Here is a 163,446-nt window from a genome sequence, read left to right on the forward strand (position 1 = left end):
GTTGCAGCACTACCTCCACCGAGTCGACAACAGACCCTGTCACCACCACTGACACGGGGCACAGCCGTTGTGAGGCAAAAGCTGCCGAATTCACCATAGGCAAAAAGGCTTCGCCCGAACTGCTGGAGCAGGCACGTACCCGTGCAGGCGCACAGAACGCACGCTTCCTCCTGCCCACCGACATGGTGACGCTGGAGTACCGCTCCGATCGCCTGAACCTGAACACCGATGCCAGCCGGGTGGTCACCCGCGTCAACTGCGGCTGATCGCTTCGCTTTGGTTGCGCCCATAAAAAACCCCGTCACATGGACGGGGTTTTTTTAGTGCGCCAGAAACTTACTCTGGGCGGACTTGTGCAGCTTGCATACCCTTTTGGCCTTTCTCAGCCACGAAGGAAACGGTCTGGCCTTCTTTCAGGCTTTTGAAACCGTCGCTTTCGATAGCTTTGAAGTGTACGAACAGGTCGTCACCGCCACCTTGAGGAGTGATGAAGCCGAAGCCTTTTTCATCGTTGAACCATTTAACGGTGCCGGTTTGGCGATTAGACATGGTGTATCTCCAAGAAACATATATTTTCAGTAGTGCTGTGCTGCTCAGGCCAACTGGGCACACCGGGGTATCATAGTCGAAATGTTCGCTTTGGGAGCCCCCCGGACGTGCTGTTTGTCCTACAGTAGCGCATTCTTTGTTGCTTTGTATGGCTGAAAGCCCCGGTTTTAAAGGCTTTCAGCCGAAAGTAAAGACGATAAAAAAAGCTGTAAAACCTGTAAAAATCGTAGGAAAAAACCCTTTTCAGTGGTTTTTCATCGTCGATTGAGGCCTCGAAAGCCGTCAGTCAGGCTTACTGTTTCGCCTTGGGAGGAGCCTTGCACGAAGCGATTTTCGTCAGTGCTTTCTGTTTCAGGGCGTCATTGGCCGTGTTGTCCATCAAGGCCTGGATGTCGCTGGCCGGGTAGGATTGGATCGCATCGGCCCCGCAGGCGCAGTGAGATTTCGCTGCGGCCGCGCCGATCTGCGGGGTGGCTGCCTCGGTGCACTGAGCCATGTATTTCTCGCGCTCGCCCTTTGGCCAATCGGCATGGGCGGCCAGCGGCAGCAGCAGGACGACGGGGGCGATTACCGCAAATAAACGATTCAGACGCATGCTCGGATGCTCCTTGTGGGTCAATGTCTTGTTATCTGAGGGGTAAAGCGGGGTTCAAGTTCAGCACTCTGGCATAAAAACCGTTGATTTGCCCCCGTAGCCGTCCCGCTGCGGCGACGACCGTTCATCTGTGCTAGCATGCCACGCTCGGGCGTTTGCAGGCTCCGGATGACCTTCAGTCCCGGTGGCGGCAAAGGCGCGAATAACCCTGATTTGAATCCCAGTCACTCTGGTTCGGTTTTCCGGTTGGCCGCAAGGCTCCTGCCGCTGTAAGGCAGGCGTTCGTCATTGAATGGCCTGGACCGGATCTTGTACTGGCTCATCCCAACCCACGTGACCTTTGGTAGGGGTCACCACTAGGAGAGGAGGCGCCATGCCAACTATTACTCTTCCCGACGGCAGTCAACGTTCATTCGATCACCCGGTTTCCGTAGCCGAGGTCGCCGCCTCCATTGGTGCCGGCCTGGCCAAGGCCACCGTGGCCGGCAAGGTCGATGGCAAGCTGGTCGACGCCAGCGACCTCATCGACAGCGATTCCACGCTGCAAATCATTACGCCAAAGGATGAAGAGGGGCTGGAGATCATTCGCCACTCTTGCGCCCACCTGGTTGGCCACGCGGTCAAGCAGCTGTACCCGACGGCCAAAATGGTCATCGGCCCGGTCATCGACGAAGGCTTCTATTACGATATCGCCTTCGAACGTCCTTTCACTCCGGACGACCTGGCCGCCATCGAACAGCGCATGCAGCAGCTGATCGAAAAAGATTACGACGTGATCAAGAAAGTCACTCCGCGTTCCGAAGTGATCGAAGTGTTCAAGGCCCGCGGCGAAGACTACAAGCTGCGCCTGGTCGAAGACATGCCGAACGAGCAGGCCATGGGCCTGTACTATCACGAAGAATACGTCGACATGTGCCGCGGTCCGCACGTGCCGAACACGCGCTTCCTCAAATCCTTCAAGCTGACCAAGTTGTCCGGCGCCTACTGGCGTGGCGATGCCAAGAACGAGCAATTGCAGCGCGTCTACGGCACCGCATGGGCCGACAAGAAGCAGCTGGCAGCTTATATCCAGCGCATCGAAGAAGCCGAGAAGCGCGATCACCGCAAGATCGGCAAGCGCCTGGGCCTGTTCCACACCCAGGAAGAGTCGCCGGGCATGGTGTTCTGGCACCCGAACGGCTGGACCCTGTACCAGGTGCTCGAGCAGTACATGCGCAAGGTTCAGCGCGACAACGGTTACCTGGAGATCAAAACTCCTCAGGTCGTTGACCGCAGCCTGTGGGAGAAATCCGGGCACTGGGCCAACTACGGCGACAACATGTTCACCACCCAGTCGGAAAACCGCGACTACGCGATCAAGCCGATGAACTGCCCGTGCCACGTGCAGGTGTTCAACCAGGGCCTGAAAAGCTACCGCGAGCTGCCGATGCGCCTGGCCGAATTCGGTGCCTGTCACCGTAACGAGCCATCGGGTGCGCTGCACGGCATCATGCGCGTGCGTGCCTTCACCCAGGACGACGCCCACATCTTCTGCACCGAAGAGCAGATGCAGGCCGAATCCGCTGCGTTCATCAAGCTGACCATGGACGTTTACGCCGATTTCGGCTTCAAAGACGTCGAGATGAAGCTGTCCACTCGTCCGGAAAAACGCGTCGGTTCCGACGAACTGTGGGATCGCGCCGAAGCGGCATTGGCTGCAGCCCTTGATAGTGCTGGGCTGCCGTACGATCTGCAGCCGGGCGAGGGTGCGTTCTACGGTCCGAAGATCGAGTTCTCGCTGAAAGATTGCCTTGGCCGTGTCTGGCAATGTGGTACCCTTCAGCTCGATTTTAACCTGCCTATCCGTCTGGGAGCCGAATACGTCTCCGAAGACAACAGTCGCAAGCACCCGGTGATGTTGCACCGGGCGATCCTGGGCTCCTTCGAACGTTTCGTCGGAATCCTGATCGAGCACTACGAGGGTGCGTTCCCCGCGTGGCTGGCTCCGACCCAGGCAGTGATCATGAATATCACTGATAAACAGGCCGATTTTGCCGCCGAGGTTGAAAAAACCCTCAACGAAAGCGGATTTCGTGCCAAGTCTGACTTGAGAAATGAAAAGATCGGCTTTAAAATCCGCGAGCATACGTTGCTCAAGGTTCCTTATCTCTTGGTTATCGGAGATCGGGAAGTCGAGATGCAGACTGTCGCTGTGCGTACTCGTGAAGGTGCTGACCTGGGCTCGATGCCCGTCGCCCAGTTCGCTGAGTTTCTCGCGCAAGCGGTTTCCCGGCGTGGTCGCCCAGATTCGGAGTAATTACTATTAAGCGTGAAATGAGACAAGATAAACGAGCTGCACCGAAAGCCCCGATCAACGAGAATATCTCGGCACGCGAGGTTCGGTTAATTGGAGCTGAGGGTGAACAGCTTGGGATTGTGTCAATTGAAGACGCGCTTCTTAAGGCTGAAGAGGCCAAACTGGATCTGGTGGAGATTTCCGCCGATGCAGTACCCCCTGTTTGCAAACTGATGGACTACGGCAAATCGATCTTCGAGAAGAAGAAGCAGATTGCCGCGGCCAAGAAAAACCAGAAGCAGATTCAGGTTAAAGAAATCAAGTTTCGTCCAGGGACGGAGGAAGGGGATTACCAGGTAAAACTGCGCAACCTGGTACGTTTCCTGAGTGATGGGGACAGGGCCAAGGTATCCTTGCGATTCCGCGGCCGTGAGATGGCCCACCAGGAGCTGGGGATGGAACTGCTCAAGCGGGTTGAAGGTGACTTGCTCGAGTACGGTTCGGTCGAACAGCATCCTAAGATGGAAGGACGCCAGCTGATCATGGTCATCGCCCCGAAAAAGAAGAAGTAATCAACAGGGCACGGCAGGCCTTGCGATTATGTTTATCAACTGAATGCGGAGTATCCGAACATGCCAAAGATGAAAACTAAAAGTGGTGCTGCTAAGCGGTTTCTGAAAACTGCTAACGGTATCAAGCACAAGCACGCTTTCAAGAGCCACATCCTGACTAAAATGTCGACCAAGCGTAAGCGTCAACTGCGCGGTAGCAGCTTGCTGCATCCGTCTGACGTGGCAAAAGTCGAGCGCATGCTGCGCCTTCGTTAATTTTAGTCAAGAATAGAGGAAGTAACTCATGGCTCGTGTAAAGCGTGGCGTCATTGCCCGTAAACGTCACAAAAAAATTCTGAAACTTGCTAAAGGCTACTACGGCGCTCGCTCGCGCGTATTCCGTGTTGCCAAGCAAGCGGTAATCAAGGCAGGCCAATACGCCTACCGTGACCGTCGTCAGAAAAAACGTCAGTTCCGCGCTCTGTGGATCGCTCGTATCAACGCTGGTGCACGTATCAACGGCCTGTCCTACAGCCGTTTCATCGCCGGCCTGAAAAAAGCGTCCATCGAGATCGACCGCAAGGTTCTGGCTGATCTGGCAGTGAACGAAAAAGCGGCGTTTGCTGCGATTGTCGAGAAAGCTAAAGCCACCTTGGCTTAAGTACCCCCGACAGTCACCCGGCCTCACCTCTGTGGGGCCAGGTGTTAAACGTCATAAATAGGGGAAGAGCCTTCAAGCTCTTCCCCTATTTTGTATCTGGAGTCTGTACATGGAAAACCTGGATGCGCTCGTCTCTCAAGCACTAGAGGCTGTGCAAAGCGCTGAAGATATCAATGCCCTGGAGCAAATCCGGGTTCACTACCTTGGCAAGAAGGGCGAATTGACTCAGGTGATGAAGACCCTGGGGAATCTGCCGGCAGAGGAGCGTCCGCAAGTCGGCGCCCTGATCAACGTTGCCAAGGAGCGTGTCACAGAGGTTCTCAATGCGCGCAAGGCACTGTTTGAAGAGGCCGACCTGGCCGCCAAACTGTCCGCCGAGTCCATTGACGTGACCCTGCCTGGCCGCGGCCAGACCTCGGGTGGTCTGCATCCGGTTACCCGCACTCTGGAACGTATCGAACAGTTCTTCACCCACATCGGCTACGGCATTGCCGAAGGCCCTGAGGTCGAAGACGACTACCACAACTTCGAAGCGCTCAACATCCCAGGCCATCACCCGGCCCGGTCGATGCATGACACCTTCTATTTCAATGCCAACATGTTGCTGCGCACCCATACCTCGCCGGTACAGGTCCGCACCATGGAATCGAAACGACCGCCGATCCGCATCGTCTGCCCGGGCCGTGTGTACCGCAGCGACTCCGATATCACCCACTCGCCGATGTTCCACCAGGTCGAAGGCCTGCTGGTCGATCGCGACATCAATTTCGCCGACCTCAAAGGCACCATCGAAGAGTTCCTGCGCGTGTTCTTCGAAAAAGAACTGGCCGTGCGTTTCCGTCCTTCGTACTTCCCGTTCACCGAGCCATCCGCTGAAGTCGACATGGAATGCGTGATGTGCAGCGGTAAAGGCTGCCGTGTCTGCAAACAGACCGGCTGGCTGGAAGTCATGGGCTGCGGCATGGTTCACCCCAACGTGCTGCGCATGTCCGGGATCGACCCGGAAGAGTTTTCGGGCTTTGCCTTCGGCATGGGCGTCGAGCGTCTGGCCATGCTGCGTTACGGCGTGAACGACTTGCGTCTGTTCTTCGACAACGACTTGCGGTTCCTCGCGCAATTTCGCTAGTCGTAACGAATTCTTAGGAGAGCAGGATGAAATTCAGTGAAAAATGGCTGCGTGCCTGGGTTAGCCCGCAGGTAGGTCGCGACGAGCTGGTTGCCCGTCTGTCGATGGCCGGTCTTGAGGTCGATAGCGTGACGCCGGCCGCCGGCGAATTCACCGGTGTGGTGGTGGGCGAGGTGCTGAGCACCGAGCAGCACCCGGACGCCGACAAGCTGCGCGTGTGCCAGGTCAGCAATGGCGCGGAGACTTTCCAGGTAGTATGCGGTGCACCCAACGTGCGCCCGGGCCTGAAGATCCCGTTCGCCATGATCGGTGCCGAACTGCCGGGCGACTTCAAGATCAAGAAAGCCAAGCTGCGCGGCGTCGAGTCCAACGGCATGCTGTGCTCCCAGGTCGAGCTGCAAGTCGGCGAAGGCAACGACGGCCTGATGGAATTGCCGGACGATGCACCGGTCGGCGAGGACATCCGGGAATACCTGGGCCTGGACGACTCGAGCATCGAGGTCGACCTGACCCCGAACCGCGGCGACTGCCTGTCCCTGGCCGGCCTGGCCCGTGAAGTCGGCGCGCTGTACGCCACCGAAGTCACCCGTCCGGTCATCGCCACCGTGCCGGCCGTGCACGACGAAGTGCGCTCGGTTGAAGTGCTGGCGCCCGCCGCCTGCCCGCGTTACCTGGGTCGCGTGATCCGTAACGTCGACCTGTCCAAGGCAACGCCTTTGTGGATGGTCGAGCGTCTGCGCCGTGCCGACGTGCGCAGCATCGACGCCGCCGTCGACATCACCAACTATGTGATGCTGGAACTGGGTCAGCCGCTGCACGCGTTCGATCTCGCCGAAATCAATGGCGGCATCCGCGTACGCATGGCCGAAGAAGGCGAGAAGCTGGTGCTGCTCGACGGTCAGGAAGTCAGCCTGCGTAGCGATACCCTGGTGATCGCCGACCACACCCGCGCGCTGGCCATCGCCGGCGTCATGGGCGGCGAGCACAGCGGCGTCGACACCGCGACCACCCGCGATGTATTCCTCGAAAGCGCATTCTTCGACCAGATCGCCGTCGCCGGCAAGGCCCGTTCCTATGGCCTGCACACCGACGCCTCGCACCGCTACGAGCGTGGCGTGGACTGGCAGCTGGCCCGTGAAGCCATGGAGCGCGCCACTGGCCTGCTGCTGGAAATCACCGGCGGCGAAGCCGGCCCGATCATCGAAACCGTCAGCGAGCAGCACCTGCCGAAGATCGTCCCGGTCACCCTGCGTGCCCAGCGCATCACCCAGATGCTCGGCATGGAAATGAACCCGGCCGAAGTCGAGCGCCTGCTCAACGCCCTGGGCCTGACCGTTTCCGCGGACGGGGCAGGGCAGTGGCGCGTAGAAGTGCCAAGCCATCGCTTCGACATCAGCCTGGAAGTCGACCTGATCGAAGAACTGGCCCGCCTCTACGGCTACAACCGTCTGCCAGTCCGTTACCCGCAAGCCCGCCTGGCACCGCAAGCCAAGGCTGAAGCCCGTAGCGACCTTCCTGAACTGCGGCGTCTGCTGGTAGCCCGTGGCTATCAGGAAGCGATCACCTACAGCTTCATCGATCCGAAACAATTCGAGTTGTTTAATCCGGGTGTCGAACCCCTGCTACTGGCCAACCCGATCTCCAACGACATGGCCGCCATGCGCTCGTCGCTGTGGCCCGGCCTGGTCAAGGCACTGCAGCACAACCTGAACCGCCAGCAGGATCGCGTCCGCCTGTTCGAAAGCGGCCTGCGCTTCGTCGGTCAGCTGGCAGGCCTCAAGCAAGAGCCAATGCTCGCGGGCGTCGTCTGCGGCAGCCGTCTGCCGGAAGGCTGGGCCCAAGGTCGCGATGTCGTCGACTTCTTCGACGTCAAGGCCGACGTTGAAGCAGTGCTGGGCTTCGCCGGTGCCCTGGATTCGTTCACCTTCGTGCCGGGCAAACACCCTGCATTGCACCCGGGTCAAACCGCGCGCATCGAACGTGAAGGACGCCTGGTCGGCTTCGTCGGCGCTATCCACCCCGAACTGTCGAAAACCCTCGGTCTCGACCGTCCAGTCTTCGTCTTCGAGCTGGTCCTGGCTGAAGTGGCATTGGGTAAAATGCCTAAATTCCAAGAGTTATCGCGCTTTCCTGAAGTGCGACGTGACCTGGCCCTGATTGCGCACAAGGACGTCGCGGCCAGCGCCGTGCTGAACGTAATCCGTGAGAATGCAGGCGAATGGCTGACAGACCTCAGGCTATTTGACGTGTATCAGGGTAAAGGCATTGATCCTGATAGAAAAAGCCTTGCAGTCGGCTTGACCTGGCAGCATCCATCGCGCACTCTTAATGACGATGAGGTGAATACCACGACACAAAACATCCTCACCTCGCTCGAACAAAGGTTGGACGCCACGTTAAGGAAGTGACGTATGGGGGCTTTGACGAAAGCTGAGATGGCGGAACGTCTGTATGAAGAGCTGGGCCTGAACAAACGGGAAGCCAAGGAATTGGTCGAACTGTTTTTTGAAGAAATCAGGCACGCGCTTGAAGACAACGAACAAGTCAAATTGTCCGGTTTCGGCAATTTCGACCTTCGGGACAAACGCCAGCGGCCTGGCCGCAATCCGAAAACGGGGGAAGAAATCCCGATCACGGCTCGCCGTGTGGTCACCTTTCGTCCAGGGCAGAAGTTGAAGGCCCGAGTTGAGGCTTATGCTGGAACCAAGTCATAACGACGAGCTTCCCGTCATACCCGGCAAACGCTACTTCACCATTGGTGAAGTCAGCGAGCTGTGTGCGGTAAAACCACACGTGCTGCGCTACTGGGAGCAGGAGTTTCCTCAACTCAACCCCGTCAAACGCCGCGGAAACCGCCGGTATTATCAGCGCCAGGACGTGCTGATGATCCGGCAGATCCGCGCGCTCCTTTACGATCAGGGGTTCACCATCGGCGGCGCACGCTTGCGTTTGTCCGGCGATGAAGCCAAAGATGACACCACCCAGTACAAGCAGATGATCCGGCAGATGATTGCCGAGTTGGAAGATGTGCTGGTTGTGCTCAAGAAGTAATTTTTTGCTTTAAAATACTTCCAGTTTTCAAAAGCTTGGGATATATTCTTGAGCGTCCTTCGAGATGAGGGACGAGTTTCACGCCTAGTCGGGGCGTAGCGCAGTCCGGTAGCGCACTAGCATGGGGTGCTAGGGGTCGAGTGTTCGAATCACTCCGTCCCGACCATATTATTCAATGACTTAGCCCAATCTGAAAAGGTTGGGCTTTTTCATGCCTGAAAAATACTCCCACATTTACTCCCACGGATATCTTGGATCTTAATAGCTTTACCATTTGAGAGGCTTGGTTGTGTTCGAGTCTCGTCCGCTGCGCCATATTTGCTTCCACTAAGGCCCACTGAACGCCTGGAAGCTACGGAAATAGCGGCGTTGAGCCGCTTTTAAGTGGGAGTTTTTGGCGAAGTAGCTTGATCAGGCTGCTTTTGAGCTCAACGACAGGACAGTAGTTGACCGAATCCAACAGTTTCTCAGCGAGTGCGAGGTTAGCTGGCTTATTGTCAAACTGAGTGAGCCAAAGTTTAGCCTTTTCCTGCTCCTAGAACTGTGGCAGCGCGATAATATCTATTGACTGTAAAGCGCCTAGTTTCGTCCCGTCTTCACCAATGGGGGCTGCCTAGGGCGCAGAATAGTGAAATCAGGAGGGCGATGCTTGCCCGAAAATTTCAATGCAAGCAGCCAGTGGTGCATGAGCGCCAAGGCCGCCGATCAGGGTAATGGGTCCTCAGGCACGACCTGCGAGAAGCATTGGGCTCGTCCCTGGTGAACCTTGGTGATTTGGTATGCGTCCGGGCCTCCGTCTTGCTTAACTAAGCCGATTACCATCTGTGCGGTAGCAACTCGGAAATCTCACTCGCCCCCTACGTCGGTATGCGCGTGAGTGCATCCTTCAGATGGCATACGGGTCATGCCCGTTGAACCGTGCCGGTTGGATCAGACTCATGAGCGCTACCGCTCGTTTGTCGCTGGGCAGTGAGCCGGCAAGTGGCCAATTCTTGCGACTCCGCGCCCACGGCCGGATCTGGTTGTCGGGTTGTCAGGCACGGTTACCGTCATCCAACCCCCCTAAGAACCGTGCATGCGAGTTTCCCAGCACGCGGCTGAAGCCTCCACAAAAGCAATATTAACTAAGCGGGGTGCGGGGGGGGGTCTTCCTAAAGGAGCATGTGTTCTGCTAAAACGAATAGCGATGGTAAAAGGCCATGACTTGGCCGTGTTCCCATATTGGGAATATAAATTGACGATGGCCGCTTTCCGACGTATTCTAATCCCAAATTGGGAACACATTTATGCATCTTTTTGGTAGGGACAAGCTCGAAAGCCTCAGGGGGCGAGAGAGGGCTACAGATCTTTGGGTGTCAGCCTGGCTTTCAGAGGTGTGTCATGCGGCGTGGGCCGGACCTGGGGATGTCTTGACGCAATTCCCAAAGGCACTAGAAATAGGCTCTGGTAAATACCGTTTTTCAGTGTCTTCAGGGCTGTATGTTATAGAGGTGTTTGTGAGCTTTCCGCAAAAAGTCGTTTTGATCACCGGTTTGGTAAATATAGAAGATGCAAATGGATACTAGGGTAATTCGCACAGAAGAGCAGCATAGAGCTTACTTGGATGAACTCCATAAGCTCATGACTCTTATGCCGACCCCTGGATCTGAAAACAGTGAGCGTCTTGAGTTACTTATCGTGCTGATAGAGGCATATGAGAGCAAACGCTATCCCGTGGAGCTACCTGATCCCGTTGATGCCATTATTTTTCGTATGCAAGAGAAAGGGTATAAACAGGCCGATCTTATACCCTATTTTGGAACGCGAAGTAGAGTTTCAGAGATATTGTCGAGGAAAAGACCATTAACTGTCCCGATGATCAGAGCCATCTCAATCGGGTTAGGTATTTCAGCAGAAACACTTATAGGTGTGGGTGATTCTGAAAGCCAAAAAACAAAAAATGACATTGATTGGTCCAGATTTCCCGTTAAGGAGATGATTGCAAGGGGGTGGATCCAAAAGTTTGCTGGAAAAGTATCGCGCTCAACTGAGGATATTGTTCAAGAGTTTATATCTCAAATTGGATGGCAGTTCGGGGATACGGCTTTCAAACGCTCACTTGCTGGGGATGCTTATTCACCCACAACTAAATATGCTCTTCATGCATGGCTTGTAAGGGTGATTCAGAAGTCTCGTGAAAAAAAATCTTCAATCGGTGTTTTTAGTGAAAGTGTCATGTCAGCTTCTTTTTTACAAGAAGTTGCTCGCTTAAGCTGGTTCGATAATGGGCCTTTGCTGGCGGTAGAGTTTTTGCAAAAAAGTGGTATCGCCCTGATAGTGGAGCCTCATTTGAAGGGTACATTGTTGGATGGGGCAGCTTTAAAGGATGTAGATGGACGACCTATAATTGGTATGACATTGCGTCATGATAGGCTGGACAATTTTTGGTTTACGCTGTTGCATGAGCTTGCTCATTTGTGGAAACACGTAGGAAAAAATGAAACCTTTCTCGATGATTTGGATGCTACATCTGAAGATAAGAGAGAAGCCGAAGCGAACCGCCTTGCTAGAGAGGCGTTTATTCCCCGTATTTTATGGCGGCGTAGCGAGGCATGCCTTGCTCCAAGTCGTGAAAATATAGATAAGCTATCAAGGGAGCTTAAAATTCATCCTTCTATTATCGCGGGTAGAATAAGGAGGGAGACGGAAAATTATCAGTTGTACAATGACCTGATCGGGCACGGGGATGTAAGACGTTTGTTTTTTAATAATTCAGAAGGTGAATGAAAATGCAATCAACTTATATTCCAATACTCAAGGCTAAAGAAGGAGAGTTAGACGCGTTAGGCTGCCTTTTTGAGAGCACAAGGAACAATCTTAAGCCTTGGTTTGACGTACCTCAGATTACAGACAAAGACAAGGAAAAGTTTAAAGGAAAGAATGTCTCAGTTGTAGAAGCGTTTCTTACAAATATTGCTCATGCCATCTCTAAGGTATGGAAGCACAGGGATGCTTATGTAGATTTGCCTTTATGGGCGCCTAACGCCCAGACTGAAGGTGGTGAACATGTAATCCAGTTTTTTTGTAAGCAAGCAGAATATTTTGGAGTGAGAGTTACTCCCGTTGTGGATTGTATGCGTTGGGATGATCCGATATATGTATACGCATTCAAAGGATTAACTCACAAGGCAGATAAGGAGGTCATTCTTAGGCTTGTGATGAATGTTGACTCTGCGGAAGAGATGGCCGAGGAAGATGAGTTTTTAGCCAGGCTGGAAGATATTGCAGCTACTCTTAACTATGATCCTCGTGCGACAGCAGTTATGATCGATTTTGGTGATGTCACATCCGCAAAGTATGAGATCCCAAAAATAACCACGCAGGCCGAGCGTGTAATTGAAATTTTTAGGCGTGCTGGGCATCAAAAATTTGTCGTCTCGGGTTGTTCAATAGGTGCTTATATTTCCTCGGTTGTTCCATTGCCGAGCACAGAGAAAACAGTTCCTCGCAAAGAAATGCTTGCATGGAAAAGTATTGTTTCTCTGCAAGGCTTTAAAGATGTAGGTTTTTCCGATTATGGTGTGAGGGGGCCTGGCTCTCTAGTGTCGGGTGGGGCAGGCAATCAGAACGGTAAAATTAGATATACCATTCAGGATGGCTACTTTATCGCCCGAGGCTATCAGTTAAAAACTGGTGAGAAGGGTGGTCAATACTATGGCCTTGCCCAGAAAATTATCGATTCTGGATATTATGAAGGGCCGGAATTTAGCTGGGGTGACAAAGAACTCCTAGATTGTAGCCACTGGGCGTTTAGAGGGTTGGCATCAAAGTGGATTGCTATTGATACTACTCACCATGTTGAGTATGTTTTGAAGGAAGTTGAAGAGTTTAAAAGGCAGCGTGTTATTGTTGAGGCTAGATCAGTTTCTGGTGTTTGATTTGAGTTTTTTAAGGCGTTCTAATATTAATAATAAATTTAGAGGTGCTGAGTTTCTTGCTCAAACGGAGCATCTTTGGGGGGGCTGCGATTATATCTGGATTTGCGTGTGATGGCTAAAGTACAAGACGGCTTCATAGCTTCCAACGGCAACACCAGTATGCCTGAACGAAGCCAATGTCTATTGGCTCAAAAAGGCATGGAATGATTTTCAGCGGTCTGAGTTGAGTATTCACCGATTAATCTATCGGTACAGCACTTGACCATCAAGCGACTACACCAAACAATCGAGACTCCAAGTCTGGAGGTCGTATAGATATGTTCATTGAGCGGCTCAATCTGATCAATTTCCGATGCTTCGGTCCTGAGGCGTTGACGATTGATCTCACGCCCGGTCTCACGGCATTCATAGGCGTAAATGGTGCAGGCAAGACCGCGGTGATGCAGGCGCTTCAGCGGCTCTTCGGCATCACCGGGGAGCATCGGCGTCTGAGGCTCCATGACTTTCATATTCCCGCCGATGAGACTACTGCGCCGGTCCAGCGTACCTTTGTGCTTGAGGCAATCATCGCTTTTCCCGAACTGGACAATGGAGGTGATGGGGTAGCTATTCCGGAGTTCTTCAACCAGATGGCCGCCGACGAAGCTGGCCGGCTGAAATGTCGACTTAGGCTTGAAGCAACCTGGACAGATGACGGATCACTTGACGGACTCATTGAGCAGAAATATCGCGCAGTTCGTAACCTCGGAGAATTCAACGAGGCTGATTGCATTGAGCTGAAGGCTATCGACCGCAATCGCATCCAGATGATCTATGTGCCTGCATCGCGCGATGGCGCATCCCAAGTAACGGCCTTTCTGCGTGGGCGTTTATGGCGTGCGATCAACTGGTCTCAGGGTGTTCGGGACACATTCTCCGAAGCCGGTGCCACACTGAATGGCGCCTTCGCCGGTGAGCCTGCTGTCGACCTCGTTGCAGCCGCTGTGCAGCGACGTTGGCAAGAGGTCCATAACGCAGGTACTGAAACGACTCCACTGTTTCGGCCAGTCGACCTGCGTTTTCAGGAGTTCATCCGAAAGGTCGAAGTAGTTTTCCATCCCGATATAGCAGGCCGTGAGCGCGCGCTCGACGAGCTGAGCGATGGACAGCGTTCGCTGTTTCATTTAGCGATGACGGCAGCAACGCTGGATGTCGAGGGCGGTATCGCCGATGACCCGGAGGCGGCTGGATTCCAGCCTGGCGGAGTGCCTCTGCCTGCATTGACGCTCATCGCGGTCGAGGAACCGGAAAACAATCTCGCTCCTTTCTACCTTTCACGCATCGTTCGGCAAATCGAAGATTTAACGAGCGGGAATCGAGCTCAGGCGGTTATTTCTAGTCATTCAGTGAGCATTCTTGCGCGAGTTGATCCGTCGCAAGTCAGGCATTTCCGTCTCGACCCAGCCAGCCGAACTGCCCGGGTTAGGGCTATTAAGTTACCGATCGGTCAGGAGGACGCATCGAAATTTGTGCGAGAGGCCGTCCGCACCTACCCTGAGCTTTACTTCGCCCGCTTTGCGGTGCTTGGGGAGGGCGCCACCGAAGAAGTGGTGCTGCCACGCCTCGCAGAGGCGATGGGCTTTGACATAGATCGTTCCTTCGTTGCCGTCGTTCCCCTCGGTGGGCGGCATGTCAATCATCTGTGGCGTCTCCTGACTGATCTCGACATCCCCTACGCGACGCTCCTCGATCTTGATTGGGGGCGTGACGGCGGCGGATGGGGCCGCATCAAGACAGCATGCGCCCAGCTTTTAGAAAATGGTGTTTCGCCGCAGGCAATCTTCGCACAGCCAGACCCTGCGGGGCCTGCATCAAATCTGGCTGTCTTTGATACGCACCTAATAACAGACTTCGTCGGTTTGACTAACTGGGCCACTTCATTGCGACGATTCAACGTGTTTTTCTGCTCTCCTCTGGATCTTGATTATTCGATGATGCGTGCCTTTCCTGCTGCGTACCAGGTTCTTGAGCCCGGTCGGCTGGGGCCGTCGCAACGGGGTGACCCACGTACGGCGGTGCTGGGCGACGAAGGTCAAGGCTACCTCTATGGTGCAGACCAAGATCAACTCTTGCGATGGTATCGCTATCTTTTCCTTGGGCGTGGTAAGCCCAGCACGCACGTCCGTGTTCTTAGTGCGCAGACATCCCAGGATTTAACAGCAGGCGCTCCAGAGGAGTTGCGGGCGATTCTGACATCCATTGCTGCCCGTCTAGCACCACCTGTACCACCCGCACCGCCAGTGCTTTGATCATGCCAATCATGCGATCACAAGATTGGCGACCAAGAGGTATAGATGACCTTGAGCCTGACGCGTGGCGCGCATTGAGCCAAGCCGGCTCGACCTGCGTTATAGCCGGTCCGGGCGCAGGAAAGACCGAGTTTCTCGCACAGCGCGCCGTTTATCTACTCGAAACGGGGTTATGCCCAGCGCCTTATCGCGTCCTGGCAATCTCCTTCAAGAGCGATGCGGCAGAAAATCTCGCCACACGGGTTCGCAAGCGGTGTCCGGCTGAACTGGCTAACCGCTTTACTTCGCTAACCTTCGACGCCTTCGCCAAAGGCTTGGTTGATCGGTTCTTGTCAGCTATTCCCGCTCACTGGTGTCCGACCCGTCCATACGACCTCGTATTCCCCTCTCGTCGGCAGAAAGAGGGGTTCTTGAACCTTTCCAGCAACACTGCTCCCCCACAATGGCGGACTGAGATCGCGGGCTTTCACGCTGAAAGTTTTGAAGCTCGTCATGTCGGTGCCTACCGTCTCCCTATCACGCAACAAGCGCCGCAATCAGGTGCGGAGTTCATCATCCAGCGCTGGTTGGCAGGACAGCTCGCAACGCAGCCCCGGTCCGCCCTCACATTTGTAATCATCAATCGATTAGCTGAATTGCTCTTGCGTTCCTGCCCGCACATACGGCGCGCACTCCAGTTGACCTATCCGTTCGTCTTTGTGGATGAATTTCAGGACACAACCTTCGCGCAATACGACTTCCTTCTCTCGGCATTTAGCGGCGGCGAAATTGCTGTGACGGCGGTCGGAGATGACAAACAACGCATAATGACTTGGGCTGGTGCACGAACCGATGCCTTTGAGCGGTTTGCGATAGATTTTGCTGCTACTCGCATTCAGCTACTTTTCAATTTCCGATCCTCGCCAGATCTCGTCCGAATCCAGCATGTCGTCGCAAGAGCGCTAGATCCCCATAGCGCTTTCACTGTGGCCCAGGCTGTGCGGCAGGTCGACGGCGATGTCGCCCAGGTTTGGAATAGTCCGACGATTTTGCGCGAAGCCGAATACCTTGCGCGGTGGCTCGCGACCGATATGGTAACGCGCGGCCGTGCACCTCGAGATTACGCAATCTTGGTCAAGCAAAAGTCCGACGATGTCGAGGCCGATCTTGCTGCGACGTTTGCCCAAGCGGGACTACGACTGCGAAATGAAAGCCACTCACTCGGACGCACAACTCTGCAGGATCTACTCTCAGATGAGTTCGCTAGGGTTGCGATCGCCCTATTTCGACTCGGTTCAACGCAGCGTGCTCCGGACGCATGGCAAATATGCTCTGCTGCCCTCTCGGCAGTGCGAGCGGTAGCGGACGGTGACGACATCACCGAAGCACGCACTGACGCCGAGCTCACAGCCTTCTTGGCGACGATGCGAGGGGAGATGAGAAATACTCCCCCGTCGGAGGTGAGTGTCACAACCTTCGTAAACCGAGTCCTGGCATTCCTGGATCTCTCAGCAGTAGCACGAACCTACCTTGAATATTCATCAGGCGATTTGCTCGCAATTATGGTCGAAGCCTTCCAGTTGCATCTCGCCGCTTCCGCGAGGGGGGCTGCGAACTGGACGATCTGTCTGGATACCTTTGAGGGCCTCGAGCAAATTCCACTGATGACCGTCCACAAGAGTAAGGGACTCGAATACGACACCATTGTCTTCGTCGGCCTTGATGATCAGGCTTGGTGGGCACACACACCAGGTAACGCCGAAGGCCTTGCAACCTTTTTCGTGGCACTCACACGTGCCAAGCAGCGCGCGATCTTTGCTTTCTGTCGAGAGCGCGGCCAGCGGCGTCGTGTGGCGGAGCTGTATCAGCTCTTGAGCGACGCTGCCGTTCCCGAGATCACTACAGACTAGTGCCGCGCCTAAAATGGTAGGCGTCATGGTCCAATCCAATCAATTGGGGGCCAAGGCGCGTAAGTTTGCGTGTGCAACTGGGTGGCATTGTGAATTGCTTGATGGCGTCTTTGTTCTAAAAGTGCCAATAACTCCGGGCTGGTGATACCTAAGGTGGTGAGCCGCCTCTGCAGAATTGAGTAAGTATCAGCGAAATGTCCGTTCCATTTACCGATACAAATCTCAAGGATGGTGGCGAGATGCGGATCATGAAGGTCGATGCCGGGCACACCTTCTTTTAATGCTGCAGTGAATTTCAACAAGTCCCGATCTTCCCTGTACACCTCCCAGAATCCTCGTTGATCCTGTTCCTCTACTAGCCAATCGTCCAACTCGCTAAGATCCCGCAGGATCAACGGCCCCAACACCAGTACTTTTTTCAGCCAACGTTCACGCGTCTCCGGATCGGACGCCCGGCCTAATAGCAGCTTCCAGCTCTGTGGCAGAGGGTTCCCAGAGCGCGAAGTGACCCGAATCAGAATGTCGAGAATTCGCTCGCTATCGGAGGTGGCATTTGCCCGGATCAGACGTGTCACGGCTTGGTCTGTCTCATGCCAACCTTCGCTGGCCAAATGTTCCCACACATCATTGAATAAGGCATGCTCTGGTAGGCTCGCAATCAGTTCGAAAACAGGTAACCAAATGTGCGAATTGACTCTACCGATACCGAGCTGACCCAAAGGACCTTTGACGCCGTAAAATATGTCCATCACTGCCTCAAGTAGTGTCAGTGGCAGCTGTTCTACAAGTTGTTTTGGTGAGGAATCGAGTGTCAACCCCAGAGGAAGAATCCGATGCAGTACAGAAGACGGGGTTTGACTGAGCATCAGCAACGCCGCAGATATCCATCGGCTGTCCGGGCGTGGTTCGAGACAAATCTTCAGAAGCTTCTGATACTCATCATCTGTCAGCTGCTCAACGTGACGTATCAAGTCTGCAGTGAACGCCAATACTGCTCCCGTGTCCTTGAAGGCGAGCAGGTGTGCAATGCGCGACTTCCTCAACTCTGGATGCGTAATTGTGGCCTGCATCAAAATCTCGACAACTCCTAGTGCAAAGTCTGCAGGCATGCGCTGATCGTGAAGCATGCGCTTTAGCCAACCGGTCCAGGCATCGCAGATCGCGACCATTTCGGCAGGTTGGAGATATTTTGTCGATTGAACGCAAACATCGTGGAGTCGAGCGTCAACGATTGGTGCATTGTGTGGGAGCGAGCTCAATGCAATCGGCAGCAGCCTGGCAAAGATCCGCCAGGGAGTCTGCTTCCCCGTGTGCTCCACACGACCGAATAGTAGCAACTTCGCGATAACTACTGTTGCTGCGCTGGGGACGCCAACTTGTCTTGCTAAGCCTTCCAGAATTAACGTTCGCCGCGGTTCTGTCCATTGGTTCCAGCCCTTTACCGTTCCTTTAAGAGCTGCAAGCGCTACCAGCGGATGGTCCTCGCGGAAAATTCGCAGTATGACGTCGTCGTCGTCCGTTCGCGTAAACTGCAACCAGAGTTCGACTGCTTTCGCACGAATTACGGCCTCATTGAAACTAAGCAACCGTCCGATGCTGCCTAAGGTCATGGTTTCAAGGTTGTCTTCGTAATAATTGAGCACTCGAGCTGCCTGCTCAGGCGTTGGTAATGGGCTGTCCTTGGCTTCCCATAGGTCTAGTTCCCCCTCGCCCAATGGCGTTTTCGCTCCCCAGCTCCCAAGGTTACGAAATCCCTGTCCAGCCTCGTCTGACAGGCGAGCCTCACCGTTACGCCACTCCATGTCATCGAGACTCAAGTAACTGACTGCTGAAACCCAATTAGGTAGCCGATCGCCTACGTCAGTCGGAAGTACGCTCAGATGGCGAAGTAAAAAGTTGAAACAAAGGTCACGAGTCGAAGGAAAGACCGATTTCAATCCACGCTCGGCGTAGCCGACTATTTGCAGGCGAGCCTCGGGCAGTTGAGCGAGACTCTGGAAAACCCAATCGAGATTACGAGCAGTCGCGCGCGATGTGCTTGGTATCCAACAGAACAGGCCTTGGGCGATCACTTTGGTGATCCGGTCGACGTTGAAAAAATTGACGTCGTCGAGGCTAGCCTCTGCAGCCGAGCGATAAAACGTGTGACTGAATGCGATATTTTTTTGTGCGACTACCTCAATGATCCTTTTACTGGCCAGCGCGGCGAGTTTCTCCTCTTTGTCCCTGTCTGGAGGAATGGATGGCATTGCAAGTTGCTCCAACGGAACACCGAAAAGCTCATCGAACACTGAGCCTGCGGCTAATATCGCGGTTTCTGATTCCTCATTTTGTTTGTCCACCAAAACGGACAGCATCTGTGATGAAATTGGCTCGCTGACACTGGACGCGACAGACATCCCCAATAGAATGCTGCCAAACCCTTGCTCAGTGAGAGCGTGTCCGAGGCTAGCCGCGTCGACCCTCGCAAAGCGGTATAGGTTGTCAAGATCGCAGCCTCCCTCATACTCGTAATGGTGGCTGGCCAAGTGGAGTAAGCAACCGGGCTCTAAATCCAAGGTTCCTTGGTCAACAGCATTTTGCACGTATGAACGGATGGGTTCAGGGACTTGCTCCGTAGACGCAAACTGACTCCACAGCTGTCCCTTGAAAAGGCTGCCGGACTGACCCAGGTCCCACCATTGGTGACCTGACGTTTTCAGAAGACTCAGGTTCGCTTTGCGACTCGCGGTTAGCAGATGGTTTTCCACTTGGGCGACGATCAGTTTCCGCCGAGTTCCTCGGGTTAACTCGACTACCAGTTGCTCGAGTCGACGAAGGGCCCTTACCGGCTCGACCACTGAATGCGTTCCGCCGAGAGGGTCGTCCAGTACCACCAACCGATTCGCAGTACCTGGCTGCGATAGAAATCGTTCCGCCTCGTCGATATCAGAGTACCGCCGTACTTCATACCCGAGTTGCTCGAACTCAGCAGCGACCCAGCGTGCAGAAGAGGTTTTACCGACTCGGGGCAAGCCCGAAAGAAGCAGTACGCTTTGGCGAGACAAGTGCGTGAACCATGCCTGCTCCTGGCCACGAGCAACATAGTCCGTGGGGCGGATGCTCATGGGAGCAATGGTATTTAGAAAATCGCGTACTTTTGGGAATGAGTCGATCAGGTGGGTAAGACTTTTCGATGCACTAACGATCTCGCGAAGCTCAAGAATAACGTGTTCAACTCGATCATCAGGGATACGCCAAGACCGCCTCAAATACTCGGAGCAGCTCGCTAGTAAAGAGTTATTGCTCACTCGTTCAAGGATGATCATCCGTTGAAACGCATCGCGTATTTCCGATGTTGAAAGCTTCCCGGCCAGCGTCAGGCAGTGATTCTTGCGCTTGATTGCCAAGTCCTTATCGTCCTCATGGGGCGAAGAACAGCTGGACCATACATCAATGAATGCCTGGGCATCCGTTACCTTGATCGGCTTTCCGTGACTGGCGCCCAACCAATCAGGTGCCACGGAATAAAGCGCCGCCTGGTCATCACAACGACCGGAGACTATGAACAGCACGGTAAGCTCTGGGTCGTCCAACAAACGCTCAAGCAAGGTGCCGTTACTTTTCCGTGGTGGGCAATGAGCCAGATATTTGGCAATGTCCGAAAGCTTGACCGGTAGCTCCGACCCTTTGATTTGGATTTCTACCCGGCGGCCTGTTGCTGTGCCGTCAAATCGGATCTCCCCGTCCTCCCCACCCAGAGGTTCGACGTAAAAGTTCGCCTGAGTTTTGTTTTCGAAGCGCAACATCATTTCCAGGCAGGCCAAATCCTGAAAGTTGAACTTCTCGGGTGCAGTGATGGCGATGGTCATGGAGATGGCTTACCGACGAAAAGTATGAACAGTGACAACGCCACGGTTGTTGCGGGAGCGATTTTGATCGCTACAGAGCATACAAGTCGGTGGGCGGACTTGAAACCCGAGATGGGGTTTCCTCCTGCAAAACATTTACGTCGTCTGTCAAAATCATCATATCTCTTCTGACGATTGCTCTTGCCGTGCCGGTGATCTGCATCCTGACGTGGTACCTGACCAAGAGTACGTCCGGATTTATCCCCCAGCGTCTTGGATAACGAAGGCGTCGATGAGGCAGTCTCGCGCTTCGACCCGAAATGAGATGCTTGGGGGTTAAGCTTTTTCAATTGTAAGAAAGGGATTGTCGGGTGGTATCCATTCAAAAAATAGCTTCGGTTCCTCAATCAGATATCCTTTCAAAGTGGCTGTTTTCCTGGGGCCGTGCACTTGGCACACCCAGATATTCAGACCGTCGTCACGCTTCCTATGTACCTTCAGTCTTTCGAACTGCTTCTGCACCCAACGCCATTCCTTACTCTCTTGTTCGGCACCCTGCGAAACGCCTGGAAACTCCTGCGCGTAACGTTGGAAGAGACTAGGCGTGACCAGAAATACGCTGCCATCCACCGTGTGGATTTTGGCCTTGCTGTCATTGATGATCAGCTTATGGCTGAGGATCCCTTCCTTGACCCAATTCAGGAATGTCTGACCAGGGTTGTCCGATGAAGGATTTGAGATTTCGAGGGTGCCTGCTGACGATGCATTGCTGACCTCAGACTCTTCCAGCTCGAACATATCCAACAACGTGCCGAGGTAGTCGGCATTTTCCATCGTCAGTGGATCGGGCTGCGATGGGCTTTGACGCGATCCTGCACTAACGGTCTCGGGCGCTGCTGGTGATGCCGGAGCGTCAGTCGGGTGGTCATCGATTGCCACGCTCACCGTTCCGCTAAAAGTTTCGGGGCGGTCTTCGCTCCCCCAAATCAACGCCGGTTGAAGGCGCAAAAATGTAAAGGTCTGCTGCCAGTTTCCCTGTGCCACGAGCGCGGTCCAGATGGCTTTGCCTTCGGGGGTAGACTCGACCAGCCCATGCGATTGCAGTTCGTCGAACACCGCGATGTTGGATGAGGGAATGCCCTCAATCGCTTGCGACAGTAGATAGGCTCGCAGCTTGTCCGTGACCGTCTTGCTGACCAGCCAGAGTGCGTCCTGGGTCAGCCATCCCGCGGCACCCGGCTGGTTGAGTTTCAGCTCGTGCTGAACCAGATGACGTAGTCCGCTGATCAAGTGATGTTGCAGCGAATGAATCGGCGCTTGCAGCGCCTTGCTCGGGTTACCACCGATGTTCTGTGCGGTGGAAACACGGTCGGCCTGCATCACCAACTCACCGAGCACGCCGGCACGTTCGTACTGGCCCGCCAGGACATACAGCAGACTGGCCCACAGTTGCGGAAATCCACTGAGCCAATCGAGGATTGGGCGGTCGAGAATTTGGGTGTAGAGCAAGCCTGCGGCGGCGCCGTGCAGGTGGTAGTCACGCCCCTTGATGTAACGAAAACGGTAGGGCTGATCCAGGAAACCCTGCCAAGGATGCCAAACACGACCATCCTGGCGTTCGATCAGCAGGTCCACGGCGATCTTGCCGATGTCATGCAACAGGGCGCCATAAGCAATACCTGCCGACCAGGCGTCAGTCTGGGCAGATTGGTCTTCAGGCGCGGCGCCGGTGGGCAGCAGATACGACTGACGCAGTTTCAAACTGCAAGCGACCAGCTCTAGGCCATGGTCGAGCATGCCGCCGAGATAAGCATGGTGGTGTGTCTCGCTGGCTGGAAGTTGCTGGACCTGTTCGGCGTAGCGATGGATCGGGTTTAAATAGAGCTGGGTGAATTGCGCTTGGGAGAGGGCGGTGTACTGCCAAATCCGATCGAGCAACTGACGGCGGTGCTCCGCAGCTAACAAACTGAGGGCCGACTCGACGGGCAGGTAACCTTCGGCGACGCTCACGGTCGGTGGCGGAGTGGGCTTCTGCCTTTTGTGGCGAAACAGATTGAGCATCGTGACCTCCGGGAAGTGGCTAGGTCAGTAGCCTTTTAGCCTTTTCGGATAGGGCTCTTACCCTTGACTCCCCATTCCTTTCCAACCGTTACCCGTCCTTTTGGCTCGTGTCCCTTTGTGCGGCAATCGGATTATCGATACTGCTACACGTCAGTTTGTTGGGGGGGCTGGTATGGAAAAGACAAGAGTCGGTACACTGCGGTGCCTATTTTTTTGGGTCTTGCCATGAACCTCACTGACGCCACGCTCGTGCTGCTGCTCGCGGCACGTATCCATGGGACCGACGAAGCCGTCAGGGCCTCGGCGAAGAGCGTGGTCAAGAAGTTGCCGCGCAGTAAACGCGATCTGATCTACAAGGTGATCGACAGCCGGAGTCCGCTTGAACTGGTGGATTTTCTGGCGCAGAACCTGGATGCGGAATGACAGTCTGCGGGTGTGTGCCCATCTCTGATTCTTTGCATCAGAGCCCTGCGGCATGGGGATTTTTCTGGGCGCAGAAAAAAGGGCCCAACTCGCGTTGGGCCCTGTGATGCGATTGCAGCGGTGAGGTAACGATCAAACTCCATCGTTCATGCATCGTGAGTCATCCATTACCATCTGCTTCAGTTGCTGCTCCAGGTTGAGTACATACTCCGAGGCGCTTCGGGCGTGACCACTGGCGCGAAAGATCGCGCGTTTGTCAGCCTTGAGCAGGCCGAGCCAGGAATCGATATAGCCCTCGTGCCTCAGCTCTCCCTGTATGCCGGCGTAAGCACATAAAAACGCAGCGCCCATCTCGGCGATCAACTCCTCAAACGCGTAGCCTGGTGAGCCGAACGGACAGGCTGACGTCACCCCCTCGCGCTGCAACCGAGCGTGATGCCCGGTCCAGTGCGTCAGCTCGTGCAGTGCGGTGGCGTAGTACCCGCCTTCATCGTGAAATTGTGCTTTTGTCGGCAGTTGGATGAGATCCCTGATCGGGTGGTAAAAGGCTTCGTCGGCAGGCCGATGAACGATGTGTGCACCTGAACTTAACAGTAGATTTTCCGCAACGCTATTGGCCTGGAAGGGATCGGTCGGTTCCGTTTCGAGCAGAGTTTGATTGAACATCTTGAGCCCCTCCGTTTGCTCGATGTTGAACAGAAAATGCGTCCTGAGAATGCCGAAGTGAGCGACCTTGGGCTGACCGTTTTCATCGAGTACGGGTTGGCCTGACTCGGTCTGTTCCTCGCGCTCCATCGGCTTGTAGAGCACAGCCAGAGTGCTGTGCTCACCCTTACGGATGTGCCCACCGGCCTTTTTAGCTTGGTTGAAGGTCAGCCAACGATCTTGAGTGAACCCCTGCAACCTGGCCTCGGCCCAGAGCAGCGGTAAATTGATGCCCGAATACGGACGTCGCGTGATGGCATTGATGGGGTAGGGTTGATGGCCGATGTAAGCGGAGCCACTTGGGGACCAGGGTTTGATCCAGGGAGCAACGCCTTGGTCTAACGCGTTAACGATCTTGTCAGTTACGTCTTGGTAGATATCGCGCATGGCAATTTCCTCGAGAGAAAAATGGAGGAACGCCTTGCCCGCCGGGGGAGGGTTCCCCGGTGGGTGATGGGCTGGATTGATGCGAGCCTGCATGCCGTCCGAATGTGGAGGTGGGCGCCGCCAATTGCGCTTAGCGCTGGTGTTCTCCTGTAAGCGCTATCAGTAAGGCGCCAGGCTGACCCGGTTCTTGGAGTAGGCTGAGACTCAATTGCAGCAATGGGTCGTGGTCGAAGTGATCGGTTGGTTCAATGTGGACTACCTCGAACAGCACATAGGGCTTTTGTGGATAGGCCAGGTGGGCTTCGAAGGCTGCGCGCAATACGTGGCTCAACCGATCGATCTGCAGCTTCCCTGCGTGATCGGAACGCTCGAGCTGTACTGCGCGTTGCCACGCGCCAGGTGTGAACACGATGGGCAACCGAAGGGTGTTCAGTGTTTCCGGTGTAAGTGAGTCGGGCATGGTATGTCTCCGTTGAAAACGCGAAGAAACCTGTCCCGTGCGGGAAAAGTTTCCCCGCAGTGGGTTGAAGAAAATCAAGAAGGTTTTCCTGACGAGCAGAGCTCGAAAGGCGCTCAGGAGAGCAGTAGGCGTTCATCACCGTAGAAACGGTCACCGTGCGAGCTACCGATCGCTAATCGCACTTGGGGAGAGCCATCATCGAAGTGACGTAGCCTTGAAGGTTCTGACTACCTGGGAAAGTGCTGTCGATAACAGCGATCCGTACCTTGTATTTAACTGGACGATTTGTATGGGTCAATGACTGTAGAGACGCTGTTTCACGGAGCTTGTCTTCTGTCTTCCAGTGAAGATTTTTCGGCTGGGGCAAACTGATAAACGGTCAGGCACGGGCCGATTTCAGTAGTACGCTATTGCTCTTTTCTCAACCATGAAAACGCTCAGAAGAGGGCGAGACCATGCCGATTCAGCAACCTGTTCAGCGTTCACGTGCCCACCGCTGGGCGTACGTCTGTGGTATGTCGGTGAAGCGTGGTTACCGCAGGTTGAAAACGTTTGAATCCCGCGTGGTTGAGCGTGCGGAGACGGTAGGTATGCCCGCAGGTAAAATTCTTGTTCGCGGGAGTTTTCTGGCTGCCAAGTTGGCTCTGCTCGGAGCATTTATTTTTGTTAGCTTCTGGTTGTTTGTGCTGATGTGCACAATCGTCGTATTAGCAGCTATCCCAATTCAAGATTCAGACACTCCAGGTATTGACGATATCGATAATCCAATGCATAGAACGTCTTGGCCTGAGCGGTACGATAAATGGGGTTCTCTGAAGTAGCCTCTTGGTTATTTTGAGCTCGATTTACCCGAAACAATTCTTGCACCGCTCATCAACTGAGAGGTTCCGTTAGAGCTCGCTGTCTGTGCTGCGTGGGTTCCCCTGCTGAGCATTCCCTCTACGCCTGAACCTACGCTATATCCGGCCCAACTCATGGCGGCTAGAAAAACCATCGGCAGCACGATGAACATCGCCCCCATCACATACTCAATTACCTGCGCCGTAACTGTCCCCTCCATGAAGCCGGATGTGGGAAGCGATAACAACACTTGATTGGAAGTCGAAACTTGGTTGTACAAGGTGTCGAGCATGCTGGAGTCGACCCAGCGTGCTAACTCCCACCAGAAGCTCAACATGTGCAGCGTGAACAGCGCGAACGTCACCGTCATGACGGTTTTCAGCTGGTAAGTACTGACCAACAGGATCAACGGCAAGCTGATGATGACGCCCATGATCAGGAAGGCCTGCACCATTGGCAGAGCGGCGCGTAGCGCATTCATCGCCGGGAAGTTGCTGAAGGAGCCGAGGGCCAGCCCGGTGTTGGTGGCCAGGTTATTGAGCCCCTGATTGATCGAGCCGCCACGAGCGCTAGAGCCATAGTCCTGGTACACCTGTCCGGGCGACATGGACATCGATTGCTGGCGCGGGCTGACCAGTTCGCGCAAGGTGGCATCCTCGATCTCGTTGCTCGAACGACCAGTCAACCAACCTTTCAGCTGAGTCAGCAGCGATGGATCGACCTGCTGGATCAAGCGCTCGCGCAACCCAACACCGCTATCACTCCACCACTGCTTGCAGGTGGGGTAGCCCGCACCATTTTCTAGTCGAGGCAAGGAGACATCGCGGCTTTCGTCATACGGCCAGCTGACTCGCGGTGTGCGTGAGCGATCCGTATCGTAGTAGCCCCGTGTGTCGAGAAGATAGCTTGAGCCTATCCAGGACGCGTCGTAACTTTGTGCCTTGTCCAGTTGCGGGCGATTGGTAAACAACCGAGAACGGGAATAGCCATAACAGTCGCGGGTGAAGTCGGCGACTTCCTGCAGCAGTACCTGGCTGTTGATACGCGAGCTGTCGATCTCCATGCGCATCTGCCGAATATCCGGTGCGCAGGGAATGGAGGCGGTGGCTGCGGCGGTTACCCCTTTGCTCAAGGCATGCACTAGAAACCACCAGATCGGTACGTTGGCGGAGCGTTCGCCGATGGTATTGAAGGTCGTCCCCCAGGCGGTTTCCGCTGGCTTGGCCACACTTACGCCGCAGCGCTGACTCGCCGCATCATCGAACGTCATTGACGAGAGGCTCAACGGAAAGGCCGGCGCGCAGCCGAACAATACGACGATGTAGGCCAGCCACAACCGGTTCTCGATCCGCGGCACCGAGAGCAATCCCTTGTTTCCCTCATCCGCGCCTTGCTGACGGGCTGACAGCCATTCCTGGAGGATGATCGCGCCGAAGGGCGCGGCAAATAGCCCGGTGTCGGACAGGACGCTCCAAAGTCCGTTGTTAATGATCCAGGCCAGCAGGGAGAGGTAAAATTCCAGGTAGCTGTTGGTGCTCAGGAGCATGGTGGTGACCTCACAGTCGAGTGAGTTCGACGCAGGTAAAGAGCACGAGCCCTATTGTCCCGATGCGTTTCACGCGCAGTCGATCCTGGGGTCGATGTCGGTAGCGCTGAAGCAGATCCCACCAGAGCGCAAAGAGGGCGCCGTAGAGCAGGGCACGCCACCCCCGCAGATAGGGTCGTACGGATTCGAATGCTTGCTGCCAGGCCTCGAAACTACCCAGCGCAGTGCGGCCGATCCATGCGGCCAGTGCAGCGGTCAGGATCATCACTGCGGCAATCCCCAGACTTGAAAGCAAAGTGAATAGCGGTGAGCGTTTCATGGCTCACTTGCGCCTGGCGTCAGCATCATTGAGTCGACCGGGCTCGGGGTCGCCTTGCTCGACGGTACGCGATGCGTCGGCACCACCGGCATGCCGGTCGAGCACCAGGCTGGCGGTGTTGGTGGCCAGCATCTGCCGGACCTGCAGTTCGGTCTGCAGCAGGCGTATTTCGCGCTCCAGGGTGTCGATGTTTTTCGTCAAGGCGCTCTGTGCCGGCTCGGCTGAGGCGATGTTCGGTTCGTGACTGCCCGCCAGCAGGGTGCGCAGTAGCAGCAACGCTTTGTCGAGCACACTGGACAAGGCCGTCTCACTGGCCAGGCGCCGCGCCAACAGGTCCTGATCGGGGTCGTCACGCAGGGCTTCGACCACACCACGGGTCACCGGCAGCATCGGGCTGGAGGCTTTGGCCAGGTTGTCAGGAGTAGGCGGCAGAGAGCCAGACAACAGCCCTTGCAAGGCCTTGAGGCGCTCGTTATAGGCCTCCTGGATCAGCGGCGTCAGTCCGCTGCCAGCGGTCGCACGCAGAGTTTCGCAGCTGTCGCAGGTCGCGACTTCGCTCTCGCCCAGTACGCGGACGGCCCATTCGGATTCCTCTTGGGGCGAGGTCCAAGTCTGGCAAATAGCCCCACCCAGGCAGTCGCTGCTACTGATCGAGGCGCTCTCATCCACCGACCGGTTATGCAGCAGGTTGTAGCCTGCTCGCACTACGTCGGAAGTCACCCGGATGGGGGACTGCCCACTACCTCCAGCCTTCTGGCCGCCGACCCAGGACACCCCATTGCTGCCGTTACGGGCCTCGGTGTTTTTCACCGCGGCCACAGCATCACCGCCGGTTTGCTCCAGATTGCCCTGCATTTCCTGGTTCTTGGCCAGCGCGCCCCAACCGGCTTGACCGACCTTGTCCGCCATCTTCTCGGCCATGGCCTGGCAGGTCAATTTGGAACGATCGAAGTCGATACGCCCCTGCATCACCCCGTTACTCAGCAACTCATAGAGTCCGGGGTTGGCGCGCTGAATGATCAATGCTGGCAGCGACATCACCGCCTGGGTCGCGTTCTGCACGATGCTGCCCATGATCTGCTGGAAACCTTCGGTGGCACCGTTCAGCTGGTTTTGCAGGGTATTAGTGAGGCTCATGTTTCCGCACATCATGTTCGCTCGCCAGGACCCGCCCACACCGAGACCACTGGGTCGGTAGAGCGAGCTCGGTGAGCCCACTGCCGAGCCACCACCGATGGTGTACATCACTCGGTCATCGAGCACTTCGCCTTGAGTGCCCAGGCGGTAATCGCCCTCGGCGGCGTGGGCATGAGTGGCCATAGCGAGTAGCCCGTAGAGCAACAGACTCATCACGCCCAACCAGAGGCGCGCGAGAAACCGGCTCATGAAGCACCTCCTTCGAAGTCGATGCTGAACAGGAAGGTCTGCCCCTCACGTTTGCAACAGCTATAGGGCCGCCAAAACGCCCAGGCGTAGCCCCCATCCGCGCTCTGTACCGGATCGCTTGGGAAGATGGCGCACGTGGGCTGAACCTGAGGGTAGAGCAATTGCCATTTGTGGGTCGAAGCGTCGTTTTCAACGATCGGGCCGGGCGGCCAGTAGCCGTCACGTTTGGCGGGCATGAGCGATAAATACAGATGCGGCTGTCCGTTACGGGTGATGACATCGCCGGCTCGTTGCGTCATGACCGCGGCCGCCTTGAAATCGTCGGGCTGTACCAGAAAGCCCTGCCGGGGATAAACGTTGCCCCACATGTTTCCCGAGGCCTGACTACCGATTTCACGGAGCCCCGGCATGAGCGACTCGGGGTAGAAACTTTCCGGGATGCCATGGCGCCAGGCCAGTGAGTCCAGGGTACTCAGGTAGTAAGGCATGAATGCAGTTGCGCCGCTGGCGCAGGCATAGCCGGATTGCGAAGCCAGTTGCGTGGCGATCCTGCCACCGGGGTGGCCGATACCGTCGACGTTCTTGAAGCGGGGCAGGTTGTCGCGGCGGGTGTTCCGGGTGATCAGGTTGCCGCCACCCTCCGCGCCGCTGATGGGAGCGGAGAGGGCAGCCATCTCGGTCCAGGGGTTGTTGCCGGTGTTGGCGTAGCTCGAGACCACCAGTTCAGGAATGAAATGACGAACCTTGGTCGAGGTTTTGACTGTGCAGCCGAAGGGGGTGCAGAACAGCCAGAAACAAATGCCGACGACCCTGTAGTCGAGGCAGTTTTGCGAAAGCACGGAGGACGTGATGCTGGCGGAGTCCAGCGCCACGCTTGGGCCGCACGCCAGCAGGATGCTCAGCGCCAGGGGCCGTAGCTTTGTGGGCGGAAGTGACGAGCAGGCAACAGGCATGATCCAGGCTCTCGGAGTATGGCCTGGGCAGGTTCGATTACGGACTGAAGACTGTCAGTGGAAATTATGAAGGCGGATCTATCGGATTTGTGAGCCGTGGGACTATTATTTGACGTGAAGGGCGCTGCGCAGAGTATCGGGTTCTGCAAGTAGCTGATCTGTGGTGATTTCGAGAATATTGGCGAGCTTGCACAGGACCAGCAGCGACGGATTGCCCGTGCTTCGTTCGATTTGACTGACGTACGTGCGATCCACCTCGGCCATGAGCGCGAGCTGCTCTTGGGTCAGGTTTTTCACGCGTCGCATCAAGCGGATGTTTTCCGCCAGCTGAAGACGAAGCTGTTCGTAGTCTTGAGTCATGCGCGCAAATTGCGCCTTGAGGGACTCTCAATCCACGGGATATAGTCTACATTGGCATTGATCTAGGCCATTTGATGCTCATGCCTGTTATCGAGCGTTCATTTGGCTTCGTTAAGCTTTTCGAAGCTGGGCCCAACGTCTAACAATAAATCAGAAATCTAGGGTGTGTATGGACGAAAACTACATTTCAATTCCTGCGGCGGATGGTTGCCCAAGTCTTCTGACACCTTGGGGCAACGAGTTTGCCTCGATGATCGAGCGTGGCGTGCAATGTGCTCAGGCTTGGCTTGATACGCCCGGCGAGATTCCCCTGTGGTGGGAGCTGGCGCAAACCCGCAAGACCTTTCCTGTCGGTGACTGCCAGGATGCCTTCGAAGCCGGATTCCTGTTGAGGATTCAGCAGCGGCTCCGGGGCGTACCGCAATAACCGGTCACTCGCTTTAGAGCGCGAGGAATAGATTCCCCTATGCGGGTTCTATTCCTCGCGCTATATCGATTCGTTCAGCTACCCTATACGCCGCTTCCAGTTCTGAGCAGCGGTTCTCTTGCATCAGGGTCCAGCGCTCGGCTTTTTCCTCGGGCTCCGTCATGGCCAGGGCGAGATAAAGACTCGGCGGCACGGCCCGAAACAGCGTTTCGAGCTTCTTCGAAAGCACGACCCCCTCAGTGTATTTACCCGGCTCCTTACTGGCGGAGAGCAGCAAGGCTTTCTGTGCCGGCGTGAGTTTCTTGAACCGTGCGATCTCATCGATTTCCGCGGGCGGCATGTTCAAACAAATCCACCATTCGATCATGTTGAGCATGGTCTGCGCTGCAGTGGGAAAGTCGGCAAGGTTTTGCGTCGCCAGCCAGAACCAAGCGCCGAGCTTGCGCCACATCTTCGTGCCCTTGACCACGAATGGCGCCAGCAGCGGGTTTTTGGTGATGATATGGCCTTCGTCGGTGACCATGATGATTGGCCTCCCCAGGTACTGGTCGCGTTCGGCTAGGTTGTTCACGGTGTTCATCAGGCTGATGTAGCTGATGGACATCTGCGCCTCGTAGCCTTCGCGAGCGTAAGTGGCGAGATCGACAATGGTCACATCGCTCTCGGGCCAAGGCGTGCCCTCGCGATCGAACAGTTCACCCTCGAAACCTTGGCAAAACAGGTCGATGGACTCGCCCATTTCCTGGGCACGCTCGCGACGCTTCTCCGGCAAGTGTGTGTCAGCGGCGACGCGCAGCAAGGCGTCGCGCACGTTGCGGGTCAGTACCTGGCGACACGCCGCGACACACGTTTGTGCCGCATCGAGAATGCACTCGCGGATCAAGCTGCGATCGGCTCGACTCAGACGCGCCTCTTCCTTGGCCTCGCCGCCGGTGATCATCAGGCGGGCGGTGATTTCCAGTTCGCCGAGAACATCGCGCTGGTCTTCGCGACTGGTTACCACCTCATCGTCCAGCTCATCGATAGACAGACTCGCTACCTGATCCGGCTGCTCGACCAGGCGCCAAGCGTCGGCGAACGGTGCGAGGCTGACCGAGGCGCCAGGTTTCAATTGGACCTTGTTGACCGACAGGCCCTGTGTCGCGAAGTAGTCGCCCTGCAAGCCGAATGAGTTGCCGGCCTCGACGATAAACAGGCGAGGGCGGTACACGGCCATGACCTGCATCAGTAGGGTGACCAGAGTGGCCGACTTGCCGGCGCCGGTGGGGCCGAACAACAGCAGATGACCATTCATGGCTCGGTCCAGGCGTGATAACGGATCAAAACTCAACGGCGAACCACCACGATTGAACAGGGTGATACCTGGGTGGCCGGTGCCGGTGCTGCGGCCCCACACCGGAATCAGATTCGCCAGGTGCTGGGCAAACATCAGGCGGGTGTACCAGTTGCGCGTGTCGCGGGCCGGGTTGTAAGCCATCGGTAACCAACGCAGGTAACTGTTGCAGGCGGCGACTTCATCGCCTTCGCGTACCGGTTGTAGGCCCGCACCCAGTAGTGCGTTAGCCAGGCTGACCGAGCGCTGGTGCAATTGCTGTTCATCGTTACCGCGCAGGTAGAACGCCAGGGTGCCGCGGTACAGCTTGTGCTGGCGACCGATGATTGCACGAGCCTCTTCAACATCTTGGCGGGTCTGGGTCGAGGCCAGGTTTTCACCGATGGCTTTGCGCGCCAGGCGGTTCAACTGCTCCTCAAGTACATCCTGCGGTTTGACCACCAAGGTTAGACTCATGACTGTACCTTCGGGTAACTGGTCGAACAGTGCATTCACCGCGTCACCTTTGCGGATTTCTCCGGTGAGTTGACCAATCAAGGGCGCTCGGCGCAGCTTGTCCACCACCATGACCCGATGGGGTTGATCATCGAAAAACCAGAGCCCGTGCTGGACATCCGAGCGCGGTTCGTTGAAGAACAGCTGCTCGGCGAAGTCATGATCGAAGGGCAGTTCCAGCGACTCGCCGTCGCCCGACTCCGGATAGGTCACGCGGCGGTAGAACTCCTCGGGCGCTTCATCGGTGAGCCTGGGTGCCGGATTGAACCAGGGCACTAACCAGGCATACAGATTTCGGCCATCGACTCGCGTTGTTTGCACCCCGCATGCCTGCAACGAAGCAGCAATACGTTCGCAAGCCTGATGCAGGGATTGCACCGGGTTGAGTCCTGTCTCCTCAGCGTCAGACTCAAGCCAGCGATAGACCACCAGTCGCACCCGACGGTTATTGCCGCGCCAGGGCAGGCGCGTCACCACCTTATCCTCAAACAGACCACCGGGCTTGGCGATGGCCTTCAGATGACGGAGGCTGAGCTCTAAATACGCCTCGGTGAAGACCGTGGCTCGCGCGCTGTCCTGGATATAATCGGTGAGCCGGGTCAGGTAGGGGGTGAAGTCGTTGTCGTCCTGGCAGAAAAACTGCGCCACCCACGGCGCTTGATCCAGCTCGTCAAAGCTATCCTGCAGAGCATCCTCGAGGGCATCGCGGGCTGCCATCAGCCAATCGGGTTCGCGCCCTTCGGTGCCAATGGGCAGTAACTCGAACACCGCACCCACTGAGCGATTGTCATCGAGCAGGAAACACTGCTCGGTGTCGAGGTATTCGACCCAAGGCAGGTGATCGGTGAAGCTGGGGTTGTGCGCATAGAGTGTGGCTTCATCGGCCAAGGTAGCGCGAGGGCGCAATGGGTTGCGCCAGGTTTTCCATGCAGAAGTGCGGTTGCCCGCATCGCTGGTACGCACTACAAGTCTTCCTGACGTTCACCGGGTAATGCGTACTGCACCCGTTGGTAGAACGGAAAGACGGTCGAGTAACCCGGAACCGGTGCCTGCTCGGTACCACTCAAATGCGGATACACGTACAGCACCAGATCGGGACTGGGCAGGCGCGGGAACAGGTTGCGGATCTCGTTCGCCGCTGTGCGCGTGTACGGTTCCTGGAGAGCCGCGGAGACATCTGCCTGAGCCAGCGGGCGGCGTAACTGCTGTCGAGCCTCCAGCAGTTGCTGCTGAGTGCCTTGCGAACCGGCGCCGTTCCAGATGTCCAGCATGGTTTGCTCGCCATGGGGCAGCAGCGTGTCTTTGTCGGTGGAACACCCCGTCAGGACCCAGCAGAGCAAGCTAATCCAGGTCAGGCAGAGAAGCATGGTCTTTTTCATGGCGAACGCTCCGGCCCTTGGGCTCGTAGTCGATGGTGATCTCATGGTCGAGGTGCAGTGCGACCTGTGCTGCAGGTGGTACGTACACGGCAGCAAAGGCTTCGCCATACAGTTTGTTCACCCACTCGCGGATGTCGCTGACCCCACCACTGAGAATTGAATTCAGTGCGCTATTGCCACTGCTGCTGGTGACTCCGAGCGTACTGCCGCCCGAACTGATCACACTGCTGTTGTTCCGCTCATCCCCGAGCAGCGTTGCGACACCGGCACCGGCGGCAGTGATCAGGCTCTGGCTGCCGAGGTATTGCTGGGCGTTCGAGCGGCGCTCGCCAGCGATGCAAGGAATGCCATACGGATCGGACAGGTAACCGAGCCCGCCACGGATCTTGTCGGTGTTCGAGCTCTGGGTGGTGGAGGCAGTGCGGCTGGCTATCGCCTTCGGCTGAGGCACCGTGCGGATGGTGCTATCGGTAAACACAAAGGTAATTGACTCGACCTGTCCGCGTACGCAGGACAGGGTCCAGTCACCGGACGCCGTGCCGCTCATCACGGCCCCCGCGACGTCCGGCAGGTCGATGCCGTTGGCGGTCAGGTTCTCCGGGCCGACCAGCACCTTGAAGGGATAGGGGTCATTCACGGTGCCGTCCACCGGGACTCGGCCGATCAGCGCGGTCATGGCGACCGAGCCCATCAGCGTGGCGTTTTCAGGAATGGTGTAGACCGGCTTCGCGCCTTCGGTACGATCAACGGATCGCGTCAGGTCGCGCTCACCCTTGGTAACTGCACGTAGCTGTTTCTGGCTGCGATCAATCGCGTTGTCTTTCAAGCCTTCCAGAGAGTTGAAAGCGGTAGGCAGGCTCAGTGCGGAGGAAGTCGTGGTTTTGTCTCTGGCGTCGGTGGACGGAGCATCCGAGGGTTCAATCCACTGCAGCGCATCATTGGTAGAGTGTCGCCCTTCGAACTGAGCGCCGTCGCCGGGCTCAAGCCCCAATCCGATCGGCATGTCCTTGCTTTTGCCAGCCAGCCCCGACAACTGTTCCTGCAATTGCGTCAGCAGGCCGCGAGCCTGACGACTGTCTTGTTCCGCTTTGAGTCGGGCCTCGTTGGCTTGGCGGCGGCCTTCGTCGACCTGCTGGGTCACACTGCCAAGTGCGGTCTGGATACGCGAATCGACACTGTTTTCCCGCTCGCGTAGGCGGTTGTTTTCCGTCTGCAGTGAGTCATTGTGTTTCTTCAAACCGAGCATGTCGCTGCGCATGGCCTTCACCTGGCCGACCAGGGTGGCGAGCGTGTCGCGTGGGGTATCGCCCGCAATGCCGAGCGACTTGGCTTGCTCGGCGGATAATTGAATATTGCCCTGATCAACTGGGTGCTCTGGAGAAGGTGTGCTGCCACCCGGGACCCAGGTTTTCAGGATGATCAGCACCACGCCCAGCAGCGCAGCCGGTACCAGCCATTTGAGCAAGGCGTTAGCTTTCATCGTCAGCACCTCGCGCAACGGGCGGGAGCAGCACGGCTTGCTCGAGGCCGGCACCGCGGGTGACAAGGTAGGCGATCGTGGTGTCTTCAGCGCTGCCGACAGGCCCGAGGAAAGCATGCTGGAAGGCCGCGGCGAACAGCTTGGCCTGAAGTCGACGTGGATCGAGTTGCACCATCTCTGAACCACGATTGCGCAATTTCACCGCCGTCACCCAGTAATCACCGAGTCGCCAGACGGCGATGGGTGTGCTGGACACGTTTTCGGTCGGCAGCAGGGTTGGCAGTTCGGTGCGCAGCTTGAGCGGGACGCGGCGTACACCGGGCAGGGACTCCACGGTGCGCAGCGGCGCGTACAGGCTTTGCGCGGCGTAGCGCGTCAAAGCGACCGGGATCGGTGTGCGTTCTGGAACAGGGACGGCGCTAGATTCAGCCTCGGTAGCTTGCCCCTGAGCATTCTTGAGAATACGTACGGGCTCCAGCGGTTGATCGCCGGGAGTGGCCGCGATATCCAGGAGGATAATCTCGCCCGTCGTGACCGATTGCAGTTGCAGTCGGGTCGGTGCAATGGCTTCTGACGCGCGCAGGTACAGCGTGCCGCCAGTTGATTGCACACGCAGTTTGCCTGTCAGGGTTGAGGGCACGCCGACTCGAACATCCTCATTGATAAAGACCACTCGTTCCTGATTGATCACCAGCGGGACCGCGAGGGGGAGGCGTTCCCAGCGCATCAGCTCGACGGCCTGCGCTGCAGCTCCCCATAGCATCAGTGCGACGGTGAGTCCCAGGGTAGAAATCCGCTTCATGGTGCAACTCCAGGCAGGGAGATTTTTTGCGGAGTGCCCTGATAACAATCCAGTGCCAGCCCCCACTTATTGCGTTCGGGGTCCAGATCAAAACGCACCACGCGCAATGGATACCGCACCACCACCCGTTTCACCGGTTCGGCGGCGTAATATTCATCGGCATTGAGATCGAGCTTGACCAGCCAGCTGTTGCGGTCGAGTTGCTTGACCCTGAGTTCCGGATCTTCGCTGTAGCCTCGGCCCAGAATTTCGTAGACGCCACGCACCCGCTGGCGCAGCTCGCCGGCGGCCTTACGGTACTCATAATCACCGTCGAGGAAGGCCTTGCAGGCGGGTGTCAGGTAGGACTGCAAGCCATAGATGGCGCGGCGATAATCCTGCTCGCCATCCGAAGGCCAGCGGTTGAGTTGGCCAAAGATGTACAGGGCAAAGGCATAGACATTCTCTGAGGGGATATCCCACCACTTGCGCGTGCTGCCCGAGCGCAGATCTGGGGGGACATGCACGGTCAGATCTGTCGGCGCCGAGCGCCAGCCAAACCAGAGCCCGGCACAGACCAGGGCAAGGATCATTACCGCCAGACGCAGGCTGAAGATATGGGCCTGTTGGGCATCGACCTTGTTCCGAAATCGGCTCATGGCTGCCACCGAGACAGGGCAGGGCGCAGTCGACGCGAACGGCGAACCGTCCAGGCGCCGGAGTGCAGGATCAGACTTCCGCGACCCAGGCGCCAACGGCTGGCCAGTACCCATTCGAGTTTGCGGTACAACCAGGTCTCGGGCCGGGCCCGTTTGGCCCGACGCAGTAGTGTGCCACCGGCAAATAGCACCACCGCCATGCCTGCGATCATGCTGGTTGGCGCCACGGCAATGGAGACGGTTGCGATCGCCAGAGGTACACCCAGTATCAGGCCGACAAGTGCGCCGGCACCGAGCGCCACCCACATCTCATCATTGGTCAAACCGCGCAGTACGGCAGGATCGCGGTTGAGTCGCTCCGGCAGAAAGACCAAGGTGCCGTCGGCAAGGCGTTCGATAGTGTCGTTCATGTCGACCTCACAGAATCGCGGCGGCCTTGGTCAGGAACCAGATGATGATCACCACCAACAGGGCGCCGATGCCGACCACCGCGCCGAGGTCCTTCCAGGTCTTGCGCTGGTTCTGCACGTCGGCATAGACAGTTAGGGAATGCCAAGCCACGCCGAGAAAAGCGAGCAGGGCGATCAACAAACCGAGCAGGATGCCGCCGTCATAGGCGTAGTTTTTGATCGTCTCGATCAACCCGGAACCTTCACCACGCGAAGGAGCCTCCATGGTGGGAAGCTCGGCAAAAGCCAGGCTTGGGCCGAGCACCAACAGCAGGCCGATCAAGCGCTGGCTGGCACGATCACGCAGGTTGTTTTTTAGAGGGGTAAAGCACTTGAGCATGGCAGTGATCTCCTGGATTAGGACAGCGTGAAGAACATCAGGACTAGTAGGGCGAGCAAAACACGTGCGGCGCTGCCGCCAAACGCGCCGAAGCGCACACTGCCGGTGGCCCAGCCCCGGTAAGCCGTCCACATCACCCAGGTGCACCAGAGCAAAGCCAGGACGAGAACCAGGGACAACCAGAGTGTCGAACTGCTCTGTGCCGAGAAACCGGAGGCGTTTTGGAACGCTGCGGTCTGAGCGTCGGTCATGCTCATGGCAACGGTTCCACGGACGGGGTGTCGAGGCGGTAATCGCCCACCAGCTCACCAGGATCGTGAGGTTGAGCACGGGAGGGAGACAAATAGTTCTGCATTCCTTGGCGAATGCGTTGGATGTCCTGAGACAGGCGGGGATAGTCGAAGCGATAGCGTTCGTTTGGTTCAGAGGTCCTGGCTACCTTAGCTCGCGCCGCAAGGCGCTCAATAGTGTCGAGCTGCTGCTGAACTAGGCTGAGCTGTTCGCGCTCATGAGCAGACGCGGCATAGCCGCCGCTATGGAATGTCATCAATATGAACAGTGGGCAGACTCGGAAAAATGTAGTCGGCATGTGGATAGCCCATTTGGAGATGGGGCCATCATTCAACTAACGTCCAGGACTCAGCAGTAAGAAACACGAAACACGCTGCGTCATTTTATTTCGATACAGTCTCTGATCGTGGAGCGAGTTCGAACACCGTATCGAGAGCTACGAAACGCGGAAAAATGACACGATTGGACCGCAAGTACAGCATTGGTTACTCATGAAAAACGATTAGTAGCCGTTAACGTTTGATTCCGCTAACAGCATTGTTAGCGGGGCGCAGATAAGCGCGGACGAAATCAGTTAACGAAGAGTGATTGCAGAGAGTGAACATCCAACAAGCAATTCAGCGGTACCGTATTCGACAGGCCGTGGGCTTCTCCTTGATGGTCTTCGGGGGGCTATTTTATTTGGTTTCATCGTTGATTTTTCTGCACCATCAAGCAGAGACTCTCGCGAGCACAAAATTTTTTGGGCATTTGGGAGGGGTTGTGCAAAATTTAGTAGCCGATGTTTACCAGGTCACATCACCCTACATCGGTTTTGTATGGAAGTACGCACCAACCCTCAGCCAGGAAAACCCGCTCAGCTATGGAAATTTGCTGTTTTTCGGTTTGCTGGGTGTGATGATTATTGGAAAGCAAATTCTCCTTTCCGCTAGCCAACTCAAGAGGCGTGTTCAGGTTCAATTCGAACGTCTTGAGGAAGCTCAGTGGCGCAATTCGATGCAAAATGGAACTGCGACCCAAGTCAACGCGAATCAGATTGGACAGATCAATTTTTATCAGCAATCTATGCCGCCGTCCCCTAGCGGTGATTGGTGGCAACGGCCGTGGGGTATTGTTGGTTTGTCTATCATTGGCGGTTACATCGTCGCGGTGTTGGCTAAATTAACCGGAATGGTTTAACACGTCAGCGTTACATTTTATTAAATGTATTTTTTAAACGTCGCTGCGGTGATGGCTGTCGTTATTCCGAGCATCACCGCGCAAGGCAAAAAGACGGCCATAGGATTGAGCGAAAAGGGCAGGGACAGATACATGACCCAGGGTACGAGCAGCAGGGGTATCACTGCTCGTTTAGCTCGGTGATAGACAAAACTGCTTTCTCGCCCAGCTCCAAACTTGCGCAGGTCGCGGCGCATCAAACCATCGACAAAACCGGTGAACGAGGCCAACAAAAATAGCGGTGTGGCCAGAGCCAAGATGGTTAGGCGCACTACGAAGGTAAAGGTCACATACACCGCCGCCAGTACGAAATCCTCAATGCTCACGTAGAGCTGATTCGCCCAGCTCCAGAAGCCATTGCCCTGGCCCGAAACCCGCGCCTGCCGGGCAAAATCCTCAAAGCCAGTCTTGACCAGCAGCCACTGATTGAGGAGCTCCAGCCACTGGACAATTGTTTTCCCAGGCTGTTGGATGAGAAGTGAAGCTTTGAAGTGCTCGCTGAGCCAGCCCAACTCACTGGTTAGCATGGCCTGACTATGCCGCCAGCCCTGATCACCCCAGAACAGTAGCAGCCCGGCGAACTCGATGAGGATCGAGAACAGCAACGAGGCAATCAGTAAACCGATGATGCGCAGGACTAGGCTGATCGCCGAGATGATCAATCCCGGACGCTGGATCGGTTGTGGCGGCGTGTTCTGGGTGGAAGTCGCCATAGTTCACCCCATTGCGCGCTGCAGAGTTGATGTGGGCAATACGTCTCCTGGATCGTTTTCTGCTGAATCGAAACCTGTGGTGGGGTAGGGCTACCCCACCTGATCCAGATCGAAGTTTGTAGTTGGGCCGCCACCGCTTGCGCTCCACCACTGTCCCGCCTGCGCGTTATAGGCCGCCCGCATCCGTTGAGTGAGTTCCTGTAGGTCCTTGGGCATGGCGTCGACGTTGGAGGGTTTGGGTAAAGGCATACGGACTTTCCAGAGCTGCCCACCGGCCTGGAAGGAGAACATTTGTCCCTTGGGCAAGCTGACGATGTGAGCCGGCTCGATCAGGGGCACGCAGGTGCTGCTGACCCGATCTTGGGAGGACGAAGTGAAATCCGTGTTGGCCTCAGGATCGGAGGTGTCGGTGGCGCCCGACACCAGGGTTTTGGTCAGCACGTTGACCTTGGGCAACTGCTGGGTGAGCAGTTCAGCGGTGGCGGTTTCGCGCACCCGCAGCATCTGCAGGGTGTTGAAGTTGCCAATAACCTGGCCAGCTTTGGCGCGGTTGCCGATACGTGCTTCGATATCGCTGAGGGTCTGGGTGTAGGCGGTTACCTGGATACCGGCACCGCCGCCCTTATTGATCAGCGGGATGAATTCATCACCCATCAACTCGTTGAACTCATCGGCGTGGAGGTTGATCGGCAACTTTTCACTGTTGTTGCCCGATTGGGGCAGGCCATGGTCGATGCCGTGTTTGTAGATGTGTCCGGCGACCGAGACCAAGTCGGCGAACATGGAGTTACCTACGGCGGCAGCGACCTCGGCATCGGTCAGTGCGTCCAGGCCGACATAGACGATGCCACGCTTACGGATGATCTGCATCCAATCGAAGATCGGTCGTGGGTCATTCAGATCGGTGTAGTTGGGGGCCAGTAACTGGGCCGTTTTGCCGGTGGTGAGTTTCTCCAGCAGCGGCAGCAGCGAGGCGACAATCTTGTCGAAATAGGTACGGTCGTAACGCACCGCAGAGCGCAGTCCATCCAGCACCGGATCAAATACCCGTTTGGCCGCCAGGTATTGTTCGATGGCCACCACTCGCTTTTCGCGTCCCACCATATGCCGGGGAATGTTCTTCTCGGTGAGCTTGCCTTCAAGCTGGACGATCACTTCCCAGGCTTTCGGATCGGTTTTGGCGAAAAACTGCTGGGCGTATTCGATGAACAGTGCGTCGATGTTGACCACATGGCGTTGGATCTGCAGGTAGTCCGGACGTCGGCCCAGTTCGATCAGGGCGCGGGCAATGATGTTGACGAAGCGCCAGGCAAACTCGCGAAAGGCCGCGGAGTTGCCTTCACCGCTGAGCTGCCCGGCAATGCGCGATGCTACTTCCGAGATACGACCGAAGCGTCCCACGGCGTTGTAACGCGCGGATATCTCCGGCCAGCCCAGATGGAAGACATAGAATTCCTTTTCTCGACCGGCCCGTTTGGCTTCGACATACATCCGCTTGAGCAAGTCAGCATCGCCTTTCGGATCGAAGACGATGACCACCTCATGTTCGATGCGATGAATGTCCTGGGTGATGTACACCTCGGCGAGTCGCGTCTTGCCAACACGGGTAGTGCCGAGCACCAGGGTGTGTCCGACCCGTTCGCCCAGCGGCAGACTGACTTCCGTTTCATCGGGCTCGACCCCATGCAATAGTGGCGAGCCACCTACCGGGGGCAAAGGGCGCAACGGATTGAACGCACTGTCCCAGGCCGTGACACGGGCCAGTATCGAGAGTGGAAACGGTGCATGCTCCAGGCGCCGTTCGAGTCCACGGGCCAGACGGTAGCTGGTCGGTTGGTCGACATAGTGGGCGACCGCCGGATCCTGGGCCTCGACCAAGCGCTGGGTGTGCAGACGGGTCCAGCGAAAGCCGCGACCCATGAACAAACGCTTACGGCTAACCGGAATCTGCCGACTGGTCAGTTCGTAGCGGGGCAGCCGGCGGATATTGCGTCGATAGCGCAACACCTCCCAGGCTTGTCGCAGGCGGATCAGGCCGAACAGGGCATAGGCCAGCGCCGCAACCTGCCCGATCTCGGGTGACAGGGCCACGGCCCAGGGCGAGTACACGCACAGCACCGCGGCGGCGATGCAGATCGCTACGGTGTACAGTTCCACCGCTGGCCGGAGCTTGGATTCCATCGCATGCTCGGCCATGACCTGGACTCACTTTTCCAGTGAGGTGGCGGTGATCAAGACCGGGTAATGCTCAATCTGCAGGCGGGTGGCGATGTCGTTGCCGTTGACCGGCAGGATGGTGATGCCCGGCGCGGCTGCTCGAATCCGGGCCAGGGCTTCAGTATCGGCCACTTCGACGGCGAGGCCGGCAGCACCCATTTCCTGCAGTTCAGCCGCGCGTTGACGCAACCAAGCCAGTGACTGGGGATCCTCACCGACCAAAAAAAATGGCCGCAAACCCGGCATGCTCAGGGCGCGAGACGTGATCTGGCCGGGGCTCAAGTGAGAGCTGCGGACGGGCAGTATCCAGGCTTCATCGGCAAACGTGGACAGGTCCGCATGCATGGCCCGATCAGGCTGGGTCTTGTTGTTGATGGGCGACCTGGAATTTTGAAAATGGGGTGGGGTGACGTCGCTAGGCTGATCCCCGGCTACGGTCAGTACAGGCTGGGCGAAAGGTGCCAAGAGCAGGATGAAATAACAGGTAAGGGGGATGCGCTTCATGGCGGTGTGCCTTGTTCGAAGGAAACCTGCAACCGTTGGAGTTGCCGGGAAAAACCTGCGCGGTAACGTGCGGCCGGCGCTCCTCCTGCCGGGCGGTGATAGCGCCCTGCAGTTGACACCCAATCACCGGTGGCGGCGTGATGCTCCTGCAACAGCGCGGCGGTTACGGCGAGATTTCGGTAGGGATCGAGGGCTTCGCAGGGACTGGAAAAACGTTGTCCGTGGTAACCCAGGTTGATTTGGCCGAGTCCGGCATCGACCCGCTTGGAGTCATGTCGGGCGAGGGCCTGAAGCAAAGCGTGACAGGCGGCCTGGCGAGTGGCGAAGCGGTAGGGTGTTCCGGCGATGTTCAGGGTCCAAGGCCAGGGCAGTAGTCGACCACGGACGTGGATACCACTCTCCTGCAGGGCGATCGCGAATAGCACCGTAGAAGGGATCTCGGCGCCATGCGCCGCCAGTTGGTACGCAGGAGGCGGAAGTTCGTCAGCTTGGACGGCGAGCATCGTCAGCATGAGCGCTATACCACTCAGTCGAGGCGTTGCCATTGTCCGCTCGCCTGTTGAAATGTGGCAGGCAATGGCCCCGGAGCACCTAGGCTGAACCAGCGACCACGGTCATGGTTCAGGGTGATCTGCCGGCGTTGAACCTTGGCCGGATCGATGTCTGCTTGCCGGGCCCAGCTACGGACACGTTCATCCTCGCCTTGGCTGCCCACCAGGTAGATATCGAATGCCGTGTTACTGCTTTGCAGACGCTGCGCTTCGGCGGTGCACGCTGGGCAGTGGTCCTCCACAAACAAGGCTTGACGCGGCATGACCGCTGAGCTGGCAGGGGACGGGGATGCCATGCCCTGGATCGGCAGCAGCCCGGGAAACAGCTTGGCCCAGGCCGCGGTGTAAGCTTTTTGGTAAGCCAACTCGCGCTCGGCGCGTTTGGCTTCCAGCGCTACCTGTAATTCGGCATAGCGCTGGCGCTCTTGGTCGGTCTGGGCCTCGACCCCGAGTGCGGTCAACGGATCGAGGTTCGGGCTCCAGAAACCGCGTGGGCCGGCTTGGATCTGTTCGAAGCGCGTCCACTCCTGCTCCGTCAGACCCCAGCTCGCCGCCTGTTCAGAGTCAGAGCGCCCCAGCGGAGCAGACTGCGTGTCCTGGGTCCGTGACTGTGTCGTGACGGGGTTGCCCATCGCAGCGCCCATGGCCAATAGCGAAGCGAAACAGACGACGGTGGGCAGTAGCGCTCTGTTCATGATCGCTTCTCAAGGGAGGTGCACGGTCTGGTCTGGCTGAGTGGCCACCGCGAAGATGGCTGAGTTCGACTCCAGCACTTTCAGGTGCCAGGCTCCGAGCTGCTCGCCGCTATGCAGCAGCCGGACATCCGTGAGCGAGCGACTGTCATGAGGTGCGACCGCCAGAAAGCGCTCACCCCCGCGGGACTCGACACTCAATACTGAAAACGGTGGCGAGAGCGGGGTGGGTTTGGGGCGAGCGGTCTTTTTCGGTTTGGTTACAGAGGGCGTCGGCGAGGGGGGGGATGGCTGGGTCTTGTGCTCCAGGAGCTGCTGCTCGACCTGTTCAAGGCGTGCGCGCAGCGCTGTCAGGTCTGCCTGGGTGGCGCGGGCTGCGAGACCATCACGCAGTTCCTGTATCTCTTGCGCCCACTGATCCAACATCGGATCGAGGGTATTGGCCTGTTGCTCACCAGTATCGACCATCTGCTTCAGGTCTTTCAGCGCGTACTGCAGCTTCTCCTGGGCATCCTTGAGGGCGCTTGAATCATGTTGCAGGGTGTCCAGGGTTTGTAGGTGATGGGTGTTCGTGCTCTGCAGTTCGGCCACGCGTTGATACTGGTTATACAAACCACCGCTCAGGCCGGCGACCGCCAAGCAAAGCAGCCCAATGATGAGGGTTTGAAACGTCGAGGCTCTCATGGGCGTGCCTCCAACAGATGGGGCAAGACGGGTGTGATCAGCGCGACGCCGGCCTCCGTTTTCTGCTGTTCGAAGCAGACTGAACGGCTGACTTCGTCGGTCGTGAGTTGCCAGGCGGGGCCAGCGAGCACTTGCAGCGCGCGGCGCAAAGAGATCGGGCCGAGCCGGTAATGGGCCGCGGGCAGGGGCCGAGTAAACAGCACCCTCACCGACGCGGTAACGGGGCAGAGCGCATAGCCCGAGCGCAGCAATACGTACAGCAATGCATCCTGCACTGAAGGGTTCAGGCTGGACGGGATGCTCACGTCAATGATTTGGGCAAGAAGATCGCGTTGTTCCGTGGTGGGCTCGGTGCTGACCAGCGTGTAGCGGCCATAACGAAGCTCTGCCGGATGGCTTTCTTCGGCTATGCCCCTCGAGTGCTGGGCCCGATTGGAGCCACTGTCGATCGCTGGATGGGTCGGCAAAGGGTTGGGGATTTGCGCGGTGCAGGCGCTCAACAAACCCAGCAGGCAGACAGGCGTGAAAAAACGCTCCATGGAAAAAACCTCATGTCAGATTCAGTGCAGAACCTGACATGAGGTGAAGGAGCGATTCAGTGAGAAAGTTGATTCAAGGTGGGTCGTGTTAACGCTGAACACTTTGCTATTCATCGAAAATGGCGAGCCCATCCAAGACGGCAGCGTCGGGGTCGAAGATCAACAATCGCACATCCGCCAATGCCGGCAAATACAGTACGTTGACCAAGGCTTCCGGTGTGCCTGCGTCGAGTTGTTCTTGTCTCAAGCTCGAATAACGATTGCCCTCAATGTTCAACAAGTTCTCGTCCGTCCATGGCGTGCCGATCAGTTTGCAACCGATACCGCAGCAATCTGGCAGCGTAAAAAGCTCGAACAAGAGGCCGGTTTGCCGCAGAGCGAAGTTACTGACCCACTCCTCCAGATAAAGCATCGCTTCTTCGGGAAGGTGCGCGGTACTGATTTCCCAGGCTCGACTGTAGTGTCCCGTTTCGAAGCTCAAGCGATGGACCATGGCTTGGGCCTCTTCCAGGGAGTACAGATCACCGAGGTGATGCCGCTCGTTGAGCATTTCGCCCATCACAGCGTAGATCACTTGGCGCACTAGCCCGCTGGACTGACAGCGTTCATCCAAATTATCCGGAATGGAGTGGCCTTCGCTGATCACGGCGAAATCGTCATTGAACAGGCAGGGGAACAGTTGCAGCGCGTCGTCGGGCAGATGAGTTTGTGCGTCATGCACTGGTCGAAAGCAGGGAGGGCAGTCGTCTTCGTAGGTGATCAGTAGCAGCCGTTCGATATGAAGGTTGTCGTAACCGCGAGCAAATGGAGTTGAGGTCGTCAACAGGGCTGGGGCTTGGTGTGTGGGGTTCATGAGGGTTCTCCAGAATGATAATGGACAAGGCGCCCGAAGACGCCTGTGAGGGTTAAAGCCAGCCGTGTTCGGCAAGAGAAAGTGGACGACCTTCACCCACGATGAAGTGATCCAGTACGCGCACTTCGATCAAGGCCAAGGCCTCTTTCAGCCGTGCAGTCAAGACGTGATCCGCCTGGCTGGGTTCTGTACAACCTGACGGGTGGTTATGAACATTATGTGCCCCGTTTTCTTATGTGTCCGAAGGCGGCGACACCGGCGTAGATCAAGGATTTCGGCCCAGTCGCAGGAGACATAACGGGCGAGCCGCCAAGACGGCGAATCCCCGCCCGATCGGCAGATGGATGGTTGTTGTGAGGCTGGACGATCAAGCGAAGCGAAAGCAGGTCGTTCAGCCCAGCCGCGGGTCGTGACTACAAGGACGACAGCCAGGCTAGCATTGCGGCATCGTCCTGCCACGCGGGTTTGCGCGAGCGTCCCAGGCTTGCAGTGACGGGCTCGCACAGCTCCAGAGCATCGGTCTTCATGCGGATGGTGATCTCGGCATACCGGTTGGTCGTCTCCAGCCTGACGTGCCCCAGCCAGCCCCGAATGACATTTACCTCGACGCCAGCTTCGAGCAGATGAACCGCGGTGGTATGCCGAAACACATGCGGCGTGACCCGGACCTGCGAAAAGGGCCTGGCCGAGGCCTCCCAGGCCTGCGCAAGGTGGCGGATGCGCTTGTAGATACCGAAGCGGGTCATCGGCGCTCCGCCCGTCCCGACGAACACCGACTCGGCTGGCCCCAAGGAGGCGGCGCGTTCGTCCAGCATGGCTTGCAAGGCCTTTGCTGTCTGGCTCCACAAGGGGCAGGTCCGCCACTTCAAGCCTTTGCCCAGCAATCGAACCTGGGCGGGCAACTGCAAATCGAGCTGGCCGACCGTCAACTGGGCTACTTCGGAGACTCGTGCCCCCGTGTTGTACAGCAGCATCAAGAGCGCGCGATCGCGTATCGAGAGCCTGTCCTGAGCGGGAATGCTGGCGAACAAGGCTTCGACTTCATCGCGTGCCAGAAACTTCATCTCCGGCAGAGGGCAGCGCTTCATCGGAATGGCCGCGACCTTTGCGCAGGACGGTAGCATCTCGGGGACTGTGCGGCCGATGTACTCGTAGAGCGCGTGCAGCGCCGCCAGGCGCTGGTTGCGCGTGCTGATGGCGTTGCCACGTTCTACCTCCATGTTGCGCAGGAAAGCTAGCACCGCGTGGTAGTCCAGATGTTCCAGCTCCAGTTCGCTTACGCCCCGGTGATGCGCTCTGGCGACGAAGACCAGGAACAGGCGCAGGCTGTCGCGATAACTGCGGATAGTGCTGGGCTGCAAGCCCTTGTGCCGGGGAAGGTAGTCTAGGATGTAGCCATGGATGACCGATGAAAAACTCTGGAGTTTCATGGCGCCACCTCTTCGGCAAGCAAGGGTGCAAAGACCTCGAAGCGCTGGTTGGCAGCACTGAGCAGGTCACTGGTGATGGTCAGGTACACGGCCGTGCTGGCTGGGTTGACGTGCCCGAGGAAGGTCGACAGGTGATGCAGGCGATCGGCAGGCGCAATCCCCTGGCGATACCACCTCAGCAGCGTTCGGACTGCAAACGAATGACGCAGTCCGTGGACATGCGGTCCGAAGACACCGGCTGGGACATCCAGGGCCAATTGCGGCAGCAGGTCATCGCGGAACGTATTGCGGATGCTGTTCGTGCTGATGGGGTCTCGCCCATTCCAGGAGAACAGGAAACAGGCACCCGCGCAGGCATAACCTCGGGCCTCGCGTAGGACCAAATAGCCGCGCAGCCTGGCAGCCAGCTTGGGACCGAATGGCACCAGCCTGTCCTTGCCAAACTTGGTGTTTCGGATCTCCAGGACTTCGCGCTCCGTATCTACGTCGCCCCATTGCAGGCGGGCTACCTCGCTAACCCGAAGGCCGAGGCCGGCCAGCAAGGCGAAGATCATCTCGTAGGTGGCGCCCCGCAGCGGCGCGCGCGAGTTGTCCTGCAATGCCTTGGCATGGACCAGCAGTTGTCGGATGGCCTCGGGCGGGAACAGGAAAGGTAGCCGCCGGGCCGTCTGCGGCTGCACCCTGGCTTGTACAGGGGACGCCGCGAGCAGCTGCTGACTGACGGTCCAGTCGAACAGCCGTCGCACATGGCTCAGCAAGTTGTTGTAGCTGCGTGGGTTGGTGCGATGACGAGAGACCAGGAAGGCCTGCAGGCATCCGGCATCGATCACCTCAATGCTTTCGATGCCTTGCTCATCCAGGAACCGGTCGAGCAGACGCAGCTGGCGGTCTTCGTTGGCGAACTTGCATCCCATGGCCCGCTTGGCGCGCAGATACTGTTCGATGTGAGGTGCGAGGGGGCTGTGAAAACCATTCCAGTGAGCGGTCATAACACATCCTCCGCGGTTGCGATGACCAGTTCGCGCAGCTTGTGCAGCGCCACCTTGCCGTAGATCAATGTGGAAGCCGGGCTGCGGTGGCCGACGTAGTCGCCGATGACCTTGAAGGGGACGTCGGCCTCGACGAGATGCTGCACACAGGCGTGGCGCAGGGTGTGTGATCCCGCCCGGGACACCTGGATGTTGGCGGCCCGTAGTCGGATGCCGACCATCGATGAAACCGTGGTGTGCCGCATGGGCGCGTAGGGTGACCTGGCCGTGAGAAAGGCTTGGCGATGCGCCACGTCGGTGCGTCGAACCTGCAGATACTCAATGACCGCTTCGCCGACTGTCGCCGAGAGTGGATAGCGGGTCGAGTGCCCGCCTTTGCGCATGGGAATACTGACCTGGGCGTGCTTCCAGTCGAAGTCGTCCAGGCAGAGGGCCGCGATCTCCCTGGCACGCAGCCCATAGCTGGCCAGCAGCACCAGAATGGCATAGTCGCGCTTACCCAGGTCCGAGCGCCGATCGATGCTGGCAAGCAGTCGCTTGACATCCTCCCAGCGAATGGCGCGAGGAATGGAGGCCTGCCTGTAGCTGCGCCCGCGCGGCACACTGTGCACGAGATCCGTGACCACGATGCCCTCTCGGTGCAGATAGCGGAGAAAGACGCGCAAGGCCCCTGCGCTGTTGAGCATGCCGGATTTGTGTAGGGTTTTTGCGCGCTCGCTGAGGAAATTGGTGATGCAAGCAGGCGTCAGTCCGGCCAAGGCGATACCGGCTTGCGCTAGGTACGACTCGAATGGACGCAGCGTGTAGATGTAATTGTGCAGTGTGGTACGGAGCAACCCCTTCTCCTCCACCAGAAAGGTGAAAAAGCCCGGGACGGAGACGGAAAACGGCATGGCGGGCTTATTGCTCGGTCGCGTGTAGCCGGACAAGGCCACGCACAACATCCGCTCTACGGGAATACGGCTTTGCGCGACAACTGCCGCCCTGTCCTGGGCGTTCTTGCACCAGCCGCCATGTTCGGCCTTCCATCGTTCGACGAAAGGATCGACATGATCGGGAAGCTCCTGCAACTGCGTAGCGCCTCTTGCGATGGCGAAATCGTTGAAGTGCGCGAGCGCCCGGACATGCTGCCGAATCGTGTCATTGGATGTGTGCTGCTCGTCGAGCGACTGGACGTAACGCTCGATCTGCGGGCCCAGCCACAGGGCCTTGATGCGGTCAATCGCCTTAAACGACCGAAAGTGATGTTCCAACATGACAACCACCTCTCTAGAAAAGCGAAGGAGATGTCATGCTGCGCTTGGCCTGCGGTTATGTGCCCTGATGCTGGGCCGAAATCCTTGATCTACGCCGGTGTCGCCGCCTTCGGACACATAAGAAAACGGGGCACATAACTGCCATTTTGTGGCGCGCCACAAAATGAACAAAAATGGCGGCCGCAGCGTTATGCGCTAGGGAACGCTTGACGACTTGGCGGGGGTAAACGCTGGCGCCATCAATACTGCCGTGAAAGAGGACTTCGAACGCCAACACCCGGTGTTTGGCATCGAGAAATATCACACCGAAGACTTCATGCTCTTGTTGCACAAGATGCAGTTTTAGGTATGAGGCCACAGCGTCAGGCGACGTCAGGTTAGGGCCGCGGGCGAACAGCCGACGATCCAGAATATGCAGTGCTTCGTCGATCACCTGGTTTTCTTGGACGATACGATCAGCCTCGAAATCCGAGGTCTCAATCAGTGTGAGTTGGGTGCTCATGGTGGTACCTCCGAAGGGAACAATCAGGGGTACACGCCCGAGGGGAGTGGTGTCCCCGAGGTGGGTGTGGAGTCGTGGGTGTTAGCAGATGGCGCGCTGTTTACAGCCGCGTGAATCGGTGGCGTTGACCGTGTAGGTGTGAACCACAACCGTCGCAGGGCAACGGGGAAAAGGCTTTTATTCCCCAGCCAGTTTCGGGATCGAAGTCGGCACTGATGGGCATTAACCGAACCAGTCCTCGATGGATGCCGGCGATGCGTTTCTCAATTTCATCCGTCGTGTAATAGAGCGATAACGTGCTGTAGTCCTCGTAAGCCGTAGCGAACAGGCAGTCGTCGCAAAGCCAGAAGGATTCCATGTTGGTTCTCCTGTGCGGATTGAAGAAAAGGCGCTCGACGGAGCGCCTTGATGAGGAACATCGTGGACTGTTCAGGCGGACTGAACGGTACGGGTGGCATCACGGCGGGCCGTGCGGGGAGTGGGTGGAGATTCAGGTTCGACCTGAGCCTCTGTTGGGTTTGCGGTCTCCTCAGCTTCGGTATCAGCCGATGAAGGGGATGGCTCACTGTTTGGCGCTTGCTCAGCAGGTGCTGTTGCTTCCTGCCTGGCGGGCGCTTTGTATTCGAACGTGCCGTTGACCTTGATCCAGTCAATGAATAGCAAACGACCTTTCAGGCTGGCGCCCGGTTGACCTTGTTTATCGCCTTTCTCGTAGAGAAACGGATCGATCCACAGGTCGCCGATACGGAACGACAGCAAGACCTTTTTCTCGGCTTTGACGGCGTCCATATAGAGACGAATCAAGCGTTCAGCTTCACCCCCAGCGACTTTGCAGTCGAAACGGGTGTACTCCACCGCATCGGTGGCACCGTGCAGGGCTGCGATATCGCAAGCCATGAATGGCTGGCCGCGGCGGACTTGTACTTCACGAACACGGTTGAGATAGCCGATACCGACGGTGTGCAGATTGAAGTAAGTGGTCGCTTCTTGGGATTGGTTGGCGTGGGCCATGGTGGTTCTCCTGTTTCAAGGGAAAACGGTGACGCACAGTCCCTGACAGGGAAGTGAGTCCCCGTCAGGGTGGGTAAGGTGAAGTCGAGCAATGAACGACTCGCCACTGGCAAGCCGATGACGATCAGAACGATGCGTCTGGAGGAATAGCGGTGCAGCAGAGGAGCGTCTGCGGTGGTGATCCGCAGGCATGGACTAGTGGGCATTCATCACCGCTGAAGCGGTAACCGCGCGAGCTTCCGAACGCTGATCGCACTTGGGTAAACCACCACAAACGTGGCGTAGCCTTGAAGGTTCAAGCTACCTGGGCTGGGCTGTCATCGACAGCGAACCACGCCCTTTGTATAAGCCTGTCACAGGGGAGCGTCAAGGCGCTGCAACCCGATTTTTTAAGCCTGGATTACAGTGGTATTCACTGGAATGAAAAAAATGAAGAGTGGGCCTGACGGGGTGCCAGGCGAGGAACAGAAAAGCCACCTTTGGCGGTCTTACGCAGTCGACAAGCTCCTCGCAAAACTTGGTTTAACTGCGCCATGATTCACCAACCGACCCTTGTCGTGGCCTGGGTCGAAACATGCTGGCACGCATCCGCGCACAAAGGGTGCCCAGTGTTTCCCCGGCGGGCTCCGGGACTGAATACGATCGCCGAAGCGGATGACCGCTGTTGCCTGACAGAGGCAACAGTGGTCATCCGCCACCGTGATCAGGTCGAGCACAAAACGGGAATGAAATTCCGCAGAAGAGAAGGCTCCGAACTCAAGGAGTCCGACCGAGCTACCCGGAGCAAATCGGTCTTGGGTCGCCGTTGGCGATGATCCTGAGGCACTACAGCAGAGAGGGTGGGACCACGTCAAGCCAGTGGGCGATCCCTCATAAGACACTACATCGAGCGCGATGAAAGAGGTTACTTACTGCCGAGATGAGCGGCCAGTTGTTCGACGGTTGCCAGGATAAAAGCGCGGTCGCTTTCTTTGCCTCGGCCCGTGAAATCGGACAACCGCTAAGCGACTTAGAGAGGGATCAGCCACCGTTGATGATGCACTGACCAGTACATCGCCCCCGATACTCATGTTGATCTCCAATGGCGCGTCATGGGCGACGCGTAACTTTTCTGATTGGCACCGTGCCCTTGCAATCCGGGTAGTGGGAGCATGACCAGAACGGCCCTGATTTCCCCTTTCGCCTGAGCATTGAGGCATTGCAAATGGGGCAGGTCGGACCGGTTTCGACAGGTACTGCCAAAGTGAGCGAGCCGCAGTGTGCGACCAATTGCGCAACCCAGTTCGCCTGCTTGGCGACGAACGCATCCAGGGTCAGACGTCCCGATTCAATCTCGTCCAGGGCCTGTTCCCAAATCGCGGTCATACCCGGATCCGCGACTGCTGCCGGTACCGCCTCGATCAGGGTATGGGCTGCGGCGGAGGCCATTAACGCGCGTTTTTTCTTCAGCAAATAACCGCGATCAATCAACCCTTTGATAATGCCGGCTCGCGTGGCTTCAGTACCGATACCGGTGGTGTCCCGAAGTTTCTGTTTCAGGCGTGGGTCGTTGACCAGTTTGGCCACGCTTTTCATGGCCTTGATCAGATCGCCCTCGGTGAGAGGTTTGGGAGCGGCGGTGCGCATGGACTTGAGTTCGACGTCGTCCACTGCGCACTGAGTACCCTGTTGCAATACGGGTAAGACTTGGGACTTTCGACTGGGCTCATCGTCCTCGGTGTTTTCGTAGAGCAAGCTTTTCCAGCCCTGAACCAAGATCTGTTTGCCAACAGCGGTCAATCGCTCTGCGCCGCACTCCAGTTCGACCTGGGTACGATCAAACTCATGGTGTGGAAGAAATTGCGCGAGGTAGTGGCTACGGATCAGTTCGTAGACTTGGCGTTGTTGTTCGGACATCCGCGCCAGGTTCGCCGGCTCGGTGGTGGGGATGATGCCGTGGTGCGCGGTGACCTTGGCATCGTTCCATACGCGGGAACGCAATGACCGATCGAGTCTTTCAAATGAGGGCTGTAACGCGGGATCTGTTTTGAGCAGGGCATCGAATACCTTGGATATCTCGTCGAACATACTCTCTGGTAAATAGCGGCAATCACTGCGGGGATAGGTGGTGGCTTTGTGGGTTTCATAAAGGGCTTGGGCGATATTCAGGGTTTCCTGTGCGCCGAGCCCCAGCTTGCGCGAGCAGACTTCTTGCAATGTGCTCAGGTCGAAGGGAAGGGGCGCTGCTTCGCGGAAATGCTCAGTCTGCAGTGAGAGTACTGTGGCGGTTTTATCGCTAGAGATCGCTCGGGCCGCGTGATGGGCAAGCGCCTGCTGCAGGCAACGACCGGCCTCATCTCGTCCTGAGTTTGGAGGTAACCACGATGCGATGAATGGTTGCCCCATTGAGGACAGGTGCACATCCACTTCCCAATAGGGCACCGAGATGAAGCAGGCAATCGAGCGATCCCGATCGACCACCAGACGTAAAGTGGGTGTCTGGACGCGTCCAACCGACAATACACCCTCGTAGCCCGCCCGCCGGCCGAGGAGGGTAAACAAACGACTGAGGTTCATGCCAATCAGCCAATCAGCGCGGCTACGGGCGAGGGCTGAGTGGTAGAGCGGGAAGGTCTCCTGACCGCTCTTCAGCGAGGACAGTGCCTTGCGAATCGACGCCTCGTTGAGTGCGGATAACCAGAGGCGCTGAACGGGACCTCGATACTTGCAGAGCTCCAGTAATTCGCGGGCAATCATTTCACCTTCGCGATCGGCGTCGGTCGCGATGACAACACTGGAGGCTTCACTCAGCAGGTGTTTGATGATTTTGAACTGCGTGGCAGTCTTGGGTTTGACCTCAACCCTCCACTGCTCGGGAATGATCGGTAGATGATCCAACGACCAGGATTTGTACTGATCACCATAAGCTTCAGGTGGGGCTGTCTCCAGCAGATGGCCGATACACCAGGTGACGGTTGAATCGGTGCCGATCAGGCGACCATCACCACGCCGAGTGGCTCCGAGAACCTTGGCGATGTCACGACCTTGGGAAGGTTTCTCGCAGAGGAAGAGACGCATAGAACTGCTCCGGATTGAGTTCGGAGCAGCGTTGTTGGAAGCAGCAGTTGCGAGATATGAGAAACCTGAATTACAGGTTCCTCATATTAGAAGGTGAGGGCAGGCTTGAATGGGCCGAGGCTGCTAACCCGTTGCGGTTGGACGGCAGTGTGGATCTTCACGAGCAGCGTGTAGAAACACGCCAGCAACTTCGCGCAAAGGCGCAATTTTTATGCCTGAAGTCTGTCAGTCCGCAGGCGGCTGCCCACTGCGCTTTCTGGGTTTCGACGCTGGTGAACTGGCCTGTTCTGTACTTTTCCCGACGTGTGTCGCAGATGCCGCGGGTTCACTGGATCGTTCCCGCATAACCACGCTGTGCACCCGGTGAGGCAGAATGCCGACTCGACGGGCCTCGATCTTGAAGGTCACCCGCGCATTGTCTTCGCTGTCCTCCCACTCATCGCGTACGGTGCGGCCTTCGACCAGCACACGCATACCTTTCTGGTACAGGGTGCTCCAGTGTTCAGCCTCGCGGTGCCAGAGCTCAACCGGCGCCCAATAGCCGCCTCGATCTTCATAGCTGCCATCGCGTGGCACGGGGTTGTCGAAGTACACATTCAGCCGTAGCAAACGCCGTGGCTCGTCATTGCCTGAGGCGAATTCCTGGAACTCTGGCGGACTGCCGATGTTGCCTTCGCCGACGAAAAAAGTACTCATCCTGATACCTCCACTGCGGTTGTGAACTGGCGCAGCAGCCGTTCGGCACTGTCCATTTTGATCGCGCAGGTCGTGGCCTGGCGGTAGAGCGAATGCACCACACTCATCTGTAGGTTCAGTGCGATGCGATTGCATTCGAAATGGCGCAATCCCTCGCGTACGACCTGCGACAAGACTTTGTTGCAGACCTGGCGTTCCCAGACCGAGACTCCCATACGGGCAAAGTCACGGGTGCGCCAACGCAAAAAGGTGCTGCCAGCGCTGGTGTTCTGCAGCACCAATCGGATATCCAGCAGTGAGTAAGGAGGCTGTCTGGCTTGCTGCACCACAGCTTCCATCAGGTGACATAACTGCGCCTCGATTTCCCTCGCCACCTGCGCCAGGTGCTCCAACTCCCCCTTACCCTTAAAAGGCTTTAAAAGGCCTTTTAGGGAGGCAGCGTGTTCAAACTGCCGATAGGCATCCTGTGTCAACGCGTCGAAGGGCATTGGTTGAGCCGAGGTCAGGGGATTCATGCTTCGTCCTCCGGCTCATCCACTGTCGCAGATGGATCTCCCGCTTCCTCTGCCAACGCGTCAGCGTCATCCACTGCCACAGCACCGCGACGAATGATCGGTGGCGCGAACTGGGAGCGGCGATGACCCTCAAGGATGTCTATTGGGGGCAAGCCCCATTTATCGATGGCAGCCAGGGCTCGGGCGTTGTTCGCCGCCATGTCATCGCGTGTGATGCCGGCATGCCGATAGCGTTGCGCCTGGCCGAACAGGCTGCGCAACAGATGGGCACCGTCGTCGATCCAGGCTTCCATGTCTCTGCGACCGATCAAGGCGGTGTGATGGGCCAACAGGGTGCGGCGCACCAGGGTGTCGTAGTCAGTCAGCAGGTAAACCGCCAGAAAACCCAGCTGGCTGCCGATGTACAACGGCAAGGTCACGGGGTGGATGTTGAGGTTGTCGCTCATGTCGATCTGTGTCGGCAGGTCCTGCCTGATCCGATCCAGCTGTTGGGTCAGTTCCAGCATCCCAGCTTTGGCCTGCATCAGTTTTTCTTCGAGTTGCACGATGGCCCAGTCGGCATAGGGATCGTCCTGGGCCGCGGTTTGTTTGATCAGGTTGGTGACACTGATGTAGCCGGCCATGCCCATGATCGAGTGGACGCCTTCGCGTGCGGTTCGACCTTGCCAGATACGGGCGGCGTGGTGAGTGTGCAGGGTCAGGGTGATGCTGCTGCGCAATGAACCCAGGTTGAGTTGATAGTGATCGGCCACGGTGTTGTCCTCGCATAAGCTTGGACGGGAACGTTGCGACAGATGAGGGTCAAGGGCAGCCAAAAAGCTGAATGCGGTCTGTTCGGTTTGGTGTCAGAGAGTAAATTCCGGAGACGTTCGAGGGTGACGCCAGTGACAACGTTGCCTTGGATGGCGATGACCGTATCGCCCGGATTGCGCTGGTTCGGCCCTTTGCGATCTCACATTAGACCTCAGTAGATTTGATGCCACTGGCATCAAATCTACTGACGTCCAGAGCGTTTTTCGCGCAGTTGGCGCAGCTCATTCAGGCACGCTTGGGCGAGGGCGGAGGCGGGTTCGCCATGCTTTCTTGATGGACGTGAGGGGGCAGTTGGAGGCGGCTCTGCAACGGATGGAGGTTCTGTCTGACTTGCCCAAGGATGAAAGTCGCCTTTCAACGCACGCTGGATCAGGCCCATCAGATAGGCCGCTGGCTTGCGGATACCTCCGGCCGCACAGCGTACGGCGGCTTCGTTGAGCACCGCCTGACGATCCGCTGGCTTGAGCTTGTTCAACGCCACGGCGACGGCCTGACGCTCGCTTGGACTCAGGTGCAGCGGATCGGGCCACTGCAGGTTATCCACCGCTGGGGTCGCGCGCGGTACAGTACAAGTACTTTCTTTTAATACAGTACAGGCGGCGTTCGGATTCCGAACGGTGCCGGAAACACTGGCGTTCAGGCCCGATTCGGAATCCGAACGAGGGCCTGCACGATTCCGAACGAGGTGATCGCCACCCAGTTCGGAATCGTGCAGAGCGGCATCGGTTTCCTGATCCAACTCTTGCTCCGTCCAGTGTTCGCCCCAGCTGTCGAGCCGTGTCGGTAGTTGACCCATCTCGATATCTGTGTCCTGGCGGATTTCTTCCACAATGTGCCGCGCGACAATGCGCACCGCCTTCGTTGCATGACCGAGGGCATGTCCGACTAGTGCCAGGTAATCCTGATCCAGTTCGAGGGCTTCGGCGGGGGTTAACGGCTCATCGTGCAGAACGTACAGAGAACCTTGAAGACGTCCGCTGAGCTGATCACGTCCGCGACTCACCAAGCTGAGCCAGCGCGTCAACCTGAGCATCGTCAACACCCGCGCAATGGTTTCACGGGAGGCTGACACACTGTAGGGCACGCTTGACAGGTAAGGCTGCAAATCCTCATAGCGCGGCGTGACCACACCCTGGCCTTGCAGCATGAATCGAAACACTTGCCAGGCATTGCGTTCCAATGGCGTCAGCCGGCTATCCAACAGCAGCCGACGTGGCACGACTTCGTGAGATTGGCCACTGAACAAAAAGCCAGCTTGCAGCGCCTGGTCGGAGGGATGTTCAGCGCCAGGGCGGGCGGGCCAGCGTTCACTCACCTGCTGGGTGCATTGCTGCAGGACACGCTGCCAGCGTTTGGAAGGGGCAGTGTTCATGTTCCGTTGCTGTACTGGTCGATCTGCTGCCATACGATGGTCAAGCTGATCTGTTGTTCTTCGGCCAGCATCATCATGGCGTCGAGCTGATCTTCAGTACCATCTTGCGCACGCAGCTGGCACCAACGCTGCCAAAGTGCATGTTCCTGTGCTTCGCTCAAATGCTGAGGGCGGCCCTTGCGGGTTTCTATCTTGAGCAGACGTCGGCGCAGGGCGGTTTCCGAATGCGCCAAGCCGAAGTATTGATACATGATGGTGCTGCTGGCGCCGAGCTTGAGCGCTCGGTTGATCAATCGCTCGTTCTGCTCGTCGCGCTCGGCTTGTTCGATCAACCGATGAAGCACTGGGGAGTCAATCTTGACCTCAACCCAGGGTACAGTGGCATGGGCCAGGCGCGACAGTGTGGTGGGCGGTAAGGATTTCAACAGGTAGATGTCTTCCTCACTCAGCCCGAGTGCCTTGCAACGTTGCAAATTACCCAGACGCAACTCGTGTAACACCTGGGTCAGCATGGCCTGGTTGAGTACATTGAAGGTCAGGCTCATGGCAATTTCTCCAGTGAGTCGTCTTCAGGGAGCAGCGTTAGGTCGATGAGGCGACGGGCCAAACGGATCAGGCGATACAGTTTGATTAACAGCCTGTCGGGCAGCCGCTCCAGTCCCACATCCATGGCGGGACGATCTGTCAGCGGGAGTTGGTAGACCCCCAACAACAGCTGCCCGAACAGGGCTGAGGGCAGTTGCTTGCGATCCTCCCAGTTCACGTCGTCTTGAGCGCGCAACAGGGCCAGGAGCAGTAGGTGAACACCGGTCGCGCGAGGCACTGCAAGATCAATTCGCTCGATGTTGAGGGCGAAGCCTAAGCCATGCGTCTGATCGATGATGCTCTCGGGATGTCCGGCATAGACCGCCATTTCCCGCGCCAGTCCGGCAATGGCTAAACGCAATTGTTCGGGGCTATCCAGTGTTGGTGCGATGGTCCAGATGTCGTCGATCGTGCAGGCCTCGACGGTCGGTGCAACTTCGGTGGAGGTCTCGCGGTTGATCTGTTCGCGAATCTGTTGAACGCGTGACGTAGGGCTGAACGCTGATGTGACATTCGTTTCTGGCTGTGTGAGCGGTTCCTCTCGCGTTGGTTCGGTCTGGGGCCTGGCCTCAGTTGATTTGGAATTGTGGAGTGTGTGCTCAATGGGCCTGGACTCGGAGGAGGGCGATCCTGCCGCGGCTTCATTCTCGTTCGGCAGATGGCTGTTCTTTGAGGGTGTGGTGACGACGTCGCCAGGCGTTGATATGACGCGTTGGGTGTCGCTCAGCTCCAAGGCCAGCATGCGGTAGGACTGTCCAAGCAGCCGGCTCATTCGCTCGAGCAGTTCATCCTGGATCTGCTCAAGATCGAAGGATTCGGCATCGAAGTAGCTCAGGGTACCGAGCCAAAATTCGGCGAACGCAACGGTGGCAGTTGGATAGCGGTTCCAAGTTCGTTCTGCCTGGCTACGTAGGCCGATTAGGCGTTCGATCTGGGGCTTACCCAATCCGGCATACAGGGTTTGTGGAATGGCGGGCAGTAGGTGTTCAAGGGTGTCGAGCATCCGGCTAATGTGTGACTGCGAAATTGGATAACCCCCAGTAGCAAGGCGTCGTGCCAGCTCACGTTGTGAGAGCATAGCTCCCTCTGCTTCGAGCATGGTTTTGAGTTTGGCTATCGCCAGAGCCCGTTCGACGAACGTCAGTTGGCCATGCAGATCGCTTTCAGCCAGATGCCCGAGTAAGGCGGTGATTTCATTGCTCCAAGGTCGGAACAGGCAATGAATGCGGAAGAAGCGCTCGTCGCGGGTTTCTTGCCACAGTTCGCCGAGAATCGCCAAGCGCGTATTACCGCCGTTGCGAATGATGAAATTCGTCTCACCCGGACGGCGGGTAATCGGTGGTGGTTGATCCAGCCCTCGCTCACGGATCGAGGCCTTAATATCGTCATACAGTGGATTACGGATGAAACGCGGGTTGTGTTCGTAGGGTCGCAACTGCTCCAGAGTGACCAGCATCGGCGTGTCAGTAAGTGGGTCAGACAGTCGCTCCAGTTCTGGACCTCGAGGGAAGTGGGCCTGGTGTAGTTTGTCGGTGATTTCCTCCTGGCTAAGCTTTTTCATCTGAACAACCTCAGTTAACGTTGGTTGCGCAAATGGTCACCGACCTCGAACTTGACGATCTCGGCAGTCCCTGAACCTTCGAAGTGTCGGGAAAGTTCTGCGAGGAACCACCCCATGGCCGAGCGCCCACCCTGCAGGCGAAAGACCACGGTGCAGAACTCCTCGCAAGGCGGGTGGTGTGGTCGAATGGATGGTTGCACGATGATGGAAAGCTGATCCAACATCAAAAGACTCCTTGCCAAACGCTGTTGGCATCAACATCGAAAAAAATGACTTGGCGAGAAATGCCGGCTTGGTATTTCGTCTTATTGAACCTCCCCACATCCGCTCACCATAGAGATCGCCTCTCGCCATTCCGGAAACAACTCGATGGCCAGCGCTTGCATAGTTTCCAGCGCTGATGGCGAGCGTCGTTTATGTGACCGGCGCTCCTCAATTCGATGGGCGGGCAGACCGAGGGAGGCGGCGTTGAGATAAGCCACTCGGTCAGGGACTGCGGTCTCTAGAACCGAGATATTGGTAGCCTCGGCGAAGGTTTCGCGCAGGCTACGGATGATCATCCGGGTGTCCACCCGAATGGAATTCACTTGGTTCAGGAGCAATCTCAAAGGTGGCGGTGTAATGCCCAGGTGGCGGAACGGTTCGAGCTCACTGAGCAGTTTCAAGGTGCCGCGGGGCAGTTCGCGAGCGGCGAGCATTTCGGGCGTGATGGGAGAGAGGGCGAGATCGGAAGCCAAGATGGCCATTTCCAGTAACACGCTGCGTGCGCCTTGGGTGTCGATCAAAAGCAGGTCGTAACTGGGGCGAAAGGCATCAAGCAGATTACGCAGACGCAGTCGTCCATCAGGGGCATGTAGCAACAAGGTACTCAGTCGGCCTTGATCATCGTTGGAGACGATCAGGTCGAGCCCTGCGATCATACTTTTGGAAATAATTTGGGCAGGTGCTGTTAGGTTGAGTGCGATGAACTCGTAAGCACCTGCACCAGCCTTTTGGCTCAAGGCGTAATAGCTGGAGAGAGTGGGTTGGCTATCTAGATCTAATAACAGGACGCGCAGGCCGGCATCTGCCAATAGGCCACCGAGATTGGCAGCTATGGTGGTTTTTCCAACCCCCCCTTTTGTTGAAACCACCGATATCACTCGCATGGCATCAGGCCTGCTGGCCCAGGCGTTCAACGATCCATCGTTCGATCTCCAGCGAGTCCCAGCCGACTGCGCGCAATCCAATGCGTTTAGCCTGAGGGAATTTACCTTCCTTCATCAGGTTGTAGATGTGAGCCCGTTTGAAGCCGGTTTTTCGTTCGACTTCTTCGCGCCGCATGATGTGGCGCTCGACTTGCGATTGACGTGTTTCATCGACGGGGGATGATTGGCTGCACATGCTGGTCACTCCTGGCTTAGATCGGCGCGTGGTGGAATTGACCTGAATTCAATAGCAAAAAAGCAAAAACGTCATTGCACTGCAATTGGCGGCATTGCATTGCAATCTAGGGGGTCAAGTGGTTTTTTTCAGGGCGCGATTAGCCGCGGCGAATTTCGCGTCCAGCGTACGTTTGCTGAGACCGGGAGTGTCCGTAAAACGTGCGGTGACGGCATCGACGATCGCGGTTTGATTCTCTAGCAAGGACATGGGCTTGCCCGCCGGTGACGAATCTAAGATGGTGTAGATCAGAGCGCCAATGATCTGCAGGAGGGTTTGTTCGCTGCGCTCGCTGAGTTGACTTTGCGAACTCACTAACGCGCTGAGACTTTCCTGTTCGACTCCTAGCGCTTTGAGGTCGGCCGTAATTTCTTGAAGCTGGCGTTGTAGTGTATTGCGCTCTTGAACTAGGGCATCGCGCTCAATCTGGAGGTAGAGATAGGCCTCTGGACTGATTTTTCCATGTGTGTCATTGGTGGATTCAAATAGAAATCCCGGTCGCTGATCAGGGTAGTGATGTTGCATCCACAGGCGTAAGTCCGAATGGCGCACTGTTATTTGACCAGGCTCTAAGGGGCTGCCAATCGGTACCGAGACGCCAAGGTAGCCGTAAGGCAGTTCACCGTTGCGCATAGCATCGTGAATTTTTTCGGTATTCGAGTAGAGGCAGGGCCATTGAGGAAATAATGTCCCAAGCCTCTCTGGGTAGTGCCAGGTAGCTTTTAATATTTCTGCCTCGTAGCGTATTAGGCCGCACCATCTCAAGGCTGCTTCGATCGGCCGATAGAAGGTTTTAGCCTGCGGATTGAAATTGTCGGCGCACATGGCCGGATAGACCTCCTTATCTGATTGAAAGACCTTCCGCAGAACATCCCCACACCGCCCACTTGGAGGGAAGCTGCTGGTAGTGATTGCTTCATTAGGATTTTAAATTCGGTTAGATCATTCCACTTGTCTACAACCTAAACGGCCTTCCCAATATTTTCATAGGCCCCATAGCAGTTTTCTGCGTTCACCAATCGGGTCTTGAAGGGCAGATATTTAACCTGTCTATGCCGCGGCATCCACCGTCATTGACTCTCGATAATCTGGCCTGTTCCCTTGCCTGTAATTTCACCAAGACAGTGAGCCACCATCGACACGGATATCCGCCGCATTGACAAAGCTACTCTCGTCGGATGCGAGGAAGAGGGCGACATGAGCAACCTCTTCGGGTCGGCCGAAGCTTCCTCGCATAATCCTGGCCTTCATACTAGTGGCCCATTTTTCGTCCTCGGCTTTTGTTTCGACAGCGGGTGTCGAAATCGTGCCGGGTGAAATAGAGTTAGCGCGAATGCCGTAATACCTCCCCTCCATCGCCAAATGCCGGGTTAGGGAAATAACGGCACCTTTCGCGGCGGAATGGGCAATGCCGGGCAGATCAGAATAAGTCGACCAACCTGAAACAGACGCGACGTTGACGATGGTGCCGCCGCTATTCTGCAACGCCGGCCACGTAGCTTTGCTCATCAAGAATACGCTGTGCATCTCGCTGTCAATTGTCTGATACCAATGACCTTCATCAGGATGGTCCATCCAGCCGTGAAATGGTCGTCCCGCATTGTTGAACAACACGTCAACTTGACCAAACTCCTTAATCGCGAGTGCAACAACACGCTCGCAGTCAGACTTGGAAGTCAGGTCGCATGGTTCCACCGACACCATTTCGCCGCCAGTTTCTCGAACTTCTTCGGTTGTACGAATTGAGTTTTCTGCATGAAGATCACAGCCGACAAGTCTAGCCCCTTCGCGTGCGAAGGCTAATGCCGAAGCCCGTCCAATCGATCCGCCGCTGCCAGTGATAATGCAGACTTTTCCTGCGAGACGGCTACTCATTACAGGTACCTCCTGGACGCCGATAGTCGCTCGGCAATCGTACGGGCCCGATCCTTGACACCGTCGCTGACGAAAAGTGTTGTGTGAACCTTACACTTGAGCTCAGTTTGGTTCCCAGCACCATTGGCTAGCCTCGTTGGCGGCTTAGGTAATATTGCTTCCAGATCGAGTTTGGACTGTAGTAGACCGTCGTAAGCGCTCATTTTATATTTTCGCATCACCGCAAAATTTGGGCTCATCGTTGCACCGTCAAATTTGGTCTTCATATTCGTTAACGCCCATTCCTGGCGATATGATCAAGCGATTCCTGCCCAACCACCGTCAACGGGAAGGAACGTCGACGTCGTATAAGCGCCAGCTCTTGAGCAAAGATAAATAAGTGATCCAACAATATCGTCTGCCTCACCCATGCGTCCGCATGGTATTCCTGAAGTGATTCTGTGAATTAGCTCTTCGGAGAAACCTGCAGTCTGTTGCGAGGCAAATATGCCTGGCCCGATTGCGTTCACGTTGATGTGGTACGGAGCAAGCTTTTGGGCAAGCTGACGGCTGAGGTGGATCAGGCCCGCTTTGGATGCCGTGTATCCAAAGTGGTCGAACGGCGAAATTCGATAGCCATGGCCCGAGCTGATATTTATAACGCGTGCCGGGCTTTCCGGAGTTCCAGCTTGGCGCAGATTTGGCAGAAGAGCCTGGGTGAGAAAGAACGCGGCTTTGAGATTCAGATCCAAAGCGGTGTCCCACATAACTTCTGTGTAGGTATCAATTGGGCTTTGCTCGAGTAGCCCGGCATTGTTGACCAGGATATCGAGAGAGATTTCGCCCAGTTCTGCTACCACCTCTCGGATACCGCCAACCGTTGAAATATCTCCTTGAATGGCGCGGATAGCGCCCCACTCTGAGAGCTCCTCAACCGTAGCTGCAGAAGTAGTTGCCGTGCGTGCGACGATCGTTACGTCGGCACCTGCCTTGACCAAGCCCTCCGCCATCATTTTGCCGATACCGCTATTGCCACCGGTGACTACAGCACGCTTGCCTGAAACTGAAAAAAGGCTGCCAACTGAGTATTTCATCCATATCTCCCGAGTGCAGTGTTTATGCAGCTGCCCAGAATTCAGCCCACGCAAAGCCTCAGTAGCTGGTCCTGCAATGGCGTCGGCGACCGAGACACCCTTATGGTGACTCTCGAATCTAGGGCATCTGCCGCGTCAGTTTTTATTCCTTCGAATCAGTTGATGACGGAAGTTGCTTAGATAGCTGCTGTTCTACAACGCGTGCGATCGTTTTGGCAGCGAGATCGTTAGAAATACGCCCGCCGCTACGAGGTAGAGGGCGATGCTGCCGACTAGGGCGAGGTTGTAAGCCCCTGTAGTATCGAAGACCAAGGCAAATACAAGTCCGCCGGCCGCCATTCCGATACTAATCACTAATCCCAGCAGCGTCGTGACGCGTGAGAAGTTGCGAAGCCCGAACAGTCGATTGGAAAAATACATGATGTAGTTGCCTTCGGTGCCCGTAGCGAGACCGGTAAGCCCTACTGCCAGTAGCGCGCTGAACGCCACTGCCGTTTCAGCGTTTCCAACAGGCAGTATCCAAAGCATGGCGGTGCCACCTGCAGCGAGCGCAAGAATCACAGCAGTTACCAGCGGTGGATGCAGGCGGTCGTAAAGGGTGCCGGTAATCAGGCCACCGATACCAATTGCGATAGCAAATACAGATCCAAGCTGTGCAGCCTGGGCAATGTTCATGCCTCGGTCGGTAAGTAAAGGGATCAGATGATTGATCACGCCGCCAATCGGAATCGCGGCTATCAGCGACGCTGATGCTAGCTTCCAGAAATTCGGCTGTGCCAATAGGGCGATGAAGCGGTCAGGCGCAGCGAGGCCTCCGGTGAAGGCTAGCTGATGGCGAGGTTCACGAACAAGTGCGAATAGAATCGGGAACGAGAATAGTATGGCAATGCCTGAGTAGACGAGAAAGCCGGTACGCCATCCGCTCTCGTTGACAATGCCGGAGATGATCGGAATAAGTAGCGCGAGTGCCACCGATGCACCCGCGAACAGGATTCCGAGCGCTGTGCCGAGCCGACGTTGAAACCAGTTGGCGACGCCACGGGCGAGGACTAGCGAGTTTATCGTGGATCCCGCTATCGCTAGCATGAAGATGAGTGCGGCAAACGCGAACGGTCCTGGCGGTAAAAAACCAAACAGCCTCAGCGTAATCGCCATCATTAAGGTCCCGCAGAGAGCTACTTTACGTGGGCCGAATCGATCTAACAATAGTCCGGTAAAGGGCAGCATAAATGCCGTGATAAGCCCGGCTAAAGGGGCGATCGACAGTTCGATGCGTGTCCAGCCGAGTTCGGCTTGCATAGGCTTGAGAAATACGCTGAGGGCGACGGAAACCACATTCCAGGAAGTGGCCATCGCAAGAAAGCTTGCCAGCAATGTCGTAGCCCCTGCTGACCATTCGTTGCGGGGGGCGACACTGACGTAGTCGGTATTCGTTGATTCACGCAATGTATTCATAAATCCTCTTTTTATTATTAGTCGCGGAAATTGGGTAAGTCACAACGTTGTACGCTGGACGCGTGATGACTAAAGCCACTGTCTGTCCTTGGTCCTACTGTCTGCGATCAGAGCGTCCCTTTCTAATTTCTGGTCCAGCGGCCTTCACGTCTTGCTTTAACTGCTTCGACGCCTTCCTTGTAATCATCTGTCTTGAACAGCCGAATCTGCTCGGTAGTTTCGTGCAGTATTTGTTGAGCAATCGCATTTGCCAGGCCCGCTCTTAGCGTTTGTCGTGTTGCTTCAACTGCTAGCGGCGCGGCTGCTGCGATCTCTTCAGCGAGTTTGAATGCGGTCTGGTGAAGTTGTTCGAGGGGCACTACCTCATCTACCAGTCCCATGACCTGCGCTTCCTTTCCAGAAATGCGTCTACCTGTGTACAGCAGCAACGCTGTAGCTTGATGTCCGATGATACGAGGCAGCGTGTGCGTCAGCCCGAAGCCTGCGTGGATACCAATCTTGGTGAAGTTTCCTGTGAATTTTGCAGTCTCTGCCGCTATCCGGAAGTCCGCGACCATTGCCAGGCCAAGGCCGCCGCCCACGGTTGCGCCCTGAATTTCGGCGACGATCGGTTTTCGGGTTTGAAATAATTTCAAGCCAGCGCGGTAAATATCTGCTGGGTCAAATAGCGCGTTACCTTGACCTTCTTGGTCGGAAAAATCGGCTCCTGCACAAAATACTTTGCCCGTGGACCTGAGCAGTACCACCCGTGTCTCAGGCTGGTCATCAATGTTCTGTAGCGCACTAGCAATGGATTCAAGTAGTTGGGCATTGAAATAGTTAAAGGGCGGGTTTGAAAATGTGACGACGGCTACGTGTCCCCGTGTTTCGATTTCAACCTCAGGTGCATTGTTTGTCATGTAGAGTCCTCTTGTGGGTTGGGGCGGCTGAGTGCGCGGCTCTGCACTCAGTTCAGCGTTGAAGGTCGAAAGGTTCATGAGATGCAGAGCCGTCGCTCTAGGAAGCGCCACCCTTGGTCAGTCCTGACGAGACGGTCTTGGTAGCGTCCGCGCGCGACCACTATTGAGTGCGCGTCTTGCGAGCGAATGCCTGACACCAAAAGCTCACATGTGGCCGTAGCGTTTTTATCGTCGCCCTCAATGATGATGTTTGAATTCCAGTGTTTTAGTTCGACGTTGGCGGATGCGCGTAACGAAGATTCGCGCTGTTCGAAGAACGCCAGAAGTTCCTCTTCGCCTCTCCAGGTTCTGACAGGATGGTAAAACACTCCATCCAGCGTGAACGTTGCACTCCAGGCGTGTGCTGCTCCCGTATCGATGGTGTGGTTGTAGTCTTCATACAGTTGAATAATGGCGACATGGTCGACTGGATCTATCACGCTGATCATCCTCCAATTTTTACTATCCTTGGCTTACCGGTTCGGGTCACTGGGGTTCGCTCAGCAAAAGGTTTGAGTATTCAGACACGCTCATGACATCTGCTTGTTTTGGAAAAATAGTGTGCATCAGTGCGTCGTGCGCCACGGTGTCCGGATCGGCGCAGGCATCGGATAAGACAATGATCCGGTAATCAAGGTCATTGGCCTCTCGAACACCTGTCAGTACGCAACCGCTGGTATGAATGCCGGCAAAAACAACAGTGTCGATCCCCGCATTTCTCAATTGAGTGTCCAGGTCCGTGGTCAGGAACGGTCCCACCCGTGTTTTTCTCACCGCACAGTGAGTGGGTGCCGCACCGATCTCGCTAACTACCTGGGTCGAGGCGGCATCGCTCATGACCTTATCGGCGATGCTCTGCATTCTTAGGCCCATCTTGCTGGAAGCCGGGAAGCTGCTGAGCTCCTCGGGCGTAAAGGCTACGCGGACCGTCGCCACATAACCTCCTTGCGCGCGAGTCACACGAATGGCCTCTCGTACGCGAGCAAGCAAAGGTGCAGGGTTTTCCAGAGTGCCGAGAATGGTTGGCTGGAAATCCATGGCAATGATTGCAGTGGTCTTGGGGTTGAGATGCACGTTGTTCTCCTTCCAGTGCTCGCGGAGGACCTTTCAAGGTGCTGCCCTCCACGTAGCTGTCTGTGGTCTCGGTGCCCTTTTTAAGGGCCTATGGCAAAATCCGGAAAATAAAATTACGCATTGCGTAATTAAATTATCGTGTAAGTAAATAATGATATGGTGATCATGTCTCGGCGTCAACGATCGTTACCTTCTGCTTAGATCAGAGTGTCGAGACAGCGCTGCTGAGTGTGCTTGACACGCAGGTCTTGTTAAATTACGTTCTAAATAACCTAATTATGCAATGAGTAATTTTTTGCTGGGTTATCGCTGGCGGCGAGCCATCTGCCGGGGCGGTGAGCCTGGAAATGGGAATATTGCTTGGAGGTGGGAATGAAATATCGCAGGTTGGGTCGTACGGGCCTGAAAGTCTCTCCTCTTTGTCTGGGGATGATGTCCTACGGTAGTCCGGCTTGGCAGCCTTGGGTGCTTGAGAAGTCTGCTGCACGAAGTTTCGTCAAGCAGGCACTGGATGGCGGTATCAACTTTTTTGATACCTCTGACTTTTACTCCTATGGCCTCAGTGAAGAAGCGTTAGCCGATGCTACGCACGGTCTGGTACGTCGGGAGGAATTGGTGATCTCGACCAAGGTCGGTATGCCAATGAGTAACTTGCCCAATGAACAGGGAAATTCGCGAAAGCGAATCAGGGAGGGGATCGATGCTTCCCTTAAGCGCCTAAAGACTGACTACGTCGATCTCTATTTGCTGCACAAGTGGGATTCTGAAACGCCGATCGAAGAATCTATTGACGCCATGGAAGAGTTGGTCAAGGCCGGCAAGATTCTTTATCACGGCGTGTCCAATTTCAGAACGCATCAGATCGCTGGCGCTCAGGCACATTTGCGCTCGCGGAATGAAGGCAGTGGTTTGGCCGCGATGCAGCTTCAGTACAACCTGGTTTATCGGGAGGAGGAGCGCGAAACGCTGCCGTACTGTGGTGAAAATGGCATTGGCGTGATGGTTTACAGTCCCTTGGCGCGCGGCTGGTTGATTGGAGGCGATCAGAACGTCTCCGAGCTTACCCAGCGTGAGCGCACCCGTGTGCAGCAAGATGTGAAAGGGCAAGCACTTTACGGGAGCGAAGGGGATTTTGAAGTCCGGATTCGCCTGCATGAATTGGCGAAACAGCGCGGTATTCCTCCCTCTCGCATTGCCATGGCTTGGATCTTGGCCCGCCCGCAAGTAAGCACTATCTTGTGTGGCGCGCTCGAACCCCATCATCTTGCGGAGTCTATCGCCGCGCTCGACGTTGTCCTCAGCCCTGAAGACATGAAATACATCGAGGAACCGTATCGTCCAGGTCCCCTGCGCACGGCGGGTTACAAAGAAATTCTTGAACAACAAAAAAAAATGCAGCGGATCGGAGTTGAGTGATGGCTGAAGCTAAGAAGTTTCTCGTGAACGGCGAATGGCGAATGGGCAAGGGCGACTCATTTGAGTCCGTTAATCCGGCTGATGGCTCGGTGGTTGACCGGGTGTATAGCGCTACGGTGCAGGATGTGGATGATGCTGTACAGGGGGCCGCGCGAGCCGTTGAAGATCCGTCCTGGCGGAATATGCCGGCACACCAGCGTGCCGCGTTGCTCAATCGGTATGCCGATTTGATTGACCGTGACCGCGATCTGTTGTGCGAGCTGCAAACTCAAGATAACGGCAAGACGCTGGTTGAAGGTTATCAGCACATCAACGGTGCAATTCAGAAGTTCCGTTACTGTGCTGCCGTTTGTGAAACCCTTGAATCGACCATCATGCCGCCCCGCGGTGAATATTTTGTCTACAAGACCTACGAGCCAGTGGGTGTCGTCGCAGCCATGACTGCATTCAATTCTCCTATCCTGCATGAGGCTGGAAAGATTGCCCCGGCGCTTGCGGCAGGGAACGCGGTGGTGCTGAAATCATCTGAATTCACGCCATTGATTGGCTTGGAATATGGCCGCCTAGCGCTAGAGGCGGGTGTGCCACCAGGTATTGTGAACGTCGTCACTGGAGGCGCAGAAGTAGGCGCAGCGCTGGTCAATCACAAACAGGTCAATATGATCGCCTTCACCGGCGGAACCAAAACTGGCCGAATTATTGGTCATGCCGCGGCTGAGAAGATTGTTCCGTGTATTTTGGAACTCGGTGGCAAGTCGCCCAATATCGTGTTTGAAGATGCCAATATCGAGCACGCTATTGCGGGCGTAATTTATGGCATCTTCTCCAACGCCGGACAGTCCTGCATCGCTGGCTCCAGAATTATGGTGCAGGCCTCGATTTATGATGAGTTCGTTGGCAAGCTCGTCGCAGCCACCAAAAAACTGAAGGTTGGCTCGCCGCGCGATGCCTCGACCGCCGTGGCCCCCGTCGCATCATTCCAGCAGCGGGACATCGTTGAGCGGTTCATTGAAATGGGCAAAAAAGATCCTCTGGCGACGCTGCTGTGTGGCGGTGAGCGGCCGGCGGGTGAGGAGCTGGACAAAGGCGCCTATGTTGCCCCGACCCTGTTTGAAGTTCGAGACCACCGTTGCTCGCTTGCACAAGAAGAAATCTTCGGGCCTGTCGGCGTCATTTTGAAATTCGAAAATGAAGAAGATTTGGTGAGGGTAGCAAACGACACAGTCTTTGGCCTTTCTCTCGGCGTATGGACCGAAAACTACAGAAAAGCTATGCGAACCGTGCGCGCGATTAAAGCAGGTACGGTTTGGGTGAACACGCACAAGATTGGTCAGCCGAGTGTTCCGATGGGGGGGTTCAAGGAAAGTGGGATCGGTCGCGAAAATGGTATCGACGGGATTCTTGAATATCTTCAAATCAAAAATACCTACTGGAGCTTGAGTGAAAAAGCTATTCAGTGGCCACCAAAAGAATGAGGCCGTGATGCAAGTCGAAGCTGTGGACGTCGAGCGTGATTTGCTAGGTGAGGGCCCAGTTTGGGATGCGCGCATCAATGCGCTTTACTGGGCTGATCAGCTCGGTAAGCGCGTCAGGCGCCTGAATCCCGCCACGGGTGAATACAGCGAGTGGAAAGTCGATACAGTCTTGGGCTGTATCGTTCTGACCAGTGAAATAAACGTGCTGCTGATTGCGCTTACTGATGGTCTTTACACCCTCGACCTGCGTAACAGTCACTTTTCACGCATTGTGCACCTACCCCAACCTAGGACTGGAGTTCGGTTGAACGATGGCCGCGCTGACCGTTCCGGCAGACTGATCTTTGGCAGCGTTACCACCGATGGTGGTGAGCCTGCGGGTGTGGTGTATCGGTTGCTGACGAATGGAACAGTGGAAACCCTGCGTGAAGGTATGGCGATCGTCAATGCAATCTGCTGTTCCCCAGACGGGCGTCGGATTTACTACACCGACAGTAGGGAAGGGCTGATTTACGTAAGGGACTGCGACCTAAAAGGCAACTGGATAGGGGAAGAACAAATCTTCACCGATATGAAGCCTCATGGTGGCGCACCAGACGGCGCTACCGTAGATGCGCAGGGCGGGGTGTGGATTGCGCAAATCATGGGCGGAAAAGTATTCCGATTTTCGTCTGATGGTGTGCTGGACCGTGTGATTGAGATGCCTGCGCCTTACGTTTCGTCTGTCGCCTTTGGTGGTGAGCACCTTGATGTGCTGTACGTCACATCCGTCAGAGAAACCGGGATGCTTATAAGTACCGAGCACGAAGAGGCTGGCAAGTTATTCGCCATTACCGGGCTAGGCGTCACAGGCATTGCCGAGCCGTATCTGACTTTATAAACGCTCACGGCCAATTCTAATAAGAAGGAGAGTGCAATGGTCGATAATGACAACCTGACTGATATTGTAAAACATTGGCTGGCTGCTTTTGAAAAGGCGTTGGTTGAGGGTGATCGCTCTGAACTAGAGGCGCTATTTCTAGGAGAGTCCTACTGGCGCGATCAAGTCGCGTTGACTTGGGATATGCGCCAGGCGCATGGTCGGCAGCAGGTCGTGGACGGTTTGCTTGAGGTCCAGTCATGGACGCGCCCTTCAGCATTTTCCATCTCGGATATTCTCCCCGCACCAACCGAAGTCTCACTGCTGAACCACCAGGTAATCGAAGCCTATATCGTCTTCAAGGTTCACCATGGTCAGGGGCAAGGATTGCTTCGTCTTGTGCGCGATGAGTCATCGCGCATTGGCTCACGATGCTTTTTACTGGGGACCGATATCCTCAGTCTTAACTCCGTTTCGGAAACGCTCGGCAACCGTGTCACACGTGAACGGACGGCGCCGGTCTTCCCTCTACATGGCTATACGCCCAAACGCCAAGGGCAATATTTTAGTGAGCATCGAGTAGAGAAAAAGCTGTTCGAAAACAATGATCCGGATGTACTGATCATTGGCGCCGGGCACTCCGGGATGAGTGTCGGTGCGCGGCTGGACCGAATGGGTCAGTCGTATTTGATCATCGATCGCGGAAGCAGACTCGGCGATAGCTGGCGCAATCGTTATGAATCGCTGGCGTTGCATACCATCGGTGCAGTCAACAATCTTCCCTACCTGAAAAGTCCTGAGATTTTTCCCGATTATGTCGCGAAAAACCTGTGGGCCGATTGGCTGGAAGCGTACGGCAGGATGATGTCGCTGAATATCTGGTTACAGACTGATGCCGTTAGTGGTGCGTTTGATGAAGGGAGTGGGCGCTGGAACATATGCATCAAACAGGCCGATGGTTCTAGCCGTGTGATGCATCCCAAGCATATCGTATGGGCGACTGGTGGGATCGGGCTCAATCCAAAACCGTTTAACGCACCTGGGCTCGAAACGTTTAAAGGGAAGGTTATCCACTCCAAGTTCTACCGTTCGGGCAGCGAATTTGAAGGTCAGAACGTTTTGGTTGTTGGATCCGGTACAAGTTCGTTCGATATGTGCTACGACCTCTACCTGCGTGGCGCTAAGCCGACCATGTTGCAGCGCAGTGAGACATCGGTTGTCCCGCTCGAAGAAGGCGTGCGCTATAACCGGGACTACCTGCCAGGTGGGCAGTCGCTCGAGATCTCTGACCTTCGTCGTGGAGCGGGTGCCGTCTATCCGATCATCATTGAGATCCTGAAAAAAGAAACCACAGCGTGCAATGAGCGCAACGCCGAGCTATTCGCAAAGTTGAGAGATCGCGGCCTATGGATTGGCGACGGCGATGACGGCAGTGGTTGGCTGGGCAAGCTGTTCAAGAGCTTTAAAGGCTTCCATCTCAACATGGGCGTTCTTGAGGAGATCGTCGACGGCAATGTACAGATCCAGCAAATGTCGGAGGTTGAATGCTTCGTCGAAAATGGCATTCGTCTGAAAGACGGGACCGTGAAGCAGTTCGATACCGTGGTGGCTGCGACAGGCTTTATGAACTCCAATGAAGACGTTGCCGAAGTATTTGGTGATGAGGTCGCGGCGCGGGTCGGACCCTGCAGTGGACTTGATGAAACAGGCGAGCCGATGGGCCTCGCTAAGCCCCTCAAGCAGCGTCAATTCTGGCAAGTCTATGGTGGTATCAACGACTGTCGGCGGTTGAGCCGTCATATTGCGCTTCAGATCATTGCCCAGCTCAAGGGCTATGTGCCTCCCTTGAAACGATCTGACGACGGCGGGCTGACCAAACTGTAGGCGTTGCGTACTGGCCCACGGATGACGGACGCAATATCTGCGGGCCTTAGTAGCTAATGCGAGCCCTATCAACGTTGATACGTACTCCAAACCTGTGGCTGAAATCAGTGGGTTGTGTTGTCGCGAACTGATTTCTTGTACAGGCGGTAGACGGAGAAAAATTATAGTGATCAAAGTCGAAGATTCATCCCGTTCGCCTGATGGCAACGGACAGGTAGATACTCCAGTACTGATCGTAGGCGGTGGTCCTGTAGGCCTTTCGCTGGCGTTGGAGTTAGCCTACCGGGGTGTGAAATGCTTGCTAATCGATCAGGGTGACGGCGTTGTCCGCCTTTCGAAAATGGGGCATGTATCGGTGCGCTCCATGGAGCACTGCCGTCGATGGGGCATTGCCACCGATGTTCGAAATTGCGGCTTCCCGGAAGACTTCCCGCTCAATCAGATTTTTTGCACCAGTCTCAATGGTCAGTTGATTACGACCCTGGAGTATCCCTCTGGGTCGCAAGAGCCTGCCTCTCATCTGAGCCCCGAGAAAAAACAGCGTTGCCCTCAACTGTGGTTCGATCCCATTCTGGCGCGTGCGGCAGAGCGCTCCGAGCATGTCACGCTCAGATACCGAACGCGGCTCGTTTCGTTCAACGAAACCCAAGAAGGTGTCGAGGTCGTGTTGGAGAACCTTGATGACGGTACTCGCGAGACATTGCAAACCACTTACCTTGCTGCTTGCGACGGGGCTGGTAGTCGGGTTCGCAGAGCCTTGGATATCGAGATGCAGGGCGATCCGGTGTTGAGCTACTCCACGGGTATCTACTTCACCTCGCGTGATCTCCTGAAGCATCAGCACGTTGGAATTGGTTCGCGGTATTGGATGGTCGGCACCGAAGGTGTCTGGGGCAATCTCACTGTTGTAGATGCCAAGGATGTCTGGCGGCTTACGATCACGGGCAACAAAGAAAAAGTCGAGGCTGACAACTTTGATGCTGATACATGGCTGCGACGTTGCCTGGGTCGTGATGACATCGAATACTCCATCACTGCGGTGTTGCCATGGCGCAGAAGTCGCCTCGTGGCCAGTGCATTCCGGCGCGGGCGGGTGTTTCTAGCGGGAGACGCTTGCCATGTAAACGCGCCCAACGGTGGCTATGGCATGAACACTGGGCTCGGTGACGCAGTCGATCTGGGCTGGAAGCTTGCCGCGACCCTGCAGGGTTGGGGGGGCGAAGGCTTGCTGGATAGCTATGAGCTTGAGCGCCAGCCGATTGCCCAGCGCAACGTTGATGCTGCTGCCTATAACTTCGGCTCCACGATGCCAAAGGTGGATTACTCTGGCGTGATCCTGGATGGCCCAGATGGAGAAGCCTCGCGGCGCGCTGTCGCTGACGCTATGACTCAAGGCACGCGCCAAGAGTTCGAGACATATGGTGTTCATCTTGGGTACCGCTATGAAGGGTCTCCAATCATCGTCGCTGATGGTTCCCCGATGCCTGAGGATCACCTTTCTGACTATGTGCCAGTGGCCAGACCAGGGCACCGAGCTCCGCACATCAACCTTTCTGACGGCCGATCGATTCTTGACCTTTTTGGGAACGGGTTTGTGCTGCTGCAGTTCAAGTCGCGCGATGGGGCCGACCTTGCTGGTTCGTTGACGCATGCCGCCGCGAGCATGGGTGTTCCATTGAGTGTTGAGGTGATCCTGGATCCGAAGGTGCGAGATCTTTATCAGGCCGATTATGTTCTGGTGCGCCCCGACGGCCATGTCGCCTGGCGAGGTAATTGGCTGGATATCAGCGCGAAGATGCTGATCGATGTAGTGAGTGGATGTGCACGATAAACACAGTGCTGTTTAGTTGCTTTATAGCATCGGATTACCTTTAAGAGGTTGGGTATGACTCAAGAATTCAAGAACCTTATCGATGGTCAGTGGGTGGCGGGAGACGGCTATTCCGAGAACATCAACCCAGCCAATACCGGTGAGGTAGTCGGCAGGTTCGCCAAAGCGTCCTCCGAGCAGGTTGCCGAAGCGGTAGCTGCCGCTCGGCGGACCTCGAAGAAGTGGGCGGCGGTCAATAGCCAGGAGCGGACCGACATTCTGCGTCGTGCAGCTCACGCGCTGCGCACCGAGAGCGCGCGGCTTGGTGAAGTACTGAGCCGAGAACAAGGTAGAACGCTGCGCGAGGCCATTGGCGAAGTCATCAGATCTGCACAGGTTTTTGAGTACTTCGCGGGAGAGGTCGTGAGAACGGGCGGTGAGATTTTCCCCTCAACCCGATCGGGCGCGGACGTCTATGTAACGCGTGAACCCGTGGGTGTGGTCGGGATGATCACGCCATGGAACGTTCCTAGTGCAATTCCAGCCTGGAAAATTGCGCCAGCGCTAGCCTACGGTAACTGCGTGGTGATCAAGCCAGCAGATCTGGTGCCTGCCAGTACGTGGGAGATTTGTCGAATCCTGAAAGAGTCAGGGCTTCCCGATGGCGTATTGAATTTGGTTATGGGGCCTGGACGGCAAGTCGGTGAAGCACTGCTAAATGCGTCGGATATCGACGCTATTACCTTCACTGGATCAGTTCCCACAGGTCGTCACGTGGCATCCAGTACTGCACAGCGGCAGAAGAAAGTGCAGTGCGAAATGGGAGGGAAAAACCCTCTAATCATCCTAGATGATGCAGACCTTGAGTTGGCGGTAGAAATCGCCATTGACGGTGGTTTCTATTGGACTGGGCAGCGCTGCACGGCATCGAGCCGTCTGATCGTTCAGGAAGGTATCCACGATCGATTCGTAGCCAGGATGCTCGAAGTGATGGGCACGCTGAAAGTTGATAACGGCCTGTTTTCCGATACACACATCGGTCCGGCGGTTGATGAGCGTCAGTTGAACCAAAACCTTCGCTACGTTGACATCGCCAGAGACGAGGGCGGTGAAGTTTATGGTGGAGAACGGTTGACGCGCGACACCCCTGGATTCTTCATGTCGCCAGCGTTGATACTCAATACCGAGAACCACTGGCGCATCAACCGTGAGGAGGTCTTCGGTCCTGTGTGCAGCGTGATACGTGTCAAGGATTATGAGCAGGCATTGAACATTGCAAATGATACGGAGTTTGGATTGTCTGCCGGTATCTGTACCAATTCGCTGGCTCACTCGACCCACTTCCGTAAGCATTCCACGACGGGAGTCGTCGCGGTGAACATGACCACTTCAGGCTCGGAATATCATGTCGCATTTGGCGGGCGCAAGGCGTCAAGCTACGGCGCACGGGAGCAGGGACGTTACGCCCTGGACTTCTACACAGCGATCAAAACCTCGTATGTAAAATCGTAGCCAACCAAAAAAACACGGTCTTGAAACGCGCCGGTTGTTATCTGTTCAGGTGTGGAAATCTGCGAATTTCCCTCGAGCTGACAGCGGCCGTCGTATCCGAATCAAGCGGAGGCTTAGCGTGATAACAAAACAACAACAGCTAATGCATTCAGTTACTCAGTGGCATTTGCACTGTTCTGAAACATGCTTTTCAACGATGACGCCGCAGTCCCAGAGCGGCGCGGGCGAATCACTCGTCAGTGCGATTTCGCGCGTTGCTGCGCAGGGGAGCACGTTATGACACAGCCGGCACAGTGGGATCATATTGTTGTCGGTGCAGGCAGTGCAGGTGCAATCGTCGCGGCCCGTTTAAGTGAAGATCCGACCTGCAAGGTTCTGTTGCTGGAGGCCGGGGGCGAAGCAAACAGGCTACGTTTCAGAATTCCAGCGATGTCTGCCACCAAAGTCCTTGGCGATCCTCAGTACGATTGGTTGTTCGTGACCGAGCCAGATCCATCGCGCCTGGACAAAGTGGATGTCTGGTTTCGCGGCAAGGTGCTCGGGGGTTCCTCCCAGCTCAATGGGACTATCTATGCACGCGGCAACCGATCGGATTACGATCACTGGGAAACATTGGGTAATACCGGCTGGAGTTATGATGCGCTCTTGCCGTTCTTCCGCAGGCTGGAAAATGGTAGCGCGATATCCGCGCACGAGTACGGACAGGCTGGTCCAGTGCATATTTCTCCTGCCAAGGGCGTGCCGAAGATTTGTCATGCGTTTATCAAGGCGATGGGTGAGATCGGGGTGCCGGCCACCTCGAACTACAATCGCGCAGCGCAGACCGGCGCCTCACTCACGCATTTCAACCAGCGCCGCGGACTGCGGGAAAGCACTGAACATGCCTTCCTGAAAGAGGCGAGAAAACGCCCTAACCTGACGGTCATGACGCACACGTTGGCGCGTCGGATTGTCTTTGAGGGCAAACGGGCAATTGGCGTTGAATTCGATCACGACGGTAAGACGCGTATCGAATATTCCCGGCACGATGTGGTGTTGTCGGCGAGCGCGTTCAACTCAGCCAAACTGCTCATGCTCTCCGGAATCGGTGATCCGGACGCACTAAGCAAACACGGCATTGCCACGGTGCATGCCAACGTTCATGTTGGACAGCACCTTCAAGAGCACCCCGCCATCCCGCTGAAAGCGTTCGTCAAAGTGCGGACAGTGAATCAGGATATGGGCGTTCTAGGACAGATGAAAACGGCAATACGCTGGCTGTTTACGCGGGGAGGACCGGCGAGTTTCATTTTTCCAGCTATCGCTTTCGCAAAATCAAGCAGCACGCTCGATTATCCAGATCTTCAGTTTCACTTTGCCCCTTGGATCAACGATATAGGTCCGGACGGAGTGAAGTGGCTCGATCGGGCTGGCGTCACCATGTTGGTCAATGTCAATCGGTCGTTTTCCAGTGGTTTTGTCTCGCTTCGATCTGCTGATCCCAATGATCCACCGCTCATCCAGCCCAACATGCTGGGGAGCCGTGAAGAGGTGGAACTGCTGAAAAAAGCGGTCCGCATGGGACGTCAGATATGGAAGACCAAGGCGTTTGCTCCTTATTTCCAGGAAGAGTATCCGTCCGGCGTAGACCTAGAAGATGACGAAGCGCTTGAACAGTTCGTTCGCCGGGAAGCTTCGCCTTCATATCACGCGTGTGGGACGGTGCGTATGGGCGTCGATGAGAGCGCCGTTGTCGATCCACGACTGAGGGTTCACGGTACTGAGAACCTGCGCGTAGTTGACTGCTCCATCATTCCGCAAGTGCCGTCGGGCAATATCAACGCCATCTCCATGATCATTGGGGAAAAAGGCGCAACCCTGATTAAGGAAGACAAACGATGAATACCAGAAGTGAAGGTATGAAAACGCCTGGTGCCTACGGCAGTGTTTTGAAGAAACCTGACTGCCTGTTCATCGGTGGTCAGTGGGTGTCGCCTCGCTCCGGCCATATTGCGTCACTGGTTTCGCCCATTGACGGAAATGTGTTTTCGCACGTAGCGCACGCAGGTCCCTCCGACGTTGAGGCAGCGGTCAAGGCCGCCAGGTATGCGTTCGATAAAGGACCTTGGCCTAGAATGTCACCCGCCGAACGCGCACCCTATCTCGCGCGCTTGAGCCAGGAAATTTCCGCGCGGGCGGACATCATGGCGGGGCTGCAAGCTGCGGAAATGGGAGCGCTTTATCACATGGCGTTGCCGGCGATTCCATTTTTCGCTGGCGCATTTGATTTCTATGCGGATCTGGCCACAAAGTTCCAGTTTGTAGAAACGCATCAGCCTGCAATGGGAGGCGTCGGCTATCTGGTGCACGAACCGGTTGGCGTGTGTGCGGCGATCGTTCCGTGGAATGGCCCGCTGATGCTGGCGGCTTGGAAATTGGCGCCCGCATTGCTCGCAGGCTGTACGGTAATACTCAAAGCTTCCCCTGAGGCCCCGTCGACATTGATTGCACTGGCGCAAGCGGTGGAAGCGGCTGATTTTCCGCCGGGCGTGGTTAATGTAATCACCGCAGATCGGGAGGTATCAGAACTTCTGGTGCGTCATCCCGATGTCGATAAAGTCAGCTTTACCGGCTCAACGGCAGCAGGTCGGAAGATTGGAGCAATCTGCGCTGATCGCCTGGCGCGTTGCACGCTTGAACTGGGTGGTAAATCACCGGCCATTCTGGCCGATGACTACGACATCGAGAAGTTTGCGCACCAGGTCGCACCTGCCGCGACACTTATGTCTGGCCAGATCTGCGCTGCCCTGACCCGGATCATTGTTCCCCGGAACAAACAGGATGCTGTGCTCGAGGCGCTTTCTGCGCGTTTGAGCGCCGTCAAGGTCGGCAATCCCTTCGACCCTTCCACGGGAATGGGGCCGTTGGCATCCGCCACGCAAAAGGCCCGCGTTGCCGATTACATTGCCAAGGGGGTGAGCGAAGGGGCTCGCCTGGTCTGCGGTGGCGAAGTACCAGAATCACTCGACCCTCGCTTCTACCTCGCGCCCACTGTCTTTGGCGATGTTAATAATACGTCGACAATCGCTCGTGAAGAGATCTTCGGCCCTGTGCTCAGCGTAATACCTGCCGACAGTGAGGAGCACGCCATCGAGATTGCGAATGCCAGCGATTATGGATTGGCTGCTGCGGTATTCACCGACGACCAGGATAAGGCGTTCTCAATGGCAAGACGACTTCACTCCGGTACGGTGAGTCAGAGTGCCTATCAGTCTGATTTCACGATTGCTTTTGGCGGATTCAAACGTTCTGGGATCGGTCGGGAGGGTGGGGTGCCGGGGCTGCGTGCGTACCTTGAGTCCAAAACCATTTTGCTTAATGTCGACGCCGGGTACACCGGGCCGCGTCATTAAGCAACGTAAAGTTCGTGGGTGGACGAAAATGGACAAATACGATTACATCGTGGTGGGTGCCGGGTCTGCGGGCTGCGTCCTGGCTAACCGTCTAAGCTCCGATCCGAGGGTTCGTGTCGCGCTGCTCGAAGCCGGTCAGAAGGATAGCTGGCATTGGATTCATATTCCCGCCGGCACTCGGAATGTCGTGGGCAACCCTAGGACTGACTGGTGCTTTGAGACCGAAAACGAGCCGGTAATGGGGCGCAAGTTTCCTGTGTTACGGGGCAAAGTACTGGGGGGGTGCTCCTCAATTAACGGGACTGTCTATACACGGGGAATACCTGAAGATTTCGACAGCTGGCGCGACATGGGCCTTCGTGACTGGGGGTGGGATGAGGTCAAACGCCACTACCGCAATCTGGAGCGGTTTCTGGACGGGGGTGATGAGATCCGCGGCGCTCAGGGCGAGTTGTGCGTAGAGCAGCCGCGAATCAAGATGGACATATTTGACGTTCTCGATCGCTCGGCCAAAGCGTTTGGTCTTCCCCATCGCGCCAGCTTCAACAGGGGCGAGAATGAAGGCTACGGCATGTTCGATGTGACCCAGCGCAGGGGACGAAGGTGGTCAGCTTCAAAGGCTTTCCTCGAGCCGGTGCGTCATCGCCCCAATCTTTCCATTCTTACCGAAAGTCTCTGCAAGAAGATCCTGTTTGAAGGTAAACGTGCTGTAGGGGTGATCATCGAACGCAACGGAGTAGAGGTAAAGTTGGCCGCTGCCCGGGAGGTCATTCTTTCGGCCGGCTCGATCGGCTCACCAACCATTCTGATGCATTCCGGTATCGGTCCTGCTGAGGTTCTGAGCAGTGCTGGGGTGGATGTTCGGCTTGATCGGACGCGCGTCGGAGAGAACCTCCAGGATCACCTATCTATGCGACTGGCCTGGCGCGTTAATGGCATCACAACCGTCAACTCGCTCTACCACAGTTGGCCGTCGCGGGCGCTTATGGGCGTTCAATACGGACTCTGGGGCTCAGGCCCGTTGACGATGGGCGCACCGTTGTGGGGGGGCTTTGTTAAAAGTGACGAACACCGGCCTATCCCCAACCTGCAGTTTCTCGCGATGCCTGTGACCGTCACTGGCGCCACTTCTTTTGCTGAGCCCGACCGCTTCGATGGGGTCTCGTGTGGGATCTATAACCTGCACCCGAAAAGCCGGGGCAGGGTATGGATAAAATCTTCGGATGTCCATGCGCGGCCCGGTATTCAACATAACTATCTCAGTGATGATGATGACAAAGTAGTTGCAATTGACTCCCTCAAACTGGTGCGACGTCTGTTCGCCCAGCCGGCTTTCCAGGCATTTACCCCCGAAGAGCTTCGTCCCGGCGCCGCCGTTGTGAGCGATGAGCAACTGCTTGCCGTCGCCAAGGAACAATGCGGAACGGCTTACCATCAAGTCGGTACGTGCGGCATGGGCATGAATTGCGATGATGTCGTTGATGAACGACTGCGGGTGCGGGGCGTTGAAGGGCTTCGCATTGCTGACGGATCGGTCCTGCCCAATCTGATATCGGGTAACACTAACGCCTGTATCATGATGATCGGGGAGAAAGCCTCAGAGATGATCTTGCATGATGCGGCTAAGCGCTCACTCCTAACGCAGGTATTCCAATGACAATGTACGGAACTTCTATTCAGATTGCTCATCCCGAATCTCAATACATCAATGGCCAGTGGAGCCCTGCCTGCGGTGGGAGCGCCTATGCCTTGACCGACCCCTCCACCGAGGAACAACTCGATGGTTTCGCGATGGGGGGCGTCTCTGACGCTGAAGCCGCTATCATCGCTGCCAGGGCAGCATTTGATCACGGGCCATGGCCCACGATGGATCCTCGTGAACGGGGCCGGCTTATCGGCGCGCTGACCGAGCTACTGGAGGCGCGTCGTGGCGAGCTCGAAGAGGCATGGACCGTGCAGACGGGGGCGTTGCCGTCGATGCGTTCCCGAGCGGTGAACAACGGTTTGGGCCATCTCGCTCGCGCCGCCGATCAGGCTGCCAAGTTCGAATTCGAGCGGCGCGTGGTGTCTGCGGTGGGCGAGGCAGTAATCCGCCGAGAGCCGGTTGGCGTGGTGACGGTGATCTCTTCTTGGAACGGGACATTGCTGCAGACGGCGAGCAAAATAGGCCCTGCACTGGCAGCTGGTTGTTGTGTCATTGTAAAACCCGCGCGCTCCACGCCGATGGAGGCAAAAATCATCGCAGAATGTGCTGACAAAGTAGGCTTTCCCCCTGGCGTGATCAATGTTGTCTTACTCGCCAGCGAAGGGGGAGACAGGTTGGTGACGGATGCGCGGGTGGATAAGGTTGCGTTTACCGGCTCAACCCAGGTAGGCAGGCATATCGCGAGTACCTGCGGTGATCGCATTGCCCGTTACTCATTGGAATTGGGCGGAAAGTCGGCGGGCATTGTGCTGGATGATGCTGACATTTTCACCGTGGGCAAGATTATGGCGCGCACTATCACTGCGCTCAGTGGCCAACTGTGTGCCACGTTGTCCCGGGTTATTGTGTCGCAAGAGAAGCATGATGCGCTGGTTGATGCCATCACCCAAGAGATGGCCGTTATTAGAGTAGGCAGTGCATACGACGCCGCTACCGAAATGGGGCCTATGGCGTTGCACAAACAGCTTCAAAGTGTGGAGCGTCATGTGAGTCGGGCTCTGGAGGAAGGCTGCACATTGGCATTCGGCGGAGCACGTCCGAAGCTTCCAGAGAAAGGCTACTTCTTCCAACCTACGCTGCTCACAAATGTATCTGAAGATTCTGCTATCGCGCAGGAAGAAATCTTCGGCCCTGTGCTGGTTGTGATCAAGGCCCGTGATGAAGAGCATGCGATCAGCATCGCCAATAACAGTGCATACGGTTTACACGGTTCTGTCTTTACTAATGATAAAACCCGGGCCCTGGAGGTTGCGCGGCGTATTCGTACTGGCAGCTTCGCTCAGAATGGCATGAAGCTAGATTTTGCACTTCCATTCGGTGGCTACAAGCAGTCAGGCGTTGGGCGTGAAGGCGGCGAGGAGGCTCTGGTCGGGTATCTGGAAACGAAGACCATTCTGTTGGACTTCTAAGCTAATCATCCTCCCGGGCAGGGCGCTTGCCCGAGGCCTGGGTGGGATGTACGCCCGCTGTACTTAAGCAAAACACTGATTAACCTGGCGGCTGCCCCGCCAGGTTGATTCGTCTCCCTGCAACACCCAGCTAAGCTTTTGCTAGCGTCCTCTGCCGGTCATCCACTTATGGTGTCAACAAGGGTTTTGATGGGCCCGTTGAGCGATCGGAGCACATTGTCTGTTTTATCCTGCAGCGACAACGTCAAGGCGTTGCATTGTACAGCCCATCAAGGTCGTCTCAAATTGCTAGTACATCGGGCGATCTTCACTGCCTTCCGGAAGCGCTGCGGAGTCAGATTTGGCGTTCTGCAGCGGGCCAGTCACTTCTTGCCAAGGCGCGCAGACTCTTGCTGTCGGCAGGACCTCGATTGACAAGAAGGAGGAATGAAACGATCCGCGAGCGCGAGACGTTTTTTTTATCTCACCCAGTTGTTACTCGCTTGTATCAAAGTGTTCATCTTCACCGTGGCCTCCTAAATCATCGACATGCGATTCAAGCAAAGACTCCCAATACGATCACCAGCAAGGCGATAAACGCAAATCTCATGAATGTGCGGGAACGATAGTCAACGTCTAAAATGCAGTAACTCTCGTAAGGTAATGAAGGTGGTGGTGCCTACAGAGTGCATTATTTTGTCAGGTATTTACGATCCACATGAGGATCAGGCTACTCATCAGGTCAGGCGGTTAGGGGCGAGGGTTGGCTGTAGAAAGTGAGGTACTGAAATCGTACATCGGAAGAGCCGGTAGTGAGGTCGGGAAGGCGATGTTGTTCGCCGGTATGCCGTCCACATGGTGCGGACTGTCCGACGCCGATTGGAAGTCAGGCCAGGATCGTGTTGACACCGGCGCTGGGGCATTTGGGTTGCCGCGGCCCGCTTTACACCCTGCTAGGTATTGATGTTGTGCAGTTTGAGCTGACGCGTTCGGTTGTTGTCTAGACGCTGCGTACGTTCAGTCCCACAACTAAGCCGTGAACGGGGAAGCCATGCAGAAAATGTGTCCCAGTGCTGTTGACCTTGTGTGATCAACAGCACTGCAGGAACCAACGTTGATTATCTGGCCGCGATGGCCATCGGCAGACCTTGCGCTTAATAAATCCGATCGGCCTTTGCTGTGTCTTCCTTGGCACTGATCATCTTGTTGAGCGTGCGGCGAACCAGTACTCCGGCGCGGTCATTGACCAAAATCGCAGGTTTCAAATCAAACAGTTCCTGGTCGCCGAGGACCACCTGCTGGGCCTCGATCATGGGAATGTCTTCTTCTCCGAAAGCCTTGTGCAGCGCGCCGAGTATTCGACCATCGGTTTCGCTGTTATCCAGCATGAAATCCCTAGAGTTATCGAAAAGATAATGCGTCGAGGTGGCCGTCTCGGGTGTGAACAGGTGCGCAGAACGTGAAGACACTCCCTCAGGCTCATAGGGCGGCCGGTCGAGTTGGGTGTAGGCGATGTCATGGCTGATAAGTGCAGGCGCCTCCCATTTGACGTAGTCGTAGAGGTCTACTTTGCCAGTCCCCTCAGGGAGGGCCACACTGAACAAGCCCGGCGCGGTAATGTTATGCGATTCCACTGTAACGGTGAGCGAATCCTCAGACTTCAGAACCTTGGGGTCATAGGTTGCATACAAGTCTTCTGTCATCAGTGCGTCACCATGCAGAAATAATGCATGAGAAATGTCCAGAAGGTTATCTAGTAGAAGCAGATAGTTGGCCTTCACGTGGAAACGGCCGCGTACGTGGGCGCGCTTGGAAGAGCCGAGAAACTCGAACTCGGCTGGGATCAGATTTGGGTCCGCTTTGGTTTTGTCGCCCACCCAGAACCACACCACGGAGTACTTTTCGCAGACGGCGTAGGACGGAATGGTCTTGTTGGGAAGATTCCCTTTTTCATGCGGGTTACGCACGCACTCGCCGTGTTCGTCGAATTCGAGACCGTGGTAGCCACATCGGATAACATCGCCACATTGTTTGCCGCGGTGCAGGGGGGCATAGCGGTGGGCGCAGTAATCGGCAATTGCCGCTACACTGCCGTCCTGTTTGCGGAAAAACAGGACCGGTTCGTTGGCAATTTTCTGATTGAACAGTTCGCCTTGCTTGATTTCGTTAGTCCAGGCTGCCGCATACCAGCAGTCGCGAAGAATTCTCATGTATGGTTCTCCGTATTTTTTGTTTTTCTCTGTTAAATTACGCTTTGTGTAATTCGGTTATTCAGAGAGTAATGTTGCGTTTGTACCAAGTCAAGCTAGATGCAGCGCGCACTTGCAGCCTTTGGTTGTTCAGGGCAGCGCAGGGTAGCGCGCCACCGATAGAGCAATTATGAACAGACGGCTGCAGCTGCGCGGACGGCCTTCATGTTGATAGTGAGGAACATCAGGCCGCCCAGAAGGTAGAGCGCAACGCTGGCCCTCACTGCATACTCGTAGTTGCCGAAATGATCATGGGCGATGGAAAAAGCAATACCCCCAAGCGCCATGCCAATACTGATAATCATGGCCATTACAGATACGACGCGGGCAAAGTTGGCGGCGCCGAACAAACGCATCGAGAAGTATTTGATGTAGTCCCCTTCCGCGCCCTGTGCGCCACCGATGAGGCCGATGGAGAGGGCGACGATAATCATGGGGACCTGGTCGGCTGTGAACTGCGAAATCACCGCAGCGCCGAAGGCGCCGAGTGCAAGCACGATAAAGGCGACGCGGGTGGCATCGAAGTGATCAAAGAGCCATCCAGTTATGATCCTTCCCAGTCCAACGGCCACCGCAAATACGGATACCAACATTGCGGCCTGCAGTTCATCGATACCGCGGTCGCTGAGCAGTGGCTGGAGATGGGTTACAAATCCACCGATGGGAAATGCCGCGACCAGCGAAGCCAGCGAAAGCTTCCAGAAAACGGCATCGCCAACGAGTGACCGATAGGTGCGTGGCACGGAGTTCAACTTGTTTTTGCCTCGCCCGTCACGAGGCTCTTTGAACCACAGCAACAGAAGTGGTAACCCGATCACCAGCTCTGACACGGCGAGCACAAAAAAGCCGACCCTCCAGCCATAGGTCTGAATGATGTAAGTAATTACCGGAATGCCCAGTGCCGCCGCGACGGATATTCCTGTCATCATGATGCCGATGGCAGTCCCCAGTCGCTGATCAAACCAAGGCATAACCCCACGGGCAATCGTCACCGAGGTAATCATTGAGGCGCCGATCGAGAAGTAAGCAACTACACCAAAGAATACCAGTCGATTTTCCGGTAGCAGGCCAAGCATGACGCATGCACTGGAGATGCACATTATTCCGCCAATCGCGACCTTTCGAGCGCCCACCCGATCAATGAGTAACGCAACAAACGGCAACAGCACGGCGACAGCCAGACCGGCAATGGGACCGATCGCCAGCTCGCTTCTGGACCATCCAAGGTCATGTTGCATCGGTTTAATAAAGGCGCCGAAGGCAATGCCGATGAAATTCCAGCTCACCGCCATAGCAAAAAAACCGGCGACCAGGATTTTCCATCCTTGCTGCCATTCTCCTGAAGTGTTCTGTGCGATTAGGGGCATGTTATCTCCGAGCATTAAGGCCGCTGATTGTCTGTTTGCTTGTCAATTGCCAGGCGGATCGTCATGAAGTATCCGCCGGCGCCTGCGCACTAGAATGAGATCAGGAAGTTAAGAGATGCTAGCAGCGCATCGGGATAATCATTAGCGAATGAAGGGTGATGGATCCAGGATAGCTGGGGCGTCAAGTAAACGCCTGATGCGACGTGGGCAACATATTGAACATCCACCTGCGTCTGATCAGACTGAGTATCAACTCCAAGCGATCGATAATAATCCGATGCATCTTTACTGAAAGCATTGTATTTGAAGGAGACACTTGTCGCATCCAGTGGGCGACTCAAAAATGGCGCCTTATAATACAGCTTTGCAGTGTAGCTTCGAGTGTATACGTTGACGTCAGACGGAGCAGCCTGGATACCAATGTTTGTATACAGGCCACGATAGGACAGCCAATTATCTGGTTGTGTAAGTTGGAAGTCTGCTAGCGCGTACACCGCCTTGTTTTCGTTCTTGCCGCCATCAAATTTATCATATTCCGAGGTGTTATAAATCACACCTGCTCGAATCCATTTGTAATATTGATCGGGACTTGATTCGTTTTTGTCGCCAATTTCACCAATGTAAAGAGCGTTGGCGTTATTTTTATGAAATTGGAATCCGATACCGTTGTGATCTCCTTCCCAAGTCCTGCCAAGCGTGGAAATACTTTGGGAGATACCGAGCTTTGTGTACGGCCCTGATTCACCACCTAGTTGAAAATTGAAGAAAGGTGACCCGAAAGGGCTTGCGGGCAGGCCGACCTGTAGGGGGATGAGAGAGCTCAGCGAGTCCGAGAGTACCAGTTGTCCACCGGTGAAAAGGCCGACAAACCGAGTCCACTGGGGGCCATAGCCAAAGTTCACCGACATGCTGTCGTCGAGGAATGACTGGTAATAGGAGATTTCATTGATGCTGGTGTCGTTGTCGCCTTTCTGGACTTCAGCGGTCGTGTAATAAGACCCGGCGACAAATGTCATTTTTGCGTTCGGCACGCCGAGAAGTTTGTCCAGGTCGGATACGATAGTAAGCGATGGGCCGCCATATAGCAGATCTGCGTCCTGGCCCACGTATCCATTTTTAGGCGCGGTGCTGTCTCGAAGGTTGGCCGTCACACCGCTCTTGATGCGTAACTCAATATTGAAACCTTTCTCTGCAAGCTCGCTTCGCCATCCTCCCTTGTTGCCGAGAATGCTGTCTGAGATCGGGGGGAAGCGTGAGGTCAGACCTGGGGCTGCAAGTGCATTGATTGGAGCCCACTCATCGGCGTTCGAACGAAACTGCTCAGCGAGTTGCCTGGAGGTCTCGGTGTCCGGGTTTGCAGAACCTGCGCTGGCAGCGGGTTGCGCTTCGGGTTGGCCGACGGGGGGGATGGAGGGTGCGGTATTCACTTGCGGGTTGGCAAACACACAAGGGCTGGCGAGCAATGCCTGTATTGCGAGAGCGGATGCATACAGCGAAATACGCTGCTTCCTGACGGTCAGACATTCACGCGTCAGAGTGACGTGTTTTGGCATTAGAAACTCCGAATTTATTATATTTATTCGATTTGACCTGGGGTCAAATATTCATCGTTTAGAGCAATCCACCTACCTGCAGCAGGCGTTCCTTTGAGCGGTTATGGCGTGCGGTTCTGGTTTTACTTAAATTACGCATTGCATAACTGGATTACTTAAAACGTTACTCTGTGGGAGTGATGCTGTCAAACAAATGATGCGCTCAGTTGTCGGGCACATCTGGTGCGATTGTGCTGGCGCGCTCAAGCCTCTTTGCGCAAGAGCTCTGTGTGTGCCGTAATAGATGGGTTTTCGCTGTATTTGATCGGGCGTTCTGCGCGAGATCGCATATTTATAGGGCGGGATTTTTTGGGGCGACGCATAGCAATGCGGAGAGTTGTGCACCCAGTATTACGATTACGATAATAAGAATGCATGAATATAAAACGTAATCTTTGATTGGGTCACCGCCCTTGGAGCGGCGTGATTCAAGAGGCGGTGTTGCCCAAGGGCGGCGCAGGGTTACGTGGTCGGGAGATGCTGTTCGAAAAATTCAAGGCTGGAGCCGGAGCCTTCCAGCGCGCTTTGACCGATGAACGTGTGCCAGGCCGATTCGCTGCCGTAATCGGCGCGCCATTCATACAGGCGCCGGGTGAACAGCTGTAAGTCGAACTCCTCGGAAATGCCGATTGCACCCATTACCGCGTGCGCGATGGTGCAGATACGTACGGCGGCAGCGCTGCTGCGCGCTTTAGCGACAGCCGATGCTATCGCAGTTGGCCAGATCGCATCGCGCAGTGCCAGTTGCGCCGCCATGCGGGTGGCGGCTACTTCTTCTGCCAGCACGCTGATTGCCTGCTGAGTGGACTGCATGCTGGCAATGGATTTGCCGAATTGCTGCCGTGTGTTGGCATATTCCAGCGTCAGTTGCAGCACTCTTTCGCCAGCGCCGGCAATCAACGCAGCGCTGAAGGCGGCGCCCAGGGCTATCCAGTTACGGTTCAGAGGCAAGCGTTGGGCGTTGTCAGGTAATACAGGCCAGAACAAATCCCGTGCTTGGCTTGCATGCACACCTGGTGGCTGGCCCTGTGCGGCCCCGATTGGCAGCAACCAGGTGCCGTCTGCAAGCGTGGCTAGCACCCACTGTGCGCTGGTGGCGTAAGGCACGCGATGACACAGTATGGCCTCGCTTTCGCGGCGGCCTGTGGCGAGTGTGATGGGGCCGTCAGGTATCGGTAGGTTAGCCTCGGCCAGGGCGAAGCGGCCCCACCAGGTGCTGGCCAGAGGTAATGGCAAAGCCGCTCCCCCTGCTGCTACCAGCAGGTGGCAGGCGGTCGTTGCGTTGGCTGCGGCTCCGCCCAGCTCCTCCGGCAGCAGCAGGTCGGCGAAGCCTTGTTCGTTCAGCGAGCGCCACAAGGAGTCGGCGGATTCGCCCAAATCGATGTGTCTGACCCGCTCAGGAGTCACTTCGCCTTTGAGCCATTCGTCGAAGGCATTGATAATGAGGATATCCAGACTCATAGGGGTTCCTATCGTAGACCAAGGCCGCGGGCGACGACGCCGCGAAGTATTTCGCGGGTACCACCTCGCAAGGAGAACGCGGGAGCCATGCGTTCCATGTACGCCAAAGTGCAGCGCATCAGCTGTGGAACTTCGGCGGCATCGACCGCAGCGATGGCATCGCCAAGCAGGGTTGGAATTGATTGCTCAAAGCTGGTGCCCAGATCCTTCACCAGTGCTGCCTCAATCACCGGGCTAAGCCCTTCGGCAAGTTGCGATGCAAGACTGATCGACAGTGCGCGCAAAACCATCAACTCAGTGAGCAGTTGTCCAAGCAGGCGCTCTTGCCCCGGCTCCCGGCGAGCGCGGAGCCAATCCATCCATGCGTCAAGCAGGACAACACTGGAGTAGATGCGCTCGGGTCCACTGCGCTCGAAAGCGAGCTCGGCAGTAACCTGCTTCCAGCCTTCTCCCTCTTCACCGACGAGGTCGCCAACTGCCAATTGCACGTTGTCGAAGAACACTTCGCAAAAATGCGAAGTGCCGGTGAGATCGCGGATAGGTCGGATGGTCACGCCAGGCAGAGACAGGTCGACAATCACCTGAGAGAGGCCGCGATGACGATCCTGGGCATTGCCGGAAGTGCGCACCAACGCGATCATGTAGTGACTGTGCTGGGCGTAGGTTGTCCATATTTTCTGCCCGTTCAGTAGCCAGCCAGCAGTATTGCGCTCGGCACGAGTGCGGACACTTGCCAAGTCGGATCCGGCGTTGGGCTCGCTCATGCCAATACAGAAGAACTGCTCGCCGCGACAGATGGCTGGGATATGAAAGCTTTTTTGCGCTTCGCTGCCGAATCGCATCAACAGAGGGCCGCTCTGGCGGTCGGCGATCCAGTGGGCGGCCACGGGCGCTCCGGAGCAGAGGAGCTCTTCCACCACTACAAAACGGGCCAGCGGATCCAGGCCTGCCCCGCCAAATTCTCTTGGAAGTGTCAGGCCCACCCAGCCACGTGCTGCCAGTGCGCGGCTAAAGTCCGCGTCGAATCCTTGCCAACTGCGCGCGCGCAGATCAATGGGATAGCCCTGCAGCCGCTCGGCGAGGAACGCGCGAAGCTCCGCGCGCAGTGCCTCATGCCGAGCAGGAATAGGGCGATAGTCGAGTGATTCGAGCATCGGTAATGTAGACCTCATGATGGGCGCCAGGCCAGCGACGTTTGCCGCTAGCCGCGCTGTGTTTAAGGCGTTGAGCGTTATTGCGCGGGGCTATTGCCGGACTATCCGGCGCGTCTTTCCACTGTTTAATGCGGTATGTCTTTCAAGTAAATGGACGTGTCGGAGAGCACCTCTGGAGCAACGCTGGCGCCCTCCATGACCAGCCTCTTGCCCTGCACGTAGTCCTTCATGGCGTTGACGCAGTCAAGGGCGATAACTTTACCGTTGCGCAGATAAATCACCGAGAAGCTACGCAATGACGGATCGCCGCGTACAACGGTATCGTCAAAGCCAGCGGACAGGCCTACGGTTTGCAACTTCAAATCATATTGGTCCGACCAGAACCAAGGGATTTTTCGGTACTCCACCAGATCGCCACATATTGTTTTAGCGGCGACCGCTGCTTGATCATTGGCATTCTGTACCGATTCGATCCGGAGCAACTGACCTTCTGCGAACAGGTTGGGGTGCAGCGCGCAGTCACCTATTGCCAGAACATCGGGTAGACTAGTGCGGCAGTGCAAGTCAACCAGAACCCCATTTTCACCTGCTGCGCCGGCGGCGGTCAGAGCATGTGTGGCGGGAATTATGCCGATGCCCACGATGACCATATCTGCCTTGATCACTTCGCCGCTGGTTAGCAGTACGCCGGTCACCCGATCGTGGCCCTCAATCGATTCCACGGCCGAGCTGAGTCGGATATCGACGCCGTGTGCGCGATGTTCACTCTCATAGAAGTGCGCGAGGTCAGCGCCGGCAACACGAGCCAGTACACGGTCGAGTGCCTCGATCAGGGTGACTTGCTTGCCAAGTGTTGCCAGCGCTGCGGCTGCCTCAAGTCCAATGTAGCCACCGCCAATGATGACGGCATGCTCTACATGGGCCATGTCAGCCTTGATCCTGTCGGCATCGGCCCTGGTACGGATGCTATGCACGCCCTGAAGGTCACTGCCTTGGCATCGCAACTGCCTCGGCGCTCCACCGGTCGCCCAGACGAGGGTCGAGTAGTGCACAATCTCCCCTGCGTCGGTGATCACGCAATGTTGCTCGCTGTCCACCGTGTTCACGACTGTGTCGAGCATGAACTCAATGTTTCGCTCTTGCCACAGAGACCCTGGATGGATCAGCAGGTCTTCGAAGCGCTTTGTGTCGGCAAGGTATGCCTTGGACAATGGCGGACGCTCATACGGTAATTCCGGCTCTGCACCGATCACCAGAATACTGCCAGGGAAATTGAGTTTTCTGAGCGCGCTGGCGCATGCGGCCCCCGCGTGGCCTGCGCCAACGATAACGACATCCGATTTCTTGTTCATCAGGCTATGTCCGTTAATCATTAAGGGGATGATGGGTGAGGCTTAGCCTTCGTCCACAATGCTTACGTGTAACCCGTCCAGCGCTTCACTTAATAAGATCTGGCAGGACAGGCGAGAGGCTGACGTTCGATGGTTTGATCCATCCAGCAGATCATCCTCGTCGTCCGTCATCGCAGGGAGCCTGTCAAGAAACGCCGGGTCGACATGAACATGGCAGGTTGCACATGAGCAACACCCCCCGCAGAGGGCCTCTATGTCATCTATACCGGCTTCGCGAATCGCCTCCATTGTGGATTGACCCGGGCGTGCATCGAATTCCCGAGAGGTGCCGTTTATAAGGGTGACTATTATTCTTGGCATTGGATCAAAAACCTTTGGATGGGTGACAGGTGCCCGGCACATAAAAGGAGGAGCGTGTCGACAAACTTATTGGGCGCAGGGCAATGGACGGTTGCCAATTCTGTCGTCGTCGATAGCAACCCCTGACGTGCATAAAATCCGAGAAAGAGTCCACCAGTTTCCCGTCACTGCAATAATTTCGAAAAGCTCCGGGACACTGAAATATTGCAGTGCGTGCGACACGGATTCGTCGCTTGGCCGACTGGTATTCACCAGCTCATCGACAAGGTTGACGGTAGCAATCTCGCGATCCGAGATGCCGAGCGGAGTGACGTGGGCAAGGGCATCTAGCGTGCTCTCGGCAACCCCCAGGCGCACGGCAAGGCTTCGATGCTGCACCACTTCATAAGCGCTACCTGTCAGGTATCCCGTACGTACGATCACTATTTCCCTGATGCACGGGTCAAGCAGGCCGTCTTTCATCAGCGCGCCCGAAAGTGCAACGATACCTTCCAGAACGGGCTTGTGCAGGTGGTGAGTGATTCGTTGGCCATTGGTCAGCGCGCCGTACAACCCTTGCTGGACGCCTGGGATAGCGGGGTATTCAAAGCGTTGAACCAGGGGGGTATCCATCTCATGGACGAAGCGTAGTAGTTGCGGCTCTTGTGGTTTCATCATGGACTCCTGCTTCAGCTAAGCACGTGCTCGCGGTTAGCGACTTTATTTGGGCTAAGGCCTATCTCTGCAAGTATTTCCTCGGTGTGTTGACCGCGGGTCGGTGCGTGCCGACGAAGAATGGACGGTGTGCGACCGAATCTCACGGGTGAACGGATATACTTGTAAGTGCCTTCGGTGGGGTGCTCGACGATCTCGAATAGCCCGGTGGCGAGCACATGTTTATCTTCGAGGATTTCCTCAAAAGAAAGCACCGGCATGGCCGGTATGGATTTGCTGTCACAGAAGTCGATCCACGCGCTCGTCGTAAACCTGGGCGCTTCCTCCTCGATGATCGCGTACAGCTCATCGATATTGAGGACGCGACTGCTGATCTCGGCATATCGAGGCTCTTGCTTGAGCGCTGGCCGATCGATGAAATCGAAAAAATCCATCCAGTTGGTATCTGAGTACGGGAGCAGGCAAGCCCAGCCATCCGCAGTGCGGTAAGGTTTCCTGCCCGCCGCGAGTTGTCTCTTGAAGCCTGGAGGGCCTTTTGCTGGTTCAAATGCCATTGCACCAAAATGCTCGACCAGCATGAAGTCGATGGCGGTTTCGAACATTGGTACTTCAATGTCTTGGCCCTGCCCGGTGCGAAACCTGTGCACCAGCGCCCCGAGCACGCTATACGCGATGGCCTGTCCGGCTACTTTGTCGCACCACGAGGTGGGGGCATAGCTCGGCGCGCCGAAGGCCGGCTCAAACAGTGAAGCGAAGCCAGAGCCTGCCTGGATCAGGTCATCATAGGCCGCCTTGTTTCCATAAGGTCCGTCCGATGCAAATCCACGGGCAGCGCAGAGCACAAGTGAAGGGTTGATCGATTCTATCGTGGCCCAGTCCAGACCCAGTCGGCTGGCCGGTGCCGGTCGAAGATTATGGATCAACACGTCGGATGTTTTGATCAACTCATCCAGCGCTGCTCTGTCTTTGGCATCCTTGAGGTCTAGCGACAGGCTTCGCTTGTTCCTGTGCAAGTTGAGAATGGAGCCGCCCATGCCCTCGTTATTATAAGGGCCGTACGCACGAAAGCTGTCGCCGCCGGGGCCTTCGATCTTGATTACATCGGCGCCCATGTCGGCAAGCAGCCGTGTGCCATAGGGCCCCATAATTACCGTTGTCATATCGAGTATGCGAAGACCGGAAAGCAGCTCGAGATTGGTTGACGTCATTCGTATAGCTCCGATTAATGCTTGCTGGCAAACGCACTGCCAGCAAGCACGTGCGTGTTCAATACCGGTTGTGATTACGCGTAGTCTGCGTTCGAAACAGGTACTGCAGTTGCAGGCCAATCCCGCCACTCAGGGGCCCAGGAATTGAACTCGATTTCAATATTGTCAGGGTCCTTCACATAAATTGAATTCATGAGCCAGCCCGCTTCGGGTTGATGATATTCATTGATGGAGGTGACCCCGCGCATGCCGACATTTACCAGTCCGGTGGCCTGGATCTGGCTGGTGTTCGCGGCATAGCGGGAAACGTGGCGGAAGGGGATACCCTTATCCATCAACGTTTGCGCGTACGCCTGTATGTTGTCGGCATCGACACGCAGGTTGAGATGAAGCATCGCGCCAATGGGCTTGGCAAACGTGTTGACCGGCTTCTTGCCGCTGTAGATCTCTTCCTGGGAAAGAGACTGGTAGCCATCTCGCCACCAGAAAATGGCAATATGAGCATCCTCATTGTCGGGATCACCCACCCCAAGGAACCAGTGCTGACCGATTAGCTCACCCTGATCATTTTGATACTCGAGGGTGTGGAGAACGGGCAGGCCCAGTACGCCGTTGTAAAATTCGACCGACCGTTTCATATCGCTAATAGTGATAGCGACATGATCAAGACCTTTGAAATTGAAGATTGGATTCTTCTTCATGGTGTTTCTCCTGCGGGTAAGAGGTCTCCGGGTAGACGTTGTCGTCGCCGTCCTTACATCCGCTCTAGGTCGTACTCGCCCTGCTGGACTTCAGTGACGCGCTCGTCAATATCGTCATATTCCAGTCGCAAGGCTTTGCACAACTTTGCCGATGATTCGTAGGTCAGCACCATGAACGTCAACTCAAAAATCTGCAGGTCGTCGAGCCCGGCGCGAAGCTGCTCAAAGCGCTGGTCGCTGCTGCGGCCGTCACCCGATACCAGGTCGTCCGCATAGCCAAGCACGGCGCGCTCCAGAGGCGTGTAGATGTCGGAGCCGGACCAGGCAGGGATTGCCTGGATCTTTTCTTCTGGGCAGCCCTCACGGCGTAAAACCTTGCAATGCTGTGAGAATACGAATCGGGAGCCGCGTGCCCAGCCAGCCCGCGCGATTCCCAGCTCCCTCAGGATAGGGTCCAGCGTGCGGTCCTTGCTCCATTGCCACTTGTGTCGATCAAGGAACAGGCCGAACAACTCTGGGTCCAGAGCGTAGACGCTCCACCAGTTGCCCGGTGTGCCTCCTTTTGTGCCCGGTTCCTTGGTCGGGTCACGGCCTTCGAAGTGTTTTTCATAGGTGGCTTTGACGCGAGCGTCAGTAACGTCCTGAAGCGAAACTTCTTTCAATCGTGGCATGGAAAGATCCTGTTGTTGTTGAAGGTTTAAATTACTCATTGCGTAATCGACTTACGTGATAAGTAATTATATCCAGTAGTTTATTTTCTCGCAAGGCGCTTGGTCGAGCCGCCCTGGCATAATGGCTGCGCAGCCCGCCAAGGGTATGGGGCCTGGGCAGGCATTTTGGGCTAGCGACCTTGCCATTGAGGCTTTCGCTTTTCCAGGAATGCGCGAACGCCTTCGGCCCGGTCTTCGCTGGTATAGGGGTTCGGCCCGACATTGAGGCGCAAGGCTGCATGGATGGACATTTCCCATCCCTTCAAAGCCATCTGTTTATAGCGCTGAAGAGTTAAGGGGGCGTTTTCTGATAGTTCGACTGCATACTCAAGAGCCTTGCTCGCAAACACGTCTTCAGCGAAGACCTGTGTCACCAGGCCGATGCGTTGAGCTTCTGTGGCGTCCACTGTGCGTCCGCTGTAGAGGAGGTCTAGGGCAATGCCTCTGTTCACGAGCCGTGGCAGCATTACCGAGCCGAAATTCGCGCCCATGCCACGCTTGGCTTCTGGAAGGCCGAGTCGGGCGTGGCTGGCGGCTAGGCGGATGTCGCATGCCATGGCAAGCTCCAGGCCCGCTCCCAAGGCAACCCCGTTGATTGCTGCAATGGTAGGCTTAGTTGATTCAAGTACCGCTTCGAAAACGTTGCGAACAACGCCAGTCATCGGTGTCGGATAGCCCTTGCCAGAGGCTGCCAGATCGTTGGCTTCCTTGAGGTCTGCGCCCGCGCAGAACGCGGCATCGCCACTGCCCGTGAGCATCACGATCCAGGCGTCTGGGTCATGATTCAGTGCGTCGATCATGTCCACGAGTTGTGTCATGGTTGCAAGGTCAAGAGCGTTGCGTCGGCGAGGGCGGTTGATCTGGATCACGGCGCAACGGCCATGCTTCAGCAGCGTGAGCGAAGGCGGTTCTGCGGTTTGTAAGCTCATAGCGGGTTCTCTTGGGCTGCAAGGTTGCGCCTCAGGAGAATAGTCTCGAATTACTCATTGCGGATGAAAATTACGTATTGCGTAATTTATTAGGCTGGGGCAAAATTCTTGCATTCCGGGCGATATGCGCTCAAATACCTAAGTCACGGGAGAGCATGCGCTGCTGCGGCCGCTGCAGTTCCCATTTTCCGGACAAAACGGTGTATCGAGGGTTACAAAATCAATGGACGCTCCTGAAAATGTAAAGCAACGTGGCGATAGTAATGGAGTTCGGGCAGCAGTCACGGTGTTAGAGGTACTCAACGCCTTTATAGGTGCAGGGCCGACACCCATGCTTAAGACATTGGCGGAGCGTACCGGTATGCATCCGGCAAAGGTGCACCGTTACCTGTCCAGTCTTTGCCAGGCTGGGTTTGTCGAGCAGGACCCAGACTCCAGCCGATACAGTTTGGGGGTGGCCTCTTTGCGCCTGGGTGTGGCTGCGATGAGTTCGATTGATTCTATCCGTGTGGCAAGACCGTTGATGCTGGACTTTTGTCATCGTCTCAAACATACCGTTGTATTGGCGGTGTGGGCGGGATCCGGGCCAACCATTGCTGTAAAGGAATCGATGCCAGGTTTGTTTGTCATGAGCGCTTCGGAAGGATTCACCGTGCCATTACTTCGATCGTCGATTGGTCGGGTGTTCTCGACTTATAGCGCGCGGGAAAAGACTCAAGCCATGATTGAATCGGAGCTTAAAGAAGCGCTTCCAGGCACTCCGTCCACCATGGAAGAAGTAGAGCAGTTATTTGAAGAAGTCCGGCGGCGAGGACTGGCTCGTACTACCGGTCAGCTGAGTCAATTTGTCCATTCCTTAGCCGCTCCTGTCTTTGGTGTCTCGGGTGAGATTGTCGCAGTACTATGCACGCTTGGGCCTGCGGGTGAATTCAACTCGAATTGGACCTCGCCGGTCGCTCACACACTTCGTGAGTGCGCGGCAGAACTCTCAGAAAGGCTGGGTTATGTATAAGAGTGTCATGTAGTGCCGATCGGTGGGGCATGTGGCGACCGCGACCGTCTCTTTTTTGCATGACAGGCAACATGGTCGTCAATGTGGAAGGGATGTGATTAGGGTTCAACAGCGCAGTGCCTATCGGTTCCCAATTGCACGTCCGTCCTAATCATCGCTCTGGATTCTGTTTTCGGGACCGTTCATACAGCTCTTGGCGCTGGGGGATCTGTGGATCTTTGCCCCTATTCCGTTCTGCTGGCGTGAAGAAGCGTATGCGGCTATACCGATGCTCATGGTTGTATCAGCTTATAAAATTACGCACCCAGCTTTGCCTGCATCCAGGCTACTGAAGTCCTTAGCTGGCCATTGCACGCAGTACTTCAGTGTCCTGAGCAGAGTTTCTGATTACAGATTATCGTTGCTCACTTTCGGCCTGCCTCGAGGTGGCGTGATTTCATCGGCGCGCCGTTGTTCTAATGGAGTACTAGCGGTTCGCTTAGGAATTGGTATCCCTGAAGTGATCCGATGAGTCAGTTCATCAGAAAAATCGGCAGCCTGCTGCGAGGCAAACATACCTGGCCCGATCGCATTGACGTTAATGTCGTACGGAGCAAGCTTTTGGGCAAGTTGTCGGGTGAGATGGATCAGGCCGGCTTTGGATGCGGTGTATCCAAAGTGGTCGAATGGCGAGACACAATAGCCATGACCGGAGCTGATATTCACCACGCGGGCCGGACTTTACGGAGTTCCGGCCTTGCGCAAATTTGGCAGCAGCGCCTGGGCAAGAAAGAACGCCGCTTTGAGGTTCAAATCCAGGGCGTTATTCCACATTGCTTCCGTGTAGGTGTCAATTGGGCTTTGCTCGAGTAATCCGGCATTGTTGACGAGGATATCGAGCGAGCTTTCCCCCAGTTCGGCCGCGACCATTCGGATTCCCTTGAGCGTTGAAAGATCCCCTTGAATGGCGCGTATCATGCCCGACTCTAAGAGCTCCTGGACCGTAGCTGCAGAGGTGCTTGCATTCCGTGCGACGATCGTTACGTCGACACCAGCCTTCACCAGGCCTTCGGCCATCATTTTGCCAATGCGGCTATTGCCTCCAGTTATCAGCGGGAGTCATCATCAACACTGCTTCGGTGGCGGCTTTTGATGGGCAGATCGGGCAGGCGGCTTATTCGGCGTCCAAAGCAGGCGTCGTAGGCATGACTCTACCGATCGCCCGCGAGTTGCCGCGTTGCGGCATTCGAGTCATGACGATTGCTCCAGGTATCTTCGAGACTCCGATGTTACTGGGGTTGCCGCAGGAGGTGCAGGACTCCCTCGGCAAGACGGTGCCGTTTCCATCGCGCCTTGGACGTGGCTCTGAATACGCTCAACTGGTGGAGTCGATCATTCAGAATCCGATGCTCAACGGAGAAGTTATTCGCCTGGATGGTGCATTACGGATGGCGGCTAAATAAGTTTCGCTACATCATCTCTTTTAAGAATTAAGTTTGTTGAGTATTTGAGGGGCGGTTTGTTGATTGCAAAAGTAATGCTTTATCAGGGGCGTGGATGGACTTCAGTGGAGTGTTAAAAAAAAATTCAGAGTCGAGTTCATTCCTGCCTCAAAAAAAGCCTAGATTTCAAACGGCCAAATGCTAGGTGAAAGCCTGTTTCCTGTTCCGTGCACAAAAGTGCTGCTCAGTTGGGCGGATTTTTCATTCGTACGTAATTTGTTGAGCTTGTTGAGGGCGCGATCAAGATCGTCACCATTCTTTCGGAGCTTCCCTGCAGGAGCACGTCTAGATGGGTGCTTCAAGAGTTTACCGACAAGAGACCATTCGAATAATTAGCCGCTGGTCGAAAAGCAAGGCGTCAACCTAGGTATGGGCTGAAGTATGGGGTGTGACTTTCTGTTAAGTCCAAGAAACGACTACGCCTTGAATCATCAAGGCGTAGTCGTATAACGATGGCGGAAGCGATGGCATCTCTTATTGTTTCTCAAGTCCCTCCAAACCATCCTGGCCGATCAAGATATCGATAAGCTTGTTGCTCAACAGGTTCCAAGCTTCTTTTTTCTCTGCGGCATGATCATGGTGTAAGTAGTGACGGCGAACCCGGGATCCTGCCAGTACGTGGTTCTGGCACCGGTCTATCACATCAAGGCTTACTCCCGAGGCTTGCATCATGGTTGCACTCGTTCGTCTCAAGTCATGAGGTGTCCATTCCCCGTTCAAACCACCAGACAGCACCAGGGTGTCATCATGTCGGCGACGTGCTAACGGCTTGCGATTTTTGAAACGTGATTGGCGGTCCCCAACCTGTTTGCTGACGACCTTGAGGTCGACATGCCCATCATGATGCTTTGCGGGGAAGCACCATTGAGAGTGTCCTGTGAGCTGACGAAGCTTGCTGAAATAGTGGGTTGTAAACGCAGATAGGAACACGTGGTGGTCCTGCTTCTTTCTCCGGCTGCCTTTGACGTTTGCAACGGGAATAAACCAGATGCCATTTTCCAGATCAATATTCTTCCATTCGGCCTGAAGCAGTTCACCGATCCGGCATAACGTTCCCAAACAGATCCAGAGCGCAAGTTGGGACTCTAGTTTGAGTGGGCGAATTCCATCGTACTTTTCGCCGGCAGGTAGCGCTGCATAGTCGGCAGTCATTTTCCGGAAGCGTTGGCGTAATTCTTGAAGTTCGCTGGAAGAAAGGATCCGAGTTCGCTCCTCTTGGTAGTCGCTGGGTATAAGCTTATCGATTTCGACCAAGTCTGCTGGATTTCCGTCGACCAACAGTGTTCTCCATGGCTGGCGCTTCTGCGCCCATCCAAACATCTGAACGATATCCGAAAAAAGACTGATGGCCTGACGAGTAGCACCTCGAGCTATTACGCAACGCACAAGGCTCCGCAAGTCATGCTCACTGACGGTACTGATGATTTTAGAGCCCACGGCGGGGTAAAGATCTTTCGCGAATTTTCTCCGTAGCTCAGCATTACCATCCTTTCGTGCCACACCATCGCGAAGCCATTCTCCAGCTAGGTCTAGGAGCGTTAGATTCTTGGATTTTTGCTGATCGGCTTCTGCGAGTTGCGCAGCCAGCTCCTCCTTTAGCCTGAGCTTCTCTGCGCGTTTGTTTTCATTAGGATTGATCCCTTTGGCTACAAGGTCTCGCGCTTCGTTGCGCTTCGTTGCGCTCCTTGCGGATTTCAGTCAATGACTTGTTTGGCCAGGTGCCGCACGAGAAACGGGTGTAAATTCCTTCCCAGCGATACTGGAAGTAAAAGGGGATAGCGATACCTTTTTTGCGGAGTGAGACCCTGCCCGCGAGGCTGCCTTCGTCGCGTATGATAATGCCGACATCCTGCTCGGTCAGTGCCTCCAATCCCTTGGCAGTGAGCTTGGCCATAATAAAACCCCCTGATAAGTTTACTCCCACATTTACTCCCACTGATTCGTCAGCTAAGGGTAGATCGGGATAGAGGTTATTGGAAGATTAAGCAGTGAAATTGCCCTGTTTTACTGGGCTTGATGATTCTATAGGGGAGTCGCGCGAGCCATGGATGACTAATGCTTAACTGAATTGGGTGCTAGGGGTCGAGTGTTAGAATCACTCCGTCCCGACCATATAATTCAAAGGGTTGCGAGATTTTATCTCGCGACCCTTTTTTATTTTTCGTCGTTTTTACCCCCACAAAACGACTGGATCTGGGTGGAATCGTCACGGCTTTGTGTGAGCGGACGCCACCTATAGCGCTCGCGCGCGGTCTTTGTGCCAATGATCTCTGGCCTTCTCTTCCGTTCCTGAGGCTCCTGAGTGTCTGCGACCGATCTGGCTGGCAGGTCAATCATCAGCTTGCCTATCTAAAGTCGCTCAAGTCTTCCAGCGTGCCTGGTAGTCAGGCTTGGGCGGCATCGGGATCGGATAGCTGCCGGGAGCCAGACTGCGCAGGTCGGCCCATCATGAACAATCCCTTCGAAGGCATGGCAGCGGTCTACCAGGCTGGGCTGTTTGGCGAATAATTGGACTCTGCCAGTACCGCGCGGAAGTTTCTGGGTATGAGGAGAACTCATGCCCCCATGACTTTTAATGGTTACAGCCCCTCCAGCCCCCGGTGTTAAAAAATCGCAAACACAGCTCATCAACAACAAAAAAGAGCGTTTGCAATCATGACTAAGCCCCACTGCCGCGTCCTCGCCAGCCCTGTGCTGCGCTCTTCGTACCCCGACGTTTGCCGCCCGATCTTCACGATCCGCGTGCGCTTCTGATCACCCAAAAAAAATCCAAAAAGAGTAACGACTCATGAAAGAACTCGACCTGTACATCGGTGAAGGTTTCGAAGGCCCAGGCGTGAACGCCGCGCACATCAACATCCTGATCGGTCCGCGCAACGGCGCGGCAGGCCAGGCGTTTGCCAGCAGCCTGGCGTCGCCGAGCCAGGGCCATTGCCCGTTCATGGTGATCGCCCAGCCAAACATTCCGGTCAAGCCGATGACCCTTTACGTCAACAAGGCCGCGATCAGCAGCGACTTGCACGGCAACGCCACGTGGGGCGCGTCCCAGGCCGGTATCGCCAAGGCTGTGTTGGAAGCCTTGCTGGATGGCACCTTGCCGCCGGAAGCCGAAGACGAATGGGCCATCGTCACCGCCAACTGGGTCAACCCGGCCTGCGATGACCTCGATGCGGTTTACCTGAACAACTACAACGCTTGTCGCACCGCGATTCGCGCCGCCCTGACCGGCAAACCGGAAACCGCGCAACTGGCGGATGTGGTTGATCACATCAGCAACCCTTTCTACACGCCAAAAGCCTGAGGTCTGCGCCATGCAATACATTCGTTTGGGCAACTCCGGCCTGCAAGTTTCCCGCCTGTGCCTAGGCACCATGAACATGGGTACCCCGGACTGGAAACCGTGGATTTTCGATGAAAAGCAAAGCGAGCCGATCGTCGCCCACGCCCTCGACAACGGGGTGAATTTCATCGACCTCGCGGACTTTTATTCCGCCGGCGTCGGCGAAGAAGTGGTGGGGCGTATCGTCAAGCGCCTGGCGCGTCGCGAAGACCTGGTGATCACCACTAAAGTCGGCTACGGCACCCGCAACGGCATCAATGCCAGCGGCCATTCGCGCAAGCACATCATGGACAGCATCGATGCTTCGCTGAAGCGCCTGAACATGGATTACGTCGATGTGTTCATGCTGCATTACTTCGACGTGAACACTCCGGTTGAAGAAACCATGAGCGCGATGAATGACATCGTGCGCTCCGGCAAGGCCCGTTACATCGGCGTCTCGACCATGCTCACCGGGCAACTGGCGAAGATCCTCATGGCCTGCGAGCGCAATGGCTGGGTCAAGCCGATCAACATGCAGTTGCAACTGAACTGCGCGTACCGCGAAGAAGAGCGCGAGATGATTCCGTTCTGCCGTGATCAAGGCCTCGGCGTCTCGGTTTTCAGTCCATTGGCTCGCGGTTTGCTGACCGGCGACGTGCAGTCGACGCGCAACCAGACCGACTTCTTTACCCAGCAGATGTACAGCGACGAAGCCTCGTTCGAAATCGCTCATTCGGTACAACGGGTGGCCCGTGCCCGTGGCGTGTCGAACGCGCAGATCGCCCAGGCCTGGGTCGCCAACCATCCGGGGATCGACTGCATGCTGGTCGGCGCCGACACCACCGCGCAATTCGACAGTGCCCTGGCGGCGCTGGACACCAAACTCGACGCCGAAGAACTGCAGGAACTGGAACGCAACTACACGCCATGCGATGTGATCAACGATTACACCGCCGGCAAACGCATCCTGCGCTCGGCCCGTCCGGGGCTGGAACGCTTTAACCTGACCGAGGCTGTGGCATGAGCGCGCTGATCCGTAACGGCAATTTCATCGACGGCCAATGGTCCAGCGGTGGTGCAACGTATCCGGTGTTGAACCCGGCCAATGGCGAAGTGATCGCCGAGGTTCAAAAGGCCGGCGCCGAAGAAACCAACCTCGCCATCGCCGCTGCCAACCGTGCCTTGCCGGCCTGGCGCAAGCTGACCGCCAAGGAACGCAGCCAGCGCCTCAAGCGCTGGAGCGAGCTGATGCTGAGCAACCAGAAAGACCTGGCGACGTTGCTCAGCCGTGAACAAGGCAAACCGTTGGCCGAAGCCATGGGCGAAGTGGTGTACGCCGCCAGCTTTCTGGAGTGGTTCGCTGAAGAGGCCAAACGCGCTTACGGCGACGTGATCCCGAGCCACAAGGCTGACGCGCGGATCATCGTAGTCAAGGAAGCCATCGGCGTGGTCGCAGCGATCACCCCGTGGAACTTCCCATTGGCGATGGTCACCCGCAAGGTCGGCCCGGCGCTGGCGGCGGGTTGCACGATGATCCTCAAACCATCGGAAGAAACCCCGCTGTCAGCCTTCGCGTTGGCGGTGCTGGCAGAGCAGGCGGGTATTCCGGCCGGTGTGTTCAACGTCGTATCGGGTGACGCGGTGTCCATTGGCGGGGCGCTGCAAGCCTCCGGCATCGTGCGCAAACTGTCGTTCACTGGCTCGACCCTCACTGGCAAATTGTTGATGCGCCAAGCGGCAGACACGCTGAAAAAAGTCTCGCTGGAACTGGGCGGCAACGCGCCGTTCATTGTGTTCGACGACGCCGACCTGGACGCCGCCGTCAAAGGCGCGATGGCTTCGAAGTTCCGTAACACCGGGCAGACTTGCGTCTGCGTAAACCGCTTCTTCATTCAGGACGGCGTCTACGAAGCCTTCACCGGCAAACTCGCCGAAGCAGTCGCGGTGATGCGCGTCGGCAGTGCGCTGGACGGTGAAACCGAGCAAGGCCCACTGATCAACGCGGCCGCATTGGCCAAGGTTGAGCTGCACGTCGGCGATGCCTTGGAGAAGGGCGCCTCGCTCCTGTGCGGCGGCCGTCGGCATGCGCTGGGCGGTACGTTCTACGAACCGACCATCCTCACAGAAGCCAACAGCGACATGCTGATCGCCCAGGATGAAACCTTCGGCCCGGTGGCTGCGTGCTTCCGCTTCAAGGACGAAGCCGAAGTCTTGCAACGGGCGAATGACACGCCGTACGGGCTGTCCGCGTACTTCTACAGCCGCGACATCGGCCGCGTCTGGCGCATGGCCGAAGGCCTGGAAGCCGGCATGGTCGGGATCAACGAAGGGATCATCTCCACCGAAGTCGCGCCGTTCGGCGGCATCAAGGAATCGGGCCTTGGCCGCGAAGGTTCCAAGTACGGTCTGGAAGACTACCTGGAAATCAAATACCTGTTGATGGGTGGGCTCTAAGCCTGCCCACCCCCTGTAGGAGCGAGGCTTGCCCGCGAAGGCTGAGTGTCAGTTGGCATTGATGTCGCCTGACACTCAGCCTTCGCGGGCAAGCCTCGCTTCTACAGGGATAGCGCTATCGGTTTCATTTCTCCGTCAATAACAACAACTGGAGACGAACATGTCCGCTCAATCGATAAAGATCGATGACCTGCCCATCGGGCGCTTCCATCTCAAAATCGCCGGGCTCACCTTCGGCGCACATTTCACCGACGGCTACATCCTTGGCCTGATCGGTATCGCCTTCACACTGCTCAGTCCGCAGATGCACCTCGATGCGTCCTGGCAGGGACTGATCGGTGCTTCGGCGTTGATTGGCTTGTTCCTCGGCAGCCTGTTCTTCGGCTGGATCTCCGACAAAGTCGGCCGACAAAAAATTTTCCTGGTCAGTTTTGTCCTGATCACCATTGCCTCGGTGATGCAGTTCTACGCCGAAACCGCGCTGCAATTGTTCCTCTGCCGGGTGCTGATCGGCATCGGCTTGGGCGGCGACTTCAGCGTCGGTCACGCGATGCTCGCCGAGTTTTCGCCGAAGAAACATCGCGGCGTGCTGCTCGGTTCGTTCAGCGTGATCTGGACCTTCGGCTACGTCGCCGCGACCTTCGTCGGCACCGCGATGCTCAACCTCGGTGACGACGCCTGGCGCTGGATGCTGGCCTCGTCGGCGATCCCCGCAGCGTTGATTTTGATTGCGCGGATCGGCACACCCGAGTCACCCCGTTGGTTGGTGAATCAAGGGCGGATCGCCGAAGCACGGGCCGTCGTCAAGAAACACCTGGGCGACAACGTTGAGCTGGACGAAACCCAGTCCACCGAAACCCGTTCCGGCTACGCGGTGCTGTTCAGTCCTGAATATCGCAAGCGCACGGCGTTCAACTGCCTGTTCTTCGTTTGCATCGTGATGCCGTACTTTGCGATCTACACCTTCCTACCGTCTATCCTGCAGAAAATGGGCTTGGCCGAGGGCTTTGGCACCGAACTGATGCTGAACATGCTGCTGATCTTCGGGGCGTTGATCGGGATCTGGTGCACGTTGAAATTCTCGCGCCGGGGCTTCCTGATCAACTCGTTCATCATCCTCGCCGTAGCGTTGTTTCTGTTGGCGGCGTTGCCGGGCAGCGCGGCGTTTCTGATGGTACTGGTGTTCGGCGTGTTTACGCTGGTGTTGTCGGCGGTGAGCAATCTGGTCGGCGTGTTCCCGGCCGAAAGCTTCCCGACCGAAGTGCGGGCCAGCGGCATTGGCCTTGCTACAGCGGTGAGCCGTTTGGGCTCGGCGGTCAGCACCTTCCTGTTGCCGGTGAGCGTAGCGGGGATCGGCTTGAGCCCGACCATGGGCATCCTGGCGGCGATTCTAGCGTTGGGCGCGATCATTTCCTGGGCCTGGGCGCCGGAAACCAAATCCCTGACGCTGAGCCAGGCGTGCAAGGCGCAGAGTCCGGTGGAGAGCGGGGCGCCGGGGACCGCCAAAGTCCCGACCCCAATCTAAAGCACTGCTACAAAACCCTGTGGGAGCGAGCCTGCTCGCGATGAGGTCACCACATTCAACATGGATGTTGACTGATACTCCGCTATCGCGAGCAGACTCGCTCCCACAGGGAACATGGTGTTTCAGGGATTACTGACTAACCCCAACCACTGCGTAAACAACTGCACTTTCGACAACCCTTGCTTGTCATTCGCCACATTCAGCCAATACCCGTAAGGCCCAACCACCTCCACCTGAGTGATCGGCAGCAGGCTGCCATTGGCCAGTTCCTTTTCAATCATCTGCCGATCAATCACCGCCAACCCACCACCGGCCAACGCCGTGTGAATCACCTGGTCGAGCGTGCTGAATTCCAGCCCTTGCCCGGCATCGACATCCTCACGCCCCATGGCCGCCAACCAGTTTTCCCAGACCTTCAAGCGCTTGCCGTCGTGCAGGATGTGCAGCAGCGGAAACTGCCGCAGATCCGGCGGTTGGCCGTTGACGAACAACTCCGGGCTGGCCACCGCCATGTGCCGTTCCATCACCAGCAATTGGCTGCTGCAATGGCTGGCGGCTTCGAGGCCGAAGCGGATGTGGCAGTCGATTTCCGCGAGGCTGTCGTGGCCGCTCTGGTGGGTCACGCTGAGGCTGATGTCCGGGTAGCGTTGGCAGAACGCGCGCAAGTGTGCCGACAACCAGCGTGTGGCCCAGGTCGGCGGCGCGACGATGCGCAGGCGTTGGCGCAGGTTGGGCACGCGCACCGCTTGCAGCGCACGTTCGACGTGGTCGAAGGCGTCGCTCAATTGCGGGGAAAGGGCGAGGCCGGTTTCGGTTAACGACAGGCCTTGCGGCGTGCGGATAAACAGCGCCACACCGAGGTAATCTTCGAGCTGCTTGATCTGACGGCTGACCGCGCCTTGAGTGACGTTCAACCCCAAAGCCGCCTGGCTGAAACTGCGATGCCGCGCGACTTCTTCAAAGACGCGCAGCATGTTGAGCGAGGGCAGTTGACGCATTAAAGGGTGACTCCACACCTGACGCCAACGCAGTGAAGCGTGGGGCAGGTTTATTGTTTTTGGTGAATATTCTGTAGGGCGTATCTGACTCCTGTGTGAGGGGCAGATGCAAGCGGAGTTTGGGCAAAAGTCTTCGCGGGCAAGCCTCGCTCCTACGGGTTGTGCGATGGATGCGCCACCTCAAATCCGTAGGAGCGAGGCTTGCCCGCGAAGGCTGCCTTAAGAACGTTAAATAACCAGGATCAGAAGTAGTACCCAATGTTCATGTACAGCTGATTCTCCCACTGGTTACTCCCCCCAGCCCCCAAGCTCTGGGTGTAGCTGCTGCCACCGATGTACGGATCGTTCTTGCCATACAACCATTCGGTCGCGATCCACAGTTTGCTGACCGAGAACGAGGTGCCGAAGATCGTCCGTTGCGAGGTCTTGAAGTCGTCGGCGGATTTGTCGAAGGCGCTGTAGTTGGCATACAGCTTCACGCCACTGATCTGATCGAACAGGTACTTGCCGCCGACGTCGTAGCTAAGATCCGCCACGTACAAGTTGCCGCGACTGGCGACGTTGAACGTACCGTCATAACCGCCCAGCGTCACCAGTTCATCTCTGCCGGGGTTGCGCGGCGACATCTGTTGCCGCGCCGCTTGCAGTTGCACGCCCCACGGGCCGTTTTTGCCAAGGTAGTGCACGGCCACGGCGTTACGGCGGCCATCGTTGTTGGTGTCCTTGTTCTCCAGGGTCGAGGTCAGGCCGGAGATCCCGACTTCGGATTTCCACGGTCCCAGGTCCAGGGCTTTGGCCACCCGCAGCACCACGGTGTTGCGCTCCTGGTTGGCGCTGCCGTCGGCCACGTAGCCGTCGGCCTCGGACACCACGCTGGAGTAGGTCACGCCGTTGCTGGTGCCTTTGCCTTGCCACGCCGGGCGCAGGTAGTAACCGGCCTGGATATTCCAGTCACCGCTTTGCTGGATGTACTTGGCGCCGACCTGTTGCACATCTTCCAGGCCGATGACGTTGCCCAGGGTTTCGTAGAAGGTGCTGCCGAAGTACGGCTGCAAGCCGAACGGTATCGTGTTCAGGCCCACCTGCACTTGCTGGTCGGGGTTGAAACTGTAACCGACCCAGGCGAACTTGGCGAACTGGATATCGCCGTAGTTCTTGGTGTACTGGTAAGGATAGGAGCGTCCGTAGAAACGGTATTGGGCCTCACCGATCCAACTGTCGGAGTTGTACTTGGCGCTGAGGAACACCGTGTCCAGGCCAAATTTCTGGATGTCGCGATCCGGGTCATAGTCCCAGCGCGCCCGAATGGCGCCGCCGAGGTCGAGGTTGTCGGTGACCTGCACCGCCATGGCCGGCGCCGCGAAAGCGCCGAGCAATGGAATGAGAACGATGGAACGGACCGCAATCGGGGTGGTTGTGCGCACAGTCATACTCCTGATTTTTTAGTTATCGTTGGCAACAGCAGCCCATGCCGCAACGAACGCTGCGACCTGGGGAAAGGGTTACGAAGTCAGTTGGCTTGCGGTCGAATCAGCCTCAGTACGGGTTCGGCGACAGGCGCCACCGGGATCGCCGTAGCGCCGGGTGCCGCCGCCAGCAAGGTCTGGGTGTAGGTGTTTTGCGGTCGCAAGAGCACCTGTTCCGCCGTGCCGTATTCCACCATTTCGCCCTGGCGCATCACCGCGATGTAGTCGCTGATCTGCGCCGCCACGCGCAGGTCGTGGGTGATGAACAAAATGCTCAGGTTCAGGCGCTGTTGCAGCTCGGCGAGCAGCTCCAGTACCTGTTTCTGCACCGAGACATCGAGCGCCGAGACGCTTTCATCGGCGATCAGCACTTCCGGGCGCATCGCCAGGGCCCGGGCGATGCCGATGCGTTGGCGCTGGCCACCGGAGAATTGCCGAGGCTTGCGTTTGAGGGCGTCACGCTTGAGCCCGACCTGTTCCAGCAAATCGCCAGCCTCGGTCCACGCATCCTTGGCCGACAACCCGCGCAATTGCGCCGCGCGAGCGATGATGTCACCGACCCGATGGCGTGGATTGAGCGAGCCGTACGGGTCCTGGAAAATCATCTGGATCCGCCGCCGACTGGCCGCCAGCGCCGAGCCGCGCAGCGCCAGGAAGTCCGTGTCACCCACCCAGACATGACCGCTGTCGCTTTCCACCAGCCGAATCGCGGCTTTAACCAGCGTGCTTTTACCCGAGCCGGATTCACCAACAATCGCCAGGGTCTTGCCCCGTGGCAGTTGCAGCGAGACATCCTTGAGCGCCGGGACCAAACGGCCACCGACGTTGTAGGTTTTGGTCAGGTGCTCGATGCGCAGCGCTAACTCACCGTCGGCGCACGGTGCGTGCAACTCGGGATGCAGTGCCGGCACGGCCGCGATCAACTTGCGGGTGTACGGGTGTTTCGGAGCGTTGAGCACTTGATCCCGCTCACCGATTTCCACCAGCACACCACCTTCCATTACCGCAATGCGGTCGGCGATTTCCGCCACCACGCCGAAGTCGTGGGTGATGAACAGAATGCCGTGCTGGCCGCGCCCGCGCAGGTCACGCACCAGTTTCAGTACCTGAGCCTGAGTGGTCACATCCAGCGCCGTGGTCGGTTCGTCGGCGATCAGCAAATCCGGGTTCATCGCCAGCGCCATGGCAATCACCACCCGTTGGCATTGGCCGCCGGAGAGTTGATGCGGGAAGCTGTTGGCGATCCGGGGCGGGTCGGGCAATTGGGTCGAGTCGAGCAGGGCCAGCATGCGTTCGCGACGTTCGGCGGCGGGCATCGTTGGTGCGTGAATATCGAAGATTTCTTCAACCTGCTGACCAATGCGAATCGCCGGGTTCAGCGCCGCCATCGGCTCCTGGAAAATCATCGCGATGCGGTTGCCGCGCAGTTTGCGCAGCGAATGTTCGTCCATGCGGCAGATGTCGTCGCCGAGGAAGTCGATCACGCCTTCGCTATGGCGCAGGCCCTTGGCGTAATCGCCCATGATCGCCGCCGAGAGCACTGATTTACCGGAGCCGGACTCGCCGATCACACAGAGGATTTCGCCCTTGCGCACGTCGAGGCTGATGCCTTTGACCGCGTGGCTGCGATCGGCACCGGCGGGCAGTTCGATGGAGAGGTTCTCCACCCTTAATACTTGTTGTTGGCTCATGCTCAACTCCTTGTGCCTTTCTGGGCGTGTTCGTCCAGACCGTCCGCCAACAGGCTCAGGCCCAGCATCAGGGTGGAGATGGCAATGCACGGGAAGATCACCAGGTGCGGGAAGGCGATGGCCATGCTGCGGCCTTCGTTGATCATGCCGCCCCAGTCCGGAGTCGGCGGTGGCAGGCCGAGGCCAAGGAAGCCGAGGGCGCCGATCATGATCGCGGTGTAGCCGATGCGCAGGCAGAAGTCGACGATCAGCGGGCCGCCACAATTGGGCAGGATTTCCACCAGCATGATGCGCAGCGACCCTTCACCCTGGGTAATGGCGCTGAGCACGTAATCCCGGGAACGGATGTCGATGGTCAGCGCGCGCATGATCCGGAAAATCGCCGGGGCGCTGGTGAAGGTCACCGCAATCAGGATATTCAACGCCGAAGCGCCGAGGGCGATGATGATCACGATGTACAACACCAGCACCGGGAACGACAGCACGGTGTCGGCGATATAGGACAGCAGCGCATCGACCCAGCCATTGAAGTAACCGGCGCAGAGGCCCATGGCGATGCCGACGGCGAATGCGGTCAGCGTCGCCAAAATCGACCAGAACAACACGGTCCGCGTGCCCCAGATCAGTCGCGAGAGAATGTCCCGGCCAATCATGTCGGTGCCGAGCAGGAAGCGTAGGCCGTCGGCATCCGGCGTCATCGGTGTCAGCAGCGGGGTGAAGCTTTCCAGTGGATCGTGGGGCGCCAGCCATGGCGCGAACAGCGCCATCAGCACCCAGCCGCCGACGAGCAGCAAACCGAGCAACGCCAAGGGATGTTTGAACGCTTTGAGGAAGTTCATTGGCCACCTCCGCCAAGACTGCGCAAGGTGATGCGCGGGTTGAGCCAGGTGTAGGCCAGGTCCGAGAAAATTTTGGTCGCGCCGACGACAATGCCGCTGATCATCGCGCAAGCTTCGATCAGGTAGACGTCATGGTTCAGCGACGCGGTGTACAGCAGCGAGCCGAAGCCTTTGTAGGCGAAGAACACCTCGACCACGATCACGTTCGACAGCAGCCATGGGATGTACAACATGATCACGGTGATCGGTGCGATCAGCACGTTGCGCAGCGCATGGCGCAGCACGATCCGTGAAGTCGACGCGCCTTTGAGGCGCGCGGTGCGGATGTACGGCGCCTGCATCACTTCGACCATCGAGGCGCGGGTGATCCGCGCCAGATAACCGATGCCGAACAGGCACAGCACCATCAGCGGCAACGCCAGTTCCACCGGGTTGAAGCCGTCACTCATGCTGCTCACGCCTGGCAGCCAGTTGAGCCAGAACACGAAGATCGCCGAGACAAACACCGCACTGGCGAAGTCCGGAATCGAGGTGGTGACAATCGACAGAAACGACACCAGCCGATCCACCGCCGAGCCCTGGCGAATCCCGGCCAGGATGCCGAGGGTCAACGCCACCGGCACCATCACCGCCAACGCCAGGCCCGCAAGGATCAACGTTTGCCCGAGGTTCGGCAGCAGCAGGTCAATCACCGGCTCACGAAAGTGCACCGAGGTGCCCCAGTCGCCGCTGAGGAAATCCTTCAGCCACACCAGGTAGCGCCAGACAAAAGGTTGGTTGTAACCGTGTTCCACCAGCCACGCGGCGCGTTGGTCGGCGGCGGAGTAGGGGCCGAGGACGTTGATCGCGACGTCCTCGATGTTCAGTTCCAGGGCCAGGAACACGATCACCGACACCGACAGCAACGTTGCCGCCAGCGCCAATAACTTGCGCAATAGAAATTCAGCCATGCTCGCACGCTCCGGCTAATCAAGGGATGGCGGCCCGCCGCACCGGGGTGGGCGGGCTCGTGGGCGGCGCTTGAATCAGGCGCTCAACCAGACTTGATCCATTGGGTAGAAATCCGACGGGTGAACCTGGAAGCCCTGGACTTTCTTGCTCGCGGCGGTGAATTTGTCGCCCCAGAACGGCTGGACCATGACGCAGGCGTCTTGCAGGATCTGCTCGACGCTTTGCATCGCCGCCGCCCGTTGTTTCGGGTCGATGATGCCCATGGCTTTGTCCAGCGCGGCGTCGAACGCCGGGTCGCTGTAATGGCTTTCGTTCCAGGCCGCGCCGCTGCGGTAGGCCAGTTCCAGCGACATCACGCCCAACGGGCGATGCGCCCAGTAGGTGAGGCTGAACGCTGCTTTGTCCCAGATCGGCCAGTACTGGGTGGCCGGGATCACCTTGAGGTTGATGCGGATGCCGGCCTCGGCGCAGTTCTGTTGCAGAATCTGCGCGCAGTCCTGTTCGTAGCGGCCCTGGGTGTTGCCGACGATCAGGTCGATGTCGATGCCGTTCGGATGACCCGCTTCAGCGAGCAACTTCTTTGCCCCAGCCACGTCCCGAGCCCGTTTAGGCAGCGGGAAGTATTCCGGGTGTGACGGGGCGACGTGGTGATCTTCGCCCAGGGTGCCCATGCCGCGATAGGCGATTTTCAGCATCTGCGCGTTGTCGGTGCAGAGCACCACGGCTTTGCGAATCCGCACGTCGTCGAATGGCTTCTGGTCGCAGGCCATGCGCATGACGATGGTTTGCGCCGACTTGCAGGTCAGCAATTGCGCGCCTGGCAAGCGTTTCGCCAAGTCGAGTTCAGCCACCGTCACCCGGTACAGCACGTCCACTTGCCCGGCCTGCAACGCGGCGAGGTGGGTGGAGATGTCGGTGCCCATGTCGACGTAGCGCAGTTCGTCGAGGTTGGCTGGTTTGCGCCAGTAGTCGGCGCGCTTGGCGAAGGTCGCCTGCTTGTTGACCGCGAACGACACCAGTTTGAACGGCCCGGTGCCGAGCGGGTTTTTCGCCCAGTCGTCACCGGCCTTAAAGCTGCGGTGGACGATGGCGCAGGTGAAGGCGTTGAGCATTTCCGGGATCGCCAGCATCGGCCGCTTCAGTACCAGGCGGAACTGGAAGTCCCCGACTTTTTCGAAGGCGGTGATGTCCTGGAACGCGGTGCGGTTGATCGACTTCGAATCGGCGGCAATCCAGCGCTCGATGTTGTGCTGCACGTCCTCGACGTTGAAGGTGTCGCCGTTGCTCCACTTCACGTCCTGACGCAGGTTGAAGGTCCAGGTTTTCAGGTCCTCGGAGGGGCTCCAGCTCTCGGCCAGGTACGGGTGAGTGATGTTGTCGGCGTCGACCCAGGTCAGGAACTCCAAGGAGTTGCGCAACAGGTTCGAGGCTTCGATCCAGGTAATCAGCATCGGGTCCTGGATTTCCTGGATAGCGCAGGCAAACCGCAGGCTGCCGCCCTGACGCGGGGTGACTGCATCGGCGGCGTGGGCCGAGTTACCGAGTAGCGCGGAACCGAGGAAGGTGCTGGCGCTGGCGGCGGTGATACCCAGCAGAGCGGCAGTGCGCAGGAACTGGCGACGATTGATCTCGCCACTTTTGACTTGGGTGCACAGGTCGTTTACCGCTGGATGCGGCAGGCTGCCGTCCAGTGTCATTAATTCTTTCATATGCCTCTCCGATAACGTGCAAAAGTGCGTTTTTCGACTGGCCGCAGATGCGGCGAGCGGCAGACGCGGTCGGTTTTCGATAAACCGAAACTGTCAGTGGCAAGCAGCGCGAAGGCGCAGGCGTGACAGGCGTGAAGCCGGCAGTAGAACAAGGCGCAACGAAATCAGGAGGACGGAGGCGGGGTATGACATAGGGCTGCTCTCATGTTGTTTTTATTAGAGATGCCCGCAGTTTTGTCATCTGGGCAAAGATCGACAAACGATAAATTCAACGCTGAAACGTTCGATAAATGCATGTTACTGACCGTAAGGAAGGCTGCCGCTTGAGCTAGGCAGGCCGGACGGAGGAAAGCGCGGGTTCGAAACACTGCGCGGTGGCCGCAAACGCCCCTTGTTCCGGGAGGGAACAAGGGGAAAAACGGACGGTGTCGATGGAGGTGACGGCGCCGTCCGGGCAACTCAACGCGGCATTAGGCGCGGATCGAACGGGTAGTCGGAGAGCAATTCGATGCCGTTTTCGTGGATGTAGATCTGCTCTTCGAGCTTGACCCCTTCGCCGCCCTCATCGTGGCCGATGTAGCTTTCCACGCAGATGGTCATGCCGGCTTCGAACACTCCGTCGTAACCCAGCGCATCTATGTCTTCGCGGTGCACCACGTACGGGTATTCACCGGTCATACCAACGCCGTGGGCCAGCGCGAAATAGCGGTTGGCCTTGTAGTTGTCCGGGATTCTCCAGGCCAGTTCGGCGTATTCCTTGAAGCTGCGGCCAGCCTTGAGCATTTCCATGTTGGTCTGCACTTGCTCGTAGGCCAGTTTGTACAGTTCCTGTTGCTTGGCGGTGGCGGCTTGCTCGCCGCACAGGAAGGTCCGCGAAAAGTCTGCGTAGTAGCCGAAACGCCCGACTACGTCGGTGTCCAGCGCCACCAGGTCGCCGGCCTCGATCGGCCGAGTGCTGCATTCCTGAAACCATGGATTGGTGCGCGGGCCGGAGGACAGCAAGCGGGTTTCCACGTAGTCGCCGTCGGTGGCGATCACGTGCTGGTGCAGGTGCGACCACAGTTCGTTTTCGCTGATGCCCGGCACCAATTTGCTTTCCATCAAGCGCACACCCGCTTCGGTGGCACGCAGGCTGGCGCGGATCATCTTCAGCTCGTTTGGCACTTTGATGCAGCGCGCGCGCTCCAGTGGTTCCTGTGCGTCGAAAATCTGGTAGCCGAGTTTTTGCAGTTCGAACGCGGCCGCCGAAGTCGCGCTTTCGATGGCGATCCGCTTATTGCCGCCGCACTTGCGCACCAGTTCGTCGATTTCGGCAGCCCATTCGGCGGTGACGTTGTTCAGGAAGCTGTCGCAGAAGTAGTAAGAAATGGCTTTGGCCGGGCGCACCTCGTCGACGGTGTTGAGCTGTTCCGCCAAGTGCAGGCAGCCGCCAAATTCGAAGACCACCACCGGACCTTCTGCCGGAATGAAGGCGTAACGCGCCGGGTTGCGCGCCGAGTACACCTGCATGTTGCGCGAGCCAGTGGCGTAGCGCATGTGAGTCGGGTCGAACAACACACAGGCGGCGTAGTCGCGTTTTTTCAGTTCGTTGCGCACCCGTTGCAAACGGTCGAGCTGGATCTGCTGGATCTCGTCGTACGTCGGTTCGCAGTCGGCAGGGTTGCGGTTAGGGCCGGACAGACTCATGGGGTGTTCCTCGCAGGGCAAATACGGTTGATTTTTTTCTAGGATTTTTTGGGGGCGGATCAGTCGAGCAACTGGTCGCTGCGCACCAGGTTGCGTTCGGCTTGCAGGTGGGCTTCGGACAGGCGTCCGTAAAGCTGTTTGGTGCGCTGGGCACGGCCGATGATTCCGGGCTTTTCGGAGTAGGCGAAGATCGCCGTGTTGCGCTCGGTGGCACCTTCGACGCGGGTCACCCGGTGCACCGAGAAACGGCCCTTGAATATCTGCAAGTCACCGGGGTTGAGTTCCAGTTCCTGCACGCGGCTGTGGTCTTCGCCGCGCACCACTTTGCCGACGGCGCCGAGGTTTTCCTGGGTGCGGGTACGGATCATCGGCGCGTACTCGAACAGACCGCCAGCCTCGGGCTTCTGGGTCATCATGCTGACGATGAATTCGTTGGTGTCGAAGTGCCAGGGCTGCTCGGTGCCTTGGGGCATCACATTGATCACCAGCCCGGCGAATGGGTCGGCGTATTCGAAAATCTCCGGCTCGTTGAGGCAGGCGCCGATAAAGCGTTTCATCATTGGCGAGACGTACAGGCGATGGATGATCGCGTCCGGGGCGATCATGTCCCGGGTGACGAAACCGCTGGTGCGCTCCATGAATGTGCGGCGCGGGTCATCCTGGGGCAGAGCGGGGTCGTCTTCGGTGAAGTAGGCGTTGACTTTGCGCACCGAGTAAAAGGTTTTTCCCGACAGCGCCTGACCTTCGGCACGTGCCTGTTTTAGCGCCTCGGGTCGCAGGAAGTTCTTCAGCAGGCAGCAACCGTCCTCGGCCAGTTCGGCGCGAGCGTGTTCGATCAGCGCCTGCAATCGGACATGGCCCGAATCATGTATGGGGTACAACTCGGTATCAATAATGTCGCTGATATCGCCAACTTCGGCGTCGGCAAGTTGAAGGCTCATGCAAGTCTCCTGGAACTATCAATTAACAGTGTTTGGCGTTGAATCGATAGTTGCTTAAAGAGGTGCGAAGTGGAAATTACAAGTTGTGATCGAATCCATCGGCAGGGGCGATAGTTATGTCAGGCGAACTGGATGGGACCTTACTTAAAGTTTTTGTCGCTATTATCGAGTGCCATGGGTTTTCCGCGGCAGCCGAGCGCCTGCACAAAACCCAATCGACCATTAGCCAGAGTTTACAGCGCCTAGAAGAGATCGTCGGCACGCCGTTGGTGCAGCGCACCAGTCGCTCGGTCAGCCTGACGCCCGGTGGCGAGACTTTTCTGATTTACGCGCGGCAGATCCTCAAGCTTCACGCCGATGCAATCAACGCCGTGCAGCTGCCTGACGAACAGGTGTGCATCCACGTCGGCATGCCCGAGGACTACGCCCAGTTCTGCCTAGCCGAGGTGTTGCGGGATTTTCAAGCGCAGTTTCCGCATATGCGGCCGGACATTTGTTGCGAGATGTCCACGGCGCTGGTCAGTCGTTTGCAACGCGGTGAACTGGATCTGGTGTTGGGTGTGCAACACGCCAATCTGCAACCGGGTGAGTACCTGTGCGACGAGCCGCTGGTGTGGGTCGCGGCTGAAGGTTGGCGCGCGGGTGAAGGCGATTCGGTGCCGCTGGCGGTGTATGCCGAGGGGTGTGCGTTTCGCGCCAACGCAGTCAGGGCGCTGGCCGAGGCCGGGCGGCCGTGGCACGTGGTTTACACCAGCCAGAGCCCGAGCGGTATCGGGATTGCCATTGAGCAGGGCCAGTCGGTCGGTGTCACGGCGCGGCGTCTGGTGCCGACGGGTTGGCAGGTGCTCGACGAGGCTCAGGGCTTTCCGCCGATTGAGCCGGCGCGATTGATGTTCTGGCGTTCGACTCAGTGTGAGGCGCTGGCGGTGGAGGCTTTGGTAGACATTCTTTCTCGCCAGTTGGGTCGTTCAGAGTGGCTGGCGGAGCGCGGGCTCGCGGCGTTGACGACGGGCCATCAGCCCCAGCAGTAACAGACTCGCCGTCACCCAGCAGGCGATCCAGCCATGCACCAGGGCAAACTGCCCGGTGGCTTGCAGCAGCCAGCCGCACAGCCAATTCGCGGTGGCGCTGCCCAAGCCATAACCGACCATGCTCAGGCTCACCACTTGCAGGCTTTGCACTGGGCTTAACCGTGCGCTGAGGTAGGCGGCCATCAGGCCCCAGACCGGGAAATAGAACAGCGCAAACAGCCCGGCGGCCAGCCAGGTCAAGCTCAGGCTCGGTTGCCAGAGCAGGACCAACATCGCCAGGCCAAACGCGCTGATGCTCAACGCCATCACCCTTAATGCGCCCCAGCGATCAGCCAGTGACCCCAGCAGCAAACCGCCGACAACCCCGCCGATCCCGATCAGCGTCCACAGCGAACCCGTGATCTGCGCGTTGGCGGCCAGCCGTTCGCTGGCAAACGCTGAGAGGAAGTTGAGGAAGGGGCCGCTGACCCCGCCGATAAAGGCGCTGAGCAGCAGAATATGCAGCGCTACCGGGTGCTCCTGGCACAGGTTCAGCCATTGCTTTAAAACCCGGCGCAATGACGGCGTGCTGCCGGGCTTGATCCGTGGTTCTGTCACCAACGGGGCCAAGGCCCAGAAGGTCAGCAGGGTGACGATCAACGTCAGCACGGCGCAAATCAGCCAGAAGTGCATCAACGAGATACCGTGCAGCAGAGCGATCAACACGCCGTTAAGGCAGATCGCAAATGCCGCCCCCGAAGATGCCAGCCCCAGCACGCGGCTGCGGAGTGAGGCGGGGACCACCTCGCTGGCCAACGCGGCGATGGCGTTCCAGTTCGACACCGCACAGGCCGACACCAGCGCCAGGCACAACGCAAACGGCAGCACCCACGGCGTCGCAACTGCCAGTGCCAACAGCGCCGGGCTAAAGGCCATCGTCAGGCGCACCATGTTGCGCGGGCTGATCCACGCCGCCGCGATGCCGCTGACAATCGACGCGCCCATGTAGAATAGTTGCAGCAACGCCGCGATGAACGCGGCCTGGCTGTAGCTCAATTCGAATACCTGACGGATCTCGGGCAACAACGCGGAATACAGGAAAATACTGAAACCGTGGGTGGTGGCGTTACATGCGGTGAAGATTAGAGCCAATACGCCAATACTTCTTGCGGGTGAACTTACAGTGATGGGCATGTTTGGCTCGATCAGATTAATTGCAACAGAATGGGGCGAAGTTGTAGGGTTCGCCCTATGTAGGTGCGTTTGTTTATTAAGGTGTTTAATTGAAGTCAGACTAGCGTTTATATAAAGAAAACAGCCAGTGCTTAATAGTCATGAGTGGGCTGCGAAATACTCATGCTATTTATGCGTGAGCGACAGCTTCCAGATCAAAAACGACTCGTTGATACAACGGTGATTAATGTGGGAGCGAGCAAGCCCGCTCCCACCCAAGCCAAAGCCAAAGGGTTTTAGGACAATGAAATCGTCCTACACAACACAAAAATGCATGTTACTCAGGAAATTTCCCACAAGCCGTGGGATGCTTGGTACTCGTCAGCCCTTGCGCGAGTACTGTTCATGAAACGCAAAATGCCCGCACTCAATGCGCTCAAAGCCTTCGAAGTGGCCGGCAGCACCGGCAGCTTTACCCGGGCGGCGGAGTTGCTCAATGTCACCCAAAGTGCGGTCAGCCGCCAGGTGCGTCAGTTGGAGGAACAGCTCGGCGAGAACCTGCTGGAGCGCCGGCATCATCACCTCGAACTGACCAGCGCCGGCCGGGTGTTGCTGCGGGCGCTGCATCAATCCTTCGACAAGATCGAGCTGACGGTGCGTAGCATCCAGCAGAAATCCCACGCCAATCGGCTGCACATCAACGCGCCGCCGACGTTCACCAGTCGTTGGCTGATGCCGCGCCTCGGACGGCTGCGCGAGAAGCACCCGGAGCTGGAGTTGAGCATCACCACTCGTCTGCAAGACAGCCTGGCGGAAACCAGCACCCTGGACTGCGCGATCCGCTTTGGCGATGGCGAATGGGACGGTCTGGATAGCTCGCTGCTGATCCAGGAACGGCATATCGCAGTGTGCGCGCCGTCGTTGTATGCGCGGGAGTGGAGCGAAGGCGGCATCGACCTTAATCGCCTGACTTTGCTGCACGTGCTGGCTCGGGAAGACCAGCGCTACCTGACCTGGAAACACTGGCTCGACGCGGCGAAAATCAGCGGCGTCGACACCCAGGGCGGTTATGAATTCGACCTTCTGGACCTGGCGATCCGTGCGGCCACTGATGGTTTGGGCATCACCATTGCCGACTGGCACATGGTCGCGCCGGAGCTGGCCAGCGGGCAGTTGACCCAGGTGCTGAACGTGCACGTGGAAGGGCATCAATCCTATTGGCTGGTGACCCGGCCGGAGCAGACTGAAATGCCGCAATTGCAGATGTTCAGCCAGTGGTTGCAGGAAGAAATCTGGTTGGCGCAACGCCAGCTCGAACCCTCCACCGCCACCAGCTAAACCCCCAACCCCTGTGGAAGCGGGCTTGCTCGCGAAGGCGTCGTGTCGGCCAACATCAATGTTGACTGAGCAGCCGCTTCGCGAGCAAGCCCGCTCCAACGGGGGATTTGACTCGTTCAAGGGGTAACCTGCTTTTTTCGAATGTTCCACCGCTCAATAAATCGTTTGTTCAACCCCCTCAGGATGCCAAGACTGCGGGAACTGGATAAAAACAACGATGGGCGATTCACATGCGACTCGAGCGAAACTTTGTAAACGGTCACTTCATTGAGCCTGCCAGCGATGCGCTGATTGCAGTCTACAACCCGGCGACCGAAGCCTTGGTCGGTCAGGTCTCGGCGGCAACTACCGCTGAAGCCACCGCCGCCGTCGATGCTGCCGCCGCCGCCCAGAAGCTCTGGGGCAAGCTCACCAGCATCGAACGCGCCGAGCACTTGCGCTCATTCGCCGACGCCCTTGAAGCCTGCGCCGAGAACATCGGTGCCGCCCTGGCCGCCGAGTCCGGCAAGAGCGTTAGCGACGCCAGCAACGAAGCCCGTTACGCCGCGCAGATCACCCGTTACCACGCGGAGTGGGCGCGGCGGATCGAAGGCGAGATCATTCCCAGCGACACCCCGAACGAAAACCTCTTCTTGCACCGCGAGCCGATTGGCGTGGTCGCGTGCCTGATCCCGTTTAACTACCCGGTCTACACCTTGCTGCGCAAAATCGCCCCGGCGCTGATTGCCGGTAATACCGTGGTGGTGCGTCCGAGTAACAACACCCCGACCTCGGCGTTTGAAATCGCCAAGGCTGTGCAGCAATCCGGCTTGCCCGCTGGCGTGGTCAACATCCTGACCATGGACCATGCCACCGCCGCAGCGGTCTGCACCCACAAAGCGGTCGGTTTGATCACCCTGACCGGGAGCGTCAACGCCGGGCGCATCGTGCTCGATTACTGCAAGGACAACATTGCCAAGCCATCGCTGGAGCTGGGCGGAAAAACCCCGGTGATCATCGAAGCCGACGCCGACCTTGAAGCCGCCGCCAGCGCCATCGTCGCTTCCAAGACCACTCACTGCGGCCAGTTGTGCACGGCTGTGGAGCGTGTCTATGTGCAGGAAAGCGTCTACGAACAATTCCTCGCACTGCTCAAAGTGAAGATCAGCGCTGTGAAGTTTGGCGACCGCGCCACCGACGCCAGCCTGATGGGCCCGTTGGTCAACGCCAGTTCGCAGCAAAACATCCACGCCATGGTCGAGCGCGCCGTCGCCGACGGTGCTGTACTGGAAACAGGCGGTTTTATCCCGCAGGGCAACGGTCATTTCTATCCGCCGACGCTGCTGAGCAACTGCCGCCAGGACATGGAAATGATCCAGGAAGAAATCTTCGGTCCGGTGCTGCCGGTGCTCAAGTACCGCGACATCGACGAAGCGCTGGCCATGGCCAACGATCACCAGTTCGGCCTGTCGTCGGTGCTGTACACCGAGAACTACCGCACCACGATGAAAGTCGCCAACGCCATCGAGGCCGGCGAGTTGTACGTCAATCGGACCCCGGCCGACCCGTACCAGGGCTTCCACGCCGGGTGGAAACGCTCGGGCCTGGGCGGCGATGACGGCAAGCACGGCATGCTCGAATTTACCCAGACCCGACTCGTCGTCATGAAGTATTGATCCACCCGTAACACGCCTCACGCCACACCTATAAAAACAATTATTGGGGCACCCGGACCACCGGGCTGCCCGAGGTCACACAGATGTCCAAGCCTGCAACCACTGTTGCCGCTGTTCAGGGTTCGAACGCGGGTGCAAAAAGCCACAGTGACAAGGGAAGTCGCTATTTCCAGTTGATGCTGTTGGTGCTGGCCGCCGGGGCGATCTACCCGATCCTGTACCTGCGTCAGGTCTACCAGACCACCATGCTCGAAGTGTTCCAGATCAACCACAGCGAACTCGGTTATCTGTACTCGATGCTGGGGACGATTTTCCTGCTCAGCTACTTGCCGAGCGGTTGGCTGGCGGACCGGATTGCGCCACGGTTCCTGATTTTCTTTTCGCTGGTGGCCACCGGAGCCTTGGGGCTTTGGTACTCCACGGCGCCGTCGATGACCGGTTTGATGATCATCTTTGGTTGCTGGGGCCTGACCACCGGCCTGACGTTCTGGGCCTCGGTGCTCAAGCGAGTGAAGATGATTGCTCATCACTCGGAACAGGGCCGGTTCTTCGGCATCCTCGACGGCGGTCGCGGGCTGGTCGAAGCCTTGCTGGCGACGGTTGCGCTGGGGCTGTTTGCCTTTGCCACCGAAACCCGTGGCGAGTCTGCCGCTGAAGGTTTCAAGCGCGTGGTTTACCTGTACGCCTTCACCTGTATAGCCATCGGCTGTGTGCTGGTGCTGATCAAGGACCCGAAGTCGATGGAAGACACGGCGTCCGTGGAGAAGGGCAAGTACAACTTGCTCAGCGACCTGACCACGCTGGTGAAAATCCCGGAGCTGTGGCTGGTGACGGCCATCGTGTTCTGCGGCTATCACATCTTCTGGGCCACTTACAGCTTCTCCGATTACTTGCAGGGCGGCGGCATGACCGCCGTCATGGCCGGCACCATCACCACTATCAAATTGTGGATGCGCCCGATTGGCGGGATTGGCGGCGGCTGGCTCGGTGACAAGTTCTCGAACATCTCGGTGCTGATCGTGGCGCTGTTCTTCGCGACATTGGCGATGGTCGGCCTGATCGTGTTTCCGGCGCTCAACAGCATGGGCCTGTTGATCGGTACGGTGATCTTCATCGGCCTGATGACCTACGCCATTCGCGGTTTGTACTGGGCGATCCTCGACACCTGCAACATTCCGCTGCGCATCACTGGCCTGGCCATCGGCATTGTCTCGGTGGTCGGTTACCTGCCGGACGCCTTTATTCCGTTGATCAATGGCTACCTTACCGAGCATTTCCCCGGTGCCGTTGGTTACAAGCTGTATTTCGGTTACATCGCTTTCGTCGGCCTGCTCGGAACCCTCGCGGCCCTGACCTTGCGTGCTCGTATCAACCGTCAATCTTTGATCAAGACTTCTTTGAATAAAGCAGGTGCCTGAGATGAAAATCGTCGCCCTTGAAACCCACATCGTTGCCGTCCCGCCACCGCACATCGGCGGCATGTACTGGCTGTTCGTCAAGCTCAAGACCGACTGCGGCATTGAAGGTGTCGGCGAAATCTACGCCGCGACCTTTGGCCCCAAAGCCATGCTGCCGATCATCGAAGACGTTTTCGAACGCTACCTGCTCAACCACGACCCGCATCACATCGAACGCTTTTTCCGTCAGGCCTATTCGAGCGGTTTTACCCAGCGTCCGGACCTGACCATGATGGGCGTGGTCAGCGGCCTGGAGATGGCCTGCTGGGACATCATCGGCAAAGCGGCGAACAAACCGGTGTATGAACTGTTGGGTGGCAAGGTCAATGAGCGCCTGCGTTCCTACACCTATTTGTACCCGGTCAACAGCAAGGGCGAGTACGACTACGACGACCCGGACCTGGCCGCCGAATGCGCTGTCGAGAACATGAATAAAGGCTTCACCGCCGTGAAGTTCGACCCGGCCGGGCCCTATACCGCGTATTCCGGGCACCAGATTTCGGTGGAAGTGCTGGAGCGATGCGAAACCTTCTGCCGTAAGATCCGCGAAGCGGTGGGCGACAAGTGCGACCTGCTGTTCGGTACTCACGGGCAAATGGTCCCGTCCTCGGCGATTCGCCTGGCCAAGCGCCTGGAGAAGTACGACCCGCTGTGGTTTGAGGAACCGGTGCCACCGGGGCAGGAGGAGGCGATGGCGCAAGTCGCGGCCAAGACCACAATCCCGATTGCCACGGGCGAGCGGCTGACCACCAAGTACGAATTCTTCAAGCTGTTGCAGGCCGGCGGTGCGTCGATTTTGCAAATGAACGTCGCCCGTTGCGGCGGACTGCTGGAAGCCAAGAAGATCGCGAGCATGGCCGAGGCCTATTACGCGCAGATCGCGCCGCACCTTTATAACGGGCCGATTGGCGCGGCGGCGAGTTTCCAGTTGGCGACCTGCACACCGAATTTCCTCATCCAGGAAAGCATCATGACCTGGGGCGGTTTCCACGCCGAAGTCCTGACCAAGCCACTGAAATGGGAGGACGGCTACATCATCCCATCCACCGAGCCAGGCCTTGGTTTGGAGCTCAACATGGACGTGGTGCGCAGGCATTCGCCATACACCGGCGAACGTTTGCACCTGCAAATGGCGCCGACCCCGGCAGACGTCAAAGACACATCGCCTGCCAGAGGCTGACGGGATTTCCCGCGGCTCACTTGTGGGAACGGGTGGTTTTTTTGGATAACGACTTACGCGGTAACCGTGCATGACATACGACTACATCATTGCTGGCGCCGGCGCCGCCGGCTGCATCCTCGCCAACCGGCTATCGGCCTGCGGCAAACACACGGTGCTGCTGCTGGAAGCGGGCGGCAAGGACAGCTCCCTGTGGTTTAAGATCCCGGTCGGCTTCGCCAAAATGTATTACAACCCGACCTTCAACTGGATGTACTACAGCCAGCCGCAAAAGCAGCTCAACAATCGCGAAATCTATGCGCCGCGCGGTAAAGTCCAGGGCGGTTCGGGCTCAATCAACGCGATGGTCTATGTCCGTGGCCAGGCCCATGACTTCGACGACTGGGCGGCCAACGGCAACGACGGCTGGAGCTTCAAGGACGTGCTGCCGTATTTCCGCAAACTGGAAAACCACCCACTGGGCGACAGCGAATATCACGGCGGCAGCGGCCCGATCAGCATCACTCCGATGAAGGGCGAGACCCATCCGATCTGCGATGTGTTCCTCAAGGGGTGCGACGAACTCGGGTACCCTCATAGTGACGATTTCAACGGGCCGAAATTCGAAGGCTCGGGTATCTACGATGTCAACACCAAGGACGGCCAGCGCAGCTCCAGTAGTTTTGCGCATCTGCATCCCGCACTCAGCCGCCCGAACTTGACGGTCGAGCATTACGCACTGGTGGATAGGGTGTTGTTCGAGAACGAGCGGGCCAGCGGTATTTCCGTGACCCAACACGGCGTGGTCCGCACCTTCCAGGCGCGCAAGGAGGTGATCCTCTGCGCCGGTGCCGTCGACACACCGAAGATTCTGCAACTATCCGGTGTCGCCGATCAGGCGTTGCTGGCCAGGCACCAGATCCCGCTGGTCAAGCACCTGCCGGCGGTGGGGCAGAACCTTCAGGATCACTTGTGCGCCAGCTACTACTACAAGGCCAACATCCCGACGCTTAATGATCAGCTCAGCTCGCTGTTCGGGCAGTTCAAGCTCGGCCTCAAATACCTGCTGACCCGCAAGGGTGCCTTGGCGATGAGCGTCAACCAGGCCGGTGGTTTCTTCCGTGGAAACGAGGCGCAGGCCAACCCGAACCTTCAGTTGTACTTCAATCCGCTGTCGTACCAGATTCCGAAAAACAACAAGGCCAGCCTCAAGCCCGAGCCGTATTCCGGCTTCCTGTTATGTTTCAACCCGTGCCGGCCGACGAGTCGTGGGCATATCGAGATCAAGTCGAAGAACCCCCGGGACGCGGCGCTGATCGACCCCAATTACCTGAGCACGCAAAAAGACATCGACGAAGTGATCCAGGGCAGTCGGCTCATGCGCAAAATCATGCAGGCGCCGGCCTTGAAAAGCATTACGGTTGCGGAAGTGCTCCCGGGGCCGGTGGTCGAAAGCGACGAGCAGATGCTGCAATACTTTCGCGAAAACAGTGGTTCGATCTATCACCTGTGCGGCTCGTGCGCGATGGGTGCGGATGTACAGAAGTCGGTGGTCGATAAACAGCTTAAAGTCCATGGTCTCGATGGTCTGCGCATCGTCGATGCGTCGATTTTTCCCAATGTGACGAGCGGCAACACACACGCTGCAGTACTAATGGTGGCGGAGAAGGGCGCCGACCTGATTTTGCAGGACGCCTGACTCTTTACCATATTGATTGAAAAACGTTGGGGGCTGGTCATAAAGCGGACTCCCCCCTACTTTTACCCCCACAAAAAACGTCGGCTCTTGATGGACGTTACTGGATTCTCGTAGCGCAGAACACCGCTGGAGCTCAAGTAAATACTAGCTTAGAAAAATCCAGAGTAAAATTTTGGAAGCTTTCAAGAAGTATGAAAAAGGAGATGGGGTGCTAGGGGTCGAGTGTTCGAATCACTCCGTGCCGACCATATAAATCAAGGGGTTGCGAGATTTTATCTCGCGACCCCTTTTTATTTTTGACCATTTTTACCCCCATTAATCGGCTGGCTCTGAGTGGAATCCTCACTGCATTCGTGTGAGTTGATGCCAGCTTTGGCGCTCTAGCACGGTGTTTAGGACCGACGTTATCTTCCTTTCCTGGGTTTTTTGAGTGACTAAGGCTGTTCTCTCTTATTGAGAACCATAGCCAATGGGTTCAAGAAGTAGCTCACTCATCAAACTGAACACCGTGGTCTTCACTGCACTGTTTAGATCAACCCAGGCAAGGCCAGTGGTTGCTCGGTAGTTCCCCAGTTCCAAGGGTTTGGAAATGACATTGGCGGGCAGCGCCCGCCCGGCATGGGCGGGTAGTAACCCGACGCCGAGTCCGGCGGAAACCAGCGCGAGCATCGTGGTGAATTCACCCAGTTCCGAGGCGATTTCCAGCTGTGCGCCGTGGCTGCTCAGGGTTTGCATCAGCCCATCGTAAAAGCCTGGCGCGTAACGCCTGGCCAAGATGAAAACGGGCACTTGAGCGAGCGCTGTCGGGTGCAACGTGTCGCACGAAGCCAGCGGATGATCGCTCGGGAAGGCAACAATGAACGTCTCCTGCAACACTTCTCGGGTCTGAATGCCAGGAATGACGGCTGGCAAGCGCATCAACCCGAAATCGAGTCGGCCGTTTTTCAGTGCCGCGGCCTGATCCGGGCCCGGCATATCCTTGAGTTCCAGTTCAATGCGCGGGAAACGCTTATGCAGCGAGCGGATCAGGGTGGGTAGCAGCTCGGGCAGTACCGAGGATACGAAGCCCAAACGCACACGACCTATTTCCCCTCGCCCTGAAGCCCTGGCCACATCTGCCGCATGGGCCGATTGATGCAAGGTCGCGCGAGCCTCAGGCAAGAAGATTGCCCCCACTTCCGTCAGTGCTACCGAGTGCCGATTGCGCTCGAACAGGCGCACCCCAAGCTCTTCCTCCAGCATCTTGATCTGCATGCTCAGCGCCGGTTGAACGATAGACAGTCGATGGGCTGCGCGACCGAAATGAAGCTCCTCCGCCAAGGTCACAAATGACCGCAAGTGTTTGATTTCCATGTGAGTGCTCCGGGGCTTGGGGGTGCGCTGGTGAGGTGATCATAGAATTTGATCACCAGATCAGCAATGACGATTGGACGGCGTTGAAGGGCTAGGGTGAAGTGGCAGCAAGGCCCGTAAAAAAATAAACGGCCGTTTTGTGGAGAACAGCATGTCATTCAATACCAGTAGCTTCCAGTTGAACGGGCGCAGAGCCCTGATCACCGGTTCGGGCAAGGGCATCGGACTTGAATTGGCCCGGGGTTTGGGAGCCGCCGGCGCCACCGTGGTGATCAATGATCGCAATAGGGACAAAGCCCGACTCATTGCGAGTCAGTTGCGAGACGAGGGTGTCAGCGCAGAGATCGCGGTGTTCGACGTCGCGGATCGCGCCCAGCTATTCGAAGCGATAAACAGCTTTGAGGCGCATACCGGGGCCATCGATATCCTGGTTAACAATGCCGGCATTCAGCGGCGTGCACCGCTGGAAGACTATGACGCTAACGATTGGCACGATCTGATGCGGGTCAATCTGGACGGTGTGTTCCATGTGTCCCAGGCAGTCGCCCGGCACATGATCACTCGTCGTCGCGGCAAGATCATCAACATTTGTTCAGTGCAGAGCGAACTGGCCCGCCCGACGATCGCTCCCTACGCCGCGTCCAAAGGCGCGGTGAAAATGCTCACCAAGGGCATGTGCGCCGAATGGGCATGCCACGGTATTCAGGCCAATGGCCTGGCCCCTGGCTACTTTGCGACGGAGATGAATCGGGCGCTGGTGGATAATCAGGAGTTTTCCCAATGGCTGTGCAAACGCACGCCGGCGGGTCGTTGGGGGCGCGTCGAGGAGTTGTGTGGTGCCGCAGTATTTCTGGCATCCGCCGCCTCCGACTTCATCAACGGCCAAACGATTTTTGTAGACGGAGGATTGACCAGCGTCGTTTGAATTCAGCACCTGCACCTAAAAAAACAACAACAGGGGACACCCATGAGCAATCTCAAAGAGCAGCTACTGCCGCTGGTCGACATTGACGGGCAGGGTACCAACGACACCCGTCAACGATCGAAGGCCGAAGGCTTTGCACCCAAGCGCTGGTTGTATCTCATTCCGCTGATTTTCATTACCTACAGCCTCGCTTATCTGGACCGTGCCAACTATGGCTTCGCCAGTGCCGCCGGGATCGAGCAGGACCTGGGCATCACCAAGAGCATGTCCTCGCTGGTCGGGGCATTGTTCTTTCTGGGTTACTTTTTCTTCCAGGTCCCGGGCGCTATCTACGCGCAGAAATACAGCGTTCGCAAATTGGTGTTCTGGAGCCTGATCTTGTGGGGCTTTTGCGCAATGGCCACGGGACTGGTGACCAATATTCCGATGTTGATGGTGATCAGGGTGTCGCTGGGGATAGTCGAGGCAGCGGTGATGCCTGCGATGTTGATCTTCATCAGTAACTGGTTCACCCGTAAAGAGCGCTCGCGCGCCAATACGTTCCTGGTACTCGGCAATCCGGTCACCGTGCTCTGGATGTCTGTGGTCTCGGGGTATTTGATTCACGCCTGGGGCTGGCGCGAGATGTTTGTGATCGAAGGCGCGCCAGCGGTTCTGTGGGCGTTTGTCTGGTGGCGTCTGGCGCGGGACAAGCCCGAGCAGGTCGACTGGCTGACTCAGCAGGAAAAAACCCAGTTGGCCGCGACACTGGCGGACGAACAGAAAGGCATGAAGGTGGTTCGCAATTATCGCCAGGCATTCACCAGCCCGGTAGTGATACAGCTTTGCTGCGTACACGCGCTGTGGAGCATAGGCGTCTATGGATTCATTATGTGGCTACCGACCATCATCAAACAGGCAGCGGCTGCAGATATTGTCACGGTCGGCTGGTTGAGTGCTGTTCCTTATGTCGCTGCCGTCGTCGCCATGCTCGCGGTGTCCTGGGCGTCAGATAAATCCCAGCAACGTAAACATTTTGTCTGGCCGCTTCTGGCGCTGGGTGCGCTGGCGTTCTTCTGCTCGTACTTGCTCGGCTCGAGCCATTTCTGGCTGTCGTTTGCTTTGCTGACCATCGCTGGGGCTGCTTTGTACGCGCCCTACGGACCGTTTTTTGCGCTTATTCCGGAAATTCTTCCGTCCAATGTATTCGGTGGTGCGATTGGCTTGATCAACGCTTGCGGGGCATTAGGTGCCTTTATCGGCTCGTGGATCGTTGGCTATTTGATCGGCCTCACCGGCAACCCCGGAGCGGCCTATATTTTCATGACGGTAGGTGTACTTTCTTCGGCGCTGCTCATGGCTTGGGTGAAGGTACGGCGATGAATCACGAGATTGACGATACAGATGTTATCGAGTCCGGCAACTTGTCAGTAGCCGTTGTGGTCATGGGCGTTGCCGGATGTGGAAAGTCGAGTGTCGCCAGCGCAATCGCCAACAGGTTGGGCGGCATCTTGATCGAGGGGGATAGATTTCACCCAGAAGAAAACATCCAGAAGATGCGAGACGGTATCTCTTTGACCGATGCTGATCGGGTTGCATGGCTCGCGTCACTCAACGAAGCGTTGCGCCGTGCAGTTGCCGCGGGACGATTGCCGATACTGGCTTGTTCTGCCTTGAAACAGCGCTATCGTGATGCCCTGGGAAACGGTCTTTCCTCGCTTGCGACGGTGTTTCTTCAACTACCTCAATCAGTGGCCGAAACCCGTGTTTTATCACGGGCCGATCACTACATGCCGGCATCCCTCGTGACGAGTCAATATGCTGATCTGGAACCGCCGCAAGCTGGGAGACACGTTATTTCTATCGACGCAACGCTGCCACTGCGGGACATCGTCGCTCAGCTGGAGTCATGGTGGCATCTGCGACAGCGAACTGCTGCAAGGGGTAAATTTTCCAGCAGCAGGTAACTCGTTAGTGGGGCCTGGAGTCATTCGATTTGCACTCGATACGTGTCTGGTTTTCCGCACCAGATAAAAAGCGCCACTCATTTGAGTCGCGCTTGTATTTCTACGTTGTAATGGCCACTCCAATCTCCAGTGGAGAAATCGCTCAAAACAACGAAAACGAGTAACTGGCGATCAACCGGTTTTCATCGATGTCGCGGCCGTCGTCGCTGCGGTAGGTCGCATTGCGCCAGCGAACAGAGACGCCCTTCAGGAAGTCTTGAAAAGCGTAGGTCACGTCGATGTCACGTTCCCATTCCTTTTCGGCGCCCGGTTTGTCCAGGTCCGTCCCGCGGATGTAGGCAGTGAAAAATGTCAGGCCAGGAATGCCCATAGGCGCGAAGTTGTAACCGTAGCGCAATTGCCAGCTGCGTTCGCCAGCGCTACCGAAGTCATGGTATTGCACGTAGTTGGGCAGGTAGGGGTTGTTGATGTAGGGGAAGCCGGTTGCACCCTTCATGACTTGATAAGTGGCCATTACGCTGTGGCCGCTATCGAAGTTGTAGCCCACAGCCGCGGAATAGGCCCGGTTATCGACCTCGCCACCTTTTGCGGCTCCGATATCGCGACTGGAGAAGGCGCGTAAATCGGTGGTCACTTTGCCTTTTCCGAGGCGTGTGGTGTGAATCAGACCGAGGAATTGCTGGCGATACACATCATCCAGTGCGCCGTAGTAATAGCTACCGGTCAGTGTCGGAGTGATTTGATAGCTGCCGCCACCATAACGGAAGTGGTCACCGACGCCGGTGGCCCGATAACGTCCGTCCTTGGCCGCGATGCCGATGTCCCGTTGATCGGTAGAGTCTGGGGTGACGGTTTTATCAAACTGAGCGACGTTCACCGTCAAATGTTCGATTTCGCTGGAGCTGACCTGCGTGCCCTGGAAAGTCTGGGGAAACAGCCGACTACCATTGAATTGCAGGACGGGCACCCTAGGCAGTGCGATGCCGTAAGTCAGGGTGGTTTTGGAAAACCTAGCCTTGGCTGCGAGTCCGCCTTTGGAGTATTCATCAGCGGCCTCACCGGACGCGCGCCGGGGCAATAATCCGCTGCCAGAGCGGTCGGGGCTGGAGTCCAATTGGTAGCCGGCGTATCCCAGCGCATCGACGCCCAACCCAATCGTTCCCTGGGTAAACCCGGACTCATAGTTGAGCAAAAAGCCCTGGGCCCATTCATCTCTCTTGGATACACCAACGCCATCTCGAAAGTCGCCGTTATAGTAGAAATTACGTGCTTCGACGCTCGCCTTGCTGTCTTCGATAAAGCCTGCGGCCATCGAGGAAATGCTCCAGCAGACACCCGGTACAAACATTGCGATAGACAGGGTACGGTTCATTTTTATTATTTTCCTGACACGACGAGCCGCTGTTCGGTACTGGACCGAACAGGCACTCGATTGGAAGTTGTTAGGGGGAGGGTGTTAAGCCTTGCAGCCCAGCTCTTGAGCCAGTTTTTTGCGGTCCAGCTCTTTTTCCCAAGCGGAGACCACCAGCGTTGCCACGCCGTTGCCTACCAGGTTGGTCATGGCCAGCCCTGTGCCCATGAATCGGTGGATGCCGAGGATCAACACCATGCCGGCCACGGGAACGATTGGTACGACCATCAAGGTGCTGGTCAACATCACGAAGGCTGCACCGGACACCCCGCTGGCCCCTTTGGAGGTCAGCATCGCCACGATCACCAGAGTCAGTTGCTGAGACAGGGTCAAGTCGATGTTCAGCGCTTGGGAAATGAACAGCACTGCCATCGTCAGGTAGATGTTCGTGCCATCGAGGTTGAACGAATAACCGGTCGGAATCACCAGGCCCACGACGGGTTTGGAGCAACCGAGGCGTTCCATTTTGTCCATGATCTGCGGCAGAACCACTTCTGAGGAACTGGTGCCCAGCACCACCAGCAATTCCTCTTTGATGTAGGCGAGGAAACGCAGAATGCTGAAGCCGCAAAGCCGTGCAACGCCACCGAGTACAACGACCACGAAAAATATGCAGAGTAAGTAGAAACTGCCAATCAATTTCAGTAGCGGCAGTAGCGATTCGACGCCGTAAGTGCCGACGGTAAACGCGATGGCACCGAAAGCACCAATCGCAGACAGTTTGGCGATGATGTGAACGATGCGGAAAAACACTCCTGACAAGCCTTCGATGATGTCGTACACCGGCTTGCCTTTCTCTCCCATAGCCGACAGCGCACACCCGAACAGCACCGAGACCAGCAAGATGCACAGCACGTTGCCCTCAGAGAATGCCTGGGTGAACGTACTGGGGATGATGCCCATCAGGAAGTCGACCATGTGCAGGTGCTGGGCTTTTTCCGCGAACCCGGTGACGGCTGAGGCGTCGAGCGTATTGACGTCAACGTTGAAGCCGCCACCGGGGTTGAACAAGTGGCCGCCGATCAACCCGATCAGTAGCGAGACCGTCGAAATGATTTCGAAGTACAGCAGCGCCTTGCCGCCGACACGGCCGACCTTTTTCAAATCCCGCATGCCGGCGATGCCGGTGACCACCGTACAGAAAACGACGGGGCCGATGATCATCTTGATCAGTTTGATGAACGCATCGCCCAACGGTTTGAGGTCAGCAGCGAAGTCAGGCCAGAAGTGACCGACAAGCACACCAACGACGATCCCCAGCAGGACCTGGAAATACATCGCACGGTAAAACGGTTGCTTGGTCTTTACGTTAGCGCTGGTCGGTGTCTCGACCTGAGCGGGCACAGGGATAGGATTCATAAGGTTTACTCACTGCCATCTTATTGTTGGAGGTGTGGCAAAAGGTCCTGCTGTCAGCGTCCGTACAGTTTCAGCGGGTTATCGATCAATAGTTTCTGGCGCAATGACGGAGCGGTGCAGAAGCGGAACATCAGATCCACCAGACCGCCATCGTTGGGCATGTCTTTGCTGATATTGGGATGTGGCCAATCGGTGCCCCACAGCACGCGATCCGGTGCTACCTGGATCAGTCGTTCGGCGAAGGGGATAGCATCATCGAACGGTCGACGACCGCTGGACACTCGCTCGGCGCCACACACCTTGACCCAGGCCAGGGGATTTTCCATCAGATCGAGCAGCGCCAGGAAGGACGATTGTTCAACGCCTTCTTCAGCCTTGACCCGACCCATGTGATCGATGATGAATGGCACGGGGATCCGGGCCAGGCGATCGACATAGGTCAGGATGTCCTGAGCGTCGAGATGCAGCACCACATGCCAGCCCAACGGCGCGAGCCGATCGACGGTGCGATCAAAAACCTCCAGATCGGGTGCGCCGCCCAGATGCGCGACAAAATTGAAACGAACCCCGCGCACACCGCCGGCATCCATCTCGGCGAGTTGGGCGTCGGTTTCGCTGCCGTCGACGATTGCCACGCCGCGATAACGTCCGTCGCTACGGGCAATGGCATCGAGCATGGCGCGGTTATCAGTGCCGTGGCAGCTGGCCTGGACGATAACGCCACGGCTGAACCCCAGGTGATCGTGCAACGCTCGCAAGGTTTCAAAAGGAGCGTCGGGCGGGGTGTAGCTGCGGTCGGCGGCGTAAGGGAATTGAGCGGCAGGGCCGAACACGTGGCAGTGTGCGTCCCAGGCACCCGCTGGCAGGGCATGCGCAGGTTGGGTGGGATTGGAATCCGGAGCCAGGCAACTTTTCATCAGGTGTCCTTTATTGATCTGCGTTTGAAAGCGATATCTGATGTTCGGCTTTGCAAGCGTCTCGAACAACAAAGCCCAAGTACTAGCAGCTATGCTGTTTTTGCATGCGTGACATCAAGGTATGCATATCTCACGGACCATCGCCAACGTCTTCTCAGCCAGACGCGTCAGCGGTCGCTGCTCGGATGTCGCGATAAACAAATGGGTAGGGATGGACGGTTCGACAATCTGCGCCGCTTTCAATCCGTCGGGCAGGCTGTTGCGGGCGGCGAGGGCAGATCGGAACAACACGCCGTAACCCATGCCCAGATTGATCAGCTCCAGGAGCGAGGGAATGCTGTCGATTTCCAGGCACACATCCAGTTTGATGTCGTGGCGTGAGGCCTGGGTTTCGACCAGTCGACGCAGCGAATGAGGTTCGCTGGGAATGATCAGTGGATAGCGCCCAAGGTCTTGCATCGCGACCGTGTCAGGCAGGTCCGAGTTGGAGGCGCCGATCAACATCAATGGCTCAGAGTGGATGTGTTCGTAGTGCAACTGCGCACTGTGGGCGGGGTTGAACAGGAGGGCGAAATCCAGACGGCCCAGCAACAGCCACTCTCGCATGGAATGACTCAAACCCTCCTTGATACCCAAGGAACAACCGGGGAATCGCTCGCGAAAGGCGGACACCAGGGCCACGGTGTGGCGTCGGGAAATGCTCGGTGGAAGCCCGATCACCACTTTGCCGGACAAAGTATCGCGTTGCTCGCGCAACTCTTCGCGAGCCACTTGCACCTGCCGCAAGATACCTTTTCCGTGATCGAACAGCCGCTGGCCGGAAGCCGTCAGCAACACGCCACGGCCATGGCGCAGCAGCAGATGCTCCTGTAATTCAACTTCCAGTTGTCGAACCTGGCGGCTGACCACCGACTGGGAGATATTCAATACCGCGGCCGCTTTGGTAAAGCTTCCGAATTCGGCGACCCGTACGAAACATTCGAGTTGTTTTAAGTCCATGAGCCGTTCTCGGGGGAAAAGGTCATGTTAACGCTTTTCCTCCGACAGGCTTTCCCGGGTGACTGGGCTGCCATAAAGCGTATCAACCAGGTGCAACCAGTCGAAAGGCTCGATGCTGGGGTAGTCAAGATCGGCATCAACCATGGCATCCACCAGACCCCGTTGGACGGTGACAATCGCTCGGCTCATCGTTGGTGCCACGCCGACGTCGTTCGAGGTTTTCGCCACTTCTTTCATTTCTTCGGAGCGGCGGCGACCATGTTCAGCCACGCGGCTGATCAAGTAGTGCGGGAATGCGTCGTCCCAGCCCATTTGCGGGAAACTTTGGTGCAACGACGCGAGCACCTCGCGTTCTGCCTGGTACTGTCGTGCGGTGCTCAGGCACTCAGTTGTCAGCGCTTCAAGGCCCTTGATCATGATGCTGCGACACATCTTGATCGCCGAAGCGACGCCGACCTCATCGGCCACCCGGCGTACGTTCATGCCCAGTTCACCGAGCTGTTCAGCCACCAGCCTGGCAGCTGCTCCGCCGAGCAAAATGGGTGTTTTCAAGCGTTGGGGCGGCACCGGGGCCATTACGGCAGCATCGATATAGCCGATGCCATGGCTCTGCATGGCGGCGAACGCTGCCCGCTTGGTGGACGGGGCGACCGAATTGATATCGATGAACAGTTGCTCGGGTCTCATCAGCACTGCCGCGGCCTGAGCCACAGCCAATGCCTCATCGGCGGTCACAGCTGAAATGACCCAGCCTGCGAGCGCAATGGCTTGGGCGAAACTGTCGCATAGCTGCACGCCGCATTGATCGGCCTTGTCGTAGAGAGCCGCGCGAGTGCCGGGGTTTTCTTGCAGTCGATCATAGGCGTAAACGGTCACACCCGAGGCTGCAAGATCCTCGCCGAAAATGGCTCCAGCCTCGCCGAAGCCGATCAACGCTAAGGTTTTCATGCTCATTGAGTCACCTCGTTCTGCCAGACACTCTGGGGTATACACACGTTACCGTCGAACAGCAGCCGGGCCGTGCGCAGCAGACCGCAACCGGCTAACTCACCGTTTTGCATGTGCAGTTCGACGGTAAACTCGCCCGTCGGATGTTCTACCGAGAGCTGTACTCGTGCACTTGGCTGCACTTGGGTCAGTCCATCGGTGACAGAGCCCGGAACCTGGCAGGCGGACGCTACACTCACGGCACCAAATACCCCGATTGACGTGTGGCAGCGATGGGGGATGAAGGTACGACTGCAAATCGCGCCCCCCTCACGGGGAGCTGCAATCAAGGACACTTTCGGTACGCTGCGCTGGCTGACATCCCCCAGATTCATCAATGGCCCCGCCTCTAAGCGGATGGATTCGAGTACGGCTTTGAGTTCGCTGTCGGCGTCGAGTTGTTCGGCACTTTCGTAGCCGCTGCGGCCGACATCGGTGGCTCGAATCAAAATCACCGGCATGCCGTTATCAATGCAAGTCACGTCAATGCCGTCGAAACGGTCTGTGGGGTTGCCAGTTGGCAACAATGCGCCGCAGCTGGATCCGGCAATGTCTTCAAACTCGATAATCAGGGGGGCGCCGCTGCCGGGAACGCCATCGATGTTGGCTTCACCCGCGTAACTGACCGTACCGTCAGGGGTGGGGACATGGGCAATGGCAATCTGACCGGTGTTCTCCATGAAAATCCGCACTGAAGTGAGCGTTTCCTGGACGGTTACCAGTCCGCGTTCGATGGCGAACGGCCCCACACCCGCCAGGATGTTCCCGCAGTTCTGGCCATAATCGACTTGGGCCTGCTCGACCAGAACCTGCGCGAACAGGTAATCGACATCGGCGTCCGGCCGCTCCGAGCGGCGGATGATCGCGACCTTGCTGGTCAGCGAGTTCGCACCGCCGATACCATCGATCTGTCGAGCATCGGGCGATCCCATGACGGCCAACAATACCCGGTCACGCAACGCCCCTTCGACGGGCAGGTCTGGCGCAAGAAAGTACGCGCCTTTGGAGGTGCCACCGCGCATCATCAGGCACGGAATACGAGTCTGGCTCATGGGGTCATCCTTGCAGGTCGCTGAGGCTGTCGTAATAGGTCAGGCCCCGGTCGGCGAGTTTCTGACGCATCTCATAGATATCCAGACCCAATTCGCCGGCTGCCAGGCGCACACGTTTCTGCTCTTCGAGTCGAGCGCGTTGGCGGCTGGCTTCAAATACGTCGGGCAACTCTTCGCAGCGGACAATCACCACGCCGTCATCGTCAGCCACTACCACGTCACCGGGCTCGACCCATTGGCCGGCGCAGATGATCGGTACGTTGACCGAACCCAGGGTTTCCTTGACCGTGCCTTGGGCATGAACCGCCCGTGACCATACCTTGAAGCCCATGTCCCGCAGCGTTCGAGTATCACGCACACCTGCATCGATGATCAGGGCGCGTACCCCTCGGGCCATCAACGAGGTGGCGAGCAAGTCGCCGAAGTAGCCATCAGTGCAGGGCGAAGATGTCGCGACCACTAGAATGTCGTCGGGTTGGCATTGTTCGACGGCTACGTGGAACATCCAGTTGTCGCCCGGCGCGACCAACACGGTCACTGCCGTTCCGCTGATGCTCTGGTTCTGCTGGATCGGGCGAATGGCAGAGTCCAACAGACCTTTGCGGCCCTGGGCTTCATGCACGGTCGCGACACCGAAGCGATCCAGTTCGTCGATCAGCGCCGTATCGGCTCGGGGAATGTTGCGCACGACAATGCCGGTTTTTCCGATCAGTGTGCTCATGCCAGGTTCTCCGTCACCCGTGGGAAGATGCTCTGGTAGCCCTCGGCGTAAACAATGTTGCGGGTGGAGGCGATACCCACATTGCGCTTAGCCTGCACGCCGCGTTGCAGGGCGACGCGTGTGTAGTATTCCCAGAGATGCTCCTGGCCTGCCATGCACTGGATGGAGGCATATTTCTTGTCCCAGACGTCGGTGATATCCAGCAGGACATCCGGGCGCCACTCACACTGCTCAGGCTGATGGGGTTCGAAGCAGTACACCGGCGGGGCACCAACAATTTTTTCGCCAGGCTTGTAACCTTCTGCCTGGGCGATGATGCGCGCTTCTTGAGCCAGGTTCATCGCTAGCGGATGGTCGTAGTTGTATGGGTCTTTCATCGAGTGACTGAGGACGAACTCCGGTTGCACGCGACGAAACACATCGGCCAAACGAAACAGCGTTTCTTTGTCGGCGCGCATCGGGTAGTCGCCGATGTCGAAGAATTCCACGCTCGCGCCAAGGATCTCCGCTGCGGCTTCGGCCTCGCTGCGGCGTGCGGTTTTGACCTTGTCTTCAGACATCTCGCCTTTGCGCCAGAGCTTGGCCGACTCACCTCTTTCTCCATAGGAAAGGCATACGATGTGAACGGCGTGACCTTGTTGGGCATGCAGGGCGATGGCGCCACCTGCGCGCCAGACGAAATCGGCAGAGTGGGCGCTGACGACCAGTGCGGTTTTTTTTGTATTGATCATTGGAAGGCTCTTTTTTTGCGGCTGTTTGATGGAGCCCACCTTCGCACTTAGGTCCTGTGGCGAATAATGCGTTCGGCTGCAAGAGGTATGCGTTTTACTTATCGTTATGAGTTCTGCATGCTGTACGGCCGCTTCCTCGATAACTCGGTAGGTGCACATGCACAGTCTTAAACTGCCCAATCTCATGCAGATTCGGGCGTTCCTTCGTGTCGTCGAATACGGCAGTGTATCCAAGGCATCCGCCGTGCTTTTCCGTGCTCAGCCCGCCGTGACGCGCGCCATCCTTGCCTTAGAAAAACGCCTTGGGGTCTCGCTGTTTGAGCGCAACGTCAATGGTATGCGTCTGACCGATTACGGTGCTGGTGTGGTTCCCAGGGCTCGTCGTGCCCTGGAGGAATTGCTGGCCGTACCGTCCCTACTTGGTCAGGTGCCGCGTGATGCCGCCGAGCCGCTTTACCTTCTCCAGACCCGGCGCCTGGAGGTGTTCGCGAAACTCTGTGAAACCCATCATATGCAAACCGCGGCGAGTGCCCTTGGGGTGTCCCAGCCGGCGATCAGTGCCGCGATCAAAGTGCTTGAGCAGAGTAGCGGTTGCTGCTTGTTTGAACGCACGCCCCACGGCTTACTGCCGACCCGCTCGTGCTTGGCGATATTGCTGCGGGTGCGCCGAGCGCTGAATGAGCTTCGCCACATCGACGCAGACATCGCTGCATTAGGTGGCTCTCTTCAAGGTACCGTGCACGTGGGGGCCTTGCCTTTAGGGCGCACGGGAATATTGCCCGAGGCCATCGTGCGCCTGACCCAGGAACACCCCCACCTACAGATCGTCACCAATGAAAGCCCGTTTGACTTGTTGGCCAGTGAACTGCGCGCTGGCGATGTGGATTTTATCCTCGGCGCTCTACGCCCGTCGGCCTACGCCAGCGACCTGCATAGCGAGGCGTTGCTGCAGGAAGAAATGGTGATCCTGGTACGCCGCGACCACCCTTGGCTGAAGCGGACGCCAGTCTATGAAGACTTGAGTGCCGCCCGCTGGATCCTGCCCCGCGCCGGTTCCCCGGCGCGACAACTGCTGGACGCGTTTTTCGCCCACATCGGCATCGCCGCACCCAGCTCTGTGATTGAAACGGGCGACCTGGCGATTTTGCGCGGTGTGTTGCTGCGCTCAGACATGCTTGCCGCCGTTTCGGCACATCAGCTGGAACACGAAATGGCCAGCGGTGATCTGGTGCGACTGCCGCTTTCCCTTCGCCACACCACGCGGCCGATTGGCCTGATCTCCAGAGCGGGGGCGCTTCAATCACCAGCCGCGCAGGCGTTGATGGACAAGATTCGGGAGGTGGTAGGGGATACGGCCATGAGAGTTGCAGAGTCGACCTGACGCAGGTTTGACCCCGGCGTCGTCCCACCATTCGTCAGCAAGATGCCTTGCCCCTTCTTGACAGCCAAGCTGCCTGGGGAAATACTCGCCTCAATATTCATATAGATGACTAGATAACAAGGTGAATAAAGTCAATGAATTCTCTCTCCAGTGATGTTCGCCTGCCACTTTACCAGCGCCTGCGTGACCACTTGGCTGAACAGATCGCCAACAATCGCTGGCGCCCGGGGGAGGCCATTCCCACCGAAGCCGCGCTTTCAGCGGAATACCAACTGTCCACCGGCACTGTGCGCAAAGCGGTCGACGCGTTGGTCAGTGAGGGCATTCTGGAGCGTCAGCAAGGTCGAGGCACTTTCATTCGCCGGCCTCAGTTTCAATCTTCGCTGTTCCGTTTCTTCCGTTTTCAAACCGCTGCCGGCGAACGCCAGGTACCGGAAAGTCGCATATTGTCGATCGAGCCAGTGGCCGCGCCGTCGGCGGTGGCCCAGGTTTTAGGACTGCCTGTCGACGCGCCGGTTATTCGCATTGTCCGAGTACGTCTGCTTGATGTTCAGCCGGTGCTCGCCGAAGAAATCTGGCTGCCGCGCAGCCGATTTCAGCGGCTGCTGGAGATCGACCTGAGTCGGAAAGGGCCGCTGCTTTATCCAATCTATGAAGAAGTCTGCGGTCAGGTCGTCGCCTCTGCCGAAGAAACGCTCACCGCCGAATCGGTGAGTGACGTGCATGCACGCTTGCTGCAAGTCCCGACCAACAGCCCGGTGGTGGTGATAGAGCGTCTGGCGCGCGATTACGCCGGAACGCCGCTGGAGTGGCGTCGCTCTCGCGGACATGCCGAGCACTTCCGCTACAGCGTGGATATTCGCTAACTCCATGCCTGGGTAGCGGATCACTCAGCGACGACTCTGTCGCCGCTGGTTTCGTTGTTTTGATTGCTATGACTGGCTGGCCTGGTAGCGGCGCGGTTCGCTCTCGGCTGCCTCATGTTCCACTTATAAGGATAAGAATCATGTTCAGCTGGTATCGCCAAGTCACTCCTCGGGAGCGCAAAACGTTTTGGGCCTGCTTCGGCGGATGGTCGCTCGATGCACTGGAAGTGCAAATGTTCGGACTGGCGATTCCGGCGTTGATCGCCGCTTTCGCCTTGACCAAGGGTGATGCGGGGCTGATCAGCGGTGTCACCCTGGTCACTTCGGCCATTGGCGGCTGGGTAGGGGGGACGTTGTCCGACCGGTACGGTCGGGTGCGCACGCTTCAGTGGATGATTTTGTGGTTCTCCGTCTTCACCTTTCTTTCAGCGTTTGTGGCGGGCTTCAACCAGCTCTTGATCGTGAAGGCGCTCCAGGGTTTCGGCATCGGGGGCGAGTGGGCTGCCGGTGCGGTACTGATGGCCGAAACCATCAATCCTAAATATCGCGGCAAGGTGATGGGCACCGTGCAAAGCGCCTGGGCCGTGGGTTGGGGGCTGGCCGTAGGGGTGTTTACGCTGATTTATTCCTTTGTGCCGCAGGACATGGCCTGGCGCGTGATGTTCCTGGTCGGATTACTGCCATCGTTCCTGATCATCTGGGTGCGTCGCAATGTTGAAGAACCCGACAGCTTCCAGCGGTTGCAAAAAGAAAAAGCCATCCCGCAAAGTTTCTTCAAATCCTTGTCTGGTATCTTCCGTCCCGAGCTGATCCGCGTGACGCTGTTCGGCGGTCTGTTGGGTCTGGGTGCGCACGGTGGATACCACGCGGTGATGACCTGGCTGCCGACATTCCTCAAGACTGAGCGCAACCTGTCCGTGCTGAACTCTGGCGGATACCTGGCGGTCATCATCTTTGCCTTCTGGTGCGGCTGCGTGGTCAGCGGTTTTCTGATCGATCGTATTGGCCGTCGCAAAAACATCGTGCTCTTTGCGCTGTGCTGTGTCGTCACCGTGCAGTGCTATGTGTTCCTGCCGCTGACCAATACCCAGATGCTGTTCCTGGGGTTCCCGCTCGGCTTCTTCGCGGCCGGCATTCCGGCGAGCCTCGGGGCGCTGTTCAACGAACTGTACCCGGCGGACGTGCGCGGCGCCGGTGTCGGATTCTGCTACAACTTTGGCCGGGTGCTCTCTGCTGTGTTCCCGTTCCTGGTGGGCCACATGAGCGACTCCATGTCCTTGGGTTCGGCGATTGGTATCGACGCCGGGATTGCCTATGGCGTGGCGGTGATCGCGGCACTTTGCCTGCCGGAAACCCGTGGACGTAGCCTCGAAGCCTCGAATGCATCGGTGCAAGCCACTCTCAACGGCAACGAGAGCGCCCGGGCCTGATGATCATTACCTTAGATAGATGAAATTCATGTCTGATACCTGTTTTGTGCCGATCACCGGCATCGACTCCCATGCTCATGTGTTCAGCAGCGGGCTGAACCTGGCCGCTGCTCGGCGCTATACTCCTGGCTACGACGCCACGCTTGAGCATTACCTCAAGCACCTGCAAACCCACGGCCTGAGTCATGGCGTGTTGGTGCAGCCGAGCTTTCTCGGCACCGACAATAGCTACCTGTTGGCGGCACTGCGGCAGGCGCCGGAGCAGTTGCGAGGGGTCGTGGTGCTGGAGCGAGACGTCAGCCGCGTCATGTTGAACGACATGGCTCGACTGGGTGTGGTCGGCGTTCGCTTGAACCTGATGGGCAAAGCCTTGCCTGACTTTCGCGACGCTGCCTGGAAAGACTTCTTCTGCCACATCGCTGAACTGGACTGGCATGTCGAGCTGCATCGTCACGTCGAGGATTTGCCGGCGCTGATTCGTCAACTGATCCCGTTCGACATCAAGCTCGTCATCGATCACTTCGGTCGTCCGGATGCGCGTTTGAGCCTGGATCAACCAGGCTTTCCCGAGATGCTGGAACTGGGACTAACCGGGCAGATCTGGATGAAGGTTTCCGGTATCTATCGTCTGGCAGGTACGCCGCAACAGAACCTGGAATTCGCTCGGATGGCATTGCCACTGCTGGAGCAGAGCTTCGGCATTCGCCGTTTGGTGTGGGGCAGCGACTGGCCGCATACGCAACATGAAGAAAACGTCGGTTTCGGTACGGTGATCGATCAACTGGAAGCACTGGAATGCTCGACGGAGCTTATGCGTGCGCTGCTAGTGGACTCGCCTCAAGTGTTATTCGGGTTTGAAGAACCACGGCCGTAGTCCTCGAGACTTTCGGGAAGTAAGGTGCTTTGGGTTCAGGGTGTGTAAAAACGCAGGCACCGTATTTCGCCAAGCGATCGGTCCAAATTCGACTTTGAGCCGTTGGGTAATGATCGCCTAGTCGTTGCAGTTCGTGCCGGCCATCCCTTGATTGAGTAACCATCCGCGTCGCTCGAAGAAATGGTTCTGCGGTGGCCTTGGCTACTTCAGCCGCTGGCTAGCCCAGGTAGAAAAGCATTTGATCGATGGTTGGCGGATGTAGATCTCTTACCACCTACCAACACCATCGAATGCTCGTCGATTTGGGCCATGTTGCAGTTGGTCCAACTGACTGATGCTGTCATGGTCCTCAGCGAAGCGGTCATTCATGATCATGTCCGTACGGGATTGGTGAAGGTGTTGGATGGCAATGTGATAGATGGCCTGGCTCCCTACGGAATCATTCTGCGCAAGGGTGCTCCGCGGAGTCGTGAGCTGCAGCATTTTTGGCACTGCGGTGGGCAAGTGCGTGTCTCGCTTAGAGAAACGTCTAGGCATAAAGCTACTGCACCGAACGACGCGCAAGCTGAGCTTGACCGGTGAAGGTGAAGCCTACTTGGCCAGTTGTTTGCGAGTGATGGACGAGCTAAGGGACACTGAAGATAGTTTGTCTACAGGGCTTGCCGAGCCCCGGGGGCGCCTGCGAATTGATCTTCCTGCCGCGTTCGGACGGCGACACATTGCCCCGTTGTTGATTGGCCTGTCGCGGCATTACGCGCAACTTGATCTGACCGTCGACATGATTGGTGAAGGCATTGAGCTGGCGGTACGCATAGGCGACTTGAAGGACGATCCAGAACTGGTCGCCCGTAAGCTGGGTGAGCAGCATCTGGTCATCTGTGCTTCTACTTGCGCAGAAACTCACCGGTTCTAGAGAAGTCGGATGCTGGAACACGATTGCATCATCGCCTGGCGCAAGGGGGGGCGTGCCGCCTGGCTGCTCAAGGGGCCTAAAGGTCTTGTTGAACAGCAAGAAATCCGGGTTCGGCATGAGTTCGGCGACGGCGAAATAATGCTCCAGGCGACCTTGGATGGCTGTGACTTGTCGCAGTTGCCCTCCTGGCTAGTTGATGACCATTTACGCAGTGGTGCGTTGGTGACAGTTCTGGATCGCTATGCCGGAGCGAGGATGCCGATCCATGTCATCTGGCCGCGCACGCGCTATATCCAGCCCAAGGTACGAATGATCATTGATGCATTGTTGACGATAACGGCGGCGCAGGCGGAGTTGTTTCTGTCCAACCACGCTTGATATCAAATTTGTGAATCGTTTTTAGGAAGACGACGTTTTTTAAAACTCGCGATCAGATGCCGCCGTTGGCAAATGCTACAGATGTTGTCTGTTTTCGACCGAGGTCGTGTGAAAACGATTTAGAGCAGGTTCGACGGTCAGAATCAGCACGAATATCACGTTCCCATCTAAGTTTCAGGTCTGCTGGCTAATCCAGCGCCGGCATATTTTACGTAGTAACTCAGACTTCAAATCGGTACCTGCGTTTTTACATGGCCTGGACCCAAATGTGTCCGTGAGCACCAGCAAGAACTGGACATCACTGGACCTTCGTGTCCGTCTACGAAAGCATTTTCAATTCAGTATCGAAGAACTGACCTATGGAGCGGGCAGTGATCCAGTGGCAGAGTAGGCTGGAAAAGACATCATCGACTCAGCCGGTGGATGCTCGTAGGTCGAGGACAGCACCGCACTGAGTCGATCGCCCAACAGCTTCCAAGCACGTTTCTTTTCTTCGGCATAATCGTGATGCAGGTAGTGGCGTCTCACCCGAGAGCCGGCCAGTACATGATTTTGGCAGCGATCAATGACGTCCAGGCTAACGCCTAAGGCTTGCATCATGGTCGCCCCCGTACGGCGCAGGTCATGCGGCGTCCAGTCGCCGTTTTGGCCGTCGGCAAGGACTAGGGTATCGTCATGGCACCGTCTGGAGAGGGCCTTGCGATTTTTGAACCGGGCCTGGCGGTCACCCACCTGTTTGCTCACCACTTTCACATCCACATGCCCATCATCCAGCTTGTTCGGAAAGCACCATTGCGAGTCGCCCGTCAGGATTTTGAGTTCCTCAAAGAAATGCAGGGCGAAGGGGGAGAGGAAGACATGGTGGTCTTGTTTTTTGCCACGGGTGCCTTTGACATTTTCGCTGGGGAGGAACCAGGTCTGCTGGTCTAGATCGACATTTTTCCATTCGGCCTGCAGCAACTCGCCAATCCGGCACAAGGTGCCCAAGCTGATCCAGAGCGCGAGTTGGGTTTCCTTCTTTAACGGCCGTATGCCGTCGTATTTTTGCCCAGCGGGTAGGGCGTTGTAATCTTGGGTCATTTGTAGGAAGCGGTTATGCAGTTCCAGCAACTCAGCGGGCGAAAGAATGCGGCTTCTTTCTGCCTCGTAGTCGGCAGGGATCAGAGGGGAGATGTCGACTAGCTCCGTTGGATCGCCCTCGACCAGTAAGGCCCGCCAGGGCTGGCGCTTTCTGGCCCAGCTGAACATCTGAGTGAGGTCGGCGAAGAAGCTGATCGCTTGCCGGTGAGCGCCGCGGTTGACCACGGTGCGGATCAGCGCCCGAACATCGTGTTCGGAGACGCTGCTCACTGCGGTCTTGCCGAGTGCCGGAAAAAGGTCTTTGTTAAAACGGCGCTGCAATTCAGCATTGCCATCTTTGCGCGCCACGCCATCCAACAGCCACGCCTTGGCCAAATCCTGGACGGTCAGCGTTTTCACCTTCGTCGCTTTTACTTGGTCAGCCTCTACGTTAGCAGCGGCGTATGCCTGTGCCTTGGCGGTTTTCTTTTGCTCGTTGGGATTGATTTGCTCATCGATGAGCGCCCGGGCCTGGTTGCGTGCTTTACGGATGTCCGTGAGGGATTTGCGCGGCCATGACCCGCAGGAGTACTCTTTGTTCTGGTCGCCCCACCGATACCGATAGAAAAAGCTGACCGACACACCGTCCTTGCGCACCGAAATTCGACCGGCCAGATTGCCGTCCTCCCTGAGGATTTTGCCGGCATCGTTGGCGGTCAGTGACTCAAGTTCTTTGATGGTGATTTTGGCCATGGAACGGACTCCCCCTACTTTTACCCCCACAAAAACGTCGGCTCTTGATGGACATTACTGGACTCTCGTAGAGCAGAACACCGCTGGAGCTCAAGTAAATACTAGCTTAGAAAAATCCAGAGTAAAATTTTGGAAGCTATCAAGAAGTATGAAAAAGGAGATGGGGTGCTAGGGGTCGAGTGTTCGAATCACTCCGTCCCGACCATTATTCCTGAGTAAAATCAGGCACTTAAGCCGATCATCTAGATCGGCTTTTTTGTGTCTGCGCAAAACTGGCGCAAAACTACCCGGTGATTTCGCTGATATTCAGGTCCGGAATTGCCTCGGACCAGACGATTTCTTCGTGGTCCCGCTGGTAGTTTTTGGTCATGCCTTCGCTCGCATGTCCAGCGATCTTCTGCCCATCCTTTCCGGCTTTCTTGTACAGATGCAGCGACAACGCCCGCACTTCATGAAAGCCCGGCATCTCTTCTTCCTTCCATCCCTTGTAGCATTCCGCCGCCTCCCGGGCGTCCTTGAACGCTCGAGTCAACTACCTCTCCTCAACCTTCGTCCAGTGGTCCTTGTTCTGCGCCTGCTTCTGTTTCAGGCGATCGGGCTTGCGGTGCACCAGGTACGGGGAAGCGATATCGTCCCGGCACCGGGTGATGACTGCCTGAAACTCCGGTGTGACTCGAAAACGAATCCATGCCGCGTCGCTAGCCTTCGATGTTTTCTTCTGCACCACATAAAGATATCCCTCTCGAACCCCATCGAACCGCATGTCGAGGATATCCGTTCGCCGCTGGGCGGTGATGAGGGCCAGGTCGATTGCGTTCGGAAAAGGTGCCAAAAGGTGACGGATCTATTTTTTCGGAAGGGTGACAGACAAAAATGTGGCGTACGTATGTTCAGCCCGGCGGAAAAAGGTATTGCCCTAAAATAAAATCGTCCTTTTGGTTAGTCCCTTCGTTCAGCCCCTCATTCGGTTCGCGAGCGAAGCCTGGGTGCCGCGGCTACCCGTCATAGGGTTTTGCAGCGGTCCTAGAAAGAGACCGCTGCGGCCCAAAGAGCTTACTCATTCGACCTCAGTCAACCCCACTTACTTGGGTGGATCGATCTTATCAAGCACCCGGTTCGCCGTAATTTCGGCCAGCATGATGCTATTGGAAATGCCCAACAAGGCGTGACGCGACCCACCGTCCAGATGATCCACCAGGTGATGAACCATCACATCAACCGAGGCCAGCGTTTCGACCAGATAAACCACGAGGGTTTCGGTCGTAGCCTCTGGGTCTACGGTTAACAGGGTGCTGGGTGTACGCGGCGTGGCTTTGATATCGGCAATTGACGGAACGTGAAAATAGACAGCCTGCTCGGCAGCCTCGTTGGACGTGTTTGCATCGGATTTGTGCAGGGACGCCGGATCGGCGTCGGGGGGATTGGGTGAAGGCTTCTTCATATGCTGAGTTTCCTGATTGAGTGCCAACCCACGCAGGTCGAAGTAATCGGTGATATCGCCAATGCTGTCTGGCAGATCGGCGAGGCTCTCAATGAAACTTCGCATTGGGACTTTACCCGGATGATGACGATCCGTGAGGCCAATGAGGCGCAAATTATTGAGGGTGCTGACGACAACCGTTTTCCAATCTACCCGCAGAGGTTGGTCGCTGACATCCGTGGTGATTTGCCGTCCGAGGGTATCGTCGCCCTGGACAACCAGATCTACAAACTCTGGTTTGCCCGTAACTACAAGGCCCACAAACCCAACACAGTGCTGCTCGACAATGCCCTCGCAACTATGGGGGCGGGTCTGCCGTCGGCTATGGCTGCTCACCTTGTCTATCCAGATCGACCGGTTATGTCGGTGTGTGGCGATGGCGGCTTCATGATGAACAGCCAGGAACTGGAAACTGCGGTTCGCATGACGATGAATCTCACGGTAGTGATCCTGCGTGACGATGGCTACGGCATGATTCGTTGGAAGCAGTCGAACATGGGCTTCGCCGATTTCGGCCTGGACTACGGTAATCCTGACTTCGTTCTTTATGCGAAAGCCTACGGTGCCGAAGGTCATCGCGTAGAAAGCGCTGAGGGTCTGCGCCCATTGCTTGAGCACTGCATCAACACCCCAGGTGCGCACGTAATCGACCGTCCTGTCGATTACTCGGAAAACGACCGCATCCTCAATGTTGAACTGCGAGAGCGAAGCTTGTCCATCTGAGTCACCGGTGCATCAGCCCACCTGTAAGCTGACTGCAAGTCACGCTCCTGGGAAGGGCTACACACAACGCAACGACCTACCTTTTTGTGTCCTGGTTATGCAACGCTTCACCCAATACAGTCTGCATTCGAAATCGTGATTGCTGCGTGGAATAGGACAGCGTAGCAAAGGTCTGAATCAGTTGGGCACGGTTTCGACGCTGTTGAGTCTTGGCTGACCAAGTGAGTTTGGTTTGAGTACAAAAGGGCCCTGCGAGTGCCCTTTTTTGTGGACGAAAATTCACACCGTGTATCCACATCCATGGTTTACGCGTTGTAAGAGTTTTCTGAAGACCAGCGATTTTCCAGTTGCTCAACCAGGTAATCCATAAGAGCTTTGACCTTTGGTGTGAACGCAGCGCGTTCTTGGACGCAGGCATAGATATCCAAGGGTTCAGCGTAGGGGTAACTGGATCTTGAATCATATTCAAACAGCGGAACCAGGTGGCCACTTTCGATATAGGGCGCCGCCACGAACTCTGCCAAGCGGGTGATCCCCGCCCCGTTGATTGCCATTTGCGCTAGGGCATCGACATCGTTACTGATAGTGGTTGCATTGATTGCCGCGTCGTACTGGTGCCCATCCTTGATAAAACTCCAACGCAAAAAACGTCCATCTAGCGGATAGCGAAATGCAAGGCAGGCATGCTGCAGGAGATCATCGGGGGAGGAGGGCCTGCCAGCACGTTTCAGGTAGTCGGCTGAGGCGCACACGATGAATGGAACAGAGGCAATCTTGCGGGGCAGCGACATTCGCAAGACACTTTGGTTAAGCCTGCTGCTTGGCCCCTCAGTGCTGCTGGGGGCCGATATCGTCTCACGCCTGTTGGTACGCCCTTATGAATTGCCCATCGGGGTCGTCACCGCTTTCATTGGCGCGCCTGTACTCATAGCAACGGTGCGCGCCCAGCGTCTGCCGATCCTATGAAAGCAATGTTCGTACGCCGGCCCACACATACGGCTCCCGCCGGTTTCTGGCTGTTGCGCCTGGGCCCCTGGACTCAGTTGGTATCGCGCCGTTCGTTTGGTGCGGGAGTACTTCTGTTGATGCTACTAGCATGTGCCTGCCTGGTCTCACTGACCTTTGGTGGCAGTCGGCCAATACCTGTCAAGGACGTGCTGCTCGTCCTGGCAGGCCAGGGAGATGCCGTCAGCCGGTTGCTGGTCAATACGCTTCGAATGCCGCGGATACTCGCGGCTGTGTTGACCGGTGCCGCCTTGGGCGCCGCTGGCTGCCTGATGCAAACCTTAGCGTGCAATCGACTGGCTACTCCTGGAATTGTCGGTTTGGACAATGGCGCCACGGCCTTTGCCGTGGCGTCTATCGTGGCAGTGTCCACCACCATGATGCCTTCGGTGCTGGCCTTGTCAGGAGCGGCGACCGCGGCTGTCCTGACGTTTGCCCTGGCATCTGGCTCGGGTTCACGCGGCTACCGTTTCATCGTTACGGGGATCGGCGTCGGCGCGATGTTCAGCGCACTGACCAATCTCATGCTCTCCCAGGCTCCGATAGACGCGGCCAATCGCGCCTATCCATGGACGGTAGGCAGCCTGAATGGAACCTCACCCGGAGCCAACACGGCACTCGCGGCAGGACTGCTCCTTGGCCTACCTTGGGCCTGCCTATTGGGTCGCCAACTGGCTGCGATGGGTTTTTCGGAACGGGTGTCCATCAGCCTGGGCGTACGTCTGGGCGCATTGCGCCTGACGACTTTGGCGGTGACCGTGTGGCTCACCGCGTTGGGCGTAGCGGTAGCAGGCCCGGTTGGCCTGGTGGCGCTGATCGCGCCGGAGATAGCGCGTTATCTTGCCAGGCAGCGGGGTGTTCCGGTGTTGAACTCGGCCTGGAGCGGGGCGCTGCTGATGGTGGTCGCCGACTGGGCAGGTCGCAATATCCTGTCACCCATAGAGGTGCCTGTCGGCATCGTGATGGCCATCATTGGCGGCCCTTATCTGATATGGATTGTTCTGCGCCAACCTGATCGGAGAGTCCGATGAACCGTTTCGAATCGCCGTGCCCCGGCGCCGCCATGGCCACTCTGCAAACGCGCGATCTGTATCTCGGGTACGGGCGACGCATGGTGGTCAATGGCCTGGATCTGCACATTCCGCAAGGGCAGGTGACGGTCATCGTCGGCCCCAATGGCTGTGGCAAATCCACTTTGCTCGCTGGCCTGGCGCGTCTCAATAAGCCACGCAGTGGCGCCGTCCTGCTCAATGGTCAGCCAATCGGCTCATTAGCCACCCGCGACGTAGCCCGGTTATTGGCATTGCTACCTCAGGACGCGAGTGCGCCGGAGGGGATTACCGTGAATGAGCTCATCCGGTTTGGCCGTCAACCGCATCAGGGCTTGATGCGCCAGTGGAGCGCCCAGGATCAACTGATCGTCGAGAGTGCCTTGCAGGCCGCGAACCTTGTCGAGTTGGCAGACCGTGCACTCGAATCGATGTCCGGTGGGCAGCGACAACGCGCCTGGATGGCGATGGCGATCGCTCAGGACACGCCTTTGTTGTTGCTGGACGAGCCCACTTCAGCGCTGGATCTGGGGCATCAGATAGAAGTCTTTGAACTCGTTCGCCAGCTGAGCCATGCCGGCAAGACGGTGGTAATGGTGCTGCATGATCTTTCCAGCGCTTGCCGATATGCAGACCATCTGGTGGCCATGAAGGCGGGTCGCATCGTGATTGAGGGCGCTCCCGACACAGTCGTGACTTCTGCGCTCATTGAAGAGCTCTATGGCGTGAGCTGCATGCTGGTGAAGTGCCCCCGGACGGGCGCGCCGGTTATCACTGCAGTTGAACCCTTGCCCCGTGAACGACAGAGGCAGCCATGTCGAACGAAGGTCGTTGCAGGCGTTTGAAACGCCTGAACAGAAAAGTCCGCTTCCACCGACATGGGGCATCAGGGCAACAGTGCCGACTTCGGTAACGACCCGCAGAAACGCGCGGACTTCGCCTACCGCGCCGTACACCTTACCGCCGTCGCGGCGAAGAAGCTGATCCGCCATTACTACGGCCAACCCCAGGCGTATGCCTATTTCACCGGTTGCTCGGACGGCGGACGCTAGGCCCTGATGGAGGCGCAACGTTATCCGGACGATTTCAATGGCGTCATTGCCGGCGCAGCGGCACTCAATTTTCAGGTGCAAAATGCGCTGCACCATGCGTGGCTGGCACGCGCGAACGAGGGGGCGAGCCTGCAAACCTCCCGCAACCATCCGTGCGAAGTGCGGCTTCGGTACTTCAAGGCTTCGCCCTCGTCCCGCCATTCGCGCGATCGCACATGTGATACCTAGAGCCAAGAACAAAGAGCGCCTGTTTGTGTCACGCGCTCTAGAGCGCCTGTTGAGTGAGGATGATAAAGGCACCAGAAGAGTTAGCAGCCCCGGATACATCCAAAACTTCCGCCAGAGCCGGCCGCGGTGAAAACGATATGAGACGTCTGTTATCGCGCGATGATTACGCCATCCATGCATTCCCGATAAGAAAAACCGATGCCTGCTTAAAGAATTCCCAGAGGCGCAACGGACACGTGCGGCTTTAGAGTCATGCCCAGTATTCGACTGAGGGAAAGGTCTGTCCATTCCCTAGCCCGTTGGATTGTCTACAAAAATAAGAAGGTGAAAAGCATGAGTCACGAAACGGTCGATATCAAAGCGTGGATCGACAACCGTCCGGTTGCCGGCTATCAGTGGCTCATCATGAGCCTGTGTTTCTTCATTGTGCTGTTCGATGGTTTTGACGTCGCGGTCATGGGTTTTATCGCGCCTTCGCTGATTCAGGAGTGGGGTCTGTCCAAAGCGGCCTTTGGGCCGGTGATGAGTGCCGGTATGGTCGGTTTGGCAATTGGCGCCCTGACGGCCGGCCCTTACGCCGACCGTCTGGGGCGCAAAAAAGTGCTGCTGTTCGCCGTGACCGGTTTCAGCGTGTTGAGCCTGGCCTGTGCGTTCGCCCGCAATCCCTACGAATTGGCGGCCTTGCGTTTGTTGACTGGAGTGGCCTTGGGCGCAGCGCTACCCAATACCACCACGTTGTTGTCCGAGTACCTGCCAGAGCGCAACCGGTCGCTTTTCATTACCATTATGTTCACCGGTTTCAACATGGGGTCGGGGTTGGGCGGTTTTTTGGCTGCCTGGTTGATTCCACAGCACGGCTGGCAATCAGTGCTGCTGGCGGGTGGCATCCTGCCGCTAGTGTTGTTGCCATTCCTTTGGTTGCTGTTGCCCGAGTCTGCACGTTTTCTTGCAAGTAGAAATGCTCCCGCCAGCCAGATTGCCAAAGTGCTGAATAAACTGGGTGGCACCTTCTCGTCCACCACGAAATTCACCATGACCGAACCAAAGGCCCAGCTCAAGGCGCCTGTTCGCATGCTGTTCAGCGAGGGCTACCGGTTCGGCACCGTTGCGCTGTGGACGACCTACTTCATGGGGTTGCTGGTGATCTACCTGACCATGGGCTGGATGCCGACGCTGTTGCGCGAAGGTGGCCTGTCCATTGAGCGGGCGGCGACTATCACCGGCCTGTTCCAGATCGGTGGCACGGTCGGCGCGATTGTGGTCGGTTGGGCGATGGATCGGCGCAATCCCAACCGCGTGATTGCCACGGCTTATGCGATGGGTGGCGCGTTCATTCTGCTGTTGGGCGCATTCAGTTTGGAGTCGAGTCTGTTGGCATTCGGCGTCGTCGCGGCAGGTTTCTGCATGAGCGGTGCGCAGACCGGACTCAACGCCTTTGCTCCGGGCTGCTACCCAACTGATTTTCGCGCCACGGGTGTGAGCTGGATGCTGGGCATCGGTCGTTTCGGGGCTATCTTTGGTTCTCTCATCGGTGGTGCTGTGCTCAGCCTCGGCTTGGGGCTACCGTTGCTGTTCACCCTGTTGAGCGTGCCTGCCTTCATCGCAGCAGTGGCAATCATGGCCAATGGTCATGCTCGGCGCCGGGTCAACCGCGTGGTAGTGGCGTAACAATATTTCTTCGAACCCAGGAATTTAGAATCAGGACAGGGAGGTGCCCGTCGAAGTCACGACGCGTCACTTGCAGCATATGCAGCATATGCAGCATATGCAGCATATGCAGCATCAGTTGGCCGGTATCGAAAAGCTCGAAGGCACCTATCCGTTCACCTTGGAGCGCAGTGCCAAGGGCTATCGCCTGAACAAGTTCCTGAGTTTATGAAGACCCGCAACCAACAGGTGCTCTACTCGGTGGCGGGCAAAACCTCTCGCTGATCATTCGGGGCGACCGCTCCGCCAGTTCTCGGCGACCCTGCCTGGGTCGCCATTACCCATTTTTCGTTTGATCTCACTGTGCCCGGCAAATAAGGGCGCAGGGCACTCCTTTAGCCAAAAATCGGAAAACAATAACAATGAAAATCACCGTTAATCGTCGAATCGCTTGCTCGCTGGCCGTTGCTTGCGCGGCACCTCTGGAAATTCAGGCTGCAAGTTTTATAGAAGACGCCAGCGCGAACCTGAACCTGCGTAACTTCTATATCAATCGCAACTTTACCAATCCGGCATACCCACAAGGCAAGGCCGAAGAGTGGACGCAGAACTTTATTCTCGATGCTCGTTCCGGTTTCACCCAGGGTACGGTGGGATTTGGCGTGGATGTGTTGGGACTCTATTCGGTCAAGCTTGATGGCGGGCAGGGCACAGCTGGTACGCAGCTGTTGCCGATCAATAGCGATGGGCGTCCTGTCGATGATTTCGGCCGTCTGGCGGTTGCCGGGAAAATGAAAGTGGGCAAAACCGAACTGAAGGTCGGTGAGTGGATGCCGGTATTGCCTATCCTGCGTTCCGACGATGGCCGCTCGCTGCCGCAAACTTTCCAAGGCGGTCAGATCACCTCACAGGATATCAACGGCCTGACTCTATACGGCGGCCAGTTCCGGCAGAACAGCCCGCGTAACGACTCGAGCATGGACGACATGTTCATGCAAGGCGAAACCGCGTTCACGTCCGATCGCTTCAACTTCGTCGGCGGTGAATACAGCTTCAACGACAAGCACACCATGATCGGCCTGTGGAATGCCGAGCTCAAGGACATATATCAGCAACAGTATCTGCAACTGGTACACAGTCAACCGCTCGGCGCCTGGACGCTGGGTGCAAACCTGGGTTACTTCTGGGGTAGCGAGGACGGCAGTGCCCGGGCCGGCGACCTGGACAACCGCACCGCCTCAGCGCTGCTCTCAGCCAAGTACGGTGGTAACACCTTCTATGTCGGCCTGCAAAAGCTCACGGGTGATGATGCGTGGATGCGGGTCAACGGCACCAGTGGTGGCACGCTGGCCAATGACAGCTACAACAACAGCTACGACAACGCCCGGGAGAAGTCCTGGCAACTGCGCCACGACTACAATTTTGTCGCCTTGGGTATTCCCGGGCTGACCTTGATGAACCGCTACATCAGCGGCGATAACGTACACACCGCGACTGTTAGCAACGGCAAGGAGTGGGGCCGGGAGTCGGAACTGGCCTACACCGTGCAGAGCGGCATTTTCAAGAACCTCAATCTGCGCCTGCGCAACTCCAGTATCCGCCGCGACTACAGCAGCAACGAGTTTGACGAAAACCGCCTGATCGTCAGCTATCCTTTCAGTCTGCTCTGACTGCAGGGCTTACTGCTCGAGGATCACCCGGCGAATCATGTCCATCAGCGCTTGCGCCACCGGAGAGTGCAGGCAGCCGTTGCGATAAGTCAGGCCGATGGCGCGGGTGGTCTGTTGCAGCGTCAGCGGCAGGATGCACAACTCACCGGAGGCAATCTCCTGTTCCAACTGGTGGGCGGACACTGCCGCGAGCATGTCCGAACGCAGCAACAGGCCTCGGATGATCGCCATGTCGCCGCTTTCCACCCTCGGGCGGGGAGGTGCGATACCGAATCGGGCGAAGCACTCATCGAGCATTTGCCTGGCGGGGGATCCTGCCCGAGGCAGCACCCATTGGGCGGCGCCGAGTTCGTCGTGCAGGGCGGTTTTCGAATACAGCGGGTGATCACGCCGCGCCACCACGACCATATCCTCCGTGAGCAACACTTCACCGGTCAGGTCGCTGGCATAGGCCTGGGATCGCAGGGCGCCAAAAATGAAGTCGACATCGCCGGCTCGCAACTCAGTCGCCAGCAGATCGAATGGGCTTTCGTTGGTGATCACTTGCGTCGACGGGTGTTCGGCCATCAAGCGCAGGATGGCTTCGGGCAAGATACGCGTACGTCCCAGGGGCAGGGCACCGACATGTACCACGCCTTGCAGGGCACCGCGCATGGCGGTGATATCGGTCTCGATATGGCGTAACTCGTTCAGCGCCCGGCGGATTGGGAACAGGATTTCATTGCAGGCACGGGTCGGTTGCAATCCGCGAGGCGTACGCTCGAACAATGATTGGCCACAGCCATTTTCCATGACCTTGATGGTCGAGCTGATCGCCGGCTGGCTCAGACCCAGCAGGTTGGCAACTGTCTGCATATGATGGGTTTCACAGAGTTTGACGAACACCTCCAAACGCCTGTTCTGAAACAGGTACAGCGGTTCGACAGCACGTTTTTCCCCGCTGCCCAATAATCGCGGCACGCTTTCCAGTTCGGCCAGCACCCGCCGCGCCCGAGGCAATAGCCGTGCGCCGTAATCAGTCAGGCGCATACCGTTGGCGTGGCGTTCGAACAACGGCACACCCAGCCGGGCCTCCAGCTCGGAAATCGATCGGGTCACCACCGATTGGGCCCGATACAAGGCTACCGAAGCTTTGGAAACGCTGCCATGGTCGGCGACCCGGACGAAGGCTCGCACGTGCATCAGGCTGGGAAGTTCATCGGATTCCATGGCAAGCGTACTCTGGGGATCAATGTTCGAGCCTGACTATGCATCGCCTGTTTGGCCACAGGCAATAAAAAAAAAGCATACCTCGAACACTGTAACGCATTACTCCCTCAGTGGATCGCGGTGCGAGGCTCTTTCGAAACGCAGGAGGAGAAACCGCAATGATCGAATCACCAAAAAATGCGCTGGTCGTCAGTGCCCACTCTGCCGATTTTGTCTGGCGTGCCGGCGGAGCCATCGCTGTTTCGTCTCGCCGATGTGTTCCGTCGAGTCCAGCCTGAGTTTGTCCTCAGTCACTCTTTGAAAGACCCGTACAACTACGATCATCCGCTGGCCATGAACCTCACCCAGGATGCGCGCATCATCGCCCAGGCTGAAGGCTACAAACCGGGTGAGAAAATTGTCGGCGCACCACCGGTGTACAGCTTCGAAGCGCATCAGCCCGAGCAATGCGAGTAAACCGGCATCGTCGTGCGCAACATTGCCCGGGCCGAGCGGGCGCTGGTCGATGAGCTGCAACGCTACGGTGTCGCGACGATTCATGAAGCGCAGGGCCGCAAAGGTCTGCTGTCGCCTTCGATCCGCCCCATTCAGCGGGACACCGTGATCAGCGGTTCGGCGGTGACGGTACTGGTCGCACCGGGTGACAACTGGATGTTCCATGTGGCCGTGGAGCAGTGCCGTCCAGGCGATATTCTGGTGGTCGCTCCGAGCTCCCCCTGCACCGACGGCTACTTCGGCGACCTGCTGGCGACCTCGCTCAAGGCCCATGGCGTGCGCGCACTGGTCATCGACGCCGGCGTGCGCGACACCCATACATTGCGCGAGATGGGCTTTCCGGTCTGGTCTCGGGCGATCAGCGCGCAAGGCACGATCAAGGAGACCCTGGGCTCGGTCAACCTGCCGCTGGTGTGTAGCGGGCAACTGGTCAATCCCGGTGATGTGGTGGTGGCGGATGACGATGGCGTGGTGATTGTGCGGCGTGCCGAGGTTGCGCAAGTGCTCGAGGCCAGCCGTCGGCGTGCCGATCTGGAAGAGCACAACGCGCTGCGACTGGCCAAGGGTGAGTTGGGGCTGGACATCTACAACATGCGTGGCTGTCTGGCGGAGAAAGGCTTGAGGTACGTCGACAGCCTTGACGAACTCGAAGATTGAAAATGACTCAGACTCGCATACCTTGCCTTTTGATGCGCGGTGGAACATCGAAAGGTGCGTACTTTCTGGCCAAGGATTTGCCTGGCCAGGAGGCATCAAGAGATCAGGTATTGCTGGCGGTCATGGGTTCGCCGGACAAGCGGCAAATCGATGGGAGCGGTGGCGGCAATCCATTGCTGGCTCCATCTACTCGGTACTGATGTGACGAATCGCATTGCGAAGATGCGGGTGACACACCGACGCACACGCAAGATGGCAAAGCTGTTGAGCATCCCGTTGTCAGAGCGCAGGTGCTGATGGAAACCACTGATTTGCCTATCGAATGTATTGCAAGCGAGGCAGGTTTTAGAACGTCCTTATCGCATTTCTGTTTCTGACCAATGAGGAGGAGGCGATGTACAGGGTCATTTTCACTGTGGGTCATTCGACCAAGCCAATCGACGTCTTCGTCCGGATGTTGCAGAGCTTTGATGTTAACGCTGTGGTAGATATTCGCACTGTGCCACGCTCCCGCACGAATCCTCAATACAACTTGGATGTGCTATCCGAACTGCTGGCCCAATCCGACATCTCGCATTACCAAAGTGCAGATCTAGGTGGGTTACGCAAGAATTCGAAAACCGTCCCAGAGGAAATCAATGCGTTCTGGGATAATCAAAGCTTTCATAACTATGCTGACTATGCTGACTATGCTTTCTCGGACGAGTTAGATGCAGGTTTATGCCAGTTGTTGAAGCTGAGCGATACCAAGCGCTGCGCCATCATGTGCTCCGAGGCCGTATGGTGGCGATGCGACCGTCGTATTGTTGCCGACTCCCTGCTGATCCGAGGGGTGGAAGTGTTCCACATAATGGACATTAGCAAATCTACGAGGGCGACACTCAATCCATCCGCCGAAGCATCAGGCATAAAACTTTCATACCCTAAAAAATAAAAGAAGGCTTAAAACCTATGCAAAATTAACCGCTGCGTACAAGAATCGCGGCCAGTTATCCGATTTGGAAATCGCTCTCTCGATTACACGTTGCGTCATCACGTCTGTGGTCTATGGTGTGTTTCTGGGTGTAAGACTAAAGACGTAGGAGGGCGTAGCATGCGAATTCGCGGGGATGTGTTTTGGCAATGGGCTGATCCGGCGCTTCACCACCGGACACACGACGAGACGTTGGACGATGGCACGATTATCGACGTCCAAGTGAGGCTGTCGCCCGCAGGAAACACGCTAATGTTCATCGGAGTTTATGCAGCGAGCGGCATGGCCTTGCATGAAGAGGCAGTTGATTCCAGACCAGGTGAATCAATGACTCGGGCTTTAGCGTGGGGGGTGGGATGTGCAAGACGAGTCGCGATCGGACTTAAACCTAGCCTGAGGAATGTGGCCTAGACCATTTAGCTGCAGCTTGGTTGGGGCGCGCTACCCAATAGAGCGCCAAGGTCGAGAACAATCCGTCTGATCCCAAGCTGCATACCCCGAAATAAGACCAAGGGCACGCGGTAATTGTCCTACCGCTGTCAGATCGGACAACCACATCGGCGCTCCAAATGAGCGTTGTTCCAAAAGATTCGATAAACTTTGATCGAGCCACACATGCATTTTCAGCCTCACTGGGCTCATCCGACCTGCAAGCGCCCGAGTCTGCCTTCGTTGGTTTCACCATGCTTCTGGGTGAATACGATTGCAGCCTGCGCAACATTGTCGCCATCATCGACCCTCAGTCCGCTGCCGCCGTGCCTCAGTTGCTGTTGAAACCGCAGGTATCCGAGCAGATCCGTTTGCAGCACCTGCTCGTGTGCTTCAAGCGGTGTTTCGCGACTGTGACCGTGGTGTTGTTGGGCGTGTTGGTTGCCTGGACGGCGACTCTGGACACTCGCTACGCACAACGGCTTTCAAATCCCTTGGTGTGGATGCCGGCCATGACGCTGCTGGTTGCACTGCTGATCGAGTTGATCGTGACTGACATCCGGCAGAACTTCGATCTGCACCCGAGTGTCCAGACCCTTACACGTTCCGACGGGATGTTCTGTCGGAGATGCTCGATGCACGGGATGAAGGCGAGGACGACATGACGACAACAGTTGGCGATTTTCTGATTGAACGGCTTAGCGAATGGGGTGTGACCCGGATCTTTGGTTATCCAGGGGACGGCATCAATGGCGTGTTCGGAGCGTTGAGCCGTGCCAAGGGAAAGATTGAATTCGTTCAGGCCAGGCATGAAGAAATGGCTGCCTTCATGGCGTCGGCGCATGCCAAGTTCACCGGTGAGTTGGGCGTGTGCATTGCCACCTCGGGCCCTGGCGCATCGCACCTGATCACGGGGCTTTATGACGCCCGGATGGATCACATGCCTGTGTTGGCCATCGTCGGCCAGCAGGCGCGCACGGCGCTGGGCAGCCATTACCAGCAAGAACTCGATTTGTTGTCGATGTTCAAGGATGTCGCCGGAGCCTTTGTCCAGCAGGCTTCGGCACCGGCGCAAGTACGACACTTGATCGACCGCGCGGTGCGCACCGCCATCGGCGAGCGGCGCGTCACGGCAATCATTCTGCCCAATGATGTGCAAGATCTTGAGTATGAGGCGCCGGCCCGCGCCCATGGCACCGCGCATTCGGGCGTCGGTTACAGCAAGCCTAGAGTAGTGCCTTACGAGGCGGATCTGCAGCGAGCAGCAGACGTTTTGAATGCGGGTGAAAAGGTCGCGATACTGGTCGGCGCTGGCGCGTTGCAAGCCACCGATCAAGTGATTGCGGTGGCGGAAAAGCTTGGCGCCGGTGTGGCGAAGGCCTTGCTCGGTAAAGCAGCACTGCCCGACGATTTACCGTGGGTCACCGGCAGTATCGGTTTGCTCGGCACCGAGCCCAGTTACAAGCTGATGACCGAATGCGACACCTTGCTGATGATCGGCTCGGGCTTCCCGTATTCCGAGTTCTTGCCCAAAGAAGGGCAGGCGCGCGGCGTGCAGATCGACTTGCAACCGGACATGCTCAGCTTGCGTTATCCCATGGAGGTCAACCTGGTGGGCGATGCTGCAGAAACACTTGCCGCATTGCTGCCGTTGCTCGAACAGAAAACCGAGCGCAAATGGCGGAAAAAAGTCGAAGGCTGGCGCGGTAGTTGGGAGAAGACCCTGGAAAAACGCGCCATGGTCAAAGCCAAACCGATCAATCCGCAACGGGTGGTCTACGAGCTGTCACCTCGCTTGCCGGAGCGGGCGATCATCACCAGCGACTCCGGTTCGTGCGCCAACTGGTATGCCCGCGATCTGAAAATTCGTCGCGGCATGAAGTGCTCGCTTTCCGGCGGATTGGCCTCAATGGGCGCAGCGGTGCCCTATGCGATTGCGGCGAAGTTTGCGTTTCCCGAACGCACGGTGATTGCGCTGGTGGGTGACGGGGCCATGCAGATGAATAACATGGCCGAATTGATCACCGTCGCCAAATACTGGCCCCAGTGGCAAAGCCCGAAATGGATCTGCGCGGTGTTCAACAACGAAGATCTCAATCAGGTCACCTGGGAGCAACGGGTTATGGAGGGTGATCCCAAGTTCGAAGCGTCGCAAAGCATCCCGGACGTGCCGTACCACCTGTTCGCCATTTCAATCGGGCTGAAAGGGATTTTCGTCGACCGCGAGGAGGACGTTGCCGCCGCCTGGGAACAGGCGCTGGCCTCGGATGTTCCGGTGCTGATCGAGTTCAAGACCGACCCCAACGTTCCGCCGTTGCCGCCACACATCAAGCTCGAACAGGCCAGGAAGTTTGCCACGACTTTGCTCAAGGGTGACCCGAACGAAGCCGGGGTGATCGTGCAAACCGCCAAGCAGGTATTGGGCGCGGTGCTACCGCACAAGAAGTAAGAGGTGCCTGACATTGAGTCGATGCATATCAGCCTGATGTCTGCATAACGCGCGATTCCAGGTCATCAGGGGAAGGTTCAATGCACAAAATTATCAGTGCACACGATTTGAAGATTCGTTGGTGGATAGGGCTTCCGTACCTGGCGTGATGAGTGTGATGGCGACGTCGCAATCAATGCTTTTCACCATTGAGCCGAAAAGCGTGTCATGGAGCAAGTTCAAGCATGCAGGGGGTGTCCTAGCAATGGCCAGTGCGCAAAGGATGTGAAGGGCTCACGCGCTGACTCCCCCTGTTCGCTAGACGGTATAACGGATGCTGAAGGTGCCGAACGTCGTAGCCAAGCGGTTTTGCCATCTTTGACGAAGACAGACGCTGCGTTTGAAGACTACCTATTTGAGTCGTCTCGAGAACGAGTACGAGCGGTTCAACATGACACCGCTGTTCGCCACGAATTTCAGAAACGTGATGAAGCACTCAATATGGAGACGAGAGTTTCCTTAAAATGGAACGGTGTGCTTCTGAATGACGTCAATCAAACCTACTCCTTGTCAATGAGCTTCGATTGTCCAACAAACTCTTCGCAGCAATTCACGTCGGTCTGAGTCTTGTCTGGCTTACGTGCGTTGCAAGCATATGCTATTCAATTCTTCACTAATGCCTAAAGCACTACGGAGGTGGTTGGCGGCATCCGAAAATCTGCGCTGCTCGCCTAATTGACCAGGGGCCGACATATCATTGAGAGCGGTTTATTACCTTGCTCCTGCACCTGCACCGTGAACCCCAAAGGGGCGCTTTTGATCAAAATGATTGAGCCATCCTCGGGCCGTGTAGAGCTGTTTGTCCCAGGCGTATTGGCATCGGAACTCACGTCCAGTCGGGCGATCTCGAATTTGATCAGCGAACTCAGAATTGAAATGGCGGCTCGCCAAAACGCTCTGTGCGTGAGCGCGACGGTGAATGGTTGACACGCAGTATCAGAGCCCACCAGGTCACGTTGACTCAAGTTTTGCGGAGGGGGTGATCAGGCTGCAGAAGGGACGCCACTGCGATCACCAGATCGTCCAGTGACCAAGGTTTGTGCAGATAGGTGGTTGATGGCGGTACTGTTGTGGGATCTATCAGATACCCTGATGTCAGAATTGCACCGATGTACGGCCATCGACCCCTTACCATCTCGATGAATTCGATACCTTGGATTTGCCCCGGAACACTCTGGTCTGCGATCACCAGACGGCACTGATCATGCCCCTCCAACAGATAGGTCAACGCATCATCAGCAGTGTCGAACGCTACTGCTTTTGCGCCTATCTCCACCACGATATCCACCATCAGCGACCGCAATGTCGGGTCGTCTTCGATGACGATAATCTCTCCTTGAATCGGCAATATCCCTTCCCAGTTGACGTTCACTCATCGATTCCTTAGCCGGGCCCAATGTGCCGACATTTGTAACGTAGGACTCTGAGTCTATGCCCAATTTCGAGATGCGCGACCCTGAAAACAATTCGTTTGATGTCTCAAGTCAACGTTTGGCTGGTTGCGGTAAAGGAGAGGGTGCGTCGTTGCCGTTGCCCAGCACGCCACCCGATTCTGAAATGATCGTGACCGCCTGTCATTGGAGTTGGGGGAATTGGACGTCACCACCCGCAACAATCAGACAAGGTTACCTGGATGGCCGCCCGAATGATGAAGCGTAAAAATCGCCCATGCAGCGCCGAGGTTTCCGAAAGACAAGGTGGCGACGGCGGGGACATCAGGGAAAGTGCGCATATGCGCTGAACGGAGCTAGCAAGGATAATTTAGAAAGGTGTTCTGCCAATGTGATAGCGCGCTGGTGTGCCGTCGCGGGCCATTGCGCTAGCTGGCGCTATTCATCGGATTTACAGGAACGTTCCTTGCTGTAGTGGCCCGTAGCCGCTAATAGTTAGTAGTTAGAGTGGCTCGACGGTGAACTCGAAGAGGATGTGAGATGGCCTTCAGATTCGGTGTTGTTCCTGCGTTACCCACGGATACGGAATCCATGCGCAACGGAACGCGCTCTTACTGTAAAACGTAACCGTCCGGGCAACACACCTTCCTGACACCGTCGCTTGAGGCGATGGTGTCCACCTAAATTTAAGTGGACACCATTTTTAGCCTTTTTAAGCGGACGCCTATGCCACAAGAACGCCGTTCCTAT

At 56.9% G+C, this 163,446-nt stretch carries 144 protein-coding genes, 1 tRNA gene and 13 pseudogenes (1 of these 158 running past the window's edge); 66 read left to right on the forward strand and 92 right to left on the reverse strand.

Translation table 11 applies throughout. The annotated features are described in order from the left end of the window. A protein-coding gene (locus tag F8N96_RS14410) for an I78 family peptidase inhibitor (RefSeq protein WP_150743663.1) crosses the window boundary here: on the forward strand, positions 1–266 show its 3' portion. 55 nt of this gene lie to the left of the window's left edge; the window shows 266 of its 321 coding nt (coding positions 56–321); its start codon lies off the left edge, out of view; the stop codon is at positions 264–266. Between the two features lie 70 nt (positions 267–336). On the opposite strand, the gene F8N96_RS14415 is transcribed toward F8N96_RS14410, so the two are convergent. Continuing rightward, on the reverse strand, positions 337–549 hold the full coding sequence (locus F8N96_RS14415) for a cold-shock protein (protein ID WP_003179963.1): 213 nt from the start codon (positions 547–549) through the stop codon (positions 337–339). A gap of 292 nt (positions 550–841) precedes the next feature. Then, positions 842–1,144 (reverse strand): hypothetical protein, encoded by a 303-nt coding sequence (locus tag F8N96_RS14420; protein WP_150798355.1) that lies wholly within the window; start codon positions 1,142–1,144, stop codon positions 842–844. A 373-nt stretch (positions 1,145–1,517) separates the two neighbouring features. On the opposite strand from F8N96_RS14420, the gene thrS reads away from it, so the two are divergent. From thrS to F8N96_RS14465, 9 genes are all read left to right on the forward strand, one after another. Further along, positions 1,518–3,440 carry a threonine--tRNA ligase gene (gene thrS / locus F8N96_RS14425; RefSeq protein WP_150798356.1) on the forward strand — a complete coding sequence of 641 codons (1,923 nt, stop codon included), beginning with the start codon at positions 1,518–1,520 and terminating at the stop codon, positions 3,438–3,440. Beyond that, positions 3,440–3,991, forward strand: coding sequence for a translation initiation factor IF-3 (gene infC / locus F8N96_RS14430; protein WP_169857083.1), 552 nt, complete (start codon positions 3,440–3,442; stop codon positions 3,989–3,991). Before thrS ends, infC begins: the two co-directional genes overlap by 1 nt. 60 nt (positions 3,992–4,051) lie before the next feature. Continuing rightward, positions 4,052–4,246, forward strand: a complete 195-nt coding sequence (gene rpmI, locus F8N96_RS14435) for a 50S ribosomal protein L35 (protein WP_002553160.1) — start codon at positions 4,052–4,054, stop codon at positions 4,244–4,246. A gap of 28 nt (positions 4,247–4,274) precedes the next feature. Continuing rightward, positions 4,275–4,631 carry a 50S ribosomal protein L20 gene (rplT, locus tag F8N96_RS14440; RefSeq protein ID WP_007905879.1) on the forward strand — a complete coding sequence of 119 codons (357 nt, stop codon included), beginning with the start codon at positions 4,275–4,277 and terminating at the stop codon, positions 4,629–4,631. Positions 4,632–4,740: 109 nt separating this feature from the next. Then, on the forward strand, positions 4,741–5,757 hold the full coding sequence (gene pheS / locus F8N96_RS14445; RefSeq protein WP_017337673.1) for a phenylalanine--tRNA ligase subunit alpha: 1,017 nt from the start codon (positions 4,741–4,743) through the stop codon (positions 5,755–5,757). Positions 5,758–5,783: 26 nt separating this feature from the next. Then, on the forward strand, positions 5,784–8,165 hold the full coding sequence (gene pheT / locus F8N96_RS14450) for a phenylalanine--tRNA ligase subunit beta (protein ID WP_150798357.1): 2,382 nt from the start codon (positions 5,784–5,786) through the stop codon (positions 8,163–8,165). A gap of 3 nt (positions 8,166–8,168) precedes the next feature. Next, complete coding sequence (gene ihfA / locus F8N96_RS14455; RefSeq protein WP_002553164.1) at positions 8,169–8,471, forward strand: integration host factor subunit alpha; 303 nt, start codon at positions 8,169–8,171, stop codon at positions 8,469–8,471. Beyond that, a complete protein-coding gene (locus tag F8N96_RS14460; protein WP_003179985.1) occupies positions 8,452–8,808 on the forward strand; it encodes a MerR family transcriptional regulator in 357 nt (118 codons plus the stop codon). Before ihfA ends, F8N96_RS14460 begins: the two co-directional genes overlap by 20 nt. Before the next feature lie 89 nt (positions 8,809–8,897). Continuing rightward, positions 8,898–8,974: transfer RNA gene (locus F8N96_RS14465), tRNA-Pro, on the forward strand. A 691-nt stretch (positions 8,975–9,665) separates the two neighbouring features. Here F8N96_RS14465 and F8N96_RS14470 read toward each other — a convergent pair. Further along, positions 9,666–9,835: pseudogene (locus F8N96_RS14470) on the reverse strand (IS66 family transposase); the annotation flags it as partial. 527 nt (positions 9,836–10,362) lie between these two features. On the opposite strand from F8N96_RS14470, the gene F8N96_RS14480 reads away from it, so the two are divergent. From F8N96_RS14480 to F8N96_RS14495, 4 genes are all read left to right on the forward strand, one after another. Then, the gene (locus F8N96_RS14480) at positions 10,363–11,574 is read left to right on the forward strand and encodes an ImmA/IrrE family metallo-endopeptidase (protein ID WP_150798359.1); all 1,212 of its coding nucleotides are present in this window, start codon (positions 10,363–10,365) and stop codon (positions 11,572–11,574) included. A gap of 2 nt (positions 11,575–11,576) precedes the next feature. After that, complete coding sequence (locus F8N96_RS14485) at positions 11,577–12,725, forward strand: beta family protein (RefSeq protein WP_191635350.1); 1,149 nt, start codon at positions 11,577–11,579, stop codon at positions 12,723–12,725. Between the two features lie 317 nt (positions 12,726–13,042). Beyond that, positions 13,043–15,013 (forward strand): ATP-dependent nuclease, encoded by a 1,971-nt coding sequence (locus F8N96_RS14490; RefSeq protein ID WP_150798361.1) that lies wholly within the window; start codon positions 13,043–13,045, stop codon positions 15,011–15,013. Between the two features lie 11 nt (positions 15,014–15,024). Further along, the gene (locus F8N96_RS14495) at positions 15,025–16,902 is read left to right on the forward strand and encodes a UvrD-helicase domain-containing protein (RefSeq protein ID WP_224794100.1); all 1,878 of its coding nucleotides are present in this window, start codon (positions 15,025–15,027) and stop codon (positions 16,900–16,902) included. 23 nt (positions 16,903–16,925) lie between these two features. Here the strand turns inward: F8N96_RS14495 and F8N96_RS14500 are convergent, their stop codons facing one another. Together F8N96_RS14500 and mobH are read right to left on the reverse strand one after the other, a co-directional pair. After that, complete coding sequence (locus F8N96_RS14500; protein WP_150798363.1) at positions 16,926–20,753, reverse strand: hypothetical protein; 3,828 nt, start codon at positions 20,751–20,753, stop codon at positions 16,926–16,928. Between the two features lie 315 nt (positions 20,754–21,068). After that, positions 21,069–22,793, reverse strand: a complete 1,725-nt coding sequence (gene mobH, locus F8N96_RS14505; protein ID WP_150798364.1) for a MobH family relaxase — start codon at positions 22,791–22,793, stop codon at positions 21,069–21,071. A 225-nt stretch (positions 22,794–23,018) separates the two neighbouring features. On the opposite strand from mobH, the gene F8N96_RS14510 reads away from it, so the two are divergent. Next, positions 23,019–23,216 (forward strand): hypothetical protein, encoded by a 198-nt coding sequence (locus tag F8N96_RS14510; protein WP_007901093.1) that lies wholly within the window; start codon positions 23,019–23,021, stop codon positions 23,214–23,216. 132 nt (positions 23,217–23,348) lie between these two features. On the opposite strand, the gene F8N96_RS14515 is transcribed toward F8N96_RS14510, so the two are convergent. Further along, a complete protein-coding gene (locus tag F8N96_RS14515) occupies positions 23,349–24,308 on the reverse strand; it encodes an ArdC family protein (protein WP_150798365.1) in 960 nt (319 codons plus the stop codon). A 130-nt stretch (positions 24,309–24,438) separates the two neighbouring features. Further along, on the reverse strand, positions 24,439–24,768 hold the full coding sequence (locus tag F8N96_RS14520) for a hypothetical protein (RefSeq protein WP_150580271.1): 330 nt from the start codon (positions 24,766–24,768) through the stop codon (positions 24,439–24,441). A 455-nt stretch (positions 24,769–25,223) separates the two neighbouring features. Here F8N96_RS14520 and F8N96_RS14525 point away from each other — a divergent pair, with 455 nt between their 5' ends. Continuing rightward, on the forward strand, positions 25,224–25,589 hold the full coding sequence (locus F8N96_RS14525) for a DUF3742 family protein (protein WP_012723182.1): 366 nt from the start codon (positions 25,224–25,226) through the stop codon (positions 25,587–25,589). Positions 25,590–25,597: 8 nt separating this feature from the next. Here F8N96_RS14525 and F8N96_RS14530 read toward each other — a convergent pair whose 3' ends face one another. From F8N96_RS14530 to F8N96_RS14550, 5 genes are all read right to left on the reverse strand, one after another. Continuing rightward, positions 25,598–27,154 (reverse strand): conjugal transfer protein TraG N-terminal domain-containing protein, encoded by a 1,557-nt coding sequence (locus tag F8N96_RS14530; protein WP_150798366.1) that lies wholly within the window; start codon positions 27,152–27,154, stop codon positions 25,598–25,600. A gap of 10 nt (positions 27,155–27,164) precedes the next feature. Then, on the reverse strand, positions 27,165–27,473 hold the full coding sequence (locus F8N96_RS14535; protein ID WP_150798367.1) for a hypothetical protein: 309 nt from the start codon (positions 27,471–27,473) through the stop codon (positions 27,165–27,167). Between the two features lie 3 nt (positions 27,474–27,476). Then, entirely contained in the window at positions 27,477–28,859 is a 1,383-nt protein-coding gene (locus F8N96_RS14540; RefSeq protein WP_150798368.1) for an integrating conjugative element protein, read from the reverse strand. Then, the gene (locus tag F8N96_RS14545; protein WP_150798369.1) at positions 28,856–29,812 is read right to left on the reverse strand and encodes a TIGR03756 family integrating conjugative element protein; all 957 of its coding nucleotides are present in this window, start codon (positions 29,810–29,812) and stop codon (positions 28,856–28,858) included. The genes F8N96_RS14540 and F8N96_RS14545 overlap by 4 nt, the downstream gene beginning before the upstream one ends. A 105-nt stretch (positions 29,813–29,917) precedes the next feature. Continuing rightward, positions 29,918–30,172, reverse strand: coding sequence for a helix-turn-helix domain-containing protein (locus F8N96_RS14550; RefSeq protein WP_150798370.1), 255 nt, complete (start codon positions 30,170–30,172; stop codon positions 29,918–29,920). 169 nt (positions 30,173–30,341) lie between these two features. Between F8N96_RS14550 and F8N96_RS14555 the strand changes: the two genes are divergently transcribed. Further along, positions 30,342–30,599 carry a LasR-specific antiactivator QslA gene (locus F8N96_RS14555; protein WP_069551349.1) on the forward strand — a complete coding sequence of 86 codons (258 nt, stop codon included), beginning with the start codon at positions 30,342–30,344 and terminating at the stop codon, positions 30,597–30,599. Between the two features lie 37 nt (positions 30,600–30,636). Here F8N96_RS14555 and F8N96_RS14560 read toward each other — a convergent pair whose 3' ends face one another. Genes F8N96_RS14560 through F8N96_RS14600 form a run of 9 tightly spaced genes read right to left on the reverse strand, consistent with a single transcriptional unit; the run spans position 30,637 to position 38,104 of the window. After that, positions 30,637–33,390 (reverse strand): conjugative transfer ATPase, encoded by a 2,754-nt coding sequence (locus F8N96_RS14560; protein WP_150798371.1) that lies wholly within the window; start codon positions 33,388–33,390, stop codon positions 30,637–30,639. After that, on the reverse strand, positions 33,390–33,806 hold the full coding sequence (locus tag F8N96_RS14565; RefSeq protein ID WP_150798372.1) for a TIGR03751 family conjugal transfer lipoprotein: 417 nt from the start codon (positions 33,804–33,806) through the stop codon (positions 33,390–33,392). Before F8N96_RS14565 ends, F8N96_RS14560 begins: the two co-directional genes overlap by 1 nt. Beyond that, positions 33,769–35,286 (reverse strand): TIGR03752 family integrating conjugative element protein, encoded by a 1,518-nt coding sequence (locus F8N96_RS14570; RefSeq protein WP_150798373.1) that lies wholly within the window; start codon positions 35,284–35,286, stop codon positions 33,769–33,771. The genes F8N96_RS14565 and F8N96_RS14570 overlap by 38 nt, the downstream gene beginning before the upstream one ends. Beyond that, positions 35,276–36,088, reverse strand: a complete 813-nt coding sequence (locus F8N96_RS14575) for a TIGR03749 family integrating conjugative element protein (RefSeq protein ID WP_150798374.1) — start codon at positions 36,086–36,088, stop codon at positions 35,276–35,278. Before F8N96_RS14575 ends, F8N96_RS14570 begins: the two co-directional genes overlap by 11 nt. Then, complete coding sequence (locus F8N96_RS14580) at positions 36,085–36,726, reverse strand: PFL_4703 family integrating conjugative element protein (RefSeq protein WP_150798375.1); 642 nt, start codon at positions 36,724–36,726, stop codon at positions 36,085–36,087. The genes F8N96_RS14575 and F8N96_RS14580 overlap by 4 nt, the downstream gene beginning before the upstream one ends. Further along, positions 36,723–37,136, reverse strand: coding sequence for a TIGR03750 family conjugal transfer protein (locus tag F8N96_RS14585; protein WP_150798376.1), 414 nt, complete (start codon positions 37,134–37,136; stop codon positions 36,723–36,725). Before F8N96_RS14585 ends, F8N96_RS14580 begins: the two co-directional genes overlap by 4 nt. Positions 37,137–37,143: 7 nt before the next feature. Next, a complete protein-coding gene (locus F8N96_RS14590) occupies positions 37,144–37,515 on the reverse strand; it encodes a TIGR03745 family integrating conjugative element membrane protein (protein ID WP_020300904.1) in 372 nt (123 codons plus the stop codon). Positions 37,516–37,532: 17 nt separating this feature from the next. Beyond that, positions 37,533–37,772 carry a TIGR03758 family integrating conjugative element protein gene (locus F8N96_RS14595; RefSeq protein WP_020300903.1) on the reverse strand — a complete coding sequence of 80 codons (240 nt, stop codon included), beginning with the start codon at positions 37,770–37,772 and terminating at the stop codon, positions 37,533–37,535. Beyond that, entirely contained in the window at positions 37,769–38,104 is a 336-nt protein-coding gene (locus F8N96_RS14600; protein WP_150798377.1) for an RAQPRD family integrative conjugative element protein, read from the reverse strand. The genes F8N96_RS14595 and F8N96_RS14600 overlap by 4 nt, the downstream gene beginning before the upstream one ends. Positions 38,105–38,403: 299 nt before the next feature. Here F8N96_RS14600 and F8N96_RS14605 point away from each other — a divergent pair, with 299 nt between their 5' ends. Continuing rightward, complete coding sequence (locus F8N96_RS14605) at positions 38,404–38,985, forward strand: hypothetical protein (RefSeq protein ID WP_150798378.1); 582 nt, start codon at positions 38,404–38,406, stop codon at positions 38,983–38,985. A 20-nt stretch (positions 38,986–39,005) separates the two neighbouring features. On the opposite strand, the gene F8N96_RS14610 is transcribed toward F8N96_RS14605, so the two are convergent. The 32 genes and pseudogenes from F8N96_RS14610 to F8N96_RS14770 form a co-directional block, all read right to left on the reverse strand. Next, positions 39,006–39,737, reverse strand: a complete 732-nt coding sequence (locus F8N96_RS14610; protein WP_150798379.1) for a TIGR03747 family integrating conjugative element membrane protein — start codon at positions 39,735–39,737, stop codon at positions 39,006–39,008. Positions 39,738–39,827: 90 nt separating this feature from the next. Beyond that, positions 39,828–41,933, reverse strand: coding sequence for a type IV conjugative transfer system coupling protein TraD (traD, locus tag F8N96_RS14615; protein WP_150798380.1), 2,106 nt, complete (start codon positions 41,931–41,933; stop codon positions 39,828–39,830). A 9-nt stretch (positions 41,934–41,942) separates the two neighbouring features. After that, entirely contained in the window at positions 41,943–42,458 is a 516-nt protein-coding gene (locus F8N96_RS14620; RefSeq protein WP_150798381.1) for an integrating conjugative element protein, read from the reverse strand. Next, positions 42,455–43,003 (reverse strand): lytic transglycosylase domain-containing protein, encoded by a 549-nt coding sequence (locus F8N96_RS14625; protein WP_150798382.1) that lies wholly within the window; start codon positions 43,001–43,003, stop codon positions 42,455–42,457. Before F8N96_RS14625 ends, F8N96_RS14620 begins: the two co-directional genes overlap by 4 nt. Next, a complete protein-coding gene (locus tag F8N96_RS14630; RefSeq protein WP_150798383.1) occupies positions 42,985–43,704 on the reverse strand; it encodes a TIGR03759 family integrating conjugative element protein in 720 nt (239 codons plus the stop codon). Before F8N96_RS14630 ends, F8N96_RS14625 begins: the two co-directional genes overlap by 19 nt. A gap of 9 nt (positions 43,705–43,713) precedes the next feature. Next, positions 43,714–44,385, reverse strand: a complete 672-nt coding sequence (locus F8N96_RS14635) for a chemotaxis protein (protein ID WP_150798384.1) — start codon at positions 44,383–44,385, stop codon at positions 43,714–43,716. After that, positions 44,382–44,924 carry a PilL N-terminal domain-containing protein gene (locus F8N96_RS14640; protein WP_150798385.1) on the reverse strand — a complete coding sequence of 181 codons (543 nt, stop codon included), beginning with the start codon at positions 44,922–44,924 and terminating at the stop codon, positions 44,382–44,384. The genes F8N96_RS14635 and F8N96_RS14640 overlap by 4 nt, the downstream gene beginning before the upstream one ends. 106 nt (positions 44,925–45,030) lie before the next feature. Beyond that, on the reverse strand, positions 45,031–45,777 hold the full coding sequence (locus F8N96_RS14645) for an ABC transporter substrate-binding protein (RefSeq protein ID WP_150798386.1): 747 nt from the start codon (positions 45,775–45,777) through the stop codon (positions 45,031–45,033). Between the two features lie 52 nt (positions 45,778–45,829). Further along, positions 45,830–45,991 (reverse strand): annotated as a pseudogene (locus F8N96_RS14650) (JAB domain-containing protein); the annotation flags it as partial. A gap of 199 nt (positions 45,992–46,190) precedes the next feature. Next, on the reverse strand, positions 46,191–47,207 hold the full coding sequence (locus F8N96_RS14655; protein ID WP_150798387.1) for a tyrosine-type recombinase/integrase: 1,017 nt from the start codon (positions 47,205–47,207) through the stop codon (positions 46,191–46,193). Next, positions 47,204–48,196 (reverse strand): tyrosine-type recombinase/integrase, encoded by a 993-nt coding sequence (locus F8N96_RS14660; protein ID WP_150798388.1) that lies wholly within the window; start codon positions 48,194–48,196, stop codon positions 47,204–47,206. Before F8N96_RS14660 ends, F8N96_RS14655 begins: the two co-directional genes overlap by 4 nt. Next, positions 48,193–49,452, reverse strand: coding sequence for a tyrosine-type recombinase/integrase (locus F8N96_RS14665; protein ID WP_150798389.1), 1,260 nt, complete (start codon positions 49,450–49,452; stop codon positions 48,193–48,195). The genes F8N96_RS14660 and F8N96_RS14665 overlap by 4 nt, the downstream gene beginning before the upstream one ends. Positions 49,453–49,507: 55 nt before the next feature. Continuing rightward, the gene (locus F8N96_RS14670) at positions 49,508–49,954 is read right to left on the reverse strand and encodes a JAB domain-containing protein (RefSeq protein ID WP_224794094.1); all 447 of its coding nucleotides are present in this window, start codon (positions 49,952–49,954) and stop codon (positions 49,508–49,510) included. Between the two features lie 100 nt (positions 49,955–50,054). Further along, a complete protein-coding gene (locus tag F8N96_RS14675) occupies positions 50,055–50,312 on the reverse strand; it encodes a hypothetical protein (protein ID WP_034113377.1) in 258 nt (85 codons plus the stop codon). Positions 50,313–50,383: 71 nt separating this feature from the next. Further along, positions 50,384–50,965, reverse strand: a complete 582-nt coding sequence (locus tag F8N96_RS14680) for an STY4534 family ICE replication protein (protein ID WP_150798390.1) — start codon at positions 50,963–50,965, stop codon at positions 50,384–50,386. A gap of 1,089 nt (positions 50,966–52,054) precedes the next feature. Then, on the reverse strand, positions 52,055–54,022 hold the full coding sequence (locus F8N96_RS14690; RefSeq protein WP_150798391.1) for a DNA topoisomerase III: 1,968 nt from the start codon (positions 54,020–54,022) through the stop codon (positions 52,055–52,057). A gap of 225 nt (positions 54,023–54,247) precedes the next feature. Further along, entirely contained in the window at positions 54,248–54,718 is a 471-nt protein-coding gene (locus tag F8N96_RS14695) for a single-stranded DNA-binding protein (RefSeq protein WP_150798392.1), read from the reverse strand. Then, on the reverse strand, positions 54,715–55,233 hold the full coding sequence (locus F8N96_RS14700; RefSeq protein ID WP_150798393.1) for a DUF3158 family protein: 519 nt from the start codon (positions 55,231–55,233) through the stop codon (positions 54,715–54,717). The genes F8N96_RS14695 and F8N96_RS14700 overlap by 4 nt, the downstream gene beginning before the upstream one ends. Then, the gene (locus tag F8N96_RS14705) at positions 55,230–55,985 is read right to left on the reverse strand and encodes a PFL_4669 family integrating conjugative element protein (protein ID WP_150798394.1); all 756 of its coding nucleotides are present in this window, start codon (positions 55,983–55,985) and stop codon (positions 55,230–55,232) included. Before F8N96_RS14705 ends, F8N96_RS14700 begins: the two co-directional genes overlap by 4 nt. A 242-nt stretch (positions 55,986–56,227) precedes the next feature. After that, complete coding sequence (locus tag F8N96_RS14710) at positions 56,228–57,418, reverse strand: STY4528 family pathogenicity island replication protein (protein ID WP_150798395.1); 1,191 nt, start codon at positions 57,416–57,418, stop codon at positions 56,228–56,230. Continuing rightward, complete coding sequence (locus tag F8N96_RS14715) at positions 57,415–57,963, reverse strand: DUF2857 domain-containing protein (RefSeq protein ID WP_150798396.1); 549 nt, start codon at positions 57,961–57,963, stop codon at positions 57,415–57,417. Before F8N96_RS14715 ends, F8N96_RS14710 begins: the two co-directional genes overlap by 4 nt. Next, positions 57,960–59,564 (reverse strand): ParB family protein, encoded by a 1,605-nt coding sequence (locus F8N96_RS14720; protein ID WP_150798397.1) that lies wholly within the window; start codon positions 59,562–59,564, stop codon positions 57,960–57,962. Before F8N96_RS14720 ends, F8N96_RS14715 begins: the two co-directional genes overlap by 4 nt. A gap of 14 nt (positions 59,565–59,578) precedes the next feature. Then, complete coding sequence (locus tag F8N96_RS14725; RefSeq protein ID WP_150798398.1) at positions 59,579–59,788, reverse strand: hypothetical protein; 210 nt, start codon at positions 59,786–59,788, stop codon at positions 59,579–59,581. 81 nt (positions 59,789–59,869) lie between these two features. Continuing rightward, positions 59,870–60,712, reverse strand: coding sequence for a ParA family protein (locus tag F8N96_RS14730; protein ID WP_150798490.1), 843 nt, complete (start codon positions 60,710–60,712; stop codon positions 59,870–59,872). A 4-nt stretch (positions 60,713–60,716) separates the two neighbouring features. Then, positions 60,717–60,947 carry an AlpA family phage regulatory protein gene (locus F8N96_RS14735; protein ID WP_150798399.1) on the reverse strand — a complete coding sequence of 77 codons (231 nt, stop codon included), beginning with the start codon at positions 60,945–60,947 and terminating at the stop codon, positions 60,717–60,719. A gap of 114 nt (positions 60,948–61,061) precedes the next feature. Further along, on the reverse strand, positions 61,062–61,811 hold the full coding sequence (locus tag F8N96_RS14740) for a hypothetical protein (RefSeq protein WP_150798400.1): 750 nt from the start codon (positions 61,809–61,811) through the stop codon (positions 61,062–61,064). 288 nt (positions 61,812–62,099) lie between these two features. Further along, complete coding sequence (locus tag F8N96_RS14745) at positions 62,100–62,861, reverse strand: SDR family NAD(P)-dependent oxidoreductase (RefSeq protein WP_150798401.1); 762 nt, start codon at positions 62,859–62,861, stop codon at positions 62,100–62,102. 296 nt (positions 62,862–63,157) lie between these two features. After that, positions 63,158–63,934 carry an SDR family oxidoreductase gene (locus F8N96_RS14750; RefSeq protein ID WP_150798402.1) on the reverse strand — a complete coding sequence of 259 codons (777 nt, stop codon included), beginning with the start codon at positions 63,932–63,934 and terminating at the stop codon, positions 63,158–63,160. A 192-nt stretch (positions 63,935–64,126) separates the two neighbouring features. Next, the gene (locus F8N96_RS14755) at positions 64,127–65,389 is read right to left on the reverse strand and encodes an MFS transporter (protein ID WP_150798403.1); all 1,263 of its coding nucleotides are present in this window, start codon (positions 65,387–65,389) and stop codon (positions 64,127–64,129) included. A 122-nt stretch (positions 65,390–65,511) separates the two neighbouring features. Then, positions 65,512–66,288, reverse strand: a complete 777-nt coding sequence (locus F8N96_RS14760; RefSeq protein ID WP_150798404.1) for an enoyl-CoA hydratase/isomerase family protein — start codon at positions 66,286–66,288, stop codon at positions 65,512–65,514. Positions 66,289–66,362: 74 nt separating this feature from the next. Further along, entirely contained in the window at positions 66,363–66,767 is a 405-nt protein-coding gene (locus F8N96_RS14765; protein WP_191635351.1) for a nuclear transport factor 2 family protein, read from the reverse strand. Between the two features lie 46 nt (positions 66,768–66,813). Further along, positions 66,814–67,401 (reverse strand): cysteine hydrolase family protein, encoded by a 588-nt coding sequence (locus F8N96_RS14770; RefSeq protein ID WP_150798406.1) that lies wholly within the window; start codon positions 67,399–67,401, stop codon positions 66,814–66,816. Between the two features lie 372 nt (positions 67,402–67,773). On the opposite strand from F8N96_RS14770, the gene F8N96_RS14775 reads away from it, so the two are divergent. The 10 genes from F8N96_RS14775 to F8N96_RS14820 all read left to right on the forward strand — a co-directional run bounded on the left by F8N96_RS14775 (position 67,774) and on the right by F8N96_RS14820 (position 82,863). Next, on the forward strand, positions 67,774–68,817 hold the full coding sequence (locus F8N96_RS14775) for an aldo/keto reductase (protein WP_150798407.1): 1,044 nt from the start codon (positions 67,774–67,776) through the stop codon (positions 68,815–68,817). Beyond that, positions 68,817–70,292 (forward strand): aldehyde dehydrogenase, encoded by a 1,476-nt coding sequence (locus F8N96_RS14780; protein WP_150798408.1) that lies wholly within the window; start codon positions 68,817–68,819, stop codon positions 70,290–70,292. The genes F8N96_RS14775 and F8N96_RS14780 overlap by 1 nt, the downstream gene beginning before the upstream one ends. Beyond that, positions 70,258–71,172, forward strand: a complete 915-nt coding sequence (locus F8N96_RS14785; RefSeq protein ID WP_150798409.1) for an SMP-30/gluconolactonase/LRE family protein — start codon at positions 70,258–70,260, stop codon at positions 71,170–71,172. The genes F8N96_RS14780 and F8N96_RS14785 overlap by 35 nt, the downstream gene beginning before the upstream one ends. Positions 71,173–71,208: 36 nt before the next feature. Next, complete coding sequence (locus F8N96_RS14790; protein WP_150798410.1) at positions 71,209–73,035, forward strand: flavin-containing monooxygenase; 1,827 nt, start codon at positions 71,209–71,211, stop codon at positions 73,033–73,035. Positions 73,036–73,201: 166 nt separating this feature from the next. After that, positions 73,202–74,866, forward strand: a complete 1,665-nt coding sequence (locus tag F8N96_RS14795; protein ID WP_191635352.1) for an FAD-dependent oxidoreductase — start codon at positions 73,202–73,204, stop codon at positions 74,864–74,866. Between the two features lie 48 nt (positions 74,867–74,914). After that, positions 74,915–76,357 (forward strand): aldehyde dehydrogenase family protein, encoded by a 1,443-nt coding sequence (locus F8N96_RS14800; RefSeq protein ID WP_224794095.1) that lies wholly within the window; start codon positions 74,915–74,917, stop codon positions 76,355–76,357. Between the two features lie 276 nt (positions 76,358–76,633). Further along, the gene (locus F8N96_RS14805; protein ID WP_191635353.1) at positions 76,634–78,238 is read left to right on the forward strand and encodes a GMC family oxidoreductase; all 1,605 of its coding nucleotides are present in this window, start codon (positions 76,634–76,636) and stop codon (positions 78,236–78,238) included. Beyond that, positions 78,235–79,749: an aldehyde dehydrogenase gene (locus F8N96_RS14810; RefSeq protein WP_150798414.1), complete on the forward strand. Its 1,515-nt coding sequence runs from the start codon at positions 78,235–78,237 to the stop codon at positions 79,747–79,749. Before F8N96_RS14805 ends, F8N96_RS14810 begins: the two co-directional genes overlap by 4 nt. A gap of 28 nt (positions 79,750–79,777) precedes the next feature. Beyond that, complete coding sequence (locus F8N96_RS14815) at positions 79,778–81,406, forward strand: GMC family oxidoreductase (protein ID WP_191635354.1); 1,629 nt, start codon at positions 79,778–79,780, stop codon at positions 81,404–81,406. Then, positions 81,403–82,863 carry an aldehyde dehydrogenase family protein gene (locus F8N96_RS14820; RefSeq protein WP_224794096.1) on the forward strand — a complete coding sequence of 487 codons (1,461 nt, stop codon included), beginning with the start codon at positions 81,403–81,405 and terminating at the stop codon, positions 82,861–82,863. Before F8N96_RS14815 ends, F8N96_RS14820 begins: the two co-directional genes overlap by 4 nt. Before the next feature lie 1,133 nt (positions 82,864–83,996). On the opposite strand, the gene F8N96_RS14825 is transcribed toward F8N96_RS14820, so the two are convergent. The 12 genes from F8N96_RS14825 to F8N96_RS14880 form a co-directional block, all read right to left on the reverse strand. After that, entirely contained in the window at positions 83,997–85,052 is a 1,056-nt protein-coding gene (locus F8N96_RS14825; RefSeq protein WP_150798416.1) for an aromatic ring-hydroxylating dioxygenase subunit alpha, read from the reverse strand. Between the two features lie 167 nt (positions 85,053–85,219). Further along, on the reverse strand, positions 85,220–86,458 hold the full coding sequence (locus F8N96_RS14830) for an MFS transporter (RefSeq protein ID WP_191635355.1): 1,239 nt from the start codon (positions 86,456–86,458) through the stop codon (positions 85,220–85,222). Between the two features lie 89 nt (positions 86,459–86,547). Further along, on the reverse strand, positions 86,548–88,011 hold the full coding sequence (locus F8N96_RS14835; RefSeq protein WP_150798418.1) for a carbohydrate porin: 1,464 nt from the start codon (positions 88,009–88,011) through the stop codon (positions 86,548–86,550). 501 nt (positions 88,012–88,512) lie between these two features. Then, positions 88,513–89,511: an acyl-CoA dehydrogenase gene (locus F8N96_RS14840; protein WP_150798419.1), complete on the reverse strand. Its 999-nt coding sequence runs from the start codon at positions 89,509–89,511 to the stop codon at positions 88,513–88,515. An 8-nt stretch (positions 89,512–89,519) separates the two neighbouring features. Further along, positions 89,520–90,665 carry an acyl-CoA dehydrogenase family protein gene (locus tag F8N96_RS14845; RefSeq protein ID WP_150798420.1) on the reverse strand — a complete coding sequence of 382 codons (1,146 nt, stop codon included), beginning with the start codon at positions 90,663–90,665 and terminating at the stop codon, positions 89,520–89,522. 125 nt (positions 90,666–90,790) lie between these two features. Next, complete coding sequence (locus F8N96_RS14850) at positions 90,791–92,017, reverse strand: NAD(P)/FAD-dependent oxidoreductase (RefSeq protein ID WP_150798421.1); 1,227 nt, start codon at positions 92,015–92,017, stop codon at positions 90,791–90,793. A 42-nt stretch (positions 92,018–92,059) separates the two neighbouring features. Further along, positions 92,060–92,419, reverse strand: a complete 360-nt coding sequence (locus tag F8N96_RS14855; RefSeq protein ID WP_318187372.1) for a 2Fe-2S iron-sulfur cluster-binding protein — start codon at positions 92,417–92,419, stop codon at positions 92,060–92,062. Between the two features lie 24 nt (positions 92,420–92,443). Continuing rightward, on the reverse strand, positions 92,444–93,031 hold the full coding sequence (locus tag F8N96_RS14860; protein WP_191635356.1) for a carboxymuconolactone decarboxylase family protein: 588 nt from the start codon (positions 93,029–93,031) through the stop codon (positions 92,444–92,446). A 14-nt stretch (positions 93,032–93,045) separates the two neighbouring features. Next, the gene (locus F8N96_RS14865) at positions 93,046–94,239 is read right to left on the reverse strand and encodes a CaiB/BaiF CoA transferase family protein (protein WP_150798424.1); all 1,194 of its coding nucleotides are present in this window, start codon (positions 94,237–94,239) and stop codon (positions 93,046–93,048) included. Between the two features lie 74 nt (positions 94,240–94,313). Next, on the reverse strand, positions 94,314–94,940 hold the full coding sequence (locus tag F8N96_RS14870; RefSeq protein ID WP_150798425.1) for a VOC family protein: 627 nt from the start codon (positions 94,938–94,940) through the stop codon (positions 94,314–94,316). A 53-nt stretch (positions 94,941–94,993) separates the two neighbouring features. Further along, positions 94,994–95,650: a carboxymuconolactone decarboxylase family protein gene (locus F8N96_RS14875; RefSeq protein WP_224794097.1), complete on the reverse strand. Its 657-nt coding sequence runs from the start codon at positions 95,648–95,650 to the stop codon at positions 94,994–94,996. Between the two features lie 131 nt (positions 95,651–95,781). After that, complete coding sequence (locus tag F8N96_RS14880; RefSeq protein WP_150798426.1) at positions 95,782–96,579, reverse strand: enoyl-CoA hydratase/isomerase family protein; 798 nt, start codon at positions 96,577–96,579, stop codon at positions 95,782–95,784. A 223-nt stretch (positions 96,580–96,802) separates the two neighbouring features. Here F8N96_RS14880 and F8N96_RS14885 point away from each other — a divergent pair, with 223 nt between their 5' ends. Continuing rightward, complete coding sequence (locus F8N96_RS14885) at positions 96,803–97,591, forward strand: IclR family transcriptional regulator (RefSeq protein WP_150798427.1); 789 nt, start codon at positions 96,803–96,805, stop codon at positions 97,589–97,591. Between the two features lie 154 nt (positions 97,592–97,745). Here F8N96_RS14885 and F8N96_RS35385 read toward each other — a convergent pair. Both F8N96_RS35385 and F8N96_RS35390 read right to left on the reverse strand, forming a co-directional pair. Beyond that, a pseudogene (locus tag F8N96_RS35385) lies at positions 97,746–98,094 on the reverse strand (IS3 family transposase); the annotation flags it as partial. 34 nt (positions 98,095–98,128) lie between these two features. Beyond that, positions 98,129–98,650 (reverse strand): annotated as a pseudogene (locus tag F8N96_RS35390) (SDR family NAD(P)-dependent oxidoreductase); the annotation flags it as partial. A gap of 35 nt (positions 98,651–98,685) precedes the next feature. On the opposite strand from F8N96_RS35390, the pseudogene F8N96_RS14900 reads away from it, so the two are divergent. Further along, positions 98,686–99,033: pseudogene (locus F8N96_RS14900) on the forward strand (SDR family NAD(P)-dependent oxidoreductase); the annotation flags it as partial. Positions 99,034–99,585: 552 nt separating this feature from the next. On the opposite strand, the pseudogene F8N96_RS14905 reads toward F8N96_RS14900, so the two are convergent. Then, positions 99,586–100,966, reverse strand: a pseudogene (locus tag F8N96_RS14905) (tyrosine-type recombinase/integrase); the annotation flags it as partial. A gap of 894 nt (positions 100,967–101,860) precedes the next feature. Between F8N96_RS14905 and fae the strand changes: the two are divergent. The 4 genes from fae to F8N96_RS14925 all read left to right on the forward strand — a co-directional run bounded on the left by fae (position 101,861) and on the right by F8N96_RS14925 (position 106,373). Then, the gene (fae, locus tag F8N96_RS14910) at positions 101,861–102,373 is read left to right on the forward strand and encodes a formaldehyde-activating enzyme (RefSeq protein WP_150798430.1); all 513 of its coding nucleotides are present in this window, start codon (positions 101,861–101,863) and stop codon (positions 102,371–102,373) included. 10 nt (positions 102,374–102,383) lie between these two features. Next, entirely contained in the window at positions 102,384–103,418 is a 1,035-nt protein-coding gene (locus tag F8N96_RS14915; RefSeq protein WP_150798431.1) for an aldo/keto reductase, read from the forward strand. Continuing rightward, positions 103,415–104,848: an NAD-dependent succinate-semialdehyde dehydrogenase gene (locus F8N96_RS14920; protein ID WP_150798432.1), complete on the forward strand. Its 1,434-nt coding sequence runs from the start codon at positions 103,415–103,417 to the stop codon at positions 104,846–104,848. The genes F8N96_RS14915 and F8N96_RS14920 overlap by 4 nt, the downstream gene beginning before the upstream one ends. Positions 104,849–105,008: 160 nt before the next feature. Further along, on the forward strand, positions 105,009–106,373 hold the full coding sequence (locus tag F8N96_RS14925) for an MFS transporter (protein WP_150798433.1): 1,365 nt from the start codon (positions 105,009–105,011) through the stop codon (positions 106,371–106,373). 122 nt (positions 106,374–106,495) lie between these two features. Here the strand turns inward: F8N96_RS14925 and F8N96_RS14930 are convergent, their stop codons facing one another. From F8N96_RS14930 to F8N96_RS14965, 8 genes are all read right to left on the reverse strand, one after another. Continuing rightward, positions 106,496–107,371 carry a LysR substrate-binding domain-containing protein gene (locus tag F8N96_RS14930; protein WP_150798434.1) on the reverse strand — a complete coding sequence of 292 codons (876 nt, stop codon included), beginning with the start codon at positions 107,369–107,371 and terminating at the stop codon, positions 106,496–106,498. A 242-nt stretch (positions 107,372–107,613) separates the two neighbouring features. Beyond that, on the reverse strand, positions 107,614–108,720 hold the full coding sequence (locus tag F8N96_RS14935; RefSeq protein WP_412071812.1) for a hypothetical protein: 1,107 nt from the start codon (positions 108,718–108,720) through the stop codon (positions 107,614–107,616). A 161-nt stretch (positions 108,721–108,881) separates the two neighbouring features. Next, entirely contained in the window at positions 108,882–110,528 is a 1,647-nt protein-coding gene (locus F8N96_RS14940) for a dipeptide ABC transporter ATP-binding protein (protein WP_150798436.1), read from the reverse strand. Positions 110,529–110,530: 2 nt separating this feature from the next. Beyond that, the gene (locus tag F8N96_RS14945; protein ID WP_150798437.1) at positions 110,531–111,367 is read right to left on the reverse strand and encodes an ABC transporter permease; all 837 of its coding nucleotides are present in this window, start codon (positions 111,365–111,367) and stop codon (positions 110,531–110,533) included. Beyond that, positions 111,364–112,317: an ABC transporter permease gene (locus F8N96_RS14950; RefSeq protein ID WP_054052764.1), complete on the reverse strand. Its 954-nt coding sequence runs from the start codon at positions 112,315–112,317 to the stop codon at positions 111,364–111,366. The genes F8N96_RS14945 and F8N96_RS14950 overlap by 4 nt, the downstream gene beginning before the upstream one ends. Positions 112,318–112,392: 75 nt before the next feature. Beyond that, positions 112,393–114,027, reverse strand: coding sequence for an ABC transporter substrate-binding protein (locus F8N96_RS14955; protein ID WP_150798438.1), 1,635 nt, complete (start codon positions 114,025–114,027; stop codon positions 112,393–112,395). Positions 114,028–114,486: 459 nt separating this feature from the next. Further along, complete coding sequence (locus F8N96_RS14960; RefSeq protein ID WP_150798439.1) at positions 114,487–115,713, reverse strand: M24 family metallopeptidase; 1,227 nt, start codon at positions 115,711–115,713, stop codon at positions 114,487–114,489. Between the two features lie 59 nt (positions 115,714–115,772). Next, positions 115,773–116,654, reverse strand: a complete 882-nt coding sequence (locus tag F8N96_RS14965) for a hypothetical protein (protein ID WP_150798440.1) — start codon at positions 116,652–116,654, stop codon at positions 115,773–115,775. Positions 116,655–116,770: 116 nt separating this feature from the next. Between F8N96_RS14965 and F8N96_RS14970 the strand changes: the two genes are divergently transcribed. Beyond that, positions 116,771–117,685 carry a LysR family transcriptional regulator gene (locus F8N96_RS14970; RefSeq protein ID WP_150798441.1) on the forward strand — a complete coding sequence of 305 codons (915 nt, stop codon included), beginning with the start codon at positions 116,771–116,773 and terminating at the stop codon, positions 117,683–117,685. Here the strand turns inward: F8N96_RS14970 and F8N96_RS14975 are convergent. Next, positions 117,623–118,858, reverse strand: a complete 1,236-nt coding sequence (locus tag F8N96_RS14975) for an MFS transporter (protein WP_150798442.1) — start codon at positions 118,856–118,858, stop codon at positions 117,623–117,625. The two genes, F8N96_RS14970 and F8N96_RS14975, sit on opposite strands and share 63 nt — an antisense overlap. A gap of 384 nt (positions 118,859–119,242) precedes the next feature. Between F8N96_RS14975 and F8N96_RS14980 the strand changes: the two genes are divergently transcribed. The 5 genes from F8N96_RS14980 (at position 119,243) to F8N96_RS15000 (ending at position 126,145) form a co-directional block, all read left to right on the forward strand. Further along, positions 119,243–120,175 carry a LysR substrate-binding domain-containing protein gene (locus F8N96_RS14980; RefSeq protein WP_150798443.1) on the forward strand — a complete coding sequence of 311 codons (933 nt, stop codon included), beginning with the start codon at positions 119,243–119,245 and terminating at the stop codon, positions 120,173–120,175. Between the two features lie 230 nt (positions 120,176–120,405). Then, positions 120,406–121,830, forward strand: coding sequence for an aldehyde dehydrogenase (gene aldA, locus F8N96_RS14985; protein WP_150798444.1), 1,425 nt, complete (start codon positions 120,406–120,408; stop codon positions 121,828–121,830). Between the two features lie 83 nt (positions 121,831–121,913). Continuing rightward, positions 121,914–123,248, forward strand: coding sequence for an MFS transporter (locus F8N96_RS14990; RefSeq protein ID WP_150798445.1), 1,335 nt, complete (start codon positions 121,914–121,916; stop codon positions 123,246–123,248). Between the two features lies 1 nt (position 123,249). After that, positions 123,250–124,467 (forward strand): mandelate racemase/muconate lactonizing enzyme family protein, encoded by a 1,218-nt coding sequence (locus tag F8N96_RS14995; RefSeq protein ID WP_150798446.1) that lies wholly within the window; start codon positions 123,250–123,252, stop codon positions 124,465–124,467. Between the two features lie 70 nt (positions 124,468–124,537). Then, positions 124,538–126,145 carry a GMC family oxidoreductase gene (locus F8N96_RS15000; RefSeq protein ID WP_150798447.1) on the forward strand — a complete coding sequence of 536 codons (1,608 nt, stop codon included), beginning with the start codon at positions 124,538–124,540 and terminating at the stop codon, positions 126,143–126,145. Positions 126,146–126,595: 450 nt separating this feature from the next. Here F8N96_RS15000 and F8N96_RS15005 read toward each other — a convergent pair whose 3' ends face one another. Further along, on the reverse strand, positions 126,596–127,498 hold the full coding sequence (locus F8N96_RS15005; protein WP_150798448.1) for a LysR family transcriptional regulator: 903 nt from the start codon (positions 127,496–127,498) through the stop codon (positions 126,596–126,598). Positions 127,499–127,649: 151 nt separating this feature from the next. Between F8N96_RS15005 and F8N96_RS15010 the strand changes: the two genes are divergently transcribed. Genes F8N96_RS15010 through F8N96_RS15020 form a run of 3 tightly spaced genes read left to right on the forward strand, consistent with a single transcriptional unit; the run spans position 127,650 to position 130,369 of the window. Then, a complete protein-coding gene (locus F8N96_RS15010; RefSeq protein ID WP_150798449.1) occupies positions 127,650–128,423 on the forward strand; it encodes an SDR family NAD(P)-dependent oxidoreductase in 774 nt (257 codons plus the stop codon). Between the two features lie 42 nt (positions 128,424–128,465). Beyond that, positions 128,466–129,785: an MFS transporter gene (locus tag F8N96_RS15015; RefSeq protein ID WP_150798450.1), complete on the forward strand. Its 1,320-nt coding sequence runs from the start codon at positions 128,466–128,468 to the stop codon at positions 129,783–129,785. Then, positions 129,782–130,369 (forward strand): gluconokinase, encoded by a 588-nt coding sequence (locus F8N96_RS15020; RefSeq protein ID WP_224794098.1) that lies wholly within the window; start codon positions 129,782–129,784, stop codon positions 130,367–130,369. The genes F8N96_RS15015 and F8N96_RS15020 overlap by 4 nt, the downstream gene beginning before the upstream one ends. A gap of 142 nt (positions 130,370–130,511) precedes the next feature. Here the strand turns inward: F8N96_RS15020 and F8N96_RS15025 are convergent, their stop codons facing one another. The 8 genes from F8N96_RS15025 to galB (F8N96_RS15060) form a co-directional block, all read right to left on the reverse strand. Then, a complete protein-coding gene (locus F8N96_RS15025) occupies positions 130,512–131,741 on the reverse strand; it encodes an OprD family porin (RefSeq protein WP_150798451.1) in 1,230 nt (409 codons plus the stop codon). A gap of 84 nt (positions 131,742–131,825) precedes the next feature. Then, a complete protein-coding gene (locus F8N96_RS15030) occupies positions 131,826–133,139 on the reverse strand; it encodes a dicarboxylate/amino acid:cation symporter (RefSeq protein ID WP_150798452.1) in 1,314 nt (437 codons plus the stop codon). A 53-nt stretch (positions 133,140–133,192) separates the two neighbouring features. Then, entirely contained in the window at positions 133,193–134,056 is an 864-nt protein-coding gene (locus tag F8N96_RS15035; RefSeq protein WP_150798453.1) for an amidohydrolase family protein, read from the reverse strand. A 114-nt stretch (positions 134,057–134,170) separates the two neighbouring features. Beyond that, on the reverse strand, positions 134,171–135,055 hold the full coding sequence (locus F8N96_RS15040) for a LysR substrate-binding domain-containing protein (protein WP_150798454.1): 885 nt from the start codon (positions 135,053–135,055) through the stop codon (positions 134,171–134,173). 27 nt (positions 135,056–135,082) lie between these two features. Further along, complete coding sequence (locus F8N96_RS15045) at positions 135,083–136,009, reverse strand: NAD(P)-dependent oxidoreductase (protein ID WP_150798455.1); 927 nt, start codon at positions 136,007–136,009, stop codon at positions 135,083–135,085. Then, positions 136,006–137,094 carry a 4-oxalomesaconate tautomerase gene (locus tag F8N96_RS15050; RefSeq protein WP_150798456.1) on the reverse strand — a complete coding sequence of 363 codons (1,089 nt, stop codon included), beginning with the start codon at positions 137,092–137,094 and terminating at the stop codon, positions 136,006–136,008. The genes F8N96_RS15045 and F8N96_RS15050 overlap by 4 nt, the downstream gene beginning before the upstream one ends. Before the next feature lie 4 nt (positions 137,095–137,098). Then, on the reverse strand, positions 137,099–137,815 hold the full coding sequence (locus F8N96_RS15055; RefSeq protein WP_150798457.1) for a 4-carboxy-4-hydroxy-2-oxoadipate aldolase/oxaloacetate decarboxylase: 717 nt from the start codon (positions 137,813–137,815) through the stop codon (positions 137,099–137,101). After that, positions 137,812–138,546 carry a 4-oxalmesaconate hydratase gene (gene galB / locus F8N96_RS15060; protein ID WP_150798494.1) on the reverse strand — a complete coding sequence of 245 codons (735 nt, stop codon included), beginning with the start codon at positions 138,544–138,546 and terminating at the stop codon, positions 137,812–137,814. Before galB (F8N96_RS15060) ends, F8N96_RS15055 begins: the two co-directional genes overlap by 4 nt. A gap of 157 nt (positions 138,547–138,703) precedes the next feature. Between galB (F8N96_RS15060) and F8N96_RS15065 the strand changes: the two genes are divergently transcribed. The 6 genes and pseudogenes from F8N96_RS15065 to F8N96_RS15090 all read left to right on the forward strand — a co-directional run bounded on the left by F8N96_RS15065 (position 138,704) and on the right by F8N96_RS15090 (position 144,388). Further along, positions 138,704–139,927: a LysR family transcriptional regulator gene (locus F8N96_RS15065; RefSeq protein WP_150798458.1), complete on the forward strand. Its 1,224-nt coding sequence runs from the start codon at positions 138,704–138,706 to the stop codon at positions 139,925–139,927. Positions 139,928–140,061: 134 nt separating this feature from the next. Next, on the forward strand, positions 140,062–140,793 hold the full coding sequence (locus F8N96_RS15070) for a GntR family transcriptional regulator (protein WP_150798459.1): 732 nt from the start codon (positions 140,062–140,064) through the stop codon (positions 140,791–140,793). A gap of 140 nt (positions 140,794–140,933) precedes the next feature. Continuing rightward, a complete protein-coding gene (locus tag F8N96_RS15075; RefSeq protein WP_150798460.1) occupies positions 140,934–142,223 on the forward strand; it encodes an MFS transporter in 1,290 nt (429 codons plus the stop codon). A gap of 28 nt (positions 142,224–142,251) precedes the next feature. Next, entirely contained in the window at positions 142,252–143,097 is an 846-nt protein-coding gene (locus tag F8N96_RS15080; RefSeq protein WP_150798461.1) for an amidohydrolase family protein, read from the forward strand. Between the two features lie 180 nt (positions 143,098–143,277). After that, positions 143,278–143,679 (forward strand): LysR substrate-binding domain-containing protein, encoded by a 402-nt coding sequence (locus tag F8N96_RS35865; RefSeq protein ID WP_150798462.1) that lies wholly within the window; start codon positions 143,278–143,280, stop codon positions 143,677–143,679. Continuing rightward, positions 143,594–144,388: pseudogene (locus F8N96_RS15090) on the forward strand (LysR family transcriptional regulator). The gene F8N96_RS35865 and the pseudogene F8N96_RS15090 overlap by 86 nt, the downstream one beginning before the upstream one ends. A 357-nt stretch (positions 144,389–144,745) precedes the next feature. On the opposite strand, the gene F8N96_RS15095 reads toward F8N96_RS15090, so the two are convergent. The 3 genes and pseudogenes from F8N96_RS15095 to F8N96_RS15105 form a co-directional block, all read right to left on the reverse strand. Next, positions 144,746–146,200 carry a tyrosine-type recombinase/integrase gene (locus F8N96_RS15095; protein WP_150798463.1) on the reverse strand — a complete coding sequence of 485 codons (1,455 nt, stop codon included), beginning with the start codon at positions 146,198–146,200 and terminating at the stop codon, positions 144,746–144,748. Between the two features lie 283 nt (positions 146,201–146,483). Continuing rightward, positions 146,484–147,017: pseudogene (locus F8N96_RS15100) on the reverse strand (tyrosine-type recombinase/integrase); the annotation flags it as partial. A 264-nt stretch (positions 147,018–147,281) separates the two neighbouring features. Beyond that, positions 147,282–147,641, reverse strand: coding sequence for a DUF6124 family protein (locus F8N96_RS15105; protein WP_150798464.1), 360 nt, complete (start codon positions 147,639–147,641; stop codon positions 147,282–147,284). A gap of 33 nt (positions 147,642–147,674) precedes the next feature. On the opposite strand from F8N96_RS15105, the pseudogene F8N96_RS15110 reads away from it, so the two are divergent. Next, positions 147,675–148,403: pseudogene (locus tag F8N96_RS15110) on the forward strand (thiamine pyrophosphate-dependent enzyme); the annotation flags it as partial. A 305-nt stretch (positions 148,404–148,708) separates the two neighbouring features. Here the strand turns inward: F8N96_RS15110 and F8N96_RS15115 are convergent. Then, positions 148,709–149,185: pseudogene (locus F8N96_RS15115) on the reverse strand (substrate binding domain-containing protein); the annotation flags it as partial. Here F8N96_RS15115 and F8N96_RS15120 point away from each other — a divergent pair. From F8N96_RS15120 to F8N96_RS15145, 7 genes and pseudogenes are all read left to right on the forward strand, one after another. After that, complete coding sequence (locus F8N96_RS15120; protein ID WP_150798466.1) at positions 149,157–149,369, forward strand: iron chelate uptake ABC transporter family permease subunit; 213 nt, start codon at positions 149,157–149,159, stop codon at positions 149,367–149,369. The pseudogene F8N96_RS15115 and the gene F8N96_RS15120 sit on opposite strands and share 29 nt — an antisense overlap. 119 nt (positions 149,370–149,488) lie before the next feature. Beyond that, positions 149,489–150,439 (forward strand): FecCD family ABC transporter permease, encoded by a 951-nt coding sequence (locus F8N96_RS15125; RefSeq protein ID WP_224794099.1) that lies wholly within the window; start codon positions 149,489–149,491, stop codon positions 150,437–150,439. Beyond that, on the forward strand, positions 150,436–151,302 hold the full coding sequence (locus tag F8N96_RS15130; RefSeq protein WP_150798468.1) for an ABC transporter ATP-binding protein: 867 nt from the start codon (positions 150,436–150,438) through the stop codon (positions 151,300–151,302). Before F8N96_RS15125 ends, F8N96_RS15130 begins: the two co-directional genes overlap by 4 nt. A 21-nt stretch (positions 151,303–151,323) precedes the next feature. Then, positions 151,324–151,737 (forward strand): annotated as a pseudogene (locus F8N96_RS15135) (tannase/feruloyl esterase family alpha/beta hydrolase); the annotation flags it as partial. A gap of 333 nt (positions 151,738–152,070) precedes the next feature. Next, a complete protein-coding gene (locus F8N96_RS15140) occupies positions 152,071–153,405 on the forward strand; it encodes an MFS transporter (RefSeq protein ID WP_150798469.1) in 1,335 nt (444 codons plus the stop codon). Between the two features lie 43 nt (positions 153,406–153,448). Further along, positions 153,449–153,616, forward strand: coding sequence for a hypothetical protein (locus F8N96_RS35060; RefSeq protein WP_191635359.1), 168 nt, complete (start codon positions 153,449–153,451; stop codon positions 153,614–153,616). Between the two features lie 190 nt (positions 153,617–153,806). After that, complete coding sequence (locus F8N96_RS15145; protein ID WP_150798470.1) at positions 153,807–155,054, forward strand: OprD family porin; 1,248 nt, start codon at positions 153,807–153,809, stop codon at positions 155,052–155,054. 9 nt (positions 155,055–155,063) lie between these two features. Here F8N96_RS15145 and F8N96_RS15150 read toward each other — a convergent pair whose 3' ends face one another. Beyond that, positions 155,064–156,263: a LysR family transcriptional regulator gene (locus F8N96_RS15150; protein ID WP_150798471.1), complete on the reverse strand. Its 1,200-nt coding sequence runs from the start codon at positions 156,261–156,263 to the stop codon at positions 155,064–155,066. A gap of 234 nt (positions 156,264–156,497) precedes the next feature. Between F8N96_RS15150 and galB (F8N96_RS15155) the strand changes: the two are divergent. The 8 genes and pseudogenes from galB (F8N96_RS15155) to F8N96_RS15195 all read left to right on the forward strand — a co-directional run. Continuing rightward, positions 156,498–156,716, forward strand: a pseudogene (gene galB / locus F8N96_RS15155) (4-oxalmesaconate hydratase); the annotation flags it as partial. A gap of 9 nt (positions 156,717–156,725) precedes the next feature. Next, a complete protein-coding gene (locus tag F8N96_RS15160; RefSeq protein ID WP_150798472.1) occupies positions 156,726–157,415 on the forward strand; it encodes a 4-carboxy-4-hydroxy-2-oxoadipate aldolase/oxaloacetate decarboxylase in 690 nt (229 codons plus the stop codon). A 2-nt stretch (positions 157,416–157,417) separates the two neighbouring features. Continuing rightward, positions 157,418–157,591 (forward strand): annotated as a pseudogene (locus F8N96_RS15165) (PrpF domain-containing protein); the annotation flags it as partial. Between the two features lie 218 nt (positions 157,592–157,809). Next, complete coding sequence (locus tag F8N96_RS15175; RefSeq protein WP_150798473.1) at positions 157,810–158,349, forward strand: DUF488 family protein; 540 nt, start codon at positions 157,810–157,812, stop codon at positions 158,347–158,349. A 159-nt stretch (positions 158,350–158,508) separates the two neighbouring features. After that, positions 158,509–158,799 (forward strand): hypothetical protein, encoded by a 291-nt coding sequence (locus tag F8N96_RS35405; RefSeq protein WP_150798474.1) that lies wholly within the window; start codon positions 158,509–158,511, stop codon positions 158,797–158,799. 158 nt (positions 158,800–158,957) lie between these two features. Further along, positions 158,958–159,482, forward strand: coding sequence for a hypothetical protein (locus F8N96_RS15185; RefSeq protein WP_150798475.1), 525 nt, complete (start codon positions 158,958–158,960; stop codon positions 159,480–159,482). Beyond that, positions 159,479–161,266: a thiamine pyrophosphate-requiring protein gene (locus F8N96_RS15190; protein WP_150787861.1), complete on the forward strand. Its 1,788-nt coding sequence runs from the start codon at positions 159,479–159,481 to the stop codon at positions 161,264–161,266. Before F8N96_RS15185 ends, F8N96_RS15190 begins: the two co-directional genes overlap by 4 nt. Positions 161,267–161,980: 714 nt before the next feature. Continuing rightward, positions 161,981–162,232 carry a DUF1652 domain-containing protein gene (locus tag F8N96_RS15195; protein ID WP_150798476.1) on the forward strand — a complete coding sequence of 84 codons (252 nt, stop codon included), beginning with the start codon at positions 161,981–161,983 and terminating at the stop codon, positions 162,230–162,232. A gap of 34 nt (positions 162,233–162,266) precedes the next feature. On the opposite strand, the gene F8N96_RS15200 is transcribed toward F8N96_RS15195, so the two are convergent. Next, a complete protein-coding gene (locus F8N96_RS15200) occupies positions 162,267–162,677 on the reverse strand; it encodes a response regulator (RefSeq protein WP_150798477.1) in 411 nt (136 codons plus the stop codon). 59 nt (positions 162,678–162,736) lie between these two features. Here F8N96_RS15200 and F8N96_RS15205 point away from each other — a divergent pair, with 59 nt between their 5' ends. Beyond that, positions 162,737–162,964, forward strand: a complete 228-nt coding sequence (locus tag F8N96_RS15205; protein ID WP_150798478.1) for a hypothetical protein — start codon at positions 162,737–162,739, stop codon at positions 162,962–162,964. Positions 162,965–163,446 lie beyond the last annotated feature (482 nt).

Origin of the sequence: Pseudomonas fluorescens, from assembly GCF_902497855.1 — a bacterium.
GTDB lineage: Bacteria > Pseudomonadota > Gammaproteobacteria > Pseudomonadales > Pseudomonadaceae > Aquipseudomonas > Aquipseudomonas fluorescens_BI.

Excerpts from the sequence above, each read along its gene's own strand:
- F8N96_RS14415 (WP_003179963.1), bottom strand. The coding sequence starts at position 549 with ATGTCTAATCGCCAAACCGGCACCGTTAAATGGTTCAACGATGAAAAA.
- F8N96_RS14420 (WP_150798355.1), bottom strand. The coding sequence starts at position 1,144 with ATGCGTCTGAATCGTTTATTTGCGGTAATCGCCCCCGTCGTCCTGCTG.
- thrS (WP_150798356.1), top strand. The coding sequence starts at position 1,518 with ATGCCAACTATTACTCTTCCCGACGGCAGTCAACGTTCATTCGATCAC.
- rpmI (WP_002553160.1), top strand. The coding sequence starts at position 4,052 with ATGCCAAAGATGAAAACTAAAAGTGGTGCTGCTAAGCGGTTTCTGAAA.
- rplT (WP_007905879.1), top strand. The coding sequence starts at position 4,275 with ATGGCTCGTGTAAAGCGTGGCGTCATTGCCCGTAAACGTCACAAAAAA.
- pheS (WP_017337673.1), top strand. The coding sequence starts at position 4,741 with ATGGAAAACCTGGATGCGCTCGTCTCTCAAGCACTAGAGGCTGTGCAA.
- pheT (WP_150798357.1), top strand. The coding sequence starts at position 5,784 with ATGAAATTCAGTGAAAAATGGCTGCGTGCCTGGGTTAGCCCGCAGGTA.
- ihfA (WP_002553164.1), top strand. The coding sequence starts at position 8,169 with ATGGGGGCTTTGACGAAAGCTGAGATGGCGGAACGTCTGTATGAAGAG.
- F8N96_RS14460 (WP_003179985.1), top strand. The coding sequence starts at position 8,452 with ATGCTGGAACCAAGTCATAACGACGAGCTTCCCGTCATACCCGGCAAA.
- F8N96_RS14480 (WP_150798359.1), top strand. The coding sequence starts at position 10,363 with ATGGATACTAGGGTAATTCGCACAGAAGAGCAGCATAGAGCTTACTTG.
- F8N96_RS14485 (WP_191635350.1), top strand. The coding sequence starts at position 11,577 with ATGCAATCAACTTATATTCCAATACTCAAGGCTAAAGAAGGAGAGTTA.
- F8N96_RS14490 (WP_150798361.1), top strand. The coding sequence starts at position 13,043 with ATGTTCATTGAGCGGCTCAATCTGATCAATTTCCGATGCTTCGGTCCT.
- F8N96_RS14495 (WP_224794100.1), top strand. The coding sequence starts at position 15,025 with ATGCGATCACAAGATTGGCGACCAAGAGGTATAGATGACCTTGAGCCT.
- F8N96_RS14500 (WP_150798363.1), bottom strand. The coding sequence starts at position 20,753 with ATGACCATCGCCATCACTGCACCCGAGAAGTTCAACTTTCAGGATTTG.
- mobH (WP_150798364.1), bottom strand. The coding sequence starts at position 22,793 with ATGCTCAATCTGTTTCGCCACAAAAGGCAGAAGCCCACTCCGCCACCG.
- F8N96_RS14510 (WP_007901093.1), top strand. The coding sequence starts at position 23,019 with ATGAACCTCACTGACGCCACGCTCGTGCTGCTGCTCGCGGCACGTATC.
- F8N96_RS14515 (WP_150798365.1), bottom strand. The coding sequence starts at position 24,308 with ATGCGCGATATCTACCAAGACGTAACTGACAAGATCGTTAACGCGTTA.
- F8N96_RS14520 (WP_150580271.1), bottom strand. The coding sequence starts at position 24,768 with ATGCCCGACTCACTTACACCGGAAACACTGAACACCCTTCGGTTGCCC.
- F8N96_RS14525 (WP_012723182.1), top strand. The coding sequence starts at position 25,224 with ATGCCGATTCAGCAACCTGTTCAGCGTTCACGTGCCCACCGCTGGGCG.
- F8N96_RS14530 (WP_150798366.1), bottom strand. The coding sequence starts at position 27,154 with ATGCTCCTGAGCACCAACAGCTACCTGGAATTTTACCTCTCCCTGCTG.
- F8N96_RS14535 (WP_150798367.1), bottom strand. The coding sequence starts at position 27,473 with ATGAAACGCTCACCGCTATTCACTTTGCTTTCAAGTCTGGGGATTGCC.
- F8N96_RS14540 (WP_150798368.1), bottom strand. The coding sequence starts at position 28,859 with ATGAGCCGGTTTCTCGCGCGCCTCTGGTTGGGCGTGATGAGTCTGTTG.
- F8N96_RS14545 (WP_150798369.1), bottom strand. The coding sequence starts at position 29,812 with ATGCCTGTTGCCTGCTCGTCACTTCCGCCCACAAAGCTACGGCCCCTG.
- F8N96_RS14550 (WP_150798370.1), bottom strand. The coding sequence starts at position 30,172 with ATGACTCAAGACTACGAACAGCTTCGTCTTCAGCTGGCGGAAAACATC.
- F8N96_RS14555 (WP_069551349.1), top strand. The coding sequence starts at position 30,342 with ATGGACGAAAACTACATTTCAATTCCTGCGGCGGATGGTTGCCCAAGT.
- F8N96_RS14565 (WP_150798372.1), bottom strand. The coding sequence starts at position 33,806 with ATGAAAAAGACCATGCTTCTCTGCCTGACCTGGATTAGCTTGCTCTGC.
- F8N96_RS14570 (WP_150798373.1), bottom strand. The coding sequence starts at position 35,286 with ATGAAAGCTAACGCCTTGCTCAAATGGCTGGTACCGGCTGCGCTGCTG.
- F8N96_RS14575 (WP_150798374.1), bottom strand. The coding sequence starts at position 36,088 with ATGAAGCGGATTTCTACCCTGGGACTCACCGTCGCACTGATGCTATGG.
- F8N96_RS14580 (WP_150798375.1), bottom strand. The coding sequence starts at position 36,726 with ATGAGCCGATTTCGGAACAAGGTCGATGCCCAACAGGCCCATATCTTC.
- F8N96_RS14585 (WP_150798376.1), bottom strand. The coding sequence starts at position 37,136 with ATGAACGACACTATCGAACGCCTTGCCGACGGCACCTTGGTCTTTCTG.
- F8N96_RS14590 (WP_020300904.1), bottom strand. The coding sequence starts at position 37,515 with ATGCTCAAGTGCTTTACCCCTCTAAAAAACAACCTGCGTGATCGTGCC.
- F8N96_RS14595 (WP_020300903.1), bottom strand. The coding sequence starts at position 37,772 with ATGAGCATGACCGACGCTCAGACCGCAGCGTTCCAAAACGCCTCCGGT.
- F8N96_RS14600 (WP_150798377.1), bottom strand. The coding sequence starts at position 38,104 with ATGCCGACTACATTTTTCCGAGTCTGCCCACTGTTCATATTGATGACA.
- F8N96_RS14610 (WP_150798379.1), bottom strand. The coding sequence starts at position 39,737 with ATGGCGACTTCCACCCAGAACACGCCGCCACAACCGATCCAGCGTCCG.
- traD (WP_150798380.1), bottom strand. The coding sequence starts at position 41,933 with ATGGCCGAGCATGCGATGGAATCCAAGCTCCGGCCAGCGGTGGAACTG.
- F8N96_RS14620 (WP_150798381.1), bottom strand. The coding sequence starts at position 42,458 with ATGAAGCGCATCCCCCTTACCTGTTATTTCATCCTGCTCTTGGCACCT.
- F8N96_RS14625 (WP_150798382.1), bottom strand. The coding sequence starts at position 43,003 with ATGGCAACGCCTCGACTGAGTGGTATAGCGCTCATGCTGACGATGCTC.
- F8N96_RS14630 (WP_150798383.1), bottom strand. The coding sequence starts at position 43,704 with ATGAACAGAGCGCTACTGCCCACCGTCGTCTGTTTCGCTTCGCTATTG.
- F8N96_RS14635 (WP_150798384.1), bottom strand. The coding sequence starts at position 44,385 with ATGAGAGCCTCGACGTTTCAAACCCTCATCATTGGGCTGCTTTGCTTG.
- F8N96_RS14640 (WP_150798385.1), bottom strand. The coding sequence starts at position 44,924 with ATGGAGCGTTTTTTCACGCCTGTCTGCCTGCTGGGTTTGTTGAGCGCC.
- F8N96_RS14645 (WP_150798386.1), bottom strand. The coding sequence starts at position 45,777 with ATGAACCCCACACACCAAGCCCCAGCCCTGTTGACGACCTCAACTCCA.
- F8N96_RS14655 (WP_150798387.1), bottom strand. The coding sequence starts at position 47,207 with ATGAAACTCCAGAGTTTTTCATCGGTCATCCATGGCTACATCCTAGAC.
- F8N96_RS14660 (WP_150798388.1), bottom strand. The coding sequence starts at position 48,196 with ATGACCGCTCACTGGAATGGTTTTCACAGCCCCCTCGCACCTCACATC.
- F8N96_RS14665 (WP_150798389.1), bottom strand. The coding sequence starts at position 49,452 with ATGTTGGAACATCACTTTCGGTCGTTTAAGGCGATTGACCGCATCAAG.
- F8N96_RS14670 (WP_224794094.1), bottom strand. The coding sequence starts at position 49,954 with ATGAGCACCCAACTCACACTGATTGAGACCTCGGATTTCGAGGCTGAT.
- F8N96_RS14675 (WP_034113377.1), bottom strand. The coding sequence starts at position 50,312 with ATGGAATCCTTCTGGCTTTGCGACGACTGCCTGTTCGCTACGGCTTAC.
- F8N96_RS14680 (WP_150798390.1), bottom strand. The coding sequence starts at position 50,965 with ATGGCCCACGCCAACCAATCCCAAGAAGCGACCACTTACTTCAATCTG.
- F8N96_RS14690 (WP_150798391.1), bottom strand. The coding sequence starts at position 54,022 with ATGCGTCTCTTCCTCTGCGAGAAACCTTCCCAAGGTCGTGACATCGCC.
- F8N96_RS14695 (WP_150798392.1), bottom strand. The coding sequence starts at position 54,718 with ATGAGTACTTTTTTCGTCGGCGAAGGCAACATCGGCAGTCCGCCAGAG.
- F8N96_RS14700 (WP_150798393.1), bottom strand. The coding sequence starts at position 55,233 with ATGAATCCCCTGACCTCGGCTCAACCAATGCCCTTCGACGCGTTGACA.
- F8N96_RS14710 (WP_150798395.1), bottom strand. The coding sequence starts at position 57,418 with ATGAACACTGCCCCTTCCAAACGCTGGCAGCGTGTCCTGCAGCAATGC.
- F8N96_RS14715 (WP_150798396.1), bottom strand. The coding sequence starts at position 57,963 with ATGAGCCTGACCTTCAATGTACTCAACCAGGCCATGCTGACCCAGGTG.
- F8N96_RS14720 (WP_150798397.1), bottom strand. The coding sequence starts at position 59,564 with ATGAAAAAGCTTAGCCAGGAGGAAATCACCGACAAACTACACCAGGCC.
- F8N96_RS14725 (WP_150798398.1), bottom strand. The coding sequence starts at position 59,788 with ATGTTGGATCAGCTTTCCATCATCGTGCAACCATCCATTCGACCACAC.
- F8N96_RS14730 (WP_150798490.1), bottom strand. The coding sequence starts at position 60,712 with ATGCGAGTGATATCGGTGGTTTCAACAAAAGGGGGGGTTGGAAAAACC.
- F8N96_RS14735 (WP_150798399.1), bottom strand. The coding sequence starts at position 60,947 with ATGTGCAGCCAATCATCCCCCGTCGATGAAACACGTCAATCGCAAGTC.
- F8N96_RS14740 (WP_150798400.1), bottom strand. The coding sequence starts at position 61,811 with ATGTGCGCCGACAATTTCAATCCGCAGGCTAAAACCTTCTATCGGCCG.
- F8N96_RS14745 (WP_150798401.1), bottom strand. The coding sequence starts at position 62,861 with ATGAGTAGCCGTCTCGCAGGAAAAGTCTGCATTATCACTGGCAGCGGC.
- F8N96_RS14750 (WP_150798402.1), bottom strand. The coding sequence starts at position 63,934 with ATGAAATACTCAGTTGGCAGCCTTTTTTCAGTTTCAGGCAAGCGTGCT.
- F8N96_RS14755 (WP_150798403.1), bottom strand. The coding sequence starts at position 65,389 with ATGAATACATTGCGTGAATCAACGAATACCGACTACGTCAGTGTCGCC.
- F8N96_RS14760 (WP_150798404.1), bottom strand. The coding sequence starts at position 66,288 with ATGACAAACAATGCACCTGAGGTTGAAATCGAAACACGGGGACACGTA.
- F8N96_RS14775 (WP_150798407.1), top strand. The coding sequence starts at position 67,774 with ATGAAATATCGCAGGTTGGGTCGTACGGGCCTGAAAGTCTCTCCTCTT.
- F8N96_RS14780 (WP_150798408.1), top strand. The coding sequence starts at position 68,817 with ATGGCTGAAGCTAAGAAGTTTCTCGTGAACGGCGAATGGCGAATGGGC.
- F8N96_RS14790 (WP_150798410.1), top strand. The coding sequence starts at position 71,209 with ATGGTCGATAATGACAACCTGACTGATATTGTAAAACATTGGCTGGCT.
- F8N96_RS14805 (WP_191635353.1), top strand. The coding sequence starts at position 76,634 with ATGACACAGCCGGCACAGTGGGATCATATTGTTGTCGGTGCAGGCAGT.
- F8N96_RS14810 (WP_150798414.1), top strand. The coding sequence starts at position 78,235 with ATGAATACCAGAAGTGAAGGTATGAAAACGCCTGGTGCCTACGGCAGT.
- F8N96_RS14815 (WP_191635354.1), top strand. The coding sequence starts at position 79,778 with ATGGACAAATACGATTACATCGTGGTGGGTGCCGGGTCTGCGGGCTGC.
- F8N96_RS14820 (WP_224794096.1), top strand. The coding sequence starts at position 81,403 with ATGACAATGTACGGAACTTCTATTCAGATTGCTCATCCCGAATCTCAA.
- F8N96_RS14825 (WP_150798416.1), bottom strand. The coding sequence starts at position 85,052 with ATGAGAATTCTTCGCGACTGCTGGTATGCGGCAGCCTGGACTAACGAA.
- F8N96_RS14830 (WP_191635355.1), bottom strand. The coding sequence starts at position 86,458 with ATGCCCCTAATCGCACAGAACACTTCAGGAGAATGGCAGCAAGGATGG.
- F8N96_RS14835 (WP_150798418.1), bottom strand. The coding sequence starts at position 88,011 with ATGCCAAAACACGTCACTCTGACGCGTGAATGTCTGACCGTCAGGAAG.
- F8N96_RS14840 (WP_150798419.1), bottom strand. The coding sequence starts at position 89,511 with ATGAGTCTGGATATCCTCATTATCAATGCCTTCGACGAATGGCTCAAA.
- F8N96_RS14845 (WP_150798420.1), bottom strand. The coding sequence starts at position 90,665 with ATGCTCGAATCACTCGACTATCGCCCTATTCCTGCTCGGCATGAGGCA.
- F8N96_RS14850 (WP_150798421.1), bottom strand. The coding sequence starts at position 92,017 with ATGAACAAGAAATCGGATGTCGTTATCGTTGGCGCAGGCCACGCGGGG.
- F8N96_RS14855 (WP_318187372.1), bottom strand. The coding sequence starts at position 92,419 with ATGTGCCGGGCACCTGTCACCCATCCAAAGGTTTTTGATCCAATGCCA.
- F8N96_RS14860 (WP_191635356.1), bottom strand. The coding sequence starts at position 93,031 with ATGAAACCACAAGAGCCGCAACTACTACGCTTCGTCCATGAGATGGAT.
- F8N96_RS14865 (WP_150798424.1), bottom strand. The coding sequence starts at position 94,239 with ATGACGTCAACCAATCTCGAGCTGCTTTCCGGTCTTCGCATACTCGAT.
- F8N96_RS14870 (WP_150798425.1), bottom strand. The coding sequence starts at position 94,940 with ATGAAGAAGAATCCAATCTTCAATTTCAAAGGTCTTGATCATGTCGCT.
- F8N96_RS14875 (WP_224794097.1), bottom strand. The coding sequence starts at position 95,650 with ATGAGTAATTTAAACCTTCAACAACAACAGGATCTTTCCATGCCACGA.
- F8N96_RS14880 (WP_150798426.1), bottom strand. The coding sequence starts at position 96,579 with ATGAGCTTACAAACCGCAGAACCGCCTTCGCTCACGCTGCTGAAGCAT.
- F8N96_RS14885 (WP_150798427.1), top strand. The coding sequence starts at position 96,803 with ATGGACGCTCCTGAAAATGTAAAGCAACGTGGCGATAGTAATGGAGTT.
- fae (WP_150798430.1), top strand. The coding sequence starts at position 101,861 with ATGAAAGAACTCGACCTGTACATCGGTGAAGGTTTCGAAGGCCCAGGC.
- F8N96_RS14915 (WP_150798431.1), top strand. The coding sequence starts at position 102,384 with ATGCAATACATTCGTTTGGGCAACTCCGGCCTGCAAGTTTCCCGCCTG.
- F8N96_RS14920 (WP_150798432.1), top strand. The coding sequence starts at position 103,415 with ATGAGCGCGCTGATCCGTAACGGCAATTTCATCGACGGCCAATGGTCC.
- F8N96_RS14925 (WP_150798433.1), top strand. The coding sequence starts at position 105,009 with ATGTCCGCTCAATCGATAAAGATCGATGACCTGCCCATCGGGCGCTTC.
- F8N96_RS14930 (WP_150798434.1), bottom strand. The coding sequence starts at position 107,371 with ATGCGTCAACTGCCCTCGCTCAACATGCTGCGCGTCTTTGAAGAAGTC.
- F8N96_RS14935 (WP_412071812.1), bottom strand. The coding sequence starts at position 108,720 with ATGGCGGTGCAGGTCACCGACAACCTCGACCTCGGCGGCGCCATTCGG.
- F8N96_RS14940 (WP_150798436.1), bottom strand. The coding sequence starts at position 110,528 with ATGAGCCAACAACAAGTATTAAGGGTGGAGAACCTCTCCATCGAACTG.
- F8N96_RS14945 (WP_150798437.1), bottom strand. The coding sequence starts at position 111,367 with ATGAACTTCCTCAAAGCGTTCAAACATCCCTTGGCGTTGCTCGGTTTG.
- F8N96_RS14950 (WP_054052764.1), bottom strand. The coding sequence starts at position 112,317 with ATGGCTGAATTTCTATTGCGCAAGTTATTGGCGCTGGCGGCAACGTTG.
- F8N96_RS14955 (WP_150798438.1), bottom strand. The coding sequence starts at position 114,027 with ATGAAAGAATTAATGACACTGGACGGCAGCCTGCCGCATCCAGCGGTA.
- F8N96_RS14960 (WP_150798439.1), bottom strand. The coding sequence starts at position 115,713 with ATGAGTCTGTCCGGCCCTAACCGCAACCCTGCCGACTGCGAACCGACG.
- F8N96_RS14965 (WP_150798440.1), bottom strand. The coding sequence starts at position 116,654 with ATGAGCCTTCAACTTGCCGACGCCGAAGTTGGCGATATCAGCGACATT.
- F8N96_RS14970 (WP_150798441.1), top strand. The coding sequence starts at position 116,771 with ATGTCAGGCGAACTGGATGGGACCTTACTTAAAGTTTTTGTCGCTATT.
- F8N96_RS14975 (WP_150798442.1), bottom strand. The coding sequence starts at position 118,858 with ATGCCCATCACTGTAAGTTCACCCGCAAGAAGTATTGGCGTATTGGCT.
- F8N96_RS14980 (WP_150798443.1), top strand. The coding sequence starts at position 119,243 with ATGAAACGCAAAATGCCCGCACTCAATGCGCTCAAAGCCTTCGAAGTG.
- aldA (WP_150798444.1), top strand. The coding sequence starts at position 120,406 with ATGCGACTCGAGCGAAACTTTGTAAACGGTCACTTCATTGAGCCTGCC.
- F8N96_RS14990 (WP_150798445.1), top strand. The coding sequence starts at position 121,914 with ATGTCCAAGCCTGCAACCACTGTTGCCGCTGTTCAGGGTTCGAACGCG.
- F8N96_RS14995 (WP_150798446.1), top strand. The coding sequence starts at position 123,250 with ATGAAAATCGTCGCCCTTGAAACCCACATCGTTGCCGTCCCGCCACCG.
- F8N96_RS15000 (WP_150798447.1), top strand. The coding sequence starts at position 124,538 with ATGACATACGACTACATCATTGCTGGCGCCGGCGCCGCCGGCTGCATC.
- F8N96_RS15005 (WP_150798448.1), bottom strand. The coding sequence starts at position 127,498 with ATGGAAATCAAACACTTGCGGTCATTTGTGACCTTGGCGGAGGAGCTT.
- F8N96_RS15010 (WP_150798449.1), top strand. The coding sequence starts at position 127,650 with ATGTCATTCAATACCAGTAGCTTCCAGTTGAACGGGCGCAGAGCCCTG.
- F8N96_RS15015 (WP_150798450.1), top strand. The coding sequence starts at position 128,466 with ATGAGCAATCTCAAAGAGCAGCTACTGCCGCTGGTCGACATTGACGGG.
- F8N96_RS15020 (WP_224794098.1), top strand. The coding sequence starts at position 129,782 with ATGAATCACGAGATTGACGATACAGATGTTATCGAGTCCGGCAACTTG.
- F8N96_RS15025 (WP_150798451.1), bottom strand. The coding sequence starts at position 131,741 with ATGAACCGTACCCTGTCTATCGCAATGTTTGTACCGGGTGTCTGCTGG.
- F8N96_RS15030 (WP_150798452.1), bottom strand. The coding sequence starts at position 133,139 with ATGAATCCTATCCCTGTGCCCGCTCAGGTCGAGACACCGACCAGCGCT.
- F8N96_RS15035 (WP_150798453.1), bottom strand. The coding sequence starts at position 134,056 with ATGAAAAGTTGCCTGGCTCCGGATTCCAATCCCACCCAACCTGCGCAT.
- F8N96_RS15040 (WP_150798454.1), bottom strand. The coding sequence starts at position 135,055 with ATGGACTTAAAACAACTCGAATGTTTCGTACGGGTCGCCGAATTCGGA.
- F8N96_RS15045 (WP_150798455.1), bottom strand. The coding sequence starts at position 136,009 with ATGAGCATGAAAACCTTAGCGTTGATCGGCTTCGGCGAGGCTGGAGCC.
- F8N96_RS15050 (WP_150798456.1), bottom strand. The coding sequence starts at position 137,094 with ATGAGCCAGACTCGTATTCCGTGCCTGATGATGCGCGGTGGCACCTCC.
- F8N96_RS15055 (WP_150798457.1), bottom strand. The coding sequence starts at position 137,815 with ATGAGCACACTGATCGGAAAAACCGGCATTGTCGTGCGCAACATTCCC.
- galB (WP_150798494.1), bottom strand. The coding sequence starts at position 138,546 with ATGATCAATACAAAAAAAACCGCACTGGTCGTCAGCGCCCACTCTGCC.
- F8N96_RS15065 (WP_150798458.1), top strand. The coding sequence starts at position 138,704 with ATGCACAGTCTTAAACTGCCCAATCTCATGCAGATTCGGGCGTTCCTT.
- F8N96_RS15070 (WP_150798459.1), top strand. The coding sequence starts at position 140,062 with ATGAATTCTCTCTCCAGTGATGTTCGCCTGCCACTTTACCAGCGCCTG.
- F8N96_RS15075 (WP_150798460.1), top strand. The coding sequence starts at position 140,934 with ATGTTCAGCTGGTATCGCCAAGTCACTCCTCGGGAGCGCAAAACGTTT.
- F8N96_RS15080 (WP_150798461.1), top strand. The coding sequence starts at position 142,252 with ATGTCTGATACCTGTTTTGTGCCGATCACCGGCATCGACTCCCATGCT.
- F8N96_RS35865 (WP_150798462.1), top strand. The coding sequence starts at position 143,278 with ATGGTTCTGCGGTGGCCTTGGCTACTTCAGCCGCTGGCTAGCCCAGGT.
- F8N96_RS15095 (WP_150798463.1), bottom strand. The coding sequence starts at position 146,200 with ATGGCCAAAATCACCATCAAAGAACTTGAGTCACTGACCGCCAACGAT.
- F8N96_RS15105 (WP_150798464.1), bottom strand. The coding sequence starts at position 147,641 with ATGAAGAAGCCTTCACCCAATCCCCCCGACGCCGATCCGGCGTCCCTG.
- F8N96_RS15120 (WP_150798466.1), top strand. The coding sequence starts at position 149,157 with ATGAATGGAACAGAGGCAATCTTGCGGGGCAGCGACATTCGCAAGACA.
- F8N96_RS15125 (WP_224794099.1), top strand. The coding sequence starts at position 149,489 with ATGCTACTAGCATGTGCCTGCCTGGTCTCACTGACCTTTGGTGGCAGT.
- F8N96_RS15130 (WP_150798468.1), top strand. The coding sequence starts at position 150,436 with ATGAACCGTTTCGAATCGCCGTGCCCCGGCGCCGCCATGGCCACTCTG.
- F8N96_RS15140 (WP_150798469.1), top strand. The coding sequence starts at position 152,071 with ATGAGTCACGAAACGGTCGATATCAAAGCGTGGATCGACAACCGTCCG.
- F8N96_RS15145 (WP_150798470.1), top strand. The coding sequence starts at position 153,807 with ATGAAAATCACCGTTAATCGTCGAATCGCTTGCTCGCTGGCCGTTGCT.
- F8N96_RS15150 (WP_150798471.1), bottom strand. The coding sequence starts at position 156,263 with ATGGAATCCGATGAACTTCCCAGCCTGATGCACGTGCGAGCCTTCGTC.
- F8N96_RS15175 (WP_150798473.1), top strand. The coding sequence starts at position 157,810 with ATGTACAGGGTCATTTTCACTGTGGGTCATTCGACCAAGCCAATCGAC.
- F8N96_RS35405 (WP_150798474.1), top strand. The coding sequence starts at position 158,509 with ATGCGAATTCGCGGGGATGTGTTTTGGCAATGGGCTGATCCGGCGCTT.
- F8N96_RS15185 (WP_150798475.1), top strand. The coding sequence starts at position 158,958 with ATGAGCGTTGTTCCAAAAGATTCGATAAACTTTGATCGAGCCACACAT.
- F8N96_RS15190 (WP_150787861.1), top strand. The coding sequence starts at position 159,479 with ATGACGACAACAGTTGGCGATTTTCTGATTGAACGGCTTAGCGAATGG.
- F8N96_RS15205 (WP_150798478.1), top strand. The coding sequence starts at position 162,737 with ATGCCCAATTTCGAGATGCGCGACCCTGAAAACAATTCGTTTGATGTC.